The sequence below is a fragment of the Nonomuraea sp. NPDC050383 genome, assembly GCF_044459125.1.
GTDB lineage: Bacteria > Actinomycetota > Actinomycetes > Streptosporangiales > Streptosporangiaceae > Nonomuraea.
In genome coordinates this window covers 1-228,615 of record NZ_JBITIP010000002.1, presented here as the reverse complement: position 1 = coordinate 228,615, position 228,615 = coordinate 1, and the positions used below count along the sequence as shown (strand labels likewise).

The window sequence follows — 228,615 nt, the reverse complement described above, 5'->3', positions numbered from 1 at the left end:
GTCGAGCAGTCGGCGGCGGCCGTGGTCGAGGCCGCGGACGCCGACGACATCGCCGCGCTCGTCCGGCACGCCCGCGTCGCCGGGCTGGGCATCGCCACCCAGCCGAACGGGCACGGCGCCACCGGCCGTACCGACGGCGCCATCCTGCTGCGCACCCGCCGGCTGGACACCGTGCGCGTCGACCCGGCGACCCGCAGGGCCCGCATCGGCGCGGGCGTGCCCTCGGGCCGCCTGCAGGCGGCCGCCGCGCCGTACGGCCTGACCGGCCTGCCCGGCAGCTCTCCCGTCGTCAGCGTCACCGGCGTGGCCCTCGGCGGCGGACTGAGCTGGTTCGGCCGCGCCCACGGCTGGGTCGCCGACAGCGTCACCGCCTTCGACGTCGTCGACGCCGAAGGCCGGCAGCGGCATCTCACCGCCGAGTCCGACCCGGACCTGTTCTGGGCGCTGCGCGGCGGGGGCGGCGACTTCGCCGTCGTCACCGCCCTGGAGCTGTCCCTGCACCCCGCGCCGCGCCTGTACGGCGGGCGGACGCTGTGGGACGGCGAGCACGCCCCCGCCGTCATCGACGCCTACCGGCGGATCACCGCCGCCGCCCCCGACACGCTCACCGCCTGGCTGGACCTGCTCCATTTCCCCGGCTCCGCGCCCATGGTCGCCGTGGACGCCACCTACATCGGTGACGAGAGCGAGGCCCGCGACCTGCTGGCCCCGCTGGACGGCCTCCCCCAGCCACTGTCGGATTCGAGGCGCGTCATGTCGGTCGCGGAGCTGGGGTCCATCACCGCCGAGCCCACCGACCCGGGCGCGGGCTCCTCGCGCGGCGAGCTGCTGACCGACCTGGACGACACCGCGGTCAAGACACTCCTGGCGGAACCCATCGCACCGCTGCTCAGCGTGCAGATCCGGCACCTGGGCGGCGCGCTGGCCGGCCCCTCCGACAGCCCGCACGGCCCGCTGGCCGAGCCCTACGCGCTCTACCTGTTCGGCATCCCCGCCGACCCCGCCACGGCCGCGGCCGTCACCGCCAGGCAACGCGGCCTCGCCGGGTCCCTCCCCGTCAGCGGTCGCAAGCCGTACACCTTCCTCAACCCCGGCGAGACGGCGGCCGACGCCTTCACCCCCGCCGCCCTCGCCCGGCTGCGCGCCGTCAAGCGCCGGCACGACCCGCACAACGTCTTCCGCTCCAACTTCCCGGTGGGGGGCTGAGGCGGTTCTGAACGGGCGTCAGGGCGCGCGTCAGCGCCCGGACCCGCGCACTGACTTCAGCCACACGACCAGCTGGTCCATCCGGTAGTACAGCCCAGGCGGGACGTGCGGGAGGACCCGTGAGTGCCGCTGGCCGAGCAGCGCGATCATCCGCTCCGGCGGGAGGCCGACGTAGCGCGGGAGGTTCTCGTACCAGCGGGCGCTGTTGCCGGCCGCCCGCTGGGCGGACACGAGCGCGGCCTTGCGCTCCCGCTCGTAACGCGCGAGGGCGGGCTGGAGCTCCGGCTCCTCGTAGATCGCCCTGGCCAGGAACGCGGCGTCGGCCAGCGCGAGGGCGGTGCCCGCGCCGATGGAGTAGTGCGTGGTGTGCGCGGCGTCGCCGAGCAGGACCAGGTTGCCGCGGTACCACGTCCGGTTGGTCAGGGTGCGGAAGTTCAGCCAGCGCGCGCTGCCGTCGGTGTGCGCCCGGCCGATCAGCGGATGCCCGTCCAGGATGTCGGCGAACAGCTTCTCCAGCAGGGCCAGGCTGTCGGCCTCGTTCGCCTGGTGCAACCCGAGTCCCTTCCAGGTCTCGGGCGAGCACTCGACGACGCAGGTGCTGTGGGTCTCGCTGAACCCGTAGCCGTAGCACCAGATCCAGCCGTGCTCGGTCTGCGTGAAGGCGAAGGTGAAGGCGTCGAAGACCTTGGTGGTGCCGAGCCAGGTGTAGATGTTCCGCCCGACCGCGACCTCGGGGCCGAAGTGGTCGGCGTGGCGCTCGCGCAGCGCGCTGTTGACGCCGTCGCCTGCGACGACGAGGTCCGCGTCGGCCAGTTCCTCCTCACCGGTGACCTCGTGATTGAACTCGACGTGCACGCCGAGAGAGCGGGCCCGCTCGGTGAGGATCTCGAGCAGCCGGTGCCGGCCGACGCCGAAACCCTCGTCCCCGTTCTCCACCGTGACCGTCCACCGGTCGCGGACGTGCGCGACGAAGCTGTCCCACCTGACGGAGCTCTCCCGGATGGCGAGCGCGGACTCGTGGTCGGCGCCGTGGAGATTCTTGAGGAGTTCGTCCCAGTAGGTCACGCCCCAGCCGTACGTCGACCCGGCCGCGTTGCGCTCGTAGACGGTGATGTCGTGGGACGAGTCCATCCGCTTCATCAGGATCGAGAAGTACAGGCTGGCGGGTCCCCCGCCGACACAGGCGACCTTCACACCGAGCTCCCATCGCTACCGAAAGTAATCAATTGACAGCATAGAGTAGCAGATGAGCTGTACGTCAGGACGACCTCATCCCGCTGAGCCTCTGGTCAGGAAATGACCAACTACGACTCACCCGGAACCGGCGGGGCCGTCGACGAGCCTGGCCGGGGTCAGCAGCAGGCCGACTTGACATCAAGTGGTCTTGAGGTAGCAGGCTGTCGGCCATGACATCACACCTTGATCCTGCTGTTGGAACCGCTGTCGTGCTCGGTCCGGGCGGCCTCGTCGGCACGGCGTGGATGGCCGGCCTGGCGGCCGAACTCGGTCGCCGGGGCGTGGACCTGGCGCTGGCCGATCTGATCGTCGGTACGTCGGCGGGCGCGATCGTGGGCGCCATGCTGGCCACCGGCGAGGACCTGACCCGCTTCGCCGCTCCCCGCCCCGGCGCCTCCGTCCCCGCTTCCGCCGCCGTGCCGCGTCCGGCTCCCGCCGTACGGCAGGAGGAGGTGTTCGCCGTGCTGGGCGACCCCGCGCTGACCCCCGCCGAGGCGTTGCGGCGGGTGGGGCGGCTGGCGTTCGAGGCGGCGACCATCACCGAGGACGAGTACCTCGCGCGGATGGGCCGGCTGGTCACCGCCCGCGCCTGGCCCGAGCGGCCGCTGCTCATCACCACGGTGAACATCGAAACCGGCGAGCCGCAGGTATGGGATCGCACCAGCGGGGTGCCGCTGATCGCGGCCATCGCGGCCAGCTCGGCCGCGCCGGGCACCACCCCGCCGGTCGCCGTCAACGGACATCACTACCTGGACGGCGCCTTCGGCGGCGGAAGCCCCGCTTTCCTGGCGGCCGGCGCCGGCGTGCTGGTCCTCGTCGAGCCGCTTGCCCACCTGTTCCCCGCCGACGCCCCGCCCGGTGACACGGTCGTCCGGATCACGCCCGACGCCGAGACCATCCAGGTCTTCGGCTCCGACCTCGGCGAGGTCACCTCCTGGCTCCCCGCCTACCAGGCAGGGGTACGGCAGGGCGCCGAGGCCGCCGGCCGCGTCCGCGAGGTGTGGCCGGCGACCCTGGTACAGGCGTCCGCCACCGGGCGAACCACGGAGCATGAGGACGTGCCGTCATGACCGCCTGCCGTGATCGCCACAGCGATGAAGGGACCCCTGATGCGCATCGACCGCCTCGACCACCTGGTGCTGACCGTCACCGATCTGGAGGCGACGGTCGACTTCTACAGCCGCGTTCTCGGCATGGAGCCGGTCACCTTCGGCCAGGGTCGACGGGCGCTCGTGTTCGGCCGCTCCAAAATCAACCTGCACGAGAAGGGCCGCGAATTCGAGCCGAAGGCCGCGCATGCCGTGCCCGGCAGTGCTGACCTCTGCCTGATCAGCGCCGTCCCGCTGGAGCAAGTCATGGCCGAGTTGGCACGGCACAACGTGGAGATCGAGGAGGGGCCCGTCCGGCGTACCGGCGCCCTGGGGCCGATCGACAGCGTCTACCTGCGCGACCCCGACCGCAACCTCCTCGAGATCAGCGTTTACGCCGAGACGTCGTGATCTGTCCTCGTACGCGACCCACGCCCGCAGGCGGCTGGTAACTCCCGGGATCTGATGCGACGGTGTCTGGGGGTGGTTCAGCCGAGCTGCCGGGTGATCGTCGGATCGGTGATCGCCGTGTCGTCGGCCAGGAGGAACGCCTTCGAAAGGACCACCGACAGCGTGCCCCCGTCGTCCTCGAACGGCAGGGACACCGATCCGGCCGCGCGCCCGCTCGCCGGGACGATGCACAGGTACGCGTCGTTGGGCTCCATCAGGATGTTCGTCGACCCCAGATGGATCTTGTACGTCTTCAGATCACCCCGGACAAGAAGAAATCTGTCGGTCAGCTCCACCCGGGAGGCGATCTTCAGTTTCGGCAGCAGCCGCGCCAGCACCTCGCGCCGGATCTTGGCCGTCTCAGTCAGCTCGCCGAAGCCGTGGGAGCGCCAATAGCCTTCGTGGCCGATCAGCGCCTGGTCGTCGCGGGCGACCGAGGCCACGCCCACGGCGAGGTCGGCCTCGCGGAGGATCTCCGACAGCACCAGCGGCGGCAGATCGGCCATCGACGCCGGTTGCCCGTCGCGGTGGAAGGTGATGCCCTCGGTGGCGCACAGCATGGCGGTCTCGGCCCCGGGGGCGGAGACGATGTGCATGGCCCATCGGGCCTGCCAGCCTGCCAGGTCGCGCACCACCTCGCCCTGGTCGCCGCCGTTGTCATAGCCCCAGTTGCCGATCGACCGGCCGGTCCAGCCGCGCTGGCCCAGCAAGGTCCGGGCCTGTCCGTAGCGCAGAATGTGGCCGGCGAAACGGTTGGAGAAGGTGCCGGTCCGCTCCTCGGCGGGGGTCAGTAGGTAGATCTCGCGAAAGACCTGCTTGAACGGCTGGCGTACACCACCTTCGAGAAGATGGTCGCGCCACGCCGCCACCTCGTCGGCGGTCGCGTGAATCGGGTGCCACAGGCCTGCCACCGCGTCGGGGGCGGGGCTGTAGCCGGCCAGTTCCCAGCCGTCGGAGGTCTTGACCGGCAGGGCCGCCGGGCCGCCGGCGATCTGCCAGACCAGGGTGCGGGCGTAGGGGCCGGTGACGGGATGGTCGAGGAAGTACTCGCTCACCTCGCGCCAGCGCCACGTCCGTTCATGGACGATCGCCTGGTCCAAGCGGGACCGCACGGCCGCCTGCGCCAGCTTGAGCTCCTTCACGATGGCCCGCAGATCGGTCAGCTCCGCGCGCAGATCCTTCGGCAGCGATTTCACGGTCTTGCCGGCGGCGTTCATGTAGCGCAAGGCGGGCACGTCGGCGGACAGCCTGACCCGGAAGTCGCCGATCTTGTCCTCGCGGACGCCGCCGGTGTCCAGGCCGAAGGTGGGAACCGTCCGATCGAGCAGTTGCTCGCGGGTCAGCCCGTTCTCGCCGGCGACCGTGTCGAGGGCGAGGCTCAGATTCCTCTGTACGGACCTCGCGCGCACCTTCGCCTGGATCCTGGACAGCGGGACGATCACGTCGAGGCCGCCCCTGCGGGCCAGGACGCCGACGGCGGCGTTGGTGACGGGTTCGCAGCGGCACGTGGAGCCCATCCCGTTGCTGCCGGTGCCGCAGGTCATCGCGACGTCGGTGACGAGCGAGGTCACCCAGCGCTCGTCGATGACCTGGCAGCTCCACAGGATGCCGCGCACCACGACGATGGTGTCTTCCCTGAGGAAGACCTTGTCCCGCCACTCCTCGTCGTCGTAGCGGACAACCCACTCTCCGCCCCGGTAGGCCGCCAGCCGCGTGAGTAGCTCACGGACCAGCGCGACCGCGCCGGGGGTGAGCATCCGCGCGGCGTCCCTCAGCCACCGGGCGCTGGGTCTGGTCGAGCGGGCGGTGTTCCAGTGGCGGAACAGCGGCAGCACCTCGACCAGGCGCGGGCCGTACTCCTCGGCCAGCATGCGGGCGAAGTGGTCGGCGTCCCCGATCTCGGTCCGGACCACCCCGGCCGGGCCGTGCTCGGCCGGTTCGGTGAGCAGCTCGGCAACCTGCTCGGCCAGGAGCGCCCGTGCGTCCTTCAGCCGCGGCCCCGACGTCAGCCAGCGCAGCAGGTCCCGGCGCCGCTGGTGGTCGAACCGGCGGGCAGCCGCGAGCGGGATCCGGAACAGCTCCTCGTAGCGGGTGTGCCCCTGCCGCACCCAGTACCCTGCCCGCTCCATCAGGTGGTGCGCTTCCCGGTAGGTGAAGTCGATGTCGCGCTCGGCCACCGACCGGACCACGCGCAGCACCCGCTCGTCGTAGTCATGGCCGCCTTCCGGCCCCAGCCAGAGTTTCATCTGCGCGTAAGTGCCGTAGACCCGCCAGTCGACGCCGGGGCCGGGCTCGAGCCCCTGCTCAGTGAGCTCGTCGAACCGCTGGTAGGCGACCCTCGTAGCCGGATCCAGGTAGTCCCATCCGCCCGCTGACGTCATCACACGGCTCCACTCATGACCGGAAACGCTGGGTGATCATGAATACCAGCCGGAACCGACAGATTTCCCCATGCCATGATCCGCGACATGTCTCCACGAGAGCCGAACGAGCACCGTCCGATCAGGACAGGGCCTCGATGGGCGCCGTCGCGACCAGGCCCTCGACGGCCTCGGCGAGCTCCGCGTCAAGCGTGATGAACGCGTCGGCCTGGAGCCGGGTCAGGGCGATGTACTCGGCGGTGTACGTGTCGGGCCACCCGAGCCGGTCGGCGATCTTCCACGCGAGGTTCTGAAGGACGCGGTCGCCGAGCAGCCGGATCCGCAGCCCGCGCACGTGAGCGAGCAGGCGATCGGCGTCCTTCTGGGCCATCTCACCCGAGCGGACGGCCTGGTAGAGGTGCGCCAGCAGCTGGGAGCGAATGAGCGTGGGAGCCAGGAGCCGATGCTCGGCAGGGACCACGGCCTCGTCGTGAGCCAACCGAAGAGCCACATCCGGCCCGATGACGTACCTGCTCAACGCACCCCTCTGCTCGGCAACGCTCGTCCTCTATCTTCGGTGGCGCGACAACACCATGGCAAGCCAGATGATGGTGGGCAGGAGAAGGAGCAGCACCATGAGGCCGACTCCGAGAGCGACCTCCGCGTCGGTCAACGGCCTGAATAAGAGATCATCGTCCACCCTGTGAAGCTAACCGCCGCGGACGGTTGGAGCGACCTGAAGCCGGTCGTTCGGCGGGCTCGGCCAGGGCCGGAGACGTGCTGTCTAGCGTTGCTTGAGGCGGAGCGCTTCTTTGCGGGCCTCCGCCTGGACGGACCGCTCGCGCTCCAGCCACGCCGGGTTCTCCGCCTTCAGCTCGTCGATCTCGGCGGTGGTGAGCGGACCGGTGATCCCGCCTCTGGTCAGCCCCGAGATGGAGACCCCGAGCTTCGCGGCGACGACCTGCTTGGGGTGCGGGCCGTTGCGACGCAGGTCAGCGAGCCACGCGGGGGGCTTCGACTGCAACTCGTTCAACTCGTCCCTGGAGACGACACCCGCCTGGAACTCGGCGGGGGTGGCCGAAAGGAGGACACCCAGCTTCTTGGCCGCGGTCTCGGGCTTCATCGTCTGGATGGTCTTCGGTTTGGACGAGGTCATGGCGCCAAGCGTAGTCAGTCGGAACGGGTTCCCCGGACATCGGTACCCTGAGGAAGTGACTGATGGGGAGACCGGCAAGGTGTTCCGGCTGGCGTACGCGCCTGGGGTGACACCCGCGAAATGGGTCAACGTCTGGACCGAGAGGATGCCCGGCGTGCCGGTTGCCCTGGCTGCGGTTCCCGCCGCCGAGGTGGTGGGACTTCTGCGGGATGGCGGGGCCGACGCCGGATTCGTCAGGCTGCCGGTCGATCGGGACGGGCTCAGCGTGATTCCTCTCTACGTGGAGACCACGGTGGTCGTGGTGCCCAAGGATCACGCGGTGGCCGCCGCCGACGAGGTGGCCGTCGCCGACCTCGCCGACGACGAGGTGTTCCATCCTCTGGACGACAGCATCGAGTGGACGGACCGGCCCGGGCTGCCCGCGTTCACCCGCCCGGCCACAACGGCGGACGCAGTCGAGATGGTCGCGGCCGGCACGGGGCTTCTCCTCGTTCCGCAGTCGCTGGCACGCCTCCACCACCGCAGGGATCTCACCTACCGGCCGGTGACGGACGCGCCGCAGTCCCAGGTCGCGCTGGCCTGGCCCACGGACGCGACCACTGGCCTGGTGGAAGATTTCATCGGCATCGTCCGCGGCCGGACCGTGAACAGCTCGCGGGGCCGTACCCCCGCTCCCCCTGCCAAGAAACCGGCACAGCGGCAGGCGCAGAAACCCGCACAGGCCGCCTCCGGCCGCCGCGCCGTACCGGCCAACCGTAGAAAGAAGGGCCACCGGCCTCGGTGACCCGCGGCCCTGAGCCTCCGGCTCGGCAGCGGCTGGCAGCGGCCCCGTGATCGCAGATGTGATCACGGGGCCGCTATTGTCGTTTTGCTCTCAGTGGGCCCTTTTCATCTTGGCCGTCGGCTGCCCGGCGCGACTTCCGCACCGCTGTGTCAGCGACACCCACGAGCTTGCGATCTGTAGCCTCGGAGGCGCCTTGGTGATGCAGGGACCGCCAAGGCAAGGCCGATGAGCTGCAGAACAGAGGTTGAGAAAGCCTCGGTAGTTCTTTGTGAGCGTATAGACGGTTGATGCCTGTGCAGCTTTCCGGAGGAGTTGAACTGTCAGTTCGACTGGTCGATCATCGCTGGTCGGCGGTTCCCCGTAGGAACGGTTCCAGCAGGGCATAGGTGTGCTCAGGGCTGTCGTCGTGCAGGGAGTGCCCCGCATCAGGGAGGACGTGGGCTGCGACGGACGTCAGCCGCGTGGTGAAACGATCGATCAGGCTCACCGGGAAATAGCGATCTCGTTCACCCCAGAGCAATAAAACCGGCACATCAACCAGGTGGAGGTCGCGCTCGGTCTCAATCCAGCTCACCGCCCGCTCGATGCGCAGCATAGCCAGGCTGCGGGAGCCTGTTCGGATGGCCTTCACCGCTTCGTCCACCAAGTCGTCATCAGGCAGACGGTCGCGGTGCACGAAGGACTTGCGCAACATGTGCCGTAGCGAGGTCTTCGAAACCAAGCGGACCGCGAGATCGCCCAAGATAGGGAGGCGCATAAGCCTGAACTCCCAGACATCCTTCACATCGAGACCGCCGGGCGCGATCAGCGCGAGCCGGGTCACTCGCTCCGGGTGAAGCTCGGCGAGCCGCAGGGCGAAGCCGCCGCCCCATGAGTGACCGACGACAGCCACGTGGCGCAGGCTGACTGCGTCAAGAAATTCAACGATGGAATCGACGATGGCGTCGGTGCCATCGGGAAAGAGCGGATTCGCGATCTCCGTGGCACCCTGGCCTGGAGGATCAAGAGCGTAGACGGTGTGATGTCGGGCAAGCCGCCGCATCATGGCGTGGAAGGTCAACTTCCAGCCTCCACTGCCCGGAATGAGGAGGACGGGAGGCCCGCTCCCAGCACGCGTGTACTGAAAGCGGACCTGTCGGGTCTGTAGGTAGCTCAAATATCACTCCTTGTCACGTCCAACTCTCGGACTGCGCCGGCACACCAGCGTTCGCCAGGGCACCCGATTCACAGCAACTGTGCCCAAACGAATCCAGCCGGCAGTACGGCGAAGCCGCCGACCTCATTGAGGATCAGCGAGACCATGAACGCGCTCGCGCCGGACGGGATAGCGCAGGATCAGTCCGCCGTCAGCAGAACCGGCCTGGTATCCATGCTCAGCACCACGACCGCGCCTCTATCCATGAGAGGACAGCCTCTCAATAACTCGAACACGTATGTACGATAAGCCACTCGAGGCCTCATGATCACCTCTGTGATCATGAGGCCGCTGCTGTTCGGTGTAATTCGCCAACGGTGTCCACAGGAGACGGGGCCGCCTCGTGCCGGGTGTCAGAACGGCCAGTCGGCGTTCTTGCCGGCCTCAAGCAGAGGGATCATCCGGAACGCGGCGTCGGAGAGTCCACCGAAGGTGTGACGGGTCCGCTCACCCGACGGGCCGTGGCCGTACTGGTAGCCGGCGAGGTTCCACGTGTAGACCGGGACGTTGGCCGGCACCTGACCGGTCGGATTCCCGCCGTTGTTGCCGCCCCACGCCTGCTCGTCGGTGACGATGACGATCCGGTCGTGGCCGCGGTAGTGGGCGCGTACCGCCTTGGCGGTGTTGGTGCCGCCCAGGCTTCCGAACCGCTCCACCACCCGCAGCACCGACTCGCCCGGGCTGTAGGGCACGGGCTTGGAGGTGGTGCCGAACTCGACCAGGTCCGCCGACTCGGCACGCATCGCCAGCGCGGAGCCGAACACGGCCGCCGAGTCTGCGCGGTTGAGCCCGGACCTCTCCGAGATCGCGCCGAACATCGACCCCGACCGGTCCACCAGGATCAGTGTGCGTCCTTCCAGAGCGGGCACGTTGGCCAGCGAGTGGCCGAGAGCCTGCTCCAGCGGGTAAGCCCACCGCAACGACGGGGCGTGCTTGTACGCGGCGAGGAACCGAAACGGGAACTGCTTGGACCGGCGCACCTCATCGGCATCAGCCAGCCGCGCAGCCACGGTTGCCGCGACCTTGTCGGAGACGCCGACCTGGTCGAAGTTCCGCAGGTTGCGGGTGAGTGCCATCAACCCCATCGAGGGGATGACCGCCTCCCACGCCGCGGCGTCCATCGGGCCCTGGAGCCAGCCGGCGAGCGCCTCCCACGTCATCCCCGCCAAGGCGAGCCGCTCCCGCACGTCCGGACGCGACAGGAGCTCCGTCCGCTGCTCGACCGGGAGTCCCATCAGCTTCTCTCGCTCGATCAGCGTGCTCAACGACGCGGGGATGTCGTTGTCCCGCTGGTGGCGGCGGTCGAGGGCGTGCCGGAACAGGTCACCCTGCCAACGCCGAGCCGGATCGGGGCTCGGGTGGACAACGTCGATCACATCGCCGAACCGGTAGCCCTTGGAGTTGGTGTCGTACTTGAGCAGGCTCCGCTCGGTGTACAGCCGCTGCACGGCGTCGGCGACGCCCCGCTTGATCGGCTTCGGGACGGCCCGGCCGTAGGTGGACGTCCAGTAGGCGAGCGCCTCTCCGGGCTCGTCGGCCCGCTGAAGGGCGCTGTCGACGAGCTGCCGGTTCAGTCCGTGCTCGCCGGCGGCGAGCCGGGCCTTGACAGCCTCCAACGCGGCGACGACCGGCGCGGTACGCATGTTCGCCTCGGAACGCAGCCACGGCAGGAATCGGGCCAGCCACTCGCCGTCCTCGACCGCGACCTGGTGGACCAACGCCCTGAACCGGCTGTCGCGGTCGCCGGCCTTCTCGTAGAAGGTCTTCTCTCCCACCATGTTGGCGACGGCGAGCAGGAACAGCTCGCTCTTGGCGTCTCGCGCGTACCCGGGAGCGCCCTCGAAGGTGCGACCGGACGGCGTTGCCTCGGACTTGACCGGGCTGGACACGGAGGCCCTGGTGGTCGTGCTGTTGAACTTCGCCATGACGCGACGAGGCCCCTCTCGTGGTCTTGCGAGAGGGGCCTCGTTCAAGAGTTCGTTCCCGAGATCAGAGTCGACGAAGGTGACTGTTCGTGCGCTCTACCCGTTGAGCTACACCCCGAGAGCTCGGGGCGGCAGGACTCGAACCTGCAACATCACCCTCCCAAAGGAGTAACCCTCATCTGCGCACCGGGCACGCTCTGAAGTTGTGTCCCTCCCGAGATCAAGGTCGGCGACGGAGACGTAAGCGTCCTGGGCCACTGGACGACACCCATCGAGATGGGCGGCGGGATTCGAACCCGCGTTGCTCCTTTGGAAGAGGAAGTAACCGTTGCCTTCGCACCGGGAAGGTGCATATCCAGTTGTGAGAGCTCAGAGACCAGCGACAGCGCCGGGTCGGTTTCATCCAGCAGATGAAGGAACCGGACCTTTCGCACCTGAGCCACCGGCAGCGTAACCCACCAGTCGACCGAACTCAGCGGAATTTCCGGTCACTCCTCGCGAAGCGGGTCGATTGCCGCAGGTCACGGCATATTCCGCGGATGTCAACCTTGTCGGCCGGCAGCACCTCGCCCTCGCCGCCGAGCTCAACCACGGTCACCCAGCCGTCGTCCGCCGGTTCGGCTCGCACCGCTCGGTGTCACTGGCACGCCGGTTGATGATGCGGGTAGCTCTGTCGACCACGCCATTGGCAACGAAGTCTGCGCCGCCCTTCACGAACGAACCCCGGTTCTTCACCGCGGAGATGAGCCCGCGGGCACGCAGCAGCTCGAGGGCTTGGATGACCGTCTGCCGCGCGACGCCGAAAAGCAATTTGCAGCAATGCCCCGCGCAGACGACAGAGTGCGATCTTACTTCCGCAACTCCCGTCGAGCGTCCCAATAAAAGGTCGTGAACCCCGCTGTCGCTGACAGAACTCCGAGAACCGTCGAGGCGACACCGACAGACCCCGATACGACCACGGCCCCGACAACCGCAAGAAGGAGACCTCCGAGAGCCACCCAGCGACTGCTCCGAAAGATTGTTCTTCTCATGCGCCATTCAGGCATGCCGATTTGCGACATACTTCTGGGCTGAAATCGCAGCATGTATTCCGCCAAAGCACGCAATGCAATGCCTGTATAGTACGCCTCCGACTGCGGATCTCCCCCATACAGAGGCTGCTCAGTCGGCCAGTTCCCCGCGCTCTCCTGACGGGATACCATCCACCTTACCGCCCCTCGGAGAACGTGCTGCACAGCAGGATCGCCACTCAACGAGCTGGAGCGGGAGCAATTGTAGACCAGATATGCCGTGCCGGCCACTGACCCATTCAGGTGGAAAGCGCCACTCGCTTCCTGGAGTGCGTTCACTATGGTTTTCGCGCCCAGAAGGCCCGACGCAGTGGGGTCATAGCGCTCCAAGGCCGCCTGAGCCCATACCGCCGCAGTGACGTCAATGTCTGCCTCGAGCAGACCTCGCAGGCCTCCCGCGCACTCTCCTGTCCAGGGGTGATCCACATGGGCGTTGAGCGCGCAGTCCAGCCAGAAAGCGCGATAATTCAGGCGCGAGTCAATACTTACACCCTCTTCGATCTTCTGACGCACAACTTCCAGGTCATAACGGATCAGATCGTCAGAGACTTTGCGCGGATGCACTTCGGAGAGTGCACCAAGCCGCCAGAAGTAGTGGTTGATCGACGCACTCAAGTCGGGCAATGAGAGCCAAGCAATCGCACGCCTTACCACCGAATAATCGGCTTCGAATCCGCATGCGGTGAAGGCTCGGAGCGCTTGTGTAGTCGCCGTGACCTCGGCCAACCCGCCAGAAGCGCCCCATCGGCCGTTCCTCTTCTGACGACGCTCAAGCCAATGAAGACCAGACCGTAGTGCGCTTACCACCTCATCCATCTGTCACTGCTCCAGCATGATCTGCGACAAGCATTCTCGGGGGTACATCAAAGCACATGCCAGAACTAGAAATCAGTCTGTCAGTCAAGGGGGTCTGGCCTGCTGCTGAGCGCCCGACGGGCCGTTATGAATCGGCGGTCGATGTCGAAGGCAGCCATACCGTGGTCCACCGCGGCGCCGGCATGAACGATGCCCGATGTCCATGTGAGCGTCAGCGACACGCATCGTGGCGTTGGACGTACCGTCCGGGCGGGTGTGCACTGCAGAGTTTCGCGGGCGTGTTCATCAGCACGATCGTCGTCGACGAGCCAGGTGCAACAGGTGGCGACGTAGAAGACCCGCTTTCCGTGGTCGAACACGAAGTGGTGATCAGGGTTGTCCGGCATCGGGAGGCGGCTGGTCTCCACCGGCTCACGAAGCGGCATCCTCCGTCGCAGCAACTTCCGGCGCGCAGCCAAGTGGGACGCGAGCACAAGGAGGATCGGCTTCCCGGGCCTGCACTTTCCATGACCTCCGGCACACCGGCAACACGATCGCCGCCAACTGGGGCCCGAGCCTCAGAGGCCTCATGCAACCGATGGGCCACGACTCATGAACGCCAAGATCACCTTCATTTCACGCATAATGCACAGGTGCACTCAAGGGCAGTTCTCGGGATCCTGGCCCATCTGCTCGAAAGCAGCTAGAGAGATCACGACGTCGACGTCTTGTTGTCTCTTTTTGTCCCATCTCTGTATCAGCACCTGACCCGGGTCGACCTTGGTGGCATCGTCAGTTTCGAACGTCACGTGTCGTAGCGAGCTGGTGTTGTCGTTGGTGAAGCCGTAGGCGTTGTAGGTGATCCCTGGATCCAGAGAGGGAGATTTGGGCGTGACCATCCAGTCGCCAACGGGGGTGTCGAGTCGAAACGAGGCGCTCTGCCCACTCAAGGCGGATGCGTGATACATCGCATCATCGATGTACGCATCGTCCGGGTTGCCGGTCGGGCTCCTTTGGGGGATGGCACGCTCGTGGTAGAGCCTCACTCCGTCCGGTGCAGGTCCACACCAAGCCAGTACGGCGACGAGATGCCCTGACTCGTCCACACTGATACCGACATAGCCATTGGCGGCGACTGTGCAGCCGGTGAGACAGGTCAGAAGTGTGCCCATAAGTACTACGCAGCTCCAGTTGCGCATGCACCGACCGTACGCCGTGATGGGTCTGTGGGGATCCGTCAAGTGGACTCGTGATCACACCGCCCTGCGGTCGTTACCTGCGGCACCCCGTTCGGCAGGCAACCCGGCGTCATGACACCCCGCCCCAACGATCCGGCACGACGGGGAACTGCGCTATGTGCGTCGCAGGCATGAAGAGTCCCCGAAGCGCCGCCTCGCCGATGCCCTCAAGGATGAGTGGCCCGATACGGCATCGGACTGCAGCGGACTCGAGATCACATCCTGATGACAGATCGCCCATCTGCACGCCCGGGTTGCGTCCGCGGGAGTGGTGCAAGGGTTTGGCCTGGTGACAGGCGTGGCGTCGTGAAATGAAGACGGCCATCGCGTGATCCTTCGAGTAGCGAAAGATCAGGTTCGAAGGAGAACAGGCGCTCCACGCGGCGGGTGGACAAGCTGGTTCAGCAGCTCGGTATCAAGCACATCTCCAAGAGCCAGGTCTCGGCGATGGCCAAGACGCTCGATGCCCAGGTCGAGGCGTTCCGCACCTGTGCTCTTGATGCCGGCCCGTACACGTTCGTGTGGCTGGATGCGTTGACTGAGAAGGCGCAATGCGTCGGAGCACGGTCAGCATCCTGGAGCGTCCAGGATGCTGACCTTCTCGGAGGCGCGGCACGGACCACAGAAGGCCCTGTCGAAGGTGCTGTCCGCACTACTTGTCGGCGTCCCGCATGAATTTTGCGATCTTCTCGGCCTTGTCGACCACGTAGCCGATCGGGTCTGCTTTCGCCTGCACGGCTTCGGAGAGGAGAACGCCATGGACGATCAGCTCGTCCTTTATGCTGGGGCGTTCGTAATCGTCATCGCCAACGTGGAATGACTCTCCTGTGGTCCAGGGGTCCTCGGGGTTCAGGGACATGGAATCCTCTCCAATGAAGATCAGGAATATGACCGACCTTCCCTCAATGTAACGCGAGGGCCACAATTACTCCATGGGCGCCGCGAAATCGCATATCGAGCACTAAACAGACATAAACGCATAAAAAATCGTGAAGCGACCTGAGCGCTACAAGTAGTCGTCCCGTCTCTAAGTCGGCTCTGCGCCGAGGCGCGTGGAAGTTCGAGCCTTGGTCGTCACGACGGCCACCAGGACGCCGATCACGAGTGCGCCGGCGCCGAGGTAGGGCAAGTGGCCGGCTCGTAGTCCTGTGTCGAGGGCGATGCCGCCCAGCGAGCCGGCGACGGCGATGCCGATGTTGAATGCGGAGCTGTTCACCGCGAGGGCGAGGTCTGGTGCGACACCATCGGCGTGGGTGGCGATCCATGTGTTCAGCGGCGGGAACGAAGCGAAGTAGGTCAGTCCCACCAGGGCCAGTCCGATGACCGCTCCGATCGTCGTGCCAGCGAGGAGTCCGGCCGCGACCAGCGCCAGGCCGATACCCGTCAGCGTGGACAACAGGGCCCGGCCGAGGTCTCGGTCAGCGAGTCTGCCGCCGAGGACGTTCCCGGCGAGGCACGCAGCACCATAGATGAGCAGCAACGGTGCGACGGCGGGCTCTGGCACGCCGGTGGCGGCGAGAAACGGTACGGCGAATGCGAGCAGCGTCATAGCGCCAAGTCCTGCAAGGGCGCTCGTTGCGACGCCACCGATCACGCTGCCGCGAGTCAGTATCCGCAACGATCCCCACCCCGCTTCGCCACGGGGGCTCCGCTCGTCCGGGAACACCGCGATCATGATCACCAGGGTCAGCGTGATCAGGGCCGCGATGAGCGCGAATGCCCATTGCCAGCCCCATGCCTCGGCCAGCGCGTTCCCGATCGGCACGCCGATGACAGTCGCGACGCCGAGCCCTAGGGTGATTCGGCCGACCGTGCGCCCGCGTTGATTCTCCGGCGCGAGGCGGATCGCTGTGAGCATGAAAGCGACCAGCACCGACGTGTGCAGCGCTCCGGTGATGATCCGCGCAGCCATCAGTACCGGGAAGGACGGCGCGAAGACCGCGAGCAAAGTTCCAGCCCCATACAGCGCGAGTGGCAGCAAGGTCAGCACGCGCAAGGGGATACGGGCGGTCAGCAACGCGAGGATGGGCCCGGCGATCACGGCGACTCCCGCGTAGGCAGTCACCAACAATCCGATGTTCGAGACTGGCACGGAGAAGGCCTCGGCCAGGCGTGGCACGACGCCTGCGATGACGTTCTCGGAAGTGCCGAGCGCGAAGGCGCCGAGGATAAAGGCTGACGAGAGCAGTCGCGGCACCCCGGCCGGCCGGGGTGCGGGATCCGAATCGAGCATGCGGCCGACGCTAAACTCTGACATCAATGTGAGAGTCAAATGAGACAGGACAGCACGATGCGGATCGGAGAACTTGCCAAGCGGTCGGGGGTCAGCATCCGGTCGTTGCGGTACTACGAGGAGCAGAACCTGTTGCACCCGACCCGGTTGCCTAGCGGGTACCGCGTCTATGACGAGTCGGACGTGGTGCTTGTACAGCGCATCCAAGCGCTTCTCGCCGCAGGGCTCAGCACACGCAAGTTGGAACACATTCTGCCGTGCATGCGTCAGCACGACGATGGCCTCGTTCTGTCGTGTGGCGACCTCTATGACGAGCTGGTGGCGGAGCGTGATGAACTGCTTGCTCGGATCGACGCGCTGTCCGCGTCGGTCGTTGCGCTGAACAATGTGATCGAGGCGAGTCCGCGCCCGATAACTGCGTGAGGTCGACGGGCAGGCCTGACGCCCGTCACGCCACTCGACCTGGGCCGACACAACGCGATCACCGCCCACCCGCCAGGCTCCGGCTGGCACGCTAATGGCACGGCGATCATGCTCCTTCCCCACGTCACCATGTCGCCTGATCAGGGCTTCCTCGTCGTGCCAGGGCCGGCGAATGGCACGCGTATGGCACGCCCGTACGGACGTACGCGCCTCCCCCACCCCATCTTCCCGTCTGCCTCGTCCCACCTGGAAGGCAGCGGGCCAAGGGCCACGGGTCATGGGTGGAACTCCCCACTGGAAGAACGACCCTTGACCCGTGGCCCTTGGTCTGCTGGGCTCCGCCTGGGACGAGGCAGACGGGAAGATCGGCCCACGCCAGCCACTGACCACCCGGGCGCTTGTCGCGATCATCCCGGAGCCGAGGCCCCCGCCGGAGGCATGAAACCTTGACCAGCCCCGCCGCGGCGGACACCGTGATGAGAACGATCACTGCTGAAGGGTGGATACGTGTTCGGCTTGGGCTGGTACGAAGTGTTATTCGTCGCGGTCCTGGTGATGGCCGTCGTAGTCGCGATCGTGCTGCTACGACGTCGGCGACGTTAGCCACGTGGCGGCGGCGCGGCGCTGGGTCGGCGAGTTCGCTTGGTACGGCGGGCGCGGCGAGCGGCGTGGCGGCCCGGCGCTGCTGCCGGCCGGGACCGGCCCCCAGGCCGCACGCCCGGGCGGCGGGCAAGCGGCGCGCCGCCGCTTGATCCTGCCCGTCTGGGAGGACGGGGCCGGCTACCTCGACCCCGACACCGGCGAAGTCCTGCCCACCTGGGACCAGGTCCTCGACCAGCTCGACATCGACGAGAACGCCAAGCCCCTGCATGTCATCCGCTTCGGCGACCAGATCGACGTCAAGGGTGTGCTCGCCGGCACTCCGGACGCCGACCAGTGCATCCGCTACCTGTCGAAGTACCCAAGAGCCTCGACGAGAGCCTCGGCACAGACAACCCCGCCTTGCGGGAGCACGCAGCCCGTATGGTCGAGGACCTGCGCTTCGAGCCCTGCTCCCCCGCCTGCCCGAACTGGCTGCGCTACGGCATCCAACCCAAACATGCCAAGCCGGGCATGACTCCGGGCCGCTGCCGCAGCAAGGCCCACAAGCCCGACCACCTCGGCTACGCGGGCCGCCGCGTCCTGGTCTCGCGCAAGCGGTCCAACAAGACCCTCGCCGAACACCGCCAAGACCGCCGTACCTGGGTCCTGGAAGCCCTCGGCCAGCCCGACGAAGCACCAGACCCGCACCGCTACATCTGGAAACCAGTCCCGGCCGGCGACGCCAACGTGCCGCCCCTCGCCATGCGCCTCCTCCGCTCAGTGGCCGAACGGCAACGCTGGCGAACCCACCTGGCCCAACTCCAAGCCCAAGCAGACGGCCAAGATCTTTCGGCAACCGACCTCGGGAGGGCTGCCTGATGCCCAACAAGCCAGGCAAGCGGCGCTTCGGCAGCATCCGCCAGCTCCCGTCCGGCAGATTCCAGATCCGCTACCCCGGCCCAGACGGCAAGATCCGTCTCGGCGAGAACACCTACGCACGCGAGCGCGACGCCGAAAAGGCGCTCTCCCTGATCGAGGCCAAGCTGATCACGGGCAACTGGACCGACCCCCAGCGCTCCAAGGTCAAGCTCGGCGACTACGCCGACAAGTGGATCGCCGAACGCACGAACCTCCGCCCGCGCACTGTCGAGATCTACAAGGGCCTGCTCAAGCGCTACATCCGCCGCACCTGGGCGGCGTTCCCATCGGCAAACTCGACACAGCCACGGTCCGCGAGTGGCGCGTCCTCCTGCTCGGCAACGGCGTCGGCCCATCCGAGGTCGCCAAGGCGTACCGGTTCCTACGGGCGGTGCTCATGACGGCGGCCGACGACCAGATCATCCCGCGCAACCCATGCCGTATCAGGGGCGCCGGCGAGGAGAAGCCGGAAGAACGGCCGGTCTTCACCGTGGCGAAGGTCTTCGTACTGGCCGACCTCATGCCGCTACGACTCCCCGCCCTGGTCCTCCTCGCCACCTTCGCCAGCCTGCGCTGGGGCGAAGTAGCAGCCCTACGCCGCATGGACCTGAACCTCACAGCTCGCACCGTCAGCGTTCGGCAACAGCACGTCGAACTCGACACCGGCGAACTCCTCATCGGCCCACCCAAGTCCCGCGCCGGAGTCCGTACGGTCGCCATCCCGGAAGCGATTACGCAGACACTCCGCGACCACCTCGACCAGTTCACCGCCCCAGAACCCAACGCGCTGGTCTTCACCGGCTCACGAGGCGGCACCCTCCGACGCAGCAACTTCCGGCGCGCGGCCAAGTGGGACGAGAACACGAGAAACATCGGCTTCCCGGGCCTGCACTTCCACGACCTCCGGCACACCGGCAACACCATCGCCGCCAGCTCCGGCGCGAGCCTCAAGGACCTCATGCAGCGAATGGGACACGACTCAGTCCGCGCCGCCCTGATCTACCAGCACAGCACCACAGAGGCCGACCGCAGGATCGCCGATGCCATGAACGCGAAGATCCAACAAAGCTAATGGCACGAAGCCCCGTTTCCATGATCGGAAACGGGGCTGTTCTACGAGGTGGGCGGTACTGGGTTCGAACCAGTGACCCCTCGCTTGTAAGGCGAGTGCTCTACCGCTGAGCTAACCGCCCCTGATCGGCACTACACCTTACGACACCAACGGCTGCGATCGCACATCCAGAACCCAGCCCGGTCCCAGTTCGGGGCGGTCGGCGGCGCGCCAGCCCAGGAGGGCGGCTCCGAGCATGCCGGCGTCCACTCCCAGGGCGGCCGGGTGGAGCGGCGGTGCGGCGCGGAAGGCCAGGCGCTTGACGAGGCGGGTGCGGACCGGGTCGAAGAGGGCGGGTCCCGCCTCGGCGAGGCCGCCCCCGAGGACGATCATGGAGGGGTCCAGCAGCAGCGTGTACGTGGCCAGGGCGAGCGACAGCGCCTCGACCGCCTCGTCCCACACCTCGATGGCCACCGGGTCGTCCGAGGAGACCACCTGCTCCGCGCGTATCCCCTCCAGGCCCGAGCGCAGACTGTAACGCCTGCCCACCGAGGCCGCCGAGGCGTACGTCTCCAGGCAGCCGAACTGGCCGCACGCGCACTGCTCCCCGTCCGGGAACACCGGGATGTGCCCGATCTCGCCGCCCCAGCCCGACGCTCCCCCGTACGGCTCGCCGTGCAGGATCATGGCGCCGGCGATACCGGTGCCGATCGGCAGGAACAGGAAGTCCGAGACGCCACGCCCCGCACCCAGGACGCTCTCCGCGAGGCCGCCCGTGCGGACGTCGTGGCCGAGCATGATCGGTACGTCCAGCGGCGTGAAGTCGGTGGCCGGGACGTCGCTCCAGCCGAGGTTCGCGGCGTAGAGGGCGGTGTCCGCCGACACCAGTCCCGGAACGGCCAGGCCGACGCCCGCGGGGTTCCCGTCGCCCGAGGCCGCCAGGTGGCCGATGAAGTCACGGATGGCGCCCACGACCGCCTCCGGGCCGTCCGCGACCGGGGTCGGGCGTCGCTCGCTCAGCAGCACCGCACCGGACTCGCTGACGAGGCCGCCCTTCATGGACGTGCCGCCGACGTCCAGTGCTACGACGAACGAACTACTAGATGCGGACACGGTAGGAGACGATAGCGCAGCTCAGTAAATGTCTGGAATGTGGTCTCGCTGAGTCGCCGATTCCACCCCGGAGCGGCCGCACGGGGTCCCGTCTCGGGCGGTTCAGGCCCGTCCCAGGACCCGGTTCAGGGCGGCCTCCACCTCAGCCGACAGCCCCGGCGGCGCTCCCGATCCCGCGAAGGCCCTGGCCCGTGCCATCCGTACCGCCCCGCAGGCCCGGCACTCCACCTCTCCCAATCGGCAGATCAGCGCCGTGGACCCGCATGTACGGCAGGAGTCGAGGTCGAGGTCGTGCAGCCGTTGACAGTCAGGGCAGATGAGCACCTGGGACTCCCGGCGTACCCCGCGCTTCCATGGGCTCGCGCCCCGGACGGGGTCCGTCTGCCGGGCCCCGCAGCGATAGCAGGGCATCGTGTCCTCCGTTACGAGTGTTACGAGCGTTCCAGCTTTACGGGCGTTACCAGCGTTACGAGATGTCGGCGAGTGCCTTGACGTAGGCGGCGACATCGCGCGCGGTGCCGGCCGGGTTGACCACCGACCACCGGATCACGCCCTCGCCGTCGATCACGAAGGTGCCGCGCCGCGCGATGCCCTTCGCGTCGTCGAACACACCGTACGCCCGGGCGACCTGTCCATGTGGCCAGAAGTCGGAGAGCAGGGGAAAACCGTAACCCTCCTGGTCCGCCCAGGCACGGTGGGTGAACAGGGAGTCGACCGAGACGGTGAGGATCTGTGCGTCGGCGGTGAGGTCACGCAGCGCGGCCAGCTCGCTCTGGCAGATCCCGCTGAAGGCAAGCGGGTAGAAGACCAGCACGACCTTCCTGCCCCGGAAATCGGACAGCCTCACGGGCGTGCCGTGCTGGTCCTGAAGCTCGAAGTCCGGAGCCACGGCGCCCACCGCGGCAGGATGTTGCATCACAGGACTCATCCTGCCGTACCCGGCCGGCGCTGGAGCTCCCTAGCGTCGGCCCTTGGGCGAGACGAGCCTGGTCCCCGACCAGTCGGAGGCCGCGGAGATGCTGCTGGTCTGCGAGAGACCCGCGGTCGTGGCATCCTCGCCGATGTCGCTCGGCTCCACGTGGCCGTCGCGTCCGGCCTTGGGAGTCAGCAGCCAGATCTGGCCGCCTTCGGCGAGGCCTCGCATGGCGTCGCTGAGGACGTCGAAGAGGTCTCCGTCGCCGTCACGCCACCACAGCAGCACCACGTCGACGACGTCGTCGGTGTCCTCGTCCAGCAGCTCGTTGCCGGTCAGGTTCTCGATGGACTCGCGAAGCTGCTCGTCGACGTCCTCGTCCCAACCGATCTCCTGCACCACCTGACCCGGCTTGAGACCGAGCCGTTCGGCCAGGCCGCGTTCGCCCTGCGCCTGACCCGCGGTCGCGCTCACGTTTATCCCTCCTGCTTGAGTGGCCCCGCTTGTGCGGTTATCGCTTCGGGACAGTCCACACGCTGTGACCCTCAGTCGTCAACGGTCGCCACGGGTACGGCCGTAGGCGGCCAGAATTAATCGGACAAAAATGACAGCCGAACCTGGCGTTGCGGGTTGTCGACATTGAGGTCGACGAGTGCGATCGACTGCCAGGTGCCGAGCGCCAGCCGTCCGCCGACCACCGGAACGGTCGCGTACGGCGGGATGAGCGCCGGCATCACGTGAGACCTGCCGTGCCCGCGTGAGCCGTGGGCGTGGCGCCACCGGTCGTCGGCCGGCAGCAGGTCGCGCAGCGCGGCGATCAGGTCGTCGTCGCTGCCCGAACCCAGCTCCATCAGGACCACGCCCGCGGTCGCGTGCGGGACGAAGACGTGCAGCAGACCGTCCTGGCCCTGCTCCCGTACGAAGTCCGCGCAGACGGAGGTGATGTCGTGCACCGTCTCTCGCGAACCCGTGGCCACGGAGATGATCTGGGATCTCACACGAGAATTCTACTGAGGCACGACGACCGCATCCGGGCCCGGAAAAACCAGGCCGGTGTGTCCGTCGTCGAACCGCACGATGTACGGGGGCCCGCCGTTGGGCCCCTGAACCTCGATGATGATTCCGGCGTGATCCCTTTCACCGACGGTGTTCCCGTGCACAAGGAGCCGGTCGCCTGTCGTCGCGTTCATATCTCCAGGTTCGTACGGTGCGGTCCAAACGGGAAGGGGGATGTCCGTCTCCTGCCACCGGGTCAGGAAAAATCATGACCGAACCGTTACGCTGCACCGACGCCGGGACGGCGCCGTCCGACGCCAACCGTCCGCGGACGAGCCCCGCCCAGAGTCCCTTCTCGGCCCTCACCGTCCACGTGATGTTTCCCGCACCGAGACCCTCCCGGACCGCGGCGTACGACCGCCCGCCCCGGACCCCGGCCGCGGTCCGCGTACGACGCCACCCCGCGCTCATGAGACGTACGGCGACACGCCCGGAATCCCGCCCGCACCCCGGCCGGGAGGACACCACCGGCCCCCGCTCCCGGCCCGCCGAACGGCTCACCTGACAGCCCGGAAGGCACGCCCCGACCTGCGTCCGGGCCGCCCCACCGGCCGCCGTCCACAGGTCCCCCGGCTAGACTCGCGCGGCGTGCGCGCCCCCGCGGGTGACGGTGTCCACCCTTCGGGGGATACTCCACACATGAGGGCGAAATTTCACAGCTTTTCCCGACTTGTTAAATTGGCCGCCCAATGTAACCTTGGCCCTTGATTCGTCCTACCATCGGTGGTCTAGGCCACCACTAGCCGCCCTGCCAGCAGGGACGTCCTGGTTACCGACCAGTAGAGATGCACTTTCTACGGCGAGCGACCAGGATGGAAGGCGACCCAGACCAGACATCCGTCATCCTCGGAAGGCGAGACCCAGTGGCTTCCGGACGCCAGCGTTTCTCGATCATCAGCGACGGCCTACCCAGCCAGTTGCCTGATGTCGACCCCAGCGAGACCAACGAGTGGCTCGAGTCCCTCGACAACGTCGTCAAGACCGAGGGCCGTACCAGGGCCCGTTATCTGATGCTCCGCATGCTGGAGCGGGCCCGCGAGCACCAGGTCGGCGTGCCGGGCCTGCGCAGCACCGACTACATCAACACGATCCCGCCGGAGCGCGAGCCCTGGTTCCCGGGTGACGAGCACGTCGAGCGCCGCATCCGCGCCTACATCCGCTGGAACGCCGCGATCATGGTCTCCCGGGCCAACGCCCGCACCAACGTCGGCGGCCACATCGCGACCTACGCCTCCGCGGCGTCGCTCTACGAGGTGGGCTTCAACCACTTCTTCCGCGGCAAGGACCACGGCGAGTCCGGCGACCAGGTCTTCTTCCAGGGCCACGCCGCCCCCGGCATCTACGCCCGCGCCTTCCTGGAGGGCCGCCTCAACGAGGCGCAGCTCGACGCGTTCCGGCAGGAGCTGTCGCACGGCTTCCACGGCCTGCCCTCCTACCCGCACCCGCGCCTGATGCCGGACTTCTGGGAGTTCCCCACGGTGTCGATGGGTCTGGGCCCGATCGGCGCGATCTACCAGGCGCGGTTCAACCGCTACCTGCTGAACCGCCAGATCAAGGACACCAGCCGCAGCCACGTCTGGGCGTTCCTCGGCGACGGCGAGATGGACGAGCCCGAGTCGCTCGGCGCGATCGGCCTGGCGGCCCGCGAGGAGCTCGACAACCTCACGTTCGTCATCAACTGCAACCTGCAGCGCCTCGACGGCCCCGTCCGCGGCAACGGAAAGATCATCCAGGAGCTGGAGTCCTACTTCCGCGGCGCCGGCTGGAACGTCATCAAGGTCGTCTGGGGCCGCGACTGGGACCCGCTGCTGGCGGCCGACGTCGACGGCGTGCTGGTCAACCAGATGAACACCACCCCCGACGGCCAGTTCCAGACCTACTCGGTCGAGTCGGGCGGCTACATCCGCGACAACTTCTTCGGCGGCGACCCGCGCCTGCGCAAGATGGTCGAGCACCTGACCGACGACGACATCCGCAAGCTGTCGCGCGGCGGCCACGACTACCGCAAGGTATACGCGGCGTTCAAGGCGGCGCGCGAGCACGTCGGCCAGCCGACCGTCATCCTCGCCCAGACCATCAAGGGCTGGACCCTGGGCAAGGACTTCGAGGCGCGCAACGCCACCCACCAGATGAAGAAGCTCACCAAGGCCGAGCTGAAGGAGTTCCGCGACCGGCTCTACCTGCCGATCCCGGACTCGGCCCTGGAGGGCGAGCTGCCCCCGTACTTCCACCCGGGCGAGAACGACCCCGAGATCGAGTACATGAAGGAGCGCCGCGCGGCGCTGGGCGGCGTGCTGCCCAAGCGCGTGCTGCGGGCCAAGCCGGTCAAGCTGCCCGGCGACGACGTCTACAAGACGTTCGGCAAGGGCTCCGGCAAGCAGCAGGTGGCCACCACCATGGCGTTCGTGCGCCTGCTGAAGGACCTCATGCGCGACAAGGAGATCGGCCACCGGTTCGTGCCGATCATCCCGGACGAGGCGCGCACGTTCGGCCTCGACGCGATGTTCCCCACGGCGAAGATCTACTCGCCGCACGGCCAGACGTACGAGGCCGTCGACAGGGAGCTGCTGCTGTCGTACAAGGAGGCCGTGCAGGGCCAGATCCTGCACGAGGGCATCAGCGAGTCGGGCTCGATGGCCTCGGCGATCGCCGCCGGCACCGCGTACGCCACGCACGGCGAGCACATGATCCCGATCTACATCTTCTACTCGATGTTCGGGTGGCAGCGCACCGGCGACCAGATGTGGCAGATGGGCGACCAGATGGGCCGCGGCTTCCTGCTCGGCGCCACCGCGGGCCGCACCACGCTGAACGGCGAGGGCCTCCAGCACGAGGACGGCCACACGCCGCTCATCGCCTCGACCAACCCGGCCGCGATCTCCTACGACCCGTCGTGGGCGTTCGAGGTGGCGCACATCGTCAAGGACGGCCTGCGCCGCATGTACGGCGACCAGCCCGAGGACGTCTTCTACTACCTGACCGTCTACAACGAGCCCTACCTCCAGCCGGCTGAGCCCGCCGGGCTCGACGTGGACGGCCTGCTCAAGGGCCTGTACAAGTTCTCCGACGGCCCGCAGGTGCAGGGCCCGAAGGCCAACATCCTCGTCTCCGGCGTGGCGGGCCCGTGGGCCGTGGAGGCGCAGCGGCTGCTGGCCGAGGACTGGGGTGTGTCGGCCGCCGTCTGGTCGGCCACGTCGTGGACCGAGCTGCGCCGCGACGCGCTCGCCTGCGAGGAGCACAACCTGCTCAACCCGGAGGCCGAGCGGCGCGTGCCGTACGTGACGCAGGCGCTGTCGCAGGCCCAGGGGCCGTTCGTGGGCGTCAGCGACTACATGAAGGCGGTCCAGGACCAGATCGCCCAGTGGGTCCCGGGTGACTGGTCGTCGCTCGGCACCGACGGGTTCGGCCTGTCCGACACCCGCTCGGCGCTGCGCCGCCACTTCCACGTCGACGCGGCGTCGATCACGCTGGCCGTGCTCACGAGCCTGGTCAAGCGCGGCGAGCTCGACGACGAGGTGCTGAGCGAGGCGATCGCCCGCTACCACCTCAAGAACGGCGTGACCGAGGCCGGCGGCGCCGAGAGCAACGACACGCAGTCGATGGGCGTCTGACCGGCACGTCCCATGCCCGGCGGCCACAGGTGAGAGTGAGGCGACGCGTCCCGAGGGGCGCGGCGCCTCACTCCGTTCCTGGTGGAGTCTCACGTATTGTGGGCACTACTTCCCCCGGAGAGCCGAGGGGGAAGTTTCATGCGTCATGTCCTGGCCGTCGCCGCCGCGCTGGCCCTGTCCACCAGTGCCTGCGCGGGCACGGCGAAGCCCGACACCGACCCCAAGGGAGTGGTTCCGCCCATCTCCTGGGGCCCGTGCACGGACATCAAACGGCCCGGCGGGCAGACCCCCGCTCAGCAGGACCCCTCCGTCAGGTGCGCCAAGCTGGCCGTCCCCCTCGACTACGAGAATCCGGGCGGCGACACGATCCAGCTCGCCCTGATCAAGGTCGCGGCCACCGGCCAGAAGCGCCGCCTCGGCTCGCTGGTCTTCAACTTCGGCGGCCCCGGCGGCTCCGGCGTCGACACGCTGGACCAGGCCGCCAAGTCGTTCGACACGCTGCGCGCCCGCTACGACCTGATCAGCTTCGACCCGCGCGGCGTCGAGCGCAGCGCGGGCGTGCGCTGCGGCAGCGACGCCGACCTGGACCGGTGGGTGGCGGTCAACACGCTCCCGATCGACGAGCGGACCCGCCTGGCCGGCCAGGCCGCCAACCGGGAGTTCGCCCGGCTCTGCCAGCGCGACTCGGGCTCGGTCCTGCCGTACGTGGGCACGGTGAACGCCGCCCGCGACATGGACCGGCTGCGCACCGCGCTCAGGGAGCCCAAGCTCAACTACTTCGGCATGTCGTACGGCACGCAACTCGGCGCCGTCTACGCCACCCTGTACCCGAAGAACGTCGGCCGCATGGTGCTCGACGCCCCCCTCGACCCGGCGATCACCTTCGGCGAGCGCACGATCGCGCAGACCAGCGGCTTCCAGCGGGAGTACGAGACGTTCCTGAAGGACTGCGTGAAGAGCGGCTGCGAGTTCGGCAAGACCGTCAAGGCGGCGAGCGCCAATGTCGACCGGCTCATGAACCGCCTCGTGACCAAGCCGCTCACCGTGAACGGCCGGCAGCTCACCCAGGGCCTGGCCTCGACCGGGGTCGCCGCGGCCCTGTACTCGGAGCTGTCGTGGCCGTTCCTGGAGAAGGCGATCGCCGCGGGGATCAAGGGCCGGGGCGAGGCGCTGATGTTCCTGGCCGACTCCTACACCGGGCGTGACGAGCGCGGCCACTTCTCGACGCAGATGTCCAGCTTCCCGGCGATCACCTGCGTGGACTCGGCGGAGCGTCCCGACGACCAGCAGCTGCGCGGCACGTGGGCGGAGTCGACCAGGATCTCGCCGCTGTTCGGCGGTGAGGGCTCGGGCGGGCTGTGCCGCTTCTGGCCGGTCCCGGGCAACGACCAGGCCCGGCACGTGAACGCCACGGGGTCGGCGCCGATCGTCGTGGTGGGCGGCAAGGGCGACCCGGCCACGCCGTACCAGTGGGCGCCGCGCCTGACCGCGGAGCTGAAGACCGCCCGGCTGATGACGTACGAGGGCGAGGGCCACGGCGCGTACACGTCGGGCAACCGCTGCATCCAGCGCAAGGTCGACTCCTACCTCCTCTCCGGCAAGCTGCCGGCCCGCGGCGCCGTCTGCTCGGCCACCTGACCGCCTGTCCGAAGCTCGTCCGCCACGCGTGCCCGGGCCGGTCTAGGCTCGGGCACGTGACCGACTATCCCGCGCACGTCGAGGCCGAGGCCGCCAGGCTCGTCGAGCTGGTGTCCGGGGCCGACCCCGGCACGCCGGTGCCCACCTGCCCCGGCTGGACGCTGGCCGAGCTGATCACCCACGTCGGCACCACGCATCGCTGGGTGATCCACATCCTGCGCGACCGCGTGCAGGAGCGCATCTGGTCGCGCCAGGTGCCCAACGGCCTGCCCGAGGGGGCGAGCGGCGACCCGGCCTGGCTGGCGCGGGGGGCCGCCGAGCTGGTGGCCACGCTGCGCGCCACCGACCCGGCGACGCGGGTGTGGTCGTGGGGCGGCGACCAGTCGGCGGCGTACTGGGCGCGGCGGATGGCGTTCGAGCTGCTCGTCCATAGGGCCGACGCCGAGCTGGCCCTGGGCGCGGACCCGGCGATCCCCGCGGCGACGGCGCTGGACGGCATCGAGGAGTTGCTCGGCAACCTGCCGCACGCCGTCTGGGTCGCCCGCCGCCTGGCCGAGCTGGACGCGGAAGGCGCCACGATCCACCTGCACGCCACCGACACACCGCCCGCGGCGAAGGACCTTCCGGAGGGCACGGGCGAGTGGACCGTCATCCAGGGCGCGGCGGGCACGGTCGCCTGGACGCGCGGCCACACCAAGGCGGACACGGCCGTCCGCGGCCCCGCCCGCGACCTGCTGCTCATGTTGTACGGCCGGCGCTTCGCCCCCACGCTGACCGTCGTCGGCGACCGCTCCTTCCTGGACCGCTGGCTCGCCAAGGCCGCCTTCTGATCCCACGTTCCGACGGCCTGATCCCACGTTCCAACGGCGCGCACAACGGCAGGCGCCGCGACGGCGAAGAGCCCTGGACGCGCCGCCGCTCGGCGGTCGGCGGCGTGTCCAGGGAGGGGGCCGCCCGGCGGGGGGCCGGGCGGCCCGTCACGAGCCCGGGCGGCGGGCCGGCAGCCGGCGGGGAAGGCGCCGGCGGCGGCTCGCCGCGGCTCATGGCCTCGGGTGGAAGATCCAGAAAAGGTGCCCCGGGGTGCCTTCGGGGTCGGCCGTCGCCACCTCGAACCAGGTCACCGTGTCGTCCATCCTCGGCTCTCATTTGTCGAACACGATGACGATCCACCGGCGAGACGACAGCCCTATGTCGGTGTTTCCTCGCGATTTTTCGAGCTACTGATCGAGAATCGTGCCGTGGACCACCATCTCCGGCAGGTCGGGCGCGAAGCCTTCGAGCGGGCGGTCAGGGCAGCGCTCGCCGGTGACGCCGGCGGAGGCGATCCGGTCCAGCCGGAACACCCGGACGTCGTCGCGTAACCGGCACCACGCCACCAGGTACCAGAACCCGCCACGGCCGCCCAGGAACACCCCGGGCTCCACGTCGCGCGAGGTCAGCGCGCCCTTGGCGTCGGCGTACTCCAGCCGCAGCACGCGGCGGCGCAGCAGCGCCTCCTCGATCGCCCGCGAGACGCCCTCGGCGCCGAGCGGCCGGCCACCCGCGCCTCGGTCACCGGGCTCGGCGACGACCTGCACCCGGCGGGCCAGCTCGCGCGCCAGCTCGCCCTCCCGGCCGGGCATGGCGGCCACCACCTTGCGCAGCGCGCTGCGCGCCTCCCGGCCGAACGGCTGGTCGCCGGCCCTGCTGAGCGCCAGCGCGATGGCCACGGCCTCGGCCGGCGAGAAGTTGAGCGGAGGAAGGGACATCTTCTTGTCGAGCGCGTACCCGCCCCTGCGCCCCGGCTCGGCGTAGATCGGCACCCCGGACTCCTGGAGGGCGGTGATGTCGCGCTCGATCGTGCGGACGCTGACCTCGAACCTGCCGGCCAGCTCGCGCGCCGAGCGGCAGCGCGGGGAGATCGCGCGCAGGTCCTCGACGAGCGCGTACAGCCGATCGGTACGGTTCACAGCCAGGACGCTACGCGCCGCCACCGACAATCGCGCGTCCCGCGACGTCCCCGGCACCTCGCCGTCACCGCCAGGCCACAGGGCTCTCACCCCCACGCCCGCGAACGCCCCCACGGCGGCCCGCACGACGGCCCGCCACCGGCCCCACGCCCGCCTACGACCGGCGGCGGGTCCACGCCAGCAGGTCCTCCACCGGCCGCGTGTTCACGATCCGCCCGGCCTCGATCCCGCACCGCGCCGCCCGCTCGCAGCCGAACCTCTGCCAGTCGAGCTGCCCCGGCGCGTGCGCGTCGGAGTCGATCGCGAAGTCGCACCCCATCTCGTACGCGAGCAGCATCAGCCGCTTCGGCGGGTCCAGCCGGTCCGGCCTGGAGTTGATCTCCACGGCCACCCCGAAGCGGCGGCACGCCTCGAAGACGATCTCGGCGTCGAACTCCGACTCCGGCCGCACCCCGCCCCGCCGGCCGCCGCCGCGCACGATCCGCCCGGTGCAGTGCCCGAGCACGTCGACATGCGGGTTCGCGACGGCGGCGACCATCCGGCGGGTCATCTCGTGGCGGTTCATGCGCAGCTTGGAGTGGACGCTGGCCACGACCACGTCGAGCCGTTCGAGCAGCTCGGGCTCCTGGTCGAGGGTGCCGTCGAGGTTGACGTCCACCTCGGCGCCGGTGAGCACCCGGAACGGCGCGAGGCGCTCGTTGAGCCGCTCCACGAGGTCGAGCTGGCGGCGCAGCCGAGCCGGCGACAGTCCGTTGGCGACGGTCAGGCGGGGCGAGTGGTCCGTCAGGGCCCAGTAGTCGTGGCCGAGCGCCCGGGCGGTCCCGGCCATCTCCTCGATCGGTGAGCCGCCGTCCGACCAGTCGGAGTGGCTGTGGAGGTCGCCCTTGAGCGCCGAGCGCAGCGCCGCGGTCTCCTCGTCCAGGTCGGCGCCCTCGGTCGCGCGCAGCCTGCGCAGGTACGCGGGCACCTGGCCGTCCAGCGCCTCGGTGATGGCCAAGGCGGTGACCTTGCCGATGCCCGGCAGGTCGGCGAGGCCGCCCGCGCCGGCCAGGCGTACGAGCTCGTCGTCCGGCAGCGACTCGGCCACGGCCGCCGCCCGGCGGAACGCGCGCACGCGGTAGGTGGGCTCTCCGGCCCGTTCCAGGAGGAAGGCGATCTCACGCAGAGCCTCGACCGGTTTCATGGGGAACTCCTACCCGCAGGTAGTTCGTCCCCTAAGGGAGATTGATGCCGCGGGATGGCCCCCGCTAGGCTGATCGGCCAACGAAAGCAGGAGCTCATGGGACAGCCGAGACCACAACCACCGCAGCAACCGCCCCGGCGGTCCAAGGCATCCAAAGTGGTCACGCTGTCCGTCATCGGCATCGTCTCCGTGATGGTCGTCGGCTACTGCGCCGCCCAGTCCGACGACGACGACGACGTCACCGCCGACTGCGTCGACACGAGCCAGCAGCTCCCCGACGGCTCGTACCCCGTCGTCGACGACGACTACTGCGACGACGACGACAGTGGTGGCGGCTACTACTACAGCAGCGGCCCCCGCGCCGCCTACCACTGGTACTACGGCGGCAGGCGGGTCGGCACCCACGTGCGCGGCGGCACCACCCTGCGCCCCTCCGACGTGACCATCTCCTCCCGCACGGGCAAGTCGATCCAGCGGGGCGGCTTCGGCGGCCGCTCCAGCAGCGGGAGCTGACGCGTGCGGCGCGAACGCGGGACACCGAGGAACGGCTGGGACAAGATCATAGAGAGCCAGGGGCTGGCCTACCACCGCGCGGCCCACCCCGAGGGGCTCAGCCGCCCGTACTGGGACGAGTCCGTCCACTATGTCTTCTCCATGGACGAGGTAGAAGCGCTGGAGGCGCAGGTCGAAGAGCTGCACGAGATGTGCCTGCGCGCCGCGGCCCACGTCGTGGAGACCGGCCGCTTCGCGGACTTCGCCATCCCCGAGTGGGCCGTGGAGGACGTCAGGCGGTCGTGGGAGCGCCGCGACCCCCACCTGTACGGCCGCTTCGACCTGCGCTACGACGGCACGGGCCCGGCCAGGCTGCTGGAGTACAACGCCGACACGCCGACCTCGCTGGTGGAGTCGGCGGTCGTGCAGTGGTTCTGGCTGAAGGACACGCATCCGGACGACGACCAGTGGAACTCCGTCCACGAGCGGCTGGTCGACCGCTGGGCCGCCATGGCGCTGCCGCCCGGCCCCACCCACTTCTCGTGGACGTCCATGGACGAGACCGGCGAGGAGGCGATGACCCTCGCCTACCTCCAGGAGACGGCCGAGCAGGCCGGGCGCTCCACGGTGGCGGTCGCCATGGAGGACCTCGGCTGGGACGAGCTGAACCGGCGCTTCGTCGACGTCGAGGAGCGGTGGATGCGCTCGGTCTTCAAGCTGTACCCGTGGGAGTGGATGCTGGCCGACCCGTTCGGGCGGCACGCCGTCCGGCACGCCACCTGGATCGAGCCCCTGTGGAAGGTCCTGCTGTCGAACAAGGCCCTGCTCGCCGTCCTGTGGGAGCTGTACCCCGGCCACCCCAACCTGCTTCCCGCCTACCTCGACGGGCCCCGCGACCTGACCTCGTACATCGTCAAACCGCTGCTGGGCAGGGAGGGCGCGTCGATGCGCGTCGTCACCCCGGACGGCGGGCACGAGACCCCGGGCGAGTACGGGCGTGAGGGCTTCGTGCACCAGGGCTTCGAGGCCCTGCCCGAGTTCGACGGCCAGCGGCCGGTGCTCGGCGCCTGGGTGGTCGCCGACGAGGCGGCCGGCCTCGGCATCCGCGAGACCGCGGGTCTGATCACCGACGACACCTCCTCCTTCGTCCCCCACCGAATCGAGCGACCATGACCCTGCTGGAAACCCTCGCCCGCGGCGCCGGCGCCATCGCCGCCTACGCCGCCGTCGGCGTGGTGCTGCTGATCGTCGGCTTCTACGTGATCGACCTGGCCACCCCCGGCAAGCTCAGCGCGATCATCCGCACCGAGCGCAACCCCAACGCCACCCTGCTCGCCACCTCGGCCATGATCGCCGTGGGGCTCATCGTGGCCGCCTCGATCTGGTCCTCCGGCGGCCGGCTCGCCGAAGGGCTGGCGGGCACCGCGATCTTCGGCCTGGTCGGCATCGTGGTGCAGACCGTGGCGATGATGATCTTCGACAAGGTCGTCGGCATCTCGGTGCGCGACCTCGTCAAGGAGCCGGAGATCCAGCCGGGCGCGCGGCTGCTCGCCGCCACGCACGTGGCCATCGGGCTCATCACGGCCGTGGCCGTGATCTGACCGCGGCCCCGTTCCGGCCCGGCCGTCGCCGTTCGTCGCGGCCGGTCCTGCGGACCTGGCACTCTAGGAGGCGTGACAGACCGGACCCGGGAGGACACCACGCGCAGGCTGGAGCGCGCCATGGGCGCGCTCGGCACGGCCGCCATGGCGCGCATGGACGAGCAACTGCCATGGTTCCGCGCGCTCAGCGCCGAGGACCGCTCCTGGGTGGGCCTGGTGGCGCAGGCCGGCATCGCCGCGTTCGTGGAGTGGTTCCAGCACGCCGGCGAGAACCGGCCGACGCCGAGCATCGAGTTCTTCGGCACGGCCCCGCGCGAGCTGAAGCGCTCCATCTCGCTGCAGCAGACGGTCGACATCGTCCGCGTGGTGGTGGAGGTCGTCGAGGCGCAGGGCGACGAGCTGGCCGCGCCCGGCGGTGAGGACCAGCTCCAGCAGGCCATGCTGCGCTACACCCGTGACGTGGCGTTCGCCGCCGCCCAGGTCTACGCCCGCGAGGCCGAGGCCCGCGGCGCCTGGGACGCCCGGCTGGAGGCCCTGATCGTCGACGCGCTGGTCCGGGGCGAGGTGGACGACGGGCTGCACTCGTGGGCCGCCGCGCTCGGCTGGACCTCCTCCCCCGTGGTGGTGATCGCCGGTCACGCCCCCGAGGACGACCCTCGGGCGGTGATCGACGGGCTGCGCGAGAAGGGCCGCCGCATCGGCATGGACCTGCTGGCCGGGGTGCAGGCCGACCGGCTGATCGTCATCGTGGGCGGCGCCGGCAGCGTGGACGAGGCGGCCCGGCAGGTGGTGGCCCGGTTCGGGCCGGGGCCGATCGTCATCGGCCCGGAGGTGCCCGACCTGCACGCCGCGGCGAGGTCCGCGCGGGCCGCGCTGGCCGGGCTGAAGGCGTCGTCCGGCTGGCCCGACGCCCCCCGCCCCGTGCACGCCGACGACCTGCTCGCCGAACGGGCCCTGGACGGCGACGACGACGCGCGCGAGCAGCTCGTGGAGAACGTGTACCTGCCGCTGGCGGGCACGCCGCTGCTCGACACGCTGGCGACGTACCTGGAGCAGGGCACCTCGCTGGAGGCGACGGCGCGGCTGCTGTTCGTCCACCCCAACACGGTCCGCTACCGTCTGCGGAAGATCACCGAGCTGACCGGCTACCAGCCGACCGAGGGACGCTCCGCCTTCACCCTGCAGGTGGGCCTCATCCTGGGCCGCCTCACGGAGAGCGCCATGACATGGCGGGCCCTAACGTAATTGTCCGGAAACCCCCATTGTAGGAACCGTACAAAACCTGTTGGACAAAGTTCGTACGGATCCTTAGCCGCGTGTCGGAGTTCTACAGGGCATGGTGGAGTTCGTGCTTGCAATCGTCGCTCCGGGCCAAGGCGCCCAGACTCCGGGTTTCCTGACACCCTGGCTTGAGCTGCCCGGTCTGGCCGACCGGCTCGCCGGGTGGTCCGAGGTGGCAGGGCTGGACCTGATCGCCCACGGCACCACCGCGGGCGCCGACGAGATCCGCGACACCGCCGTCGCGCAGCCTCTTCTCGTGGCCGCCGCGCTCGCCTCCGCCGAGGCTCTCGGTGTGACTCCCGACCTGGTGGCCGGGCACAGCGTCGGCGAGTTCGCCGCCGCCGCGCTGGCCGGGACCCTCACCGCCGAGCAGGCGCTGGAGCTGGTCCGCGAGCGCGCCCAGGCCATGGCCAAGGCCGCCGCCGTCACCAAGACCGGCATGACCGCGGTCCTCGGCGGCGACGAGGCGGAGGTCCTCGCCGCCATCGACAGGCACGGCCTGACCCCCGCCAACATCAACGGCGCCGGCCAGATCGTCGCCGGCGGCACGCTGGAGCAGCTCGCCGCCTTCCAGGACGACGCGCCCGAGCGCGCCAGGCTCCGCCCGCTCGCCGTGGCGGGCGCCTTCCACACCGTGCACATGGCCCCGGCCGTCGCCGCCCTGCGCGAGGCCGCGGCCGGCGTGACGCCCGCCGACCCGGCGGTCCGGCTGCTGTCCAACGCCGACGGCCAGGTCGTGACGAGCGGCCCCGACTTCCTGGACCGGCTGGTCAAGCAGGTCAGCAGCCCGGTCCGGTGGGACTCCTGCATGGCCTCCATGGCCGAGCTGGGCGTCACCGCGATCATCGAGCTGCTCCCCGGCGGCACCCTGACCGGCCTGGCCAAGCGCGCGCTGCGGGGCGTCCCCACCGTCGCGCTGAAGACCCCCGACGATCTCGACGCGGCCAAGGAGCTGATCAAGTGAGGATCCCCGACGTCGCGCCAGGCGCGAAGGTGCTGGCCTTCGGCCACTACCAGCCGGCCACCGTCGTCACCAACGACGACCTGGCCAAGATCATGGACACCAACGACGAGTGGATCCAGTCGCGCGTCGGCATCCGCGAGCGCCGCATCGCCTCCGAGGGCGAGTCGGTCGAGGACATGGCCGTGCAGGCCGGAGGCAAGGCCCTGGCCGCCAGCGGCCTGTCCGCCGCCGACGTCGACCTGGTGATCGTGGCCACCTGCACGCTGGAGACGCAGATCCCCAACGCCGCCGCCGTGGTGGCGCACCGGCTGGGCATCCAGGCGCCGGGCGCGTTCGACGTCAACGCCGCCTGCGCCGGCTTCTGCTACGCGCTGGCCACCGCCAGCGCCGCCGTCCGCGGCGGCTCGGCGCGCAACGTGCTCGTCATCGGCTCGGAGAAGCTGTCGCAGTGGGTGGACCCGACCGACAGGTCCACCGCGGTGATCTTCGCCGACGGAGCGGGGGCCGCGGTGGTGGCCCCGGCCGACACGCCCGGGATCGGACCGGTCGTCTGGGGCAGCTCGGGCGACAAGGCCGACGCGATCTCCATCACCGACCGCAACGACCACCTCCACCAGGAGGGCCAGACGGTGTTCCGCTGGGCCACCACCGCGCTGCACCCGGTGGCCAAGGAGGCGTGCGACCGCGCCGGGGTCGACCCCTCGGAGCTGGCCGCGTTCGTCCCGCACCAGGCCAACCTGCGCATCATCGAGGCGATCGCGCGCAAGCTCGGCGCCGACAAGGCCGTCGTGGCGCGTGACATCGTCACCGCCGGCAACACCTCGGCGGCCTCCATCCCGCTGGCGCTCTCGCGCATGATCGAGCGCGGCGAGGTGCGCTCCGGCGACCTCGCGCTCGTCCTGGGCTTCGGCGCCGGCCTCACCTACGCGGGCCAAGTCATCGAGGTTCCGTAGGATCCGGTACGGCTCCCGCCGCACCGGACACGACTTGTACGGCGTGAGCCGTACAGAACCAGATAGAACCAAAGGAGAACTACGACATGGCTGCCACCGAGCAGGAGATTCTCGAGGGCCTCGGCAAGATCATCAACGAGATCACCGGTATCCCGGCCTCCGAGGTGACCCCCGAGAAGAGCTTCGTGGACGACCTCGACATCGACTCCCTGTCCATGGTCGAGATCGCCGTGGCCGCCCAGGACGAGTTCGGCGTCGAGATTCCCGACGACCAGCTCAAGAACCTGAAGACGGTCAAGGACGTCCTCACCTTCATCCAGAACTGACGATCGGCAGCTCGCGGGCTGCCGGTTGAGTGATTGTCACCTTACTGATCGACAAGGAGCGAGAAACGTGAGTGCGAACCGGGTACGTGTCGTCGTCACCGGGCTAGGCGCGACGACGCCCGTCGGTGGAGACGTCACCTCGACCTGGTCGGCGCTCCTCGCCGGTCAGTCGGGCGTCAAGGCCATCACCGAGGAGTGGATCGACACCGTCCCCGTGAAGTTCGCGGGGACGGCGGCGGTCGACCCCACCGAGGTGCTGCCCAGGCCCGAGGCCCGCCGTCTCGACCGGAGCGAGCAGTTCGCCCTGGTGGCGGCCCGCGAGGCCTGGCAGGACGCCGGCGCGCCGCCGGTCGCTCCCGAGCGGCTCGGCGTCGTGGTGTCCAGCGGCATCGGCGGCATCAACACCACGCTGTCGGCCTACGACACCTACAAGGAGCGCGGCTGGAACCGGCTCTCGCCGTTCACCGTGCCGATGCTCATGCCGAACGGCCCGGCCGCGTGGATCGGCCTCGACCTCGGAGCCCAGGCCGGCGTGCACGCCACCGTGTCCGCCTGCGCCTCCGGCGCCGAAGCCATCGGCTACGCGATGGACATGATCCGGTCCGGCCGCGCCGACGTGGTCGTCGCGGGCGGCACCGAGGCCGCGATCCACGGCCTCAACATCGCGGCCTTCTGCGCCGCGCGTGCCATGTCCACCCGCAACGACGACCCGGCCGGCGCGTCGCGGCCCTGGGACCGCGAGCGGGACGGGTTCGTGCTCGGCGAGGGCGCCGGCATCCTGGTGCTGGAGTCCGAGGAGCACGCCCGGGCGCGCGGCGCCCGCGTGTACGCCTACGCCGCGGGCGTCGGCTACTCCGCCGACTCCCACCACATCACCCAGCCGGAGCCGGAGGGCCGGGGCATCATCATGGCGATGACCCAGGCGCTCAACGACGCCGACATCACCGGCCTGGACGTCAAGCACGTCAACGCCCACGCCACCTCCACTCCCGCCGGGGACGTCATCGAGGTACAGGCGGTCGCCAAGGCCATCGGCGTCCACCCGCTGGTCACCTCGACCAAGTCCATGACCGGCCACCTGCTGGGCGGCGCGGGCGGCATCGAGTCCGTGTTCACGATCAAGGCGCTGCAGGAGCGGATCGTTCCCGCGACCATCAACCTGGCCGATCCCGACGACGGGATCGAGGTGGACATCGTCCACGGCGCCAACCGCACCCTGCCGGAAGGCGACATCGCCGCGGTCAACAACTCGTTCGGGTTCGGCGGCCACAACGCGACCGTCGTCTTCAAGAGCGCCTGATGACCGTTGCGGACGACAGGGTGACGGCCGCGGGCTCCGACCAGGAGCCCGCTGATCCCCGTGACCCCGCCGTCCGCCTGGCCGCGCTGCTCGACGAGGGCTCGCTGCGGCTGATCACTCCTGAGGACAAGAGCGGCGTGCTCGCCGCGATGGGCCGCGTCGAGGGTGTCCCCGTCGTCGCCTTCTGCAGTGACGCCCGCTTCCAGGGCGGCGCGATGGGCAGCGAGGGCTGCGAGCACATCGTGCACGCCTACGACGTGGCCGTCCGAGAGCGGGTGCCGGTCCTCGGGATCTGGCACTCCGGCGGTGCGCGACTCGCCGAAGGCGTCGAGTCGCTGCACGCCGTCGGCCGGGTCTTCGCCGCCATGACGAAGGCGTCTGGCGTCGTCCCGCAGATCTCCGTGGTCGTCGGGGCCGCCGCCGGCGGCGCCGCCTACGGCCCGGCGCTCACCGACCTGGTCATCCTGGCCGACTCCGGCCGGATCTTCGTCACCGGGCCCGACGTGGTGCGCAGCGTCACCGGTGAGGACGTCGACAGCGCGGCGCTCGGCGGCCCCGAGCCCCACAGCAGGCGCAGCGGCGTCGTCCACGTCGTCACCAGGACCGAGACCGACGCGCTGCTCACGGCGCGCCGGCTCGCCGTGCTGCTCGGCCACCAGGGCCGCGTACGCGCCTCCGAGGTGGAGGAAGCCGACTTCTCCAGCCTGCTGCCCGCGTCGGCCCGCCGCGCCTACGACGTCAAGCCGCTGGTCAACGGCCTGCTCGACGAGCCGGGCGTGGAGCTGCACCCGAAGTGGGCGCCCAACATCGTCACCACCCTCGGCCGGCTCGGCGGGCGGACCGTCGGCGTGGTCGCCAACAACCCGCTGCGGCTCGCCGGCTGCCTCGACGCCACCTCCGCGGAGAAGGCCGCCCGCTTCGTGCGCATGTGCGACGCCTTCGGGGTGCCGCTGGTGGTCCTCGTGGACGTGCCGGGCTACCTGCCGGGCGTCGGCCAGGAGCACGACGGCGTCGTCCGCCGCGGGGCCAAGCTGCTGCACGCCTTCGCCGAGGCATCCGTGCCGCGGGTCACGCTGGTCACCCGCAAGGCGTACGGGGGCGCGTACGTCGCGATGAACTCCCGCGCGCTCGGCGCCACCAAGGTGTTCGCCTGGCCGACGGCCGAGATCGCGGTCATGGGCGCGGTGGCGGCGGTCCGCGTCCTCAAGCGGCGCGAGCTGGCCGCGGCCTCCGACGAGGAGCGGCCGGAGCTGGAGCAGCGCCTGGCGCAGGAGCACGAGAGGCTCGCCGGCGGCCTGGCCCGCGCACAGGACCTCGGCGTGATCGACGAGATCCTCCGGCCCGCGGAGACGCGCGGCGCGATCGCCAGGGTGCTCGCCCAGGCCACCCCGGCCCGCGGCGCGCACGGCAACATCCCGTTGTAAACCCGGTCCTACCCGGATGGGCCCCGCACCTGTCGAAGGCGCGGGGCCCATCGGCGTTCAGAGACGCTTCCGGAGACGCCGGGCGGGAGGCCCGTGGTGGGAGGGAGACCCGTGGTAGGAGGCCCGTGGGGGGTCAGACGGCGGCGTGCAGCCAGCGGACGGGGGCGCCGTCGCCCGCGTAGCGGAACGGCTCCAGCTCCTCGTCCCACGGCTTGCCGAGCATCTTGTCCAGCTCCTCCTCCAGCACGCACCTCCCCTGGGCCGCCATCATCATGACGGCGCGCAGCCGGTCCTCGGGCACCATGATGTCGCCGGCCGCCCCGATGACCGCGCTGAAGGCGCCGAGTGTGGGCGTGTAGGCGTGGCGGGACCCGTCGACGCCCTGCGAGGCGTCCTCCGTGATCTCGAATCTGATGCGCTGCCAGCCCATCAGCGAGGACGTGATGGCGGCCGCGATGCCGGGGCGGCCCTCCCACTCCGCCTGCGCCCGTACGACATTGGGCGCGGCTGGTTGCGGCGTCCACGTCAGGTCCACGGGCACGCCAAGGACACCCGCGACCGCCCATTCGATATGAGGGCACAGCGCGGGCTGAGCCGAGTGGACGTAGAGCACGCCACGAGCAGACACCGGACCTCCCGTTTCGGTACGAGGTGCGCCTTCCCCAACGGCCTCGTCCTGGGATGATCACAAGTGACTAGGGAGAGACTACCGTCGGTCGCGATCAGGCACCAGAGGGGGCCCATACCAAGTTGTTGCGGCTGTGGCACGTGACAGCGGGGTGCGACGGGGATAGATACCCGCTCATGGACATCGAATATGTCGGCGAGGCGCTCATCCGGCCAGGTCAGGTGATGACCGACCGCAGCGCCCTGTCCGCCGTGGCCCGCTGGACGCAGGCGGTCTCCGAAGGCGACGGCGTCTGTGTGATCCACCTGTCGCGCGGCGTCGACGCCTGCGAGATCACCCGGGACCTGCGAGATCGCGGCTTCCGGGCCTCGCCCAACCACGTGGTCACCGGCCAGCCGCTGTTCTTCGGCGGCCCGGCGTCCCGGCCGTTCCCGGTGCGCCCGGCCCCGCACCGGCCCGCCAGGGGCCGCTCGTCCGTGCTGGTGGGCCTGCTCGACACGGGCGTCACCAAGCACCCGTGGTGGGAGTCCAGCGGCTGGTACGGCGATCTCGGCCGCGACGACGGGGACGCCGCCGACGGTCCGCAGGCGGGTCATGGCACGTTCCTCGCCGGTCTCCTCCTGCGCCGCGCCCCGGGCGTGTCGCTGTGCGTGCGGCGGGTCCTCGACGGCGACGGCCTCGGTGACGAGGCGACCGTGATCCGGGCGCTGAACCGGATGCGCGAGCGGGCGCCCCAGGTGATCAACCTGTCCTTCGGCTGCCACACCTTCGACGACCGCCCGCCTCCCCTGCTGGCCGACGCGCTCAGAGGGCTGCCCGACACGGTCAAGGTGGCCTGCGCGGGCAACACGGCCGGCGACCGGCCGTTCTGGCCGGCGGCGCTGCAGGGGGTCGTGGCGGTCGGCGCGGTGGACGCGTCCGAGCAGCGGCGGGCGCCGTTCTCCGCGCACGGCACCTGGGTCGACGCGTGTGCCCGCGGCGAGTGGCTGACCAGCAGCTATCTGGAGGTCGGGGAGTTCGACGGGTACGCGGCGTGGAGTGGCACGTCCTTCGCCGCCGCCCTGGTGGCGGGCGCCATCGCCGACGCCGCGCGGGAGCTGCCGGTGGGCCGGGCGGCCGAGCGGGTGCTCGATCCCGCGACGGCCAGGCAAATCCCTGATCTAGGGTCTCTCGTCCCGTCGAGTCTGTAGAGTTTACGCTCAGTCCTCGGCCAGTTACGGGGAGGCAGCGTGGCCTCCTCGTAGGGCGGGCGAAGGAGGCCGCATGCACGAGCCACGGCACGCAGGCGAGTTGCTCGAAGCAGCGGCCGACGACGACCAGACGGCCTGGGACACGCTCGAATGCAGGTATGGGCCACGAATGTGGGCGGTGGCCCGGGCCTGCGGCTTGAGCGAAGCGGATGCGGCGGACGCGGTCCAGGGAGCGTGGCTGCGGCTGCTGGAGCATCTGCACACCATCAGGGAACCATCGGGCATAGGCGCATGGCTGGCCACGACCACCCGTCGTGAGGCGATGCTGATCCTCAGGAAGGAGCGCCCCGGCGTTCCCCTCCCCGAGGTCGTGCCCGGCGAGCCTGATCCGGCGGCGGCCGTCCTGGAGGCCGACAGCAGCCGCCGGCTCTGGAAGGCGGTCTCCAGCCTGCACGAGCCATGCCGCACCCTCCTCCAGCTGGTAGCGACGAACCACAAGAGCCAGCAGGTGGCGGTGCGACTGGGCGTGCCCATAGGCAGCGTGGGTCCTACCAGAACGCGGTGCCTGGAAAGACTGCGCACTCTGATCCACCTACAGGAGACGGTGCAATGATCAACGAAGAGTACTTCCTGGCGGCGCTCCGTTTGGCCGCCGGGCACGATCCGCTCCCAGAACATGTCTCCGCTGCCGCCCGCGACGCCTACGGGCTCCGGGTCCCCCAAGCGGTGACCGCCGTCCCGGCCGAGTGCTCCGCCTCACGCGAGGTACGCAGCTCGGACGGCTGCCAGCTGGTCCGCTTCGTCGCGGCGGGCCTGACCTTCGACTTGGAGGTGACCGTGGGCGACGGACTCATCGACGTGGCGGGACAGATCGTCCCGCATCCCGGAGAGGGCAGCCATGTCGACGTCCGCACCCCTCATCTGACGCTGACCAGACGCCTGGCCGGCACCGGCCACTTCGCGGCCACGGGCCTGCCTCCGGGCTGGCTCAGCGTGGTCTGCCACCGGCCCGGGCATTCCCCCGTCCAGACGAGGTGGGTGCGCATCCGACCGTGACGTCCGCACGCCCCGGCATCCCCCGCGTCTCCCGCCTGATGGCGGCTGGGCTGGTGACGGGCGGGCTGGTGGAGGCGGCCGAGGCGGCGGTGCTGCGCTCGGTCGTCGACCCCCGGCAGGCCATGCTCGCCGCCCGGGCCGTCCTGTCGGCCGCCGAGGCGCGGGGCGTGGCTGAGGCGGCCGTCGTGGCGCTCAGGGCGATGGGCCTGGCCGCGCGGGAGCTCGGCGACCTCGAGGCCGCCGAGCGCCACCTGCGGCGCGCCGTCGCCACACCCGGCGCGCCGCCCGAGCGGCCGGCCCAGGCCCGGCTGTCGCTGGTCACGGTACGCACCGAGCGCGGCCATCCCCTCCAGGCCCTGCGCATCGCGGCCCTGGCCTGGCCGGCCCTGTCGCCTCTCGACCGGGCCAAGCTCGACACCCAGCGCGCCGTGGCCCTGGCCCATCTCGGCCGCTACCAGGAGGCCGTGGCCGCCTGCGACCGCGCCGTACAGGTCCTGGCGGCGGCGCCGGGCACCGTCGACGACCACAGGTTCCTGGCCGGAGGGCTGCTCAACCGCGGGCTGGTCCACGCCTTCCGCGGCGACTGGGACGCCGCCATGGACGACGTCACCGCCTGCCTGGAGCTCGCCCGGCACGCCGGGCTCGACCACCTCGCGCGCCTGGCCGCCGCCAACCTGCCCTTCGTGGCCGTACGACGGGGCGACGTGGCCGGCGCGTTCGGCCACTACCGGGCGGCCGAGGACGCCCTGTTCGGCTTCCCCGAGCGGCTGGCCACGATGCGGGCCGACTTCGCGGGCGCCCTGCTGGCCGCCCAGCAGCCCGGCGAGGCCAGAGAGCTGCTCAGCCGGGCCGTACCCGACCTGGAGGCGTCCGGGGCACACGTCGCGCTGGCGGACGCCCGGCTGAAGCTGGCCAGGGCGGAGCTGCTGACCGGTGACGCACGGCGGGCCCTGGCGGTCGCCGAGCGGGCGGCCCGCGACCTGGAGGCGCAGGGCAGGCGCTCCTGGCTGCCGCTCGCCCGTGAGGTGGTCCTGCGTGCCCGCCTGGCCCTGGACGGTCCGGCGCCCGAGCTGCTGGCCGCCCTGGTGGCCTGCGCCGGCGAGCTGGAACGCGACCCCGCCCACCAGGCGGGCGCCGCCGCCCTCCGCCTGGAGGCGGCCGAGGTCGCCCTCGCCCTGGACGACCGCCCGACGGCCCTCACCCAGCTCACCCACCTGACGACCGTGCCCGGTGACGCATCGCCGGCCGTGCCGGGCAGCGCGGCGGGCGGCTCGGCGGCGCGCGCGGGCTCGGAGGCGGGGGCTGCCGATCACGGACCCGGCCAGGCACGGGGACCGGGTGTGACGCCTGCCAAGGTGGCGTCCCTGCCGCCCGCCCTGCAGGAGCTGGTCCGTGCGCCCGAGGCACCCGTGGTGCGGCGGGTGCCGGGGCCGGTGCTGGGGCACGCCATGGCGCTGGAGGCGGAGCTGCGGGGCGACACCGCCGCCGCGCTCCGTGCCGCCCGTGACGGGCTGGCCGAGGTCGGGAGTCAGGCCGGCGCGTTCGACGACCCGGCGCTGCGGGCGCACATGGCACGGGCCGGTGAGCGGCTGGCCGGGCTGGGGCTGCGGCTGGCGGTCCGCGACCGGGACGCGGCCGAGGTGTTCGCCTGGGCCGAGCGCTGGCGGGCCGTGGCCGCGCCCCCGCCGCACGTGGCGGACCTGGACGAGGTGCGCGCCGCGCTGAGCGAGGCGTCGCCGGACGGGGGCCGGCGGTGTGGAACGGCGCCGGGTGCAGGCAGGACTGGTGGGGCGGCGCAGGACGCGGCCCGGGAGGGTGGGACGGCGCCCTGTGGGGTGGGGCGGCACGGCATGGCGCTGGTGGAGTTCGTGGCGGTCGGGGGGTCGCTGGTGGCCGTGGTGGTGACCGAGGAGCAGGCGGTGGTGCGGCGGCTGGGCGGCCTGGAGGAGGTCGCGGAGGCGGTCATCCACCTGCGCTACGCCCTGCGCCGTCACACCCTCGGCGACGGGCCGCCCGCGAACCGGCCGGCCCTGGACCGTCCGGCCCACGGTCCGGGTGATCCGGTGTGGGAGGCGGCGCGGGAGGTCGGGCGGCTGCTGTTTCGGCCGGTCGAGGCGGACGTGGGCGATCGGCCGCTGGTGGTGGTGCCCGCCGGGCCGCTGCACACCGTGCCGTGGGCCGCCCTGCCGGACCTGCGCGGGCGTCCCGTGAGCGTGGCCGCGAGCGCGTCGGCCTGGCTCGCGGCCGGGCGGCGCGCACCCGTCCCGGCCGGTCCGCCCGTGGTGGCGGCCGCCGCGGGACCCGGGCCGGCGCACGCACGGGCCGAGGTCGGCCGCGTGGTGGCCGGGCATCCGCGCGGGCGGGAGGTGCCGGCGCGCGGCGGGCCGGTGATGGAGGCGCTGGTCTCCGCCGACGTGCTGCACCTGGCGGCGCACGGGGTGTTCCACGCGCGCAGCCCGCTGCTGTCGTCCATCACGCTCGACGACGGCCCGCTCATGGCGTACGACCTGCTGCGGCTGCCCAGCTCGCCGGGGCTCGTGGTGCTGTCGGCGTGCGACTCCGGGATGGCCCGCGCCCCGGCCGAGGGGGCGCCGCTGGGGCTGGCCGGTGCCTTCCTGGCCAGGGGTACGGCCTGCGTCGTCGCCGGGATGGTGCCGGTGCGCGACGACGACGCGCTGTCCGTCATGACGCTCTTCCACGAGCTGCTGGCCCAGGGCGAGCCGCCCGCGACGGCCCTGGCGGCGGCCTCGGCCAAGACGGAGGTGACCGGCTTCGCCTGCTTCGGCGCCGGCCACCGCCCTGTCACCCCCACCGCCTGACAGCCGGAGAACGGTCAGCCCGTCGCGATCGGCCGGGAGGGGTCGGCGATCCAGTTGGACCACGAGCCGACGTACAGCGACGACGGCAGCCCGGCCAGCTCCATGGCCAGCACCTGGTGCGCGGCCGTCACCCCCGACCCGCAGTAGGCCCCGGCCCGCACGCCCTCGCGCACGCCGAGTCCCGCGAACCGCTCCCGCAGCTCCCCCGGAGCCAGGAACCGGCCGTCGGGGCCCACGTTCGCGACCGTCGGAGCGGACACGGCGCCCGGGATGTGCCCGGCCACGGGATCGATCGGCTCGGTCTCGCCCCGGTAGCGCTCGGCGGCCCTGGCGTCGAGCAGCACCCCCTCCGTGGCGAGCGCCGCGGCCTCCTCGGTCGTCAGCATCGGCATGCCGCCGGGCTTGGCGGTGAAGTCGCCCGGCTCCGCCTCCGGGGCCTCGGTCACCGTGGGCAGCCCCGCCGCGACCCACGCGGGCAGGCCGCCGTCGAGCACCCGGACGTCCTGGTGGCCGAAGTACCGCAGCGTCCACCAGGCACGCGCCGCGATGGTCGAGCTCGCGTCGTCGTACACGACGACCGGCCGCGCGTCGCGGACGCCGAGCCGGCGCATCGCGCTCTCGAAGAGGGGGGCATCCGGCAGCGGGTGCCGTCCGTCCGGTCCGGGCGCGGCGGCGAGGTCGGCGTCCACGTCGCAGTAGACGGCGCCCGGCAGGTGCCCCTTGCGGTACAGCTCGATCCCGGGCGGCCCGCCGATCCGCGAGCGGACGTCGAGCACGGTCACGCCGTCGAGTGCGGCGAGTTCGGCAGGGGTGATCAGCGGGCTCATCTCGGCTCCTCATGGTCGGGCGTCCCGCTCTCGGGACGGGTCAACGGGTGCTCGCCTCCAGCAGCGGCACGTACTGCTCGGCGGCCGTCATCGAGCCGTGGTAGCCGGTGAAGGCGGCCTCGCGCGGGTGGGCGCCGGAGGCGACGAGGGCCAGGCCGTCGTACGGCACGGCCAAGACGTCGCCGAGGCGCGGCAGCCACTCGGCCCGTACGGCGGGCCCGAACCAGCCGGCCTCGACCGCCTCCTCGCGCGTCACCACCCAGGCCCGGCCGGCCAGCGTGTCGCGCCACGCGGCGAGCACGTCCGCGGCGGCCCCCTCCTCGGCGTACACGTGGCGGGCCCGCGCCTCGCCGCCCAGCAGGGCCACCCCGTCACGCAGCGCCGGATCGGCCTCCACGTCGAGCTTGCCGGTGGCGTTGACCATGCCGTGGTCGGCGGTGACGTACATGGCGCAGCCGTCCGGCAGGGCCTCGGCCAGCCGCTCGGCGAGCCGGTCGACGATCGTGAGCTGCCGCAGCCACTCCTCGCCGCCCCAGCCCGTGTCGTGGCCGGCGGAGTCGAGGTCGCCGTAGTACACGGTCACGTACGCGGGCGGCTCGCGCAGGGCCTCGCGGGCCCGCTCGACGCGCTCGTCCACGGTGCCGGCGGCGAGGTGGCGCACTCCCCGGTAGACGGCCTCGCTCAGGCCGGTGCCGGCGTACTCGCCCGGCGCCACGTACGCGGCCGTGACGCCCGCCGCCCGCGCCCGCTCGAACACGGTGGGGGCGGGCTGCCAGCGGCGCGGATCCATGACCAGGCCGTCGGGCAGGGTCCAGCGCAGGCAGTTGAACAGCAGGCCGGTGCCCGGCACGGCCAGGATCAGGCCCATCATGCCGTGCTCGCCGGGCGGCAGGCCGGTGCCGAGGGAGCACAGGCTCGTGACGGTGGTGGCGGGGAACCCGGCGGTCAGCCCCGGGGCTCCGGGTGCCGTTCCGGCCGGCGGGCGCATGCCGCGTGTCAGGAACGGCGCCGCGCCCGCGTGGGCGCGCAGCGCCTCGGCCCCGAGTCCGTCGACCAGCAGCACGCAGACGGAGCGGGCGGGCTCGATCCCCAACGATCCCGGCTCGCCTGCCGCCTCGCCGACGCCGAGGGCGGCCAGCAGCGCGCGCGGCAGGTCCGCCAGTGACGATCCGCCGTACGCGGGGATCAACGGGGCGGTGTCGGCCATCCTCCGAGCTTAGCCGCGTGGCCGGGCCGTTCCGAGGCTTCCGCGCGGGCGCGGACGAGACCCGGGGCGGGTCAGGAGGCGGCGCGTGCCGTGGCCTCCGACAGGGCCTTGGCGAAGGCGAGCACATGGGTGACCGCCTCGGGCCCGTCGGCGGCCTCGCTGACGCGCAGCGACAGGTCGTCGGCGGTGATGGCGCCGGTGTAGCCGTGGTCGGCCTCGCAGTTCTCGTCGCCGCAGGTGGCGGGCTCCAGGTCGACGTGGGCGATGGCGCCCCAGCCGATCGTGAGCGTGGCCTCGGTCGGGGGGACGCCCGGGGCGTAGGAGGCGGGGTCGGGGACGACGCGGGTGACCGCGACGGACTGGATGCGGCTGAGGCGCACGGCCTCGGTGGTGGTGGAGGCGTGCGAGGCCGACACGCCCTCGACGGCCGGGTGCTCGTCCGTGTGGCACACCAGCAGCCTCGTCCCGGTCAGCACCAGGACGGTGACGTGCCTGCGCACCTCCATGGCGGGGTCGAACGTCGCCTCGTGGTGCACCACGAACGCGGTCACGGCCTCCTTGCCCAGCGCGGATTCGACCGCATCGGTGACGAGGTCGGGGTAGTAGCCGCTGCGCTCGATCGCTTCGCGCAGGCCCGCGGCTGAGACTCGGGTTTCCCTCATGGGGTCCATCCTGCCAGGATGACGCGCCACCCTCACCCGCCGCACATAACGCTCTATAACGTCTCATGTCGTACGGGTGCCCGGAACGCCCCCTCCGGGCCACCGGTGAGCCGTCAGGCCAGTCGGCGCGGCCCTCCGTCGAGGCGCGGGCCCGGCGGCGTGCGGACGGTGGCGCGGGCGCCGAGGACGATGACGCCCGACTCCCCCACCAGCACCTGGTCGAGGTCCAGGCGGGCCAGCTCCGGCAGGTCTCCGGCCAGCCGCCCGACCCGCACCAGCAGCTCCTCCAGGGCGGCGACCGCCACGGGCGGGTAGCCGTACTCGCCGAACAGCAGCGGCGCGGCCCGCACCGACCGCACCAGCGCGGCGGCGTCCTCCCCGGTGAGCGGCGCCGGCCGGAACCCCTGGTCGAGCAGGAGCCGCGCGGTCACCTCGCCCAGCCCGAACGACACGACCGGCCCGAACGCCTGGTCCTCGACGACGCCCACCACGGTCGGCACGGCGGGCTGGGGCGCCATGCGCTGCACGGCCAGCTCCGTGCCCTCACCGAGGCGGCCGGCGAACTCGGTGTACGCGTGCCGCACGGCGTCGGGGTTGCCCAGGCCGAGCCGTACGGTGCCGGCCCGGCGGGAGGCGTCGGGGTCGGCGACCTTGAGCACCACCGGCCAGCCCAGCCGCCCGGCGGCCTCGGCCGCCTCGTCCGGTGAGCGCACCACCTCGGCGGGCCACACGTCGAGGCCGTAACAGGACAGCAGCTCGGCGGCGTCCACCTCGACCGGCGCCCCGTCGACGGCGGGCGGCGGGGTGAGGGCGCGCACGACGAGGTCGCGGGCGCGGCCCGTGTCGACGTCCAGCTCCGGCGGGGGCGTCACCGGCCGGGCCCGCCAGGTGGCGTACCGCACGACGTGGGCCAGGGCCCGCACCGCCTCCTCCGGCGCCGCGTACGACGGGATGGAGCCGCGCGACGGCACGGCCCCGGCCCAGAGCGCCGGGTGCATCCCGAGATGCCCCTCGAACGTGGCCAGCACCGGCTTCCCGGACCCCTTGGAGACCCGCAACAGCTCGGCCGCCACCTCCTCCCCCGCACCCGGGATCGGCGGCATGTAGATGACGACGGCGGCGTCCACGTCGGACGAGGCGAGCTGGCCCGCCAGTGCCTCGCCGAACTCCGCGGCACCGGCCGTGGCGCCCAGGTTCGCGGGCGGCCGGGGCGACAGTCCGGCGGCGACGCACGCGTCGGCGGCCAGCAGCCCCAGCGCGTCGGAGTTGGTGACCAGGCCGACGCGCGGCCCGGCGGGCAGCGGCTGGTAGGCCAGCAGCTGCCCCACGTCGAACAGCTGGATGAGGTCGTCCACCCGGATCAGGCCGGCCTGCTCGAACAGCGAGCTGATCGCCGAGTCGGGCAGCCGCAGCTCGCGCGCCGAGTGCCCGGCCGGCGTGCCGCCGCTCTTGACCACTACGATCGGCTTGCTGCGCGAGATCCGCCGCGCCAGCCGGGTGAACTTGCGCGGGTTGCCCAGGGACTCCAGGTAGAGCAGGATCACCTCGGTCGCGGCGTCCTCCTCCCAGTACTGGAGCAGGTCGTTGCCGGACACGTCGGCCCGGTTGCCCGCCGAGACGAACGACGAGATGCCCATGCCGCGCTGCGCCACCCGCTGGAGCAGGGCGGTGCCGAGCGCGCCCGACTGGCTGAAGAACCCCACCCGGCCCCGCCCGGGCACGGTGGCCGCGAGCGTGGCGTTGAGGCGCACGGCCGGGTCGGTGTTGGCGATGCCCAGGCAGTTGGGCCCGACCACGCGCAGACCGTAGGAGCGGGCGATGCGCGCCAGCTCGTCCTGACGGCCCCGGCCCTCCTCGCCGGTCTCGCCGAACCCGGACGACACCACGACGAGCCCGTGGACGCCCTTCTCCGCGCACTCCTTGACCACGTCGGCCACGCTCTCGGCGGGTACGGCGACCACGGCGAGGTCCACGTCGTCGTCGATGGCGGACACGCTCGGGTAGGCGCGCACCCCGGCCACGGCCCGCACCTCGCGGTGGACCGGGTAGACGGGGCCGGTGAAGTCGGCGGCCAGCAGGTTGCGCAGCACGGCCTGGCCGACGCCGCCCGGCTCGCGGGAGGCGCCGATCACCGCCACGGAGCCGGGCGTGAGCAGCCGGGCGATCGAGCGGGCCTCGGCCCGGTGCTCGCGCGAGGCCGTCACCTCGGCCGAGGTCTCGGTGGGGGTGAGGTCGAGGGTCATGCGGACCACGCCGTCGGCGAAGCTGCTCTCCCCGGTGTAGCCGGCCTGGCGCAGGACGCCCATCATCTTCATGTTCGCGGGCAGCACGTCGGCGACGAACCGGCCGATGCCGCGCTCGCGGGCGGTGGCGGCCAGGTGCTCCAGCAGCACCGAGGCGACCCCGCGGCCCTGATGGGCGTCCTCGACCAGGAACGCCACCTCGGCCTCGCCCGGCTCGATCCGGTCGTAGCGGATGACGGCCACCATCTCGGCGCCGATGGTGGCGATCAGCGCGACCCGGTCCACGTAGTCGACGGTGGTGAACCAGGCCACCTCCTTGTCCGACAGCCGGGGGCGCGGCCCGAAGAAGCGGAAGTAGATCGACTCGTCGGAGAGGCGGGAGTAGAAGGCGCGCAGCCGGTCGGCGTCGGCGGGCCTGATCGGGCGGACGTGGGCCGTGCCGCCGTCGGCGAGGACGACATCGGCCTCCCAATGGGCGGGGTACTGAGCCTGCACAGTCCCGAGGGTAATCGCGTGTCCGGGGTCGCAGGACCTCAGGGCCTGTTCGCAACGCTTGTGCATCGACTGCGGACCGGTGTTCGAGGACCGCCCCACGGGCCGCCCGGAAGCTGTTAGTTTTGCGGTGAAGTTTTGCCGTGGCCGGCTCGTTCTGAAGGCAGCAAGGTGGTGACATCATGACGCGGGTCGTCGTGGTGGGCGATCTCATGACCGACGCGGTCGCTCGCGCCCGTTATGCGCTCGCCAGGGCGAGCGACACCCCGGCGATCGTGACCATGCACGGTGGCGGCTCCGGGGCCAACATCGCCTCGTGGCTCGCGGTCGAGGGTGCCGAGGTGGCGTTCATCGGCCGCCGCGGCGCCGACATCACCGGGCGCAATCGCGACATGGAGCTCATGGGCTACGGCGTGGACGCGCGGCTGGTCATGGACCCCGAGCGGCCGACCGGCACCTGCGTGGTGCTCGTCACGCACAAGGGCGAGCGCACGATGCTGTCCGACCCCGGCGCCAACGCCGCGCTGTCCCCCGAGGACCTGCCGCGCGACCTGTTCAACGGCGGCGGCCACCTGCACCTGTCGGGCTACACGCTGATCAACGAGGGCTCCCGCGACGCGGGCCTCGCGGCGCTCGACATGGCCCACCACTCGGGCATGTCGATCTCGGTCGACTGCGCCTCCTCGGCGCCGCTGGAGCGCACGGGCGCCGAGCCGTTCCTGGAGTGGACGAGCGGCGCCAAGCTGCTGTTCGCCAACACCGAGCAGGCCAAGGTGCTGACCGGCCGCGACGACCCGGAGGCCGCGGCGAAGGTGCTGACGGCCTGGTTCCCCGAGGTCGTCATCAAGATGAACGACGACGGGGCGCTGTGGTTCGGCAACGGCCGTCCCGACCCGGTCCACGCGGCCGCCGACCCGGTCGACCGCATCATCGACGGCACCGGCGCGGGTGACGCGTTCAGCGCCGGGTTCCTGCCGTCGTGGCTGGAGGGCAAGCCGCCGGCCGAGTCGCTGGCCGCGGGCTGCCGCCTGGCCGCCAAGGCGATCACGTACCTGGGAGCCCGTCCGCGCCTCTAGCGCGGTCCGCCGTCGTCGGCAGGCGATCTCTCGCAAGCATCCTGTTGTCAGGCGCGAGGTTCCGCACCGCCCGCGTGCCGCAGGCCCGCGCGGCGGGCGCACAGCCGCGCGTGGCACCCGCGTGACGGAGGCCGGCCCGATAGGCGCACAGCCGTGCGTGGCACCCGCGTGACGGAGGCCGGCCGGGTGGGCGCGCCGCCGTGCCTCGCGGGCGAGTACGCGGACGGGTCGTGGCTCGGGCGCCGGGTGAGCACCGAGGGCCCGCGCGAGGAGCCCCCGGTACGGCCGGCGGTCGCGACGCCGGCCCCCCGCGTCTAGGAGGTGGTGGCCAGGGCCAGCGGCAGGACGGCCGGGGCGCCCGCGTGACGGACGAGGGCCGCGCCGAGCGTCATCGTCCAGCCGGTGTCGACCCGGTCGTCCACCAGCAGCACCGGGCCGCCGCACTGGGCCACCGCCGCGCCCACCTCACGGGGCATGGCCAGCGTCGCCCGGATCGCGCGTACACGCTGGGCGCTGTTGAACTGGCGGCCGGGCGAGCCCGAGCGGTAGCCCAGCTCGCCGAGGTAGGCCAGCCGGCCCACCTGGGCGAGCCGCTCGGCGAACCCCCGCACCAGCAGCGGCCTGCTCGCGGACGGCACGCTGACCACCGCCACCGGCCGCTCCCGCCAGTCCCACGCGGCCAGCACCTGCGTCACGGCCCGGAACATGTCGTCGGGCAGCGGCCCGTCAGGTCCGCCCAGCAGCTCGCGCAGGCGGTTGCCCCAGCCGATGTCGGTGAGCCGCCCGAGCGCCCGGCCCGGCTCGGCGCCGAGGTCAGGCTTGATGCGGCCGGACAGGTCGTCGAGGCCGGTCGGCCACTGCCGGCGCGCCTCCACCGTGACGCCGGGCCTGGCCAGCCGCTCGCGGGCGGTCTCGACGGCCGGCGCGGCGATCTCGGCGGAGCGGTGCCGGCCGGTGCAGTTGTCGCAGCGGCCGCAGGGAGTGGCGGTGTCGTCGTCGAGGAGGCGGCGCAGGTACTGCTCGCGGCACTCGGTCGTCGTGAGGTAGCCGAGCATGGCCTCCTGCTCGGCGCGGCGCTCGGCGGCGATGCGGGAGTAGCGCTCCGCGTCGTACCCCCACGGCTCGCCGGTCGCCTCCCAGCCGCCCTTGACCCGGCGGACGGCGCCGTCGACGTCGAGGACCTTGAGCATCATCTCCAGCCGGCTGCGGCCGAGGTCGACGATGGTCTCCAGGGCGGGCGTGGACAGCGTGCCGCGCTCCTCCAGCGCGGCCAGCGTGGCCCGCACGACCGGCTCGGGCGGGAAGGCGAGCGAGGTGAAGTAGGCCCAGATGTCGCGGTCCTCGGAGCCGGGCAGCAGGATCACCTCGGCCCGCTCGACGCCGCGGCCGGCGCGGCCGACCTGCTGGTAGTAGGCGACGGGCGACTGCGGGGCGCCGACGTGCACGACGAACCCGAGGTCGGGCTTGTCGAAGCCCATGCCGAGGGCGCTGGTGGCGACCAGGGCCTTGATCTTGTTGCCCAGCAGGGCCTCCTCGGCCTCCAGCCGCTCGGCCGGGTCGGTCTGGCCGGAGTAGGCGGCCACCTCGTGGCCCTGCTCGCGCAGGTAGTCGGCGATCTCCTGGGCGGCGGCGACGGTCAGGGTGTAGACGATGCCGGAGCCGGGCAGCTCGCGCAGCGTCTGCGCCAGCCAGGCGAGCCGCTGCTCGGCCGTGGGCAGGCGCACGACGCTCAGGTGGAGGCTCTCGCGCTCCAGCGGCCCGCGCAGCACCAGCGTGTCCTCGCCGAGCTGCTCGGCGACGTCGCGGGTGACGCGGGCGTTGGCCGTGGCGGTGGTGGCGAGGACGGGCACACCCGGCGGCAGCTCCTCGAACAGCGTGGCGAGGCGGCGGTAGTCGGGCCGGAAGTCGTGTCCCCAGTCGGAGATGCAGTGCGCCTCGTCCACGACGACGAGACCGGCGCTCTCGGCCAGCTCGGGCAGCACGTTGTCGCGGAAGTCGGGGTTGTTGAGCCGCTCGGGACTCACCAGCAGCACGTCGACCATGCCGTCGGCGACCTGGCCGTAGATCTCCTCCCACGCCTCGGGGTTGGCGGAGTTGACGGTGGCGGCCCTGATGCCGGCCCGCTCCGCGGCGGCGATCTGGTTGCGCATGAGAGCGAGCAGGGGTGAGACGATGACGGTCGGGCCCTCGCCCAGCTCGCGCAGCAGGGCCGTCGCGACGAAGTAGACGGCCGACTTGCCCCAGCCGGTGCGCTGGACCACGAGGACCCGCCGCCGGTCGACGACGAGCGCCTCGATGGCGGCCCACTGGTCGTCGCGGAGCCTGGCGTGCTCGCCTGCGAGCGCGCGCAGGCGCCTCTCCGCCTCTTCGCGCAGCATCGCCGCGTCGGGGGCTTCAGTCATGTGCTCCTTGTTACCAGGTTTCCCCGACGTTTTCGTTCCCGGCCCCGGCCCTGCTCCCGGCCGCGGTCACTTGTCGGCGTGCTCCGGGAAGGCGTTGACGGTCACCCGGTGCATCCGCCGGCGCTCCGTGTAGTCGGCCACCGCGTAGTGCTGGGTGGGCCGGTTGTCCCAGAACGCCAGCGTGCCGGGGCGCCAGCGCAGCCGCACCTGGTACTCGGGTGAGCGGATGTGGTCCAGCAGCAGCGGCAGCAGGGCCTCGTTCTCGCGGTCGGTGAGCCCGACCAGGCGCGTGGTGGAGGAGCGGTTGACGAACAGCGCCTTGCGGCCGGTCTCGGCGTGGACGCGCACGACGGGCCGCTCGATCGGCGGCCACTTGGCCTGGATCTCCTCCAGGTCGAACGGGTGACCCTTGGAGATGGCCTTCTTCATCGACATCGTGATGTCGTGCACCGCCGTCAGCTCGTCGCACAGGCGCTGGAGCGAGGGCGAGAGCGTCTCGTAGGCCAGGTAGGTGTTCGCCCACAGCGTGTCGCCGCCGACGCTGGGGAGCTGGACGCAGCGCAGGAGCGAGCCCATGGGCGGAGTCGGCTCGAAGGTGTTGTCGCTGTGCCACTCGTCGCCGCCCTCGCCCTTGGGGTCGGTCTGGTCGAGGACGTGGATGGGGCTGGCGCTGTCCTTCTTGAAGGCGGGGTGGTTGAGCGTGCCGAAGTTCAGCGCGAACTGCAGGTGCTGCTCGTCGTCGATGGGCTGGTCGCGGAAGAACAGCACCAGGTGCCTGAGCCAGCCCTCGCGGAGGGTCGCGACCTCCTCCTGGGACAACGGCTTGCGCAGGTCCACGCCGGTCACCTCGGCGCCGATGTGCCTGGTGACGGGATGAAACTCGATCATGTACGCCTCCGGAGACGAGGAGTATCCCTTTCCGGAACGTAACGCCCAAGCAATTGCTTGGTCAAGTATGCGATCTCCGCCGGGCGGCACTCGAACACGCATGCTAAAAGCCGTCCGGGTGTTGGTACGATGCCTGGCATCGGCAAGCTTCAGCCAACCGGCGCGGGGAGGCGCCTGTGCCATCATCTCCAGGGGCGCACCACGCCCTTGCCCCCACCGCACGCACCGCCGCACGGACCCCTGGCCGTCATCGCACCGCGACCAGGGCGCCCCGCGCCGGCACCGCACCCGCCGATCCGGCCCTTCTCCATCGAGCCGACGGCTACGGTTACAGCACAAGGACAGAAGGAGGATGCGCTTCCCCCTCGGCGCGACGGCCGAGGTAGCCGCGCAGCACAAGATGGCCCGACGCACGACTGCACCCCCGCCTGAGGACTTCGAGGAGCGGATCGTCGACATCGACGTGTCCTCGGAGATGCGCACCAGCTTCCTCGAGTACGCCTACTCGGTCATCTACCAGCGGGCGCTGCCCGACGCCCGCGACGGCCTCAAGCCGGTGCAGCGGCGCATCCTCTACTCGATGAGCGAGATGGGCCTGCGCCCCGACCGCGGGCACGTCAAGTCCTCGCGCGTCGTCGGCGACGTCATGGGCAAGCTCCACCCGCACGGCGACACCGCGATCTACGACGCGGTCGTCCGGCTGGCGCAGCCGTTCTCCATGCGCCTGCCCCTGGTGGACGGCCACGGCAACTTCGGCTCCCCCGACGACATGCCGGCCGCCATGCGTTACACCGAGGCCCGCCTCGCGCCGGCCGCGATGCTCATGGTCGAGTCGCTCGACGAGGACACGGTCGACTTCAAGCCCAACTACGACGGCCAGGAGACAGAGCCCACGGTCATGCCGTCGGCGTTCCCCAACCTGCTGGTCAACGGCACCACCGGCATCGCCGTCGGCATGGCCACCAACATGGCGCCGCACAACCTCGTCGAGGTCGTGGCCGCCGCCCGCCACCTGATCAAGAAGCCGGACGCGACGCTCGACGACCTCATGCGCTTCGTGCCGGGGCCCGACCTGCCGACGGGCGGCATGATCATCGGCCTGCAGGGCATCCGCGACGCCTACGAGAGCGGCCGCGGCACGTTCCGCATGCGCGCCAAGTGCGTGGTCGAGCAGATCACCCCGCGCCGCAAGGGCATCGTCGTCACCGAGCTGCCGTACAACGTCGGCCCCGAGCGCGTCGTCGCCAAGATCAAGGAGCTGGTCAACGCCAAGAAGCTCCAGGGCATCGCCGACCTCAAGGACCTCACCGACCGGCACAAGGGCCTGCGCCTGGTCATCGAGGTCAAGAACGGCTTCATCCCCGAGGCGGTGCTGGAGGAGCTCTACCGGCTCACGCCGATGGAGGAGACGTTCGGCATCAACAACGTCGCCCTCGTCGACGGCGAGCCGCGCACCCTCGGCCTGCGCCAGCTGCTGAGCGTCTACGTCGACCACCGCCTGGAGGTCGTGCGCCGCCGCTCCGAGTTCCGCCGCCGCAAGCGCGAGGAGCGCCTGCACCTGGTCGACGGCCTGATCGTCGCGCTGCTCAACATCGACGAGGTCATCCAGGTCATCCGCTCCTCCGACGACTCCGCGCAGGCGCGCAGCCGCCTCATGGAGGTCTTCGACCTGACCGACATCCAGGCCGCGTACATCCTCGACACGCCGCTGCGCCGCCTGACCCGCTACGACAAGCTGGAGCTGGACCGCGAGAAGGAGACGCTGACCGAGGAGATCGCCGAGCTGACCGGCATCCTGTCGTCGGAGACGCGGCTGCGCCAGGTGGTCTCGGCCGAGCTGGCCGACGTGGCCAAGAAGTACGGCACGCCGCGCCGCACCGTGCTGCTGGAGTCGTCCGGCACCCCGCGCACCGCCACGGTGGAGCTGCAGGTGGCCGACGAGCCGTGCCTGGCGCTGCTGTCGTCCACCGGCCTGCTGGCCCGCACCACCGACGCCTCACCGCTGGCGGAGGAGGGCGAGCGGGCCTCCCACGACGTCCTGGTGTCGGTCGTGCGTACGTCCGCCCGGGGCGAGATCGGGCTCGTCACGTCGCTGGGCCGGCTCCTCCGGGTCCAGGTCGTCGACCTGCCCATCCTGCCGCCCACGGCCTCGCCGCCGTCGCTGTCCGGCGGCCATCCGGTGTCCGACTTCGTGACGCTCGGCCCCGACGAGACGGTGGTCGGCCTCGGCGCGCTCGACCCCGACGGGCCGGGCCTGGCGCTCGGCACCGCGCAGGGCGTCGTCAAGCGGGTGGTGCCCGACTATCCGGCCAACCGCGACGACTTCGAGGTGATCACCCTGAAGGAGGGCGACACCGTGGTGGGCGCGGCCGAGCTGGAGTCGGAGGACCACGACCTCGTGTTCATCACCTCCGACGCGCAGCTCCTGCGCTTCCAGGCGTCGCTGGTACGCCCGCAGGGACGGCCCGCGGGCGGCATGGCCGGCATCCGGCTCGACGGGGCGGCCCGGGTGATCTGGTTCGGCGTGGTGGACGCGGAGCGTCCCTCCCAGGTCGTGACCGTCGCCGGGTCGTCCACCGCCCTGCCCGGCACCCAGGTGGGCGGCGGCAAGGTGTCCGACTACGCCGAGTTCCCCGCCAAGGGGCGGGCCACGGGCGGCGTGCGGGCGCAGCGGTTCCTGAAGGGCGAGGACGTGCTGCTGCTGGCCTGGGCCGGTCCCGCGCCCGCCAAGGCGGTGTCGTCGTCGGGCAAGCCCGTCCCGCTGCCCGAAGAGGTCGGCCGCCGCGACGGCTCGGGCGTCCGCCTCACGCACACGATCGGCGCGGTCGGCGGCGCCCTGGGCGCGACCGGCCCGGTGACGGCGGCCTCGGCCGCGGCGGTGGCTCCCGACGGCTCGGTCCCCCTGGAAGGCTCCGTGGCCCTGGACGCCTCGATGGTGGCCGACGGACCTCCCGCGCCGAACGGCTCCACCCCCCTGGAGGAGCAGCGGCCCCCACGGGGACGCGCTCCGCTCACCTGACCTGCGCGGGGAGGTGGTCTCCTCTCCTGGCCTGCGCGTGAACGCGGGTGTCCTCGGGCGGCGTGACGGACGCGGGCGCCTTCGAGGGTGCCCGCGTCCTCGCGTCCAGCCCGCGCCTCGCCCTTCGCGACGTCGTTCCCCGCACGGAGTGACGCTTGTCGTCCGCGGCGACACCGATGGGGAACGCGGGCCCGGAGGAAGACCGCGGCCTCAGCGGTCGGCGAGAAGCAGGTGGTCGATGGCGGTACGGAGGGCTGCTGTCGTCGCGGCGGGGTCGTCGAGGTAGCCGCCCATCATCGCGCCGTCGCGCAGCAGGACGAGCGTCTGCGCTGCCGCTTCGGGCTGTGGATGGCCGGTCTCGCTCAGCAGCCGGGTCAGGAGGGTGCGGAACCAGCGCCGATGCTCGGCCACGGCAAGGCGGACCGGATGACCGGGGTCGGGGTATTCGACGGCGGCGCCGATGAAGGCGCATCCGCGGAAGTCGGGAGTGCACACCTGGTAGCTGACCTGAGTGGCGAGCGCGGCGATGACGTTCGAGGGGTCACTGACCTGCTCGATCAAGGTGTCGGCGGTGGCGCGGGCCTCCTGATCGCGTTCCTGGATGTAGGCCCGGACGAGGTCGTCCTTGCTCGGGAAGTGGCGGTAGAAGGTCGCCTTGGTCACCTCCGCCTCCGCCACGAGCCGGTCGACTCCGACCGACTGGATGCCTTCGCTGTAGAACAGCCTGGCTGCGGCCCGCAGCAGCCGCCGGCGTGCGGGCGTCCCGTCAGGCGCCCTCTGCACCGAACGAACGGGCGACGAAACTGAGGCTGCGGGGCGCTTCGACGGCATGTGTTGACGGTAACAGAGCGGTCACTGCACCTCCGCAGGGATACAGAACGGTCTGTATTCCTCCGAGGGGAGGTGTGACGAAACCGGCTTCCCCAGCAATGACGACACGCCGCCGGGGCGCAGGGTCAGTGCGGCCGATCGAGCGCGCTGCCCCTCGCGGGCATCCCGGCCACCGAGCCCCGGCGAGTATGCGTAAGGTGCCACTGTGAATCTTGTGCGCAGCCTCTGCGTGGCCGCCGTCCTGATGTCAGTCGTCCTGATGTCAGGGGCGCCGGCGCCGGCGGCCTCATCTGCCACGTACCAGATCTGGCACTGGAACATCGCCGGCCACGCCTACCACCTCGGCTCCACGACCAACGGCATCATTCAGGCCATGGGTCGCTCCATCGGCGGTCGCAACCCGGATTTCGTTTCAGTCAACGAGATCTGCCACAACCAGTACGGCGCTCTGATCGACTACCTCCAGCAGATCGGCTGGCCGCAGAATGCGAGCAACTTCGCCCGCTATGAGCCGATGAGGCCCGCCGACGGCACCTCCTACTGCGACGGCACCGGCATCGGCCAAGCCTTGTTCAGCCGCTTTCCCCTCGGCGCCACCGAGCGGTACACCCTGCCGTACGACGGCTCGGCCCTGCAGCGCAAGTTGCTGTGCGCTCCCATCGCCGACAAGACGAGCGTGAAGTTCTGCACCACCCACGTGACGTTCGACCGCGCCTACCAGGCGGCCCAGCTCACCTACGTACGCAAGGTTCTTGACCGCTACCACGCTCAGGGCAACACCGCCATCATCGCCGGCGACTTCAATGTCCAACCCGACGACCCGCTGCTGGACACCTGGTACGACTCGAGCGTGGACACCGCGAACAACGCGCACAACAGCGGCTCGTATCACGAACTCGACGACCTGGATGCGACCTGTCCAGGTTGGGGCGAGCAGACCACGGAAGGCAGCCTCCCGCTCGGCTCCTGTGGCCAGCCTCGCAAGGTGGACCTCGTCTTCGCCGCCGCCGACCGGCTGGTGTCGTACTCGGCGGACTCCCAACCCATCGGCCACGTCTGTGGCGCCAACCGCGACAAGGCCTGCTCCGACCATCGCATCCTCAACGCGTTCGCCACGGTCACCGTCGCCGGCTGAGGGTGTGTCGGGTTGACGCCGATGCGCGTCACGGCCGGTCGGCCCCCGGGCCCGGTGTGGCGTCGTCCATGGGCGGGCCCGCCAGGGCGGCGGCGAGACGCGAAGCGAGCATCGTGACTGCGGCGCGCAGTTCCGGCCCACCCTCGACGCGGAAGGGGAACGGCATGTTCGGCAGCCATTCCTGCGCGTACATCGTCGGATTGCTGGTGCTGCCGACGAGCACACACCCGTCCCCCGACGGTTCGAGCCGCCCCATGGGCGGCCGGATCCAGGGCGCCACCTCGGCGAGGGGAGCGTCGAACACGACGCGCGTGGCGAACTCCCACCCGGTGCCCAGGTTCTCCTCCAGCGCCGCCACCGGGTCGAGGCCGTCGGGCGGCTCGAACGCGTGTGTGCTCCGCCGGACCTGGCGGACGCGGTCGACCCGGTAGGTGCGGATGGCGTCCGCGCGGTGGGAGTAGCACAGCAGGTACCAGCGCCCGTGGCGGACGACGACCGCCCAGGGGTCCACCTCGGCCTCCCACTCGTTGCCGGACTCGCTCCGATAGGCGATCACCACGCGCCGCCGGTCCGCGATGGCGGCCACGAGCGCGCTGGTGGTGGCGGGATCCGGACGGGCCGAGAGCCGGTCGGGCGCCGCCGACGCATGCTCGCGCAGCGTCGCCGCTTGCCGTCCGACACTCTCGGGCAGAGCCCGGATGACCTTGCCCAGGGCGGCGCCGACGAGGTCGCCGACGTCGGCGGCCGCCGGCTGGCCGTCGAGCACCGCCATGACCAGGCCAAGCGCCTCGGGCTCGGTGAAGGCGACCGGAGGCAGTCGCGTCCCGCGCCCGAGCCGGTACCCCCCATAGGGGCCGCGGGCCGACTCGACGGGGATACCCGCCTCGCGGAGGATCCCGACGTACCGGCGCGCGGCCCGCTCCGTGACGCCCAGACAGGCGGCGAGCTCGCCGGCCGTCACGCCGGGGCGGGTCTGGAGGATCTCCATGGCGCGCAGAGCCCGTGCGGTGGGACTGAGATCGGTCGGCACACGAGCACATTAGGAGGTCACGGGACGAACAGGAAGTAGAACGTCCGGAATCGGGCCTAGCCTGACGTCCTGACCGAGTCCCCTGGCAGGACCTCGCCGGAACCCGCTGAAGAAAGAGAACGATCATGGATATCCTGCTCATCGCCGGCCTGTGGCTCGACGGATCCGCGTGGGACGACGTCGTGCCCGCCCTTGAGGCGCTCGGCCACCGCCCCGTGCCGATCATGCTGCCCGGGCAGGGCGACGGATCCGCCTCGGCCACTCTCGACGACCAGGCGGCAGCGGTGCTCGCCGCCGTGGACTCGGCGTCGGGCAACCCCATGGTGGTGGGGCATTCCGCCGCATGCACCCTGGCATGGCTTGCCGCCGACGCGCGCCCGGAGCGGGTCGCCAAGGTCGCGTTCGTCGGCGGCTTCCCGGCCGCCGGCGGGCAGCCCTACGCCGACTTCTTCGAGCTGAAGGACGGCGTCATGCCCTTCCCCGGCTGGGGTCCGTTCGAAGGGCCGGACTCGGCCGACCTCGGCGAGGAGGCCAGGCGGGACTTCGCGTCCGCGGCGATCCCCGTCCCCGCGGGGGTGACGAAGGGCGTGGTGCGCCTGACGGACGAGCGGCGGTTCTCCGTCCCCGTCCTCGTCGTGTGTCCCGAGTTCACCCCTGCCCAGGCTCAGGAGTGGATCGCCGCCGGTGACGTGCCAGAGCTGGGCAGGGCCGAACACCTTGAGCTCGTGGACATCGACTCGGGCCACTGGCCCATGATCACCAAGCCGGCCGAGCTCGCCCGGATCCTGGCCGCGGCCGCCCCCGAGGCCTGAACCCCCGGCTGTACTCCCGCGTGGGGTTCGTCCACCACGACGAACCCATGTCCGCCGGCGAACAAGCCTTCTCGTCGCCCGCGCCCGGCCTCATCTGCAGGGCCGTTGTCGTCTCGGTGAGAGCCGCGGTCACAGCCTTGACACATGCGTTGACATGAACAGAACGGTCTGCGTATCGTCTGGCGCATCTACAGACCGTTCTGTCTCTCCCAAGGGGAGTCGTGACGAACCCGGCCCCGATCTGCAGATCCAGGACCTCCACGAGTTCCCCGGCCGCTTCCATCTGCTCATCGCCGAGGACGGCTGGCAGGACGTGGCCGACCACGCCCTCGACAGGGTCCGGCACACATGCCGGACATGAGCAGGATCGTGGCTCATGGTCATGACCACGGCGAGATCTCGCCTTGCGGTCCGCACTACACCATCTGGCTGAGCATCGGAGGAAATGTGCGTTCAACTGGCATTGTGCTGGCAGGCGTCCTGCTGGCGGGCCTGGTGGCCGTCGCACCGCCCGTGTACGCGGCTCCGGGCGAGGAACTGCACGCCCTGCGCACCGTCACCGGCCCCGGCGGTACCCAACACACCCACTACGAGCGTACGTACCAGGGATTACCCGTGCTCGGCGGCGACATCATCACTCACGGGGACAAGGCTCCGGAGAGCCGCACCCTGTCGACGCTGAGCGCTCTGTCCACCACACCCCGGGTGACCGGCCCGGCCGCCGCGGCGATCGCGGCCAAGAGGTTCCCGTACAAGCCGAGCGGGTCGCCGCGACTGGTGATCGAGGCGCTCGGCGACAACGACGCCGCCCGCGCGCCCGCGCTGGCCTGGGACGTCCTGGTCACCGGCACCCGCACAGGCGGCCTGCCGACGGCCCTGCACGTCCTCGTGGACGCCGCGACAGGCGGGGTGCGCACCACCTACGACGACGTACAGGCCGACCTCGGTCACGGCTTCCACTCCGGCGACGTGCCGCTCACCACCACCCCCGTCTCCAGCACGTCGAGCACGAGGATGCTGGCGGATCCGACGCGCGGCATGTTCGGCACCTACGACGTCGACACCATGCGGTACTTCACCGACCCCGACGGCGACTGGGGCAACGGCGGGTCCAGCAACGCGCAGACCGACGGAGTGGACGTGCAGTGGGGCGCCGCGACGACGTACGACTTCTACAAACAGACCTTCGGCTACACCCTCGTCAGCAACTCCGATTTCTCGGACGGGCCGAGCACCCTGAACGCCGGCGTGCACGAGGGCGACAGGCTGTCCAACGCCTACTGGAGCGCCCAGTGCCACTGCATGCGCTTCGGTGACGGCAACGGGGTCACCACCAACCCGTACACCTCCCTCGACGTGGTGGCGCACGAGGCCACCCACTCGGTCATCGCCCGCACGGCCAAGCTCGTCTACACCGGCGAGGCCGGCGCGCTCAACGAGGCCACCGCCGACATCGTCGGCAACCTGGTGGAGTTCCACGCCGCCAACCCCGCCGACGCGCCCGACTACCTGGTGGGCGAGAAGGTGTTCAAGGCCGGGCCGCTGCGCTACATGGACCGGCCCAGCAGGGACGGCGTGTCCGCCGACTGCTGGTCGCCCACCGTCGGCAACCTGGACGTGCACCGCTCCTCCGGTGTCGGCAATCACGCCTTCTTCCTGCTCGCCAACGGCAGCGGTCCCTCAGCCTGGGGCGACAGCCCCACCTGCGACGGGGCGGCCGTCACCGGCGTCGGCCGCGACACCGCCGCCCGCCTGTGGTTCCACGCGCTGACCACGCAGTGGACCCCGTCGACCAACTACGCCGACGCGCGCACCGGGATGCTCGCCGCGGCGACCGAGCTCTACGGTCAGTGCGGAGCGGAGTATCGCGCCGTGCAGGCCGCCTGGTCGGCGGTCGCCGTGACCGCCGCCGACCAGCCCTGCCCCTGACCCTGGTGGCGGCCCGCTGACACGTGCGCCGATCAATGAGATGAGGGGCCGGTCTCCCGCGGGAGACCGGCCCCTCCTGCACCGGAGCACCAGGGCGGGGGCCCCTGGACTGTTCCTGGGCGTCCTGGACGTCCGGCTGCTTCGGGGACCGGAGGCGTGGCCGGCCGGTCGTCAGTCGCGGCAGAGGCAGAACGGGTGACCGGCCGGGTCGAGGAAGACCCGGAAGCTGTCCTCCTCGCTCGGCTGGTGGTCGTGCTTGGTCGCGCCGAGCTCGATCACCGCCTTCTCCGCCTGGTCCATGTCCTCCACGGTCACGTCGAGGTGGAGCTGCTGGGGACGCTCGGAGCGCGGCCAGATCGGCGGCCGGTAGTCCTCGACCCGCTGGAACGCCAGCCGCTTCGGCGAGCCGCCGTCGGTGACGACCACCCAGTCATCCTCCTGATGGTCCACGGACCAGCCGAGAAGTCCCGCGTAGAACTCGGCCAGCATGCGCGGGTTGGCGCAGTCGAAGACGATCGAGCGGAATTCCGCGATGCCCTTCACCACACACCTCCGAGTCGGTTGCGACGCCCTTGCTACCCGGACATCGCCCCCGCACACCCCTTCTTCGGGCCGTCCTCAGGTGGTGCTGGCCGCGACGGACGGCAGGGCGAGGATCAGCTCGCGAGGCTCGCCGCCCTCCCAGCCGCGCACCAGCCGGGTGCCCTCCGGCCCCGGGTCGAACCCCTCGCGCCCGGACTCGCCGAAGCACCCGGCCTCCGCCAGCCGCTCGATCAGCGGATCGTCGTCCGCGAGCCCGGCCGCGTAGGCGGCGGCGTCGAGGAGCGCCAGCGCGGACCGCGCGTTGCGGCCCGCGTCGTTGGACTCCACCCGGTCGAGGCGGCGCCGCGCCTGGGTACGGAAGTACGCGGCGAGGGATTCGGACCTACTCACGGCAACCTTCTTCGGCAACTCACACTGAGGGCTACGACATCATCACCCATGGTGACAGCCGATGGGGGGAGGTTGGCCAACTCCCGCCTGTCGGGACCCCGCGAAAGCCCGCCGAAACGGCATGAGGCACTATCTCAGCATGAGTGAGTTCGACGACCTGCTTGCCGGAAACGCGGAATACGCGAAGGACTTCGCCAACTCGGGCCTCACGGGCCGTGCGGCACGCGGACTCGCGGTGGTCACGTGCATGGACTCCCGCATCGACCCTCTGGGACTGCTGGGGCTGCAGGCGGGTGACGCCAAGATCCTGCGCAACGCGGGCGCCCGCGTCACCGACGACGTCCTGCGCACTCTGGTCCTGGCCGTGTACCTGCTGGGCGTGGAGCGCGTGCTGGTGATGCCGCACACGGACTGCGGCATGTCCAAGGTGACGGACGGCGACGTGCACGACCTGACGCAACTGAACGGGGTGGACACGCGCAGCCTCGAGTTCCACACCGTCCCGGACCAGGACGCGGCGCTGCGCCACGACCTCACGCGCATCCGGACCACGCCGTTCCTGCCGAAGGACATGCCGGTGGGCGGCGCTATCTACGACGTCCACACGGGAAGGCTGATGCCCGTCTCCCTGTGACCGGCCGCCGCGGGGACCGCGCGCGGCCGTAGCGGGCCATGATGGTCGTCATGGTGAGAGTGGGAGCCGCGCGCGCCGCCGCGGCGCGCTGGGTGGCCGAGCACGCGCGTCCCGACCCCCGCTATCGGGGGGCGTACGCCGCCGGGTCCACGGTCGGCCTGCCGGACGACGCCGAGCTGCCGCCGTCCTCGGACCTGGACCTCTTCGTGGTCATGGCCCAGGACCCGCCGCCGGCCAAGCCCGGCAAGCTGCGTTACCGGGGCGTCCTGCTGGAGGTGAGCCATCTCCCCTGGGCGGCGCTGCGGTCCGCCGACGACGTCCTGGGCTCGTACCACCTGGCTGGGGCGTTCCGTACGGACAGCGTCATCGACGACCCCACCGGCCGCCTGCGCGCCGTCCAGGCACACGTCGCGTCGCATTTCGCCGCCCGCCCGTGGGTGCGCCGCAGATGCGAGGACGCCGTACGGAGGATCGAGGCCCGCGCCACGGCGCTGACCTCCCCGGCGCCCGGCGCTCCGCGGCCCTTCCATGAGCAGGTGATGACGTGGCTGTTCGCCGCCGGGGTCACGGTCCACGTGCCGCTCGTCGCCGCGCTGCGCAACCCGACCGTACGGCTGCGCTATCCGGCGGTGCGCGAGGTCCTCGCCTCCTACCGCCTGTCCGGCCTCTACCTGGAGATGCTGGACCTCCTCGGCTGCTCGCACCTCCAGGCCGAACGGGTCCGGGGTCACCTGCGCGAGCTGGCCACGACGTTCGACCTCGCGGCCGGCGTCACGAGAACTCCGTTCCCCTTCAGCAGTGACATCACCTCGGCGGCCCGGCCGATCGCGATCGACGGCAGCCGGGACCTGGTCGAGCGCGGCGACCACCGTGAGGCCGTTTTCTGGATCATCGCGACGTTCGCCCGCTGCCACGCGATCCTGGCGGCGGACGCGCCCTCGCTCCACCGGTCGCGGCTGCCGTCGTTCGAGGCCGCGCTGGCGGACCTGGGCATCACCTCTTCCGGCGACCTCCGCCGGCGCGCCGCCGAGGTCACCCGTTTCCTCCCCCGCCTCGCGCAGGCCACCGAGCACATCCTGGGCACGAACCCGGCCATCACCCCCTAGGTTCCATCGAGGCGACCCCGGCGCGCGCGGCGGCCAGCGCGCCCGCCGCGGCGCGGTCCGCGGCGGCGTCGTCCAGAGGCTCCCCGGTGTTGAGCAGGGCGTAGTACAGGGGCGCGGAGACGGCGGCGATCACCCGGTGCGGGTCGGTCCCGGTGGGCAGTTCGCCTCGTTCGACGGCGTCGGTGACGCAGCCGGCCCACTCGTCGATGCGTACGGCGTAGAAGCGGTGCAGCGCCCGCGCGGCCTGCTCGTCGCACAGTGAGGCGGCGATCAGCGCCTTGAACAGGCGCCCCTGGCGGGGGTCGGTGAGGGTCCTGACGACCAGGCGGGCGTTGTCGCGCAGGTCCTGGTCGACACTGCCCGTGCGCGCGCGGGGCAGGGACTGCTCGGCCATGTCGGCGAGCAGGTCGGCGGCGAGCGCGCCGGGCGTGCCCCAGCGGCGGTAGACGGTCGTCTTCCCGACCCCCGCGACCCGGGCGATCTCGGCGAGATCGAGGGCGTCGAAACCCTTCTCGGCCAGGGTGTCCCCCGCTGCTTGCAGGACTGCCTCGCGGACGCGGGCGGTACGTCCTCCCGGGCGGACGGCACCGGGTTGGGGAGCGGCGGCCATGTCGGACTCCTTCTCGCGAGCACTCTTATCGGGACCGTGGTTCCCTTACGGCAGCAGGAGTGCTACCGTTCTTGCATCTTAACGGAACCACAGAACCGTTTGCACTGGTGTACCCGAAAGGACGTCCCCGTCATGTCCACCACGAAGCCCCTGCCCAGGGCCACGGCGCCGGCCTCCGCGCACGAGCCGCCTCCCCGGCGGCTGACCGTCCGGCTGAAGGTCACGCTCGCGGTGCTGCTGGTCGCCCAGTTCATGCTGGCCGTCGACTTCTCGATCCTGAACGTGGCACTGCCCGAGATCGGTGACGACCTCGGCTTCTCCCTGGCCAACCTGCAGTGGATCGCCACCGCCTTCGCCCTGAGCGCCGCCGGTTTCACCCTCCTGTTCGGCCGCATCGGCGATCTGGTCGGCCGGAAGCGCATCTTCCTCGGCAGTCTCGCGCTCCTCGGCCTGGCCTCCCTGGTCGGCGGGCTCGCCCCGAACCCCGAGGTGCTCATCGTCGCCCGGGTCGCCCAGGGGCTCGCGACCGCCGCCGCGACCCCGGCCGGGCTCGCCCTGCTCACCACCTCTTTCCCCGAGGGGCCCCTGCGCCAGAAGGCCCTCGGCCTCAACGGCGCGCTCATGTCGGCCGGGTTCACCGCCGGCGCCGTCCTCGGCGGCGTCCTGACCGACCTGCTCTCGTGGCGCTGGGCCTTCTTCATCAACGTCCCCGTCGCGCTCGCGGTGCTCGCCGTCGCCCCCACCGTCATCGCCGAGTCCCGGCCCGCCGCGCGCCCCAAGGCAGACCTGCCCGGCGCGCTGACCGTGACCCTCGCGCTGCTCGGCATCGTCTACGGCCTGACGCAGGCCGGCGAGCACGGCTGGACCCACCCCGTGGCCCTGGCGGGCCTGCTGGCCGGCGCGGCCCTGCTGGTCGCCTTCCTCCTCGTCGAGCGCAGGGCCGCCCAGCCGCTGGTCCCGCTGCACGTGCTGAGGAAGCCCACCGTGGCGTGGGGCAACGTGCTCGGACTGCTCGCCTTCGTCACCGAGACGTCCCTGGTGTACCTGCTCACGCTGTACATGCAGAAGACCCTCGGCTTCTCGGCCCTCACCGCCGGGCTCTCCTTCGGCGTCCTGGGGCTCGGGACCGTGGCAGGGGGCCTGCTCGCGCCGAAGGCGATCGCCCGCACCTCCACCGTGGCCGTCCTGGTCGGGGGCGGGCTGCTGCAGGCGGTCTTCACCGCCGTCCTGCTCCTCCTCGGCGACACGCCGGACTCGATGGGACTGCTGCTGCCCGCCACCTTCCTGGGCGGCGTGGGCAACATGCTGGTCATCGTCGGCTTCATGGTCACCGCCACCACCGGCCTGCCCGACCACGAGCAGGGTCTGGCGACCGGGCTGGCGTCGATGTCGCAGCAGGTCGGCATCACCATGGGCACCCCGATCATGTCCGCGATCGTCACCGCGGCGACCGCGGGCGCCATGTCCGCCGGGGCGATCCTGCACGGCGTCACCGTCGCCGTCGCCGCGAACGCCGCCCTGGTCCTCCTCGGCGTCCTCATCGCCGTCGTCCTGAAGCGGAAGATGTCATGAATCTCGTCGCAGCTCTCTCGGCCCTGGTGATCGCACTCGGCTCGTCCACGGCCGTTCCCGGCCACGCCCACGCCGCCGTCGACCAGCGGGCGGACTGGCGGGCCGCCTGGACGGCCGCGCCGCAGCGGCCCAGCGCCGGGTTCGAGCCGAACTGGTCGGAGGAGGGTTTCAGCGGCCAGAGCGTGCGCCAGGTGGTCAGGCCCACCGCGGGCGGCTCATCGCTGCGGATCCGGCTGTCGAACGACTACGGGCCGTCCCCCGTACGTCTGACGGGCGCCACCGTGGCCCTCGCCGGCCAGGGCGCCTCGGTGCGGCCGGAGTCCGTCCGGCACCTCACCTTCGGACATGCCGGCTCGACCAGCCTCCCCGCCCGTGGGCGGCTCGTGAGCGACCCCGTACGGCTCGACGTCCGCCCGTTCCAGTCGGTGGCCGTCACCCTGTACTTCGCCGGGACCACCGGACCGGCGACGTTCCACTCGCAGGCGTACGCCGGCAGCTTCCGGGCGCGGGGCGACCACCGCGCCGACACCGCGGCGAGTGCCTTCACGCAGATGACGCACTCCTGGTACTACCTGTCCGGCCTCGACGTCACGGGCGGCGCGAAGACGGGCGATGCCGTGGTGGCCTTCGGTGACTCCATCACGGACGGGTTCGGCTCGACCGCCGACGCCGACGGCCGCTACCCCGACGAGCTGGCCGAGCGGCTCGCCGCCCTGGGCCGGCCCCGGCCCGTCCTGAACGCCGGCATCGGCGGCAACCTGGTGCTCAACGACTCGGCCTGGTACGGCGACCACTCAGCGGCCCGCTTCCGCCGCGACGTGCTCGACCAGCCGGGCGTCGGCACGGTCATCGTGCTGGAGGGCGTCAACGACATCGGCTTCAGCGAGTCGGACACGCCGACGTACAAGCCGGCGCCCGTGGTCTCCGCCGACGAGCTGATCGCCGGGTACCGCCGGCTCATCAGGCAGGCGCACGCGAAGGGCGTCAGGGTGGTCGGGGCGACCCTGCTGCCGTTCAAGAACTCCGACCACTGGGGTGAGCACGCGGCCGCCGTCAGCGACGCCGTCAACCAGTGGATCCGCACCTCCGGCGAGTACGACGCGGTCGTGGACCTCGATCGGGGCATGGCCTCCCCCGGCGACCCCGACGTCCTCGACCCCGCCTACGACAGCGGTGACCACCTGCACCCTGACGACGCCGGCTACACCGCCATGGCCCGCCTCATCGCCGACCAACTCTGAGGCGCCCACTCGAAAGGCCCGCACCCGCGCACGGGGTGCGGGCCTTCGAGTGACTCGCAAGCCGGCCGTCCGGGGCGGGTACGGAAGGCCTGCCGGTCACCCCACGAAGCGTGACCGAGCAACTTCCGATCACCCCACGAGCGGTGACCGAGCAGCGCCCGGCCACCCCATGCGGGCGACCCGGACGGCTCCCGGACGTCCTCATGGACGGCTGGAGCGGTCAGGCGTCGATGTGGTCGCGGTCGACCTCCGCCGCGCTGCTGACGATGAACTCGCGGCGCGGCGCCACGTCACTGCCCATGAGGAGGCTGAAGATGCCCTCGGCCCCCTCCGCGTCCTCGATGCGGACGCGGCGCAGGATGCGGTGGCGCGGGTCCATGGTGGTCTCGGCCAGCTGGTCGGCGTCCATCTCGCCCAGGCCCTTGTAGCGCTGCACCGGGTCCTTCCAGCGCTTGCCGCGCCGCTCCAGGTCGCGCAGCACCTTGTGCAGCTCGGCGTCGGAGTAGCAGTAGATGTACTTCTCCTTGCCCTTGCCGGGGTTGGTGAGCTCGATCCGGTGCAGGGGCGGGACGGCGGCGAACACGCGGCCGGCCTCGACCATGGGCCGCATGTAGCGGTGGAACAGCGTCAGCAACAGGCACCGGATGTGGGCGCCGTCGACGTCGGCGTCGGCCATGAGGATGACCTTGCCGTAGCGGGCCGCCTCGATGTCGAAGGAGCGGCCGGAGCCGGCGCCGACGACCTGGATGATGGCGGCGCACTCGGCGTTCTTGAGCATGTCGCTCATCGACGCCTTCTGGACGTTGAGGATCTTGCCGCGGATCGGCAGCAGCGCCTGGAACTCCGAGTCGCGGGCCAGCTTGGCCGTGCCCAGCGCCGAGTCTCCCTCGACGATGAACAGCTCGCTGCGGTCGACGTCGTCGCTGCGGCAGTCCACGAGCTTGGCGGGCAGCGCGGAGTTCTCCAAAGCGCTCTTGCGGCGCTGGTTGTCGCGGTGCTCGCGGGCGGCGATGCGCGCCTTGGCGGCGGCGACGATCTTCTCCAGCGCGGCCCGGAGCGGCTGCTTGAAGCCGCGCGGCGGGTTGGCGAACAGCTCCTTCAGCTCGCGCGAGACCACATGGGAGACGATGCGGGTGGCCGCGGAGGTGCCGAGGACCTCCTTGGTCTGGCCCTCGAACTGCGGCTCCGGCACGCGGACGGTGACGACCGCGGTGAGGCCCTCGAGGATGTCCTCCTTGGTGACCGGGTCGTCGCCGTTCTTCAGCAGGCGGGTCTCGCGCAGCTGCTCGTTGATCGTGCGCACCAGGCCGCGCTCGAAGCCGGTGATGTGGGTGCCGCCCTTGGGGGTGGCGATCACGTTGACGAACGAGCGGACGGTCGACTCGTAGCCGCGGCCCCAGCGCACGGCCACGTCGACGGTCAGCTCCCGCTCCACCTCGGTGGGCGTCATGTGGCCCTGGTCGTCGAGGACCGGCACCGTCTCGTGGAAGTGGCCGACGCCCTGCAGGCGCAGCACGTCGCACACGGCCTCGTCGCGGGCCAGGAACTCGGTGAACTCGGAGATGCCGCCGTCGAAGCGGAACTCCTCCTCCACCCGCTCCTCGTGGCGGCTGTCGATGACCACGAGCGTGAGGCCGGGCACCAGGAAGGCGGTCTGGCGGAGCCGGACGTGGATCTCGTCCAGCGACACCTCGGCGTCGGGCAGGAAGATCTGCTTGTCGGCCCAGAAGCGGACGCGGGTGCCGGTGACGGCGCGGGCCAGCCCGCCGCCGTCGCGCAGCCCGGACTTCTTGCGGAACTTGGCCGTCGGCCCGTCGCCGTCGAACACGCCGGGCACGCCCCGGCGGAAGCTGATCTCGTGGACGCGTCCGTCGCGGTCGACCTGGACGTCGAGGCGGGACGACAGCGCGTTGACCACGGAGGCGCCGACGCCGTGCAGGCCACCGGAGGCGGCGTAGGAGCCACCGCCGAACTTGCCGCCCGCGTGGAGCTTGGTGTAGACGAGCTCCACGCCGGCCAGGCCGCTCTTGGGCTCGATGTCGACGGGGATGCCGCGGCCGTCGTCGCGCACCTCGATGGAGCCGTCGGCGTGCAGCTCGACCTCGATGCGGGTGCAGTGACCCCCCAGCGCCTCGTCGACGCCGTTGTCCACGATCTCCCAGAGGCAGTGCATGAGCCCGCGGCTGTCGGTGGACCCGATGTACATGCCCGGACGCTTGCGGACCGCTTCGAGCCCTTCAAGCACCGAGAGGTGACGAGCCGTGTAACCGGCCTCCACTAGGGTCACTCCAGCTCCTCCGGGTTGGTCATCGAACACCTGTGCGCAGCCTACCGTCCTTCTCCTGCGTAGGCGTACTTGCGCACGTGTGCGCGTCCAAGCTTGCCATGCGGTCACGTTTGTCGTTACCAACGGCCTGATCGTCATTACTTTCGGACACATTCCGCTCTGGGCGTAGCGAGGCGGCGGTTGGGAACGTCCACGTCCGGTTAGATGTTGTTCCAAGTGACTGACGCCAGATCCTCGCTTCGGCGGGGGTGACCCGAAAGGCGATACGTGACTGGAGCTCTCGCCCCCGTTAAGCCGCTGACGGCCCTCGACCGCTGCGACCGTTGCGGTGCCCAGGCCTACATTCGCGCGACCCTGCCTGTGGGTGGGGAGCTGCTGTTCTGTGCCCACCACGGGCGTCAGCACATTGCGGCGCTGCGCGAAAAGGGCGCCGACATCCTGGACGAGTCGGCACGGCTCAGCGAAACCCCTGCAATTGCCCACAACGACGAGCGCTGACCTGCGCCCGTCGTGACGAGATAACCACATAACGCACAAGCGCGAAACGGCGACTCCGGCATGCCCGGGGCCGCCGTTTCGCGTTCCAGCAGGAAGCCGGGCAGCAGGGGCGAACACGAGCAGTACGGGCAAGCACCGTCAGCACGGGCAAGCAACGGCAGCACGGACAAGTGCCGGCAGCACGGTCGCGCACCGGCAGTACGGGCAAGGGTGAGGGGGCAGGGCGTCCGAGTCAGCGGACGCGGTAGTGGTAGCCCTGGCGGAAGGTGAAGCCCTCGCTCGCGTAGAGAGCCTGGGCTGTCTCGTTGCGGCGGGTCACCACCAGGTACGCCGGCCGCGACCCGCCCTTCAGCAGCAGGGCGCGGAGCACGCTGCGGCCCAGCCCGCGGCGGCGGGCCTCCGGCAGCGTGGCCATGCAGAAGATCCCGAGCGTGTCACCCTGCGGCACGGCGCGGCCCACGGCGAGCGGCACGCCGTCCTCCTCGACCGCCGCGTACCACGCAGGCACGCCCGCGCAGATCCGCTCGGCCGCCTGCCGGCCCTCGGCGTACCGGCCGTCCACGGCCCACCACGTGTCCACCCACGCCCGCCAGGGATGCTCCTCGATCCGCACCCGGTGCGCGGGTCCGGGCGTGTCGCCGGAGCGCGCCATGACCGCGGTCGGGTCCACCACCTCGTAGCCCCTGCGGTCCAGCTCGGCGTCGAGCTCGGGCACCGCGCCGGACCCCATCGAGAAGGCGGTGCGCGTCCCTCGTGCCGTGTAGAACTCCTCGGCGGCGCCGATGGCGGCGCCCAGGTCGGCGGGCCGGCCGAGGGGAAGCACCGAGTTCGCCCGCTTCGTCACTCCGTCGGCGTAGCGCAGAATCCAGTCGCCATACGACTGCCGCTCGAACGCGGGCCAGGCTTCGTGGACAAGTCTGTCGAAATCCATCAGCGCAGGCTATCCCCCCGACCACCCCGGACGGCCGAGAGGCCCAGGAGAGCCGGAGAGGTCGAGGGATTCGGGAGACGAGGCGGCTCGGGAGGTGGACGGAGCCGCCGAAGCGGACGGCTCCGATGCGGCGTGACGGCGGCTCGCCCCGTGCGGGTCAGCGGGCGTCTCCCTGGAGGCCCCCAGCCCCGTACGGCGGATGGGCCCTCCCGTGCCGTGCCGTACAGGATGAACCGCCCATGCGCGCCGTACAGGACGAACAGCCCGTGCGTGCCGTACGGGACGAACCCCCGCACACGGTGCCAAGCGTCCGCAGCGCCCGCGGAAGCGACCGCTGGCCTGGGCTTATAGGGTGTGGCATCGTGCTGATCCTGTTGCCGCCGTCCGAGAGCAAGGCGTCCGAGGGCAGTGGCCCGCCCGTCGGTGAGCTGTCCTTCCCCGCCCTCGACAAGCCGCGCAAGCGGGTGCTCACCGCGCTGCTGCGCGCCTCCAAGCGCCGTGACGCCCTCGACGTGCTGGGCCTGACCCCGGGCCTGGCGGGCGAGACGGCCAGGAACCTGGCCATCAGGACCGCTCCCACGCTCCCCGCCGCCGGCCTCTACACCGGCGTCCTGTACGACAACCTGGGCCTGGCCACCCTCGACGACGAGGCGAGGAAGCGGGCCGAGGAGGCGGTGCTGATCTTCTCGGGCCTGTGGGGCGTCCTGCGGATCACCGACCGGGTGCCGCCCTACCGGCTGTCGATGGGCGTCAACCTGCCTCCCCTGGGCGGCCTGGCGGCCTTCTGGCGGCCTCTGGTGGCCCGCCAGCTCGATCCCCTCCCCGGAGGACTGGTCGTGGACCTGCGCTCGGCCACGTACGCGGGCGCCTGGCAGCCGGGAGACCGCTCGGTGGCGGTACGCGTGTTCCGGAGCGGCAAGGTCGTCAGCCACATGGCCAAGGCCACCCGCGGGGAGATCGCCCGCGCCCTGCTGGTCGCGGGCGCCGACCCGGAGACGCCCGGCGAGCTGGCCGAACTCCTCCGCTCCCTCGGCCACACCGTCGACCTGACGGAGCCGGCCCGTTCCACCCGCCCCTGGACCCTCGACGTGCATCTGCCCTGACGCGCCCGAGACGCCGAGAAGCCCCGCACCGGGAACGGTGCGGGGCTTCTCGCGGCTGGTACGGCCGCCGGACGGTCAGTCCAGGTAGTCGCGCAGCACCTGGGACCGAGACGGGTGGCGGAGCTTGGACATGGTCTTCGACTCGATCTGCCGGATGCGCTCGCGCGTCACCCCGTAGACCTTGCCGATCTCGTCGAGGGTCTTCGGCTGACCGTCGGTGAGACCGAACCGCATGGACACGACGCCCGCCTCGCGCTCCGACAGCGTGTCGAGAACGGAGTGCAGCTGCTCCTGCAGCAGCGTGAAGCTGACGGCGTCGGCCGGGACGATGGCCTCGGAGTCCTCGATGAGGTCGCCGAACTCGCTGTCGCCCTCCTCGCCCAGCGGCGTGTGGAGGGAGATGGGCTCACGGCCGTACTTCTGGACCTCGACCACCTTCTCGGGGGTCATGTCCAGCTCGCGGGCCAGCTCCTCCGGCGTGGGCTCGCGGCCGAGGTCCTGCAGCATCTGCCGCTGGACCCGGGCCAGCTTGTTGATCACTTCGACCATGTGGACCGGGATGCGGATGGTCCGCGCCTGGTCGGCCATGGCCCGGGTGATCGCCTGCCGGATCCACCAGGTGGCGTAGGTGGAGAACTTGTAGCCCTTGGTGTAGTCGAACTTCTCCACCGCGCGGATCAGACCGAGGTTGCCCTCCTGGATCAGGTCCAGGAACAGCATGCCGCGGCCGGTGTAGCGCTTGGCCAGCGAGACCACCAGGCGGAGGTTGGCCTCCAGCAGGTGGTTCTTGGCCCGGCGGCCGTCCTCGGCGATCCACTCCAGCTCGGCGCGGACGTCGACCGGCAGGCCGTCGGCCTCGCCGCTGCCGAGCTGCTCCTCGGCGAACAGGCCGGCCTCGATGCGCTTGGCCAGCTCGACCTCCTGCTCGGCGTTGAGCAGCGGGACCTTGCCGATCTGCTTGAGGTAGTCCTTGACCGGGTCGGCGGTGGCGCCGGCGGCCGCGACCTGCGCGACCGGGGCGTCATCGTCGTCGTCGGAGAGGATGAGGACCTCGTCCTCGCTCTTCTCCGTCGCGGCCACGGCGGCGACCTCGGCGGCCTTGGGCTCCTCGTCGGTGTCCTCGTCGGTCTCCGGCTCGGCCTCGGCGACGATCTCGTCGTCCTCGACCACGATGTCCTCGAGGTCCTCCAGCTCCACGTCTCCGTCGAGCTCGATGTCCTCGTCGTCGTCGACGCCCTCCGGAGAGGTCGGCTTGGTCGTGGCAGGCCCGGCGCTGTCGGCCGCGACCTTCTTGGCGGCCGGCGCCGCCTTCTTGGCCGCCGCGGGGGCGGCCTTCTTGGTGGGACCCGGCTTGGGCGGGGCGGGCTTGGCGGTGACCGGCTTCTTGGCCGCGGCGGCGGGCTCGGCGGCCTCGGCCGCCCCCACGACCGCGGTCACGGTCTCAGGCTGCTGCTCTTTGGCGGCCGCCGCGGTCTTGGTCTTGACGGGGGCGGCGGTGCGGCGCTTTGCTGGTCCCCGAGACTTCTTCGGCGCAGCCGAATCCGCGGCGGTCACCACCACGGTCACGCCCTCTTTGCTGAGGTTCCGCAAGAACGCGGCGGCGTGTGACATGGGGATGTCCGCCTCCTCGAAGGCCTGGCGAACATCCTCGGACTCGAGGAAACCCTGCGAGCGCCCACGCTCGAGCAGTCGCTGAATGACGGGCTCGTTCAGCTCTTGTGGCTTCGAGCGAGTCGAACTTGCAGGCGACACGAACACCTCTCGAACGAACGCGTGGCGACAATGGACCCAGATGCCCGCTGGGGGGCTGTTGCCTCTCTCGGAGATCGGTGAGGCCGTGCGGACCGCGACGGACCTGCCCAGCATTGTGGCACGACCTCGCACTCCATACGGCCACCTCCCGGCGGTTGACCTCCACCCTAGGCCGACCAAGACAGTAGTGCGTACGTAAGCGCGCCACTGATACCCGAAAGCAACCCTTATGACTGTTTCATTCAGTCACTCTTCGTGGCGGGCGGCACGTGGATGGCCAGGGCGGTAACGTCATCATCCTGTTCATATCCCGACAACATCCGGTCAACCAGGAAATCCAGCAACATGTGCGGACTACTGACGACCTCAGGCGGCGCTTCGGTCACAACACTGCAAATCTCTGCGAGACCGGCGTCCAGCCCCCGCTTCCGGTTCTCCACCAGACCGTCGGAGTACAGCACCGCGGTGTGACCCGGCGGCACCACGAACCGGTACTGCCGGCGGCTCGTCGGCCAGCCGAGCGGCGTCCCCGGCGTGGCGTCGCAGAGCATCGCGGTGCCCTGGGGCGAGACCAGGACGGGTGGCGGGTGGCCGGCGAGCGCCAGCGTGCCCTCACCGGTGACGGGCTCGACCACCATGTACGCGAGGGTCGTGACCTGCTCCTCCTCCTCGGTCGCGTCGAAGACCCGGTCGAGACCGGTCAGCACGGCCGCAGGCGGCGGGTTGGTGAGCGCCAGGGCGCGCATGGCGTTGCGGATGCGGCCCATGCCGGCCGCGGCCTTGACGCCCTTGCCCATGACGTCGCCGACGACGGCCGCGACCCGGCCGTCCTGCAGCACGAACGCGTCGTACCAGTCGCCGCCGACCTGCACGTGGCGGCTGCCGGAGCGGAAGCGCTGGGCCAGCTCCAGCCCCTTGACCACCGGCAGGCGGTCGGGCAGGAGGCTGCGCTGGAGCGTCTCGGCGGTCTTGTGCTCCCGCTCGAACAGCGTCGCCCGCTCGACGGCGAGCGCGCACTGCCCGGCCAGCGCCTCCAGGAAGACGCCGTCCTCCTGGGAGATCTTCTGCGGCCTGGTGAAGGAGAAGCGCAGCGCGCCGAGGGCCCGGCCGGCCGCCAGCAGCGGCAGGCCCACCCAGGCCCGCTCGTCGCTGTTGGTGAAGTAGTTGGCGAGCACCTGCTCGTCGCCGCCGGCCTCCAGGAGCTGCGAGCGCAGGCTGTCGGGCGACTCGGCGAACACCGGCCGCCGGCTGTTGACGGCCATGGTGAGCACGCTGGTGTGGGAGAGCGGGATCTCCTCGCCGGGGGCGCCGGCGGCCTCGGGGACGCCCTCGCCGTTGATCAGCTTGAGCGCGGCCCGGTCGGGGTCGAGCAGCGCGACGGCCGAGCGGTCGGCGGCCAGCGCGGTGCGGCCCACGTCGATGATGACCTGCACGACCTGCTCCACGGTGAGCGCCTCGGCCAGTATGGCCGTGGCGCCCTGGAGCCGGGCGGTGCGCAGCGCGGCGGCGCCGAGCTGGTCGGTCAGGCGGCCCCGCATCTCCTCGGCCTCGCGCTGCGGCGTGACGTCGGTGTTGGCGCCGACCCACTCGACCACGCGGCCGTGCCGGATGATGGGCACGGCGCGGACCTCGAAGTGGCGGTAGCCGCTGGCCCGGGTGCGCACGCGGTAGTTCCACTCGAACATGGTGCGGCCGCGCAGCGCCTCCTTCCAGGCCTCCTCGGTCTGCCGGCGCTCCTCGGGGTGGACGACCTCCAGCCAGCCGTGCGCGAGGTACTCCTCCAGGCCCTGCCCGGTGATGGCGCGCCACTGCGGCGCGTCCTCGACGACCGTGCCGGTGGGCGAGGTGATCCAGACGAGCTGCGACTGGGCCTCGACCAGTGACCGGTAACGCTCCTCGCTGCGGCGCAGGTCCTCCTCGGTCTGGCGGCTCTCGGTCACGTCGAGCCCGACCAGGGCGACGGCGCGCAGCTCCCCCGCCTCGTCGTGGACCGGCGAGAACGACAGCGACCAGTGGCGGTTCTCACCCTCGGGGGTGCGGACCCGCACCCGGCTCTCGGTCACCGGCGCGTCGCTCTCGATGACGCCCTGCACCGCGTGGGTGATGAGCTGGCTGAGGTCGGCGGCCAGGGCATCGACCGGCACGCGGCCGACGAGCCGCTCGGCGGGCACGCCGACGACGTCGGTGAACAGGTCGTTGACCCGCTGGACCCGGCCGTCGGGGTCGAAGAACGCGAAGGCGTACTGTGCCTCCGACAGCAGGCCCCCGAAGAGGGCGGAGTCTGAGATGTCCACATCCGACTCCCGGGGACGGGGAACGGAGGTCTCGGCGCTCATGGTCGGCACCTCCGTCGCGTGCCAGGGTCTCCCACGCGGCACATCTCCATAACTGTGTATCGGCGTAGCGCAGCTCCGGGCGACCGGATCCTGCTGTACATCATCGGCGATGGGCATGCGCGGACGGAAGCCCCGCAGGCCATACGGTCAACGCATCCTGTCAAAATCGCTCCACGTTACGCAGCAAGATCAGGCTACTTGGCCCGCGCCGACCCCTTGGCCTCCTGTTTGGCCTCTTGCTTGGCGGCCCGCACGCGGCCCAGCGTGTCGGCGTCGACCACATCCGCCACCGACCGGAACGATCCCTCCTCGCCGTACGGTCCCGCCGCCTCCCGCCAGCCGGGCGGCCGGACCCCCAGTTGCTTGCCGAGCAGTGCCAAAAATATCTGGGCTTTCTGCTTGCCGTAACCGGGAAGAGCCTGCAACCGCTTCAGCAGCTCTTTGCCGTCCGCCGCCTCGGCCCAGATCCTCTCGGGGTCGCCACCGTACTGCTCGGTGAGGTAGGCCGCCAGGCTCTGCACGCGCGCCGCCATCGAGGAGGGGTAGCGGTGGACCGCCGGCTTCTCCGCCAGCAGCGCCGCGAACGCCTCGGGGTCGTAGGAGGCGATCTCCTCGGCCGTGAGGTCGTGCCCGAGCCGCTGGGCGATGGTGTAGGGGCCCGTGAACGCCCATTCCATCGGGATCTGCTGGTCGAGCAGCATGCCGATGAGGAGGGCGAGCGGACTGCGGCCGAGCAGGTCGTCGGCCTCCGTCCGCTGGGCGAGCTGGATGCGCATGGGAACAGCTTCGCATGAAAGCGCTTGCGGGGATGCGAACACAACCGTAGTGGAGGCTTGACACAGGCCCGAGAAAAGATGGAATGGGAGCGCAAGTCGCCCTGAGTCCATTCCTGGGGGTTTGCCCCTGGGCATCCAGAGGAATCTCACACCTATGCTCGCTCTGGCCACACGCTTCCTCAGGGAACCGGTCAGTCACCGCCTGGCCGAGGAATTCCTGACAGTGCCCACGGACACCATCGACCGCTGCGTGGCCGACGTGTGCGCGTGCGCCGACCATCTCGGCATCGCGGCGACTCCGGAGATCGTGGAGCGCGTCGCGCGCGAGCACCTGCTCGCGATCGTCAACTCCGCCCCGCCGCCACGGAGTCCCCGATAACATCGGGGTCACCGGGCCGCGTTCTACGCACCGTTTCAGCCTGGAATGCGAGAGAGTGAGGGCGTGCGCCGACACCGACGAGATCCCCGGGAGAGCACCCCCCCAGACGATGTCTTCAAGGAGATGGTGCAGGCGGCTCGCGAGCTGCTGGCCGTCCGCAGCCCGCTCGACGCGGAGCTGATGGTCTCCGACATGATCGGCGCCTGGTGGGGACGGCGGGTCAGGGGCGGAGACGTCGAGCAGGTGCTCGGTGAGGGGCTGGTCGACTACGCCGCCAAGGGGGGCACCCCGGCGTCCCTGACGCTGCTGATCTGCCTGGCCTACCTGGGCACGGCCCGCCAGGGCGCCAAGGCCGAGGGCGCGGCGCTGGCGATGATGGAGTCGGGCGTGGCGCGTCCCGGCTGGGCCGAGCGGGTGGGCGCGGTCAAGCCCACCGGCTGCTACGTCTCCCGCGACGCGTACGGCGACCAGGACACGGTGATCTGCACGTTCGCCTACCGGTGGGGGGAGGGCGGCCCGGAGCGCGGCGACGCGCCGGCGACGCCCGCGGGCGGCCAGGACCGGCACGCGCTGGTCATGGTCGTCGACCACAACATGTCGGGCATGGCGCGCGACGCCTGGGTCTCCTCCCAGGTCGACAAGCTGCTGGAGGAGGCCCGCGCCGAGGCGGCGGGCAACCCGATGCTGGTGTTCGGCGAGATCGAGCCGCAGCAGGCCAGAGCGCTGCTGGAGTCGGCGATGAAGGCCACGAGCGAGCCGAAGACGCCGCCGCCCGTCAGCGACAGCTACAGCGCCTACCACGCCTTCGCCCGCGCCCGCCTGAAGGCGCTGCCGCCGGGCCGCAAGCGGCCGGCGCCGCTGCACATCGAGGCGCCCTACAGCCGGGAGCGGCGGGCCATGCTGGCGGCCGAGTTCCTGGCCTCCGACGCGGCCGAGCACCTGTCGGACCCGTCGGCGGCCTCGCGCTGCGCCGACCACATCATCGAGTACGGCTGCGAGCAGGACTTCAGCCGGCCGCTGCGGGTCAGCCCGACCAAGTGCGAGACGTTCCTGCTCGACTGGCTGCCGCGCAAGGTCATGCTGAGCACCGCCGAGCAGGAGGCCATGCCGCACGTGCTGGCGGCGTGGGTGCGGTTCGCGGCGCGCCGCTCCGGGCTGCCGGAGGAGGGGCTGCGGGCCACGCTGGACGCCGTGTGGGAGGCGATCGGCAAGTTCCCCGAGGCGTACCGCGACCCGACCTCGTTCGGGCTGGACCGGCCGCTGCTGGAGCGGCTGCTGCCCGACGGCGACCTGTCGGCGCTGGCGCGGCGGGCGTTCGCGTTCCCGTTCCTGCAGGGCTTCCACAACGGGGTGGACCTCGACCGGCTCAACCCGGCCGACGAGGCCGACCGGCGGGCGCTGCTGGAGATCGACCACGTCGGCGCGATGGACGAGGAGCACCTGGCCTGGCACGAGGAGATCGCCACCCGGCTGTGGGAGGGCGACCCCCCGCAGCTCTGGGAGGCGGCGCAGCGGCTGCTCGACCTGGGCCACGACCGCCACGACGTGCTGCACGTGCTCATCGAGATCGCCGAGCGCATCGGCGGCGACCCCGACGAGCTGGCCGCCGCCCTGGACGACATCGCCGACATCCCGGACGAGTTCTAGCACCTCCAGAAAATCGTTCCACGTCGAGGTGCCGCGGCCGCGGCCGCACCCGCTCCACCCCGTACGACCGGAGCGGCGAGGCCGGCACGGCGGCCCGGGCCCCGTTCGTCGCGCCGCGCCGGCGATGCCGCCATGATGGGTCCATGGTGATCGACCTCAACGCCGACCTGGGCGAAGGCTTCGGGATCTGGCGACTCGGCGACGACGACGCGCTGCTCGACGTCGTCACGAGCGCGAACGTGGCCTGCGGCTTCCACGCCGGCGACCCGGTGACGATCAGGCGCACCTGCGCGGCGGCCGTCGACCGCGGCGTGTCGATCGGCGCCCAGGTGTCCTACCGCGACCTCGCCCACTTCGGTCGCAGGGAGATGGACGTCGAGCCGGAGGAGCTGTGCGCCGAGGTGCTCTACCAGCTCGCCGCCGTCGACGGCATCGCGCGGGCGATGGGCGGGCGCGTCTCGTACGTCAAGCCGCACGGCGCGCTGTACAACCGGATCGTCCGCGACGAGGTCCAGGCGGCCGCGGTCGTGGACGCGGTGGCCGACTACGACCCGTCGCTGCCGCTGCTCACGCTGCCGGGGTCCGCGGTGCACGCCGTGGCGGCGGCCGCGGGCGTCTCCACGGTCACGGAGGCGTTCGCCGACCGGGCGTACACGCCGGCGGGCACGCTCGTGCCGCGCCGCGAGCCGGGAGCCGTCGTCCACGACGTGGAGGCGGTGACGGCGCGGGCCGTGCGGATGGCCGTGGAGGGCGCGGTGACGGCCGTGGACGGCAGCGCCGTGCCGGTGCCGGCGCGCTCGATCTGCGTCCACGGCGACACGCCCGACGCGGTACGGCTGGCGCGGGCGGTTCGCGACGGACTGCTGGAGGCCGGGGTCGTGCTGCAGGCGTTCGCGTGATCCGCGGGGCCGGGGAGCACGGGCTGCTCGTGGAGACCGGGGCCCTGGAGGTGTCGCACCGGCTGGACGCCCTGCTGCGGGCCGACCGGCCGGACGGGGTGGTGGAGATCGTGCCGGGCCCGGAGACGGTGCTCGTGGTGGCTCCCGGCGCGGACCGGGGACGGCTGCGCGCCGCCCTGGAGCGGCTGTTGGCGGAGGCGGGCACCGGGGACGCCGTAGGCGTCGCGGCGGGGGACGCCGGGGGGCTCGTGCGGATCCCGGTCGTCTACGACGGCGAGGACCTGGCGTCCGTCGCGGAGCTGTCCGGGCTCTCGCCCGAGGAGGTGATCGCCCGGCACACCGGGCGGGACCTGGTGGTGGGCTGGCTCGGGTTCGCGCCGGGCTTCGCCTACCTCACCGGCCTGGACCCGGCCCTGCACCTGCCGCGGCTCGGCACGCCGCGCACGTCCGTGCCCGCGGGCTCGGTCGCGGTCGCGGGCCCGTACTCCGCCGTCTACCCGAGCGCCTCGCCCGGCGGGTGGCGGCTGCTCGGCCGCACGTCGCTGCGGGTGTGGGACGTCACGGCCGAGCCGCCCTCGCCGTTCCGGCCGGGGACGCGGGTCAGGTTCGAACGCGCATGATCGAGGTTCTCGCGCCCGGGCCGTACGCGACGGTCCAGGACCTCGGGCGGCCAGGCCTCGCCCACCTCGGCGTGCCCGCCTCCGGCGCGGCCGACGCGGACGCCCTGCGGCTGGCCAACCGCCTGGTGGGCAACCCCGAGGCGCTGGCGGGGATCGAGCTGACGTACGGCGGGGCGCGCCTGGCCTTCCACGCGGGCGCCTGGGTCGCCGTCACGGGCGCCCCCTGCCCGCTCACGGCCGTGCCCGCCCCTGCGCCGTCCGGCGCGGAGGGGCGCATGAGCGGGTGGCGCGCGCCCGCCGCCGGCGCCGCGGTGCCGTTCTGGGTCCCGGCCGGGACCGAGCTGCGGTTCGGGACGCCCGCGTGTGGCCTGCGGAGCTACCTGGCGGTGCGCGGCGGCGTGGCGGTCGAGCCGGTGCTCGGCAGCCGCTCCACCGACTCCCTGTCCGGTCTGGGGCCCGAGCCGCTGCGGGCCGGGGCGGTGCTGCCCGTGGGCGCCGTGGCGGGCCTGGAGCCGATCGTCGCCGACCTCGCGCCCGCGCGCGGGCCCCGGCCGGCCGTGCTGCGGGTGCTGCCGGGGCCGCGCGACGACTGGTTCGTCCCGGGCGCGCTGGCGGCGCTGTGCGAGCGGCCGTACGTGGTCAGCCAGGACAGCAACCGCGTCGGGGTACGGCTGAACGGCCGGGAGCTGGCGCGGGCGCGGGAGGGGGAACTGCCCAGCGAGGGCATGGTCGCCGGCGCGCTCCAGGTGCCGCCGAGCGGGCAGCCGATCGTGTTCCTCGCCGACCACCCGCCGACGGGCGGCTACCCGGTGATCGCGGTGGTGGTGACGGCCGACCTCGCGGTGGCCGCCCAGCTCAGGCCGGGTGACGCGGTCCGTTTCACCACCCACCGCGTCACCTGATCCGGCCGGGCCGCGAAGGTCAGAGCTCCACCTGGCCGGTGACGCACGTGACGGTGGAGCCGCCCACCCAGACGCCGCCGTCGTCGCCGGTGGTGATGTGCACCCGCCCCGACCGGCCGAGCCGCGTGCCCTGGGCGGCGACGTACGGCGCGCTCGCCCGGCCGGTGCGCAGCAGCCACTGGGCCACCGAGGCGTTGAGACTGCCCGTCACCGGGTCCTCGACGGTGCCGCCGTCGAACGGGCAGAACGCCCGCATCTCGAACGCGTACGGCGCGCCCTCCGGGTGCGGGCCGGCCACGCCGATGAAGCAGTCCACGAGCCCCGGCTCCACCGCGAGCACGGCGTCGGCGTCGCGCAGCAGCACCGCCACCCAGCCGGGGCCGTTGTCGGCCCACTCGATGTCGACGATCTCGCTCCGGTCGACGCGCAGCAGGGCCGCCACGTGCGCGGCGAACGCCTCCTCCACGGGCCCGGACCGGATCAGGGGCGGCGCGGAGAACGCCAGCCCGTCCTCCGTCCTGCGCACCCGGACCAGCCCGACGCCGCACTCCTGCACGATCTCACCGGCCTCGGGCGAACCGGCTTCGGGCGAACCGGCTTCGGGCGAACCGGCGGCCTTGGGCGTGCCCCCGGCCGCGAGCCAGGCGTGGCACGTGCCGAGCGTGGGGTGGCCGGCGAAGGGCAGCTCGGACGTCGTGGTGAAGATCCGGACCCGGTAGTCGGCGGCCGGGTTCTCGGGCGGCAGCACGAACGTGGTCTCCGACAGGTTCGTCCAGCAGGCGAAGCGCTGCATCTCCTCCGTGGTCAGCCCCTTTCCGTCGAGGACGACGGCAAGGGGGTTGCCCCGGTACGGAACGGACGTGAACACATCGACCTGGGTGAAGGGACGCCGCATGCCGCAAGTCTCGCAGACCTGTGCCTTCGGGCGGTCAGGCCTCCGCCTCCTCGGCCGTCTCGGCCGGGACCGCGGCCAGGCGGGACTCCACGAGGGCGACGGCCCGGTCCAGGGCGGCGCCGGGGACCGGCTCGAACAGCTCCACCACGGCCCGGCCGCGCTCCGGCCGCCACACGCCGGCCACCCGTCCGCCGTACAGGACGACGGGTGAGATCCAGCCCGCCTGGCGGCTGACCTTCGCCTTGACGGCGGCCGGGATGAGCGGCTCCAGGTCGCGGGGCGCGCCCAGGATGTACGGGTCGAAGCCCGGCAGCAGGTGGACCTCCTCCGACGGCCGGGTGGCGGCCAGTCCGTCGAGGTGCTCGGTCAGCGCGAGCAGCGTGCGGCCGTCACCGGCGTCCACCTCCGTGAGCTCGGGCGCGAGGTCGCGGAACCACGCCTTGAGCACCGCCTTGCGCGCCACCCCGCCGAACAGCCACTTGTCGAACATCTCCGGCGTCGCCGGCCCGTGCGCCCCGAAGAACGCCCGCGCCACCCGCACCCCGGCCTCCTCCTGGGGCGGCGGCTCCGCGGGCCAGCCGGGCAGCCAGCGGCTCGGGGCGGCGAAGGTGACCCTGCCCCCGCGCGGCGGCCCGTAGCACAGCTCGCCGAGGCGGCTGAGCGGCTTGAGCAGGGCGCCCCACCCGGAGGTCAGCGCCTGTCTGAGGTGGCCGTCGCCGGTCACCTCGACGACGGCGTCGACCAGCTCCTCGCGGGTCAGCGGCTTGTCCCCCAGCGCCCGCGGCACGGCGTCGATGACGGCCTCGATCTCGGCCGCGGTGACGCCGTGGCCGCGCTGCCAGGACCCCTTCTCCCAGAAGCGCAGCGTGCCGAGCGCCGAGCACAGGTCGGGCAGCGTGTCGGAGGGCACCAGGTGCAGGGTGCCCCGCATGACCCACGTCTTGGCCAGGGTGCGGGCGTCCCAGAGCGCCCGGTCCGGCTCGGCCGGGTCGGGGCGGGCGCTCCTGACGGCCACGGCCAGCCGCGCCGACGAGGCCACCTGCGCCTGAACCCCGCACAGCCGCCGGGCGACCGCCACGACGTCCGGCTCGGCGCTGGGACGGGGGCCGGCGACGAACTGCCGGCGCAGACGCCAGGCGAGGATCTGGGGCCAGGTCAGCGAAGTCGTCACCGGACCGTTCTACCGGACGCCGCCGACAGTCTCGCTGCGGCCCCGTCGCCTCAGCCGGCCCGGGTCACGGGGTGAAGCCGATGTCCTGGTAGCGCAGGTCGTAGAAGCCGCGGGCGCCCACGTTGGCGAGGTCGGCGCGCACGGCGACGTTCTGCGGGCGCTGGTAGAGCGGCAGGACGTTGACCTCCTCCCAGATGAGCCGGTCGGCCTCGTTGGTGGCGGCCCGGGCGCGAGCCGGGTCCAGGCTCTGGCCGGCCTTGTTCATGGCGTCGTCGATGGCCTTCGACCCGGTCCGCCCGAAGTTGGCGTTCCACGTCTTGCCGTCCGGTGCGTTCGCGTAGATCCCGTAGCTGCTCGACACCGGGAACGGGGTGCCGATGTAGGCGAAGGCGGTCAGATCGAAGTTGCCGGGGATGACGTACTTGGTGAAGAAGTCGTCGCCGGGCACGGCCTGGATCGAGACCTGCACCCCGATCTGGCTCAGCATGCTCTGCGTCAGCTCCGCCTCCGACTTGCTCACCTGCACGCCGGAGGGCACGACGAAGCGCAGCGCCAGCGGCCTGCCGTCCTTCTGCCGTACGGCGCCGGACTGCTTCCAGCCGGCCTCGTCGAGGAGTTGCTTGGCGCGTGCCGGGTTGTAGGCGCCGAGCGGGCCGGCGTTGTTCTGGTAGCCCTCCTGGGTGTTCATGAAGAAGTGGTTGTCGAGCGGCGCGATCGGCCAGTCGAGGCCCTGCAGGTCGGACTGGGCGATGGCCTGGCGGTTGACGCCGAGCTGGACGGCCTGGCGGACCCGCTGGTCGCGCAGCAGGTCGCTGGAGCCGTTGAAGGTGATGTGCCGGAAGTCGGGGCCGGCCGCCTGGCGCACCTGCGCGTTGCGGGTGGCGCGGGCGCGGGCGTAGTCGGGCGCGGAGGGGCCGATGTCGGCGACGTCGAGCTCACCGTTGCCGAACGCGCCGATCAGGGAGTCCTGCTCGGAGGCGCGGTAGACGATCTGGTCGAGCTTGGCCCGCTGCCCCCACCAGTGGTCGTCGCGGACCAGCGTGATGGTCTTGGCGGTCTGGTCGAAGCCCTTGAGCCGGAACGGCCCCGCGGTCACGGGGATCCTGTTCAGCCACGCGTTGTTGAACGCGTCGGGCGTGCGGTTGGCCGAGGCGGGCAGCAGCGGCCCGAACAGCGACTGCCAGTCGCCGAACGGCCGGGCGAAGGTCACCACCACCTCGTAGTCGTCCTTGCCCCGGGCGACCTTCTGGATGTCCTGGTAGCCGGTGGAGCTGACGATGCGGTAGCGCGGGTCCTTGCCGTTGAGCGCCTGCCACTGGGCCTCGTAGTCGGCCCACGTGATGGGCTTGCCGTCGGACCAGCGGGCCTTCGGGTTGAGCCGGTAGGTGACCACCTGCCGTGGCTCACGCGAGGTGAGCTTCGCGTCGAGCACGTAGTCGGGGTTGGGGCTGATCACCGCCTTCTGGTCCGACAGGAACGGAGCGGGCAGCAGGGCGTTGCTGATCACGGCGGCCACGGCGAGGTTGCCGTCGACGTGGTTGCGGTTCCACTGCGCGGGGAACTCGTTGACCCCCCAGCGCAGCGTGCCGCCGTCCTTGACCTTCTCGCGCGGCTGGGGGTTGATGTCGTACGCCTTGACGGCCCGGACGGTCTCGTCGCCGGGGCCGCCTCCAGCGCCCTGTCCGCCGCCGCAGCCGGACAGCGTCAGCGGCGCGGACAGGGCGAGGGTCAGGGCGACGGCGGTCCGGGCGACTCTGGCCGGGCGTGGTGCCTTCATCGGGTTCTCCTGGTTTAGACGACTTCGAGCTTCTCCGCGTAATGGCAGGCCGCGCCCTGGTCGCCGGCCGGCGTGTCCACGGGCAGCACGTCGGGCTCCACCTCGACGCAGAGCGTGCGCTCGGTCTCGGTCAGCACCGCGCGGAACTTCGGGCACCGGGTGCGGAAGCGGCAGCCCGACGGCGGATCGGCCGGGCTGGGGAGGTCACCTTCGAGGAGGATCCGCCTGCGCGAGCGCTCGCGGACGGGGTCGGGCAGCGGGATGGCGGACAGCAGCGCCTGGGTGTACGGGTGGGCGGGGGCGTCGTAGACCGCGTCGACGGAGCCGATCTCGGCGATGCGGCCGAGGTACATGACGGCGACCCGGTCGGCGATGTGCCGGACCACGGCCAGGTCGTGCGCCACGAACAGGTACGACAGGCCGAGCCTGGCCTTCAGCTCGGCGAGCAGGTTGATCACTCCGGCCTGGATGGACACGTCCAGCGCCGAGACCGGCTCGTCGAGGACCAGCAGCCGGGGCTCCAGCGCGAGGGCGCGGGCGATGCCGATGCGCTGCCGCTGGCCGCCGGAGAAGTCCTGCGGGTAGCGCTCGGCGTGCTCGGGCGCCAGGCCGACGAGCGTGAGCAGCTCCGCGACGCGCCGGCCGGCGCTCTCCCGCGGCTCCGAGCCGCCGTGCGTGCGCAGCGGCTCGGCGACGATGTCGTGGACGGTCATGCGGGGGTCGAGCGAGGCCAGCGGGTCCTGGAAGACGACCTGCATGTCGCGCCGGACCGCCATCCGCTCGGCCGAGCCGAGCCGGGCGGTGTCGTGGCCGAACACGACGATCCGTCCCTCCTGGGGCCGGGCCAGCTCCAGGATCTCCAGCAGGGTCGTGGTCTTGCCGCAGCCCGACTCGCCGACCAGGCCGAGCGTCTCGCCCTCGCGGATCTCGAAACCGACCCCGGCCACGGCGTGTACGGTGCCGACGCGGCGCTTGAAGACGGCGCCGCGCATCAGCGGATAGTCCTTGACCAGGCCCTCCACGCGCAGCACCGGCTCACCGCGCGGTACGGCCACGGTCGCGGGCTCGGGGCCGAGCGGCGCCTCAGCGGGGGCCGGGACCACCTCCTCCCACCGGATGCAGGCGGCCAGATGACCGGGGCCGATCTCGAACAGCGGAGGCTCCGCCTCGTCGCAGTCGGCGATCCGCAGCGGGCAGCGCGGCGCGAACGGGCAGCCCGGCGGCAGCGCCGCGGGCGAGGGCGGACCACCCTCGATGGGCTCCAGCGCCCGCCGCGCGCCGCGGTCGACCCGCGGGATCGACCTGAGCAGCCCCACCGTGTACGGCATGCCGGGCCGGTAGTAGACGTCGTCCACGCCGCCCACCTCGACCGGCCGGCCCGCGTACATGACGAGCACCCGGTCGGCGAACCCGGCCACCACGCCCATGTCATGGGTGATCATGATGATGGCGGCGCCCGTCTCGTCACGGGCCTTCTTCAGCACCTCCAGCACCTGCGCCTGGATGGTGACGTCGAGCGCGGTCGTCGGCTCGTCGCAGATGATGAGGTCGGGGTCGTTGGCGATGGCCATCGCGATCATCGCGCGCTGACGCATGCCGCCGGAGAACTCGTGGGGGAAGGCCAGCGCCCGCTCGGCGGGGTTGGGTATGCCGACGAGGTCGAGCAGGGACACGGCCTTGACCAGGGCCTGCTCCTTGGTGACCCGCTGGTGGACGCGCACGGCCTCGGCGATCTGGTCGCCGACCCGGTAGACGGGGGTGAGGGCGGACAGCGGGTCCTGGAAGACCATCGACATGGTCCGCCCGCGCAGGCCGTTCAGGTCCTTGTCACGGGCGCCGACCAGCTCCCTGCCGTGCAGCAGCACCGAGCCGGAGACCCGGGCGGAGGGCGGCAGCAGCCCCATGACGGCCGAGGCGGTGACCGACTTGCCGGACCCGGACTCGCCGACGACGCCGAGGACCTCGCCCGGCCGTACCTCGAAGGACACGCCGCGCACGGCCGGCACGCCGCCGAAGGAGACGTCGAGCTCGCGGACCTGCAGGAGGGGCGTGGTGGCGGGTGTCATCGCGGCCTCGTGGACGTGGGGTCGAAGGCGTCCCGCAGGGCGTCGCCGACGAGGTTGACGGCCAGCACGGTGACGACGAGCAGCCCCGCCACGAACCAGAACGTCCACGGCGCGTACACGGCGGTCTTGGAGCCGTCGGCGATGAGCGTGCCGAACGACACGTCGGGCGGCTGGATGCCGAAGCCGAAGTACGACAGCGAGGTCTCGGTGAGGATGGCCGCGCTGACGTTGAGGGTGGCGTCCACGATGAGCAGCGACGACAGGTTGGGCAGCACGTGCCGGAAGATGATCGTCACCGGGCGCACGCCCATGAACCGGGCGGCCTGGATGTACTCCCGCCGCTTCAGCGAGATCGTCATGCCGCGAACGATCTTGGATGTGACCATCCAGAGGAACAGCGCCAGCATGAGCACGAACAACACCCATGTCCCCTCACCGAACAGCGGCGACATAATCGCCAGGATGAGGAACGCGGGCAGCACGAGCAGCAGGTTGGTCAGCCAGGTCAGGGTCCGGTCGCCCCAGCCGGAGAAGTAACCGGCGAACGCCCCGACGAGCGCGGCCAGCGCGGTGGAGACCAGCGCGGCGAGCAGGCCCACGACGAGCGACTTCTGCATGCCGCGCAGCGTCACCGCGTAGACGTCGGCGCCGGTCTGCAGGGTGCCGAACCAGTGGCGGGCCGACGGCGGCTGGAGGAACGCGGTGAAGTCGCGGTCGGTGTAGGACCACGGGCTGAGCGGCGGCCCGGCGAACGCCAGCAGGAACATGACCACGAGGACCGCCAGGCCGGCCGTCCCCTGCCGGGAGCGCAGGAACCGCCGGACGACGACCCGGCCCCGGGACGGCGCCCGGCGCGGCCCGCCGCCGGGGAGGCCGGGTGTCAGCTCCTCGGCCAGCTCCTCCTCCGGGAGCGTCATCCGGTTCTCACCCGCGGGTCGAGCGCGGCGTGCAGCAGGTCGGAGGCCAGCGAGGCGCACAGCACCGCCACGGCGGCGAGGAGCGCGATGGCCGCCACGGTGTTGACGTCGTTGGTGAAGATGGAGTTGATGAGTTGCTCCCCGAGCCCGTGCCAGCCGAAGATCTTCTCGGTGAACGTGGCGCCGGTCAGCAGCGCGCCGAACGTGAACGCGAAGTAGGTCATGACCGGCACCAGCGCGGTGCGCAGCGCGTGACGGGTCAGGGCGGCGCGCCTGCTCAGCCCCTTGGCCCGGGCGGTGCGGACGTAGTCGGCGCCGAGCACGTCGAGCATCATGTTGCGCTGGTAGCGGCTGAAGACGGCGACCAGCGCCAGCGACAGCGAGATCGTCGGCAGGATGAGGTGCTGGATCCGGTCGAGCACGTTGCCCCAGAAGCCGGTGTCGAGGTCGCCGCTGTACTCGCCGCTGACCAGGAAGACCTGGGTGCCGAGCCGGTCGTTGACCCAGGTGCCGAGCAGGATGAGCATGTTGGCCAGCACGACCACGGGCACCGCGAGCACCGCGAACGACAGGGCCGCCGACGCGCGGTCGAACCACCCGTACTGCCGGACCGCGGCCAGGGCGCCGAGCAGCACCCCGCCGACGCTGCCGAAGATCAGCCCGAGCATCACGAGGCGGAACGTGACGCCGGCCCGGCGGCCGATGTCGTCGTTGACCGGCGACCCGGTGACGGTCTTGCCGAAGTCGCCGTGCAGCACCCCGTCCGCCCAGGTGGCGTAGCGCTGGAGCAGCGGGGTCCGGTCGTTGAGGTTGAGCGCGGTCAGCTGGGCGTCGACCACGGCCGGGGGCGGCTTGGGGGTGCGGTCGGCGTAGTTGGAGCGCGGGTCGAGGGCGGTGGCGGCCAGCATGTACGCCAGGCTCGCGGCGACGGCGACGAGCACGAGATAGTTGAGCAGCCTGCGGGCCAGGAATCCCGCCATCCTCCCCCCTCCAGCGCACGATGCGTAGTCATATAGCTACACCATGCGACGGGGAGGGTGCCAGGACGTGTCGGGTGAACGACCGGAGAGTTCGGCGACCGGCGTTCGACGAGGGGAGTTCAGCGGCCGGAGAGCTCGTCCACGGCGGTCCGCACGTCTTCGCTGGTGATCGTGGTCAGCTCGGCGGAGGTGGCGGAGCCGCCCTGGGAGGCCAGCGCGGCCAGCCGCACGTCGCGGCGCATCGCCGCCCGCTCGAACAGCGACCGCGCGAAGCGGCCGTTGCCGAGCCCGTCGATCAGCCGCTCGTCGCACACCCAGGCGAAGACCTCGTCGAGGTCGCGCAGCGCGGCCTCGTCGAAGCGGTCGCCGGACTTCTCCGCCAGCAGCACCGCGATCTCCGACAGCTCGGACGGCGCGTAGCTGGGGAAGGCGACGCGCTGGCCGAAGCGGCTGGCCAGGCCCGGGTTGGTGGCGAGGAAGGCGTCCATCTCGCGCTCGTAGCCGGCCAGCACGATGACGAGCCGGTCACGGTCGTCCTCGGCGCGCTTGAGCAGGGTCTGCACGGCCTCGGCGCCGAACGCGTCGCCGCCGGAGTAGCCGGGGTTGACCAGGCTGTACGCCTCGTCGAGGAACAGCACGCCGCCGAGGGCCCGGTCGACCAGCTCGTTGGTCTTGATCGCGGTCGCGCCGAGGTGCTGGCCCACGAGGTCGGCCCGCTGCGCCTCCACCACGTCGGGGCGGGCGAGCAGCCCCAGCGCGGCGAACACCCGTCCGAGGACCCGCGCCACAGTCGTCTTGCCGGTGCCGGGCGGCCCGACGAACACGAAGTGCCGCGTCTGCGGCGGCGTGGGCAGGCCGCGCTCCTGCCGCATCCGCGCCACCTGGAGCTGCGCGGCGATGGCGTGGACCTGCCGCTTGACCGGCGCCAGCCCGGCCATCCGGTCGAGGTCGCCGAGCGCCTCCTCCAGCGTCGGCGTGGCCTCGTGACCGCGGAAACGGGCGGTCAGGTCGTTGAACGCCTTGGTCACGTCGGGCGTGGTGGTGGTCACCAGGTCCTCGGTGGTCGGGGTGCCGCCCGCGCCCACCACCCGCACGTCGCGGGCCTGCGCGGCCGCCTCCACCAGGCTGCGCGCGAAGCGGGCGTTGCCCAGCTCGTCCACCAGCCCGCGCCGCTGCACGTCCTCGAACAGGCCGAGCAGCGCGGCCCTGGTCTCGCCGGACATCGTGTCGCCCCGGCGCCGCTGGAGCAGCTCGGTGATCTCGGCCAGCTCGGTGGGAGAGTAGCCGGGGAAGCGCACCCGGGTGGCGAAACGGCTGGCCAGGCCCGGGTTGGAGGCCAGGAAGCCGGCCATCTCCTGCTCGTAGCCGGCCAGGATGATGATCAGCCGGTCGCGGTCGTCCTCGGCCCGCTTGAGCAGGGTCTGCACGGCCTCGGCGCCGAACCGGTCGGGCTGCCCGTCGGAGGAGTTGACCAGGCTGTACGCCTCGTCGATGAACAGCACGCCGCCGAGGGCCCGGTCGACCAGCTCGTTCGTCTTGATCGCGGTCGCGCCGAGGAACTCGCCGACCAGGTCGGCGCGCTGCGCCTCCACCACGTACGGGGTGTCCAGCAGGCCGAACGCGTAGAAGATCTTCGCCAGGGTGCGGGCCACGCTGGTCTTGCCGGTGCCCGGCGGCCCGGAGAAGACGAAGTGGCGGGTCGGCCGGCCGGCCGTGTAGCCGGCCTCGGCCCGCAGCCGGGACGCCTCGATCGAGGCCGCGATGGAGCGCACCTGCTCCTTGACCGGGGAAAGGCCGATCATGCTCTCCAGCTCGCCCAGCGCGTCCTCGACGGAGATGCTGGGCGGCCCGGCGGCCCGGTCGTGCTGCGGCTCCGCCCTGCCCTCGCGGACCCGTACGCGTAGCTGTTCCTGCTCCTGGACCGTCATCTCGGCCTTGGCGCGGCGGGCCAGCAGGAAGCGGTAGAGCAGCGCCGCGGCGGCCACGCCGTACGCGACCCAGACGGCGGTGACGTCGGAGACCAGGGACAGGGCCGCCGCGAGCAGACCCGCGGGCAGCAGCGCCAGCAGGGCGGTCAGCCACGGCGGCACCCAGCGGATCAGGTGCGCGACGGCGGCGACCGGCACGGCCAGCACGAGCAGCAGCGTCGGCGCGGGCGAGCCGACCGGGAACAGCAGCACGAACACCGGCATCAGCACGGCCCAGGCCACCACCACCACGGCGGTGGCCGCGGCGCGCGGGAAGCGCAGGGTGAGCGCGGCGAAGGCCAGCAGGGCCAGCGTGACGAGGAACGTCTGCGCGAGGTCCCAGCCGAGGGCCGCGCCCAGGCCGACGGAGCCGATCAGCACCGAGGCGTACATCACCCGGCGCACGGCCGGGGGAAGATGGAAATAGCGCAGGCGCACCCGCTCGAACAGATCCCGCGCCGCGACCCGCCCCGCGGCCTGGGCCCTGCCGGACTCACGCATCACGCCTCCCCGGTCCGCCCCCGGTTATACCGCACCAGAAGGACGATTGGGCGGACCTGACACGCCAGGTGACGCCTGACGTTCGGGGGACTTATGGGACTTTCCCCCGGGACGCTCCGGTCAGCCGCGCTGGTGTCGTCCCGGGAACTCTCCGGTCAGCACCTGCTTGGGCGTGACGCGCAGGAGCCCCGGGGCGGCCACGGCGACGCCGCGCACCTCCACCCACCGGCGGCGCGGCGACGGGCCGGCCGCGAACACCGCGACCCGCGGGTCCGCCTCCACCGCCTCCCCGGCACCTGCCTCGGCGACCAGCCGCAGCTCTCCGGCCGGTCCGATCGAGGCGGCCGCGCCGACCGTCCGCGGGCCGAGCGGGTCGGCGAAGGACAGGACGACGTTCCTGGCGTACGCGAGAGCCTGGCGCGCCTCCAGGCCGAGCGGCACGGAGGGCTCGTCGCCGGCGGGCAGGTCGCACATGAGGAGCGAGGAGCGCCAGGGGCCCGGCCCACCGCGCCACCACGCGCGCCCGGCCCGCACCGCGAACACGACCGCCACCAGCCCGAGCGCCGCCATCCCCACCCGCCACGCCCACGCGGCCCCGGCAGTCCGGTCCTGTGCCGGCCACTCCAGCAGGGCGCCCGCCGCGCATCCGGCCGCCGCGAGGACGAGCAGGACGACCGCCGCGCGCAGCCACCCGTCCTCGCCGCCGTGGCGGGCGCGCCGGTAGCAGCGCAGCAGCGGGTACGGCACGGCCACGGCCGCCAGCGCGGCCCTGGGCTCCACGGCCACCGCCGCGCAGGCCAGTGGCGCCAGCACCGACCAGGTGCGGCCGAGCAGGATCCACAGCGTCACCCCGGCGTTCCTGCGCGCCGTCCGCTCGCCGTCCACGGCGGCGAACTGCTCCAGCGCCCGGACGGGGTGACCGCGCCACGTCCCGGCCAGGGCGCGCAGGGCGGCGTGCGCGGGCCAGCCGAGCACCGCGACGGCCGCGAGCCCGGCCCACACCGGGTCCAGCCACGGCGGCACGCCGGGCGCCGCGGTCAGGCCCAGCCAGGCGGCGTACGCGGCCACCGACACGGCCGCCGACACCACCTCCGTGCTGAGCCACGGGTCGCGCCCCATCATGGCGGGCACCAGCGGCCACACCCTGATGCGGCGCGCCTGCCGGACGGTGAGGAGCGCCAGCAGCGCCAGCGCGACCAGGCCGCCCAGCTTCGCCTGGAGGGCGAGGTCGGCGGCCTGCGCGGCCGCGGCGACACCGATCGTGGCCAGCGCCGCCAGCAGCCGGGCCTGTCGCGACCACACCTCCAGCGCCCGTCTCGCCCGGCCGGTCTCACGCGGGTCCACCGGCCAGGCGGGGTCGTGGTGGGCCCGGGGACGGTCCCACCGCAGCAACGCCAACCCCAGATTCACCCGCACCCGCGCCCGGACCGCGTCCCCCGGCCGCTCCCCGGAGGACGGGCCGGGGCCGGGGCCGGGGCCGGGGTCGGGGTCGGTGGCGAGGGCGGTGGCGAGGGCGGTGGCGAGGGCGGTGGCGGGGTCGGTGGCGGCGCCGGTGGCGAGGGCGGTGCGGTAGGCGGTCGCGGCGTGGGCGTGGTCGCCGCGCAGCAGGGCGAGGTCCCCTTCCAGGGCGTGCGGCGCGGGCTCCTCGGGGGCGAACGCGCGGGCCAGCCCCGCCTGGCCGGCCGCCTCGTCCGCGTGGCCGGGCAGGCGGGCCAGCGCCGTGGCCAGGCGTACCCGGGCCGGCCAGGAGCCCGGCGCCAGCCGGACCGCCTCGCGCGCCGGCGGGAGGGCGTCGGCGTCGCGGCCCAGCCGTTCCAGGGCCAGGCTCATCAGGCGGTGCGCCCACTCCCCCGCGGCGGCGGCCTCTCCGCGCTCGTCACGCGCGGCTGCCGCGGCGGCCTCGCGGGCGGCGTTCAGCGCCTCCTCGGGGCGACCGGCGTGGAGGCGGGCGACGGCTTCGGCGCACCAATCACGCGGGGATTTGTCGGTTTTTTCATGGTTCTTGCTATGATTTCCGTCCGTCCCCACCAACTCATGATCGGCTGTTCGATGAAAGTTGAACAGGTGACGACATAGGGCTGTATCTCTCTAGAGAGGTACACGTGCGGACCTTCGATGCGTCGATACCGCTATCCCCAGCGCATGCCATGGCCTAAGCTGCCACGCAAGCTGGAGCGGAGGAGCCCGGAGGCAGCGTCAACCACGTTTCCGACGCAGCGAGCCCCGCATCCACGGCGACCACAGTCATGCGCGGGCCCGGTGTGATCGGATCGGCCGGCAAGGAGGTCCATGACCGTCACACAGGCCGCCCCCCTCGTACGGCGTGGGGCCCGGCGACACCCCGACAACCGCTGGTCGATCCTCCTGCTGCTCTGCCTGAGCCTGCTCCTGATCACCGTCGACGCCACGGTCCTGCACATCGCCGTCCCGGCGCTGACCGCGGCGCTGGAGCCGTCGGCCGTCCAGCTTCTGTGGATCATCGACGTCTACTCGCTGGTGGTCGCGCCGCTGCTGATCATGTTCGGCACGCTCGGCGACCGCTACGGCCGTAAACGGCTGGTCCTGGGTGGGTTCGTGCTGTTCGGGGTGGCCTCGGCCGCCGCGGCCTTCTCCCCCACTCCCCTCTTCCTCATCCTCGCCCGGGCGCTGCTCGGCGTCGGCGGCGCCATGATCATGCCGGCCACGCTGTCGCTGATCCGCCAGGTCTTCACCGACCGCCGCGAGCGGGCCATCGCCCTCGGCATCTGGAGCGCGGTCGCCGCGGCGGGCGCGGCCGTCGGCCCGCTGATCGGCGGCCTGCTCGTCAGCGTCTGGTGGGGCGCCGTCTTCCTCATCAACGTGCCGATCCTGCTGGTGCTGCTGCCCGCCGCCGCCAGGCTGCTGCCCGACTCGCGCCGCGACGACGGCAGGCCCTGGGACGGGCTGAGCGCCGTGCTGTCGGTGCTGGGCATCCTGGCGCTCGCCTTCGGCCTGAAGGAGGCGGGATCGGGCAGCCTCATGCCGTTCGGGGCGTCCGTCGCCGTGTTCCTGGCAGGGGCGGCGCTGCTGGTGTGGTTCGTCAGGCGGCAGTCGCGGCTGGCGGCGCCGCTGCTGGAGATCGGCCTGTTCCGGAGCCGGGCGTTCACCACCGGCGTGGCCGGGGTGCTGCTGGGCGTGTTCGCGCTCGTGGGGCTCCAGCTCATGCTGGCCCAGTACCTCCAGCTCGTCCTCGGCGACCGGCCGCCACAGGCGGCGATCCGGATGCTGCCGCTGGTGCTGTCGGCCATCGCCGGCGGGCTCGCCGCGGCCCACATCCTGCCGCGCGCCGGCATGCGGGCCACCATGAGCGGCGGCCTCGGGCTCGTCGCGCTCTCCCTCACCCCCACGCTGACCTGGGGCGTCGAAAGTCATCCCGTCATGCTCGGGGTCTGCTTCGTCGGCATCGGGTTCGGCGTCCAGGTGGCGCTGCTGGCCGCCTCCGACACGATCATGTCGTCGGTCCCGGAGTCGCGGGCGGGCGGGGCCGCCGCCATCGAGGAGACCGCCTACGAGCTGGGCGCCGGACTCGGCGTGGCCGTCCTGGGCACGATCACCACCATGGCGTACGCGCCCAGCCTCCCGCCCGTGCCCGGCGTGCCCGGCGCGGCCATGGACCAGGCCCGGCAGTCCCTGGCCGGCGCCGCCCACGTGGCCCAGGAGGTCGGCGGCAGCGCCGGCGACGCGCTGCTCACCGCCGCACGGTGGGCCTTCGTCAACGCCCTGCACACCACGGTCGTGGTGAGCATCGTCCTGCTCAGCCTGACCGCCCTCGCCGTGGCCACGCTGCTGCGCCGTGATTGAGGTGTGCGATGTCCCCCTCCGGGCAGAGATCTACCGTGAGACAGGCCTTCCATGACGTCGCCGCCCTGGTCGCCCGCTTAGGCGTCGGCGGCATCTTCTTCGCCAACGGCTGGCACAAGCTGGAGGACGGCCTGAAGAACACCGGGCTGCTGTTCGCCCAGCAGGGCGCGCCCGCGCCGCGGGCCTGGGCCACGGTCACCATGCTCGCCGAGCTGATCGGCGGGGCGCTGCTGATCGCCGGGCTGCTGGTGGCGCTGACGGGGCTGGTGCTGTTCGCCGAGGCGCTGGCCGTGTTCCTGGTCGCGCCGCCGCTCAACCCCATCACCGTGAACGAGCTCGTCCTGCTCGGCGTGGCCGCGCTGCTGCTGGCGGTCGTGGGCGCGGGGAGGGTGTCGGTGGACCACATGGTGGTGATCCGGCGCCGGGAGTCGGCCGCGGCCAGCGAGTTCGCGGCCGACACGGAGGCGGACCAGGTCATCGCCTCCCTGCGCGACCCCGACACGGCCCGCCCTTCCGACCCGGCCTCCGGAGGCGCCGCCCCCGCGCCGAAGGCATCCTCCACCGGAACGGGCACGGAATCGGGCACGGGCAAGGGCACGGGCTTGGGCTCGGAGACCGGCACCGGGCCGGGCACGGCGGCTCGTACGCGGGCCCGTACGGACACGGAGCAGGCCGGGCAGGGAGACACGGCGCCCCACCCCCGCCCGCGCCGCCCGCAGGCCGAGACGGCGGCGCCCACCGACGAGCCGGCCTCGTCACCGGCGCCGGGCGACACCCTGGTCGCGGGCCGCAAGAAGCCCCCGGGGCGGACCCGCCGCACCCAGCCCGACGAGTAGGCGCCCGGCGGACCACCCTGGTCAGAGTTCGAAGCGGGCGACCCGGCGGAGCTTGTTCATGGCGTCCAGGGCCGCCACCTTGTACGACTCCGCCAGCGTCGGGTAGTTGAAGACCGCGTCCACCAGGTAGTCGATCGTGCCGCCGCAGCCCATCACCGCCTGGCCGATGTGCAGCAGCTCGGTGGCGCCCGTGCCGAACACGTGGACGCCCAGCAGTGACCGGTCCTCCGGCGACACCAGCAGCTTCAGCATGCCGTACGTGTCGCCGATGATCTGCCCGCGGGCCAGCTCCCGGTAGCGGGAGATGCCCACCTCGAACGGCACCTGCGAGGCGGTCAGCTCGTCCTCGGTGCGGCCGATGAAGGAGATCTCCGGGATCGTGTAGATGCCGATCGGCTGGAGGTGGTGGATGCCGTGCAGGGGCTCGGCGCAGGCGTGGTGGGCGGCGATGCGGCCCTGCTCCATCGAGGTGGCGGCCAGCGAGGGGAATCCGATGACGTCGCCCACCGCGTAGATGTGCGGGACGGTGGTGCGGTAGTGCTCGTCCACCGGGATGCGACCCCGGTCGTCGGCCGACAGGCCGGCCAGCTCCAGGCCGAGGCCGTCGGTCATGCCCTGGCGGCCCGCGGAGTACATGACGGTCTCGGCCGGGATCTTCTTGCCGCTCTCCAGCAGCGCCAGCGCTCCCCTGGCCCGGCGCTCGACGGCGGCCACCGTCTCGCCGAACCGGAACGTCACCGCCAGGTCGCGCAGGTGGTACTTCAGCGCCTCGACGATCTCCAGGTCGCAGAAGTCGAGCATCCGCTCCCGCCGCTCCACGACCGTGACCTTGGTGCCCAGGGCGGCGAACATGGAGGCGTACTCGATGCCGATGACGCCCGCCCCGACGACGACGAGCGAGTCGGGGACGGCCTGGAGGTTGAGGATGCCGTCGGAGTCGATGATCGTCTCTTCGTCGAACTCGACCGACGCGGGGCGGGCCGGTCGCGTTCCCGTCGCGATGATGATCTTGTCGGCGGTGATCTTGACGTCACGGTTCGACTCGTCGATCACGTCCAGCGTGTGCGGGTCCACGAACCTGGCCGTCCCGGGCACCACGGCGACATGGTTGCGCGCGAGCTGGCTGCGGATCACGTCGATCTCCCGGCCGATGACGTGCTGGGTGCGGATGCCCAGGTCGCCCACGGTGATGTCGTCCTTGACCCGGTAGCTCTGGCCGTACATCTCCCGCTGGTTGAGGCCCGTGAGGTAGAGCACGGCCTCGCGCAGGGTCTTGGACGGGATCGTGCCGGTGTTGATGCAGACGCCGCCCATCATGTTCCGGCGCTCGACGATGACGACCCGCTTCTCGAGCTTGGCGGCGGCGATGGCCGCTTTCTGCCCGCCGGGTCCGGAACCTATGACGGCAACATCGAAGTCGGCCACACTGCCAGTGTCCCTCTAGTGGGCGGTTCCCGCCATGAGCGTTCAGCCGGACATGCCGGCCATCACCCGGTCCACGAGGCCGGCGCTGCCCTCCTGGCGGGCGCAGTGGGCGCAGCAGTACCAGTTCTTGCCCGACTGGACGCCGTGCCCGATGACGCGGGTGCCGCAGTGCTCGCAGATCGGCGCCATGGCCTGGATCGCGCACTGGAAGGAGTCGAAGGTGTGCACGGCCCCCTGGGCGTGGACCTCGAAGGACATGTCGTAGTCGTTCCCGCACGTCTCGCAGACGGCCATGGTGTCCCCCTCGCGCTGTCACCGGTACGCCGGAGGGACATACCCGGTCGGCCGCCACTGTTGCCCCAAGAGCCGGCCATAATTCGCGGGGGTCTCAACGGGGCAGGAGGGCGCGGGCGAGCAGGGGAAGCGCGAGCAGGCCGAGGGCCGAGAGGGCGGCCGGCAGGCCGAGCCCGGCCGCCAGCGCCGCCACGAGCGGCGGGCTGATCACGAACGCGGTGTACGACACGACGGAGACACCGGACACGAGCGCGCCGCTCGGGTCGCCGGCCGCGGCCCGGCTGAGGACGGCCGGCACCAGCGGCCCCAGGGCGAGCCCGGCCAGAGCGAACCCGGCCAGTGAGATCGGCACCGCCCAGGCATCCGCGCCCGCGCCGCCGCCCCAGCCGGCGAGGGCGATCCCCGCGCCCCCGCCCAGGCCGGCCACCAGGTAGAGGGGGCGCAGCCGCAGTCCGGGCAGCGCCTGCGCGACCAGGCGGCCGGCCGTGAGCGCCCCCATGTACACCGCCGGCGCGGCGCTGGCCACCAGGGCCGAGGCGGCACGGTGCTCCTCGAGCAGGAGCACCGACCACTGCTCCACCGCGTTCTCGATGATCAGGGCGCACGCCGCCAGCCCGCCCAGCAGGGCCGCCGCGCCCCAGTGCCGCCGCTCACCGGGGCCGTCCCCGGGGACGGCGCCGCGGCCGAGGGGCAGCCGGAGCAGCGCGGCCGAGGCGGCGAGCACGAGGGCACCCAGCACGGCCAGCACCGCTGTGGTGCCGAGGCCGAGCTGGCGGGCCAGGCCGGTGGCGGGGGCGGCCACGATGACCGCGACGGGGAAGGCCGCGTGGACCGGCTGGAACAGCCGCCGCCCGCTCTCCCGCTCCACCCGTCCCGTGGTCAGGTTGAGTGCGACGTCGAGCGCGCCGCTGGCCGCCCCCAGCACGAGCAGGGCCGCGCCGAACGTCACCGGCGACGACGTCCAGCCGATCGCGGCGGCGCTCAGCCCGAAGGCGGCGCAGGCGAGGAGGAGTGTGTCACGCTCGCGTCCGCGGGCCAGCCGCCCGGTCATGGCCATCGCCGGGATCGCCCCGACCGGCACCGCCGTCAGCGCCAGGCCGAGGTCCACGGCCGAGGCTCCGAGCTGGTCCTTCAGGGCGGGCAGCAGGGCCGACCAGGCGCCCCAGAACATGCCCCACGCCGCACAGACCAGGATGAGCGGCAAACCCCGATATTTCACGAATCCCCCTCGCGCCGCAGTCAAGCCATGGTAAAGATCGACGATGTTGTTCGACGAAGGGAACCTCGTGCTCAAGCGTACGATCGTCGCGGCCGGCCTCGTCGCCGCCGGGATCGCCGCCGTCCCCGCCCCCGCCTCTGCCGCGTCGGCGGCCTACACGCCCGAGCGCGTGTGCGGGTCCGGATTCCACCAGGTCAAGGACGGCCACCGGGCGATGAGGACGCGCGACGGCCGGGTGCTCGGGCACGTCTACCTCATGTACAGCAGGAGCAGCGGCGAGAACTGCGTGGCCGCGATCAAGACCCGCTACACCGGCACCCGCACGGTGACCGGCGCCAGCCTGGAGGTGCGGGGCGGCGGCCGGTCGGAGGACGTGCAGAAGTACCGGTTCTACGCCGAGACCGGGCACGTGGACGGCAGCTGGAAGTGCGTGAAGTACCAGGGCTGGACCCGTACCCCCGACAACCGCGTCGAGGCGTGGGGCGGCCGCACCTCCTGGGGCAACTGCAAGGGCTAGCAGACCTTCCGGTACGGGACGTCCGGCAGGTAGCGGGCCCAGTCCCGCTCGGACAGGGTGGCACCGGCGCGCCGGCACACGGCCGCCGCCACCTGCTCAGGGTCCACCGGCACCTCGTGGATGTGCCCGTCGACGGCGGCGTACAGGGTGCGGCCGTCGCCGCTGAACGTGAGCGCCTGGGGCTCGTTGGTGGTGGGGAGGTCGTAGGAGGCGCCGAGCCGCCGTTTGGTGTTGAGATCCCAGAGCTGGATCCTCCCGCTCATCGTCAGGGTGGCCAGGATGCCGCCGTCGGGTGAGAAGGCCAGCAGGTCGACCGAGCCGGCCGCGCGGGGCAGTGTGGGGCGGATCGGCGTGGCCCCCTGGGGAGCGGCGGCGTCCCACAGGGCGATGCGGCCGGTGTCGTCCTGGCTGATCGCGATGACGGCTCTGCTGCTCAGCGCGGGGCGGTAGCCCGTCGCGGACAGGGCGAACCCGCTGCCGGACGGCTTGCCCGTCGTCAGGTCGAGCAATCTGCCGCTGCCGGTGACGAGCGCCCTGCCGTCCTTGGTCAGCGGGCCGCCGCGCTCTGCCGCGGCGAAGTCGTGCAGGGTGCGTCCGGTGGCCGCGTCGTAGACCAGCACGCGGAAGTCCCCCACCTGCGCCTGCGGGTCCATCGACATGACGATCTCCTTGCCGTCGGCGGTGAACTGCACCTGATCGGGGTTGTTGAGCTTCGGCGTCCGGACGGCCCACACCTGCCGCGACGTCCTCAGGTCGATGAGCCTGACCTTGCCGTCCGACTCCGCCAGCACCAGGCGGTCGCGCGGTTCGTCGAAGCCCGGCGCCAGGGACTGCGCCTCGGAGTGCTTGGCGAACGTCGCGACGGTTCGATACGTCCGGAGGTCCACGAGCCGGAGGCGCGTCGCCTCATAGTCGGTGACCGTGGCCCATCGCCCCGTGGGGCTGAACCGGATCTCCGGGTCCTCCTTGCCCACCCGCGTGGACGTCACCCGGGAGGCCAGGTCCACGCTCACGACGACATCGTCCATGAGGTAACGCAGCGTCCTGCCGTCGGGGTCGAGGCGGACATCGGTCAGGTCGCCCTCGGCACGGTAGTTGAGCACCTCCTTGTGATCGGCGATCCGCCACACCTGCACGTCCCGTCGGGCGAAGACGACGACGTACCGGTCGTCCAGGCGCATCTGGGCCCACAGATTGCGGCAGAGCTCGCAGGACCACTGGTCGTCCCTGGCGCGCAGCCGTCCCGAGGCCGCGTCCACCAGCGTGATCCCGTCACGTCCGCAGGCCAGGGTCCTGCCGTCCGGGCTGAAGGCGGCCACGGCCGACTCCTTGCGGCAGGCCGGGTAGGGCCGCTCCCACGTCCAGCCGGGCAGCGACAGCGCGTCGAGCCGCCCGTCCGTGACCAGCATGCGCCGGCCCGTCGGATCCACCAGCAGGTCGTCGGGCATGACCTCCATGTCGCCTCTGACGACCGGCTTGCCGAACCGCCTGCCGGTCTTCAGGTCCACCAGATGCGACACACCCTCGAAGTAGGAGACGAACATGGTCGTCTCGTGCTCGCCGAACCGCGGGAAGTAGCCGCCGCCACTCGCCCCTCCGAGCTTCTCCCTGTAGACGCGTCTGCCCGTGGTGAGGTCCCAGACGCCGAGCTCCTCCGGCGTCGACTGCGCCAGCAGGCGGCCGCTCGGGCTGAGCACCGGCCCGAAGACGATCTCGCCCTTGAGGTCCAGCCCCTTCCAGCCGCCGGTGCGCCGGCCCGTCCGGATGTCGTAGACGTTCACCCCCTGCTTGCTGACGCTCACCAGTGTGCGGCCGTCACGGCTGAGCGCCCGGTAGGCCACGCCCTGAACGGGCGGGTCGCGGAACACCGCGGTCTCCTGCTGCTGGAGGGAGGCGACCAGGCTGGAACGGGTCTCGGGCTGCGGCGAGAGCCGCCACGCCGCGACGCTCAGCCGCATCGCGGTGCCCGGGTCGGTGACCCGCATCCGGTCCGCCTCGGCCGCCGCCTGCTTGGCGGTGGCGATGTCGCGCTGGCGGGCCGTCTGCTGTCCCTGCCACACCGCCACGCCGGCCGCGACCAGCGCGACCGCCAGCATCCCGGCCAGTGCGATCGTGGTCAGCCGCCGTCGCCTGGTGCGCCGCCGGGTCAGGTCGGTGCCGGCCTGGAGGTAGTCGCGCTCGCGCGGGGTCAGTGTCACGTGCCGGCGGCTGGTGGCGGCCCACCGCAGCGCCCGCTCCAGGCGGCTGCCCTGGAGCAGGTCGGCGTCGCGCCGGCCGTGCTCGGCCCAGTGCCGGGCCGCCCGGGTGATCTCGCCGAGGACGGCCAGGCCGTCGCGGTCGGCGTCCACCCACATGCGCAGCCGGGGCCAGGCGCGCAGCAGCGCCGGCCGGGACAGCTCCACGGACGTGCCGTCCGAGGAGACGACGTACGAGAAGGCGCGCAGCACCCGGTGCACCGCCTCGGCCTCCGGCTCCGGGCGTCCCTCGAACAGCTCGTCGTGCGAGGCCGTCCGGCCGCTCTCCCGGCCGTCGTCCCCCACGGCGACCAGCCGCAGGAACACCTCGGCCGCCACATCCCGCTCCTCCGGCCCGAGCGAGCCGTAGGCGTCCTCGGCGATCGTGCCGAGGGCGGGGTCGTCGCGATCGGAGCCGGCCACGCCGCGGGCGGCGCGGCTGCCCTCCGCCAGCAGCCCGCCGGTGTCGGCGGCGTCGCCGCTGACCAGCGCGAGCAGCAGGTCGCGGGCCGCCGGCCGGGCGGCGGGCTCCTTGCGCAGGGCCGCGGCGACGAGGGGGCGGAGCCCCGGCGGCAGGGCGGTCAGGTCCGGGTGGTGGGACAGCACGCGGTGCATGACGCCGCCGAGGTTGTCGGCGTGGAACGGGTCCTGCCCGGTGGCCGCGAACACCATGGTCGCGCCCCAGGCGAACACGTCGGCGGACGCGCCGGCCCGCTGCCCGGTGAACACCTCGGGCGCGAGGTAGCTGGGCGTGCCCGCCACCTCGCCCGTCCTGGTCAGGGACATGTCGAGGGTCCGGGCGATGCCGAAGTCGATGACGCGGGGGCCGTCCGGCCCGAGGAGCACGTTGTCGGGCTTGAGGTCGCGGTGGATGACGCCCGCGTCGTGGATCGCGGTGAGCGCGGTGGCGACCGCCGTGGCCAGACGGTGCAGGTCGTCGCCCGCGAACAGCCGCCCGCCGTTCACCGCCTGCCGCAGGCTCGGGCCGGGGACGTACTCCGACACGATGTACGGCCGGCTGCCGTCGAGGTCGGCGGCCAGCACCCTGGCGGTGCAGAACGAGGCCACCCGGCGCGCGGCGGTCGCCTCCTTGGCCAGCCGGCCGGCCGTGCCGTTCCCCCCGCCGTCTCCCCCCGGGTGGAGCACCTTGAGAGCGACCCGCAGTCCCCCGGCGTCGTACGCCTCGTAGACGACTCCCTGGCCGCCGGCGCCGAGCCGTCCGGCCAGCCAGTACGGGCCGACATGCTGCGGATCCCCCGCGCTGAGCGTTTCCACAAGGGGTTGGATGCCGGGTCGTGCCCCGGGGTTGTCACATTCCGGGCGGCGAACCGCGCCTGAGGGAAGATCCCAACCAAACCGGGCCGGGATGCATCTCACGATCGACATGTTCCTCCCGAACATCGCGAAAGGAACCGATCGTGATCACTTTCCCTCGGCGCGTCCTCGCCTTCACCGCGGCGGCGGCCACCGCTCTGTCCCTCGCGGCCGTGCCCGCCGCCGCGACGGCCGGCTCCGTCGCGACGGCGGACGCATCCCGGCTCACGAACGCCGCCACCGGGATGTGCCTGGCGGTCGGCCGCAGCGAGGTCCGGGCGGGCAAGAAGGTCATCCAGTGGCCGTGCTCGGACAGCAAGGACCAGAAGTGGATCTACCGCCACGGCCGGCTCACGAACGCCAAGACCGGCATGTGCCTGGCGATCCCGCACGCCTCGCCGCGGAAGGCCGAGGGCGTGGTCCAGTGGCCGTGCACCGATGGCGGCGCGGAGCAGAAGTGGACCTACGACGGCATGCAGCGCCTGCGCAACCGGGCCACGGGCATGTGCCTGGCCGTGGGCAAGGCGGAGCGGCGCAAGGGCAAGGTCGTCATCCAGTGGCCGTGCGGCGGGCAGACCGACCAGGTGTGGCTTCACCGGTAGAAATGCATTGAAAGCGCAGGTGACCCCGCGTTAGGTTGTCCGGCATGGCGGGTCCCCGCGCCCGCCAGCCGCGCTGGCGCGGCGCTCGTACGGCCGGGCGCCGGGAGGGGCACACCATGAGACGCGTCACGATCGTCAGGCCGACGAGACCACGTCCGGATCCCAACGCGGACCTGGACCTGCGCTCCCCCTCGGGCCGCCGGCTCCCCTACTGATCGAGGTTCGAGGATCGGGACCGCGTCCGGTTCGGCGAAGGATTTCCCCGCCGAACCGTTTCTTACACCGTGCTTACGGGTGTTTCTGTAGTTAAATTAGATAACAGGAACATCACGGGGGGCTCGGGGTGAAGAGGCTAGCGGTCGTGCCGCCGCACGTCATCAGGCACAAGGTGCGCGACATCCGCACGGTGGACCGGCGCAGGCCGGCGCCGCCTGATCCGAAGGTCGTGGACCTGCGCGCCTACGCCGGCCGCAACGTGATCCGCTTCCCCGGCGGCCCGGCCCCGGCCGCCTAGCCGGGGCCCGGCCGGGAGCGCGGCTCAGCCGTAGAGCCTCTTGGCGTAGGACTCGCCGTAGTACTGCTCCAGCTGCTCGACCGACTCCTCGACCACCTGCACCTCCTTGATCAGGCGGGCGTGCGAGGGCAGCGCGTCGGGCTTCCAGGCGTCGGGCTTCCACAGCGACGAGCGCAGGAACGCCTTGGCGCAGTGGAAGAAGATCTGGTCGATCTCGACCACGAGGGCCAGCTGCGGCCGGTGGTTCTTGACGACCATCTCGTCGAGGAACGGCGCCTCGCGGACGAGCCGGGCCCGGCCGTTGATCCGCAGGGTCTCGTTGCGGCCGGGGATCATGAAGATCAGCCCGACGTTGGGATTGGCCAGGATGTTGCGGAAGCCGTCGGCGCGGCGGTTGCCCGGCCGGTCCGGGATGGCGATGGTGGTGTCGTCGAGGACGCGGACGAATCCGGCCGGATCACCCTTGGGTGAGACGTCGCAGCTCCCGTCGGCGCCGGAGGTGGCGATCAGGCAGAACGGCGAGGCGGCCAGCCACTGCCGGTCACGCTCGTGCAGGCGCGCCCGCTCCTTGGTGGCGGCACGGGGCATCACGTCGCCCAGCAGCTCCCGTAGCTCGGACTCGGAGTCGATCTCGACCCAGCTCATGCGATCTCCCTTCGGGGGTCCGGGCAAATCCTGTCACGGGAGCGGCTCCAGCAGTCGGTGGGGTGCGCGCAGCGCCACGCTGACCGGATCGCCGCGACCGTCCTCCAGCCCGGGCCCGGGACGTACCTCGACCTGCTCGGGCGGGAGGTGCGGCGCCCCGCAGCCGGTGCAGGAGGAGAAGGCGTCGATGCGGGCGCCGCAGTCCACGTGGATGAACAGCCGGCGGGCGCCGTTGCGGGTGAGGTGACGCTCGCCCCACTGTCCGAGGGCCAGCACGGGCTGCCAGAGCTCGCGGCCCATCGGGGTCAGCACGTACTCGTCGCGGGGCGGCGTGTCCTGGTAGCGCCGCCGTTCGAGCACACCGGCGTCGACCAGGGCGGTCAGCCGCTGTGACAGCACGGCCCGCGGGATGTCGAGGTGGGCGAGGAAGTCGCCGTAGCGGCGCACGCCGTAGAGCGCGTCGCGGACGACGAGCATGGTCCACCGCTCGCCGACCAGCTCCAGGACCCTGGCCAGGGAGCAGTCCTGGCCGTCGTAGTTCTTGCCGAGCGCCATGGGGCCATCTTAGTTCATTCATTGAACCGTGGTACCGTGCCCGCCATGAGTTCAATGACTGAACCGACGACACGGCCCCGGTTGGGACCCGCCGTGGCCTCGCTCGCCCCCTTGCTGGTGCTGACGAACTACACCGTGCCGATGGTCACGCTGCCGGACACCGCGCGGGCGCTCGGCGCCGGGCCGACCGGGCCGGTGTGGATCCTCGGCTCGGTCGCGCTCGGGTTGTCCTCGGTGCTGCTGGTGTCCGGGGGGCTGGCCGACGACCATGGGCGCAAGCGGGTGCTGGTCATCGGCACCGGCGTGCTCGCCGCGGCCAGCGTGGTGACGGCGCTGGCCACGGCCGTGCCCGTGTTCGTGGCGGCGCGCTTCGCGCAGGGCGCGGCGAGCGGCGCGATGCTGGCCGCCAGCCTCGGGCTGGTCGGTCACGCCTACCCGACCGGCCCGGAACGGGTGCGGGCCACCGGGCGGTACGGGGCGATGATCGGGCTCGGGACCGCCGTGGGCCCTCTGGTGTCTGGGGCGCTGGCCTCGGTGGCGAGCTGGCGGGCCGCGTACTGGCTGGTGGCCGGGTGTGCGCTGGCGCTGATGGCGGTGTCCGCGCGGGTGCTGGAGGAGTCGCGCTCCCCCGAGCCGCGCCGCTTCGACGTGCCGGGCGTGGTGCTGCTCAGCGTGGGCGTGGCCGCGCTGGTGGCCGGGGTGACCGAGAGCAGGCTCGGGTGGGGGCGGCCGGTGGTCCTGACGGCCTTCGCGGTGGCGGCGGCGCTGGGAGTCGCGTTCGTGGCGGCCGAGCGCAGGCGGCCGGACCCGCTGCTGGACCTGGAGTTGTTCCGGCGGCCGGCCTTCCTCGTGGCGACCGGGGGCGCGCTCGTCGTCGGGGCGGCGATCGTCGGGCTGCTGAGCTACCTGCCGAGCGTGCTCCAGCAGGCGCGCGGGCTCACCCCGTTGGAGACCGGGTTGCTGTTCGGGCTCTGGTCGTCGCTGTCGTTCGTGGTCGCCCTGCTGTCCAGGCACGTACGGCTGCGCACGGCGGGTCGCTTCGCGCTCGGTCTCGCGCTCAGCGCGGCCGGCTTCACCGGGCTGCTCGGCGCGGGCTCGGACGGCTCGATGGTCCCGGTGGTGGCGGGACTCGCGGTCAGCGGGATCGGGTCGGGGCTGGTCAACTCCTCGATCACCCACCTGGCCATCGAGAGCGTGCCGGCGCACCGGGTCAGCATGGGGTCCGGGGCCAACAACACGGCCCGTTACGTGGGCAGCTCGCTGGGCGCGGCCGGGGTGGCGGCGGCCGTCGGGCAGCTCGGAGCGGCATCGGGCGGGACGGTGGCCGTGGCGGGGTGCGTCGTGCTGACGGCGGCCACGGCCGTGGCCGCGCTGCTCACCCGCGCCTGAAGGGGCTGCTCACCCGCGTCCGGGACGGGGAAACGGATCTCACCAGCGGCGGGCGTTCGCCATGGCGCCGAGCAGCGCGTCCCGCTCCGCCGCGAACCTCACCGGCTCCATTCCCTCCCTCTCGGCGCGCAGGTGCAGCATGGTCAGCTCGGTCGCCGCGTGCTGGTAGTCGCTCATGGCCCGGCCGAGCCCGGCCCGCCCGGCCCACCGGCGGGCGCGCCGGCGTCCGGCCAGCGAGCCGAGCATCGCCAGGTCCGGCGGGGTGACCAGCCCCGTGTACTGGTAGGCGGGCAGGTAGGCGCCCATCCTGGCGAGGAGCTGCCGCCGCTCCCGCACGGTGACGACGACGAGCAGGACCAGCGCCGCCATGATCACCAGGTACGCGGTGGCGAGCCAGCCGAGCGACCTGAGGGAGGCGGTGCCGTTCCACAACGCGTGCAGCACGACCGCGGCCAGGTAGCCGAGCGGGATCATGGCGTACCGGGCCGGGCCGCGCCGGGTGAGGGCGTAGGCGACGCCGAGCCCGATCATCGAGGTGTAGACGGGGTGGCCGAGCGGGTCGATCAGCCCGCGCATGACGAAGAGCTGCACGGTCGCGTCCACGCCGCTGCGCAGGAAGGCGCTCAGGTAGTAGCCGACGTTCTCCACGGCCGCGAAGCCCAGCCCGGCCATCGAGGCGTACACGATGCCGTCGGTCAGCCCGTCGATCTCCCGGCGGCGGCGCAGGAGGAGCAGCAGCGCCGACCCCTTGAGCGCCTCCTCGATCACGGGGGCGAGGAACACGGTGCCCATGGCGTCGACGACCTGCGCGCCGTACCCCGCACTGCTGAACAGCGCCTGCCCGGCCAGGGTGAGCGCCACGCCGAGCACGATCGCCACGCCGGCGCCCCACGCGAACGCGAACGCGAGGTGCAGCTTCGGCTCCGGCTCCAGCCGGTCCAGCGAGAGGACGGCGGCGAGCAGCACGGGCAGCGGCGCGAGCGCCAGCAGCAGCGACAGCCCGAACCCGACCGGCCCGCCGCTGCGCAGCAGGACGGCGAGCACGACCAGCGCCAGCGCGCTGGAGACGACCAGGCCGATCAGCAGGACCTTGCTGGGCCGCCGCTGGACCAGCAGGGGAGGGCGCAGGGGGACTGTCATCGTCACGCCTCTCTTCACTCGGGGACCCACTATGGGCGCCCGGTGTCGACGAACGCTTGACAGTCGCTTGACGGGGTGGCCGGGCGCTCGGCGACCTGACGGGGGCTGCGGCGGTAGGGTTCCCCACAACGAGGAGGAATCACCATATGGCTGATGAAAGCTACGGACCTGGCGCCGGACCGGCACCCGTCTCGCTGCCGGAGGAGGAGCTTTCGAACCTGATCGCCGGACAGCGCTTCGGCGCTCTCGCCACCACCCGGAGCAGCGGCGTGCCCCACCTGTCCACGGTCGTCTACAGCTGGGACGCCGAGCAGCGCGTGGCGCGGATCTCGACGATCGCCGACCGGCTCAAGGTCCGCCAGCTCCAGCGCGACCCGCGCGGCTCCCTCTACGTGACCAGCGACGACTTCTGGTCCTTCGCGGTCGCTGAGGGCAAGGCCGAGCTGTCCCCGGTCAGCGCCGAGCCGGGCGACGAGGTCGGCAGGGAGCTGCTCGCGATGGCGGGGGGGCCTCGCCGACCCGGCGCAGGAGGAGGCGTTCCTGCGCCAGATGGCGGCCGACCGGCGCATGGTGATCCGGCTGCGGGTCTCGCGGCTGTACGGGACCACGCTGCCCGTCGCGGGCTGACCGGGGGTGACGCGGTGGGTGTCCTGATCCGCGCCCAGGACGTGCCGCCGGAGCAGCGGCACGCCGCCTGGCGGAGCATCGTGTGCGACACGCTCGGCCCCCTGGACTGCCGCATCGACCCCGACTCCCCGCTGCGCGGCGAGATCGACGCCGGAGCGCTCGGCTCCGTCGGCGTCGGCAGGGTCCGCACCACCACCCCGCACAGCGTCCACCGGACCCCCGGCCAGATCCGCCAGGGCTCGCGCGAGCTCTACCGCGTGGTGCTGGCCCTGTCGGGCGAGCCGGTGCTGGAGCAGGACGGGCGCTCCACCCGGCTCACGCCCGGCCGGCTCGCCCTCTACGACTTCGCCCGGCCGTACCAGCTCGCCTACACCTCCGCGGTGGACCTGGCGGTGTTCAGCCTGCCCCGTGACGCGCTCACGCTCCCGCACGACTCCGTCGCCCGGCTCACCGCGGTCCCGATCACGACGGACGACGGCACCGGGGCGCTCGCCGCGCCGCTCCTGCGCAGGGTCACCCTGGACCTGGAGAGCTACCGGCCCGCCAGCGCGGCCCGGCTGTCGGGCGTGGTGATGGACCTGCTCACCACCGTCATCGCCGAACGGGCCGAGCAGACCGCGGCCCTGCCGGACGAGTCGCGCGCCCGCACCCTCCAGCTCCGCGTCAACGCCTTCATCGAGGAGCACCTGGACGATCCCGGGCTCGACCCGGCCACCGTCGCCGCCGCCCACCACGTCTCCGTACGTCAGCTCCACCGGCTGTTCGAGACGCGCAGCACCACGGTGGCGGCCTGGATCCGGCACCGGCGCCTGGAGCGCTGCCGCAGGGAGCTGGCCGACCCGGCCCTGCGCCACGTCCCGGTGAGCCTCATCGCCGCCCGCTGGGGACTGCCCGGCTCGGCCCACTTCAGCCGCCTGTTCAGGCAGGCGTACGGCATGCCGCCCGCCGAGTACCGCCGCGCCCGCCTCCCCCAGGACCCCTGATCCGGCACGGATCGTCAAGAGAGCGGCACTGACTCGCAAGACCGGCGAGCCGGGCGTGAGCAGACTGGGACGTGTCCGCACCACCCGGTACGGGCACCACCACGGCGAAAGGCCCCGCCCATGTCCAGCGCCCCTGTCTCCCACACCATCTTCGTCAACCTGCCGGTCGCCGACCTCGGCCGCTCCAAGGCGTTCTTCGCCGCGCTCGGCTTCTCGATGTTCGGCGCGAGCGACGACATGGCGTCCGTGATGATCAACGAGCGGACCCAGGTCATGCTGCTCACCGAGCCGGTCTTCGCCTCCTACGCGCGCTCGGAGGTCGCCGACCCGGCCAAGAGCACCCAGGTGATCCTCGTCCTCGGCCTGGACGACCCGGCCGCCGTCGACGCGCTGTTCGACCAGGCGATCGCGGCGGGCGCCACCCCCGTCGGCGAGCCGATCAACGACGGACAGCGTTACCAGCGCGGCTTCGCCGACCCCGACGGCCACCAGTGGTCGGCCCTGTCCCTGGTGGCGCAGGCCGGCTGAGGCGGCGGCCGGATGGACGAACCCCGGACCGGCGAGGTCACCTCGGCCGACGGCACCCCGATCGTCTACGACCGCTCCGGCACCGGGCCGGCCCTCGTGCTCGTGCACGGGGCGTTCACCGGGAGGGAGCACCCGTTGCTGCGGGTGGTGGCGGCCACGTTGTCGCCCTGGTTCACGGTCTACAACTACGACCGGCGCGGCCGGGGCGGCAGCGGTGACGCCCGGCCGTACGCGGTGGAGCGGGAGATCGACGACCTCGCCGCCCTGCTCGCCGAGGCGGGCGGGCAGGCCATGGTCTTCGGCGGGTCCTCGGGGGCGGCGCTGGCGCTACGGGCGGCGGCCGGGGGCCTGCCCGTCTCCAAGCTGGCACTCTGGGAGCCGCCCTACCACGTCGGTCCCGGCGCTCCGGAGCTGTCCCCGGACTTCGCCTCGCGGCTGGAGTCGCTGGTGAAGGAGGGGCGGCGCGGGGACGCGGCCGAGCTGTTCATGGTGGAGGCCGCCGAGGTCCCCGCCGAGGCGGTCGCCGCGATGCGCGGCCTGCCCGAGTGGGCCGGGATGGAGGCGCTCGCGCACACGCTGGCGTACGAGGCCGCCGTCATGGGACCGCGCAACGCCCTGCCCGCCGGGCCGCTCGCCTCGATCGGGCAGCCCACGCTGGTGCTGAACGGCGGGGCCAGCCCGCGCTGGATGCTGGACGCGGGCCGGGCGGTGGCCCGTGCCGTGCCGGGCGCGGACCACCGGGTCCTGGAGGGCGAGACGCACGCCGTGTCGCCACGGGCGCTGGCGCCGGAGCTCCTGGAGTTCCTCGTCGCCGCGTGACCCGCCGCCCATCGCGTCACGTGGTGGAACGTCCGCCGGCCGAGATGCTCGGGTCCGCCGTCCACGGCCGGAGCTTCTCGGGGTTGCGTACCGCCCAGATGTTCGTGATCCGGTCACCCGCGACGTCGAACGCCGCCACCGTCACGGTGACGCCGTCGTGCTGGGCCACCAGGCCGGGCTGCCCGTTGACCGTACGCTCCAGGATCGTCAGGCCGGGTGCCCAGCCGGCGATCCCGACCAGGTAGCGGGCGATCTGGTCGCCGCCCTGGATCGGGCGCAGCACGGTGCGGACCAGGCCGCCGCCGTCGGCGATCATCGTGGCGCCGGGGTCGAGCAGGCCGACGAGAGCGTCGATGTCCTTGGCCTCCCACGCCTGCTTGAAATCCCGGACGACACCGGCCTGCCGCTCGGCCGGGGGCGCGGGAGTCTGCGACGCGCGGAGGCGACGCCGGGCCGAGGAGGCCAGCTGGCGACACGCCTCCGGGCTACGGCCGACCATCTCCGCGACCTCGGCGAAGGAGTAGCGGAAGACGTCGTGCAGCACGAACGCGACGCGCTCGGCCGGGGTCATCGCTTCGAGCACGACGAGGAAGGCCATGCTGACCGACTCGTCCAGGGTGACCCGGTCGACCGGGTCGGCCGTGGCGCCGTCCGACATCCCGGCGACCCACTCCATGCGGTCGGGCAGCGGCTCGGGAATCCATGCGCCCACGTAGCTCTCGCGCCGGGCCCGTGCCGAGCCGAGCAGGTCGAGGCAGATGCGGCTGGCGACCGTCGTCAGCCAGCCGCCGGGTGACTCGATGGCCTCCTGCTGCTGCGGGGACATGGCGTACCAGCGGGCGTAGGTCTCCTGCACGACGTCCTCGGCGTCGGCCAGCGAGCCGAGGAGCCGGTAGGCGAGATTGGTCAGCTGACGCCGCTCGCCCATGATCGCGCTCAGGCTCGGATCGAGCCGGCCGTCTCCTGACCCGGATGCGGTGGTGCTCATGGTGTCGCCGACTTCCCTCTGTCGCAGCTGCCCTCACTGTTCCGACGAGACAACGCCGCGGAATGTGAGATCGATACCGCGCCTCACGTTCCCGGCCGCTGTGTCGTCGGATGAGTGAGACACCAGGTCACAAGCCTCAGACCCGGTGAGATCCAGAAGGGCAGTTCCATGTTCTTGCGTGTCGCCATCCTCCTGCAGACCCTGGCCGTCTTCTCGGCGCCCGTCACCGCCGGGCTGTTGCTGTCCGCGCCCAGCGGACGGGCCCTGCACAGTGTCTCGGCGTACGGGGTGTTCACCGTGGCGCTGGTGCACGTGCTCGCTGCGATCCTGGCGTGGCGGCCGGGCGGCGGCTCGCCCAGGCCCATCCTGTACGCGGTCGTCTTCTTCGCGCTCACGCTGGCGCAGATAGCGCTGGGCATCGCGGGCGTGAAAACCGTGCACCTTCCGTTGGGGGTCCTGATGTTCGGCATGAGCGTCCTTCAGCTCGCCCGGGTCTGGACCGGCCGCCGCACCCACGAGACCGTCGCCGCCTGACGCCGGCGCGCCGCCACCGCCGACATCCAGAAGGGAAACCCCGCCATGTCCACGCCCGCAACGACCGAGCAGGACGATCTCCAGTCGCGTCTGCCCGACCCCACCCGGCTCTTCCCCGAGATGGCACAGATCGCCGGCGCCATGAACAGGGCCGCCCTGAACGGTTCGATTCCGCAGGCCACCGTCAACCTGGTGCAGCTCCGCGCCGGGCAGATCGTCGGCAGCACGTACCACACGGTCCGGCAGACGGGCCTCCTCCGCAAGGCCGGGGAGGCGGAGGAGCGCATCGCCGCCGTGGCGTCATGGCAGGACGCCCCCTACTTCACCGACGCCGAACGGGTCGCGCTGGAGCTCGTGGAGGCCGTCCTCACCCCGAACCCGTCCGGGGAGCGCGTCCCCGACGAGCTGTACGCCAGGGCGGCCGGCCACTACGACGACCAGGCGCTGTGGACACTCACCCTGGCGATCAGCCAGATCTTCTTCTTCATCCCCGTCGCCCTCATCGCCAAGCCGATCCCCGGCAAGGTCCCCGGGAAGAACTACAGCAGGTAACGCCCCGGCCGCCGGCACAGCGACCTTCGCCATGCGATGGACGAGTCATTCCGATGCGTGACTGAGTACGCCGGTTGGGGGGCATCCGTTCAGTCGAGGACCGCGGTGGCTTCGATCTCGACGAGATGGTCAGGGATGTCCAGTGCCGCCACGCCCAACAGCGTGGCCGGCGGGACCCCAAGCTTCGCGGCCGCTCGGGAGATCCCCTCCAGAAGGGCAGGCATCTTGTCGGGGGTCCAGTCGACGACGTGGACGGTGAGTTTCGCCACGTCGTGGACGGCCCGGGGCTCGCTTGCCGAGGCGCGCCCGCCGTTCCCGGGTCACTCCCCTGGACGGCGCAACCCGTCGAGGACGATGTGGAGCAGATGCCGGGCCCTGGCGTCCCACTCGTCCGATTCCAGACGGGTCAGATAACCGATGAGCAGAATGACGTCACGGGCGTCCACGTCAGGGCGGATGGTCCCCGCGGCCTTGCCGGCGTCGAGAAGTTCGGTCAGCGCAGCGCCGATCGGGCCGAGGCTGTGCGCGGACAGGTCCTGCCACACCGCCGCTTCGACGGCGGCGAACACTTCGCGCTTGACCTGCGCATAGTCGGCCACCCGATCGAACCAACGGGCCAGCGCGGCGAGCGGCTCGTGCTCGGCGAGCAGGGCCGGCGCCGCCGCCACGAGCTCGTCCACGTCCTCCCGGTAGACCTCGGCGAGCAGCGACTCCCGGGTCGGGAAGTGGCGGTAGAGGGTGCCCTGGCCGACCCCTGCCTGTTTGGCGATCGCGTTGAGCTTGACCTCGTCCGCGTTCGCGATGGCCGCCCGGGCCACCTGGATGATCCGGTCGCGATTACCGGCGGCGTCGGCCCGGCGCTGGGTTGAGTCCATAGGTGCCCCATTCCGTCCGGCCTGAAGATCGTGCCCACCCAGGCGATCTACGCGGCGACCAAGAACGCCGTCCGCACCCTGCTGGAGGGATTGCGGCAGGAGTCGACTGACGGCGTGCTGCGTACGACGGCGATCTCACCGGGCGTGGTCCGTACCGAACTCGTCGACTCGATCGACGACGTTCAGGTCCGCGAGCAGATCCGGCGCGACATGAACGCGTTCGCCATCGACCCTGAGGCTGTGGCCCGCGTCATCGCCTTCGCCATCGAGCAGCCTCACGACGTCGAGATCGGCGAAGTCATCATCCGCCCGACCGTCCAAGGCTAGCCGCGTCCTTCGCGCCGCCTGTGGCCTGACAACCTGCTCGGCCGCCCCTGAACCGCTCTGCGGAAAGGTCATACCACGCGTACTGGACAGCGCTGGTTGCACGAACGCACCAGCAAGCTCGCAGGCCACATGGACAGGGAACCGGACCTTCGTCCGATTCCCTGTCCTGGCGAGCTGGTACAGCGCTTTCAGCTGTTGTGGAGCTTCAAGCGCCTGGGAATCAGCTGCAGCCGCTCGTGGAGCCGCAGCCCTCGCAGACGTAGCAGCTGCCCGCCGGGCGCATCTTGGTGCCGCAGGTCATGCAGAGCGGCGCGTCCGCCGTGAAGCGCTGGTGGCTCTCCAGTGCCTTGGCCGACGGCTTGAACTCCCCGGGCTGGTCGCCCGCCTTCTCCGCCGCCTTGTCCTCGAGGCGGGCCTCGATCGGCGCCGACTGGGCGAGCGCCTCCCGGTCGACCGTCTCCTGCAGCGGCGCCGGGTCCTCGCCGCGCTGCTGCGCCGCGCGCTCGGCCGCCGAGAAGATGCCCAGCGCCGCCCGCTCGTCGTACGGCAGGTGGTCGAGCGCGAGGCGGCGGAAGATGTAGTCCATCACCGACGTCGCCATCCGGATGTCCGGGTCGTCGGTCATGCCGGCCGGCTCGAACCGCATGTTGACGAACTTGCTCATGTACGTCTCGAGCGGCACCCCGTACTGCAGCCCTATCGAGATCGCCACCGAGAAGGCGTCCATGACGCCCGCCAGCGTCGAGCCCTGCTTGGACATCTTGAGGAAGACCTCGCCCAGCCCGTCGTCCGGGTAGCTGGAGGCGGTCATGTAGCCCTTGGCGCCGCCGACCGTGAAGCGGGTCGTCGTGCTCGGGCGCTGGTTCGGCATCCGCCGCCGGGTCGGGCGGTTGACCTCGATGACCTTGACCTCGGGCTCGGCCTTGGCCTCCTCCTTGGTCTCGGCCTTCTTGCCGCCGGCCGACAGCGGCTGACCGACCTTGCAGTTGTCGCGGTAGACGGCCAGCGCCTTCAGGCCGAGCTTCCAGCCCTCCAGGTAGACCTGCTCGATGTCGTCGATCGTGGCCGACTCGGGCAGGTTGACGGTCTTGGAGATGGCGCCCGACAGGAACGGCTGGGCGGCGGCCATCATGCGCACGTGGCCCATCGGCGCGATCGCCCGCTCGCCCATCGCGCAGTCGAACACCTCGTAGTGCTCATGGCGCAGCCCCGGCGCGTCGACGACGTGACCGTGCTCGGCGATGTACTCGACGATGGCCTCGATCTGCTCCTGCTGGTAGCCGAGCTGCCTGAGGGCGCGCGGGATCGTCTGGTTGACGATCTGCATGGAGCCGCCGCCGACCAGCTTCTTGAACTTGACCAGCGCCAGGTCCGGCTCGATGCCGGTGGTGTCGCAGTCCATCATCAGGCCGATGGTGCCGGTCGGGGCCAGCAGCGACGCCTGGGCGTTGCGGTAGCCGTTCTTCTCGCCCAGCTTGAGGCACTCCGACCACTGGCGCGACGCCTCGGCGTGGATCTTGGAATCCATGGAGCCGACGGTGCGCAGGTTGTCGTTGGCGGCGGCGTGCTTGCGCATGACGCGCTTGTGCGGCTCCGCGTTGCGGGCGTAGCCGTCGTACGCGCCGACCGCGCCGGCCAGCTCGGCGCTGCGCCGGTACGACGTGCCGGTCATCAGCGAGGTGATGGCGCCGGCGACGGCACGGCCGCCGTCGGAGTCGTAGGCGTGGCCGGTGGCCATGAGCAGCGCGCCCAGGTTGGCGTAGCCGATGCCGAGCTGGCGGTAGGCGCGGGTCGTCTCGCCGATCTTCTCGGTCGGGAAGTCGGCGAAGGTGATCGACACGTCCATCGCGGTGATGATCAGCTCGGTCAGCTTGACGAAGCTCGGGACGTCGAAGGTGTTGTCCTCCTTCAGGAACTTCAGCAGGTTGATGCTGGCCAGGTTGCAGGAGGAGTTGTCCAGGTGGACGTACTCGCTGCACGGGTTGCTGGCGGTGATGCGGCCGGTCTCGGGGGTGGTGTGCCAGTCGTTGATCGTGTCGTCGTACTGGACTCCGGGGTCGGCGCACTCCCAGGCGGCCTTGGCCATCTTGCGGAACAGGTCGCGCGCGTCGACCGTCTCGATGACCTCGCCGGTGAGGCGGGCGCGCAGGCCGAACTCGCCGCCCTTCTCCACCGCCCGCATGAACTCGTCGGAGACGCGGACGGAGTTGTTGGCGTTCTGGTACTGGACCGAGACGATGTCCTTGCCGCCGAGGTCCATGTCGAACCCGGCGTCGCGGAGCGCGCGGACCTTGTCCTCCTCGCGCGCCTTGGTCTCGATGAACTCCTCGATGTCGGGGTGGTCCACGTCGAGGACGACCATCTTGGCGGCCCGGCGGGTGGCGCCGCCGGACTTGATGGTGCCCGCGCTGGCGTCGGCTCCGCGCATGAACGACACCGGGCCGCTGGCCGTTCCGCCGCTCGACAGCAGCTCCTTGGAGGAGCGGATGCGCGACAGGTTGACGCCCGAGCCGGAGCCGCCCTTGAAGATCACACCCTCTTCCTTGTACCACTCGAGGATCGACTCCATCTGGTCGTCCACCGAGAGGATGAAACAGGCGCTGACCTGCTGCGGCGACTGGGTGCCCACGTTGAACCAGACCGGCGAGTTGAAGGCGAAGATCTGGTGGACCAGCGCGTACTTCAGCTCGTGGTCGAAGATCTCGGCGTCCTCGTCGTCGGCGAAGTAGCCGTGCTCGATCGCGGTGCGGGTGTAGACGCCCACCACGCGGTCCACGAGCTGCTTCAGGCTCCACTCGCGCTGCGGCGTGCCGACGGCGCCGCGGAAGTACTTGGTGGTCACGATGTTGGCCGCGTTGACCGACCAGAACTCGGGGAACTCGACGCCCCGCTGCTCGAAGTTGATCGAGCCGTCCCGCCAGTTGGTCATGACGACGTCGCGGCGTTCCCACGCGATCTCGTCATACGGATGCACGCCCGGCTTGGTGAAGATCCGCTTCATCTTCAGGCCCTTGCGGGGACGCTTGCCTCCGCGCGCGACTGAACCGCTTGCCGTCTCCGTCATGACTCCCCCTTCTCCGCCTTCAACTGTTCGATCTCGGTCTCGAAGTCCGCCAAGGTCTCGAAACCGCGATATACCGATGCGAACCGCAGGTAGGCCACCTCGTCCAGCTCCCGCAGCGGGCCCAGGATCGCCAGTCCCACCTCGTTCGAGGGGATCTCCGCCGCCCCCCTCGCCCGGATGGCCTCCTCGACCCGTTGCCCGAGCTGGGCCAGGGAGTCCTCGCTGACCGGCCTGCCCTGGCAGGCCCGCCGCACGCCCGCGACCACCTTGTCCCGCGAGAACGGCTCGGTCACGCCGCTGCGCTTGCTCACCATGAGGAGTACGGTCTCCTGGGTGGTGAACCGGCGGCCGCACTCGGGACAGGTGCGGCGACGCCGGATGGCGCCGCCGTCGTCCGTCGAGCGGCTGTCGATGACCCTCGTGTCAGGATGGCGACAGAACGGACAATGCACGCGTTTCGCCTCCTGCCCCGCGGCCACCCCACCCGGCCCTCGCCGCCGCGCGAACGCCCCTGCCCAGGTTGACCAGGGAACGCTCACGCCCGCCCCATGGCATGCCATGGTGCGGTCACGAAAACACAAGGTGTGGTGAACTACATCGGTGTAAGTACTAGATGTTGTGGTCCAACCGTAGAAGCGCGCGACCATGAACGCAAGTTGAGCCACACCTGTCCCAGGGAAGCCGCTGATCAGCACGGCATGTTCCCGCCCGCCCGGCGTGTCGGCCCCTTCTGGCTACGTAGGCCCCGCTGAACTGCCCTGTAAGCGGAAAGAACACCATCCACACAGGTTCAAAACCTATGCCGCATCTCAGGCCACCGAGACCGCGCCCTTCCCCCCGCTCCGTCCCTTGTGGGGCCGAACCGCCACCGCCTCGCGGCGGGCGCTGCCTGCGGTGACCGGGCGAGGTGCGACCGCCCCGCGGCGTTACCTGACCAAGCTGATTCTGCCGCGTGACGCGCACATCAAGGAGGCGGCCGAAACCACCGCCGTGCGGTTACCGCCCATCGCCCTCGGCGGAAGGTCGGCGCGCCACGCGAGGACGGGCCCTCGACGAGCGAGAGCAGCGAAGGACTCCACGGTGGCCGGGTCAGGGGTCGCCTGCGCGAGTCAGCTTCGCGCGATCAACCGTACGCACCTCTGAGCGGGAAGGAGCCCGCCGCCATCGAAGCGTGGACGGCCGTCGAAGCGACGGACGCAGCGGCATTCGCCGTCGTGGCGGCATTCGCAGTCGTGGCGGCGTGGGCGGGCGCGACGGCGTGGGCGGCCGTTCTGGTGCCGAGCCAGAAGCCGCACAGCGACAACAGCGCCGCCACCGCGACCATGATCGCGGCCCGTCCGCGACGGGTGAGCCGCACCGGCGCCGCCCGCCGCCCGCGCTTCCCGGACACGGGACCCGTCCGCATGGGCCCCTTCCGAACGGCGCCCCTCCGAACAGACCCCATCCGAACAGGTCCCTTCCGCACGGCCCTTCGCCCGAGCGCTCCCCGTCGCCTCTCACCAGCCCCGGAGCCGAGCCCCACCTCTCGGCTCTCCCCGAACCCTCGCCCTTGATCGCCCCTTCGCGCCTGGCCGACCCCTCGTTTCTGACCGGACCCTCGCTCTTGATCGCCCCTTAGCGCCTGGCCGGCCCCTCGTCTCTGGCCGGATCCTCGCCCCCGGCCCGCTGCGGCCGCCTCACTGCGGCCACCCTGAACGACAGAACCGATCCGCGCCACCGGCACAGATCCGCCACCCCGGCCGCCCACCCCTGCCGACCGGTTCGCCGGAAACGAGCCGCCTCCCCGTGCCCACCGGCCTTCCGGGACGGCCGCGCCTCCCCCGCCCGGCCCGCCGCCCCTCCTTCCGGATCGCCCAGCCGGGAGGCCGAGGCCCTCGGCCTCTGCTCTGGGGGGTGGTACGAGCCACAGCTGGGGTCTTCCTCCCGCGGCGAAGGCGCGACCGGCCCCGCGGGCCGCCGTCGCGTCGGCGCCCGGCGACACACCATCACTACGCGAGACGTCCTCCCGCATCTGAACCCCACCCCTCGAAGTGACCCCTGCGGTCCACCCGGCCGCGCGCCGAGCTCGGTCGCCGCGCCCGGCCTTACCATCCAGTACGGCCAGAACGCCCGAAGCGCTCAGCCGATCCGCCTCACAGCACGAGACCCGCCGTCACGACGGGCCGGCGCCCCATCTCCACGCACCGCGATCCCCCTCCCCCTGGAGCACGGCTCGGTCCCATCTCCATGCAGCGTGACCGCCTCCCCACAAGTACGGCCCCTCCCGACTCCACGCACCGCGACCACCTCCCCCCTGAAGCACGGCTCGGTCCCATCTCCACGCACCGCGGCCGCCTCCCGCTGGGGTACGGCTCGGCCCCGCCCATGGGTGACGCCGAGCTCCGCACGATGACCAACGAGCGTGGCGTGTCGGCTCCGGCCGTCCTGCCGTCGTCCTGCAGCCGTCCCGCCGTCGTTCTGCCGTCGTTCTGCGTCCGGCCACTCTCGCCACCTGACCACCACCACCTCGGCCCGCCTGGATGGTGAATTGTCGCGTAAACCGAGGCGTTCGCGAATACTGAACGCTTTGTCCTCCCCCACGGTCCGCCCGCCCTCGACACCGTCGTTCTTGATCGCTTTTGTACGGCCCTCGGCGACCCGCTGCCGCCCGGCGTCGTCGCTGGTCATGTCCGTGACCGCGGTGACGCGCACGATTGACCTCCCACGCCGTCCGGGTCCGAGAAAAAGACCCCATTAAGATCAGCAAATCGAACACGGTGTCGATCGAACTCCCGTACGATGTTGTACACCACGTCACTGATAATTTCGAGGACGACTCGAACAATTGTTTGAAGATGATCTTCAACAGCGATACGGTCGCTGTGTGCGACATGGAGACCACGGACCGGGAGGGCAGGCCGGAGCGGCAGGCCACCCGGCGACGAGGAGGAGAGCATGAGCGAGCGAGATGACGCAAACGGGGTCACAGACCTCGCGGTGCGCCGGCGCGACTCCCTGGGCCTGACGCCCAGGCAGCGCAAGATTCTCGAAGTGATTCGCGATTCGGTGCAACAGCGCGGATATCCGCCGTCCATGCGTGAGATCGGCGAGGCCGTCCAGCTGACGAGCACGTCGAGCGTGTCGCACCAGTTGACGGCGTTGCAGCGCAAGGGCTATCTGCGGCGTGACCCGCACCGGCCGCGCGCCCTCGAAGTCCGCCTGCCGGGCGAGCCGGCACTGTGGGTCGACCCCGACGCCTCCTCCGAGGAGCCCACGGTGAGCAGGCCCACGGCCGCCTATGTGCCGCTGGTCGGCCGGATCGCCGCCGGTGGGCCGATCCTCGCCGAGGAGAGCGTCGAAGACGTCTTCGCGCTGCCCAAGCAACTCGTCGGCGAGGGCACCCTGTTCCTCCTCCAGGTCGCCGGTGACTCCATGATCGAAGCCGCCATCGCCGACGGCGACTGGGTGGTCGTGCGTCAGCAGCCCGTCGCCGAGAGCGGCGACATCGTGGCCGCCATGATCGACGGCGAGGCCACGGTCAAGACCTTCAAGCGCAAGGACGGCCACGTCTGGCTGGTCCCCCACAACCCCAACTACGACCCGATCCCCGGCGACGAGGCCAGCGTCCTGGGCAAGGTCGTGGCGGTTCTTCGCCGCCTCTGACCCACCCTGCCGCCGCCGACGGCTCCCCGGGATGACCCCGGGGAGCCGCGAGCAGCACCGGCAGCCTTCGTTCCGCGCCCTCGGCGTTGAGCTCGTCGAGCCCGGCATCGAGCCCTGCCCCGGTCGCGGCGGTCCACTCGCGCGCTGCCCCAGTCGCGGTATTCGAGGCCCCGGTCACGGTGTTCGAGTCGCGCCCTACCCCAGTCGACGTTCGAGTTCGCGCCCTGCCCCGGTCACGGCAGCCGACTCGCGCCCTGCCCCCGTCACGGTGTTCGAGTTCGAGCCCCACTTGCCCTGCGGCGGCCGGTCGCCGGCCTCGCGGCGGACCTGGTGACGACCTCCCCACCCGCCGGCTGAACGCAGCGGTGGCCGGGAGGCGCCGGAAGCCCTGATGAAGTGGCGGGGCTGCAAGGCCGGTCAACGGTGCTCGCTCAGCGCTGTGCGCTCGCGCCACCAAGTGTCAGCGGGACGTAGCCGATACGGGCTCACCCGGCCGCCGCGCCCCCGGCAGGGCGGTGAAACGTCGGGTCGAGATGGCGACGAGGAGTCCGAGGGCGGCGTAAGCTCCGCCGAGCAGGCTGGCGGCCGGCCATCCCGCGGCGCTGTAGGCCCACGTGGTGGTGATCGCGCCGAGCGCGGAGCCGAGGGAGTAGAAGGCCATGTAGGCGCCGATGACGCTGCTGCTCTGGTCGGGGCGGGCGGCGGTGAGCAGGTGCTGGCTGCTGACGTGAACGGCTTGCACGGCGAAGTCCAGAAGGATGACGCCGACGATCAACAGCCACAGCGACGACCCCGCTTGACCGATCAGCAGCCACGCGGCTGTGAGCAGGGCCAGCGACCAGCAGGTGACCGGGGACGCCAGACCCCGGTCGGCCCATCGGCCGGCCCGGGCCGCGCCCAAAGCCCCGGTGAGACCGGCGAGTCCGAACAATCCGATCTCGGTGGTGCCGAAGTGCCACGGCGCGTCGCCGAGCGGGAGCGCCAGTCCGCTCCACAGCGTGCCGAAGGAGGCGAACAGGAAGAACGCGACCAGTCCCCGGCTGAGGAAGAGCCGGTCGCCGACCACCAGACGACCCACCGATGACAGCAACTGCCCGTACCGGGCTCGGGGGCGGCGGATGTCGGCCTTGAGGGTGAATCGGGCGGCGAGCGCGAGCATCGCGCAAAGCCCGGCGATGACGAGGTAGACCATGCGCCAGTCGGCCAGCTCGCCCAGGGTGCCCGCGACCACCCGCACTCCGAGAATCCCGATGACCACGCCCGAGGTGACCGCTCCGATGTTGCGGCCGCGCTCGCCGGTCGGCGAGACGGCGGCGACATAGGCCACCGTGATCTGGACGACCACGGCGAACAGGCCGGCCAGCGCCAGGCCCGCGATCGCGATGCCGCCGCTGGGAGCGGCGGCGGCCACCCCCGCGCCTGCCGCTGTGAGCAGCAGGTGCACCGTGATGAGTCTGCGGCGGTCGAACAGGTCACCGAACGGGACCAGCAGCACCAGCCCCGCCAGATAGCCGATCTGGCCGGCGGCGACCAGCCACCCCAGCGCCCCCTCCCTCAGCCCGAGATCCTCGCCCGCGGCCTCCAGAACCGGCTGGATGCCGTAGATGGTCGACACCGCCACCGCGCACACCAGCGCGAGCACGGCCCGCTGCCTCCCGGTCAATCCTGGCGCCATATCACCCTCCGATAAGTTGCGAAATGCAACTCATCTGACGCTAGGGCATACTGGTTTCATATTGCAACTCATCACGGAGGGCCCAGTGGACGTCACACTCGCTGCGGGAAGTGCCTGGACCGACCCGGCCTGCCCGGTCGCGCGGACCGTCGACCTGATCGGCGACCGGTGGAGCCTGCTGATCATCCGCGACGCGATGGACGGGGCGACGACCTTCACCGAGTTCCATCAGCGGCTGGGGATCGCCCGCAACATCCTCACCGACCGGCTCCGCAGGCTCGTCGAGCACGGCATCCTGGACAAGGGCGCCGCCACCGACGGCAGACGACACACCTACCGGCTCACCGAAGCCGGGCAGGATCTCTTCACGGCCGTCGTCGCTCTCCGCCAATGGGGCGAGCGCCACGCCTTCGCCCCGGACGAGCCGCACTCCGTTCTCGTCGACGACCAAGGGCGGCAGCTTCCCCAGCTCCACCCGCTCGGCCAGGACGGCGCGCCGCTCTCCGTCGAGGCGTCGCACGTGCGGAAGACCGCCCTGCCGCGCTTCCGTTGAGGCACCGCTCTCCCCGATCCGCAACCGGCCCTGGCATATGGCGACAAAGCGCCGGAAATCTAGAATGATCCGGTGACCGATGCAACGAGCCCCGATGACCTCAAGGCCCTGCACGACGGGTTGAAGTGGGCCAAAGCTGGTCCCGGCGTCATTCCCGCCTGGGTAGCGGACATGGACCTGCCCACGGCCCCCGCGGTGGCCGAAGCCCTGAGGCGGCGCGCCGAGGGCGATCTCGGCTACCCGATCTGGCTTGACGATCCCGGCTGCGGACCCCTGGCGGAGGCGTTCGCCGAGCGCATGGCCGCCCGGTACTCCTGGAGCCCCGACCCGGGGTTCGTGCGGACCTTCTCCGACATCAACCAGGCGCTCCAGGTGGTCCTCCACGTGTGGACCCGGCCGGGCGACGGGGTGGCGCTCCACACCCCGGCCTACCACCCGTTCCTGGGCACGCTGGAGACCATGGACCGGCCGCTCACGCCGCTCCAGCTCGTGCCCGACGAGGGTGACTCATGGCGGTTCGAGGTACCGGACCTGTCCGGGTGCCGGGTGCTGCTGCTGGTCAACCCGCAGAACCCGACCGGCCGGGTCTTCACCCGGCGGGAGCTGGAGGAGCTGGCCGAGCACGTCGAACGGCACGACCTCCTGGTCATCGCCGACGAGATCCACGCAGATCTGACGTACGCCCCGAACCAGCACATCCCATTCGCGACGCTCCTGCCCGAGCGGACGGTCACGCTGACGTCCGCCACCAAGGCGTTCAACCTGGGCGGCATCCGCTGCTCGGTCGCCCACATCGGCTCCCCCGCCGTGCGTGCGGCGCTCGCCGCGCAGCCGCCGTTCCTGTACGGGTCGTCGCACGTGTTCGGTGTGGAGGCCACCATCGCCGCGTGGCGGCACGGCGACGCCTGGCTGGAGGAGACCGTCGCCCTGCTGGACCGCAACCGCAAGACGATCGCCGCCCGCCTGCCCGAGGGGGTGGGCTACCGCCTGCCCCAGGCGACGTACCTGGCCTGGCTCGACTACGGCCGTTCCGGCATGGCCGAGGTGCTGGAACGGGAGGCCAAGGTCCTGCTGAGCGACGGCACGGGGTTCGGCCCGGGCGGCGAAGGCCATGTACGGCTGAACTTCGCCACCACGGAGCCGATCCTCAGCGAGGTCCTGGACCGCCTCCAGCGATAGCCCTCCCGTGCCTCGCCCGGCGTCGCGGGTGAAGGGAAAATCGCGGCGCCAGGTTAGACGGACAGCGGGTCACCCCGTCATGGCGCCAGTGGGGGAAGGGATGGCGGGGTGGCGGCCGGGCGTTCCTCCAGGGCGGCCAGTGCCAGCTCCACCGCCTTCTCCAGCTGCGGGTCGCGTCCCGCCACCCGGTCCTGCGGGGTGGTCACCACCTCCACGTCCGGGTCCACGCCGTGGTTCTCCACGCCCCATCCCGGGCCCTCCAGCCAGAACGAGTACCGGGGCTGCGTGACGACCGTCCCGTCCACCAGCGAGTAGCGCGAGTCGATGCCGATGACCCCGCCCCAGGTGCGGGTGCCGACGAGCGGGCCGAGGCCGCGGTTCTTGACGCCGGCGCTGACGATGTCGCCGTCCGATCCGGCGAACTCGTCCGTGACCGTCACGATCGGGCCGCGCGGCGAGTCCCCCGGGTAGCGCATCGGCTCGTAGCCGCGCGCGTGCGACCACCCGGTGACCCGGCGGGACAGCTTCTCCAGCACCAGCTCCGAGGTGTGGCCGCCGCCGTTCTCCCGGACGTCCACGACCAGGCCCTCGCGGGCCATCTCGGTGCGCAGGTCGCGGTGGAACTGCGCCCAGCCCGACGCCACCATGTTCGGTACGTGCAGGTATCCGAGCCGGCCGCCCGACGCCTCGTGGACGAACGCCCTGCGCCCCTCGACCCACTCGTGGTAGCGCAGCGGGGTCTCGTCCTCCAGCGGCGTGACGACGACACGGCGCGTATCGCCGCCCGACGCGGGTCGTACGGTCAGCTCGACGGGACGGCCGGCGGTGCCGGACAGCAGCGCGAGCGGGCCCCGCACGGCGTCGACCGGGCGCCCGCCGACGGCGACGATCGCGTCGCCGGGCCGTACGGCCACGCCGGGCGCGAGCAGCGGCGAGCGGGCGTCGTGGTCGGACGACTCGCCGGGCAGGATGCGCGTGACCCGCCAGGTGCCGTCCTCGTCGCGGGCCAGGTCGGCGCCGAGCAGGCCCTGCCGGCGGCGCGGGTCGGCGGGCGCGGCGTTGGCGCGGGCGTAGGCGTGGGACGTGCCCAGCTCGGCCTGCACCTCCCACAGCAGGTCGATCAGCTCGGAGTAGGAGCCGATGCGGTCCACGAGCGGCAGGTAGCGGTCGAGGACGGCCGGCCAGTCGACGCCGTTCATGTCGGCGCGCCAGAAGTGGTCGCGCATGAGCCGGCCCGCTTCCAGGTAGCTCTGCCGCCACTCGGCGACCGGGTCGAGCTGGACCGTGACCCGGTCGAGGTCGACGGTGACGACCTCGTCGCCCTCGCCGGCGGAGCGGGTCTGCAGGCCGTTCTTGCCGTTGGTGACGAGCCGGGTGCCGTCGCCGCTCACCTCGAAGGCCCGTACCTCGGTGCCGAGCTCGGACCGGGAGCGCTTCTTGAGGTCGTAGCGTTCGAGCACGATCTCGCCGGCCGGCTCGGTGCCGTCGCCGAGCTGGCCCGACAGCGGGTGGCGCAGCCAGAGCAGGGCGTCCTTGCCGGCGCGCAGGTTGCCGTAGCGGCCGGCGGGCACCGGCACGGGCACGACGCGGGAGGCGAGCCCCTCGGGGTCCACCTCGGTTCGCGGGGGCGCGTCGTCCTTCTTGTCGTCCTGCGCGGGCTTGTCGTCCTCGCCGTTGAACCCGCGTCCCTGCAGGCTGGGGTCGAACGGCGACGGCGTGGTGGCCCGCAGGGGGACGATGTACGGCCGGCAGCCCACGGGGAACGACAGGTCGAACACGTGCGCGTCGTACACCGGGTCGAACGTGCGCACCGACAGGAACGCCAGGTGCTTGCCGTCCTTGGTGAAGACCGGGTCGTAGTCGGCGAAGCGCAGGGGGGTCACGTCGATGACGGACGTGCCGTCGAGGCGGCCCATCCTGATCCGCGACAGCGGCTCGTGGTGCGGGTGGACCCAGGCGAGCCACGCCGAGTCGGGCGAGAACGTCAGCCCGCTGATGTCGCCGTGCTCGGTGCGGTCGAGCTCCCGCAGCGTCCCGGTCTCGGCGTCGACCACCAGGAGGCGCCCGTCGTGGGTGGCCACGGCCACGTGCTTGCCGTCGGGAGCGGCGGCCAGGGCGAGCACCCGGCCGAGCTCGCCCGCGGCGAGCGTGCGGATCTCGCCGCCGGGAGTGCCGACCTCGAGGCCGTCCTCGCCGGTGGCGTCCGAGACCCAGACCGCCTTGCCGTCGGCGCCGAGCACGCGCGGCAGCCGTACCCGGGCTCCCGGCTGTACCCGGAGCGCGCCGGCCGGTCCGTCGCGGTGGGTGACCCAGTGGGCGGTGCCGCGGATCTCGACGGCGCTCGCCCGCCCGGTCGCGTCGGGCGAGAAGCCGCCGACGCGGGCGGGCGCCGGCCGGGTGGCGCGCGCCGGGCGCGGCCCGCTCAGCCTGACGTCCAGCTTGTACGGCTCCGCGTCGAGCCCGTCGAGCAGCCACAGGTCGCCGGCGTGGGCGTAGACGACCCGCCGCCCGTCGGTGGAGGCGTGCCGGGCGTAGAACTCGGTGTGGGAGGTGTGCCGGCGCAGGTCGGAGCCGTCGGGCAGGGAGGAGCAGACGTTGCCCGTGCCGTCGGTGTCGGCGAGGAACGCGAGGCGGTCGCCCACCCACATGACCGACCAGTACTGCGCGTCGCTGTCGGCGAACAGCCGGGCGAACTCCCCGTTCCCGTCGGCGTCCACCCAGATCTTGCCCGCGGTGCCGCCCCGGTACCGCTTCCAGTGCGACGGCTCGCGGAACAGGGACGACACGGTCGCCACCCGCACGCGGCCGGCCCCCGGACCGCCGTCACCCGCCTCCGGGCCGGCCCCGACGACGGCCGCCTCGCTGACCCATCCGTACGGCAGGCGCGTCGCCGGTCCGCCGTCCAGCGGGACCGCGTACGCCCAGGTCCGCGCGCGGCCGCCCTCGCCCGCGGCGGTGACCGCGAGCACGTCGCCCTCGGCGGTCCATCCCCGGGTGGCGGTCGTCGCGTTGCCCCAGTGTGTCAGCCGGTCGCCCTGCGGGCCGTCCACCTCCGCGGCGAACACCTCGGGCGCCCCTTCTCGGTGACTGGTCCACGCGATGCGCGCGCCGTCGGGCGAGAACCTCGGGAAGGAGACGGGTGCGCGGTCGGCGGTGAACCGCCACGCCCTGCCGCCCGTCACAGGTGCCAGCCACACGTCGTCGTCGGCGACGAACGTGAGCAGGTCACCCCACAGATGCGGATATCTCAGGTATGCGCCAGTTGTCACACGTGAACACTAGTGCCGTCGGTCCGGATGCCGAGAAGGATTTCCCGTCCGCGACCCGGCCTGGCGCACGACTCGTCGCCGGGCGCGGTGCAAGTCAGGGTCAAGATGGCGGGCAGGGACGGATGCTCATCAGCCCCAAGGGAAAGGGACTCCACATCCCAAACTTCACATTGCCACCGCGAGGAACCATGAGACTCTTCCCCAGGACCCACCAGCTCCCGGCCCGCCTGGCCGCCGGCGCGTACATCCTCAACTCCGGCATCGACATGGCCGGCGCCGACCAGGACACGGTCGCGGGCGTCCACGGCATGGCGGCCGGCACGTACCCGTTCCTGAGCAAGCAGGACCCGGCGCGGTTCGTCGGCCTGCTGTCGAAGGCGCAGATCGCGGTGGGCGCCGCCCTGCTGGTCCCCGTGGTGCCCTCGTTCGTGGCGGGGGCCGCGCTGACCGCGTTCGCGGGCGGCCTCGTCGGCCTCTACCTCAGGACGCCGGGCATGCGGCGGGAGGGCAGCCTGCGGCCGTCGCAGCAGGGGATCGCGCTGGCCAAGGACTTCTGGCTGCTCGGCATCGGGCTCAGCCTGATGGCGGAGGAGGTGCTGGACCGGTAGGGATCTCCGGTCTCGTGAGCTAGGCGCCTGCCTCCTGGGGTAGCCCGCCCATCATGGTACAAATCGGATACACCCTGATGTGCGAGCAGACACCGGCTCGGCAGCTCGTCGACGACGCCGCCAGGGCCGAGCAGGTCGGCTTCGACTACGCCGTCATCTCCGATCACTACTTCCCGTGGGTGGAGGAGCAGGGCCACGCGGCCTACGCCTGGTCGGTGCTGGGCGCGGTGGCGCACGCCACCGAGCGGCTCCCTCTCATGACGTACGTGACCTGCCCGATCATGCGTTACCACCCGGCCGTGGTCGCGCAGAAGGCCGCCACCATGGGCGTGCTCAGCGGCGGGCGCTTCACCCTCGGCCTCGGCTCGGGCGAGAACCTCAACGAGCACGTCATCGGCGAGGGCTGGCCGTCCGCCGACCGGCGGCACCGCATGTTCCGCGAGGCCGTCACCATCATCACCGAGCTGTTCGGCGGCGAGTACGTCACCTACGAGGGCGAGTTCTACGACGTCGACTCGGCCAAGTTGTACGACCTGCCGGAGCAGCCGGTGCCGATCGGCATCGCGGCCTCGGGCGGGCGCTCGGCCGCCATCGCGGCGGAGTACGGGGACCTGCTGATCATCAACGAGCCGATGCCGGAGGTGGTCGGGCAGTTCGCCCAGGCAGGAGGAGCGGGCAAGCCGGTGTACGGCCAGCTCGCCCTGTCCTACGACACCGACGCCCAGGCGGCCAAGGAGCGCGCCCACCGGCTCTGGCGCTGGTCGGCCGCCGGGTGGAAGGTCATGGCCGAGCTGCCGGGGCCGGTGAACTTCGAGGCGTACGCCCAGTTCGTCACGCCCGACGACGTGGCCTCCAGCGTGCCGTGCGGCAGCGACGTGGAGGCGGTGGTGGAGGCGGTCAAGAAGTACACGGACGCGGGCTACACACACGTCGCCCTGGTGCAGGTCGGGCACGACCAGCAGGAGCCGTTCTTCCGCTGGGCCGAGAAGGAGCTGCTGCCGGCCCTGCGCTCCCTGTGACCGGCCGCGCCCGAGGGCGCGCGGTCTCTTCACGCGTGAGCCCCCACCGGCTCGTACGGCCGGCGGGGGCTCACCCGGGGTCATGGTTCAGGGGACGATGTTGACCAGCTTGGGCGCCCGGACGATCACCTTGCGGGGCTGGCCGTCCAGGTAGGCGCGGACCTTGTCCGAGCCCAGCGCCAGCGCGCGCAGCTCGTCCTCGGCGATCGAGGGCGAGACCTCCAGGCGGTCGCGGACCTTGCCGGCCACCTGGACGACACAGGTCACGGAGTCCTGCACCAGCAGCGCCGGCTCAGCGACCGGCCAGCCGGCCAGCGCGACCGTCGAGCCGGTGTGGCCCAGCCGCTCCCAGCCCTCCTCGGCGGTGTAGGGGGCCACCAGCGACAGCATCACGGCCAGCACCTCGGCGGCCTCGCGCACCGCCGGGTCCGCCGCGCCGGGGCCGGAGTCGATGGCCTTGCGGGCCGCCGACGTCAGCTCCATCAGCCGCGCCACCGCGACGTTGAAGCGGTGGGACTCGACCAGCTTGGTGACCTCGTCGACGGTGCGGTGGGTGAACTTGCGCAGCTCCAGGTCGCCGCCCTCGAAGGGGACGCCCGGCTCGCTGCTCACCTCGTCCATCACGCGGAAGGCGCGGGCCAGGAACTTCTGCGAGGCGGCCGGCGAGACGTCGGCCCAGTCGATGTCGTCCTCGGGCGGCCCGGCGAAGACCATGGTCAGGCGGACCGCGTCGACCCCGTAGGCGTCGATCTGCTGGCCCAGGTCGACGCCGTTGCCCAGGGACTTGGACATGGCCTTGCCGCCGTTGATCACCTGTCCCTGGTTCAGCAGGCGCAGGAACGGCTCGGTGAAGTCGACCATGCCCATGTCGTGCAGGACCTTGGTGAAGAACCGGGAGTACAGCAGGTGCAGCACCGCGTGCTCCACGCCGCCGACGTACTGGTCGATCGGCCCCCACTTGCGGACCTGCTCGACGTCGAACGGCCCGTCGGTGTAGCCGGGCGAGCAGTAGCGCAGGTAGTACCACGACGAGTCGACGAAGGTGTCCATCGTGTCGGTGTCGCGCGTGGCGCGCCCGCCGCACTTGGGGCAGTCGACGTTGACCCAGTCGGTGGCGCTGGCCAGCGGGGAGACGCCCTTGGGCGCCAGCGCCTCGCCGCGCAGGTCGGGCAGCGTGACGGGCAGCTGGTCGTCGGGGACGGGGACCTCGCCGCAGTCCAGGCAGTGGATGATCGGGATCGGCGTGCCCCAGAACCGCTGACGCGACAGCAGCCAGTCGCGCAGGCGGAAGTTGACCGAGGCGGTGCCCCTGCCCTCGGCCGACAGGATCTCGATGATCCTGGTGATGGCCTCGGTCTTGGTCAGGCCGTCCAGGGGGCCGGAGTTGACCAGGGTGCCCTCGCCGGGCGTCGCCTCGCCGGTCTCGCCGGGGTCGGCCAGGCCGGTGTGGACGACGACCTTGACCGGCAGCCCGAATTTCAGCGCGAAGTCCAGGTCGCGCTGGTCGTGGGCGGGCACGGCCATGATGGCGCCGTGGCCGTAGTCGGACAGCACGTAGTCGGCCGCCCAGACCGGGATGCGCTCGCCGTTGACCGGGTTGATCGCGTGGCGGCCCAGGAAGACGCCGGTCTTCTCCTTGTCGGTGGACAGCCGCTCGATGTCGCTCAGCTTGGCGACCTCGGCGCGGTAGGCCTCGAACTCCTCGCGCCGGTCGTCGGTGACGATCTCGTCGGCCAGCGCCGCGTCGACGGCCACCACGAAGAACGTCGCGCCGAACAGCGTGTCGGGGCGGGTGGTGTAGACGTGGACGGGCTCCTCGCGGCCCTCGATCTCGAAGAGCACGTCGGCGCCCTCGGAGCGGCCGATCCAGTTGCGCTGCATGGTCAGCACGCGGTCGGGCCAGCCGCCCTCCAGCTGCGCCATGTCGTCCAGCAGCCGCTCCGCGTAGTCAGTGATCTTGAAGTACCACTGCGTCAGCTCGCGGCGGATGACGTCGGCGCCGCACCGCTCGCACTTGCCGGCCACGACCTGCTCGTTGGCCAGCACGGTCTGGTCGTTGGGGCACCAGTTGACCAGGCCGCCCTTGCGGTAGGCCAGGCCCCGCTCGAAGAACCGGTTGAACAGCCACTGGTTCCACCGGTAGTACTCCGGGTCGCTGGTGTGCAGGCGGCGCGACCAGTCGAAGGAGATCCCGTAGCGGCGGAAGGACGTGGCCTGGGTCTCGATGTTGGCGTAGGTCCACTCGGCCGGGTGCGCGTTGCGCTTGATCGCGGCGTTCTCGGCGGGCAGGCCGAAGGAGTCCCAGCCGATGGGGTGCATGACGTTGTAGCCGCGCTGCATCCAGTAGCGCGCGACGACGTCGCCGATGGCGAACACCTCGCCATGCCCCATGTGCAGGTCACCGGAGGGGTAGGGGAACATGTCGAGCATGTAGCGCCGCTCCCGGCTGTCGGCGGCGTCCTCGCCCGCCCGGAACGGGTCCAGCTCCTCCCACCGCTGCTGCCACTTGGCCTGCAGCGCCTGCGGATCGTACTCACTCACGGCGAATGTCCTTCTGCCTCGACTCGGACCCATAAGAAAACCCCCCGTGCGCAGGACGAGGGGCAGCCGCGACGGCGAGAGCTCAGGGCCGTCGCGGCCCGCTAAGAAGCAGGGTCGCGGAACGCATAGGTCAAGCCTAGCGCACCTCATCAGGACTTTGCCGATACTCGACGATGACCGCCGGGCGCAAGGGGGGTCGCCACCCGAATCCTGGCCTATGAGATCTGATGGTGATCCATCCGTTGTGACCTCATATGTCCCATTAGATTACTCTCGACGCCGTGGTCTACTCCGTCGAGCCTCACCGATCCCTGGCCGGCCTGCCCATGCAGGATCCCCCCACGGATCCGCACGGCTTCGCGCGTTTCGCTGCGGAACCCCCCAACTCTCCTGGAAAATCCCATGAGATCATGTCCGACACGTCAAAAGCGGACGGAACACCACCAGGAGGTACGGGAGCAATGGCAACGGAGCATTCCGGAGCACAGCACCGGCCACCCTCCTGGCCTGAGGTGCCGCCCCGGGAGGGATCCTCGCGCGGGGAGTCCCGCCAGTCCCCGTCCGCCCGGCGCGCCCAGTCCTCCGAGCGGCCCGCCCAGCCCTCCTGGCCGGAATCGACCTCCCCCTCGAACGCGTCCTGGCCGGGTTCGACCTCCCCCTCGAACCCGTGGCCCGAAGCCGGCCCCCCGGCGAACGCCTCCTGGCCGGAGGCGGCCTCGCCGTCGCACACGTCGTGGCCCGACGTGACCGTCGCCTCCAGCGCCCCGCAGCCCTCCAGCACCTCCGACGCCATGAACGCCTCCTGGCCCGAGACGCCGCGTCAGGACGGCCCGGCCGGTCGGCATGACGGCATGAGGGACGGCGGGCGGGGCGGCTCCCGGGAGCCCGTCCACCGCGATCCCGTGCCGGCCTGGCAGGACCCGTCCAGCACCCCGTCCTCGCCCTCCAACGCCTGGTCCAACCTCAGCTCCCCGGCCCCGTGGCCGCCCGCCGACGCCGCCCCCGCGCGCCCGTCGTCCGCCGACGCCATGGACCGCACGATGATGTACGGCACCGGCACGCCGCTGAACGACCACGCCGTACCACAGGGCCCGCACAGCGCCCGGCCCGACGACCGCTCTCATGACCGGCCTCATGACCGGCCCGTGCCGCAGGGCTCGTACGGCGACGGCATGCCGCTGGACGAGCGGGCCGCAGCCCAGGGGCGCGAGCGCGCGCGGCCCGGCGACCGCCCCGGCCCCGGCCACCCCGCGAACGCGCACCCCGGCGCCGGACACCCGCCGGCGGGCCCGGGCCCGGCCGGGCGCGACGCCGCCGGCCACGCCCAGCCCGCCCCCGGCCACGCGTACCCGGCCGAGGTCCGGCAGCCCGGACACCCTGGCCAGCCCGAACACCCCGGCCAGCCCGGACACCCCGACCAGCCGGGCCACCCCGGACAGCACGGGCAGCCGGGTCCCCCCGGACAGCAAGGACGGCACGGGCACCCCGGCGAGCACGACCAGCAGGGGCACCCGGACGAGCCCGGCCAGCCGCGTCCCGGCTCCAACCTGAGCCGGGACCCGTCCGACCCCGACCGCCCGTTCGTGACGGCCGGCCAGATCAGCGGCTCCCGCACGCCTCCCCCCGACCGCCAGCAGGAGCTCTGGAACAACGTCTTCGGCGACGAGTACGAGGGCATGGGCGAGCCCGACTCGCTGGACGAGCCGGGCAAGCCGATCTGGATCTACGCCCTGGCCGGGTCCGTCTCGATCGCGCTCGTGGGCGCCCTGCTGTGGGCGTTCCTCGCGGGCCCGCTGGCGGGCGACAAGGAGACGCCCGCCGCCGCGGACACCTCCAAGTCCTCGGCCTCGGCCACCCCGAGGACCACCCGATCGTCCACCTCGATCGGCCGCCTGAAGACGTATCCGGGCAAGGCCGCGCCGGTCGTCGGCACGGTGTCCGACACCACGGCCGGTCTCAGCGTCCCGCGGCTCGGCGGCACCTGGCAGCTCGACCAGCGCGGCACGGTCCGCGGCACGTACGGCTTCGCCACCCGCCAGTACGTCAGGACGGGCACCGACACCTACGCCCAGATCCTCACCGGCCCGCTGCCCACGGCGATGGCCTCGTCCTTCACCTCGGAGAAGGACCTGGAGCCGGCCATCAAGAGCGTCGTGGTCAACGCCCGCAAGCGGTTCTTCCCGGAGGGCAACACGGTCCGCAAGATCGCCCAGCAGCCGCTCAAGGTCGGGAACTCCACGGGGCAGCTGATCGCGTACTCCCTCACCTCGGCCACGGGCAACGCCACGATCGTCACGGCCGCCGTCAACACGGGCAAGGACGTGCCGGCGATCGTGTACATGTCGGTCCCGGCCACGGGCAAGCAGCTGCTGCCCGACGTGAACACGGTGGTCAGGCAGCTCAAGGTGATCAGCCAGTAGGCGGCCGCGTCAGAACGTGCACTCCATGTGCTTGATCCCGTTGATGAAGCTGCTGTACAGCCGGTCCGGCCGGCCGCCCTCGATCGTGGGGACGCGGCGCAGCAGCTCGCGGAACATCAGCGTGATCTCGCGCCGCGCCAGGTGCGCCCCGAGGCAGAAGTGGGGACCCGGGCCGCCGAAGCCGACGTGCGGGTTGGGGTCGCGGGTGATGTCGAACCGGTAGGGGTCGGCGAACACCTCCGGGTCGCGGTTGGCCGCCCAGTAGAACAGCACCACCTTCATGCCCGCCGGGTAGAGCTGGCCGTTCAGCTCGAAGTCCCGGGTCAGCTTGCGGCGCATGAAGTTCACGGGTGAGGCGAGCCGGACGATCTCCTCGACGGCGCCGGGGGCACGCCCGTCGATGTCCTCCAGCCACAGGGCGCGCTGACCGGGGTTCTCGGTGAGCAGCCGCAGGCCGTACGAGATGGCGTTGCGGGTGGTCTCGTTGCCCGCCACCACCAGGAGGATGAAGAACGAGCCCAGCTCCTGCATGGTGAGCCGCTCGCCGTCGATGTTGGCGTTGACGAGCGACGAGGTCAGGTCGTCGGTGGGGTGCTCGGCGCGGTAGGCGGCGAGGTCCTGGACGAGCTGCTGGAGCTCCATGCCGGCCGTGAGCAGCCTCTCGGCCACGCCGGCCAGGTCGCCGCCGGAGTACTCGGGGTCGAAGCCGCCGAGGATGATGTTCGAGCGCTCGAAGACGAACTGGTAGTCGCGCTCGGGGATGCCCATCATGTCGCAGATGATCTTCAACGGCAGGCGGGCGGCCACGTCCGTCACGAAGTCGGCCCCGGGGCCCTTGGCGAGCAGGTCGTCCACGATGCGCGCGGCGGCGATCTCCACGTCCGTCTCGAACTGCTTGATCATCTTTGGCGTGAACGACCGTGAGACGATCCGGCGCAGGCGCGCGTGGCGCGGGTCGTCCATGTTGATCATCGAGCCGAAGTACTCGGCGAACTCGGCGGGCATGTCCGGGATGTTCGTCGCCCCGCCGTCGCCCGAGCAGAAGATCTCCGGGTGCCGGCTGACCTCGACGATGTCGGCGTGCCTGGCCAGGGCGTAGTAGCCCGGCCCCTTCGGGGCGAAGGAGATCTCCATCTCCTCGAAGTAGGGCGGCCGCTCCAGCGAGCGGATCAGGTCGAACGCCCGCTCCCGCTCGGCCATGGGCCTGGCCCAGAAAGCCTGGTCCGAGAGATCGAAGTCAACGGCAGTCATAGGGCCATCATTTGGGCAAGTGGCCACTTACGTCAATGGTCATGACGTACAGCGTACGTAGTCCGTTTCCGGGGTCCCGGGATATTCGCTCGGCCGCGCGGCCGGTGATCGCTAGCATGGCCGCGTGCAGTTCTTCTTCTTCCTGCGTTAGCGGCCCGCCGGCGGGTCGCGGATGACCCACCGCCGGCGATGCGGGGCGGCCAAGGGGCCGTCCCGGGTCGCGACGTTGGAGAAGGACACGTGCGTGCTTTCGCCGTGGCCAGGGCGGTGCGTGGCATCGAGCCCCTGGTGGCCGCGGAGATCATGGAATTGGGTGTCGTCCGGAGGCTGCGCCACCGCGAGGTGTGGTTCGAGGTCGCCGAGCCGGGACCCGGGCCGGGTGGGTTGCTCGGGTTGCGGACGGCCGACGACGTGCTGCTGGCGGCCGCCGTCGTGGACGGGGTGGGGCCGGGGCGCGCCGCGCTGGCCCGCCTGCGCCGGGCCGCCGCCGACGCCGACGCCGGGACGCCACTGGAAATTCGCCGGGCGGCCGCGCCGCCGAGGACTCGCCGGCAGCCCGCGCAGCCGGGCACGCCGGACGGCCTGGAGGCGCCGGTCGGCCTGGACGTGCCGGTCGGTCTGGACGTGCCGGTCGGTCTGGAGGTGTCGGCGACGTTCGTGGGGCGGCGCTCCTACAGTCGCTTCGACGTCGAGGACGCAGTCGGGGCCGGTCTGTCGCGGGCGCTCGGGGTGCCGTACCACTCGCGGGCGGGCGGCGTGGCGCCGCCTCCGGGCGCGGTGCCGTGGCGGGTGACCATCGAGGGCGACCAGGCGGTCATCGCCGTACGGCTGGGCGAGCGGCCGCTGCACCGCCGGCCGTACAAGGTGGACTCGATCCCCGGCACCCTGCACCCGCCGCTGGCCGCCGCCATGGCCGTCCTCGCGGGCCTCGGCCGGCCACTCGCCGGAGGAGCAGGACGCGGCGGCGGGCCGGTGGTGCTGGACCCGTGCTGCGGGGCGGGCACGACGCTGGCCGAGGCCGGGCTGCTCGCGCCGCACGCGCGCCTGGCCGGGGCCGACCGCTCCCCCGTGTCCGTGCGGGCCGCCGCCGCGAACACGGCGCGCGCCGGAGTGCGGACGGCGCTGGCCGTCGCCGACGCGGGACGGCTGCCGCTGCCCTCTCGGAGCGTGGACCGTGTGCTGGTGAACCCGCCGTGGGGCCGCCAGGTCGCCGCCTCCGGGCTGCTGGCGCGTGACGGCGGGCTGCTGTGGCGGGAGGTCCGCCGCGTGCTGGCCCCCGGCGGGCTGGCGGTGGCGCTGGTGGACGAGGTGCCGGAGGGCTTCCGTGTCGAGCGGGTGATCGAGGTCTCCCTGTCCGGCAGGCACCCGGCCCTCGCCGTGCTCAGCGTGGCGAACCGGCACCGCTGAGGCGAGCCTCGTCAGGAGGCGGGGCCGAGCCAGTCCAGGATGAGGCGGTTGACCTCCTCCGGGCGCTCCAGGTGGAGGAAGTGGCCGGCCCCGGCCACCTCCTCGGCCCGGGAGCCCGCCGGCAGGTGGTCCGGCGCGTCCTTGACCACCCCGGCCCCGAGGCAGCCGTCCCCGCTCCCGTGCAGGTAGAGGATCGGCCCCGTCGTGGGCTCCGGGTCCGGGTGACGGCCCGAGGGCGGAGTGGTGCCGAGCATGGCCCGGTAGTACCCGATGGCCGCCGCCAGGTTGCCCGGCCGGCCGAGGCTGCGGTGGACGAACTCGAGGTCGCGCCGCGCGTCGTACCCGGGCGACCAGTCCGCCCACAACCCCTCCAGGAAGCCCGGCTCGGCGGCGGCGGTCTCGGCCAGCCCCGTCTGGAAGAGGAAGACGTAGAAGGAGCGCTTGAGCTGCTCGTACGAGAAGAACGAGGTGAGCATGGCGCCGGGCGGCGGGACGGCCAGGGTCACGGACCGGCGGAAGCGCCCGCCGAGCCCGTACACGGGGAAGGCGCCCCAGTCGTGCCCGACGACCACGGCGTCGTCGCCCCCGCCGAGCTCCTCGTGCAGGGCGGCCACGTCGGCGGCCAGCGCCGCGCCCTCGTAGGCCCCGTCGGCCGGGATCTCGGTCGGCGCGTAGCCGCGCATGAACGGCGCCACCGCCCGGTAGCCGCGGCCGGCCAGCGCCGGCATGAGGTGCCGCCAGGTGTGCGCGGTGTCGGGGAACCCGTGCAGGCACAGCGCCAGCGGCCCCTCCCCCACGGCAAGATACGCGAACTCCACCCCGTTGGCGTGGATTGTCCTGATCTCCATGACTGCGAAACCTAGCACCCGCTTGCCCACCCGAGAATGCCGGGCGGGCGCGCTCAGTAGGCGTACCGCAGGTGCTTGATGCCGTTGATGAAGTTGGACAGCAGATGGTCGGGCTCGCCCACGGCCCTGACGTCGGGCAGCCGGGTGAACAGCTCCCGGAACATCACGGTCATCTCCCGCCGCGCGAGATGGGCGCCCAGGCAGTGGTGCGGGCCGGGCCCGCCGAACCCGACGTGCGGGTTGGGGTCGCGGGTGATGTCGAAGGCGTCGGGGTCGCGGAAGACGGCCTCGTCGCGGTTGGCGGAGTTGTAGAACAGCAGCACCTTGTCGCCCTCGCGGTAGCGCATGCCGTTCATGACGTGCTCGCGCGTGACCGTGCGGCGGAACTGGATCACCGGCGTGGAGTAGCGGATGATCTCGTCACACGCCTTGCCGATGAGGCCCTCGAAGTTCTCGGTCAGCAGCCGCCGCTGGTCGGGGTGGTCGGTGAGGAGCTTGAGCCCGTGCGTGATGGCGTTGCGGGTGGTCTCGCTGCCGGCCACCACGAGCAGGATGAAGAACGAGCCCAGCTCCTGGGAGCTGAGCCGCTCCTCTCCGTTGACGAGCAGACTGACCAGGTCGCCGGTCGGCCGCTTGCGCCGCTCGTCGCCGAGGCGGGCGGCCAGCCGGTTCAGCGAGTAGCCGGCGTGGATGAGCCGGGCCAGCCCGCGCGCCACGTTGACGCGGCTGAGCTGGGGTCCGACGCCGCTGTACTCGGGGTCGGCGTTGCCCAGGATGACGTTGGTGCGGCGCAGGACCAGGTCGTGCAGCTGCGGCGGGACGCCCATCATGTCGCAGATGACGCGGACCGGGAGCCTGGCGGCGACCTGGGTGACGAAGTCGCCCGGCCCTTCCTTGACCGCCTGGTCGACGATCTCGGCGGCGGCCCGCTCCAGGTCCTCCTCCATCTTGGCCAGGACGCGGGGGGTGAAGGCACGGGAGACGATGCGGCGCAGCCGGGCGTGCTTCGGGTCGTCCATGTTGATCATCGAGCCGAAGTAGACGGCCAGCCAGCGGGGCATGTCCGGAATGCTGTTGGAGCAGGGCTCGCTGCTGAACACCTCGGGGGTGCGGCTGGCCTCCACCACGTCGGCGTGCCGGACGAGCGCGTAGTATCCGGCGCCGCTCTTGATGAACGGCAGCGGCTGCTCCGGCACGAACACAGGCCGGTCGAGCGCGCGCATCCGCCGGAAGGTCTCCTGGCGGTGGGCCTGGGGCAGTGCCCAGAACGGCATCTGCGACAGGTCCATGTCGGCGGAGATCGTCATAACCGCAAAGCCTTGTGCAAGTGGTCACTTACGTCAAGGCGTTCGGTCAGGCCGGACCCGCCAGGATCAGATCCGCGGCCTTCTCCCCGATCATTATGGCGGGAGCGTGGGTGTGGCCGCGATTGAGCGACGGCATGATCGAGGCGTCGGCCACGCGGAGCCCCTCGACGCCGCGCACCCTCAGCTCAGGGTCCACCACCGACGCCTCGTCCGCGCCCATCCGGCAGGTGCCCACCGGGTGGTAGAGCGTCTCGCCCCGCTCGCGCACCCACTGGGCGAGCTCCTCGTCGCTCTCCGGGCCGTCGTAGGGCGGCATCGGACCGTCGGCGTACGGGCGCATGGCGGTGGTGGCGAAGATCTGCTTGGCCGTCCTCAACCCGGCGACGAGCCGCCTGACGTCGGCCTCCTTGGCCAGGTAGCCGGGGTCGATGACCACGTCGTGCCCGTTGAGCCCGACGCGGCCGCGGCTCTCGGGCTGGAGCAGCACCACGCCGACGGTCATGGCGTGGCCGGTCGGCGGGGTGAGGCCGTGGTCGACGAACGGGCCCGGCGCGAAGATCAGCTCGATGTCCGGCGCCGGCTCCTCCGGCGAGGTGCGCACGAACGCCACCGCCTCGCCCACGTTCGTGGTCAGCATGCCGGAGCGCAGCACGAGGTAGCGCAGCAGGTTGCCGACGGACTCGGCCCTGGTGAGCGTCACCGGCTCCCGGCACCGGACGAACACCCCGGACGACAGGTGGTCCTGGAGGTTCTTGCCGACCTCCGGCAGGTCGCGCACCACGGTCACGCCGGCGTCGCGCAGCTCGCCGGCCGCGCCCACCCCCGAGCGCATGAGCAGGTACGGCGAGCCGATCGTGCCCGCGGCCAGGATGACCTCGCGACGGGCCCGGACCTGGGCGCCGCCGTCGTGCTCGATCCCGATGGCGCGCACGCCGTCGAACACCACCCGGTCCACGGTCGCGCCCGTGATGACGGTCAGGTTGGGCCGTTTGAGCGCGGGACGCAGGTAGGCGTCGGCGGCGCTCCACCGGCGGCCCCGGCGCTGGGTGACGGGGGTGGGGCCGTAGCCCTCGCTGGAGGGGCCGTTCACCTCGGGCAGCCTGGTCAGGCCCAGCTCCTCGCAGGCCCCGAGGAAGGCGGCCGTGGTGACGTTGGGACTGCGCAGCTCGGAGACGTACAGGGGGCCGCCCGTGCCGTACACACCGCCCTCGTTGCCGCCGACGCGGTGCTCGGCCCGGTGGAAGTACGGCAGGACGTCGTCGTACGACCAGCCGGGCACCCCCCACTGGTCGTAGTCGAGCCGGCCGCCGCGCACCCACATCTGCGCGTTGATCGACGACGACCCGCCGAGCACCCTGCCCCTCGGCCAGTACAGCTCGCGGCCGGACATCTCGGGCTGCTTGGCGGTGGAGTAGTTCCAGTCGTAGGCGGTCTTGAACAGCTTCGCGAAGGCCGCCGGCATGCGGATCTCCAGCTTGTCGTCCGGGCCGCCCGCCTCGACCAGCGCCACGCTCACCCCCGGGTCGGCCGTCAGCCGGCCGGCCAGCACGCATCCCGCCGACCCCGCACCGACGATGACGTAGTCGTACTCCATGGTTCCTCCGCAGGGGTGAATGACGTGGTACCTGCTTACTCCAGGCGACCGGGGGCGTCCATATCCACTTGTGACCCGCGTTACCTACCGGTCGGTATGCCGCCCTGCGAAGATGGCCGCGACGTCGCGTAGGCCGCGTAGAGGGAGGAAGGCGACATGCTCAACCTGTCGGTCGTGCTTGAGGACAGCGCCAGGAACAACCCGGACGGCACCGCCCTGGTCTTCGGCGACATGCGCCTGCCGTACTCGATGGTCGAGACGATCGCCAACCAGGTCGCCAACCTGCTGGTGTCCCGCGGCATCGGCCGCGGGGACAAGGTGGCGCTGGCCTGCCCCAACCTGCCGTACTTCCCGTTCGTCTACTTCGGCATCCTCAAGGCCGGGGCCGCCGTCGTGCCGCTGAACGTGCTGCTCCAGGACCGCGAGATCGCCTACCACCTCGACGACAGCGACGCCCGGGCGCTGTTCTGCTTCGAGGGCACGCCCGAGCTGCCGCTCGGCGAGCGGGGCCGGGCCGGGTTCGAGGCCGCCGAGGGCTGCGAGCACTTCTTCGCGCTGCCCGCCACGCCGCTCGCCACCGAGTCGCCGTACGGCGAGTCGATCTGGGCGGCCCTCGACGGGATGGCCGGCACGTTCGAGACCGCGGCGACCGCCCCCGACGACACCGCGGTGATCCTCTACACCTCGGGCACCACCGGGCAGCCCAAGGGCGCCGAGCTCAGCCACCAGAACATGCTGATGAACGCCATGGTGTGCGACCAGATGTTCGAGCGCGAGGCCGAGGGCGACGTGTACCTCGCGGTGCTGCCGCTGTTCCACTCCTTCGGCCAGACGGTGGTCATGAACGTCGGCTTCCGGCGGCGCGCGGCGGTGGTGCTCATGCCGCGCTTCGAGCCGGGCGAGGCGCTGGAGCTCATGCGCCGGGAGGGCGTCACCTTCTTCGCGGGCGTGCCGACGATGTACTGGGCGCTCCTCACCACCTTCCACGCCAACGGCGGCGAGGTGCCGGGCCGGCTGCGGACGGCGGTGGCGGGCGGCTCCTCCTCGCCGGTGGAGGTGCTGAGGGACTTCGAGCGCACCTTCGGCGTCGGCATCCTGGAGGGGTACGGCCTGTCGGAGACCTCGCCCGTGGCCAGCTTCAACCAGCCGGGCCGCCCGGCCAAGGTCGGGACGGTCGGCACCCCGATCTGGGGGGTGGAGATGCGGCTCGTCGACAGCGAGTGGAAGACGGTCGAGGACGAGGGCCCCGGCGAGATCGCGATCCGCGGTCACAACGTCATGAAGGGCTACCACGGCCGGCCGGAGGCGACGGCCGAGGTGCTGCGCGACGGCTGGTTCCGAACCGGTGACATCGCCACCCGCGACGCCGACGGCTACTACGCGATCATCGACCGGGCCAAGGACATGATCATCCGAGGCGGCTTCAACGTCTACCCGAGGGAGCTGGAGGAGGTGCTGCTGACGCACGAGGCGGTCTCGCTGGCGGCGGTCGTGGGCGTGCCCCACGAGTCGCACGGCGAGGAGGTCAAGGCGTACGTCATCCGCACCCCGGACGCGACGGTCACCGAGGACGAGCTGATCGCCTGGTGCCGGGCGAACATGGCCGGCTACAAGTACCCGCGCATCGTGGAGTTCAGGGACACGCTGCCCATGACGGCCACCGGCAAGATCCTCAAGCGCGAACTGCGCTGACGCCGCCCCTCACCCAGCCGCTCCTCACACAGCCGGCCCTCACCCAGCCGCTCCTCACACCAGGGCGGTCTTGTAGAAGATGCTCGCCTTCCTGGCCCCGGCGGCGCCCGAGGCCAGGCCGAGGCAGAGCCTGGGCCGGCCCGAGGCGATCTGGATCGCCATGCCCTCCGGCTCACGGTAGTCCAGCGACTTGCCGGCCTGGGTCAGAGCCCGCTGCACCGTGCGGCCGGTACGCAGGTCGACGCAGGTGACGTAGGTGTTGCCCGGAGCCGGGTTGGCCGGGCCGTAGGCGTCGCCGTCCAGCAGGTAGAGGTAGTCGCCGTGGGCCGCGTACCCCTGGAAGGTGCCGAGGCCGGCCGGCTGGGCGATGTCGTGCACGGGGGTCCGCGAGCCGGACTTGACCGCCTGGAGCGGGAAGACGGCGTAGCGGAAGCCGCCGTTCTTCCGGTAACGCATGACGAGCCGGCCGGTGGAGGGGTCGATGGCGCAGGTGGTGTTGGTCGCGCCGGTGACGGGCGCGTACCGCGTCACGCCGGCGGACGTCGGGGTGATCGTCCGGCCGGAGGCGAAGGCGAATCTGGCGAGCCGGTTGCCCCAGGCGTTGGCACCGTCGGCGACCGCGCCGGTCTCGGTCCACAGGTAGGCCGATCCGCCCGACGGCTCCACGCCGATCTGCACGCCGTGGCCGAAACCCATGAGGTACATGTGCCCGAGCACCGCGCCGCCGAGGCTGAGCCTGGTCAGGCAGAGGTGGCCGGCCGCCGAACTGCCGGCCCCGTTCTTGACCTGCACCGCGTAGATGTGGCCGTGGGCGTTGTCGAAGGCGAACGACTGCAGGACCGTCTCGTCGTACAGCGCCTTCTTCCAGATCAGGCTCGTGGCGGGCGCCGCCACGTCGAACCGGCCCGCGGCCCCCGCGGCCCCCGCGGTGGCCTCGGCGGCCCTGCCGCTCAGCAGCGCGGTGACGGCGGCCCCGGCGCCGCCCACGAGCAGCCCTCTCCTGGTCATGAATGACGACATCTCGGACAAAGGTCCTCCGCAGCGATCGACAGGAGTCCAACACCCTAGCGGGTGATCTCGCCGTGGTAGACACGTGCCATGTCGTCACCCACCGCCCAGCGCCTCAGCGTCGTCCCGTCCGCGTTCGCCGTGGAGCACCTGCCGCACGCGACCTTCCCCGAGGACGACGAGTGGATCGCGCTGGTCCGCGCCCCCGAGGGGCTGACCGTTGTCCGCGAGACCTGGCCGTCGGGCTCGGGCGAGCGCTGGATCGGCCTGTACGGCGCCGCGAGCGCCCACGACCTCGACGTCCCCGGCATGCTGGCGGCGGTCGTGGGGCCGCTGGCCGAGGCGGCGATCCCCGTCTTCGTCGCCTCGACCTTCCACGCCGACCTCGTCCTCGTGCCGGAGCCGAGGGTAGGGGAGGCGGTGGCCGCCCTCGAAGGCGCGGGGCACCGCGTGGACACCCGGCACCTGCGGTCGTAGGCCGCACTCCCCGGAGGCAGCGCTCGTCGTAGGCAGTGCTCGTCGTGGGCGGTGCTCGTCGTAGGCGGTGCTCGTCGTAGGCGGTGCTCGTCGTAGGCGGTGCTCGTCGTAGGCGGTGCTCGTCGTAGGCGGTGCTCGTCGTAGGCGGTGCTTAGGAGGGCCAGTCCCAGTGGGGCACCTCGCGCAGCGGGTGGAGCTGGTCGTCGGTCTCGGCGTGGGAGTTCTGGTAGGCCACCTGGGTGCCGAACTCGACGTGCTCCCGCAGCGCCTGGCGGAACGGCGCGTCGTCCGGCAGCCCGGCGTCGTCGGCCGCCGCCATGAACAGGTCGACGAAGCGCTGCCGCTGCTCCTCGCGGATGCGCAGGCCCCGGTGGGCCTCGATGAGGGTGGGAAAGCCGCCCATCTCGCGGGTGAAGACGTCGGGGCCGCCGAACGTCTCGGCCGTGAAGGCCGTCAGGTGCGCGACGTGGTGCGGGCGGCCGGCGCCGAAGAGCGGCTGGAGCAGCGGGTCCTTCAGGACGCTGCCATAGAAGAGGTCGACGAAGCGGTGGAGGGCCTCGTGCCCGCCGGCGTGCTCGTACAAGGAGACCATGGTTACAGCATTACAAATGCCCGCGGACGCGTGAAGGGGCGCGAGGCGAAGCCGCCTCGCGCCCTTTCACCGCGGATCACGGCCAGTCGCGGGCCGGGCGCAGCGGCAAGCCGGAGCGGCCGTCCTTGTCCAGCTTGACTCCCAGCACCTGGTGGAGCTGGACCTTGTTGCGCTCGAAGCCGACGATGCAGCCCGCCATGTACAGCGCCCACACCCGGGCGGTGCCCATGCCGACCTCCTCGACCGCGTCGGCCCAGTTGGCGTCGAGGTTGTCGCACCAGTGGCGCAGCGTCTTGGCGTAGTGCTCGCGCAGGTTCTCCTCGTGGCGGATCTCGAAGCCGAGGTCCTCCATCTGCCGGATCAGCCAGCCGACCGACTCCAGCTCGCCGTCGGGGAAGACGTAGCGGTTGATGAAGCCGCCCTTGTTGAAGGTCTTCTCCGCGCCCGTCGGCCGGGTGATGCAGTGGTTGAGCAGCCGGCCGCCCGGCTTGAGCTTGCCGTACAGGAACTCGAAGTAGGCCGGGACGTTGTCCTTGCCGATGTGCTCGGTCAGGCCGATGGAGCTGACCGCGTCGAAGCCGCTCTCGCTGACGTCGCGGTAGTCCATGTGACGGACCTCGCACAGGTCCTGCAGCCCCGCCTCGGCGATGGCCCGCTGCGCCCACTCGGCCTGCTGCTTGCTGAGCGTCACACCGAGGGCCTTGACCCCGTAGTGCTTGGCGGCGTGCATGACCATGCCGCCCCAGCCGCAGCCGACGTCGAGCAGCCGCATGCCCGGCTGGAGGCCGAGCTTGCGCGCCACCAGGTCGAACTTGGCGTACTGCGCCTCCTCAAGGGAGGAGGAGTCGCTGGGGAACACGGCGCAGGTGTAGGCCATGGACGGGCCCAGCACCCACTCGTAGAAGCGGTTGGAGACGTCGTAGTGGTGGTGGATGGCCTCGGCGTCGCGCTGCTTGGCGTGACGCGAGCCCAGCCGGGCCAGCCTGCTCTGCCGCATCTCCTGCGGAGGCGGCGGCACCCGCATGAGCAACGGCTTGACGCCCAGCGCCCGGACCGCGGCGATCTTCTCGGGCGTGGTCAGGTCGTTGGTCGTGATGTTCCACATGCGATCGAGCAGGGTGTACATGTCGCCGTGGAGGTCCAGGTGCCCCGACACGTAGGCCCTGGCCAGGCCCAGCTCGCCCGGCGCCTGCGCGAGGTAGGCCACCGCGATCGGGGACTTGACCTCCAGGCAGAGGTCGGCCCCGTCCGGCCCCGCCTTGCTCCCGTCGTACGCCCGGAAGGCGATCTTCGCCTCGGAGCCGACGATCTTCTCGAAGATGCTTGCCAGAGCCATCTCTCACCTTCCCCGCACACACTTGTCGTACAGGTCCAGCAGGCGCCCGTCCCGGTCGTATTCCCGTTTGACCGGCCAGTACGCGCTGCCGTTGTACAACTCCCAGAACTGCTCGCGAGCGTAGAAGGACGTCGAATAGAGCGACTTGTGCCCGTCGAGGTCGTGCACGGAGCTCTCGATGAGCCTGTTGTAGTAGCCGTCGAACCGTCCCCGCGGCAGCGGAACCATCCCCCAGAACCCGAAGTTCACGTACAGCCGGCCCGGCTCCAGGGGGTAGAGGGGCCAGCGGGACGAGGCCCGCAAGGGGCACATCCAGACCGGCGTCATGCCGACCTGGTCGTAGAAGAAGTCGAGGAACTCGGCGCCCCGCTCGGCCGGCACCTCGACGTCCTGGATGACCGACTCCTGCACGGGCCGGCCGGCCCAGCGGTCGATCCGCGCGGTCACGCCGTACCGGCGGTCGAGCGCGACGAGCCTGCGGTAGACGTCGGAGCGCATCCAGCGGCGCGGCATGAGCGAGCGCACGACGGGCTGCTGCACGCCGAAGGCGCGCGAGCACCAGAACCAGTCGGTGTCCCAGCGCCACAGGTAGTCGCGGATCGTCAGCCAGTCACGCTGGCGGTTGCGGATCGACTGGTAGTAGATGCGCATCCCGGTGTAGTCGGAGACGTACGGGGCGCGCTCGGCGAAGCGGCCGAGTGTGATGTACATCTCCTGCGGGGTGAAGAACACGCCGTCGACGAAGTCGACCGGCTCCCCCTCGTGCTCCATGCTCTCGCAGATCTCCTGCATGGCGAGCATGCACTTGTCCGCGTCGGTGAACGGCACGTGCGTGAGGCGGACGTACGGCTGGACCGGCTTGAGCCTGATCTTGATGCGCAGCGCGTAGCCGAGCGTGCCGTAGGAGTTCGGGAAGGAGCGGAACAGGTCGCGGTGCTCGTTGTCGTCGCGGGCCACGACGACGCGCCCGTCGCCGGTGAGGATCTCCAGCTCCTCCACCGACTCGTGCGGCAGCCCGTCGCGGAAGCTGGTGGACTCGATGCCGAGGCCGGTGACCGCGCCGCCGAGCGTGATGGTCTTGAGCTGCGGCACGACGTACGGCATGAGGCCGTGCGGGAGCGTGGCGTCGACCAGGTGCTCGTACGTGGTCATGCCCTGGACCTCGGCCGTCATCGTCTCCGGATCGACGCTGATGACCTCGTCCAGGTCGCGCGCGGACAGCTTGGCCGTCTTCTCCGAGTCGCGGAACCTGAAGAGGTTGGACGTGGCCTTGGCCAGCCGGGGCGCCGCACCGCCGGGGATCTCCGCGTAGGACCGCTGGATCTGCTCTACTGCCCGTCGGTGTGTCGACATCGTCGTCGTCACCTCAAGCACCCCCTTTGAGCTGGTAGAGATCGTCCGTAAGAAAGTATCTCTCGCCTCGGATCTCGAACAGACCGGGGTCGTTAAAGACTCGAAAACTGTTCATCGCACCAGGTGAATCGCCGATATTCGGGGCTAATGACCGAGCTTCCTACTGATCGTCGGGGAAACACCGTTCAGCACGTTCGTCACCGGACGGCCGTCGAGGGCGGCCGTGAGGTTGGCGAGGACGGCCTCCAGCAGGCGGCCGGTGGACCCCGGGGTGACGCCGGCGACGTGCGGCGACAGCAGGACCCCGGGCAGCTCGCGCAGCGGGTCGCCGGCGGGCAGCGGCTCGGTCTCGAACACGTCGAGGGCCGCACCGCCGAGGTGCCCGTCGCGCAGCGCCCCGGCCAGCGCGTCCTGGTCGACGACGCCGCCGCGGGCCGCGTTGACCAGCAGGGCGCCGGGCTTCATACGGCGGGCGTCAACGAGGCCGCGCGTCTCGTCGGCGAGCGCGATGACCACGACGAGCACGTCGGAGCCGGCCACCAGCGTCCGCAGGTCCACGTGGCCGGGCTCGTCGCGGGGCGTGCGCGTCCAGTACGACACCTCGCAGCCGAAGGCCCGGAACAGCCGGGCGCAGGCCGCCCCGATCGGGCCGAACCCCACGATGCCGACCCGCCTGCCGCCCAGCTCGCCCGGCTGGAGCGACTGCTGGGGCCAGCCGCCCGCGCGGACGGCGGCGTCGGCCTCGGCCAGCCGCCGCACCAGGGCGAGCGCGGCGGCGACGCACCATTCGGCGACGGCCACGGCGCTGACGCCCGCGGTGTTGGCCAGGGGGACGCCCGCGGCGGCCAGCGCGGCCGCGTCGTGTCCGTCGACCCCGACGGACGGCTGCTGCACGAACGCCAGCCGGGGCGCCGCCGCGACCGCCTCCGCGTCGAGCGCCAGCTCCGCCGTCCAGTCGCCGACCACGATCTCGGCCTCCGGCAGGGCGGCCAGCAGCGCCGCGCGGTCACGGGAGGCGGGCACCCGCAGCTCCACCCGCCCGCGCAGCGGGGCCATCAGGCCGCGCAGCGCGTCCTCGGGGAGCGGGGGCAGGGCGAGGAGGTTCCAGGGCGTCATGCCCCCACGGTAAAGCTGCCGATCACCTGCCGCATCAGCCCGGCGTTGCGGGCCCACTGGGCCTCGGCGGTCGTCCACGACAGGATGTAGGTGGTGTCGCCGGCGGTGACCGCCCGCCGCAGCTCCCGGTACCGCACGCCCTCCCGGGCCCACGGCATGTCGGACGTGGGGCCCGCCGTGTAGACGAACTGCGACTCGACGGCCCTGACGCCGTGGTGCAGGACGGCCCGGCGGCCGGCGGCCCGCACGTCCGGTGCGCTCTGCCGGAGTATCTCCTCGGCGTCCTGGATGAGCTGGCCGGCGTCGCGCTGGACGTAGACGGTCTCGACGGCGAGGTGCGCGGCCCCGTCGCGGCGGGTCCACTCGGTGAGGGCCTCCTTGCGCGCGCCCCTCCAGCCGACCGGGCGGGCGATCGACCAGCCCTCGGGCGAGGTCCAGGCCCGCGTGACGGGCGCGGTGCGGGTGGGGGACGGCGTCGGCGTGGCGCTGGGGGTGGCGGTCGGGGTGGGTGTGGACGCGGTCGCGGTGGCGGTCGCGCTCGGCAGGGGGCTGGTGGCGGCGCGCTGGGCGATGTTGGAGGTGCCCTCGGCGGGGGGTACGAGGTTCAGGTAGGCGACCGTGCCGCCCGCGAGGACCAGCACCGCGGCGGCGGCCGCGGCCAGCAGCGTGCGGCTGGAGCGGCGGGGCACGGCCTCGTCCGGGACGTCCATGTCCGCCCCGGCGGGACGCAGGTTGACGACCTCGGCGAGCAGCCGGTCGGCCTCCTCGGCGCCCATCCGCTCGTGCGGCTCCTTGCGCAGCAGGCCCTTGAGGACCGGGTGCATCGCCGGCGGGATGCGGCGGTAGTCGGGCTCCTCGTTGAGCAGGGCGTTGAGCGTGGCCATCGGCTCGCCCCGCTCGAACGGCGAGCGGCCCACGAGCGTGGCGTACAGCGTCGCGCCGAGCGACCACAGGTCGGAGGGCGGCCCGGCCTCGGCGGCGCGCACCCGCTCCGGCGCGAGGAAGCTCGGTGACCCGGTGACCATGCCGGTGCTGGTCAGCGAGGAGTCGCCCTCGGCCGTGGCGATGCCGAAGTCGGTGAGCACGGCGCGGCCGTCGTCGGCGAGCAGGATGTTGCTCGGCTTGACGTCGCGGTGCAGGATCCCGGCCTCGTGCGCGGCGCGCAGGGCGGACAGCACCTGCCGGCCCACGTCGGCCGCCTGCCGGATGGGCAGCGCGCCCGTGGTGGCGACGACCTGCTCGACCGAGGGATGGCGGACCAGCTCCATGATGATCCAGGGGCGGCCGTCCTCCTCGACGACGTCGTAGACCGCGACGACCGACGGGTGGTTGAGCCGCGCCGCGGTCCGGGCCTCCCGGGCCGTCCTGAGGAGCTGACGCTCCTGGTCGGCGCGCGACAGCCCGTCGGGCAGCAGCACTTCCTTGATCGCGATCTGCCGGTTGAGCAGCGTGTCGCGACCCTCCCAGACGACTCCCATGCCGCCGCGGCCCAGCTCGCGGAGTAACTGGTAACGCCTGGCGATCAGCGGCGTGCTTTCCGAAACCATGTCCTACCCCTGTAGACCACCCGATCAGTGGGCAAGTTTCCCATACCTGACCTTGCTTCGTCGGAAGGTCGCAAAGGTGGCTTGCGACAGCTCGCCGAATGTTGTTCTACTGGGGTGTTCCGCAGACGTCGGGCGCGGCCGCGCCCATGGAGGAGAGTCCCATGTCCGAAGGCCGTCAGGGACCGCTCGCGGGTGTGCGCGTGCTGGAGCTCGCCGGGCTCGCCCCCGGGCCGTTCGCCGGCATGATGCTCGCCGACCACGGCGCCGAGGTGCTGCGGATCGACCGGGTGGCCGCCGTCTCGGACCTCCCGCGCGCCGACGTCATGGACCGCGGCAAGCGCACGATCGGGCTGGACCTCAAGTCGCCCGAGGGCGTGGCCGCGCTCAAGGAGCTGGCCCGGGGCGCGGACGCGGTCATCGAGGTGTTCCGGCCCGGCGTCGCGGAGCGGCTCGGCATCGGCCCCGCCGACCTGCACGCCGTCAACGAGCGGCTCGTCTACGGCCGGATGACCGGCTGGGGCCAGGACGGCCCCCTGGCCGCGACCGCCGGGCACGACATCGACTACATCGCCATCGCCGGCGTGCTGTCGCAGCTCGGCCGCGCGGACCAGCCGCCGACGCCGCCGGTCAACATCCTCGGGGACTTCGCGGGCGGGGGCCTCATGCTCGCCTACGGCATCCTGCTCGCCCTGGTCGAGCGGCAGCGCACCGGCAAGGGTCGGGTGATCGACGCCGCCATGGTGGACGGGGCGGCGCTGCTGTTCGCGATGTTCTACAACGCCGCGCAGAGCGGCTCCTGGGGGCCGCGCGGCACCAACCTGATCGACACCGGCGCCCCCATGTACGACACGTACGAGACGGCCGACGGAGGCCATCTCGCGGTGGGGGCCCTGGAGTCCAAGTTCTGGGAGGAGCTGCTGACCCGCATGGGCCTCGCCGGTGCCCCGGACCTGCCGGACCGCGGCGACCGGGCCCAGTGGCCGGCGCTCAGGGCCCGGCTGGCCGCGGAGTTCCGCAGGCGGACGCGGGCGGAGTGGGAGGCCGTCTTCGCGGGGTCGGACGCCTGCGTGTCGCCGGTGCTGTCGATGGCGGAGGCGGCCGGGCACCCCCACAACGTGGCACGCGGCACGTTCACCGAGGCCAACGGGGTCGTCCAGCCCGTGCCCGCGCCCCGCCTGCTCGGCGCGCCGGAGCCGGACCTGTCGCCGGCGACCCGGCTGGAGGACCTGTCGTCGTGGGGCATCCCGGCCGAGACCGCCGCCAAGCTGCGCGCCCAGGGCGTCCTGGCCTGACCCCCGGCGCTTGGCTAGATCGAGATGTAGAGGTCGGCCCCCTCCGGGTGGTGGACCTCCAGGTCCGTCGTGAACGCCCGGGCCGGGGCCGCCCCCGAGTCGGTGTGCGCCCACACCCGCTGCCACGCCTCCACGATCGCCTGCGGCATCGGCCCGCGCGCCTCGAAGCGCAGCGACTTCGCCGCCGGCACGCGCACCGCGACCATGCCCTCGGGCAGCCGCACCACCGTGCGGACCCCGGTGCCCACGATCTGCGTGTAGGCCCCGTTGTGATCGCTCTCGTAGTCGGTGAGCACGGCGTACAGGTTCTCGTCGATCCGTCCGGGCACGTGCGCGAACGCCCCCGGCGCGCCGGCCCGCCTCCACAGCGCGGGCAGGCTCGCCCTCGCCGGGTCCATCTCGTCGGCGTTCGTGGTGCGGATGGCGAAGCCGACGACGATCAGCTCGTCGCGGTCCGTTATCTCCACTGGGACCCTCCTCCCCCTCGGGTGTCCGGGCCGATCATAAGCCCCCGCGAACGGGGAAAACCCCTGGAAGGCCCTGTCACCGCATAAGATGGACGAACGTGAGATTTCTCAACGGCATCGAGCCGCACCACGACCTCACCTACAGCGACGTGTTCATGGTTCCGTCGCGCTCATCGGTCGGATCCCGGCTCGGGGTCGACCTGTCGACCTCCGACGGCACGGGCACGACCATTCCGATCGTCGTCGCCAACATGACCGCCGTCGCGGGCCGCCGAATGGCCGAGACCATCGCGCGCCGCGGCGGCGTCGCGGTGATCCCGCAGGACATCCCCATCGACGTCGTCGCGGACGTCGTCGACTGGGTGAAAAAACGCGACCTCGTGCACGACACGCCGCTCACGCTCACCCCGCACGACACCGTCGGGGAGGCGCTGCAACTGCTGCCCAAGCGGGCGCACGGCGCGGTCGTCGTCGTCGACTGGGACAACCGCCCGGTCGGCGTGGTCACCGACGCCGACTGCCAGGGCGTCGACATGTACACGCAGCTCTCGCAGGTGATGTCGAGCGAGCTGCTGACGCTGCCCGCCGGGCTGGAGCCGCGCGCCGCGTTCGAGCGGCTGCACGAGGGCCGCCACCGGCTGGCCCCCATCGTGGACGGCGACGGCCGGCTCCGCGGCATCCTGACCCGCACGGGCGCCCTGCGCGCCACGCTCTACAAGCCCGCGCTCGACGCCTCCGGCCGGCTGCGCGTGGCCGCCGCCGTAGGTGTCAACGGCGACGTCGCCGCCAGGGCCAAGGAGCTGATGGAGGCCGGGATCGACTGCCTGGTCGTGGACACCGCCCACGGCCACCAGGACAAGATGATCTCCGCGCTGCGGGCCGTGCGGGCGCTCGACCCGGGCGTGCCCGTGGCCGCCGGCAACGTCGTGACGGCCGAGGGCGTGCGCGACCTCGTCGAGGCCGGGGCCGACATCCTCAAGGTGGGCGTCGGGCCGGGCGCCATGTGCACGACCCGGATGATGACCGGCGTCGGCCGGCCGCAGTTCTCGGCGGTGCTCGAATGCTCCACCGAGGCGCGCCGGCTCGGCCGCCACGTGTGGGCCGACGGCGGCGTGCGCCACCCGCGCGACGTGGCCCTCGCCCTGGCCGCCGGCGCGGCCAACGTGATGATCGGCTCGTGGTTCGCCGGCACGTACGAGTCGCCCGGGGACACGCGCACCGACGCCGACGGGCGCAAGTACAAGGAGAACTTCGGCATGGCCTCCGCCCGCGCCGTGCGGCTGCGCACGGCCGAGGACAGCCCGTTCGACCGGGCCAGGAAGGCGCTGTTCGAGGAGGGCATCTCCACCTCGCGCATGTACTTGGACCCGCGCCGGCCGAGCGTGGAGGACCAGGTGGACGCGATCGTGGCGGGGCTGCGGTCCGCGTGCACGTACGCGGGGGCCACGACGCTGGAGGAGTTCCACGAGCGGGCCGTGGTGGGCATCCAGGGCTCGTCCGGCTACGCGGAGGGCATGCCGCTGCACCAGAGCTGGTGATCTCCGCGGGCCTCGGCTCCGCGCCGAGGCCCGCGACCAGTGTCGCGGTCACGGACCCGATCCCGCCATCGCGGGGCCGGAGAGATCCGTCGAGCGATCAGCAGTCTCGGTCGCCGAGGTCGAACTGACCGAGCTGGGTTCTGGAGGCGACGCCGAGCTTGGGAAATGCCTTGTGCAGGTGGTAGCCCACAGTGCGCGGGCTCAGGAAGAGCTGCGCGCCGATGTCGCGATTCGTGGCGCCCCGCGCGGCCAGCCGTACGATCTGCAGCTCCTGCGGAGTCAGCAGGCCGGCCGGGCCCGTCGCCCGCACGTCGCTGACCGCCTCTCCCGTGGCACGCAGCTCGGCGCGGGCACGGGTCGCCCAGGGGCCGGCGCCGGCGCGTTCGAATGTTTCCAGCGCCTGCCTGAGATGGATCCTGGCGTCGGCCTTGCGCCGGCCTCTGCGCAGCCATTCGCCGAACAGGAGTCTGGTGCGAGCTTCCTCGAACGGCCGTCCTCCGTTCAGGTGCAGGCTGATGGCCTCCGCGTAGCGGCTTTCCGTCTCCTCTTCCCCCACGGCGGTCAGCGCCCTGCAGCGCAGAGCGACCGCGCGTGCCCAGGGCTGCCTGGTGGCGGTGGCCCATTCCTCGAACCTGGCGAGCGGCGCCCGGGCCCGTTCGGCCTGCTCGCACCGGACCGCCGCTTCCACCAGGTCCGGCACGAAGAGGGTGGGTGTGAGCTGGTGGCGGACCACGCCGGTGATGCCCGCCTCCAACAGCTCCCATGCTGCCTGAGTCCTGCCCTGCCCGAGGGCGAGCAGGCCCTCCGCCCAGACCGCCCAGGCGAGGCTCGACACGTTGCCGTGGTCGGTGGCGTGAGCACGGACGCGGCGCGTGAGCTGCTCGCAGGTCAGATCGTCGCCGGAGACAGCGGCGAGCCAGGCGAGTACGCCCTGGAGGTGATCGACCCGATGATGCTGCCCTGTGTCCTCGGCGATGCGCACGGCTTCGGCGGCCGACGCCTGCGCGTCCCGGAACCGGCCGAGATACAGCTGGCTGCTGGCCAGATTCTGCAGCGCGTGCGGCAGCCGGCCGATCATCGCCTGCGCCCGGCAGTCGTCGACCAGGCGGGCGGCCAGATCCATGGACGTCTCGTCGTCGCCCACCATGAAGGCCATCGACGCGATGATGAGCCGCTCCCCGGGTCCCGCAGGCGGGAACCGCCTGGCGTCGGCGAGTGCCGCGTGGATGCGGACCAGCCCGCGGGCGGCGTCGCCCGCCAGCAGGGCAGCCAGCCCGGTCATCCCGGAGATGACCGGATGGAGGGGATGCCCCGATGGCAGGGCCAGGCCGTTGACACGATCGACGGCCTGGCGCGCCAGTTCGGGCGCGCCGGCGAACCAGGCATCGCGTACGGCTTCGAGCAGCATGGACGCGGCCATGGTCGGGTCCGCGTCCGCGATGGGCGCGGCGGCGGCCGTGAGGATGCCGTGCGCGACGCGCGGTGAGCCCTGCTCGAATTCGACGGCCGCGCGTACCCCTGCGAGCCTGGCGCGCTCGCGCGGATCATCGGTGAGCCTGGCGGCGCGGTCGGCCAGCGCGCGGGACTGAAGGAGCTGACCGGCGTCCATCGCCGCCTCGGCGGCGCTGATCAGCCGGCGTACCCGGTGCCGCGGGTCGGGTGTGAGCTGCGCCGCGCGCCGGTAGGCCGCGGCCGTGGCGGCGTGGCCGCTTCTGCGCCTGGCCTGTTCTGCCGCGTGCTCCAGCTCGACGGCGACACCTTCGTCGGGTTCGGTGCAGGCGGCGGCGAGGTGCCAGGCTCGCGCGTCGCCGGCCTCGCCGATGGCGGCGGCCAGGGCCCGATGCGCGGCCAGGCGTCTGGTGAAGGGCGCTCCCTGGTAGGCGGCCGCCCTGATCAACGGGTGCCGGAAGGCGAGACCCTCGTCGACACGGATGAGCCCGGCGCGCTCCCCCGGCTCGACGGCGTCGGGGGCGACACCCATCCGCTGCGCGGCCCCGAGGATGACGGCGAGGTCGCCGGTGCTCTCCGCGGCGGCCACGAGCAGCAGGGTCTGGGCAGGCTCCGGCAGGGCGTGGATCTGCGTCTGGAATGCCTCCTGCATCCGGCCGGTGAGCGGTAGGGGGCCCAGATGGTAGGCCAGCGGGGCGACGTGTCCGGCCCGCTGGTCGAGCGTGAGCGCCGCGGGCAACTCGATGAGCGCGAGCGGGTTTCCCTCGCTCTCGGCGAGGATGCGGTCCCTGACGTGCGGCGCCAGCGTACCGGCGGCCTCGCCCAGCAGGGCGGCCGCAGCCTCCGGGCCGAGGCCGCCGAGCCGGGTCTCGGGCAGCCCGGACGGCCGGAATCCGTGGCTGCCGTCCCGCACCGCCAGGATCAGCGCCACCCCTTCCGCCTCCAGCCGCCTCGCGGCGAAGACGAGCGCGTCGGCCGAGGACCGATCCAGCCACTGGGCGTCGTCGACCAGGCACAGCAGAGGCCCGTCGCCGGCGAGCTCGGACAGCAGGGTCAGGGCGCCGAGACCGATGAGGAAGCGGTCGGCCGCGCTGGAAGGGGCCAGCCCGAAGGCTCCCCTGAGCGCGTCCGCCTGCGGAGCCGGGAGCCGGTCGAGGCGGTCGAGCCCGGAACGCAGCAGCAGGTGAAGCGCGGCGAACACCAGCTCGGTCTCGCTCTCGATGCCCACGCCGCGCAACGTCCGCATACCCATGGCGGATGCCTCCCGCGCCGCGTGATCGAGGAGCGCGGACTTACCGATTCCCGCCACGCCACGGAGCACCAGGACGCCGCTTCGGCCGTCCCGGGCCTCTGCCAGCAAACGGTCTATCTGTTCGATCTCGGCGGCGCGCCCGTACAACACGGGACGATCCTATTGATGCCGTTACGTATCCCGCCGTCGGGATGACCGGTCATGTGTCAGATTCCGGGCAGATGGCGTAGCTCTAGCGTCATCGGCATGGATCTTCCCCTCTACTCCCTGGCGGAACGGGACCGGCGCTGGGACCTCGCCCGCGAGCTCATGGATGCCGAGAACGTCGACGCGCTCGTCGTCTGCGGCGGGCGGGACAACAGCGGGCCGGGGGAGTGGGCGCCCGATGTGTTCTTCACCAACGACCGTCCCGGCGCGATCGTCGTCTTTCCGCGCGCCGACGAGCCCCTCGCGCTGGTCCGCTCCCCTGCGCACATCGGCGACCACCTCGAGGCGAGCGCGTGCGGCGACGCGGTGTGGATCAGACCGGAGAACATGCTCGTCGCCAAGCACGCGGAGGGTGTGGCCGAGGTGCTGCACGCGCACGGGCTCACCAGGTCGGCGGTCGGCGTGCTCGGTCTGGAGCCCTGGCCGCCCTTCCACGCCGATCCGCTCATGCCGTACACGTTGTGGGCGTCGGTGCTCCAGCGGCTCCCCCAGCTCACCTTCAAGTCCGTGGACGCGGGATTCGTGACGCGCGCGCTGGTCCAGTCGGCCGAGGAGCTCGCGGTGATCGGCCACGCGGCCGCCATGGGCGAGGCGATGGCGGAGGCCATGCTGCGGGCGGTACGGCCTGGCGTGAGCGAGGCGTCGGTGTACGCGGCGGGCATGGCCGAATCAATGCGCCGGGGCGCCGGGGCGCCGGGCATGTCGATCGCATCGGGCAAGGAGTTCGTCTCGTGCGGCCCGCCCGCGTGGTCGTACCGGCCGCAGGCGCCGCGCCTGATCGAGGACGGCGACCTGGTCCTGGCCGAGATCTCCTGCTCATACGGCATGCGCGAGACCCGGCAACGGGTGGCCATCGCCGTCGGAGACATTCATCCCGAGCTGGAGTCGGCGGCGAAGACGGCCCGCGCCTCCTATGAGGCGGGGCTGGCGGTCCTGCGTGCGGGGCACACGTTCGGCCAGGTCGTGGCCGCGATGAAGCAGCCACTCCAGGAAACGGGCGGCTGGTACGCGCACTCGCTCGTCCACGCCGTCAATCCGTGCGGGCCGGTATGCGGATCCGGCGCCAGGCTCGGCCTGCTGCCGGAGACCGCGCGCTACGGGCTGCTCGCCGAGCAGCCCACCATCGGCTCCGACCTGCCCCTCAGCCGCGGGATGACCTTCGTCCTGGCGCCCACCTGCGCCTACGGCCGTCGCCTGGCCGGCCTCGGCGGCACCGTCGTGGTCGGCGAGGACGCACCGATCGAGCTCAACACCATCACCACTCACCTCATGAGGAGCAACTGATGACACGCCACCGATCCACTGCCGCCGCCGGCGTCATGGCCGTCACCCTGATCGCGTTGTTCGCCTACCTGTCACCCGGGGCGGCCCTGTGGCTGACCTTCATCCCGGCCATGGTGATCGCCTACGGCTGCCACCTCGCCACCACCAACCGCCGGCTGCCCGACGCCTCCCGGGTGCTGCCGATCTACCTCATCGGGCTCGCCTGGCAGTTCCTGCACTTCGGAGAGGAGTTCATGAACGGGTTCAACGAGCGCTGGCCGACCGAGGTCTTCGGCGCGCAGGCCATGTCACTCCCCCTGTTCGTCTGGATCAACATGATCTCGTACGCGGCCTTCGCCATGGGTGCGCTCGCGATCTACCGCGGCTGGCGGGTGCCGCTGCTCATCGCCTGGTTCTTCGCGATCATGGGGGCGATGGGCAATGCGATCGGTCACCCGATCTACGACCTGGTCTCGGGTGATCTCGCCTTTCCCGGCATCGTCACCTCGCTCGGCTACTGGATCATCGGCCCGATCCTGGTGTACCGGCTCTGGACGGCCTCGCGTCCGCAGGCGGTCTCCGCTCCTGACGCCCGGCCGGTAGCCGCCTCCATGTGATCAGCCGCCGCGCAGCCAGTCGATCGTTCACTCAAGAGACAGTTCAGTCGATGAAAGGTGACCACGATGTCCATCTCACACATTCCTGAGCGCGAGATCGCCGAGCGGCCCCAGGGCTACGGCGGCCCGAACCTGTCACCGGTGGGTCTGGAGCTGGAGCCGTACGAGCTCACGCAGGGGGTATGGGCGCTCATGGCCAACGTGCCCCCGAAGGACAACAACGGGGTGGTCGCGGGGCGGGACAGCGCACTGGTGATCGACGCCGGGATCACCGCCGACGTGTCGGCCAGGATCCAGACCGCCGTCGCCGGCCTCAGCGACCGGCCGCTTCGCTACCTGGTCAACACGACTTATCACGGCGACCACACCTTCGGCAACGCCGCATTCCCCGACGAGGTCGTGATCGTCTCGTCCAGGGCCAACCGGGCGAACATGACTGACCTGGCCTACGAGAAGCGGACCCGGTCGGCCAACATGTACGGCGACGCCGCTCTGCTTGACGAGATCACCTTCTGGCGCAGGCCGGATCTGACCTTCGACTCCTACGCCGAGATCGACCTGGGCGGACGCGTCGTCCAGCTCCATCACTTCGGACCGGGCAACGGCCCCGGCGACACCATCGTGTATGTGCCCGACGCCCGCACCGCCTGGACCGGCAACTTCCTCTGCCATGCCGGCACGGCGCACATGCTGCTCCAGGGAGGCCCCGAGCCGTACCTGGGCTCGCTGCGCAGGATGCGCGAGGCTCTGCCCGAGCTGGAGACCATCGTCCCCGGCCACGGCCCGATGGGCGACGGGCCGGCGGCGGTGGACGCCCTCATCGGCTACCTGGAGCGGCTGCACGACGAGGTCCAGGCGAATGTGGAGGCGGGTCACAGCCTGGAGGAGACCCTCGCGGCCTGCACCGACCCCTGGGCCGAAGCCCTCGACCCCGGGCTGTCAGCCGCACTCGCCCGCTACCCGCTGCCGCGAGAGGCCGCACAGCAGGGCATGCTCGCCCTCTGCCGCGACCTGCACCGCCTCAACATCCTGGCCACCTACCGCCTCTACGAGAGCCGGTGAGCGCTCGGCCGTCCCAGGCCCACAGGCATCAGGACGTAAGCGGGCAGCGAGCGGCCCACAGCCGGGCGGAGACAGCCGGGCGGAGGGCGCGGACCGGACATCAGGCCACGGCTCAGCCGATGCGGCGCCAGCCGCCGGCGGCGTGGATGCCGCCGTCCACGTGGAGCGTCGTGCCGGTGACGAAGCGGGACAGGTCGCCGGCCAGGAACACCGCGGCCGCCGCCGCGTCGGCGGGCTCCCCCAGGCGGCCGAGGGGCGGCAGCCGTACGGGCTCGAACGGCGGCGTGCCGGGGCGGGCCGGCTCGCCGGGCCGGCCGGTGCGGACGGTCTCGCGCATGGCCAGCTCGCCCTCCGTGGGCAGGGCGTCGGGCGCGATGGCGTTGACGCGGACGCCCCGGGGCGCCAGCTCCAGGGCGAGCGACCTGGTCAGGCTCTCCACCGCCGCCTTCATCGCCGCGTAGATCGCGAATCCCGGCGCCGCCTGGTGCGCCTCGCTGGACGTCACGTTGATGATCGACGCCCCCTCGCCCATCATCGGCAGCAACCGCCGGATCATGGCGGTGACCTGGGTGAAGTTCTCCTCGATGAGGGTGCGCTCGCCGCGCTCGGACGTGCCGGTGAACGGGGCGTGGAACGTGCCGCCCGCGTTGTTGACCAGGATGTCCACCCTCCCCCACCGCTCACGTACGGCGCCGGCGAACACCTCGGCGGACACCGGGTCGCGCACGTCCAGCGTCATCGCGAGGTCGCCGCCGGGCGGCGTGACGCGGTCGCACACCGCCACCTCCGCGCCGAACGCCGCGAACGCCTCGGCGATCGCGCGGCCCAGCCCGCGCGCCGCGCCGGTCACCACGGCGACGCGCCCGGTGAGCAGGATCCCGTCGGGTGAAAGGGCGGCCATGGACGTCGACGATATCCCGAGCACATAGAGTCGTCGGGTTGTCCGTTCACAAGGTCAACACCAGCATCAGCCATCGTCAACAGGAGCACTTCGTGGCACTCGAGAAGCCGGAAATCGACTTCCCGGAGGGCGAGCCGCCCGCCGACCTGGAGATCGTCGACATCGTCGAGGGGGACGGCCCCGAGGCCAAGCCCGGCCAGAACGTCAGCGTCCACTACGTGGGCGTCGCCTTCTCGACCGGTGAGGAGTTCGACGCGTCGTGGAACCGCGGCCAGGCGTTCGAGTTCCCGCTGGGCGGCGGCCGGGTCATCGCCGGCTGGGACCGCGGGGTCGCGGGCATGAAGGTGGGCGGACGGCGCAAGCTCGTCATCCCGCCGCACCTCGGTTACGGGAACAGCGGCGCCGGCAGCCGTATCAAGCCGGGAGAGACGCTCATCTTCGTGGTGGATCTCCTGGGCGTGCGCTAGCCGTCGCGGGCAGGCGGGCCGGCCGGGTCTCCCAGGGCCCGGCCGCCCCGCTTCGCGACTGAATCGATGCACCCCGAGGTGGGGAAATGTCGGTGTCGTGGGGCACCATAGGCGATGTGCTACTGATCGACGTGGTGCGGGTCTCGGAGGCGGTGACGCGGACATCGGCGCGCCTGGGCAAGATCGGCCACCTGGCCGAGCTGCTCGGCAGGGTGGGCCCCGGCGAGGCGGAGATCGCGATCTCCTACCTGTCCGGTGAGCTGCCCCAACGCCAGATCGGTGTCGGCTGGCGCACCCTTCAGGACCTGCCGCAGCCCAAGCTCGCCGCCACGGCCACACTGGCCGGCGTCGACACGCGGCTGAGCGCGATCAAGAGCGTGTCCGGGCAGGGCTCGCAGTCCGCCCGCAAGGCGCTGGTCGACGAGCTGTTCGCGGGGCTGACGAGCCAGGAGCAGGCGTTCATGCTGCGGCTGCTCAGCGGTGAGCTGCGGCAGGGGGCCCTCGACGGCGTGATGATCGAGGCGGTCGCCAAGGCGTCCGGCGCGCCCTCGGCCGACGTGCGGCGGGCGCTGACGCTGCGCGGCTCGCTGCCCGCCGTGGGGGCGGCCGCGCTGTCGGGCGGGACCGAGACGCTGCGGGAGTTCCGGCTGGAGGTGGGGCGCGCGGTGTCGCCCATGCTGGCCGGCAGCGCGCCCAACGTCGCCGCCGCCCTGGCCAAGGCGGGCGCGCCCGCCGCGCTGGAGTGGAAGCTCGACGGCATACGCGTGCAGGCGCACCGGTCGGGCTCGGACGTCAAGGTGTTCACCCGCACGCTCGACGACATCACCCCGCAGGTTCCGGAGCTGGTCGAGGCCGTGCTGGGCCTCCCGGTGGACGACGTGGTGCTCGACGGCGAGGTGATCGCGCTGCGCCCCGACGGGCGGCCGCACCCGTTCCAGGTGACCGCGAGCCGGGCCACGAGCAAGCTCGACGTGGCGCGGCTGGCCGAGCGGACGCCGCTGAGCGTGTTCTTCTTCGACGCGCTGCGGGTCGGCGGCGAGGACCTGCTCGACCTGCCGTACGAGCGCAGGCAGGAGGCGCTGAGCGGCACGGTCCCGCCGGCGCTGCTCACGCCCCGCCTGGTCACGGACGACGCGGCCGAGGCGGAGCGGTTCTTCGCCGACGTGGTCAGGGCCGGGCACGAGGGCCTGGTCGTCAAGTCGCTCACCTCCCCGTACGCCGCGGGCCGCCGGGGCGCGGGGTGGGTGAAGGTGAAGCCGCGGCACACGCTCGACCTCGTCGTCCTGGCCGCCGAGTGGGGGCACGGGCGGCGCCAGGGCAAGCTGTCCAACCTGCACCTGGGGGCCCGCGACCCGGAGGGCGGGTTCGTGATGCTCGGCAAGACGTTCAAGGGGCTGACCGACGAGCTGCTGGCCTGGCAGACGGAGCGGTTCCTGGAGCTGGCGGAGGGGCCGACCGACGACTGGACGGTGACGTTGCGGCCCGAGCTGGTGGTGGAGATCGCCTTCGACGGGGTGCAGCGCTCGCCCCGCTACCCGGGCGGCATGGCCCTGCGCTTCGCCCGTGTGCTGCGCTACCGCCCCGACAAGCGGGCCCAGGACGCCGACACGGTGGAGACGGTCCGCTCGCTCATGCTGTGACACGCCGCGGCCGTCACCAGCCGCTTGATCAAGAGGCGACAAGAAACCATCAACGCCTCAAATGATCAAATATCGGTCTAACTGCGAATACGCGCCGATCATCACACCAAAGAGCGCCATTTTGCGATCTTTATTACAGAGTGGGATATATCACTCAGCATCACATTAACTTGTCTTTACCTGCCCGCGGTCGCATATGTTCGTCCACGCCGCCGGGGCTCGCCGCCCCGCCCGCGGGATCGGCCGACGTGCGTCCCCTTCATCCTCCCCCGTCTGGCCTTTCCCTGTCCTGTCCCCTAGCTAGGACTGTGGTTTACCTTGGGCCAGCATTCGCAGAAGCCGTTCCACGACCGCCCCCTCAGCCGCCTCGCGGCCCCCGGAAAACGCCGCTGGACCACCGTGGCCGCCGGCGCAGCCCTCCTGGCAGCCGCGTCCACCACCGCCTGGGCCGCCGTCTCCGACGACGAGCCGCCCACCGCCGCGGCGCTCGCCTCGAACCCCTCCCCCGCCACGGCAGCGGCCACCACAGCCGCTCCCAGCTCGCCGGCTCCCACCCCGGCCGCCACGGCACCGTCCGTCCCGGCCTCTTCCCCCACCGCCGCGGCCAAGCCCCCGGCTCCCGCCAGGCCGAAGCCGGCCGCCGCCCCGGTCGCCGCGGCCAAGGTCAAGACCGTCAGAACCAAGACCGTCAAGGCCAAGAGCACCAAGAGCACCAAGAGCAAGACGAAGAGCAAGGTCCTGTCGAGGGGTACGTGCGGCGCCTCCTACTACGACGAGGGCCAGATGACGGCCAGCGGCGAGCGGTTCAACCCGTCGGCGATGACCGCGGCCCACAAGACGCTCCCCCTGGGCAGCCGCGTCCGGGTCATCAATCCCCGCAACGGCGACTCGGTCACGGTCCGCATCAACGACCGCGGCCCGTACGTGGGCGGCCGCTGCCTCGACCTGTCCCGCGCCGCCTTCGCCGCCATCGGCAGCACCGGAGCGGGCGTGATGCGCGTCAGCTACGAGGTCCTGGCGCGCTGACACCGGGATCACCCGCCCCCGCACCCCCCAACCGCCCCGGACGAGCGGGCTACTTCACCATGCGCAGCGTCAGCGGGTAGCGGAACGCGTTCTCCGACAGGGCCGAGATGCCGCCGACGATCGAGAGCACGAACGCCACCACCCAGATCACCGGTACGAGCACGATGCCGACGAACGTGAGCGGGAGCAGGATCGTCGCCCCCACCAGCGTGAGCTGGAAGTTCAGCGCCTCCACCGCGTGGCGGCGGATGTACGGGGACGTCTTGCCGGCCGTGAGCATGAGGATGAGCGGCCCGACGACGGGGAAGCCGACCAGCGCGAGCAGGTGGGCGGCCGAGGCGCCGAACCGTTCGGCGCCGTCGGCGGGCCCCTCCCGGCGCATCGGCGCGGGCGGCGGCACCAGCGCGGGGATGGCCTGCGTGCCGTACAGCTCGGTCATGATGGGCATCAGGTCGCCGTGCGTGCGCGCGGTCATCGCCCGCTCCAGGCGGTCGTCGAACTCGAACTTGTCGAACCGCCCCTCCGCGTAGGCCGTCTTGACGTGCTCGACGACGTGTTCACGGTCCTGGTGGGTGACGCGCAGGTGTGCCTGCGGCACCTGCCCCGGGCCCGGGGGTGTGGGGACCCCAGCCATGGCAACCATGCCTCTCCTTCGGTCGAGCTGTCACTGCCCATACTGCTTCATGCGGGATTTGCTGACCATCAGGAAAATCCCGGAGGCATCCCCTAGATCAGCCCCGACGCGCCGGTCGCTTCGACGGTATAAAAAGGATCCATGAGATGGCGAGACCGCTATGGCATCCGGCGGCTGCGCGGTTCCCGGATCGCGAAATTCGACCGCGAGGCGACGGACGCCGACATCGAGGCGCTCATCGCCTTCGCCAGGTCGCGGCGGGGCGTCGAGTTCTACGTGGAGCCCGAGACGTTCGCCACCGACACGACGGCCGTCGCGGTGGCCGACGACGGCGAGTGGACCCGGCGCCGGGTCGGCTCTCCTGGGGTGATCCACAAGGTGGCCCGTGATCTCGCCCTCCCGGTGTACGACGTCCAGCTCACCGGCTATCCGGCGCGGATGAGGGCGTACAACGAGCGTCGCCGTCGCGAGCAGGACGGGGTCTGACCTTTTCGCACCTACCGTTTTTGCGCCTTTTGTCGTAAATGACGTGTTTAGTGCTTCTCATACTGAAAAGCGGTCCGCGGTGCGCGGCCTTCGCTCGCCGGGCGGAAGCAGGAGGACCTCCAGTGCCCTGGCGCAGGCCCGCGCGTGCGTGACGAACCAGCCGATCCGCGCGTCGCTCATCACCTGCGGCGTGGAGCGCACCGCGAGCGCGTACCGCACATGGCTGAGCCGGTCGAGCACCGGCACCGCGATCGTCCGGACCCCGTCGTAGGACTCCCCGTCGTTCAGGGCGTACCCGGCCTCACGGACCCTGTCCAGCTCGGCGCGCAGCTCGACGTGGTCCACGATCGTCCGGTCGGTCAGGGCCGGCAGCGGGCCGAGCGCCTCCAGGTCCACCTTCCGCTCCGGGGCCCAGGCGAGCAGCACCTTGCCCAGCGCCGTGGAGTGCAGCGGCCGGCGCAGGCCGGCGCCGCTGTCGGGATCGAGCGAGCCGCCGCTCAGGATGACCGCGTACCTGTCGTTGCGCACGGCGAGGTCCACGGTCGCGGACGTGACGCGGGCCAGCTCGGCGAGCTCGGGCGTGATCCGGTGCAGCCCGCGCCGGTGGAAGGAGAGCTGCCCCAGCTCGATGATCGACGGACCGAGACGGTAACGGCCGGTCCGCGCCTCCTGCTCCAGGAAGCCCGCGCCGGTGAGGGTTCTGGCCAGGCGGTGGGCGGTGGAGGTCGGCAGCTCCATCCTGCGTGACAGGTCGGACAGGCTGAGGGAGATGTCCCCTCCGCCGAAGCAGTCGAGCATGCCGATCGCCCTGCGGACGGCCTGGACGCCGCCATCTGCTGCCATGCGGGAAACTCCGGTTTCCGAGTAGGGAGAGCCAGGACCAGGTGGGAGCCGGTCCGGCGGGGACGGCTTCCCGCATCGCGGGACATACTTTGCATTTCCTACCAATTTACTAGCAAACTCTCCGGCATGAGCACAGCCGCACTCGACACCCTCTGGTTCACCCGCTGTCCCGTTCCGACCGCGACGGGCATCGCGGCGGACCAGGGCTGGCTGGCCGCGGAGTTCGCCGCCGACGGGATCGCGGTCCGGTCCCTGCAGGACGACTCGCCGGGCGTCCCCCGTGAGACGCACTACACCCACGCCCTGACCGGCCTGTTCCGCGAGGGCGGCAACGTGCCCGCGCTGTGGGCGCGCTCGCGCGGCGAGGCCACCCGGCTCATCGGTCTCACCTGGATCGAGGAGCGGCAGGCCGTCCTGGTGCGCGGCGGCACCGCCCTGGAGAGCGCCGAGCAGCTCAAGGGCCTGCGCCTGGCCGTCCCCCGGCACCGCATCGCGATCGACTTCTGGCGGGCCATGGCCCTGCACGGCTTCCACGGCGCCCTTTCCCTGGCCGGGCTCGGCCTCGGCGACGCCGAGCTGATCGACGTCGAGGCCGAGCCGGGCGGCGGCCAGTGGGAGGCCGAGCTGGCCGCGCTGGCCCGCGGCGAGGTGGACGCGGTCTACGTCAAGGGGGCGCTCGCCGTCGAGGCCGCCCTGCGCCACGGCGCGGAGGTGGGGATCGACCTCGACGCCGTCCAGGACCGGCGGGCCAGGGTCAACAACGGCACACCTCGCCCGATCACCGTGCACCAGCGTCTCCTGGACGAGCACCCCGAGGTGGTCACCCGCTTCCTGGGCGTGCTGCTGCGCGCCGCGGGCTGGGCCGCGGAGCATCCGGCGGAGGTGGCGAGGATCCTCGGCGCGGAGACGGGCGCGGGCGCGGCCGGGGTGGCCGCCGCCTACGTCCCCGGCGCCTCGCTCCACCTCGACCTGTCCGCGGAGCGCCTCGACCTGCTGGCCCGGCAGGAGCGGTTCCTGCGTGACCACGGCTTCCTCGCATCGCCCGTGGACGTCGCGGCCTGGGCCGATCACACCCCTCTGCAAGGAGTCACCCATGCGTAAGCTGCTGCTCGCCGTCCCCCTGCTCCTCCTGGCGGCCGCCTGCGGGGGCACCGGGGCCGCGGCCGGCCAGGAGCAGGTGGTCGTCAGGATGGCGGACCCCGGCAACAGCGGCTTCCTGGCCGTCGCGAAGAAGGACGGCAGCCTGGACGCCGCGCTGGCCAAGGTCAACGCCAAGGTGAAGTGGGCCGGCGACTTCCCCGTGTTCGCGCCCGCCGCCCAGGCGATCAACGCCGGCTCGCTCGACGTCGCCACCGGCTCGATCACGTCCGGGGTCACCGCGCTGGCCGTCAAGCCCAGCTTCAAGATCTTCGCCACCGTGCCGCCCGACCTGGCGGGCGAGGGCATCGTGGTCAAGAACGGCTCGCCGATCAAGTCGGTCGCCGACCTGGCCGGGCGCAGCGTGGCCGTCGGGCACGGCGGCACCAGCGAGTACCTGCTGCTCAAGGCGCTGCAGACGTTCGACGTGCCCGTGGACAAGGTGAAGCGGGTCTACCTGCAGCCGCCGCAGACCGCGCCGGTCTTCGGCTCGGGCAAGGTGGACGCCTGGTCGACGTTCTCGACCTTCCTCATCCCCGCCGTGACCGACCTGGACGCCCGTGTCCTGGCCGACGGCGAGGCGATCAAGTCCGACAACTACGTCATCTACGTCGCCGCCAACAGGCTGCTCCAGAAGCACCCGGAGGTGGTCAAGGCCCTGTTCTCGTTCCTTCGCGAGGGCAGCGCCAAGGAGATCGCCGACCCGGCGGCGTACCTGAACGTCTTCACCCAGGCGGGCCCGCAGGCCGTTCAGGGGGCGCAGAAGGACCTGGTGGTCGACATCCAGAGGAAGGGCAAGCCCGCCCAGGCCGTCACCCCCACCGAGATCGCGAAGTATCAGGACGTCGCGACCTTCTTCTACGACCAGAAGGTGCTCACCGCACCCCTGGACGTCTCCCAGCACGTCGTGGACGTCACCACGCTCGGGAACGCCAAGCCATGAGCGCCGTCCCCCGGCACCACGAAGCCGTGAGCCCCGCCGCCGCGCCCACCGTCGAGGGGCTCGTCGCCCCGAACCCGCCCCGCTCCACCGGCCGCCATCCCGCGGTGACGCTCGCACTGCGGGCCATCGGCCCCGTGCTGCTGCTCGCCGCCTGGTACGCGGCCACCGCCTCCGGCGTCCTCACCGAGGACGTGCTCGCCGGCCCGCAGGACGTCGCCGCCACCTTCGGCGAGCTGTGGGCCGACGGCCAGCTCCCCGAGGCGCTGCGCGTCTCGGTCACCCGGGCGGGCCTCGGCCTGGTGCTCGGCGCCTCCACCGGGCTGGTCCTCGGCGTGCTCGCCGGCTTCACCCGGCTCGGCGAGGAGCTGGTCGACTCCTCGATGCAGGCGCTGCGCGCGATCCCGTTCCTGGCGCTGACCTCGCTGTTCATCGTCTGGTTCGGCATCGAGGAGGCGTCCAAGATCCTGCTGATCGGCGTCGCCTGCACCTTCCCGATGTACGTCAACGTCTCCAGCGGGGTGCGCAACGTGGACCGCAAGGTCGTCGAGGCGGCCCGCTCGTTCGGGCTCGGCCGCCTGGCGATCGCCCGCGAGGTCGTGCTGCCGGGCGCGCTGCCGTCGATCTTCTCCGGGTTGCGCCTGTCCACCACGCTCAGCGTGATCGCGCTCATCGCCGCCGAGGAGATCAACGTGACGGCCGGGCTCGGTTACCTCATGGCCAGGGCCACCGACTACCTGCGCACCGACATCCTGGCGCTCTGCGTGCTGCTGTACGCGGTGATCGGGCTGCTGGCCGACCTGACGCTGCGGGTGGCCGAGCGAGCGGCGATGCCCTGGCGCAAGGCGGTGACGATCCGATGAGCCTGGCCGTACGGACCAGAGGGCTGCGCAAGGTCTTCGGCGAGCGGGCCGTACTCGACGGGGTGGACCTGGACGTGCGGCGCGGGGAGTTCCTGGCGCTGCTGGGGGCGAGCGGCACCGGCAAGACCACGCTGCTGCGCGTCCTCGCCGGGCTGGACGCCGCCACCGGCGGGACGGTGCTCGTGCCGCCGGTGCGCACGGTCGTCTTCCAGGAGCCGCGCCTCATCCCCTCCAAGCGCGCCCTCGCCAACGTGATCATCGGGCAGGGCCGCGCCGCCCGCGCCAAGGGGCTGGCGGCCCTGGCCGAGGTGGGCCTGAGCGGGCACGCCGACGCCTGGCCCGCGACGCTGTCCGGCGGCGAGGCCCAGCGGGTCGCGCTGGCCAGGGCCCTGGTCCGCGAGCCGGAGCTGCTCCTCCTCGACGAGCCGTTCGCCGCTCTCGACGCCCTCACCCGCCTGCACATGCAGGACCTGATCGCCGAGCTGTGCGCCCGGCACCGGCCCGCCGTCGTGCTGGTCACGCACGACGTGGAGGAGGCGATCCTGCTGGCCGACCGGATCGCGGTGCTGCGCGAGGGCAGGTTCGTCACGGACCTGCGGGTCGGCCTCGACCGGCCGCGGGACCGTACCGACCACGACTTCGTCGAGCTGCGCCGCCGGCTCCTCGCGGACCTGGGCGTGGACACGCACGCCGGGGCGGACACGCACACCGGAGTCGCGCCATGACGCGCTGGATCGACGAGAACGCCCCCACGCTGACCGGGCTCGCCGACCGGATCTGGGCCTACGCCGAGCCGTCGCTGCGCGAGTGGCGCTCGGCGCTGGCCACCGCCGAGCTGCTGCGCGCGCACGACTTCACGATCGAGTGGGGCACGGCCGGCCTGCCCGCCGCGTTCGTCGCCACTCACGGCGACACCGGCCCCGTGCTCGGCTTCAACGTCGAGTACGACGCCCTGCCCGGCCTGTCGCAGCGCGCCGGCGTCCCCCGCCACGAGCCCGTCGTCTTCGACGGCGACGAGTACGCGCCCGCCTACGGCCTCGGCCACGGGTGCGGGCACAACGCCCTGGCGGCGGCTTCGGCAGGCGCGGCCATCGCCGCCGCCAGGGCTCTGCGTGGCCGGGCGACGGTCAAGGTGTTCGCCTCCACCGGCGAGGAGCAGCTCGTCGGCAAGGCGTACGCGGTTCGCGACGGCGCGTACGACGGGCTCGACGCCTTCCTCGACTGGCATCCCGCGCCCGTCACCGCGACGGGCTGGGACGTGACCAGCGCGCTGTACTCGTCCACGTTCTCCTTCCTCGGCTCCCCCGGCCACGGCTCGAACCCGCTGGGCACCCGCAGCGGCCTGGACGGCGCCCTGCTGCTGGCGGGCATGGTCGAGCGGCTGCGCGCGGGCAACGTCTCGCCGTCCGGCCGGATCAGCTACGCGATCGGCGGGGGCGGCGCGCCCAACGTCACCCCCGACCTGCAGACGGTGTGGGTCTACGTCCGCGAGTCCACCCACGCCGCGGCGAAGACGCTCCACGACAAGGTCGTGGCCTGCGCCGGTGCCGCCGCGACGGCCAGTCAGACCCGGCTGGAGCACCGCCTGGTCACCGCGATCAGGCAGGGACTCGGCAACAGGGCGGGCGCGGAGCTGCTGCACCACACGATGAGCGACCTCGGCCCGCCCGCGTTCACCGACGCCGACCAGGAGTTCGCGGTGCGGCTGCAGGAGGAGATCGGCAGGCCGCGCTCCGGCCTCGCGACCGGGATCCTGCCGCTGCACCCGCCCGCGGAGCCGAGCCTGGGCGGGCCGTCCAGCGACACGTCGGAAGTGAGCTGGACGGCGCCGCACCTCAGTCTGACCGCCGCCGTGGTCCCGCTCGGCGTTCCGCTGCACTCGTGGGCGGCCACGGCCTCCACCGGCACCCCGATCGCCCACGCCGGGCTGCTGGCCGCGGCCCGCTACCTGGCGGCGGCGGCCGTCACGCTGGTCGAGCAGCCGGAGACGCTCGCGGCGGTCAAGCAGGAGTTCGACGGCCGTGAGCGCGGACCCGGCCCGCTGCCGGCGCACGCCGAGCCACCGCGTCCGCTGCCACCGGCCGAGTTCCTCGAAGAGACGGGCCAGTCGGCGCTGCCTCCCAGGACGCCGCCCGTTTCCGCTGAACCCCTAGGAAAGATCTGACATGACCGTCTTGTTCATCTCGGGCAGCCCGTCCGCCGCCTCGCGGACCGGCCGGCTGCTCGACCACCTGGCCGGGCGGCTGGAGCGGCCCGCCGAGATCCTGCGCCTGCGCGACCTGCCCGCCGACGCCCTGCTGCGCGGCGACGCCGTCCATCCGGAGCTGGAGGAGGCCGCGCGCCTGGTGGCCGCGGCCGAAGTGATCGTCGTCGCCACCCCCATCTACAAGGCCGCCTACACCGGCCTGCTGAAGGCGTTCCTGGACGTCCTGCCGCAGGGGGCCTTCTCCGGCAAGACGGTGGTGCCGGTGGCCACGGGCGGGACGGTCGCGCACCTGCTCGCCGTGGACTACGCCCTGCGGCCGGTGCTGAGCGTGCTGGGCGCGCGGCACGTCACCCGGGGGCTGTTCGTCCTGGACACCCAGATCGAGCCCTTCGCCGAGGAGCTGCGCCCGCGTATCGACGCGCTCCTGGACGAGCTGCCCCTGGCGGCGGTGGCGTGATGGCCCGTTTCCACGTGATCCTGCCGACCAGAGGCGTCGTCCGGGCGGAGCTGCCGGCCTTCGTCACCGACGTGCGGCCCCCCGCCTCCGACCCGGCCGGGCGCGCCGCCGTGGCCGCCGACCTGGCCGGGCTCGCGGGCGCGCTGGTCCCGTTCGACCCGGGCGGGCAGGAGTCGCTGACCCTCGCGGCGAACGCCCTGCGCCGCACCCGCCACCTGCGCGTCGTCGCGGAGTTCCACCCCGGTGTCGCCACCCCCGTCTACGCGGCCAAGCTCTCGGCCTCCCTGCAGCGCTTCGCCGCCGGCCGGCTGGGCTGGCGGCTCGCGGTGGACCTGGACCCGGCGGTGGCCAGGGGGCAGGGCGACTTCCTGACCGGCGCCGAGCGCTACGCCCGTGCCGACGAGTTCCTGACCGTCGCCAAGGGCGTCTGGCGCGGGCCCTTCGACTTCCGGGGCGACTTCTACGAGGTGGCCGCGGGTGGCTTCGCGCCGCCGCTGTCCGTGCCGCCCTTCCCCGAGGTTCACCTGTCGGGCACCTCGCCCGAGGCTTTGGCCCTGTCGCGGCGGCACGCGGACGTGCACGTCTTCTCCCCGGAGGACGACCTGGACGCCCTCGTCCCCGAACTGCCCGGCCTGCGGTACGGCGTGCGCCTGCCTTCGCCCGACCGCCTGGAGGACAGTCGCTCGGAGCACAGTCGCTCGGAGGACGGTCGCTCGGAGCACGGTCGCTCCTCGGAGCGCAGTCGCCTGGAGCACAGCGTCGAGGACTACGCGCGGCGGGGCGTCACCGAGTTCTTCGTCCAGACCGAGGACGTCTACCGCCTCGGCGAGCACGTGAAGGAGCGGGCTCTTGCCGGTTGACATCTACTGGCGCATCCACATGGAAGGCGACCAGCCCTCGCTGCGCCGCCGGGTACGCAGCCGCGGCGGCTTCGCCCCCGGCGGCACGGCGCCGGGCGTCAGGGACGGCCGCGACGACGGCTACAGCCACGCCGACTACATGGCCGAGGTCGCCAGGGCGGCCGAGGAGTCGGGCTTCGTCGGCGGCCTCCTGCCGAACTTCCCGCACACCGACGACCCCTGGGCGGCCGCCGCGACGCTGGCCCGCGAGACCACGTCGTACCGCTTCATGGTCGCCTTCCAGCCCGGATTCCTGCATCCGGTCCAGGCCGCCAGGATGACGGCGACGCTGCAGCGGGCGACCGGCGGCCGGATCGTCTACAACGTGATCTCCGGCGGCGGCGGGCCCGCGCAGCTGTGGTGGGGTGACAAGGTCGACCACGACGACCGCTACGCCCGTACCTCCGAGTTCCTCGACGTGCTCAAGGGCGTCTGGGCGGGCGGCCACACCCATCACGGCCGCTTCTACCAGGTCGAGAACGCCGGGCTCCCCGAGGAGCTGGCCGGCCAGCCGTTCCCGGAGATCTTCTTCTCCGGCTCCTCCCCGGCCGCCATCGCCGCCGCCGGTCGGCACGCCGACTACTACCTGTCGTGGCTGGAGCCGTTCGAGGCGCTGAAGGAGAAGTTCGACGCCGTGCGCGCGCACAGCGACACGCCGCCCCGGTTCGCCGTGCGCGTGGACCTGCTCGCACGGGAGAGCGAGGAGGAGGCATGGGAGGAGATCAGACAGGGCTGGCGGCCCCGCCCGAGCACGGCGGACAACGACCGGCAGGGCGCCCCCGCCGCCGTGCCGCAGGACTCCACCAGTGCCGGCCCGAACCCCGCCGCCGTGCGGCAGAACTCCGCCGGTGCCGGCCCTAACCCCGCCGGCGGGCCGCAGGACTCCGCCGGCGTGCCGCCGGATTCCGGTTCGCGGCAGGACTCCGCCGGTGCCGGCCCGAACCCGGCCGGCGGGCAGGCGGACTCCACCAGTGCCGGCCCGAACTCCGCTGCTGTGGCGCCGGGCTCCGCCGGGCGGCAGCAGGGCGATTCTGTCGGGGTGCGGCGTAGTCGCTCCTTCCTGGCCGACGTGGGTGACGACTACCGCCGGCTGGAGGTCGCGCCCAACGTGTGGGGCGGGTTCGGCGCGCTCCGCGACGGCCCGGCGTTCGGCCTGGTCGGGGACTACCGGCAGGTCGCCGAACGACTCGACCAGCTCCTGGACCTCGGCGTGGACGCCTTCATCCTGGCCGGCATCCCCCATCTCGAAGAGGCCCGCCGCGTGGGCCGCCATGTGTTGCCACTCCTGAAAGGACGTAGGTCATGACCACCAGAGTCGGCTTCTTCCCCCAGAACAACACGCTGTGGGTGGCCCGCCACCGCGATCTGCTGCCCGGTGTGGAGTGGGTGGACCTCAACGCCCTGGGCCGGGGCGAACGGGTGGACCCCACCCGGGCGCTGCCCTCGGCCCACGGGGACCACCTGTTCGACGGCGGGTACGACTTCATCGGCACCGGCTCCACTCCCCCGGTCACCGCCCAGGCCAAGGGCCACGACATCGTGTACGTGGCGATCTCGGGGCCGCGCGTCGAGAACGGCCGCCTGGTCGTGCGGGACGACTCGCCGATCGGCTCGGTGGCGGAGCTGAAGGGCAAGCGGGTCGCGCTCGGCCACGGCTCGTGGCAGACCACGCTGCTGCTGCTCGCGCTGGAGCGGGCCGGGCTCGGCTGGGGCGACATCGTGCCCGTGGACGCCTACGGCAACGCCGCCGAGCTGCTGGTGAACGGCGACGTGGACGCCTGGGTGGGCTCGTACCCGTACCTGACGCCGGTCGAGTCGCGCACCAGGACGCTCGTCGAGACGGACGGCCTGTTCAGTCACCGCTCGCTCTGGTTCACCCGCCGCGACTTCGCGCGGGAGCAGCCGGAGGAGCTCGCCCGGATCGTGACGGCGCTGCAGGAGGCCGACCGCTGGACCGAGGAGCGCCCGCGCGAGGCGGCGGCGCTGTTCGACGGCGACCTCGACGCGTGGGAGCACGCCCTGCGCACCCGTCCGTGGGGACTGCAGCCGGTGAGCGAGGAGTTCGTGGCCGAGCAGCAGCACGCCGCCGACCTGTTCCACGCCAACGGGCTGATCGAGCGGAAGATCAGGGTCGCGGACGCCGTGCTCCCCGAGATCGGCGAGCTGGTGCTGCGGACGGGCCGGGCGATCACCCCCTCGGCCTGAGCCCTCCGAGCCCGACCGTGAGCCGCCTGAACGCTCGGACGGCGAGCGTGAGCCGTGTCCTGGACCTGTTGCCACCGGGATGGACCCGTTGCCACCGGGATGAAGGTGCGGCGCCGGGAGGTCAGGCGGCGTGCGGCTCTTCCTCCTCCAGGGCGGCCAGGAGGGGGAGGAGCCAGCCGGAGTGGGCGGGGCCCATGGCGGTGTCGAGCTCGGCCGGGGTGGGCAGGCGGCCCCGGAGCGTGTCCGGGGAGAGCAGGCTCTGCAGGGCGTGCATGAGCAGGTTGGCCATGGAGTAGCCGGGGTCGATGGTGAGGGCTCGCTCCAGGGCGATCGTGGCCAGGGTGCTGTCGCCCGAGCGCCAGGAGGCCATGGCGAGCAGCGACGCGGCGGGCGGCACGAAGCGAGGCTCCAGGCGGCGGGTCAGGTCCTTCCAGAGGCCGAGGTGGGCGCCGTCCATGAGGGTCCAGGCTTCGTCGCGCACGCGGACCACGGCGAGGTCGAGGCCGAGCCGGGCCGCCACGGCGTCGTCGAGGCGGTCCCCGGCGGCGTGCGTGGCCAGGGCCGCGCGGACCCTCGCCAGGCCGGCGGAGACGAACGCTCCCGCGAAGGCGTCCGCGTCGCCGGACGCCGTGAGCCCGGCCCGCAGCTCCGCCACCGCGTCGGATGTCGCGCGCCGCATCGCCAGGCGGACGGGGCCCGTGAGCGGGGCGATGGTGCGTTCGAGGGAGCGGCGGTCGGGGAGGGCCACCAGGCCGCGCACCGTCGCCTCGGCCGCGACGCGACTGGCGCGCGGGTCGTACGGCATGCCCTGGGGAGGGCAGCACTGCGGCAGGTCGCACACGTACGACCAGTAACGCCCTTCATGAGCCCGCAGCGCCTCGTCGACCTCCACCCCCGCCCGGGCCGCCAGTGACCTCGCCTCGTCGATCGCCGGGGTGACCTGCTCCCCCGGCCCATAGCCGACGACGATGATCCGCTCGACGTGCTCCCGCTCCCACAGGCGCGACAGCGGGGCCAGCGTGCCCGGCGGGAACGGGAGGTCCCAGCGGACCGCCACCTTCGCCCGGCCCTGGACGAGGCCGACCACGATGAGGCTGTGGTCGGGGTGGAAGCCCACGAGGTAGGGGACGGCGGCGAGGATGTCGGCGGGGCCGGTCAGGGTGAGGCAGGGCTCGGAGGTGTCGGTCGTCATGGGGACGAGAGTGCCGGGTGGTGAGCGGCGGCCGAACGGCCGAACGGTGTTCTGGGGATGAGCCGTGGGAGGCGGACCGAGGCTGTGGACAGCGGCCGGCGCGTGACCCCCTGGTCAGGCCCGCGTCACGTCGCCCGCCGCGAGCTCCGTCCGTACCAGCAGGGCGGCGCCCGCCACCGCCGCGGGCATGGCCACCACCGCCACGAACGGCACCAGGAACAGCACGAACACCGCCACCCCGAACCCCAGGGAAAGCCCCTTACGCCCTCTCAACAGGGCGAAGCGCTGCTTGCGGGCGTACCCGCGGCGCTCCAGCGACAGCGTGGTCAGCTCCGCCGACAGGAAGAAGCCCGACACCGCCGCCCCCAGCACCGGCACCACCGTCTGCCCGACCACCGGGATGAAGCCCAGGAAGAACAGCGGCACGCTGAACACCAGCACCCAGCCCAGCGTCACCAGGCTGTCCCTGATGGACCGCGGCAGCGTGCGCCACCACGGCTGCTCCACCTCTCCGGGCACCTCGTCCACGGCCGCCGAGAGCTTCTCGTAGAACGGCTCGCCGATGGCGAGGGTCACCGCCGTGAAGGTGATCACAGCCAGCGCGAGGCCGCCCAGGAAGAGCATCACCTGCACCATCACCCGGAACGCGTCGCGCCACGACCACGTGTCGGCGAACGGCGTCAGCCACTCGGCCAGGCCGGCGGCGTTGGTGCCGAGGTAGACGAGCCCGGCCACGTAGACGGCGAAGGCGATGAACGCGGGGATCAGCCCGAACAGCCACCACCGGCCGTGCCGGGCGACCCATCCCACACCCTGGAAGAAGAAGCCCACGCCCGCCAGGAAGTCGCGCACTGATCGCATGCCCGGCAGGCTAGCGCCAGAACGACGTCACCGCGTAGCCGAGATCCTCGAACAGCCGCCGGACCAGCGGCAGGGAGATGCCCAGCACGTTGCCGTGGTCGCCCTCGATGCTGTCGACGAACCAGCCGCCCCGGCCCTCGATGCTGAACGCCCCGGCCAGGCCGAGCGGCTCCCCGGTGGCGACGTAGGCGGCGACCTCCTCGTCGGTGGGCTGGCCGAAGCGGATGACGGTGGTGCCCACTTCGGCGACCTCCCGGCCGGCGGCCACGTCGATCACGCAGTGGCCGGTGACCAGGCGTCCCGTCCGGCCGCGCAGGATGCGCCATCGCTCGGCGGCCTCCTCCGCGGAGGCGGGCTTGCCGTACGGCCTGCCGTCGAGCTCCAGGATCGAGTCGCAGCCGATGACCAGCCCCTCGTCCAGTCCGCCCGCCACGGCCGCGGCCTTGGCCTTGGCCAGCTCCAGGGCGAGCGCGGCGGGCGAGTAGGCGGAGTACGCCTCCTCGTCGACCCCGCTGACGATCACCTTGGGGTCTAGCCCGGCGCTGCGCAGAAGAGCCAGGCGGGCGGGAGAGGCTGAGGCCAGAACGATCACTGTTCCAGCTTACCGGTCACCAGTCGACCTGCGGCCGGGGCCTGGTGCGGGCCCGGGGCGGCGCCGGAGGGCCGTAGACGCTGTCGAGCAGCCCAGCGACGAAGGCGGCCAGGTGAGCGGGCAGCGCGGCCTGCTCGCGGCGCAGGACGACGGCGACGTCCCGGGCGTCCATGTCGTGCTCGGCGGCATGACCGGCGAGCACGGACATGACCATGGGTGCGAGGAGCGGAAGGGTCTTCATGAGGACGGCCGGGTCGGCGCCCGCGAGGCGGGCCAGCTCGACGGCGGCCTGTTCGGTGCCCTGCGCGCCGAGCACGTGGCCGAGGATGCTCTGGCCGTCGCGCGTGAGCGACGCTATGTCGCTGTTGAAGGGGTCGGCGTCGACATGGTCCTCCAGCGCGGCGCGCAACGCCTCGGCCCCGTCGGGGTCGTAGGCGTTGCGGGCCATGCCGCCGACGATCGTGCCGGTCACCGCCTGGAGCACGGTGCGCGTCGTGGCCGTGCAGACGCCGAGCATCCCGGCGAACTGCTCCAGGCCCGGGTCGCCGAGCCGGTCGAGGATCTCATCGGTCAGGGTCATGAGAGTCCCCCGTTCCTTCTGCGGAGGCGTTCCCCTGACCGGACCCGGCTACTGTCCCTTTTCTGCTAAGACTCGGAAAAACCAGCCCTGAACGGACTAGCTCTCGATCGGCTGGCGCTCGCGGCCCACGCCCGCCGCCGCGTAGGCGTCGGCCTCGTCGAGGGTCTCGTGCTGCAGCAGCGCCGCGACGATGGCCTCCAGCTTGTCGCGGTTTTCCCGCAGCAGGTCGAGGGCCCGGATGTAGCACTCGTCCACGATGCGCCGCGCCTCCTCGTCCACCATCGCGAGCGTGGCGGGCGAGGCCTGGGGCTGCTGGCCGTCGGACGGCAGGATGGTCAGCGGGCCGACCTTCTCCGACATGCCCCAGCGGCCCACCATGCCGCGCGCGATCATGGTGACCTGCTCCAGGTCGTTCTCGGCGCCGGTGGTGACCACGCCGAAGATCACCTCCTCGGCGGCCATCCCGCCGAGCGCGCCGACGATGCGGCCGCGCAGGTACCGCTCGTCGTAGGCGTAGCGGTCGGTGTCGGGAGTGGACAGCGTGACGCCGAGCGCCCGCCCGCGCGGGATGATCGAGATCTTGCGCACGGGGTCGGCGCCGGGCTGCAGCATGCCCAGCAGGGCGTGGCCCGCCTCGTGGTAGGCGGTGCGGGTGCGCTCCTCCTCGGGCATCACGATGCTGCGCGCCGCGCCGAGCTGGAGCTTCTCCAGCGCGTCGGCGAAGTCGCCGCTGGTGACCTTCTCCTTGCCGCGCTTGGCGGCGAGCAGCGCCGCCTCGTTGACGAGGTTGGCCAGGTCGGCGCCGGTCATGCCGGGAGTGGTGCGAGCGATCTGGTCCAGGACCACCGTGCCGTCGAGCGGGACGCTGCGCGTGTGGACCTCCAGGATGGCGGTACGGCCGGCGGCGTCGGGCAGCCCCACCTGGACGGTCCGGTCGAAGCGGCCGGGCCGCAGCAGGGCGGCGTCGAGGATCTCGGGCCGGTTGGTGGCGCCGATGACGATCACGCCCTCGGCGCCGGAGAAGCCGTCCATCTCGGTGAGGATCTGGTTGAGCGTCTGCTCGCGCTCGTCGTGGCCGCCGATGCCGCCCGCGCCGCCGCGGGCCCGGCCGATGGCGTCGATCTCGTCGATGAACACGATCGACGGCGCGACCTTGCGCGCCTCCTCGAACAGGTCTCGCACACGCGAGGCGCCCACACCGACGATCATCTCGATGAACTCGGAGGCGCTGGCGGAGAAGAACGGCACCTTGGCCTCGCCGGCCACGGCCCGCGCCAGCAGGGTCTTGCCCGTGCCGGGAGGGCCGGCGAGCAGCACGCCCTTGGGCAGCTTGGCGCCGAGCCGGCGGTACTTGCCGGGATCCTTGAGGTAGTCGACGATCTCGACGAGCTCGTTCTCGACCTCGTCGATGCCGGCGACGTCGTCGAACGTGACCCGCACCTGACCGGCCTCGACCGGCTTGGCGGCCTTCGACTTGCCGAGCCCGCCGAGTCCGCCGCCGCCCATCATGCTGGCCCCCCGGCGCATGATGAAGATCCACAGACCGGCCAGGAGCAGCACGGGCAGCAGCGACAGCAGGAGGTTGAGGAAGAAGCCGCGGCCGCCGTTGATGGGCTCGGCCTTGATCTCCACGCCGGACGACTGGAGCTGCTGCGAGAGCTGGTCGGTGTCGGCGAAGGCGGGGATCTCGGTGCGGAACTGGGTGTAGGTCTGGTTGTCGCTGTCGGGGTCCTTGGCGGGGGTCCTCAGGTCACCCTCGACGGACAGGCCGGTGGCGTAGATCTCCTTGACGTTCTTCGCGGTCACCTGCTGGGTGAACTGCGTGTAGGAGACGGTCTCGACCTGGCTGTTGTCGAAGAACGACGACACCAGGAAGAAGGCTGCGTACACCACCAGAAGGGTGACGGCGAACCGCCACCAGTTGATCTTGGGCCGGCCCCCGGGCGTGCCCGGCAGGCCCTCGGCCCGCCATGGCGGCTTGGTCTTGCCCTTCTCGGGGGCCTGCGGCGTTCCAGAGCGTTCCACGGCGTCACTCCCCAAATCGCCGCATACATGATCCTTTTACCCTAGAACACGAACCCCGGAAATGACGCGGGTCACATCCCCCCATCGCTTCCGCTGCGTGTCGGGCACTGTCACGAACGCCAGACCGGGCTTTCTCATTCCCCCGTCGAGCACGACCACGGCCGCACGGGAGCTGTGCCTGCCGTACTTCACCCGGTACATCAGCATCCAGCCGTTCCTGACCGGCTGGGAGGCGAGCCAGCTGATCGTGGCTCCCTCGGGGTGGTGGTTGAGCGTCCAGCGGGCGGCCAGCAGGGCGCTGTCGCGCGGCGCCTTCTGCGTCTCGATGGGCAGCGGGCAGGTCACGAACATGCCGCGGGTGCCGGCGCCGCGCACCTTGGGGAGCACCTGCCGGGTCGTGAACGGGGCCGGGCCGGACAGCTTCCACGGCTTGCCGAGCCTCGGCAGCGCCAGGCCGGTGCGCCTGTCCTCGACCGGACGGCCGGCCGCCGCCTTGAGCCGGACCCTGCCGGTCCTGGCGGGCAGCGCGGGGAGCCGGGCGTCGGCGTGCAGGGCCTCCATGGCCGTGTAGCCGGGGGCGAGCGAGGTGCCGGGCGTGGGCACCGGCCGGCCGGTCGCCGCGAGGGGCGTCGGGGTGAGAGGCGTGGGGGCCGGAGCCGATGTGACCGAGCTCGCGGGGGCCGGCTCGGTGGGGGCCGAGACCGGGGACACCTCCGCAGAGGGGACACCGGACGAGAGGGGGCCGGACGGGAGAGGGCCCGACGAGAGGGGGCCGGACGAGGACGGCCGGGCCGATGGCGCGGTGATCGGCCCGGCGGCGACCTCGTCCGGCCCCTGCGGGAGCACGAAGACCACCCCCGCGGCGACGGTCGCCGCCGCGGCGAGCACGGCCAGCCCCCGGTACACGTCCCGCATCCGCAGATCACCGATGCGGGAGCGCCTGGGCGGAGAGGCAGGGGGTCCCGAGCGCGCAACAGTAGTCACATCGGAACGCTTGGTCCCGTCATCCCCTTCGAGCACGACGGGAGCGTACGACATATCCCGCCATTCCGCTGGAGAAGCGACCGAAGTGAAATCATGGCCCCGTGGAACAGGTGGAGCTCCGATTCGACCCGGCCTCGCGCGAGGCCCGTACGCACACGAACCTCTCGGCGCTCCTGCAGGACGAGACCGGCCTCTGGGTGGCCGGCGACGAGACCGCGACCGTCGAGCACCTGGTGTGGACGGGTGAGCGGTACGCGGGACAGCGCACGTTCTTCCTGGCCGACTACGTGCCCCTGCCCGCGGGGCGGCACGACGAGGCCGACATCGAGGGCCTGGCCCGCGCCGACGGCCATCTGTGGGCCGTCGGCTCGCACAGCCTGAAGCGGCGACGGGTCAAGTCCAAGGACCCGGCCAAGGCGGCCCGCCGGCTGGCCACGGTGGTCAGGGAGGAGAACCGGTTCATCCTGGCCAAACTGCCGCTGGACCCGGTCGCCAACGCCCCGCTGCCCGGCTCGGTCCTGTCGGGCGCCGACAACCTCGCGGCGCGGCTGGCGGACGACCCGCACCTGGCGCCGTTCCTGGCGCTGCCCGGCAAGGACAACGGGCTGGACATCGAGGGCGTCGCGGTCGTGGGCGAGCGGGTGTACCTGGGCCTGCGCGGGCCGGTGCTGCGCGGCTGGGCGGTGGTGCTGGAGATCCGGCCGGTGGAGGCGGGCGACCAGCGGTTACGGCTGGACGGGCCGGTCCGCAAGCACTTCCTCGACCTCGGCGGCCTCGGGGTGCGCGACCTGGCCGTGGACGACGGCGACCTGCTGCTGCTCACCGGGCCGAGCATGAGCCTCGACGGGCCGGTGCGGGTGGTGCGCTGGCGGGTGCGGCACGCGGGCGACGTGGTGCCCGCGGACGAGCTGGAGACGGTCGCCGACCTGCCGTACGGGGTGGGCTGCGACCATCCGGAGGGCCTCGCGGCCCTCAGGGACGGACGGCTCATGGTGGTCTACGACAGCCCGTCCCCCGCGCGGATCACGCCGGCCGGCGGGGTGCTGGCCGACGTCCACACCGTCCCCCGCTGAAGCCGCACCCGGGCCACCCCGGCTACGGCTGGGAAACGCGCCCGTACAGCCACGGCGCCTCCGCCACGAACGTGCACGACCCGGGCTCGATCTCGGTGAACCCGGCGTCGCGGACCACGGGCAGCCCGGCGGCGACCAGGGCGGCGAAGTCGTCGCGGGCCGCCGTGCGGGCGCTCACCGTGAGGCCCCGCGCCCGCCAGGCGTCGCGCTCGGCGGGGCTGCTGGCCCACCAGGCGAGCTGGGCGGCGTGCCCGGCCTGGGCCATGGCCTTGCCCGCCGACATGGACAGCCCGGGGTTGGCCCACAGGACCGGCGGCTCGACCGGCCGGAGCTCGCGGGTGTCGGTCAGCTCGGTGCCGGACACCTGGAGCCGCGCGAGGTCGCGCGGCCACGCGTCGAGCGGCACGGGCGGGTGGACGCGCACCTCGGCCGTGCGGTGCCCGACGGTACGGCCGGGCAGTGCCTCGGCCCTGCGCCACTCGGCGCCCCTGGCCCGGCGCACCACCTTGCGGATCCTGCCGGTGGACTGCCAGGCGTGCAGCTCGTCCGCCCACTCCCCCGGGTCGTCGAGCAGGCTCAGCACGGCCATCGCGGCCGCCTCCAGCGCGTCGGTGCGCTCGGGGGGCGCGGCCCGCTCGATCCTGACGACGAGGGGCAGGACCATCAGATCGGAGACGTTCGGATCGGAGTCGTTCGGGTCGGAGTCGTTCATCGCCCCCTAGCATGCCGGATGGCCAGAGACATGCCGGTGGCGGCCAGGCACAACAGCCCGGAGCCGTACCACGCGAGGTCGTAGGCGCCGAGGTGGTCCCGGGTCAGGCCGGCGGCGACGGCCGCGATGGCCGCGCCCACCTGGTGCGCGCCGAACACCCAGCCGAACACGATCGCGCCGTCGGCCCCGTAGACCTGCCGGCACAGCGCCACGGTCGGCGGCACGGTCGCCACCCAGTCGAGGCCGTAGAACACGATGAAGATCAGCATGCTCGGCTCGGTGGTCGCCGCGAACAGGCTCGGCAGCACCATCAGCGACAGCCCGCGCAGGCCGTAGTAGACGCCGAGCAGCACCCGGGGGTTCATCCGGTCGCTGAGCCACCCGGAGGCGATCGTGCCGGCGACGTCGAAGATCCCGATGACGGCGAGCAGGCCGGCCGCGGTGGGCTCGGCCATGCCATGGTCGTGCGCGGCGGGGATGAAATGGGTGCCGACCAGGCCGTTCGTGCTGGCGCCGCAGATCGCGAAGCCGCCCGCGAGCAGCCAGAACGGCCGGGTCCGCGCCGCCGACCGCAGCACCGACAGCGCCCGGAGCGCCGCGTTGCCCGCGGCCGGCCGGACGAGCGGAGCGCCGGGCTCGGCGCCCAGGGCGGTGGTGCCCACGTCCTCGGGCCGGTCGCGCAGCAGCCACCACACGAACGGCACCACCGCCAGGGCGGAGCCGGCCACGGTCAGCGAGGCCACCCGCCAGCCGGGCCCCTCCGCCAGGTGCGCCAGCACGGGCAGGAACACCAGCTGCCCGGTGGCGCCCGCGGCCGTGAGCACGCCGGTGACCAGACCGCGGTGCCGGACGAACCAGCGGTCGGTGACGGTCGCGACGAAGACCAGCGCCATCGACCCGGTTCCGAGGCCGACGAGGACGCCCCACAGCAGCAGGAGCTGCCAGCTCGCCGTCATCAGGACGGTCAGGCCGCTGCCGGCGGCGACGAGCAGCATGGCCGCGGCCACGACGCGGCGCATGCCGAAGCGGTCCATGAGGGCGGCGGCGAAGGGCGCGGTCAGGCCGTAGAGCACCAGGTTGATCGACACGGCGAGCGAGATCGTGCCCTTGGTCCAGCCGAACTCCTGCTGGAGGGGGGTGATCAGCACGCCGGGGGTGGCGCGGAAACCGGCGGCGCCGAGAATCGCCACGAACGCGACGGCGGCGACGAACCACGCGCGGTGGAGCCCGCGCGTGCCGGCAGGGGTGGTGCTCAAGGTCATGGGCCCCATCCTGGAGGGACCCGCGCCATGGCCGCGAGTGGCCGGAAAGCCATCATGTGAAAGAATCGGGCCATGGCACACCGAGTGGCGGTCCTCGTTCTCAACCACTTCTCGCCGCTCGACCTCGGGGTCCCGGGGCAGGTGTTCTGGGCCGCGGAGACGGCGGCCGGGGAGAAGCTGTACGAGGTGGTGACCTGCTCGCCCGGCCGCCGGGCCGTACGGTGCAGCGCCGGCTACAGCGTCGTGCCCGACCACGACCTCGACGTGCTCGACACCGCCGACACGGTCGTGGTGCCGGGCATCCACGCCGGCCGGGCCATGAAGGACGGGACCATCACGGCCGAGCTGCGTGACGCGCTGCGCGGCCGGCCCCGCGTCATGTCCATCTGCACGGGCGCGTTCGTGCTGGCCGCGGCCGGGCTGCTGGACGGCCGGCCGGCGACCACCCACTGGCGGGAGGCGGCCCGGTTCGCGGCCCTGTTCCCCCGCGTGCGGCTGGACCCGTCCGTCCTGTACGTGGACGACGGTGACGTGCTGACCTCGGCCGGGGTGGCCGCCGGGATCGACCTGTGCCTGCACGTCGTGCGGCGCGACCACGGCAGCGAGGTGGCCAACCGCGCGGCCCGTCGCTGCGTCACCCCGCCGTGGCGGGAGGGCGGCCAGGCGCAGTACGTCGACCGGCCGCTGCCCGACACCACGGGCAACGGCACCGCCGCCACCCGCTCCTGGATGCTCGGGAGCCTCGACGCCGATCTGCCCCTGGAGGCGCTGGCGGAGCACGCGCGGATGAGCGTGCGGACCTTCACCCGGCGCTTCCGCGAGGAGACGGGCATGAGCCCGGCCCGGTGGCTGGCCCGGCAGCGGGTCGAGCACGCCCGCAGGCTGCTGGAGACCACCGACCTGCCGGTGGAGGAGGTGGCGCGGCGCTCCGGGTTCGGCACGTCGGTGTCGCTGCGCCAGCACCTGCATGCCGCGCACGATCTCGGCCAGGCCGACTCGGTGGTGGGCCTCGTCCTCGGCGTGGGGGCGGCCGGCACGATGGTCGGCTCGATGCTGGTGGCGCGGGTGCGGCGCTCGCTCGGGTTCGGGCCGACGTGGATCGGGGCCCAGGTCGTGTCCGGGCTGGCCATCCTGGGACTCGGCCTCGCGGGCTCCGTGTGGGGCGTGGCCGCGATCATGGCGCTCTACCTGGCCTGTGTCAGCCTGGCGGGCATCTGCTCCATGTCGCTGCGGCAGCAGGTGACGCCCCCGCACCTGCTGGGCCGCGTCACGTCGGCGTTCTGGACGATCCACTTCTCGCTCGGCCCGGTGGGCGCGGCCGTTCTCGGCTGGGGCGCCGGGACGTACGGCGCGACGACGGTGTTCGTCTTCGCGGGCGCGTCCTGCCTGGTGCTGGCGCTGACCGCGCTGTTCACCCCCGTACGGCAGCGCCACCCCGAGCGCACCTGACCCGGGTCAGCCCCGCCCCGCGGCCCGGAACAACAGCTTCACGAGATCCTCGACCGGGCCGGGGTCCGCCGCGCGCCGCGAGGTGACCACCCCCAGGTGGCGGACCGGCCCCGGCGGCCGGATCGGCACGACGGCGACACCGTCGGCGGAGCGGTCCAGCGCGACCTCGGGGATCAGCGACACGCTCACGCCCGCGGCCACCAGCGCCTGGGCGAAGAAGTAGTCGCTGGTGCTCCCGGCGAACACCGGCTCGAACCCGGCCCCGGCGGCGTACCGGCGCAGGAACGCCTCCGTCTTCGTGCAGCCGAGCACCCACCGCTCGCCGGCCAGGTCGGCCAGGTCGACGGTCTCGCGGCCGGCCAGCCGGTGCCCCACCGGCAGGACCACCGACAGCGGGTCGTCCATCAGCGGCGTCCACTCCAGCGCCGGCCGGTCGCCGTGGACGAGCGGCAGCGGGCCGTCGAAGTGGTAGGCGAGGGCGAGGTCGGCCACCCCTTCGCGCACGAGCGGCAGGCTGTCCTCCGGCTCGCGCTCCAGCACGTTCACCTCGACGTCGGGGTGGGCGGCCACGAACGCGGTGAGCGCCCCCGGCAGCAGGCGCCGGCCGCCGCTGCTGAAGGTGGCGACCGTCAGCCGGGGACGGCCGGCCGCGATCCGGTCGATGCGCTCCTGCGCGCTGCGCAGCTCGGCGAAGACCACCTCGGCCGCCTCGACGAGCAGGCGGCCCGACTCGGTGAGGACCACGCCGCGTGTGCTGCGCTCGACGACCGGCGCGCCGATCGAGCGTTCGAGGCCGGCGATCTGCTGCGACACCGCCGAGGGCGTGAACATCAGCGCGGCGGCGGCCCTGCTGAAGCTGCCGTGCCGGGCCACCTCGCGCAGGACCCGGAGCCGCTGCACGTCGATCAACAGTTCTCCTAACGGCCTGGTAAGCGGATCGGCACTTCTGCTCACCGCCGCGTCCCGGCAGGCTCTGTGCCGTGAAGAGCGTATGCGTCATCGGCGGCAGCCGTTACTTCGGACTGCGCCTCCTCGAACGGCTCCGCGACGCGGGCGCCGCCGTCACGGTGGTCAACCGCGGCTCGGCCCCACCGCCTCCGGGCGTCGCGCACGTCGTCGCCGACCGCGACGACGAGCAGGCGCTGCGCGCCGCCCTCGGGGCGCGCACGTTCGACGTGGTGGTGGACCAGGTCTGCTACACGCCGCCGCAGGCGGCGGTCGCGCGGCGGGTCTTCGGGGGACGCACGCCGCGGTACGTCATGACCTCCACCATGGAGGTGTACGACCCGGCCACGTCCGGACTGGTCACCCCCGCCCCACCGGGCGTCCTCGTGCCGGAGAGCGCGCTGGACCCGTCCTCGTGGCCGGCGGACGGTGGTCCGGCGGCGCCTCTCGGCTCCCGGCTGCCCGCCGGGGCCGTCCGGTACGCCGAGGACAAGCGGCGGGCCGAGGCGGTGCTGGCCCGGGAGAGCCCGTTCGCGTTCCTCGCGGTGCGCGCCGCCCACGTGCTCGGCCTACGGGGGCACGACTTCACCGGCCGGCTCCGGCACTACGCCGAGCGGATCCTCACCGGCCGGCCCGTCGCGGTCCACCGCGACCCGTTCCGCACCTCCTTCACCAACGACGAGGAGATGGCCGGGCTGCTGGCCTGGGCGGCGTCCACGGACCACACCGGAGCGCTCAACGCCTGCTCCCACGGGCCGCTCGGCGTGACCGAGCTGTGCGACGCCGTCGCGGCCCGGACCGGCCGGACGCCGGTGTACCGCGTGGTGAGCCCCGGCGAGGAGGCGTCGCCGTTCTCCTTCGACCGCCACTACGCCATGGACAACGGGCTGGCCTCCCGGCACGGCTTCGCGTTCACGACCACCGCCGACTGGCTTCCCGAGGCCGTCGCCACGACCCTGCACGACCTGAAGGCGGCCTGACATGAGCACGAAGCCTCCACCCGCCGCAGCGACGCGGAGCCGCCGCCTCGGCCACACGGGCGTCGGCGCGATCGGCCTCGGCGCCATGCCCCTGTCCATCGAGGGCCGCCCCGGCGAGGCGCGGGCCGTGGCGACCGTCCACGCCGCCCTCGACGCGGGCGTCACGCTCATCGACACGGCCGACTCCTACCACTGGCACACGGGCGAGACCGGCCACAACGAGGAGCTGATCGCCCGCGCCCTCGCCTCATACGGCGGCGACCGCGACCGCGTGCTCGTCGCCACGAAAGGCGGGCGCGGCCGGCCCGGGGACGGCTCCTGGACCGTGACCGGCACGCCGGAACAGCTGCGACGGGCCTGCGAGGGGTCGCTGCGGCGGCTCGGCGTGCAAACCCTCGACCTCTACCAGCTCCACAAGCCGGATCCGGACGTCCCGTGGGCCGACTCCGTCGGCGCGCTGCGCGACCTCCTCGACGAGGGCAAGATCCGCATGGCGGGGCTGTCGAACGTGGACACCGCCCAGATCCTGGAGGCCCGCGACATCCTCGGTGACGGCCTGGTCTCCGTCCAGAACCGCTACTCCCCCGCGGTCCGCGACGGCGAGCCCGAGCTGGAGCTGTGCGAACGCCTCGGGCTCGCGTTCCTGCCGTGGAGCCCGCTCGGCGGCCTGTCGCGCAGCTCCCTGGACGGCCCCTCCCGGGAGCAGCGGCCCGCGCCGCGGTTCGCCGCGTTCCACGAGATCGCGGCCGAGCGCGGGGTCAGCCCGCAGCGCGTCGCCCTCGCGTGGCTCCTGGCCCGCTCCCCGGTGGTCATCCCCATCCCGGGCGCCAGCCGCCCGGAGACGATCCGCGACTCGGCCGCCGCCGCGGCCCTCACCCTGACCCCCGCCGAGCTCTCCCGACTCACCATCGCCCGATGATCCCGGGTGGTCACTGTGTCAGGAAGGCCTGGTGGTCGGTCAGGGCGATAGATGGGTGGAGATCCGCCAGGTCCGTCATTTCGTCGCCGTCACCACGCACGGCAGCTTCACCGCCGCCGCGCGGGCCGAGGTGATCGTCCAGTCCGCGCTCAGCGCCTCCATCCGCAAGCTGGAGCGCGAGCTGGGCGCAGAGCTGTTCGAACGGACCGGGCGCCGCCCCGCGCTCACCCCCGCCCCCGCCAACCCGGCCGCGGGCGCGCTTTTGGCCCACCTGACCTCGGGCTCCGGCCCGGCCCGGACGAGGTCCTCCCGTTAGCGGTTGACAGCGTCGCGCACCAACGGAGATCGTTCCTGACAAAGATCGATTCTGGCTCGACCGGGGAAGAGCGCGATGAAGCTGATCAACGGCGGCTTGCTCGCCGGTGTTGCCGTGGCGGTCGTGGGAGCCCTCCTGGCCCGCCGGCGTTACGTGGTGGTCACCGTCGAGGGGCCCAGCATGGCCCCGACGCTCGACGACGGCGACCGCGTCCTGGTACGGCGGCGGACGATCGACCAGGTGTCCCGAGGCGACGTCGTCGTGCTGGAGCCGCCGCCGGATCCCGCCGGGCGGGTCCTGCCCGGCCCGCCGGGGGCGGACGGACGGCGCTGGAACATCAAGCGCGCCGTGGCCTTGCCCGGCGACCCCGTGCCACCCGGCGTGCCCGGCGGCGACGCCGAGGAGCGGGTGCCCGCGGGCGCGCTCGTGGTCCTCGGCGACAACGGCCCCCAGAGCGTCGACTCCCGGCAGCGCGGCTTCTTCCACGCCGGCAGCCTGCTCGGGGTCGCGCTGCGCCGGCTGGGCGGGAGCTCTCTCTAGAGCGGAGCGGAGGGCACGCCTGTGGAGTTCCGACTTCTTGGCCCGATGCGGATCCAGGCCGGCGGCTCGGCCGTCAGGATCACGGCGCCCAAGCAACGCACCGTGCTCGCCATGCTGCTGGCGCGGGCCGGTCACGTCGTCCCGATCCGGTCGCTGGTGACGGAGGTCTGGGACGACCGTCCGCCCCGCTCGGCCGTGGCGAACCTGCGCACGTACCTCACGCAACTGCGCAAGCTGCTGCCGCCCTCCGCCGACCCGGCGGCCGAGCGGCTGGTCACCTCTGAGGCCGGCTACCTGCTGCGGGTGGGGCCGGGGGAGTTCGACCTGTTCCAGTTCGAGGAGCTGTCCGGGCACGGCGGCCGGGCGCTGGCCCGGCGCGACCTGGGGACCGCGCTGGACGCCTACAGCCGGGCCCTGTCCCTGTGGGAGGGGATGGCGGCCGAGGACGTGCCGCTCGGGCCGACCCTGCGGGAGGTGGTCGCCCGCCTCACCGACCGCTACCTGGGAGTGGTGGAGGAGCACACCGAGATCCAGCTCGCCCTCGGCCGGTACCCGGCGGCGGTCGGACGGCTGCGCGAGGTCGTCGCCCAGTACCCGCTGCGCGAGCGGCTCCACGGGCAGCTCATGGTGGCGTTGTACCGCAGCGGCGACATGGTGGGGGCGCTGGAGGCGTTCGCGGTGGCCCGCCGGGTGCTCGCCGAGGAGCTCGGCATCGACCCGGGCCCGGACCTGCTGCGCCTGCACCAGGCGGTGCTGCGCCGCGACGCGAGCCTCCTGGCGCCCGCCACGCCCGCTCCTCCGGAGCCCTCCCCGGCCGCCCCCGGCCCGCTCCTCCCGGGCCCGCTCCTCTCCGGCCCGCTCCCGCCGGCGGCGGGCGCCGGATGCGCCCAGGCCCGGTGCGCGGGCAGTGTCGGGCCGCGCCAGCTGCCCCTCGCGCCCAAGGTGTTCGTCGGCCGTACGGCGGAGCTGGCCCGCCTGCGAACCGTGCTGACCGTCGCCCCCGAGTCCGGCGCCGGCCCGGCGGTGCTGGCGCTGCACGGCCCCGGCGGGGTCGGCAAGTCGGCGCTCGCGGTGCACGCCGCCCACGCCGTCGCCCACCACTACCCCGACGGCCAGCTCTACGTCGACCTCCAGGGCTCTTCCCCCGGGCTGCCGGCGCTGAGCCCGGCCGAGGCGCTGGGCCGGTTCCTGCGCGCCCTCGGGGTGGCTCCGGACGGGGTCCCGGCCGCCCCGGCCGAGGCGGCGGCGCTCTACCAGTCGTCGCTGGCGGGCAGGCGGGTCCTGGTCGTGCTCGACAACGCCGTGGGGGCCGCCCAGGTGGCGCCGCTGCTGCCGGCGGGAGGCGGCTGCGCGGTCCTGGTCACCAGCCGGGCGGCGCTGACGACCGTGGACGCCGTACCCGTGGCCGTCGGGCTGCTCGGCGAGGCCGACTGCGTGCGGATGCTGGCCGCGCTGGCCGGGGAGGCGCGCCTGGCGGCCGAGCCGGAGGCGGCGGCCGAGATCGCCCGCTGGTGCGGCGGGCACCCGCTGGCGTTGCGCATCGCCGGCGCCCGCCTGGCGGCGCGGCCCGACTGGTCGTTCGCGCGCTTCGGCGAGCGGCTGCGCGACCAGCGGGGCAGGCTGGACGAGCTCCAGGCGGCCGGGCTGAGCCTGCGCTCCTGCTTCGAGGTGGGGTACGGCACGCTGACGGGCGCCGCCCAGGCCGTGTTCCGCCTGTTCGGCGTGCTGGAGGTGCCGGAGATGGGCGTGGAGCCGGTCGCCGCGATGGCCGGCACGGGCCACAAGGCGGCCGAGGCGGCACTGGACGAGCTGGCCGAGGCGCGGCTGCTGGAGCCGGTGGGCGACGGGCGCTTCCGCGTCCACGATCTGCTGCGGCTGTTCGCCGCCGAGCTCGCCGCCGCCCACGACCCGCCGAGGGAGCGGGCACGGGCGTTGCGCCGCGCCCTCGACGCGTACCTCGACCTCTGCCGGCAGACGCACGACCTGCTGCAACCGCACCTGCGCGGCGGCGGGGGGCGCCGCAGGGGCGGGGGACGCGAACCCGGGCCGCTGCTGTCCGGCCCGGTCGCGGCCGCGCGCTGGCTGGACGCGGAGCTGCGCTGCCTGGTGGCGGCGGCCGCGCAGGCCGCGCGCGGTGAGCCGGACGTCGCGCGCTTCGTCACGGAGCTGATGCCGCTGGTCAAGTCCGTGGCGATGAAGGGCGGCCACTGGCGGGAGCTGGAGACCCTCTCCCGCCTGGCGATCAGCGTGGCGCGACGCGAGGGCGACCGCGCCACGGAGGCGGCCACGCTCGTCACGCTGGGGCTGCTGGAGTGGCGGGGCGGCCAGGCGGAGGCGGCGCGCGACCTCATGAGCCGCGCCCTGGGCCTCTGGCACGAGGTGGGCGACCGCGAGTCCGAGGGCCTGGCCCTGCACAACCTGGGCTGGCTGAGCATGAAGACCGGCGACCTCGGCGCGGCCCTCGACCACATCACCGCGAGCCTGCGGCTGCTGGAGGCCCACGGGTCCAGCCGCCTCGGGCTGGTCGGCCACAACCTGGGCGAGGTGCTGCTCCGGCTGGGCAGGCACGCCGAGGCGGCCGACCGGTTCGAGCACTGCCTCGCCGTCCGGCGCGCCGACGGCGACCTGTACGGCGAGAGCATCACGCTGGCGGCGCTCGGCCGCGCGTACGGGCTGCTGGACCAGCGGGACAGGGCGCTGGCGACGCTGGCCGAGGCGCTGGCCCGCTGCCGGGACACGGGCAACCGGGAGGACGAGTGGGAGGCGCTGCTGGCCAGGTCCGAGATCCTGCTGCGCCAGGGCGACCCGGCCGCGGCCGAGGCGGACCTGGTCCGCGTCCTGGAGCTGACCGCGCGGATCGGCGACGCGTACGGCCAGGCGGCCGGGGCGCGGCAGCTCGCCCGGGCCCGCTCGGCGATGGCCGATCCGCGCGCCGATGCGGACGCGCGCCGGGCCGGGGAGCTGTTCGCGGACCGCGCGCTGCGCCGCGACCCGGCCCTGGAGCGGCTGCTCACGGGCCGGTTGTAGCGCAACTGTATGAGTCGCTGTATGCCCCCCAAATAGCTTTTTGGCCTGACCGCATCACAACGGAAGGAGCGTGGATCCATGTCCAACGTCCTGGGCAGGCTCGGCGACCGCATGCTCGAGAAGCTGGTCCCGAAGACGTCCGCGAAGGCCGCCTACGAGTACTACGTTCACTGCTACTGCACGGAGCGCTCCGACTACCGGAAGCTCTGCACGATCATCAACGGCAGGACCGCCTGCGGATCCTGCTACGTGTTCAGGACCTGCGGAGCCTGAGCCTTGTCGCGCCGGTCCGGCGGCGGCCTCCGCCGCCGGACCGGCGCCAGGCCCGCCGCCGGCTCGCCGCCGCCGCGCGTGCCGGCGACCTGATGGAGCTGTCCACCGTCTGATGTGAGGTCACCCCATGGCTTTCCTGATCGCCGCAGTCGTGCTCGTCGGCGTGCTGTGCCTGCTGAACCTGCTGCTCATGATGGGCGTGCTCCGGCGGCTGCGCGAGCACACCGCCGAGCTGCAGCGCCTGGCCGGCGGGCCGATGACCCCCCTGGCGTACGACCCGACGGTGCTGGTCGGGCGGGCGCTGCCCGAGGACGCGGCCGGTGCGCGGCTGGTGGGCTTCTTCGACGTCGGGTGCGACACGTGTCACGAGCGGGCGCCGGAGTTCGCCGAGACGGCCCGCGGCGAGAACGGCGGCGCCCTGGCCGTCGTCACCGGCGATCCCGCCGAGGCGGGCGACCTGCTGGATCTCATGAGCGGTGTGGCCGGCGTCGTGACCGGCGACGACGCCCTGCGGATCGCGGAGTCGGTCGGCGTCAAGGCGTTCCCGACCTTCCTGCGCACCGGCTCCGACGGCACGGTCGTGGCCGCGGACACGGAGCTGACCGGCCTCGCCCCGCTGGCGCATCGCGGGTGACCATGGCGGGCGAGGAGCGGCGCCCATCTGAGAACAATCCCGACTTCTCTCGTGTCGTAAGATCAGGGCACTTCAGGAGAGTGGTAGGGCTGTGGACATCCGCGTGCTGGGCCCGCTGGAGATCGTCGGCGACGACGGGCGGTCGCTTCGGATCGGCTCGCTGAAGCTGCGGGCGATGGCGAGCGTGCTGGTGCTGGCGGAGGGCCGGCCGGTGGCCCCGGCCACGCTGATCGACCGGTTGTGGGGCGAGGAGCCGCCGGCCGAGGCGCAGGCGTCGCTGCACTCGTACGTGTCCAACCTGCGCCGCCTGCTGGAGCCGGGACGCCGCGCCAGGGCGCGGAGCCTGCTGACGTTCGGGCCGGTCGGCTACACGCTGGCCATCGATCAGGAGCACGTGGACACCACGCGTTTCCTGCGCCTGGTCGGGCAGGCCGAGCAGGCGGCCGAGCCCGCCGAGGCGGAGCGGCTGGCGGCCGCGGCGCTCGCGCTGTGGCGTGGCGAGCCGTACCAGGACCTGGACGACCAGGCGTACGTGGGCGCTGTCAGGGCGCGGCTCACCGAGGCCCGGGAGCGGGCCCGCGAGCTGCGGGTGAGCGCCGTCATCCAGCAGGACCGCCACGGCGAGCTGCTGGGCGAGCTGGAGGCGCTGACGTACGAGCACCCGCTGCGCGAACGGCTGTGGGCGCTGCGGGCGCTGGCGCTCTACCGGAGCGGCCGCCAGGGCGAGGCCCTGGAAACGCTGCGCACGGCCCGCCGGATCCTGGCCGAGGAGCTCGGCATCGACCCGGGCGAGGAGCTGCGCGAGCTGGAACGCGACATCCTCGGACAGTCCCCCGCGCTGCTCCCCCACCGGCCGCCGCCCAAGCCGCGGGTGGCCGGGCAGGGGATCACGGGCCGGAAGGAGGAGCTGGCCGCGCTGGACGGGCTGCTGGAAGCGGCGGCGGCGGGCCGGCCGGGGTTCTCGCTGGTCACCGGGGAGCCGGGGATCGGCAAGACGCGACTGGCCGAGGAGCTGGTGAGCCGGGCCCGCGCCCGGGGTTTCACGGTCGCGGTGGGACGGTGCGCGGCGACGGAGGGCGCGCCGGCGTTCTGGCCGTGGGTGACGGTGCTGGAGCGGCTGGCCGAAACGCTGCCGCCCCTGCCCGCCGACGTGCGGGCCAACCTGCCCGGAGTCGGCTCCGCGACCGGGACCGACCCCGAGGGTGCGCGGTTTCGCACCTACGAGGCGGCCGCGCGGGCGCTGACCGCGGGCCGGCGGCCGGTGCTGGTGGTGCTGGACGACCTGCACTGGGCGGACCGGTCCTCGCTGCGGCTGCTGGGTTACCTGGCCGAGTACGTGCTGGACGGCAGGCTGGCCCTGGTGGGGACGGCACGCGACTGGCCGCCGCCGGAGGGCGCGCTGGCCGAGGCGTTCGAGGCGCTGTCGCGCCGGCAGGCGGTCCGGCTGCCGCTGTCCGGCCTTTCGGCGGCCGACCTGGCCGAGCTGACCCCGGCGGGCACGGACGTGTCGGCGCTCAGGGACCGCACGAACGGCAACCCGTTCTTCGTCACGGAGCTGATGCGTTACCTGGAAGCCGGATCGCCGGGCCACGGCACGCTGCCGCTGGGCGCGCGGGACGTCGTGCTCGGCCGGGTCAACCGGCTGCCCGAGGCGTCGGCCGCGTTGTTGCGGGTGGCGGCGGTGGCCGGGCGCGAGTTCGACGTGGCGATCGTGGCCGAGGCCGCCGGGCTCGACCTGGACGCGGCGCTGGACCGGCTGGAGCCGGCCATCGCCGCCCACCTGGTCGCGGAGGGGCGGCCCGGCCGGTTCCTGTTCGTGCACGCGCTGGTCCAGGAGGCGCTCACCGAGGTGGTGCCGGTGCTGCGCCGGGCCCGGCTGCACGCCGCCGTGGCCGCCGCGATCGAGTCGCGAACCGGCGGCTCGGCCTCCGACCGGCTGTCCGCCGCCGCGCACCACTGGCTCCAGGCGATCCCCGCGGGCCACACCGCTCGTGCCTGGCGGGCGGCGTGGCGGGCGGCCGAGGAGGCCAAGCGGCTTCGCGCGTACGACGCGGCCGTCGAGCTGCTGGAACGGGCCGAGCGGGTGGCCGAGGACGACCCGGAGCTGGGCGAGGCCGAACGCATGGACCTGCTGTCCGCCCTGGCCGAGGCCAGGTTCGGGGCGGGCGACTCGCTGGGGCAGGAGGCGGAGCTGACGCGGATCCGCCGCCTGGCCAAGCAGACGGGCGACCGGCGGCGCTGGATCGAGGCCGCGACCGGGTACGGCGGGCGCATCCTGCAACCCTGGAAGGTCTACGGCGACCACGACGCCGACCTGATGGCGGACCTGACGGAGCTGGCCGCCGACGAGGAGCTGGAGCCGTCCGCCCGCGCCCGGGTGCTGGCCTGCCTGGCGCTCCAGTCGTACTACCAGCCGGGGCGGGACCCCGCGCAGCGGGACCGGTGGAGCGCTGAGGCGGTGCGGCTGGCCCGCCAGGAGAACGACGCGACGCTGCTGGGCCGGGTGCTGTTCGCCCGCTACTACGCGCTGCTCGACCCGGACTCGGTGCTCCCGCGGCTGGCGGCGGGCGAGGAGATGGCCCGCGCCGGGCTGGAGGCGGGCGACGACGAGCTGCGCACGATCGGGCTCACCTGCCAGGGCGGCACGCTGCTGGAGCTGTGCCGGGTGCGGGAGGCTCTGGACGTGCTGGCCGAGGCCGAGCGGCTGATCGGCCGCACGCACATGCCGTACCTGCGCATCATGCTGAACTGGCTGCGGCTCGGCGTCCTCGTCAACCGCGGCGACCTGGAGGCGGCCGAGTCGCTGCTCGCGGCCACCGCCGCCGAGCAGCGGACCACCTCGATGTGGGGAGTGGAGACCACCACGGCCGGCGCCACGTACCAGGTCGCGCTCATGCGCCTGCGCCGCGGGGCGGCGGACGCGGTGCAGCCGCCGCAGGACATCTCCCACGATCAGCTCGACCGGTTCAACCTGGACGGGTACGCCCACTACCTGGTGGTCAGCGGCCGGCTGGAGGAGGCCCGGCGGGTGCTCGGGCCGTGGGAGCGGCAACCGCCGATCCCCCGCACGTTCGTCTACCTGTTCTGGCTGGTCGTCCGCTGCGAGGTCTGGGCGGCGCTGGGCGACCGCAGGGCCTGCGCCGACCTCTACGCGGCGGCCTCGCCGTACGCCGACCGGATGGGGATCGCCGGGCTGAGCATGCTGATGTGGCCGGTCAGCCGGTCACTGGCGCAACTGGCCGAGGCCATGGGCGACACCGAGGCGGCGCGGCGGCACGCCGAGCACGCCGAGGGCGTGGAGCGGGAGCTGGCTCAGCCCCACAGGTAGGCGGCGCGCCTGCGGTAGCGACCGCCGGCCAGGGTGCTGAGCAGCAGCAACGGCTTGGGGGACGTCCTGCGCAGGTGGGCCTCGACATCGGCCGGCAGCTCGGAGGTGATCCAGCCGAGCAGCGTGACCAGCCCGCGGAGGCCGTACTGCTTGCTGATCGTCTTGTGCGTCTCCGCGTCCTCCTCCGGCGTGATGTGGGCCATCATCAGCGGGATCCCGTCGATCTCCTCGTGCGCCAGGTGCGCGCCCAGGGTGTCGGCCAGCGCGCGCAGGGCGACCATGAGCCGCTCGCGCCCCGGCTCGGACGGGCCGGCGTCGAACGCCTGGAAGGCCGCGGTGCTCTCGCGGATCCAGTTGTCGCAGGCCGCGTGCTCGGCCTCCAGCGCGTCGATCGTGCCGACCGCCTGCGGCGCCCGCTCCCGCAGCAGCGGCCAGATCGTCTCGTCCTCGGCGGTGTGATGGTGGTGCAGCACGAACAGCACCCACGCGTGGTGCCCGCGCAGGGCGGTGACGCGCCGGCGGTCGTCGAGGCGGACCCGGCCGACCGCGGTGATCAGGTGTCCGAGGTCGCGGCGGAAGCCGAAGTGCGCCAGGTACATGTTGCTCATGTCGAGCGGCCCCGGCGCGGCGGCGGCCTGGCCGGGAAGCGTGATCTGCGGCACGTTCGGGCGGGCGGCGGTTCGCATGGTCGTCTTCCTTGTCGTCCTGGAGGGATGGCGCCATGGTGGCCCTCCGCTCTTGGGCGGCTCTGGAGGCTCGGCCCCAAGAGCGGCTCAAGGGCCCGTCATTAGCGTGTGCGGTCATGACGCTCACGCCCCCCTCCCCGACGTTCCGGAGCTCCATGGTGTGCGCCTACACCTCGCTCACCCGCGACGAGCGGCCCATCACCTGGCCGGTCACCCCGTACACCGGTCCCCGCGGCACGATCGACGTCAGCACCGGCCTGACCTATCCCGACAAGGCCGAGCGGGCGCGCCGCGATCCGCGCGTCGCCCTGCTGTTCGAGGGCGACCCGGTGGTGCTGGTGCAGGGCCGCGCCACGGTCCGCGACGCCGACCTGCAGGCCAACACCGACCGGTACGTCCGCGACTCCCGGGCCAAGGTCCCGGACGCCTTCTCGGGGCTGCCGCGGTTCCTGGTCAAGCGCCTGACCTGGTACTTCGCCCGGATCTACGTCGAGGTGACACCCGAGCGGATCACCTGGTGGCCCGGCGGCGACCTGACCCGCGACCCGCTGACCTGGACCTGCCCGCCCGGCACCACGGCCCCCTCCTCCGACCCGGCCCCGTCGGGCCCCCGCCTGCCCGGCCGCTCCGCTCCGCCCGCCGACTGGCGCCCGTACGCCCGCCGGGCCCGCGACCTGGGCCGGCCGACCGTGTCGGCGCTGGCCGACGGCCTGCCCGTGACCGTGCCCGCGCGTGCCTTCTCCGCCACCGCGACCGGGTACGAGCTGCGTCTCCCCGCCGGTGTGACCGTCGGGCCGGGACCGGTGTGCCTGACCTTCCACCGGCACGATCCCGGCATGCGGTGGCAGGAGAACGTCGTGCTGCTCGGCACCGCCACCGCCCCTGGCGACGACCGGCTGACCGTCGCGATCGACCGCGCGCTGCCCGACTGGAGCCTGCCCGAGGACCGCCGCCTGCGGACCCGTTCCTTTCTCGGCCACGGCAGGCAGCTCAGGCGCCGGCTGAAGGCCGAGGCCGCCCGCCGCGCCCAGCCGGTGCCGAAGGTCCGCCTCCAGGCGCGCTGACGCAGCGGGTTCAGGCCGCCGGTTCGCAGCGGGCCCGGCGGCCGCGCGGGCACCGGGCCCACCCCCACCTTTAACTGTTAGTTCATCCGAGAAGTTAACGCAAGATCTAGTTAAAACCACATGACTCTTGCTAAGAATTGGGGGCTGCAGCAGATCGACTCCCGTTCCGCCCCCCGTGGGAGACCCCTCTCCCGCCCTCCCCCCTGGGAGACGCATGGACGACGATCGGCGGCTCGCCGGCCACCTTCTCGACCGTTCCCGCCGAGGCTTCCTCGGCATGACCGGCGCCGCGTTCGCGCTGGCGTTCACCACCCGCCTGGCCGACCCGTGGACGGCGGAGTCCACCGTCTCCCGTTCGGCCGACTACCCCTTCCAGCTCGGCGTCGCCTCGGGAGATCCGCTGCCCGACGGCGTCGTGCTCTGGACCCGCCTCGCCTCCCGCCCCCTCGAACCGCTCGGCGGCATGCCGTACACCCGTATTCGCGTCTCCTGGGAGGTGGCCGAGGACGATCAGTTCAAGCGCCGCGTACGGCACGGCGACACCTGGGCGACACCGGAGTACGGCCACTCCGTGCACGTGGACGTGCGCGGGCTCAAACCGGGACGCGACTACTTCTACCGGTTCAGGACCGGCGGCGAGATCAGCCCGGTCGGCCGCACCAGGACCGCGCCCGTCACCGCCGACCGGCTCAAGATCGCGTTCGCGTCGTGCGCGTCGTGGCCCGACGGCTTCTACACCGCCTACCGGCACCTCGCCGCGGAGAACCCCGACGTGGTCTTCCACCTCGGCGACTACATCTACGAGTACGGCATCGTGCCCACGGGCGGCCGCCGGAACACGCCCGTGCCGGACCCCTTCCGCGTCCAGTGCGACACCCTCGACCGCTACCGCATCCAGTACGGCCTCTACAAGAGCGACCCGGACCTGCAGGCGGCCCACCACGCGGCCCCCTGGATCGTCACCTGGGACGACCACGAGGTGCTCGACAACTACGCCGGCGACGTCGGCCCCGGCGGCAACGTCACCGAGCAGGACTTCCTGGTGATCAGGGCCAACGCCTACCGCGCCTACTGGGAGAACCTGCCCCTGCGGTTACCGCAGCTGCCCGACGGGCCCGACAGCCGGCTCTACCGGCGGTTCGACTTCGGCAGGCTGGCCCGGTTCAACGTGCTCGACACCCGCCAGTACCGATCCGACCAGGTGTGCGGCGACGGGCAGCAGATCGACTGCGCCGAACGCCTCGACCCCTCCCGCACCATGCTCGGCGACGAGCAGGAGAAGTGGCTGCTGGACAGCCTCGGCCGCTCGCCCGCCAAGTGGAACGTCCTCGCCCAGCAGATCGCCATGTGCCAGCTCGACTTCGACCCCGGACCGGCGCAGAAGCTCAGCATGGACCTGTGGGACGGCTACAAGGCCGCCAAGGACCGCGTGCTCAACGGCATCGTCGAGCGCGGCGTTTCCAACCCGGTCGTGCTCACCGGCGACATCCACTACAACCTCGCCGGCGAGCTCAAGGCCGACTTCAACGACCCCGCCTCCCCCACCATCGGCGTCGAGCTGGTCTGCACCTCCGTCACCAGCGGCGGCAACGGCAGCGCCTCGACCGGCGTCCCCGCCGGCGGGTCCGACCCGGTCAACCCGCACATCAGGTTCTCCGGCTACCAGCGCGGCTACGTGAGCTGCGAGGTGACCCCTGACGCCTGGCGCACCGACTACCGGGTGGTCCCCTACATCGACCGGCCCGGCGCGCCGGTGGAGACCAAGGCCAGTTTCGTCACCGTCGACGGCCGGCCCGGCCTGAACGTGGCGTGAGGAAGGAGATGACCGTGAACAGACACCGACTGGCCGCCGGGATCCTCGCGCTCGGGCTCCTGTCCGGCCCCGTGGTGGCGGCCGTGGCCGACGCGGGCGAACCCCCGGAGCCGGCCGTGCGGACCCCCGAGCCGGCGCTGGCCCCGCAGTCCCAGCCCGAGCCGCAGGTCCGCCTGCGGCCCTCCCGCGAGCGCGGGCGCACGGGCCGGATCACGCCCGTCGCCGGCGCGGAGCGCCTCCAGGTGCCCGCGGGCGTCGACCCGGCCTGCGCGCCGTGGATCGAGGCCGGTCTGCGCAACGGCGGCGGCAAGGCCGTCTACGCCGACCTGTTCGCCGAGATCAAGCCGCCGCTGACCGCCTCCCGGCCGATGATCTCCAGCTACCTGCCCGCGGGCTACGAGCTCGGCGTCAAGCTGCTCATCGGCATCCCGCCGGAGGCGCCGCTCGGCGAGTACCCGCTGACCCTGCGGACCGGCTCGGAAAGCCTGACGGTGCCGATCACCGTCGTGGACCTCGCCGGCCTGGACAACGGCGGCAACGTGGCGCTGCGCCGTACCGTTACCGCGTCGTCGGCCCACACCGGCGGCAACTACCCCGCGTGCAGCGTCGTGGACGGCGACCGCAGCTCCGACGGCTGGGCGGGCGGCAACGGCTGGAACGACGCCACCTCCCGGACGTGGCCGGACACCCTGGACATCGCGCTCGGCCAGGAGCGGACCCTGTCGCGGGTGGACCTGTACACCATCGACACCGCCCGCTACCCCGCCTCGACGTACGGCCTGCGCGACTGGGACGTCCAGGTCCGGACCGGCGGGCAGTGGCAGACTGTGGCGGAGGTGCGGGGCAACACCTCGGGCGTGGTCCGCTCCGACTTCGCCCCGGTCTCGGCGGACGCGGTCCGCATCCTCACCCGGGCCTCCAACGGCGCCAACGATTTCAGCCGGGTCATCGAGGTGGAGGCCTACTGACGGGCCTGCGGGAAAGGGCTGCCGCATCGGCCGTGAGACGACGAGATCCCGCCCGATCGAGGTGATCGGACGGGATCTCGTGAACAGTGCGGGGTGGAGCTATGGGGATTCGAACCCCAGACCTCCTCCATGCCATGGAGGCGCGCTACCAACTGCGCTATAGCCCCGTGGTGCGTGCACCAGTGTATCGGACTCCCCGGGCCGCCGCGCACGGCCGGCGGCCCGCGGATCCGCCCGTCCAGGGGGACGGGCGGAGGTCAGCCGAGCGTCCGGGCCTGGTCGATGAGGCGGGCCAGCTCGCCCACCATCGGGTCCTCCGCCGCCTCGGCCAGCCGCCTGGCGTGCTCCCCCAGCACCGGCAGGTCGAGCCCGAACGCGTCCCGGTCGCGCAGGTACAGGGCGAAGGCGGCGGCCGTCACGTCCACCTGGAGCCGGACCGGCGCCTTCTCCCAGATCGAGGGGGCCAGCGCGGCCACGTCCACCGCCCGGCCCGCCTCCGCGGGGGCACGCGTGTCGGGGTCCTGCCAGCGGACGGTCGCCTGGGCGAGCTGCCCCGTGGCGCCCGGCTTCAGCCGCACGCTGTAGAGGGCGGTCACCGCGTGGCCGGGGCCGACCTCGCCGCCGTCACGGTCGTCGTCACGGAACTCTTCGGCGGACATGGCCCGGTTGTCGTAGCCGATCAGCCGCTGGCTATCCACGACCGACGGGTTGAAGACGACCTGCGCCCTGGCGTCGCGGGCGCGCAGCTCGATGGTGGCGGGCAGGCGGGCGGCGAAGACCTTCTCGGCCTCCTCCCGGCTGCTGACGTACACGGCGGCGCCGTCGCCGTTGTCGGCGAGCTGCTCCATGAGCTCGTCGCCGTACTGCCTGCCGACGCCGACGGTGAGCAGCGTGACCTGCCGGCCCGCGTACTCCTTGACCCGGTCCAGGATGGCCTGCCAGGCGGTGGCGCCCTGGTTGGCCAGCCCGTCGGACAGCAGGACGACCCGGTTGGTGGCGGCGGCGCGGAACGCCCCGGCCGCCTGCCGGTAGCCGGTCACCAGCCCCGCCTCCAGGTTCGTGCCGCCCTGGACGGCCAGCCGGTCCACGGCGGCGTGCAGCTCCGGCCGGGCGGTGAGCGACGTCATCGGGACGAGGGTCTCGGCGGTGTCGCTGAAGGCCACGACCGACACCCGGTCGCCGGCCGCGAGCTGGTCGATGAGCGTGTGCAGAGCCTGCTTGACCAGGTCGAGGCGGCCGGGCTCGCCCATCGACCCGGAGACGTCGACCACGAAGGTGAGGTCGGCGGGGCGGCGCGAGGCGGCGTCGGACCCGCGCGTGCGCAGGCCCACCCGGACGACCGCGGTGTCGGAGCCGGGCATGCGGGCCCCGTCGACGTGGACGGTGAACCCGTCGCCGGCCGGCTCGGCGTAGTCCTGGCCGAAGGCGTTGACGAACTCCTCGGGCCGGATCTGGGCCGGCTCGGGGCGGCGCCCCTCGCCCAGGGTGCGGCGGGCGTAGGCGTACGAGGCGGTGTCGACGTCCAGGGCGAACGTCGAGATCTGAGCCTCCACCGCGTCACGCCGGGCCTCGCCCTTCCGGTCGGCCGCCCTCCCGGCGTCGGGGCCGGCGCGGCGAAGGGTGGGCCGGGGCTGGGCCGGCAGGCCGGACTCGGGCTCGGGGGCGCGCTGGGCGGAGTCGCCGGCCGTGCCCCCCGGCCCGCCCCCGCAGGCCGCGAGCGCGAGCAATGCGACAAGTCCGACGCCCGCTGCTAAAGGTCGAAATTTCACTGCGAACCACCTCCACACGGATCGACGGTTCCCCATCGCCGCGTGGCCGGGCGAGTGATCCAAGCGAGCGCGAACCGCGACCGGGGCGTGACCGCCGGGATCACCCGGCTCACTCCCGCCCCGGGCGAGGAGTCAGGCCCTCACGGCTTCCATGACGGGTCGCGGCCGAGCTCGCCCAGGGCGCGCTCCAGATGGGAGGCGTCCGCGGGCACCTCCACCGGCTCGCCGAACGCACCCATCCTGCGCCCCGTCGGCGCCATGTCCGCGACGAACGCGAGCAGCCGCTCCGCCTCCTCCTCGTCCACCTCGTACGGCCTGCCGGTCGCCACGGCCAGGTCCCAGCCGTGGACGACGAGGTCGCACAGGGACATCGCGGCGAGCGTGGTCATCGGCAGCCCCATGCCGGCGCTGACGCCTTCCCATGCCTCCGGCCGGCGCCAGACGGCCAGCATCCGCTCGGCCCGCGCCCGGAAGTCGCCGGTGTACTCACCCTGCGGGATCATGGGCCCGCCGGAGGCCAGCGACTCGAACAGCGACGCCCCCCACTCCAGGTGCGCGATCAGTCCCCGGACGTCGAACTCGGCGCACGGCGTCGGCAGCGTGAGCTGCTCCTCGCCGACGCTCTCCACCAGGTCGGCCGTACGACCGGCGGCGCGTTCCATCAACGGCAGCGTCTCATTCATGACCCCAAGCATGCCAGCGCCGCGGTGGCGCGATCACCAGTGCAGCAGGAGCAGCTCCGCCGAGAAGCCGGGCCCCACGGCCATCAGCAGCCCGGACTGCCCCGGCCGGCCGCGCGTCCGCTGGAGGACGTCCAGCACCGACACCGACGACAGGTTGCCGTGCTCCCGCAGCGACTCCCGGGTCACCGCGAACGCGGACGGCGGGACCCCCAGCACCTCCACCATCGTCTCGATGACCTTGGGGCCGCCTGGGTGGCAGATCCAGGCGCCGACCTGGTCGGGGGTCAGGCCGTTGTCGGCGAGGAACGCCTTGACGTCGCCGCCCAGCACCTGCTGGACGAAGCCGGCGAGCCCGTCGTCCAGGACGACGCGGAAGCCGTGCCTGCCGATCTCCCAGCCCATGAGGTGCCCGGTCCCCGGATACAGCTTGCTGCGGGTGGTCACCACCTCGGGTCCCGCCCCGTGCCCGGTGGCCACGACCGCCGCGGCGCCGTCGCCGAACAGGGCGCCGGCCAGCAGGTTGGCGACGGAGGTGTCGTCGCGCTGGAGGGTCAGGGAGCACAGCTCCACGCAGACGAGCAGCGCCACGTGGCCGGGCCAGCCGCGCAGGTAGTCGTTGAGCCGGGCCAGGCCGGCCGCCCCGGCCGCGCAGCCGAGCCCGAACACCGGCACCCGTTTGACGTCGTCGCGCAACCCGGCGCGCTGGGCCAGCAGGGCGTCGAGCGACGGCGTGGCCAGGCCCGTGCTGGAGCAGAACACCAGGTGGTCCACCTTGTCCGGGGAGAGCCCGGCCTTGGTGAGGGCGCCGAGGACGGCCCGCTCGGCGAGGTCGAGCGCGATCTCGGTGTGCGTCTCGTTGGCGCGGGTGAAGGAGTCGAGCTTGCCGTAGTCCTCCAGCGCGAGGGCGAGATTGCGGCCCTGGACGCCGGTGGCGGTCTGGAAGTGTTCCAGGAGGTCCCGGTCGGCCTCGGTCAACCGGGAGAACGCCTCGGTGATCTCCGCCTGGTCGTAGCGGTGATCAGGAAGAACGGTGTGGACCCCCGATATGTGCATGCACTGTTTCTCCCGCTCTGGAGGGCGGGCTAACATGCGCCCATGCCGATCCCGGTCTCGCTCACCCCTTCTTTGCCGACCGTGGCGGTGCTGGCGTTCGACGGGATGGGGCCGTTCGAGCTGGGCTGCGCCGTGGAGATCTTCGGGCTGTCCCGGCCGGAGCTCGGGGTGCCCTGGTACGACCTGAGGGTCTGCGCCGAGACGACGCAGCCGCTGCGCGCGGTCGGCGGGTTCACCGTCCAGGCGGCGCACGGGCTGGACGTGCTGGCCACGGCCGACACGGTGATCGTGCCGGGCGTGCCCGACGTGCGGGGGCCGGTCTCGCCGCCGCTGGTCGAGGCGCTGCGGAGGGCGCACGGGCGCGGGGCGCGGCTGGTGTCGATCTGCTCGGGCGCGTTCGCGCTGGCGGCGGCGGGCCTGCTGGACGGGCGCGAGGCGGCCACCCACTGGCAGTACGCCGACCTGCTCCAGCGGCGCTTCCCCGAGGTGCGGGTCAACGCCTCGGTCCTGTACGTGGACGGGGGCGACGTGCTGACCAGCGCGGGCAGCGCCGCGGGCCTCGACCTCCTGCTGCACCTGGTGCGCGCCGACCACGGCCCGGGGATCGCCAACGCGGTGGCGCGCCGGCTCGTCGTCGCGCCGCACCGGGAGGGCGGCCAGGCGCAGTTCATCGAGGCCCCGATACGTCCGCTGGAGGACGACGGCGCGGTGGCGCGGGCGATGGAGTGGGCGCTGGCCGACCTGGCCCGGCCGATCAGCGTGGCCGACCTGGCGCGGGTGGCGCACATGTCGGAGCGCTCGTTCCTGCGGCACTTCCGACGGCGCACCGGCACGACCCCGCTCAAGTGGGTGATCTCCCAGCGGGTGGCGGCCAGCCTGCCCCTGCTGGAGGGCACGGGCGCGCCGGTGGAGGAGATCGGGGCGGCGGTGGGGTTCGACAGCCCCGTGACGTTCCGCCAGCACTTCTCCCGGACGATGCGCACGTCCCCGTCGGCCTACCGTCGTGCCTTCACCACCCGAACCGGCCAGGACGTCATGTCGTCAGGCGCCGCGGCGAGGTGACCCCGACACTGCGGGCGCGGGTCAGAGCCGGTAGTCGAAGGTGTAGGAGTGGGATCCGTCGGGCGCGACGTGGATGTCCATCTCGCCCCGGATGCCGCGCAGCTCCCCCGTGCCCGAGTCGGGGACGACGGCGACGCGCAGCGACGGCTCCCCCCGTTCGCTGACCGCGGTGTGCTGGACGACGAAGCCGCCCTTGCGCCCGCCGAGCGTGCCCTCGATCCGCTCGACCGCCACGTAGGCGCGCGAGTCCTCGACCTCGGTCCCCGTGGCCAGCATGGTGACGGTCGAGGTGCCGTCGAGGTCGCCGTGGAAGGTCTTGGTGAGCGTGATCTGGGCGAGCGAGACGCCGTCCTGCTCGGAGAAGGGCGGCTGGGGATTCCAGCCGCCGGTCTCGAAGGTTCCGTGTGCCGTCATGGCACCAGGATGCCGGTCGTACCTGTCAGCTCCTGTCAGGTACGACCGGCGACAGTTCACTCCCCCAGCACCCGCCGGAGGAAGTCGTTGCCGAACGTGCCCTCCGGGTCGTACGCCCGCACGAGCGCGCCGAAGCGCTCCGACGGCTCCGGCCACCGGGTGAACAGCTTGCCCCAGTGCGGCCGGGGGTCGAACGGCGCCAGCGTCTCCTCCACCAGCCGCAGCGCCGGGAGCACGACGTCCCAGTCCTTGATCCAGGTGAAGTGGACGGCGACGCTGTCACGCCCGTGGAACGGGCTCAGCCACAGGTCGTCGGCCGCGACCGTGCGCACCTCCGAGATCCGCAGCGCGGGCCGGATCCGGTCGCCGGCGGCGTACAGGGCGGCCAGCGCCTCGGCCGCCCACTCTCGCGGCATCGCGAACTCCGACTGCAGCTCGTCGCCGGCGTTGCTCGGCGGCGCGTCGGCCCGGAAGTGCGGCAGCCGCTCGTGCCACGGCCCCGGCACGCCGAGCTGCCCGGTGCAGCTGTCCGGCGGCATGCCCGGAACCGGGTGACGCGGGCCGTCCGCCGCCCGGGTGCCGAGCCAGTCGCCGTCGGGCAGCTCGGTGAGCCGCTTGAGCCACACCCGGGTGGAGCTCCAGTCGGTGAACTGGCTGACGCTGTATCCGCCGGCCATGACCTCGTCGAACGGGGCGTCGCGGGGCAGGTCCTCACGGACGTACTGGCGCAGCTCGAAGGCCGGCACCAGGTCGAGCGTGAGCGTCGTGACGACGCCGAGCGCCCCGAGCGCGACCACCGCGCCCGGGAAGTCGTCGTCGCCGCGTTCCAGCGAGACCAGCTCGCCGTCGGCCGTGACGAGCTCCAGCCCGGACACCGCGGCCGAGAGGCTGCGGTTGCCGTCACCCGAGCCGTGCGTGCCGGTCGCCACCGACCCGGCCACCGAGATGTGCGGCAGGGACGCCATGGCGGCCACCGCCAGCCCGCGCGCGTGCAGCTCGGCCGCGAGCCGCGCGTAGGTCATGCCCGCCCCGACCCGCGCCCGCGCCGCGCCGTCCGCCCCGGTGTGGATCTCCAGCGTGTACGGCATGCGGTCCAGCGAGACGAGCTCGCCGGGCGTGTCGGCGACGTCGTTGAACGAGTGGCCGCTGCCCAGCGCCCGCACCCGGGGGCTCCCGGCGACGAGGCGCCGGAGCTCGTCCAGCGTGGCGGGCCGCCGCACCTCCGGCGCGCGGAAGGCGACGTTGCCCGCCCAGTTGGTCGGCCCGGCGGTCGTCCCCGCCGTCATCAGAAGCCCTGCGCCAGCCGGTAGTACGCCTGGTTCCAGCGCAGCTCCTTGGCGAACTGCCGGGTCGTGGTGTCGGCGTCGATGACCAGCAGCTCCACGCCCAGCATGTCGGAGAAGTCCGTGAGCTCCTCGGCGCCGACGGCCGTGGACAGCACGGTGTGGTGCGGCGCGCCGGCGGTCAGCCAGGACTCGGTGCTGGTGCGGAAGTCCGGCCGGGGCCGCCAGACGGCGCGGGCCACCGGCAGCGCGGGCAGCGGCTCGGACGGGGCGACGATGTCGATCTCGTTGGCCACGAGCCGGAACCGGTCGCCCATGTCGGCCAGGCCCACGACCACACCCGGGCCGGGGGCCGCGTCGAACACCAGCCGGACCGGGTCCTCGCGGCCGCCGATGCCGAGCGGGTGGATCTCGCACGACGGGGTGTCCGCGGCGATCGAGGGGCAGACCTCCAGCATGTGCGCGCCGAGGATCAGCTCCTCGCCCGGCGTCAGGTGGTAGGTGTAGTCCTCCATGAACGACGTGCCGCCGCCGGGCGCCATGGCCTTGAGCGTGCGCAGCAGCACCGAGGTCTTCCAGTCGCCCTCGCCGCCGAAGCCGTAGCCCTCGGCCATGAGCCGCTGCACGGCCAGGCCGGGAAGCTGCCGCAGGCCGCCGAGGTCCTCGAAGTTCGTGGTGAACGCCTTGAACCCGCCGTCCTCCAGGAAGGTGCGCAGGCCCAGCTCGATGCGGGCGGCGTAGCGCAGCGACTCCCTGCGCTCGCCGAGCAGCACGGGCGCCACGTGGTAGAGCTCCTCGTACTCCTTGACCAGCGCGTTCACGTCGGCGTCGGAGGCCGCGTCCACGGCCTCGACCAGGTCGTTGACGCCGTAGGTGTTGACGGAGACGCCGAAGCGGAGCTGCGCCTCCACCTTGTCGCCCTCGGTGACGGCCACGTCGCGCATGTTGTCGCCGAAGCGGGCCAGCTTGAGGGTGCGCACCTCGGCCAGGCCGGCGGCCGCCCGCGCCCACGCCTCGATGCGCTCGCCGACGCGCGGGTCGCTGACGTGCCCGGCGACGGTCTTGCGGGCGACGCCGAGCCGCGTCTGGATGTGGCCGAACTCGCGGTCGCCGTGGGCGGCCTGGTTGAGGTTCATGAAGTCCATGTCGATGGAGCTCCACGGCAGCTCCACGTTGGCCTGCGTGTGCAGGTGGAGCAGCGGCTTGCGCAGCGCGTCCAGGCCGGCGATCCACATCTTGGCCGGCGAGAACGTGTGCATCCAGGCGATGACGCCGGCGCAGGAGTCGTCGGCGCTCGCCTCCAGCATCACGCGCCGGATGGCCGCGGCGTCCGTGAGCACGGGCTTCCACTCCACGGGCACCGGCAGGGCCTCGGCGATGCGCCGGGACTGCTCGGCGACCTGCTGAAGCGTGTCCTCTCCGTACAGTCCTTGGCTGCCGGTCAGAAACCAGATGGTCAACGCGGGCTCCTCTGTCCATATACGTTCTGGTAGCGGTCGTACAGGCGGTCGATGTCGTCCTGTGCGATGGTCAGCGGCTCGCCGAGCTGGCGGGCGACGTGCACCGTGCGGGCGACGTCCTCGCACATGACGGCGGCCTTCACCGCGGCCTTGGGGTCCTTGCCGATGGTGAAGACGCCGTGGCTGCGCATGAGCACGGCGGGCGAGCGGTGGCCCTTGAGGGTCTCGACGATGCCCTGGCCGATGGAGTCGTCGCCGATCAGGGCGAACGGCCCGACCGGGATCTCGCCGCCGAACTCGTCGGCCATCGCGGTGAGCACGCAGGGGATGGCCTCGCCGCGGGCGGCCCACGCGGTGGCGTAGGTGGAGTGGGTGTGGACCACGCCGCCGACCTCGGGCATGTTGCGGTAGACGTAGGCGTGCGCGGCGGTGTCGCTGGAGGGCGAGTGGTCGCCCTCGACGAGGTTGCCGTCGAGGTCGCACAGGACCATGTTCTCCGGGCCCAGCTCGTCGTAGCTCACGCCGGACGGCTTGATGACGAACAGCTCCTCGCCGGGGATCCGGCCGGAGACGTTGCCGGCGGTCCACGCGACGAGGTTGTTGCGTACGAGCTCGGCGTGCAGGTCGCTGACCGTCCTCCTCATGCGCTGGATCATGCGCCGGCCTCGTTCCTGATCTTCCGCAGGGTGTGCAGCATGCGTCCGTCCCCGAAGTAGTCGTGCAGTGTGCGGTATTCGGCGTAGAGCTTGTCGTAGGCGTCGGCCCGGCCCTCGTCGGGCACGTAGACGTTCTCGCGGCGCGTGCCCATGGCGGCCGCGGCCTGCTCGATGTCGGCGTACGCGCCGGCGGCGACGGCCGCGTGGATGGCCGAGCCGAGCGCCGGTCCCTGCTCCGAGCCGATCACTGAGATCGGGCGGCGCAGCACGTCGGCGTAGACCTGCATGAGGAAGTGGTTCTTCAGCAGCCCGCCCGCCGCCACGAACTCCTCGACCGGCACGCCGGACGCCTCGAACGTCTCGACGATGACGCGGGCGCCGAACGCGGTGGCCTCGATGAGCGCCCGGTACACGTCCTCGGGCCGGGTGCTGAGCGTCTGGCCGACGATCACGCCGGACAGGTTGTGGTCCACCAGCACCGAGCGGTTGCCGTTGTGCCAGTCGAGCGCGACCAGGCCGTGCCGGCCGACCTCCTGGGCGGCGGCCAGCTCGGTCAGGTACGCGTGGACCGTCTGGCCGCGCTCCTCGGCGGCGCGCGTGTAGGAGGCGGGCACGGAGTTGTCGATGTACCAGGCGAAGATGTCGCCGACGCCCGACTGTCCGGCCTCGTAGCCCCACAGGCCGGGCACGATGCCGTCGCGGACCACGCCGCACATGCCCGGCACCTCGGCGAGCTGGTCGGAGGGCATGACATGGCAGGTGGAGGTGCCCATGATGGCGACCATCTGGCCGGGCCGGACGGCGTCGGCCGCGGCGGAGGTGACGTGCGCGTCGACGTTGCCGACCGAGACGGCGATGCCCTCGGGCAGCTTGGTCCAGGCGGCCGCCTCGGCGGTCAGCCGGCCGGCGAGCCCGCCGAGATGGGAGATCTCGTGGGCCAGCTTGGCGGTGAAGCCGGCGAAGCCGGGGTTGAGCGCGGCCAGGAACTCCTCGGCGGGGTAGGCGCCGTCCTGGTAGATGCCCTTGTAGCCGGCGGTGCAGGCGTTGCGGCTCTCGACGCCGGTGAGCTGCCAGACGATCCAGTCCGCGGCCTCGATCCAGCGCTCGGCCCGCTCGTACACCTCCGGGTCCTCCTCCAGCACCTGGAGACCCTTGGCGAACTGCCACTCGGAGGAGATCTTGCCGCCGTACCGGGGCAGCCACGCCTCGCCGCGCTCGGCGGCCAGCGCGTTGATGCGGTCGGCGTGGGCCTGCGCGGCGTGGTGCTTCCATAGCTTGGGCCAGGCGTGCGGCCGCTCGGGCGTCTCGAAGCAGAGTGGTGTGCCGGCGGCCGTCGCCGGCAGCACGGTGCAGGCGGTGAAGTCCGTGCCGATGCCGATGACCTGGGCCGGGTCCACCCCGGCGGCGGCCACGGCCTCGGGCACCGCGGTCCTCAGCACCTCCAGCCAGTCGTGCGGCGACTGCAGGGCCCAGTCGGGCCCGAGCCGCACGTCACTGCCGGGCAACCGCTCCTCGATGACGCGATGGGCGTACTCGTGGACGGCCGTGCCCAGCTCGGCGCCGTCCCCGACGCGCACCACCACGGCGCGTCCCGACAACGTGCCGAAATCGACGCCGATCACATAGCGGTCATTGTTAACGCTCACACACACTCCCACGGTCGGGTACGGCAGACGCCGCACGAACGGTCAGTTACGGCGCCGCGCCGAGAATAGACGCTGCAGCAGGATGAACACGAACAGCAGCAACCCGATGAAGATTTTGGTCCACCAGGAGCTCAGCGTGCCCTCGAAGCTGATCACGGTCTGGATCAGCCCCAGCACGAGCACGCCGAGGACGGTGCCGAGCAGGAACCCGGAGCCTCCGGTCAGCAGGGTGCCGCCGATGACGACGGCCGCGATGGCGTCGAGCTCCATGCCGACGGCGTGCAGGCCGTACCCGGAGAGCATGTAGAACGACAGCAGCACCCCGCCGAGCGCCGAGCAGAACCCGCTGATCGTGTAGACCGCGACCTTGGTCCGCCCCACCGGCAGGCCCATGAGCAGGGCCGACTGCTCGCTGCCGCCGGTGGCGTAGACCGTGCGGCCGAGCCGGGTGTAGTGCAGCACGTACGCCGCCACCAGCACCACCACGGCCGCGATCACCACGCTCGGCGAGATCCACAGGTCGGCGAACAGGTCGATCCTGGTCTGCGCGAAGGCGGTGAACGTCGGGTCCTCGATGGGGATCGAGTCGGTGCCGATCGTGTAGCACAGGCCCCGGGCCAGGAACATGCCGGCCAGCGTCACGATGAACGGCTGGATGTCGAAGGCGTGCACGATGTAGCCCATCACCAGCCCCAGCGCCGACCCGATGAGCAGCACCAGCGGCACCACGAGGTACGGCGGCCAGCCCGGCCCGGCCATGAGGCTGGCCGAGATCATCGTGGACAGCGCGACGACCGACCCCACCGACAGGTCGATGCCGCCGGTCAGGATGACGAACGTCATGCCGACCGCGACCACCAGCAGGAAGGCGTTGTCGATGAAGACGTTGAGGATCACCTGCCCGCTGGCGAACCCCTCGTAGCGGATGCCGCCCGCCACGAACATCGCCACGAACAGCCCGGCGGTCACGAGGACCGGCACGTACTTGGCCGGGACGGACCGGCCCCGGTCGCGCACCCGGTCGAGGATGGCCGTCGTCATGCCGTCACCCGCACCTTCTCCTCGGCCGCCGGGCGCGGCGGGACCGCGGGCCCGGCACGGCGGAACACCTTGTCGCGGAACTTCGGCGACTGGACCAGGCAGACGGCCGTCACCACGAGCGCCTTGAACAGCAGCGTGGTCTCCGGCGGCACGCCCACCGAGTAGATCGTGGTCGTCAGCGTCTGGATGATGAGCGCGCCCAGCACGGTGCCGCCCAGCGAGAACCGGCCCCCTGCCAGCGAGGTGCCGCCGATCACCACCGCCAGGATGGCGTCCAGCTCGATCCACAGGCCCGCGTTGTTGCCGTCGGCGCTGGACACGTTCGAGCTGATCATGAGCCCGGCGACGCCCGCGCAGAGCGCGGCGACCGCGTACACCGTGATGACGATCCCGCGCGAGCGGATGCCCGCGAGCCGGCTGGCCTCGGCGTTGCCGCCGACCGACTCGATGAGCATGCCGAGCGCCAGCCGGCGGGTCAGGAACGCCATGACGCCGAGCACCACGAGCACGAGCAGGATGCCGAACGGCACGGTCAGCAGGTAGCCGCCGCCGATGAGCTTGTAGGACGGGTCGTTGATCGTGATGATCTGGCCGTCGGTGATGAGCTGGGCCAGACCGCGCCCGGCGACCATGAGGATCAGTGTGGCGATGATCGGCTGGATGCCCACGACGGCCACCAGGAAGCCGTTCCACGCGCCGAGCAGCAGGCACAGCCCGAGTGCCAGCACCACGGCGGTGAACACCCCGGCGTCGTCGCTGATCTGCAGGCACGCCAGCGCGCCGGAGATCGCCACCACGGAGCCGACCGACAGGTCGATGCCTCCGGTGGCGATGACCAGCGTCATGCCGAGCGAGACGAGGATCAGGGGGGCGCCGAAGCGCAGGATGTCGATGAGGCTGCCGTAGAGGTGCCCCTCCTTCATCTCGACGGACAGGAAGGAGGGGGTGAAGAAGAGGTTGACGGCCAGCAGTGCCACCAGGATCAGCAGCGGCCAGAGGAGTCGCTTCATGCCCGTCCCCCGCTCGCGATGGTCTCCATGAGCACGTCCGTGGTGAGGGTGTCGTCGTTGGGCAGGTCGGCCACCAGCCTGCGGTCGCGCAGCACGCCGACCCGGTGGCTGAGCCGCAGCACCTCCTCCAGCTCGGCGGAGATGAACAGCACGGCCATGCCGCCGCCGGACAGCTCGGCGACGAGCCGCTGGATCTCGGCCTTGGCGCCCACGTCGATGCCGCGGGTGGGCTCGTCGAGGATGAGCAGCCGCGGCTCCAGGATGAGCCAGCGGGCCAGCACCACCTTCTGCTGGTTGCCGCCGCTGAGGTTCCGCACGAGATGGTCGGGGTTGGGCGGGCTGATCTTGAGCGCCTTGATGTAGCGGCTCACCAGCTCGTCCTGCTGGTCGCGGGGCACCGGCCGGGTCCAGCCGCGGGTCGCCTGGAGGGCGAGGACGATGTTCTCGCGGACCGTGAGGTCGGGGATGAGGCCGTCCCGCTTGCGGTTCTCGGAGCAGAACGCGATGCGGTGCGCCATGGCGGCGCGGGGCGTGCGCAGTGCCGCGGTCTCGCCGCCGACCGCCACCTCGCCGCTGGTCGCGTGGTCGGCGCCGAACAGCAGCCGGGCGATCTCGGTACGGCCGGAGCCGAGCAGCCCGGCCAGGCCCACGACCTCGCCCTCGTGGATGGTGAGCGTGAACGGCTCGACGGCGCCGGCCCGGCCCAGCTCGCGGGCCTCGACCAGCGGCCGGTCGAAGGTCCTGGCCTCGCCGTGCAGCCGTTCCAGCTCGGCCAGCTCCTGGCCGATCATCTTGGCCACGAGCCCGACCTGGCTGAGCTCGCTGGTGAGGTACTCGCCGACGAGCCGGCCGTTGCGCAGGATCGTCATCCGGTCGGAGATCTCGTAGATCTGGTCGAGGAAGTGGGAGACGAAGAGGATGGCGATGCCCTCCTCCTTGAGCCGCCGCATCACCCGGAAGAGCTGCCCGACCTCGCCCGCGTCGAGGCTGGAGGTGGGCTCGTCGAGGATGAGCACCCGGGCCTCGACGTCGATGGCGCGGGCGATGGCCACCATCTGCTGCAGCGCCAGGGAGTACGACGACAGCGGCGCCGAGACGTCGATGTCGAGCTCCAGCCGGTTCAGCAGCTCGGCGGCGCGGGCCCGCATCCGCTTCCAGTCGATGCGGCCGCGGCGGCGCGGCTCGCGGCCGATGAAGATGTTCTCCGCCACCGACAGGTTGGCGCAGAGGTTGACCTCCTGGTAGACGGTGCTGATGCCGGCCTGCTGGGCCTCCAGCGGGCCGGCGAAGGACACGGTCCGGCCGGCCAGCTCGATGGTGCCCGTGTCGGCGGAGTGGACACCGGTCAGGACCTTGATCAGCGTGGACTTGCCCGCGCCGTTCTCGCCCATGAGCGCGTGGACCTCGCCCGGCAGCAGCCGCAGGTCCACGCCGTCGAGTGCCCTCACTCCAGGGAACTGCTTGCCGATCCCGCTCATCCGCAGGACCGGAGCGGGTACGTCCATCGCGGCGCCCCCTCCTGTTCGCGTGATCTGCGCGGCCGGGCCGGTCGGGGGACCGGCCCGGCCACCGGTCAGTACTTGCGCTCGGGCAGCGCCGTCTTGGCCTGGTCCTGGGTGAACGTCGTCTCCTCCGTCACCACGCGGGCCGGGATGCTCTCATTCTTGACGACCTTCTTGGCGAGGTCCATGAGCTGCGGGCCGAGCAGCGGGGAGCACTCGACGATGTAGTTGATCTTCCCGTCGGCGAGCGCTTGCATGCCGTCGTGCACCGCGTCGACCGTGATGATCTTGATGTCCTTGCCGGGCACCTTGCCCGCGCCCTCGATGGCCTCGATGGCGCCGAGGCCCATGTCGTCGTTGTGGGCGTAGAGGACGTCGATGTCGGGGTTGGCCTTGAGGAACGCCTCCATGACCTCCTTGCCCTTGGCGCGGGTGAAGTCGCCGGTCTGCGAGGCGATGATCTTGAACTTGGGATCCGCCCCGATGACCTCCTGGAAGCCGGCCTTGCGGTCGTTGGCCGGAGCGGAGCCGGTCGTGCCCTGGAGCTCGACGATGTTGACGGTGTCCTTGGCGTCCTTGTACTCCTCGGTCAGCCACTTGCCGGCCTTGCGGCCCTCCTCGACGAAGTCGGAGCCGAGGAACGTCTTGTAGAGGCTGGTGTCCTTGGAGTCCACGGCCCGGTCGGTGAGGATGACCGGGATCTTGGCGTTCTTGGCCTCCTTGAGCACGGTGTCCCAGCCCGACTCGACCACCGGCGAGAAGGCGATGACGTCCACCTTCTGCTGGATGTAGGAGCGGATCGCCTTGATCTGGTTCTCCTGCTTCTGCTGGGCGTCGGAGAACTTCAGCGTGATGCCGGCCGTCTTGGCCGCCTCCTGCACGGACTTCGTGTTCGCGGTCCGCCAGCCGCTCTCGGCGCCGACCTGCGAGAAGCCCATGGTGATCGAGCCGTCGCCGCCGCCCGAGCCGCTGCCGCCGCTGCCGCCGCCGCACCCGGCCACCGTCACGGCGGCGAGGCCGGCGAGCGCCAGCATCGAGATCCTCTTCAACACGTGGTGTCCCTCTTTCTCGATGTGAGCGCTAACATCAGCGAGCTGACGAGAGCGCCCGCTTTCCGTGTCCCCGATGTCCCCGATGGTCTAGGTCGTAGGTGTCTGGTCAGACCCGTGCCGTGCTGGCACGGGCCACGAAGGCCGGCGGGACGACGAGACGCTCGCACGCCTGCGCGCCCTCGCCCTCGATCTGCCGGAGGAGCACCTCGATGCTGTTCCGGCCGACCGCGTCGAAGTCCTGCCTGATGGTGGTGAGGGGAGGCGAGAAGAACTCCGACTCCGGGATGTCGTCGAAGCCGACGACGCTCACCTGGTGGGGCACCTTCACCCCCTGCTCCGAGAACGCCCGCAGGACGCCCAGCGCCATCTGGTCGTTGGCCACGAAGACCGCGCTCACGCCCGTCATGGACGCCAGGCTGCGGCCCGCCTCGTAGCCCGAGCGCGGGCTCCAGTCGCCGGCCAGCGGCTCGGGAGCCTCGCGGCCCGCCTGGGCGAGCGCGGCCCGCCACCCGGCCACGCGGCCCTCGGCCTCCAGCCAGTCGGACGGGCCCCGGACGTGCCACACGGTCTCGTGACCCAGCGAGAGCAGGTGCTCGGTGGCGAGCCTGCCGCCCTCGACCTGGTCCACGCAGACCACCGACACGTCGCCGGCCTCGCCGCCCTCGACCGCCACGGTGGGCACGCCGAGCGGCAGGTCGGCCAGCGTCTGGGCCGCCGAGCGCTGCGGGGCGACCACCACGATCCCGTCGACGCCCTGGTCGGCCAGGTAGTCGAGGGCGTCGCGGACGCCGCTCCTGTCGATGGACTTGAGGCTGACGATGCTGACGAAGTAGCCCGCGGCCCGGGCGGCCTGCTCGATGCCGTACACCGTGCTGGCCGGGCCGTACAGGGTGGTGTCGAAGCTGACGACGCCGAGCGTGCGGGAGTGCTTGGTCACCAGGGCGCGGGCGACGAGGTTGCGGCGGTAGCCCAGCTTGTCGATCGCCTCCAGCACCCGCGTGCGGGTCTCGCTGCGCACGTTGGGATGCTCGTTGAGCACACGTGAGACCGTCTGGTGGGACACGCCGGCCTCCCGGGCGACGTCCGCCATGACCGGCGCGCGCCGGGCTTGCGTCGATCCCACGAAGTGCTCCTTCCCCGGCCCCTCACGCTGGGCCTGGGAAGACTGTGAACGTTAACAACGGGTCTCGTCAAGAGCTCGCGGGATTACGGAAACGTCACATGCGCGCTTGTGATCGCCCGTACGGGCACTCAGGCCCGATGAGCGCGGGGAAACCTCACGCGGCGGCGGTGGAGTCGCGAATCACCAGGTGACACGGCATGCGGTGGACCCCGGGCGTCGCCCTGCCGTCCATGGCCGCGAACAGGTGCTGGGCGGCGGTGCGGCCGAGCAGCTCCAGGTTCATGTCCACGGTCGTCAGCGCGGGCCGGGCCTCGGTGGACAGCACCTCCCAGTTGTCGTAGCCGATCACCGCGATGTCGGCGGGCACGGAACGGCCCCGCTCGCGGGCCGCCTCCACGAACCCGGCCGCTATCTGGTCGCTGCCGCAGAACACCGCGTCCACCTCGGGCTCGGCCATGAGCAGCATCTCGGCGGCGTGCCTGCCCCAGCGCTGCGACCACGAGCCCCAGAGCGTGTCGCCGGCCTGCTCGCAGCCGGCCGCCTCCAGCGCGATCCGCAGCCCCTCCTCGCGGTCGCGGGCCGCCTTGTAGTGGCGGGGACCGGTGACGTGCGCGACGCGGCGCCGGCCGAGCGCCAGCAGGTGCTCCACGGCCATCACGGCCCCGCCCACGTCGTCGGGCACGAACGAGACGTCCTCCGGGTCGTCGGAGGGCCCGTAGGCGTACACGACCGGGACCGGCACGTCGTTGCTGACCGAGGGCCGCGGGTTGGTGCTCTCCCCCACCACGATGATCCCGTCCACCCGGCGCGACAGCAGCGCGCGCAGGTGGTGCTGCTCCCGGATGGCGTCGCCGCGCGCGTCGCACAGCATCACCGCCATCTCCCCGGCGCCGAACGCGTCCTCGGCCCCGAGCAGCACGGGTATCCCGAACCTGCCCACGCTGTCGGAGGTGAGCAGCCCGACCGTGCGCGTCTGCCCCGACAGCAGGCCCCTCGCCAGGGCGTTCGGCTGGAAGGACAGCTCCGCGGCGGCGGCCAGCACCCGGTCGCGGGTCGATGCCCGGACGTCGTGCCGCCCGTTGAGCGCCTTGGAGGCCGTGGCGATCGACACCCCCGCCAGGGAGGCCACGTCGTTGATGGTCACGCGCCTACCCGCCATGTTTCGAAACCCTTTTCAGTCACCTGACAACTGCGAGGCACCTTAACACCCATTGACAGGCCCGGATGTTTCTTCTACGTTTCCGAAAACCTTTTAGTTCTCGGGGGTCCCGAAGGAGACAACCATGAGACGACGGCTGGCCGGGATCGCCATCCTCGGACTGTTAGCGCTCACATCAGCCTGTGGCGGCGGGAACGGATCATCGGCCGAGCCCTCCGAAGGCCCGGTCACCATCACCATGTGGACCCGCGCCGCCACGCAGGCCCAGAGCGAGCGGCTGGTGAAGGCCTACAACAGCAGCCACAAGAACCAGGTCAAGCTGACCGTCATCCCGACGGACAACTACCAGCCCCGCATCGCGGCCGCCGCCGGAGCCAAGCAGCTTCCCGACGTGTTCGCCGCCGACGTCATCTTCGTCCCCAACTACACCTCGCAGGGCCTGTTCCTGGACATCACCGACAGGATCGCCGCTCTGCCGTACAAGGACAAGCTGGCGCCCTCGCACATGAAGCTGGGCACGATGGACGGCCGGCAGTACACGCTGCCGCACACGCTCGACCTGTCGGTCTGGTTCTGGAACAAGGACCTGTACGAGAAGGCCGGGCTCGACCCGGAGAAGGGGCCGAAGACGCTCAAGGAGTTCGCCCAGCAGGCCACCACCATCCAGGAGAAGCTCGGCAAGGACGGCAAGGACGGCAAGGTCCACGGCACGTTCTTCGGCGGCAACTGCGGCGGCTGCTACGTCTTCACCTTCTGGCCCTCGGTCTGGGCGGCCGGCGGCCAGGTCATGAACGCCGAGGGCACGACGTCGCTCAACGACCAGCCGCCGATGACCGACGTCTTCAAGATCTGGCGCGAGATGTACGACAAGAAGGCCGTCGGCCCCACGGCCAAGGAGGAGCAGGGCCCGACCTGGACCGGCTTCTTCCCCAAGGGCGAGATCGGGGTCATGCCGATGCCCTCGACAACGCTCGGCCTGATGCCGAAGGACATGAAGATCGGCGTCACCCCGATCGCCGGCCCGGACGGCGGCGAGTCGACCTTCGTCGGCGGTGACTCGGTCGGCATCTCCTCCACCACGAAGAACGCCGACGCGGCCTGGGACTTCCTGTCCTGGACCATGTCGGACGACGCGCAGGTCGAGGTCATGGCCAAGAACAAGGACGTGCTCGCCCGCACCGACCTGGCCGGCAACAAGTACTCCTCCGAGGACCCCCGCGTGGTGCTGATCAACTCGCTGGTGGCCAAGGGGCAGACGCCGTTCGCGCCGCGCTTCGGCCAGACGTACAACGACCCGCAGGGGCCGTGGCTGCGTCTCGCCCGCGAGGCGATCTTCGGTGACGCCTCGAAGCTGCCGCAGCTCAACGCAGAGATCACGAAGTCGCTGCAGCAATGACGTTGACGCTCACGCGTACCGGGCGGCGGGCGGCGCACGGCGCGCCGCCCGCCCGATGGCGCAGCAAGAAGGTCCAGGGCTGGCTGTACGCGGCGCCCACCGCCGCCATCGTCGGGGTGCTCTTCCTCGTGCCCCTGGTGCTGGTGGTCTGGATGTCGCTGAACCGCTGGCCCCTTCTCGGCCCCGCCCGCTTCAACGCCCCGGACAACTACGCCAAGATCGCCGACAATCCGCTGTTCCTCGACGCGGTGCTCTTCACGCTGAAGTACACCGTGATCACCACGGTGCTGCTGTCGACGGTGGCGCTCGGACTCGCCCTGCTGGTGCAGGAGCGCAGGCCCGGCGTCGCCTTCTTCCGCACCGCGTTCTTCCTGCCGGGCGCGGTCGGCTTCGCCGCCGCCGCGCTGCTCTTCTACGGCATGCTCAACAACGACTTCGGCCCCATCGACCCGATCCTGCAGGGACTCGGCATCACCCACGAGCCGGTGAAGTGGATCGGCACGCCGAACATGGCGCTGTTCTCCACGATCGCGCTGGTGCTGTGGCGCTTCGCCGGGTTCAACATGCTCATCCTGCTGACCGGGCTCCAGGCCATCCCGATCGAGGTCTACGAGGCGGCCCGCAGCGACGGCGCCGGCCGCTGGCAGATCTTCACCAGGATCACGCTGCCGCTGCTGCGGCCCACGCTCGCCCTGATGCTGATCCTCAGCGTCACCGGCTCCCTGCTGGCCTTCGACCAGTTCTTCATCTTCACCAACGGCGGCCCCGACAACAGCACCGTCTCCATGGTCATGGTCGTCTACCGCGACGCGTTCTTCCGCTTCGACCTCGGCGGCGCCGCGGCCCTGTCGGTCGTGCTGCTGGTGGGCCTGGTCGGGCTGAACGCCCTGATGATGCGGAGGCTGCGGTGACACGCCACCTCACCCTTGCGGCCCTGGCCGTGCTGTTCCTGTTCCCGCTGGTGTGGAGCGGCTGGGCGTCGCTGGAGGACCCGTCCAACTACGTGGAGATGGCCGGGTTCGGCGAGGGGCTCGGCACGTACGCCACCAACAGCGTGCTCGTGTCGGTCATGACCGTCGGCGGCACGCTCGTGGTGTCGGCGCTCGGCGGCTACGCCTTCGCCCGCTTCGACTTCCCCGGCAAGAACCTGCTGTTCCTGGCCACGCTGGCGATCCTCATGGTGCCGTACGCGACGATCCTCATCCCGCTGTACGTGCTGCTCGGCTACATCGGCCTGCAGAACTCGCTGGTCGGGCTGGCACTGGTGTTCGTCATGTTCCAGCTCCCGTTCGCGCTGTTCATGATGCGCAACGCGTTCGAGGCGATCCCGCGCGAGCTGGAGGAGGCGGCGCTCGTGGACGGCTGCGGCACGTTCCGCGCGTTCTCCCGCATCCTGCTGCACGCGGTGCGGCCGGCGCTCGTCACGGTGGGCCTGTTCGCCTTCCTCGCCTCGTGGAACGACTTCTTCGCCCCGCTCATCCTGCTCAACGACGGCGCGTCGTTCACGCTGCCCGTGGCGGTGGTCAGCATGACCCAGCGCACGTTCGGCGCGATCGACTACGGGATGCTCCAGGCCGGCGTCATGGTCATGGCCCTCCCGTGCCTCATCCTCTTCATCGTCCTCCAGCGCCACTACGTGCGCGGATTCATGTCGGGAGCTCTGCGTGGCTAACCCTGTCCTGCCCTCCTCGGGCATGCTCTCCCCTCTGGGTCTCGACTCCGTACGGCTCGCCCCCGGCTTCTGGGGCGACCGGGCGGCGCTCAACCGGGACGTCACCATCGCGCACTGCCAGGAGTGGATGGAGCGTGAAGGCTGGATCGGCAACTTCCGCGGGCAGCGCCCGCGCAGGGGCCGCGAGTTCAGCGACTCGGAGATCTACAAGCTGCTGGAGGGCATGGCCTGGGCCGACCACCCGGCGCTGCCGGAGCTGGCCGAGACCGTGGGCCGGGCCCAGGAGGGCGACGGCTACCTCAACACGCGGTGGAGCGGCAACCGCTACACCGACTTCGAGTGGGGCCACGAGCTGTACTGCTACGGCCACCTCATCCAGGCCGGCGTGGCCCGGCTGCGCATGCACGGCGAGGACCGGCTGACCGAGATCGCCGTCCGCGCGGCCGACCACGTGTGCCGGCGCTTCATGGACACCACCGAGACCTGCGGCCACCCGGTGATCGAGATGGCCCTGGTCGAGCTGTACCGGGCGACCGGCGCCGAGCGCTACCTGGAGATGGCCCGCCGCTTCGTCGAGCGCCGCGGCCTCCCCGCGCTCGGCGACATCCCCTTCGGCCGCGCCTACTTCCAGGACGACGTCCCGGCACGGCAGGCGCAGGTCTTCCGCGGGCACGTCGTCCGCGCCCTCTACCTGGCCTCCGGCGTGGTGGACGTGGCCGTGGAGACCGGCGACCAGGAGCTGCTCAAGAGCGTCGAGGCGCAGTGGGAGCGGACCCTGGCCCGGCGCACCCACCTGACCGGCGGCATGGGCTCGCGGCACGCCGACGAGTCGTACGGCGAGGACTTCGAGCTGCCGCCGGACCGCGCGTACAACGAGACCTGCGCGAGCATCGCCTCGATCATGCTGGCGCACCGGCTGCTGCTGGCCACCGGCGACGCCAGGTACGCCGACGTGGCCGAGCGCACGATGTACAACATGCTGGCCACCGGCGTCGCGCTGGACGGCCGATCGTTCTTCTACGCCAACCCGCTGCACGTGCGGGTGGCCGCCGAGCCGCCGCAGGGCGTCAACCACGCGGCCGAGGGCAGCCTGCGCTCGCAGTGGTTCGACGTCTCCTGCTGCCCGAACAACATCGCCCGCACCCTCGCGTCGCTGGGTGCTTACGTGGCCGCCGCCGACCCCGGCGGGGTGCGGATCCACCACCACACGCCCGCCGAGATCCGGCACGGCGACCTGGCGCTGCGCGTGGAGACCGGTTACCCGTGGACGGGCGGCGTGACCGTGCGGGTGCTGGAGGACGGCGCCGGCACCGTGTCGCTGCGGGTGCCCTCGTGGGCGTCCGGCGCCACGCTCTCCCACGGCTCCGGCCCCGCCCGCGAGGTCGCGCCCGGCTACGCGGCGGCGGAGGGGCCGTGGAAGGCCGGCGACGAGATCCGGCTGGAGCTGCCCATGGCGCCGCGCTGGACGTTCCCGGACCGCCGGGTCGACGCGCTGCGCGGCTGCGCGGCGGTGGAGCGGGGACCGATCGTGTACTGCGCGGAGTCGGTCGGCGACGAGCCGCCGCTGGCGCACCTGACCGTCCGCGTGTCGTCACCGCCCGCCGAGGCCGCGCCTGCCCAGGCGGGCCCTGCCGAGGACGACGTGGACCACGGCCCGGCCGGCGGCGAGGCGGTCGAGCTGGAGGTCGCCGCCGTGCATGCGGCGCCCTCCGGGAACGGCTGGCCGTACGGCCCCGACCCGGACCACGCGACCGGCGGCACGGACACCGCGCTGCGGCTCGTCCCCTATCACCGGTGGGGCAACCGCGGCCCCGCCACCATGCGCGTCTGGCTTCCCATCGCCGAGTGACACCCCCCGCTGGAGGAAACCCCCGTGCGTAGAACCCTGCCCTGTCTGGTCGCCGTGACGCTGGCGGGCGGACTGCTCGCCGGCACCCCGCCGGCCGCCTCCGCCGTGACGGCCCGGGCGGCCGAGGACGGCCTGGGCATGCCGGTCTTCACCGGCGCGGACCCGGTGCCCGACGAGCCCGTCGGCTACCACCCGCGCAAGATGATGGAGGAGATCTACAACAAGGAGAAGGGCGGCGACTCCTACTGGATCGACCGCATGCTGGCCCGCCCCGGTGACGACCCGGCGGGCGACTGGCTGATGTCGCGCGGCCGGGCGCTGTTCATGAAGGAGCACGACCCCGCCAAGCTCGGCTTCGGCGGCAGCGTCGCCTACTGGGAGAGCGTCGACAACCGCGACGCCTACACGATCTCCCTCGGCGCCGGCCTCGCCGAGGACAAGGCCAAGCGGCTGCAGATGCCGAGCCACTGGACCGGCGCGTACACCGGCGACGGCCTGTCGGTGAGCGTGAAGAAGTTCATCACCCACGAGAACGTCGCCGTCACCACGCTGGCCGTCACCAACACCGGCACGGACCGGCGGGAGGTTCCCGTCAGCGTCGTCTCGCCGTACGCGAGGACCGCCGACGGCGAGCGCGAGCTGACCGGCGTGGTCACCGCCAAGAACCGCCTGACCACGATCTTCCCGCGGCTCAGCGGCGACGGCCTCAAGGCCGCGGACGGCGAGCTGAGGGGCACGCTCACCCTCGGGCCCGGCCAGACCGCGACCACCAAGGTCCAGATGGGCTTCGTGACCGAGGAGCTGCCCGGCTCCCGGACGGAGTACGACGGCTACCGGGGGCGCTCGCCCGAGAAGGCGCTCAAGCGGCAGCTCCAGGACTACAACGCCTGGTGGGCGGAGAACCTGCCCTACATCGACGTGCCCGACGAGAACATCAAGAAGTTCGTGTACTACCGCTGGTGGCTGATGAGGTTCAACTTCCTCGACGCCGACATCCCGGGCAACGACTTCCAGTTCCCGACGTCGGTCGAGGGAGCCCTCGGCTACAACAACGCCATCGTGCTGACCGTGCCGATGTTCATCCAGGACCTCAAGTACCTGCGCGACCCGATCTACTCGTACGGGCCGTGGGTGTCGGCGGGCGAGGTGTCGCGCAACTCCAAGTACACCGACAACCCCGGCGACCCGGAGAACTGGTCGAACAGCTACACCCAGTACATCTCGGCCGCGGCGCTGGAGAGCTACCAGCTCCACGGCGGCCAGCCCGGCGTCCTGCGCAACCTGGCCCGCTACGCCGAGAAGGACGTCTACGGGCAGCTCAACGCCTACGACTCCAACAAGAACGGCGTCATCGAGTACGACTGGGAGGCCATGACCGGCAACGACGCCGACGCGGTGTCGTTCCACTACTACGACCGGGCCAACGAGCGGCTCGAAGGCGCCTACGTGTACGCCAACGCCATGGCGGCGGCCCAGGCGTACGCGCTGATCGGCGACACGGCGAAGGCCACCGAGATGCGCGGCGTGGCCGACAAGGTGAAGAGCGGCATCCTGTCCCTGCTCTGGGACGACAAGGACAAGCTGTTCAAGCACCGCGACCTCCAGACGGGCAACCTGATCCCGTGGAAGGAGTCGAACAACTACATCCCGTACGCCACGGGACTGGTGCCCACGGACGACCCGAAGTACCGGGAGGCGCTGCGCCTGTGGGCCGACCCCGCCGAGTACCCGATCTTCCCGGCCTACACGGCCAACCAGAAGGACAAGGCGGAGGCCGCGGCCCAGGGCAAGCCCGGGTCGAACAACTTCTCGCAGATCAACTCCACCCGGAACTTCGCGCTGTTCTCCAAGGCGCTGCGCGAGTACGCCTCGCCGTACATCACGGCCGACCAGTACAAGCAGCTCCTGTACTGGAACGCCTGGTCGCAGTTCGTCGGCGGTGACACCCGCTACCCCGACGCCAACGAGTTCTGGGCCAACTGGAACCCGGCCACCAAGAGCATCGACTACCGCTCGTGGATCCACCACACGATCCTCGGCAGCAGCAACTGGACCGTCATCGAGGACGTGATGGGCCTGCGCCCGCGCTCCGACGGCAAGGTCGAGCTGTGGCCGGTGGACATCGGCTGGGACCACTTCACGGTCAACGGGATCGACTACCGCGGCGACGACCTGACCATCGTCTGGGACAAGCCGGGCGACGGGACCACCCACTACAAGGGCGTGCCCGAGGGCTACTCGATCCTCGTCGACGGCAAGCGCAAGGTCACCCTGTCCGGGCTGGCGCACGCCACCTGGGACCCGGCGACCGGCAAGGTCGAGGGCGCCACGGGCGTCACCGTCCTGCACAGCGAGAAGGCGCCGGCCATGCGCGCCCCCGCCGACGTGAAGCTCAAGGGCGCCAGGGTCGAGGACCTGTTCCAGAAGGCCGGCGTGGACCTGCGCTCCGCCGGCACCAACCTGGTCACCGGCGCCACGGCCTCCCACGGAGACGCCGCCCCGGCGGCCGACGGGTTCACCATCAACGAGCCGTTCTGGGGCAGCAAGGGCTCCGGCAAGCCGCAGGACTGGCTGGCGGCCGACCTCGGCGGGGCCAAGCCCGTGGACCTCGTCCGGCTGTACTTCACCAACGACCGCAAGCCGGGCGGCTACAGCGAGCCCGCGTTCTACCAGGTGCAGTACCTGGACGGCGACGCCTGGAAGGACGTGCCGGGGCAGGCCAGGGAGCCGGTGCACCCGCGGGCCAACCTCAACACGATCCGCTTCCCCAAGGTCGTCACCTCGAAGCTGCGGGTGCTCGTCACCCACCGCCCGGGGTACGCGACCGGGCTGAAGGAGGTCCAGGCGTACGCGACGGGCGAGGACGCGCCGCGGGCGGGCAACGCCCCGCCGTACGTGCTGGCCGTCGCCGACCCGTCCTTCAACCGGCCGGGGCAGGCCAAGCTGGACGCCGTGGTCAAGGACGACGGACTGCCGTCGGGGACGCTCACCACGCAGTGGAGCGTCGTGGACGGGCCCGGTGAGGCGTTCTTCACCGACCCGGCCGGGACGAGCACCGTCGTGTCGTTCACCGAGCCGGGCACGTACCGGCTCAAGCTGACCGCCTCCGACGGCGCGAAGCAGACGACCGCCACGGTGACCGTCACCGCGGGCGCGCTCGGCGCCCAGGTGAACGTGGCCCCGTACGCCACACCCACCGCCTCCTACACCTCTTCGTGGGAGAAGGTGACGGCGGTCAACGACGGCATCGACCCGCCCCGCTCCAACGACGGCGCCAACCCGCGCTGGGGCACCTGGCCGCAGCAGGGCACGCAGTGGGTGCAGCTCGAATGGCCCTCGCCCGTGCGGGTGAACAAGGCCGACGTGTACTTCTTCGACGACGGGGGCGGCGTCCGCGTGCCGAAGTCGTGGAAGATCCAGGCGTGGAACGGCCAGGAGTTCGCCGACGTCACCGGCGTCGCGTCCTACCCGGCGGCCGCCGACGCCTACAACACGGTCGCCTTCGACACGGTCACGACGACGAAGCTGCGCGTCCAGCTCGAAGCGGCGGAGGCGTCGGTCGGGCTGCTGGAGGTCAAGACGTACGCGGTGCCGCCGGACTCGGTGCGGCCGGTCCACGTCCCGACGCTCGCCGGGACGCTGCCCCAGCTCCCCGCCACGGTCGAGACGCTGTACGACGACGGGGTGCGCGGCCGGGCGGCGGTGACCTGGCAGCAGGTGACGGCCGACCAGGTCAGGACGGGCGGCACGAGCTTCACCGTCACGGGCCTCGCCGAGGGCCTGCGGCAGCCGGTCCAGGCCACCGTGTACGTCAGGACGACGGGGGCGGTGACCATCACCTCGCTGGCCGAGGAGGCGGTGCGCACCCGCGCCGGCACGGCTCCGGCGCTGCCGGCGACGGTCGTCGCCACCTACAACGACGGCTCCAAGGACAGCGGCGTCGCGGTGACGTGGGCCGCGGTCGGCGCCGACCAGTACGCCAGGCCGGGCACGTTCACGGTGACCGGTGAGGTGGCCGGCACCACGCTCCAGGCCAAGGCGACCGTGACGGTCGAGTAGACACACGGCCGTCCGATGAGACCTGGGGCCGGGGGCCCCCCCCGCGGGGGGGGGGCCCCCCCCCCCCCCCCCCCCCCGGCGGGGGGGGGGGGGCCCCCCCCCGGGGGGGCGCGGGGGGGGGGCAGCGCCGGGCGGCGGGGGGGGGGGGGGGGGCCCGG

Annotated in this window: 198 protein-coding genes, 4 tRNA genes and 2 pseudogenes (1 of these 204 only partly in view); 102 read left to right on the top strand and 102 right to left on the bottom strand. The window is 72.1% G+C overall.

Going from position 1 to position 228,615, the window contains the following annotated elements; translation table 11 throughout:
* Positions 1-1,206 carry the 3' portion of an FAD-binding oxidoreductase gene (locus ACIBG4_RS05795; RefSeq protein WP_397200854.1) on the top strand. It extends 99 nt beyond the left edge of the window, so 1,206 of the gene's 1,305 nt are visible here — the last part of the coding sequence; the start codon falls outside the window, past its left edge; the stop codon is at positions 1,204-1,206.
* 30 nt (positions 1,207-1,236) lie between these two features.
* Here the strand turns inward: ACIBG4_RS05795 and ACIBG4_RS05790 are convergent, their stop codons facing one another.
* Complete coding sequence (locus ACIBG4_RS05790; protein WP_397200853.1) at positions 1,237-2,400, bottom strand: FAD-dependent monooxygenase; 1,164 nt, start codon at positions 2,398-2,400, stop codon at positions 1,237-1,239.
* A gap of 212 nt (positions 2,401-2,612) precedes the next feature.
* Between ACIBG4_RS05790 and ACIBG4_RS05785 the strand changes: the two genes are divergently transcribed.
* Complete coding sequence (locus ACIBG4_RS05785) at positions 2,613-3,512, top strand: patatin-like phospholipase family protein (RefSeq protein WP_397200852.1); 900 nt, start codon at positions 2,613-2,615, stop codon at positions 3,510-3,512.
* Between the two features lie 39 nt (positions 3,513-3,551).
* Complete coding sequence (locus ACIBG4_RS05780; protein WP_397200851.1) at positions 3,552-3,941, top strand: VOC family protein; 390 nt, start codon at positions 3,552-3,554, stop codon at positions 3,939-3,941.
* A 77-nt stretch (positions 3,942-4,018) separates the two neighbouring features.
* Here ACIBG4_RS05780 and ACIBG4_RS05775 read toward each other — a convergent pair whose 3' ends face one another.
* From ACIBG4_RS05775 to ACIBG4_RS05765, 3 genes are all read right to left on the bottom strand, one after another.
* Complete coding sequence (locus ACIBG4_RS05775) at positions 4,019-6,361, bottom strand: DUF4132 domain-containing protein (RefSeq protein ID WP_397200850.1); 2,343 nt, start codon at positions 6,359-6,361, stop codon at positions 4,019-4,021.
* 121 nt (positions 6,362-6,482) lie between these two features.
* A complete protein-coding gene (locus ACIBG4_RS05770) occupies positions 6,483-6,839 on the bottom strand; it encodes a type II toxin-antitoxin system VapC family toxin (protein ID WP_397200849.1) in 357 nt (118 codons plus the stop codon).
* 285 nt (positions 6,840-7,124) lie between these two features.
* Positions 7,125-7,496, bottom strand: coding sequence for a DUF5997 family protein (locus tag ACIBG4_RS05765; protein WP_310710821.1), 372 nt, complete (start codon positions 7,494-7,496; stop codon positions 7,125-7,127).
* A gap of 55 nt (positions 7,497-7,551) precedes the next feature.
* On the opposite strand from ACIBG4_RS05765, the gene ACIBG4_RS05760 reads away from it, so the two are divergent.
* A complete protein-coding gene (locus ACIBG4_RS05760) occupies positions 7,552-8,280 on the top strand; it encodes a LysR substrate-binding domain-containing protein (protein ID WP_397200848.1) in 729 nt (242 codons plus the stop codon).
* 337 nt (positions 8,281-8,617) lie between these two features.
* Here ACIBG4_RS05760 and ACIBG4_RS05755 read toward each other — a convergent pair whose 3' ends face one another.
* The 7 genes from ACIBG4_RS05755 to ACIBG4_RS05725 all read right to left on the bottom strand — a co-directional run bounded on the left by ACIBG4_RS05755 (position 8,618) and on the right by ACIBG4_RS05725 (position 14,464).
* Positions 8,618-9,436, bottom strand: a complete 819-nt coding sequence (locus ACIBG4_RS05755) for an alpha/beta fold hydrolase (RefSeq protein WP_397200847.1) — start codon at positions 9,434-9,436, stop codon at positions 8,618-8,620.
* A 392-nt stretch (positions 9,437-9,828) separates the two neighbouring features.
* Positions 9,829-11,400, bottom strand: a complete 1,572-nt coding sequence (locus ACIBG4_RS05750; protein ID WP_397200846.1) for a TROVE domain-containing protein — start codon at positions 11,398-11,400, stop codon at positions 9,829-9,831.
* Positions 11,401-11,526: 126 nt separating this feature from the next.
* Positions 11,527-11,672, bottom strand: a tRNA-OTHER gene (locus ACIBG4_RS05745).
* 5 nt (positions 11,673-11,677) lie between these two features.
* Positions 11,678-11,740 (bottom strand) — tRNA-Ser (locus tag ACIBG4_RS05740).
* 254 nt (positions 11,741-11,994) lie between these two features.
* A complete protein-coding gene (locus tag ACIBG4_RS05735) occupies positions 11,995-12,210 on the bottom strand; it encodes a hypothetical protein (RefSeq protein WP_397200845.1) in 216 nt (71 codons plus the stop codon).
* Between the two features lie 1,156 nt (positions 12,211-13,366).
* Positions 13,367-13,711, bottom strand: a complete 345-nt coding sequence (locus tag ACIBG4_RS05730; RefSeq protein WP_397200844.1) for a hypothetical protein — start codon at positions 13,709-13,711, stop codon at positions 13,367-13,369.
* A 213-nt stretch (positions 13,712-13,924) separates the two neighbouring features.
* Positions 13,925-14,464: a hypothetical protein gene (locus tag ACIBG4_RS05725; RefSeq protein ID WP_397200843.1), complete on the bottom strand. Its 540-nt coding sequence runs from the start codon at positions 14,462-14,464 to the stop codon at positions 13,925-13,927.
* Positions 14,465-14,878: 414 nt separating this feature from the next.
* Between ACIBG4_RS05725 and ACIBG4_RS05720 the strand changes: the two are divergent.
* Positions 14,879-15,055, top strand: a pseudogene (locus ACIBG4_RS05720) (transposase); the annotation flags it as partial.
* A 100-nt stretch (positions 15,056-15,155) separates the two neighbouring features.
* Here the strand turns inward: ACIBG4_RS05720 and ACIBG4_RS05715 are convergent.
* Both ACIBG4_RS05715 and ACIBG4_RS05710 read right to left on the bottom strand, forming a co-directional pair.
* Entirely contained in the window at positions 15,156-15,362 is a 207-nt protein-coding gene (locus ACIBG4_RS05715; RefSeq protein WP_397200842.1) for a hypothetical protein, read from the bottom strand.
* A gap of 168 nt (positions 15,363-15,530) precedes the next feature.
* The gene (locus tag ACIBG4_RS05710) at positions 15,531-16,736 is read right to left on the bottom strand and encodes an MFS transporter (protein ID WP_397200841.1); all 1,206 of its coding nucleotides are present in this window, start codon (positions 16,734-16,736) and stop codon (positions 15,531-15,533) included.
* A gap of 57 nt (positions 16,737-16,793) precedes the next feature.
* Between ACIBG4_RS05710 and ACIBG4_RS05705 the strand changes: the two genes are divergently transcribed.
* The 4 genes and pseudogenes from ACIBG4_RS05705 (at position 16,794) to ACIBG4_RS05690 (ending at position 19,731) form a co-directional block, all read left to right on the top strand.
* The gene (locus ACIBG4_RS05705; RefSeq protein ID WP_397200840.1) at positions 16,794-17,159 is read left to right on the top strand and encodes a MerR family transcriptional regulator; all 366 of its coding nucleotides are present in this window, start codon (positions 16,794-16,796) and stop codon (positions 17,157-17,159) included.
* A gap of 607 nt (positions 17,160-17,766) precedes the next feature.
* Positions 17,767-18,620, top strand: a pseudogene (locus ACIBG4_RS05700) (replication initiator).
* Complete coding sequence (locus tag ACIBG4_RS05695; RefSeq protein WP_397200839.1) at positions 18,620-19,060, top strand: hypothetical protein; 441 nt, start codon at positions 18,620-18,622, stop codon at positions 19,058-19,060. Before ACIBG4_RS05700 ends, ACIBG4_RS05695 begins: the two are co-directional and overlap by 1 nt.
* On the top strand, positions 19,057-19,731 hold the full coding sequence (locus ACIBG4_RS05690; RefSeq protein ID WP_397200838.1) for a tyrosine-type recombinase/integrase: 675 nt from the start codon (positions 19,057-19,059) through the stop codon (positions 19,729-19,731). The genes ACIBG4_RS05695 and ACIBG4_RS05690 overlap by 4 nt, the downstream gene beginning before the upstream one ends.
* A gap of 49 nt (positions 19,732-19,780) precedes the next feature.
* Here the strand turns inward: ACIBG4_RS05690 and ACIBG4_RS05685 are convergent.
* From ACIBG4_RS05685 to ACIBG4_RS05660, 6 genes are all read right to left on the bottom strand, one after another.
* Positions 19,781-19,852: transfer RNA gene (locus tag ACIBG4_RS05685), tRNA-Val, on the bottom strand.
* A gap of 17 nt (positions 19,853-19,869) precedes the next feature.
* Positions 19,870-20,823 carry an ROK family protein gene (locus ACIBG4_RS05680; protein ID WP_355442262.1) on the bottom strand — a complete coding sequence of 318 codons (954 nt, stop codon included), beginning with the start codon at positions 20,821-20,823 and terminating at the stop codon, positions 19,870-19,872.
* Positions 20,824-21,289: 466 nt separating this feature from the next.
* Entirely contained in the window at positions 21,290-21,739 is a 450-nt protein-coding gene (locus tag ACIBG4_RS05675) for a peroxiredoxin (RefSeq protein WP_310711006.1), read from the bottom strand.
* 42 nt (positions 21,740-21,781) lie between these two features.
* Positions 21,782-22,210, bottom strand: coding sequence for a DUF3052 domain-containing protein (locus ACIBG4_RS05670; protein ID WP_310710809.1), 429 nt, complete (start codon positions 22,208-22,210; stop codon positions 21,782-21,784).
* 116 nt (positions 22,211-22,326) lie between these two features.
* Complete coding sequence (locus tag ACIBG4_RS05665) at positions 22,327-22,734, bottom strand: secondary thiamine-phosphate synthase enzyme YjbQ (protein WP_397200837.1); 408 nt, start codon at positions 22,732-22,734, stop codon at positions 22,327-22,329.
* A 9-nt stretch (positions 22,735-22,743) separates the two neighbouring features.
* Positions 22,744-22,926, bottom strand: a complete 183-nt coding sequence (locus ACIBG4_RS05660; RefSeq protein ID WP_397200836.1) for a DUF1918 domain-containing protein — start codon at positions 22,924-22,926, stop codon at positions 22,744-22,746.
* 74 nt (positions 22,927-23,000) lie between these two features.
* On the opposite strand from ACIBG4_RS05660, the gene ACIBG4_RS05655 reads away from it, so the two are divergent.
* The 4 genes from ACIBG4_RS05655 to ACIBG4_RS05640 all read left to right on the top strand — a co-directional run bounded on the left by ACIBG4_RS05655 (position 23,001) and on the right by ACIBG4_RS05640 (position 28,871).
* Positions 23,001-23,297 carry a hypothetical protein gene (locus tag ACIBG4_RS05655; protein ID WP_397200835.1) on the top strand — a complete coding sequence of 99 codons (297 nt, stop codon included), beginning with the start codon at positions 23,001-23,003 and terminating at the stop codon, positions 23,295-23,297.
* A gap of 358 nt (positions 23,298-23,655) precedes the next feature.
* Complete coding sequence (aceE, locus tag ACIBG4_RS05650) at positions 23,656-26,403, top strand: pyruvate dehydrogenase (acetyl-transferring), homodimeric type (RefSeq protein ID WP_397200834.1); 2,748 nt, start codon at positions 23,656-23,658, stop codon at positions 26,401-26,403.
* A 138-nt stretch (positions 26,404-26,541) separates the two neighbouring features.
* Positions 26,542-28,041 carry an alpha/beta hydrolase gene (locus ACIBG4_RS05645; RefSeq protein WP_397200833.1) on the top strand — a complete coding sequence of 500 codons (1,500 nt, stop codon included), beginning with the start codon at positions 26,542-26,544 and terminating at the stop codon, positions 28,039-28,041.
* A gap of 56 nt (positions 28,042-28,097) precedes the next feature.
* Complete coding sequence (locus tag ACIBG4_RS05640; protein WP_397200832.1) at positions 28,098-28,871, top strand: maleylpyruvate isomerase family mycothiol-dependent enzyme; 774 nt, start codon at positions 28,098-28,100, stop codon at positions 28,869-28,871.
* 387 nt (positions 28,872-29,258) lie between these two features.
* On the opposite strand, the gene ACIBG4_RS05635 is transcribed toward ACIBG4_RS05640, so the two are convergent.
* Positions 29,259-29,990 (bottom strand): helix-turn-helix transcriptional regulator, encoded by a 732-nt coding sequence (locus ACIBG4_RS05635; RefSeq protein WP_397200831.1) that lies wholly within the window; start codon positions 29,988-29,990, stop codon positions 29,259-29,261.
* Positions 29,991-30,144: 154 nt separating this feature from the next.
* Positions 30,145-31,173: a PHP domain-containing protein gene (locus tag ACIBG4_RS05630; protein ID WP_397200830.1), complete on the bottom strand. Its 1,029-nt coding sequence runs from the start codon at positions 31,171-31,173 to the stop codon at positions 30,145-30,147.
* Positions 31,174-31,329: 156 nt separating this feature from the next.
* Between ACIBG4_RS05630 and ACIBG4_RS05625 the strand changes: the two genes are divergently transcribed.
* The 9 genes from ACIBG4_RS05625 to ACIBG4_RS05585 all read left to right on the top strand — a co-directional run bounded on the left by ACIBG4_RS05625 (position 31,330) and on the right by ACIBG4_RS05585 (position 39,514).
* Positions 31,330-31,686: a hypothetical protein gene (locus ACIBG4_RS05625; RefSeq protein WP_397200829.1), complete on the top strand. Its 357-nt coding sequence runs from the start codon at positions 31,330-31,332 to the stop codon at positions 31,684-31,686.
* 3 nt (positions 31,687-31,689) lie between these two features.
* Entirely contained in the window at positions 31,690-32,838 is a 1,149-nt protein-coding gene (locus tag ACIBG4_RS05620; protein WP_397200828.1) for a glutathionylspermidine synthase family protein, read from the top strand.
* Positions 32,835-33,266: a DUF350 domain-containing protein gene (locus tag ACIBG4_RS05615; RefSeq protein ID WP_355452911.1), complete on the top strand. Its 432-nt coding sequence runs from the start codon at positions 32,835-32,837 to the stop codon at positions 33,264-33,266. The genes ACIBG4_RS05620 and ACIBG4_RS05615 overlap by 4 nt, the downstream gene beginning before the upstream one ends.
* A gap of 120 nt (positions 33,267-33,386) precedes the next feature.
* Positions 33,387-34,511: a PucR family transcriptional regulator gene (locus ACIBG4_RS05610; RefSeq protein ID WP_397201233.1), complete on the top strand. Its 1,125-nt coding sequence runs from the start codon at positions 33,387-33,389 to the stop codon at positions 34,509-34,511.
* Positions 34,512-34,614: 103 nt separating this feature from the next.
* A complete protein-coding gene (locus ACIBG4_RS05605; protein WP_397200827.1) occupies positions 34,615-35,511 on the top strand; it encodes an ACP S-malonyltransferase in 897 nt (298 codons plus the stop codon).
* Positions 35,508-36,464, top strand: coding sequence for a beta-ketoacyl-ACP synthase III (locus tag ACIBG4_RS05600; protein ID WP_310710798.1), 957 nt, complete (start codon positions 35,508-35,510; stop codon positions 36,462-36,464). The genes ACIBG4_RS05605 and ACIBG4_RS05600 overlap by 4 nt, the downstream gene beginning before the upstream one ends.
* Before the next feature lie 86 nt (positions 36,465-36,550).
* Entirely contained in the window at positions 36,551-36,790 is a 240-nt protein-coding gene (locus ACIBG4_RS05595) for an acyl carrier protein (RefSeq protein ID WP_148030187.1), read from the top strand.
* A 67-nt stretch (positions 36,791-36,857) separates the two neighbouring features.
* Entirely contained in the window at positions 36,858-38,090 is a 1,233-nt protein-coding gene (gene fabF, locus ACIBG4_RS05590) for a beta-ketoacyl-ACP synthase II (RefSeq protein ID WP_397200826.1), read from the top strand.
* Positions 38,090-39,514 carry an acyl-CoA carboxylase subunit beta gene (locus tag ACIBG4_RS05585; RefSeq protein WP_397200824.1) on the top strand — a complete coding sequence of 475 codons (1,425 nt, stop codon included), beginning with the start codon at positions 38,090-38,092 and terminating at the stop codon, positions 39,512-39,514. The genes fabF and ACIBG4_RS05585 overlap by 1 nt, the downstream gene beginning before the upstream one ends.
* 133 nt (positions 39,515-39,647) lie before the next feature.
* Here ACIBG4_RS05585 and ACIBG4_RS05580 read toward each other — a convergent pair whose 3' ends face one another.
* The gene (locus ACIBG4_RS05580) at positions 39,648-40,142 is read right to left on the bottom strand and encodes a DUF3145 domain-containing protein (protein ID WP_310710795.1); all 495 of its coding nucleotides are present in this window, start codon (positions 40,140-40,142) and stop codon (positions 39,648-39,650) included.
* A gap of 176 nt (positions 40,143-40,318) precedes the next feature.
* On the opposite strand from ACIBG4_RS05580, the gene ACIBG4_RS05575 reads away from it, so the two are divergent.
* The 4 genes from ACIBG4_RS05575 to ACIBG4_RS05560 all read left to right on the top strand — a co-directional run bounded on the left by ACIBG4_RS05575 (position 40,319) and on the right by ACIBG4_RS05560 (position 45,207).
* Complete coding sequence (locus ACIBG4_RS05575) at positions 40,319-41,332, top strand: S8 family peptidase (RefSeq protein WP_397200823.1); 1,014 nt, start codon at positions 40,319-40,321, stop codon at positions 41,330-41,332.
* A 73-nt stretch (positions 41,333-41,405) separates the two neighbouring features.
* On the top strand, positions 41,406-41,945 hold the full coding sequence (locus ACIBG4_RS05570; RefSeq protein ID WP_310710793.1) for a sigma-70 family RNA polymerase sigma factor: 540 nt from the start codon (positions 41,406-41,408) through the stop codon (positions 41,943-41,945).
* Complete coding sequence (locus ACIBG4_RS05565) at positions 41,942-42,388, top strand: hypothetical protein (RefSeq protein ID WP_310710792.1); 447 nt, start codon at positions 41,942-41,944, stop codon at positions 42,386-42,388. The genes ACIBG4_RS05570 and ACIBG4_RS05565 overlap by 4 nt, the downstream gene beginning before the upstream one ends.
* Entirely contained in the window at positions 42,385-45,207 is a 2,823-nt protein-coding gene (locus tag ACIBG4_RS05560; RefSeq protein WP_397200822.1) for a CHAT domain-containing protein, read from the top strand. The genes ACIBG4_RS05565 and ACIBG4_RS05560 overlap by 4 nt, the downstream gene beginning before the upstream one ends.
* Positions 45,208-45,221: 14 nt before the next feature.
* On the opposite strand, the gene ACIBG4_RS05555 is transcribed toward ACIBG4_RS05560, so the two are convergent.
* From ACIBG4_RS05555 to ACIBG4_RS05540, 4 genes are all read right to left on the bottom strand, one after another.
* Positions 45,222-46,034, bottom strand: a complete 813-nt coding sequence (locus ACIBG4_RS05555; RefSeq protein WP_397200821.1) for a sulfurtransferase — start codon at positions 46,032-46,034, stop codon at positions 45,222-45,224.
* Positions 46,035-46,074: 40 nt separating this feature from the next.
* Positions 46,075-47,241: an alkaline phosphatase family protein gene (locus ACIBG4_RS05550; RefSeq protein ID WP_397200820.1), complete on the bottom strand. Its 1,167-nt coding sequence runs from the start codon at positions 47,239-47,241 to the stop codon at positions 46,075-46,077.
* A 71-nt stretch (positions 47,242-47,312) separates the two neighbouring features.
* Positions 47,313-47,903, bottom strand: a complete 591-nt coding sequence (locus tag ACIBG4_RS05545) for a DUF5998 family protein (RefSeq protein WP_310711523.1) — start codon at positions 47,901-47,903, stop codon at positions 47,313-47,315.
* A 113-nt stretch (positions 47,904-48,016) separates the two neighbouring features.
* Entirely contained in the window at positions 48,017-50,641 is a 2,625-nt protein-coding gene (locus tag ACIBG4_RS05540; protein ID WP_397200819.1) for a GNAT family N-acetyltransferase, read from the bottom strand.
* 179 nt (positions 50,642-50,820) lie between these two features.
* Here ACIBG4_RS05540 and ACIBG4_RS05535 point away from each other — a divergent pair, with 179 nt between their 5' ends.
* Positions 50,821-51,714, top strand: coding sequence for a sugar kinase (locus ACIBG4_RS05535; RefSeq protein WP_310711525.1), 894 nt, complete (start codon positions 50,821-50,823; stop codon positions 51,712-51,714).
* 153 nt (positions 51,715-51,867) lie between these two features.
* Positions 51,868-52,032, top strand: a complete 165-nt coding sequence (locus ACIBG4_RS05530; protein ID WP_397200818.1) for a hypothetical protein — start codon at positions 51,868-51,870, stop codon at positions 52,030-52,032.
* On the opposite strand, the gene ACIBG4_RS05525 is transcribed toward ACIBG4_RS05530, so the two are convergent.
* Positions 52,029-54,116, bottom strand: a complete 2,088-nt coding sequence (locus tag ACIBG4_RS05525; RefSeq protein WP_397200817.1) for a RecQ family ATP-dependent DNA helicase — start codon at positions 54,114-54,116, stop codon at positions 52,029-52,031. The genes ACIBG4_RS05530 and ACIBG4_RS05525 overlap by 4 nt on opposite strands.
* Before the next feature lie 66 nt (positions 54,117-54,182).
* On the bottom strand, positions 54,183-55,004 hold the full coding sequence (locus ACIBG4_RS05520; RefSeq protein WP_310711528.1) for a TauD/TfdA family dioxygenase: 822 nt from the start codon (positions 55,002-55,004) through the stop codon (positions 54,183-54,185).
* A gap of 400 nt (positions 55,005-55,404) precedes the next feature.
* Here ACIBG4_RS05520 and ACIBG4_RS05515 point away from each other — a divergent pair, with 400 nt between their 5' ends.
* Positions 55,405-58,023 (top strand): DNA topoisomerase (ATP-hydrolyzing) subunit A, encoded by a 2,619-nt coding sequence (locus ACIBG4_RS05515; protein WP_397201232.1) that lies wholly within the window; start codon positions 55,405-55,407, stop codon positions 58,021-58,023.
* 210 nt (positions 58,024-58,233) lie between these two features.
* On the opposite strand, the gene ACIBG4_RS05510 is transcribed toward ACIBG4_RS05515, so the two are convergent.
* Entirely contained in the window at positions 58,234-58,806 is a 573-nt protein-coding gene (locus tag ACIBG4_RS05510; protein WP_397200816.1) for a TetR/AcrR family transcriptional regulator, read from the bottom strand.
* A 277-nt stretch (positions 58,807-59,083) separates the two neighbouring features.
* Between ACIBG4_RS05510 and ACIBG4_RS05505 the strand changes: the two genes are divergently transcribed.
* Positions 59,084-59,989 (top strand): endonuclease/exonuclease/phosphatase family protein, encoded by a 906-nt coding sequence (locus ACIBG4_RS05505; RefSeq protein ID WP_397200815.1) that lies wholly within the window; start codon positions 59,084-59,086, stop codon positions 59,987-59,989.
* Positions 59,990-60,017: 28 nt separating this feature from the next.
* Here ACIBG4_RS05505 and ACIBG4_RS05500 read toward each other — a convergent pair whose 3' ends face one another.
* The gene (locus ACIBG4_RS05500) at positions 60,018-61,019 is read right to left on the bottom strand and encodes a helix-turn-helix transcriptional regulator (RefSeq protein ID WP_397200814.1); all 1,002 of its coding nucleotides are present in this window, start codon (positions 61,017-61,019) and stop codon (positions 60,018-60,020) included.
* Between the two features lie 125 nt (positions 61,020-61,144).
* On the opposite strand from ACIBG4_RS05500, the gene ACIBG4_RS05495 reads away from it, so the two are divergent.
* Together ACIBG4_RS05495 and ACIBG4_RS05490 are read left to right on the top strand one after the other, a co-directional pair.
* Complete coding sequence (locus ACIBG4_RS05495; protein ID WP_397200813.1) at positions 61,145-61,831, top strand: alpha/beta fold hydrolase; 687 nt, start codon at positions 61,145-61,147, stop codon at positions 61,829-61,831.
* Positions 61,832-62,296: 465 nt separating this feature from the next.
* Positions 62,297-63,760: a M4 family metallopeptidase gene (locus tag ACIBG4_RS05490; RefSeq protein ID WP_397200812.1), complete on the top strand. Its 1,464-nt coding sequence runs from the start codon at positions 62,297-62,299 to the stop codon at positions 63,758-63,760.
* 171 nt (positions 63,761-63,931) lie between these two features.
* On the opposite strand, the gene ACIBG4_RS05485 is transcribed toward ACIBG4_RS05490, so the two are convergent.
* Together ACIBG4_RS05485 and ACIBG4_RS05480 are read right to left on the bottom strand one after the other, a co-directional pair.
* Positions 63,932-64,303, bottom strand: a complete 372-nt coding sequence (locus ACIBG4_RS05485) for a VOC family protein (RefSeq protein ID WP_310711537.1) — start codon at positions 64,301-64,303, stop codon at positions 63,932-63,934.
* A gap of 75 nt (positions 64,304-64,378) precedes the next feature.
* On the bottom strand, positions 64,379-64,693 hold the full coding sequence (locus ACIBG4_RS05480; protein WP_310711538.1) for a hypothetical protein: 315 nt from the start codon (positions 64,691-64,693) through the stop codon (positions 64,379-64,381).
* 139 nt (positions 64,694-64,832) lie between these two features.
* Here ACIBG4_RS05480 and ACIBG4_RS05475 point away from each other — a divergent pair, with 139 nt between their 5' ends.
* Both ACIBG4_RS05475 and ACIBG4_RS05470 read left to right on the top strand, forming a co-directional pair.
* Complete coding sequence (locus ACIBG4_RS05475) at positions 64,833-65,327, top strand: carbonic anhydrase (RefSeq protein ID WP_310711539.1); 495 nt, start codon at positions 64,833-64,835, stop codon at positions 65,325-65,327.
* 50 nt (positions 65,328-65,377) lie between these two features.
* The gene (locus ACIBG4_RS05470) at positions 65,378-66,433 is read left to right on the top strand and encodes a hypothetical protein (protein ID WP_397200810.1); all 1,056 of its coding nucleotides are present in this window, start codon (positions 65,378-65,380) and stop codon (positions 66,431-66,433) included.
* Here the strand turns inward: ACIBG4_RS05470 and ACIBG4_RS05465 are convergent.
* A complete protein-coding gene (locus tag ACIBG4_RS05465; RefSeq protein WP_397200809.1) occupies positions 66,423-67,043 on the bottom strand; it encodes a TetR/AcrR family transcriptional regulator in 621 nt (206 codons plus the stop codon). The genes ACIBG4_RS05470 and ACIBG4_RS05465 overlap by 11 nt on opposite strands.
* A gap of 132 nt (positions 67,044-67,175) precedes the next feature.
* Here ACIBG4_RS05465 and ACIBG4_RS05460 point away from each other — a divergent pair, with 132 nt between their 5' ends.
* Positions 67,176-68,615: an MFS transporter gene (locus ACIBG4_RS05460; protein WP_397200808.1), complete on the top strand. Its 1,440-nt coding sequence runs from the start codon at positions 67,176-67,178 to the stop codon at positions 68,613-68,615.
* Positions 68,612-69,856 carry an SGNH/GDSL hydrolase family protein gene (locus tag ACIBG4_RS05455; RefSeq protein ID WP_397200807.1) on the top strand — a complete coding sequence of 415 codons (1,245 nt, stop codon included), beginning with the start codon at positions 68,612-68,614 and terminating at the stop codon, positions 69,854-69,856. Before ACIBG4_RS05460 ends, ACIBG4_RS05455 begins: the two co-directional genes overlap by 4 nt.
* Before the next feature lie 220 nt (positions 69,857-70,076).
* Here the strand turns inward: ACIBG4_RS05455 and ACIBG4_RS05450 are convergent, their stop codons facing one another.
* Entirely contained in the window at positions 70,077-72,143 is a 2,067-nt protein-coding gene (locus ACIBG4_RS05450) for a DNA topoisomerase IV subunit B (protein ID WP_310711544.1), read from the bottom strand.
* Between the two features lie 267 nt (positions 72,144-72,410).
* Between ACIBG4_RS05450 and ACIBG4_RS05445 the strand changes: the two genes are divergently transcribed.
* Complete coding sequence (locus ACIBG4_RS05445) at positions 72,411-72,641, top strand: hypothetical protein (protein WP_357623466.1); 231 nt, start codon at positions 72,411-72,413, stop codon at positions 72,639-72,641.
* Positions 72,642-72,873: 232 nt separating this feature from the next.
* Here the strand turns inward: ACIBG4_RS05445 and ACIBG4_RS05440 are convergent, their stop codons facing one another.
* Complete coding sequence (locus tag ACIBG4_RS05440; protein ID WP_397200806.1) at positions 72,874-73,572, bottom strand: GNAT family N-acetyltransferase; 699 nt, start codon at positions 73,570-73,572, stop codon at positions 72,874-72,876.
* Between the two features lie 362 nt (positions 73,573-73,934).
* On the opposite strand from ACIBG4_RS05440, the gene ACIBG4_RS05435 reads away from it, so the two are divergent.
* Complete coding sequence (locus tag ACIBG4_RS05435) at positions 73,935-74,675, top strand: YaaA family protein (protein WP_397200805.1); 741 nt, start codon at positions 73,935-73,937, stop codon at positions 74,673-74,675.
* 75 nt (positions 74,676-74,750) lie between these two features.
* Here ACIBG4_RS05435 and ACIBG4_RS05430 read toward each other — a convergent pair whose 3' ends face one another.
* The 3 genes from ACIBG4_RS05430 to ACIBG4_RS05420 all read right to left on the bottom strand — a co-directional run bounded on the left by ACIBG4_RS05430 (position 74,751) and on the right by ACIBG4_RS05420 (position 79,539).
* A complete protein-coding gene (locus ACIBG4_RS05430; RefSeq protein ID WP_355449901.1) occupies positions 74,751-76,427 on the bottom strand; it encodes an RNA polymerase sigma factor in 1,677 nt (558 codons plus the stop codon).
* 242 nt (positions 76,428-76,669) lie between these two features.
* Positions 76,670-78,763 (bottom strand): SpoIIE family protein phosphatase, encoded by a 2,094-nt coding sequence (locus tag ACIBG4_RS05425; RefSeq protein ID WP_397200804.1) that lies wholly within the window; start codon positions 78,761-78,763, stop codon positions 76,670-76,672.
* A gap of 194 nt (positions 78,764-78,957) precedes the next feature.
* Positions 78,958-79,539, bottom strand: coding sequence for an HhH-GPD-type base excision DNA repair protein (locus tag ACIBG4_RS05420; protein WP_310711551.1), 582 nt, complete (start codon positions 79,537-79,539; stop codon positions 78,958-78,960).
* 223 nt (positions 79,540-79,762) lie between these two features.
* On the opposite strand from ACIBG4_RS05420, the gene ACIBG4_RS05415 reads away from it, so the two are divergent.
* The 5 genes from ACIBG4_RS05415 (at position 79,763) to ACIBG4_RS05395 (ending at position 83,986) form a co-directional block, all read left to right on the top strand.
* Positions 79,763-79,918: a hypothetical protein gene (locus ACIBG4_RS05415; RefSeq protein ID WP_355449897.1), complete on the top strand. Its 156-nt coding sequence runs from the start codon at positions 79,763-79,765 to the stop codon at positions 79,916-79,918.
* Positions 79,919-80,041: 123 nt separating this feature from the next.
* A complete protein-coding gene (locus ACIBG4_RS05410; protein ID WP_310711553.1) occupies positions 80,042-81,565 on the top strand; it encodes a hypothetical protein in 1,524 nt (507 codons plus the stop codon).
* A 143-nt stretch (positions 81,566-81,708) separates the two neighbouring features.
* Positions 81,709-82,464 (top strand): LamB/YcsF family protein, encoded by a 756-nt coding sequence (locus ACIBG4_RS05405; protein ID WP_397200803.1) that lies wholly within the window; start codon positions 81,709-81,711, stop codon positions 82,462-82,464.
* Positions 82,461-83,084: an allophanate hydrolase subunit 1 gene (locus ACIBG4_RS05400; RefSeq protein WP_397200801.1), complete on the top strand. Its 624-nt coding sequence runs from the start codon at positions 82,461-82,463 to the stop codon at positions 83,082-83,084. The genes ACIBG4_RS05405 and ACIBG4_RS05400 overlap by 4 nt, the downstream gene beginning before the upstream one ends.
* Positions 83,081-83,986: a biotin-dependent carboxyltransferase family protein gene (locus ACIBG4_RS05395; protein ID WP_397200799.1), complete on the top strand. Its 906-nt coding sequence runs from the start codon at positions 83,081-83,083 to the stop codon at positions 83,984-83,986. Before ACIBG4_RS05400 ends, ACIBG4_RS05395 begins: the two co-directional genes overlap by 4 nt.
* A gap of 19 nt (positions 83,987-84,005) precedes the next feature.
* On the opposite strand, the gene ACIBG4_RS05390 is transcribed toward ACIBG4_RS05395, so the two are convergent.
* From ACIBG4_RS05390 to ACIBG4_RS05355, 8 genes are all read right to left on the bottom strand, one after another.
* Positions 84,006-84,881 (bottom strand): PhzF family phenazine biosynthesis protein, encoded by an 876-nt coding sequence (locus ACIBG4_RS05390; RefSeq protein WP_397200798.1) that lies wholly within the window; start codon positions 84,879-84,881, stop codon positions 84,006-84,008.
* A gap of 34 nt (positions 84,882-84,915) precedes the next feature.
* Entirely contained in the window at positions 84,916-86,052 is a 1,137-nt protein-coding gene (locus ACIBG4_RS05385) for a winged helix DNA-binding domain-containing protein (RefSeq protein ID WP_397200797.1), read from the bottom strand.
* Between the two features lie 64 nt (positions 86,053-86,116).
* Positions 86,117-87,829 (bottom strand): ABC transporter family substrate-binding protein, encoded by a 1,713-nt coding sequence (locus ACIBG4_RS05380; RefSeq protein WP_397200795.1) that lies wholly within the window; start codon positions 87,827-87,829, stop codon positions 86,117-86,119.
* A 14-nt stretch (positions 87,830-87,843) separates the two neighbouring features.
* Positions 87,844-89,895: a dipeptide ABC transporter ATP-binding protein gene (locus ACIBG4_RS05375; protein ID WP_397200794.1), complete on the bottom strand. Its 2,052-nt coding sequence runs from the start codon at positions 89,893-89,895 to the stop codon at positions 87,844-87,846.
* Positions 89,892-90,812 (bottom strand): ABC transporter permease, encoded by a 921-nt coding sequence (locus tag ACIBG4_RS05370; RefSeq protein WP_310711561.1) that lies wholly within the window; start codon positions 90,810-90,812, stop codon positions 89,892-89,894. Before ACIBG4_RS05370 ends, ACIBG4_RS05375 begins: the two co-directional genes overlap by 4 nt.
* Positions 90,809-91,792: an ABC transporter permease gene (locus ACIBG4_RS05365; protein WP_355449879.1), complete on the bottom strand. Its 984-nt coding sequence runs from the start codon at positions 91,790-91,792 to the stop codon at positions 90,809-90,811. The genes ACIBG4_RS05370 and ACIBG4_RS05365 overlap by 4 nt, the downstream gene beginning before the upstream one ends.
* A 119-nt stretch (positions 91,793-91,911) precedes the next feature.
* Positions 91,912-94,260, bottom strand: a complete 2,349-nt coding sequence (locus ACIBG4_RS05360; RefSeq protein WP_397200793.1) for an AAA family ATPase — start codon at positions 94,258-94,260, stop codon at positions 91,912-91,914.
* Positions 94,261-94,380: 120 nt separating this feature from the next.
* Positions 94,381-96,288, bottom strand: a complete 1,908-nt coding sequence (locus ACIBG4_RS05355; protein ID WP_397200792.1) for a hypothetical protein — start codon at positions 96,286-96,288, stop codon at positions 94,381-94,383.
* Positions 96,289-96,549: 261 nt separating this feature from the next.
* On the opposite strand from ACIBG4_RS05355, the gene ACIBG4_RS05350 reads away from it, so the two are divergent.
* The gene (locus ACIBG4_RS05350; RefSeq protein ID WP_310711565.1) at positions 96,550-98,079 is read left to right on the top strand and encodes an MFS transporter; all 1,530 of its coding nucleotides are present in this window, start codon (positions 96,550-96,552) and stop codon (positions 98,077-98,079) included.
* Positions 98,080-98,114: 35 nt separating this feature from the next.
* Positions 98,115-98,915: a DoxX family protein gene (locus tag ACIBG4_RS05345; protein ID WP_397200791.1), complete on the top strand. Its 801-nt coding sequence runs from the start codon at positions 98,115-98,117 to the stop codon at positions 98,913-98,915.
* A 21-nt stretch (positions 98,916-98,936) separates the two neighbouring features.
* Here the strand turns inward: ACIBG4_RS05345 and sthA are convergent, their stop codons facing one another.
* The 3 genes from sthA to ACIBG4_RS05330 all read right to left on the bottom strand — a co-directional run bounded on the left by sthA (position 98,937) and on the right by ACIBG4_RS05330 (position 101,853).
* Entirely contained in the window at positions 98,937-100,340 is a 1,404-nt protein-coding gene (sthA, locus tag ACIBG4_RS05340; RefSeq protein WP_397200790.1) for a Si-specific NAD(P)(+) transhydrogenase, read from the bottom strand.
* Between the two features lie 42 nt (positions 100,341-100,382).
* Positions 100,383-100,634 (bottom strand): hypothetical protein, encoded by a 252-nt coding sequence (locus ACIBG4_RS05335; RefSeq protein ID WP_310711568.1) that lies wholly within the window; start codon positions 100,632-100,634, stop codon positions 100,383-100,385.
* 94 nt (positions 100,635-100,728) lie between these two features.
* Positions 100,729-101,853 (bottom strand): MFS transporter, encoded by a 1,125-nt coding sequence (locus tag ACIBG4_RS05330; protein ID WP_397200789.1) that lies wholly within the window; start codon positions 101,851-101,853, stop codon positions 100,729-100,731.
* A 43-nt stretch (positions 101,854-101,896) separates the two neighbouring features.
* Between ACIBG4_RS05330 and ACIBG4_RS05325 the strand changes: the two genes are divergently transcribed.
* Positions 101,897-102,370: a hypothetical protein gene (locus tag ACIBG4_RS05325; protein ID WP_397200788.1), complete on the top strand. Its 474-nt coding sequence runs from the start codon at positions 101,897-101,899 to the stop codon at positions 102,368-102,370.
* Here ACIBG4_RS05325 and ACIBG4_RS05320 read toward each other — a convergent pair.
* Positions 102,367-105,879, bottom strand: a complete 3,513-nt coding sequence (locus ACIBG4_RS05320) for a protein kinase (protein WP_397200787.1) — start codon at positions 105,877-105,879, stop codon at positions 102,367-102,369. The two genes, ACIBG4_RS05325 and ACIBG4_RS05320, sit on opposite strands and share 4 nt — an antisense overlap.
* Before the next feature lie 143 nt (positions 105,880-106,022).
* On the opposite strand from ACIBG4_RS05320, the gene ACIBG4_RS05315 reads away from it, so the two are divergent.
* The 3 genes from ACIBG4_RS05315 (at position 106,023) to ACIBG4_RS05305 (ending at position 107,034) form a co-directional block, all read left to right on the top strand.
* Positions 106,023-106,520, top strand: a complete 498-nt coding sequence (locus ACIBG4_RS05315; protein ID WP_397200786.1) for an RICIN domain-containing protein — start codon at positions 106,023-106,025, stop codon at positions 106,518-106,520.
* A gap of 44 nt (positions 106,521-106,564) precedes the next feature.
* A complete protein-coding gene (locus ACIBG4_RS05310) occupies positions 106,565-106,735 on the top strand; it encodes a hypothetical protein (protein ID WP_397200785.1) in 171 nt (56 codons plus the stop codon).
* A 128-nt stretch (positions 106,736-106,863) separates the two neighbouring features.
* Positions 106,864-107,034 carry a hypothetical protein gene (locus tag ACIBG4_RS05305; protein ID WP_397200784.1) on the top strand — a complete coding sequence of 57 codons (171 nt, stop codon included), beginning with the start codon at positions 106,864-106,866 and terminating at the stop codon, positions 107,032-107,034.
* Between the two features lie 24 nt (positions 107,035-107,058).
* Here the strand turns inward: ACIBG4_RS05305 and ACIBG4_RS05300 are convergent, their stop codons facing one another.
* On the bottom strand, positions 107,059-107,679 hold the full coding sequence (locus ACIBG4_RS05300; RefSeq protein ID WP_397200783.1) for a pyridoxamine 5'-phosphate oxidase family protein: 621 nt from the start codon (positions 107,677-107,679) through the stop codon (positions 107,059-107,061).
* A 33-nt stretch (positions 107,680-107,712) separates the two neighbouring features.
* Complete coding sequence (locus tag ACIBG4_RS05295) at positions 107,713-108,234, bottom strand: helix-turn-helix domain-containing protein (protein WP_355450001.1); 522 nt, start codon at positions 108,232-108,234, stop codon at positions 107,713-107,715.
* 93 nt (positions 108,235-108,327) lie between these two features.
* Between ACIBG4_RS05295 and ACIBG4_RS05290 the strand changes: the two genes are divergently transcribed.
* Complete coding sequence (locus ACIBG4_RS05290; protein ID WP_397200782.1) at positions 108,328-109,623, top strand: MFS transporter; 1,296 nt, start codon at positions 108,328-108,330, stop codon at positions 109,621-109,623.
* Between the two features lie 39 nt (positions 109,624-109,662).
* Here the strand turns inward: ACIBG4_RS05290 and ACIBG4_RS05285 are convergent, their stop codons facing one another.
* Positions 109,663-110,763 (bottom strand): PrsW family intramembrane metalloprotease, encoded by a 1,101-nt coding sequence (locus ACIBG4_RS05285; RefSeq protein ID WP_397200781.1) that lies wholly within the window; start codon positions 110,761-110,763, stop codon positions 109,663-109,665.
* A 146-nt stretch (positions 110,764-110,909) separates the two neighbouring features.
* Between ACIBG4_RS05285 and ACIBG4_RS05280 the strand changes: the two genes are divergently transcribed.
* The 3 genes from ACIBG4_RS05280 to ACIBG4_RS05270 all read left to right on the top strand — a co-directional run bounded on the left by ACIBG4_RS05280 (position 110,910) and on the right by ACIBG4_RS05270 (position 113,720).
* Positions 110,910-112,373: a helix-turn-helix domain-containing protein gene (locus tag ACIBG4_RS05280; RefSeq protein WP_397200780.1), complete on the top strand. Its 1,464-nt coding sequence runs from the start codon at positions 110,910-110,912 to the stop codon at positions 112,371-112,373.
* 120 nt (positions 112,374-112,493) lie between these two features.
* Positions 112,494-112,901 (top strand): VOC family protein, encoded by a 408-nt coding sequence (locus ACIBG4_RS05275; protein WP_397200779.1) that lies wholly within the window; start codon positions 112,494-112,496, stop codon positions 112,899-112,901.
* 12 nt (positions 112,902-112,913) lie between these two features.
* Complete coding sequence (locus tag ACIBG4_RS05270; RefSeq protein WP_397200778.1) at positions 112,914-113,720, top strand: alpha/beta fold hydrolase; 807 nt, start codon at positions 112,914-112,916, stop codon at positions 113,718-113,720.
* A 16-nt stretch (positions 113,721-113,736) separates the two neighbouring features.
* On the opposite strand, the gene sigJ is transcribed toward ACIBG4_RS05270, so the two are convergent.
* A complete protein-coding gene (sigJ, locus tag ACIBG4_RS05265; protein ID WP_397200777.1) occupies positions 113,737-114,708 on the bottom strand; it encodes an RNA polymerase sigma factor SigJ in 972 nt (323 codons plus the stop codon).
* A 168-nt stretch (positions 114,709-114,876) separates the two neighbouring features.
* On the opposite strand from sigJ, the gene ACIBG4_RS05260 reads away from it, so the two are divergent.
* Together ACIBG4_RS05260 and ACIBG4_RS05255 are read left to right on the top strand one after the other, a co-directional pair.
* Complete coding sequence (locus tag ACIBG4_RS05260; protein ID WP_397200776.1) at positions 114,877-115,242, top strand: hypothetical protein; 366 nt, start codon at positions 114,877-114,879, stop codon at positions 115,240-115,242.
* 45 nt (positions 115,243-115,287) lie between these two features.
* Positions 115,288-115,794, top strand: coding sequence for a carboxymuconolactone decarboxylase family protein (locus ACIBG4_RS05255; protein ID WP_397200775.1), 507 nt, complete (start codon positions 115,288-115,290; stop codon positions 115,792-115,794).
* 89 nt (positions 115,795-115,883) lie between these two features.
* On the opposite strand, the gene ACIBG4_RS05250 is transcribed toward ACIBG4_RS05255, so the two are convergent.
* Together ACIBG4_RS05250 and ACIBG4_RS05245 are read right to left on the bottom strand one after the other, a co-directional pair.
* Positions 115,884-116,063, bottom strand: a complete 180-nt coding sequence (locus ACIBG4_RS05250) for a RidA family protein (RefSeq protein WP_397200773.1) — start codon at positions 116,061-116,063, stop codon at positions 115,884-115,886.
* A 51-nt stretch (positions 116,064-116,114) separates the two neighbouring features.
* On the bottom strand, positions 116,115-116,669 hold the full coding sequence (locus ACIBG4_RS05245) for a TetR/AcrR family transcriptional regulator (RefSeq protein WP_397200772.1): 555 nt from the start codon (positions 116,667-116,669) through the stop codon (positions 116,115-116,117).
* Between the two features lie 30 nt (positions 116,670-116,699).
* Between ACIBG4_RS05245 and ACIBG4_RS05240 the strand changes: the two genes are divergently transcribed.
* Positions 116,700-116,996 carry an SDR family oxidoreductase gene (locus ACIBG4_RS05240; RefSeq protein ID WP_397200771.1) on the top strand — a complete coding sequence of 99 codons (297 nt, stop codon included), beginning with the start codon at positions 116,700-116,702 and terminating at the stop codon, positions 116,994-116,996.
* Between the two features lie 220 nt (positions 116,997-117,216).
* Here the strand turns inward: ACIBG4_RS05240 and ACIBG4_RS05235 are convergent, their stop codons facing one another.
* The 3 genes from ACIBG4_RS05235 to ACIBG4_RS05225 all read right to left on the bottom strand — a co-directional run bounded on the left by ACIBG4_RS05235 (position 117,217) and on the right by ACIBG4_RS05225 (position 121,465).
* Positions 117,217-120,060: a vitamin B12-dependent ribonucleotide reductase gene (locus tag ACIBG4_RS05235; RefSeq protein ID WP_397200770.1), complete on the bottom strand. Its 2,844-nt coding sequence runs from the start codon at positions 120,058-120,060 to the stop codon at positions 117,217-117,219.
* Positions 120,057-120,512, bottom strand: a complete 456-nt coding sequence (nrdR, locus tag ACIBG4_RS05230; protein ID WP_397200769.1) for a transcriptional regulator NrdR — start codon at positions 120,510-120,512, stop codon at positions 120,057-120,059. The genes ACIBG4_RS05235 and nrdR overlap by 4 nt, the downstream gene beginning before the upstream one ends.
* A gap of 671 nt (positions 120,513-121,183) precedes the next feature.
* Positions 121,184-121,465: a hypothetical protein gene (locus ACIBG4_RS05225; RefSeq protein WP_397200768.1), complete on the bottom strand. Its 282-nt coding sequence runs from the start codon at positions 121,463-121,465 to the stop codon at positions 121,184-121,186.
* Positions 121,466-122,994: 1,529 nt separating this feature from the next.
* Here ACIBG4_RS05225 and lexA point away from each other — a divergent pair.
* Positions 122,995-123,702, top strand: coding sequence for a transcriptional repressor LexA (lexA, locus tag ACIBG4_RS05220; protein WP_310711587.1), 708 nt, complete (start codon positions 122,995-122,997; stop codon positions 123,700-123,702).
* A gap of 460 nt (positions 123,703-124,162) precedes the next feature.
* On the opposite strand, the gene ACIBG4_RS05215 is transcribed toward lexA, so the two are convergent.
* Positions 124,163-125,377 (bottom strand): MFS transporter, encoded by a 1,215-nt coding sequence (locus tag ACIBG4_RS05215; protein ID WP_397200767.1) that lies wholly within the window; start codon positions 125,375-125,377, stop codon positions 124,163-124,165.
* A gap of 85 nt (positions 125,378-125,462) precedes the next feature.
* On the opposite strand from ACIBG4_RS05215, the gene ACIBG4_RS05210 reads away from it, so the two are divergent.
* Positions 125,463-125,930 carry a winged helix-turn-helix transcriptional regulator gene (locus tag ACIBG4_RS05210; RefSeq protein WP_397200766.1) on the top strand — a complete coding sequence of 156 codons (468 nt, stop codon included), beginning with the start codon at positions 125,463-125,465 and terminating at the stop codon, positions 125,928-125,930.
* Between the two features lie 72 nt (positions 125,931-126,002).
* The gene (locus tag ACIBG4_RS05205; protein ID WP_397200765.1) at positions 126,003-127,109 is read left to right on the top strand and encodes a MalY/PatB family protein; all 1,107 of its coding nucleotides are present in this window, start codon (positions 126,003-126,005) and stop codon (positions 127,107-127,109) included.
* A 77-nt stretch (positions 127,110-127,186) separates the two neighbouring features.
* Here ACIBG4_RS05205 and ACIBG4_RS05200 read toward each other — a convergent pair whose 3' ends face one another.
* On the bottom strand, positions 127,187-130,378 hold the full coding sequence (locus ACIBG4_RS05200; RefSeq protein ID WP_397200764.1) for a PDZ domain-containing protein: 3,192 nt from the start codon (positions 130,376-130,378) through the stop codon (positions 127,187-127,189).
* 188 nt (positions 130,379-130,566) lie between these two features.
* Here ACIBG4_RS05200 and ACIBG4_RS05195 point away from each other — a divergent pair, with 188 nt between their 5' ends.
* Together ACIBG4_RS05195 and ACIBG4_RS05190 are read left to right on the top strand one after the other, a co-directional pair.
* Positions 130,567-130,986: a hypothetical protein gene (locus ACIBG4_RS05195; RefSeq protein WP_397200763.1), complete on the top strand. Its 420-nt coding sequence runs from the start codon at positions 130,567-130,569 to the stop codon at positions 130,984-130,986.
* A gap of 53 nt (positions 130,987-131,039) precedes the next feature.
* The gene (locus ACIBG4_RS05190; RefSeq protein WP_397200762.1) at positions 131,040-132,005 is read left to right on the top strand and encodes a TIGR03557 family F420-dependent LLM class oxidoreductase; all 966 of its coding nucleotides are present in this window, start codon (positions 131,040-131,042) and stop codon (positions 132,003-132,005) included.
* 87 nt (positions 132,006-132,092) lie between these two features.
* Here ACIBG4_RS05190 and leuS read toward each other — a convergent pair whose 3' ends face one another.
* A complete protein-coding gene (leuS, locus tag ACIBG4_RS05185; RefSeq protein WP_397200761.1) occupies positions 132,093-134,579 on the bottom strand; it encodes a leucine--tRNA ligase in 2,487 nt (828 codons plus the stop codon).
* 710 nt (positions 134,580-135,289) lie between these two features.
* Here leuS and ACIBG4_RS05180 point away from each other — a divergent pair.
* Positions 135,290-136,966 carry a hypothetical protein gene (locus tag ACIBG4_RS05180; protein WP_397200760.1) on the top strand — a complete coding sequence of 559 codons (1,677 nt, stop codon included), beginning with the start codon at positions 135,290-135,292 and terminating at the stop codon, positions 136,964-136,966.
* Between the two features lie 9 nt (positions 136,967-136,975).
* Here the strand turns inward: ACIBG4_RS05180 and ACIBG4_RS05175 are convergent, their stop codons facing one another.
* Positions 136,976-138,217, bottom strand: a complete 1,242-nt coding sequence (locus ACIBG4_RS05175) for a cytochrome P450 (RefSeq protein ID WP_397200759.1) — start codon at positions 138,215-138,217, stop codon at positions 136,976-136,978.
* Positions 138,218-138,457: 240 nt separating this feature from the next.
* Here ACIBG4_RS05175 and ACIBG4_RS05170 point away from each other — a divergent pair, with 240 nt between their 5' ends.
* Positions 138,458-139,624, top strand: a complete 1,167-nt coding sequence (locus ACIBG4_RS05170) for a TRM11 family SAM-dependent methyltransferase (RefSeq protein ID WP_397200758.1) — start codon at positions 138,458-138,460, stop codon at positions 139,622-139,624.
* Positions 139,625-139,635: 11 nt separating this feature from the next.
* Here the strand turns inward: ACIBG4_RS05170 and ACIBG4_RS05165 are convergent, their stop codons facing one another.
* Genes ACIBG4_RS05165 through ACIBG4_RS05155 form a run of 3 tightly spaced genes read right to left on the bottom strand, consistent with a single transcriptional unit; the run spans position 139,636 to position 143,373 of the window.
* Entirely contained in the window at positions 139,636-140,472 is an 837-nt protein-coding gene (locus ACIBG4_RS05165) for an alpha/beta hydrolase (RefSeq protein WP_310711600.1), read from the bottom strand.
* 53 nt (positions 140,473-140,525) lie between these two features.
* Positions 140,526-141,779 carry a cytochrome P450 gene (locus ACIBG4_RS05160; protein WP_397200757.1) on the bottom strand — a complete coding sequence of 418 codons (1,254 nt, stop codon included), beginning with the start codon at positions 141,777-141,779 and terminating at the stop codon, positions 140,526-140,528.
* Positions 141,780-141,825: 46 nt separating this feature from the next.
* On the bottom strand, positions 141,826-143,373 hold the full coding sequence (locus ACIBG4_RS05155; RefSeq protein ID WP_397200756.1) for a GMC family oxidoreductase: 1,548 nt from the start codon (positions 143,371-143,373) through the stop codon (positions 141,826-141,828).
* 156 nt (positions 143,374-143,529) lie between these two features.
* Here ACIBG4_RS05155 and ACIBG4_RS05150 point away from each other — a divergent pair, with 156 nt between their 5' ends.
* Entirely contained in the window at positions 143,530-145,065 is a 1,536-nt protein-coding gene (locus ACIBG4_RS05150) for a long-chain fatty acid--CoA ligase (protein ID WP_397200755.1), read from the top strand.
* 54 nt (positions 145,066-145,119) lie between these two features.
* On the opposite strand, the gene ACIBG4_RS05145 is transcribed toward ACIBG4_RS05150, so the two are convergent.
* Positions 145,120-146,073 (bottom strand): teichoic acid biosynthesis protein C, encoded by a 954-nt coding sequence (locus ACIBG4_RS05145; protein WP_397200754.1) that lies wholly within the window; start codon positions 146,071-146,073, stop codon positions 145,120-145,122.
* Positions 146,074-146,163: 90 nt separating this feature from the next.
* On the opposite strand from ACIBG4_RS05145, the gene ACIBG4_RS05140 reads away from it, so the two are divergent.
* Positions 146,164-146,550 (top strand): ACT domain-containing protein, encoded by a 387-nt coding sequence (locus tag ACIBG4_RS05140; protein WP_397200753.1) that lies wholly within the window; start codon positions 146,164-146,166, stop codon positions 146,548-146,550.
* 151 nt (positions 146,551-146,701) lie between these two features.
* Here the strand turns inward: ACIBG4_RS05140 and ACIBG4_RS05135 are convergent, their stop codons facing one another.
* The 5 genes from ACIBG4_RS05135 to ACIBG4_RS05115 form a co-directional block, all read right to left on the bottom strand.
* Positions 146,702-147,142, bottom strand: coding sequence for a group II truncated hemoglobin (locus tag ACIBG4_RS05135; RefSeq protein WP_397200752.1), 441 nt, complete (start codon positions 147,140-147,142; stop codon positions 146,702-146,704).
* A 76-nt stretch (positions 147,143-147,218) separates the two neighbouring features.
* On the bottom strand, positions 147,219-148,478 hold the full coding sequence (locus ACIBG4_RS05130; protein WP_397200751.1) for a class I SAM-dependent methyltransferase: 1,260 nt from the start codon (positions 148,476-148,478) through the stop codon (positions 147,219-147,221).
* 3 nt (positions 148,479-148,481) lie between these two features.
* Entirely contained in the window at positions 148,482-149,831 is a 1,350-nt protein-coding gene (locus tag ACIBG4_RS05125; RefSeq protein ID WP_397200750.1) for an FAD-binding oxidoreductase, read from the bottom strand.
* Between the two features lie 144 nt (positions 149,832-149,975).
* Positions 149,976-150,947: an NAD(P)-dependent oxidoreductase gene (locus ACIBG4_RS05120; protein WP_397200749.1), complete on the bottom strand. Its 972-nt coding sequence runs from the start codon at positions 150,945-150,947 to the stop codon at positions 149,976-149,978.
* The gene (locus ACIBG4_RS05115) at positions 150,944-152,494 is read right to left on the bottom strand and encodes a serine/threonine-protein kinase (protein ID WP_397200748.1); all 1,551 of its coding nucleotides are present in this window, start codon (positions 152,492-152,494) and stop codon (positions 150,944-150,946) included. The genes ACIBG4_RS05120 and ACIBG4_RS05115 overlap by 4 nt, the downstream gene beginning before the upstream one ends.
* Positions 152,495-152,655: 161 nt before the next feature.
* On the opposite strand from ACIBG4_RS05115, the gene ACIBG4_RS05110 reads away from it, so the two are divergent.
* Positions 152,656-153,786 carry a CaiB/BaiF CoA-transferase family protein gene (locus ACIBG4_RS05110; protein WP_310711612.1) on the top strand — a complete coding sequence of 377 codons (1,131 nt, stop codon included), beginning with the start codon at positions 152,656-152,658 and terminating at the stop codon, positions 153,784-153,786.
* Between the two features lie 14 nt (positions 153,787-153,800).
* Here the strand turns inward: ACIBG4_RS05110 and ACIBG4_RS05105 are convergent, their stop codons facing one another.
* Positions 153,801-154,253 (bottom strand): GyrI-like domain-containing protein, encoded by a 453-nt coding sequence (locus ACIBG4_RS05105; RefSeq protein WP_310711613.1) that lies wholly within the window; start codon positions 154,251-154,253, stop codon positions 153,801-153,803.
* Positions 154,254-154,351: 98 nt separating this feature from the next.
* On the opposite strand from ACIBG4_RS05105, the gene ACIBG4_RS05100 reads away from it, so the two are divergent.
* The gene (locus ACIBG4_RS05100; protein WP_397200747.1) at positions 154,352-155,791 is read left to right on the top strand and encodes a GuaB1 family IMP dehydrogenase-related protein; all 1,440 of its coding nucleotides are present in this window, start codon (positions 154,352-154,354) and stop codon (positions 155,789-155,791) included.
* Between the two features lie 97 nt (positions 155,792-155,888).
* On the opposite strand, the gene ACIBG4_RS05095 is transcribed toward ACIBG4_RS05100, so the two are convergent.
* Positions 155,889-158,642 carry an ATP-binding protein gene (locus ACIBG4_RS05095; RefSeq protein WP_397200746.1) on the bottom strand — a complete coding sequence of 918 codons (2,754 nt, stop codon included), beginning with the start codon at positions 158,640-158,642 and terminating at the stop codon, positions 155,889-155,891.
* 96 nt (positions 158,643-158,738) lie between these two features.
* Between ACIBG4_RS05095 and ACIBG4_RS05090 the strand changes: the two genes are divergently transcribed.
* The 3 genes from ACIBG4_RS05090 to ACIBG4_RS05080 all read left to right on the top strand — a co-directional run bounded on the left by ACIBG4_RS05090 (position 158,739) and on the right by ACIBG4_RS05080 (position 161,641).
* Complete coding sequence (locus tag ACIBG4_RS05090) at positions 158,739-159,983, top strand: M24 family metallopeptidase (protein ID WP_397200745.1); 1,245 nt, start codon at positions 158,739-158,741, stop codon at positions 159,981-159,983.
* A complete protein-coding gene (locus ACIBG4_RS05085) occupies positions 159,983-160,579 on the top strand; it encodes a hypothetical protein (RefSeq protein WP_310711618.1) in 597 nt (198 codons plus the stop codon). The genes ACIBG4_RS05090 and ACIBG4_RS05085 overlap by 1 nt, the downstream gene beginning before the upstream one ends.
* A gap of 66 nt (positions 160,580-160,645) precedes the next feature.
* Positions 160,646-161,641, top strand: coding sequence for an MBL fold metallo-hydrolase (locus ACIBG4_RS05080; protein WP_397200744.1), 996 nt, complete (start codon positions 160,646-160,648; stop codon positions 161,639-161,641).
* A gap of 112 nt (positions 161,642-161,753) precedes the next feature.
* Here ACIBG4_RS05080 and ACIBG4_RS05075 read toward each other — a convergent pair whose 3' ends face one another.
* On the bottom strand, positions 161,754-162,542 hold the full coding sequence (locus ACIBG4_RS05075) for an SDR family NAD(P)-dependent oxidoreductase (RefSeq protein ID WP_397200743.1): 789 nt from the start codon (positions 162,540-162,542) through the stop codon (positions 161,754-161,756).
* 92 nt (positions 162,543-162,634) lie between these two features.
* Here ACIBG4_RS05075 and ACIBG4_RS05070 point away from each other — a divergent pair, with 92 nt between their 5' ends.
* The 3 genes from ACIBG4_RS05070 to ACIBG4_RS05060 all read left to right on the top strand — a co-directional run bounded on the left by ACIBG4_RS05070 (position 162,635) and on the right by ACIBG4_RS05060 (position 165,675).
* Positions 162,635-163,009 carry an FKBP-type peptidyl-prolyl cis-trans isomerase gene (locus ACIBG4_RS05070; RefSeq protein ID WP_310711622.1) on the top strand — a complete coding sequence of 125 codons (375 nt, stop codon included), beginning with the start codon at positions 162,635-162,637 and terminating at the stop codon, positions 163,007-163,009.
* Between the two features lie 116 nt (positions 163,010-163,125).
* Positions 163,126-164,649 carry an ATP-dependent DNA ligase gene (locus ACIBG4_RS05065; protein WP_397200742.1) on the top strand — a complete coding sequence of 508 codons (1,524 nt, stop codon included), beginning with the start codon at positions 163,126-163,128 and terminating at the stop codon, positions 164,647-164,649.
* Positions 164,650-164,967: 318 nt separating this feature from the next.
* Complete coding sequence (locus tag ACIBG4_RS05060; protein ID WP_397200741.1) at positions 164,968-165,675, top strand: septal ring lytic transglycosylase RlpA family protein; 708 nt, start codon at positions 164,968-164,970, stop codon at positions 165,673-165,675.
* Between the two features lie 49 nt (positions 165,676-165,724).
* On the opposite strand, the gene ACIBG4_RS05055 is transcribed toward ACIBG4_RS05060, so the two are convergent.
* A complete protein-coding gene (locus tag ACIBG4_RS05055; RefSeq protein WP_397200740.1) occupies positions 165,725-166,309 on the bottom strand; it encodes a DUF1707 and DUF4870 domain-containing protein in 585 nt (194 codons plus the stop codon).
* A gap of 141 nt (positions 166,310-166,450) precedes the next feature.
* On the opposite strand from ACIBG4_RS05055, the gene ACIBG4_RS05050 reads away from it, so the two are divergent.
* Positions 166,451-166,795, top strand: coding sequence for a hypothetical protein (locus ACIBG4_RS05050; protein ID WP_310711626.1), 345 nt, complete (start codon positions 166,451-166,453; stop codon positions 166,793-166,795).
* Positions 166,796-166,852: 57 nt separating this feature from the next.
* Here ACIBG4_RS05050 and ACIBG4_RS05045 read toward each other — a convergent pair whose 3' ends face one another.
* The gene (locus ACIBG4_RS05045; RefSeq protein WP_397200739.1) at positions 166,853-167,638 is read right to left on the bottom strand and encodes an IclR family transcriptional regulator; all 786 of its coding nucleotides are present in this window, start codon (positions 167,636-167,638) and stop codon (positions 166,853-166,855) included.
* 126 nt (positions 167,639-167,764) lie between these two features.
* Here ACIBG4_RS05045 and ACIBG4_RS05040 point away from each other — a divergent pair, with 126 nt between their 5' ends.
* From ACIBG4_RS05040 to ACIBG4_RS05000, 9 genes are read left to right on the top strand one after another with little or no spacing between them, the layout of a single operon-like run.
* Positions 167,765-168,739, top strand: coding sequence for an ABC transporter substrate-binding protein (locus tag ACIBG4_RS05040; RefSeq protein WP_397200738.1), 975 nt, complete (start codon positions 167,765-167,767; stop codon positions 168,737-168,739).
* Positions 168,732-169,718 carry an ABC transporter substrate-binding protein gene (locus ACIBG4_RS05035; RefSeq protein ID WP_397200737.1) on the top strand — a complete coding sequence of 329 codons (987 nt, stop codon included), beginning with the start codon at positions 168,732-168,734 and terminating at the stop codon, positions 169,716-169,718. The genes ACIBG4_RS05040 and ACIBG4_RS05035 overlap by 8 nt, the downstream gene beginning before the upstream one ends.
* Positions 169,715-170,578: an ABC transporter permease gene (locus tag ACIBG4_RS05030; protein ID WP_397200736.1), complete on the top strand. Its 864-nt coding sequence runs from the start codon at positions 169,715-169,717 to the stop codon at positions 170,576-170,578. Before ACIBG4_RS05035 ends, ACIBG4_RS05030 begins: the two co-directional genes overlap by 4 nt.
* Entirely contained in the window at positions 170,575-171,303 is a 729-nt protein-coding gene (locus tag ACIBG4_RS05025; RefSeq protein ID WP_310711631.1) for an ABC transporter ATP-binding protein, read from the top strand. The genes ACIBG4_RS05030 and ACIBG4_RS05025 overlap by 4 nt, the downstream gene beginning before the upstream one ends.
* A complete protein-coding gene (locus ACIBG4_RS05020; RefSeq protein WP_397200735.1) occupies positions 171,300-172,742 on the top strand; it encodes a hypothetical protein in 1,443 nt (480 codons plus the stop codon). The genes ACIBG4_RS05025 and ACIBG4_RS05020 overlap by 4 nt, the downstream gene beginning before the upstream one ends.
* Position 172,743: 1 nt before the next feature.
* Positions 172,744-173,241 carry an NADPH-dependent FMN reductase gene (ssuE, locus tag ACIBG4_RS05015; protein ID WP_397200734.1) on the top strand — a complete coding sequence of 166 codons (498 nt, stop codon included), beginning with the start codon at positions 172,744-172,746 and terminating at the stop codon, positions 173,239-173,241.
* A complete protein-coding gene (locus tag ACIBG4_RS05010; RefSeq protein WP_397200733.1) occupies positions 173,241-174,101 on the top strand; it encodes an LLM class flavin-dependent oxidoreductase in 861 nt (286 codons plus the stop codon). Before ssuE ends, ACIBG4_RS05010 begins: the two co-directional genes overlap by 1 nt.
* The gene (locus ACIBG4_RS05005) at positions 174,091-175,446 is read left to right on the top strand and encodes an LLM class flavin-dependent oxidoreductase (RefSeq protein ID WP_397200732.1); all 1,356 of its coding nucleotides are present in this window, start codon (positions 174,091-174,093) and stop codon (positions 175,444-175,446) included. The genes ACIBG4_RS05010 and ACIBG4_RS05005 overlap by 11 nt, the downstream gene beginning before the upstream one ends.
* Entirely contained in the window at positions 175,443-176,345 is a 903-nt protein-coding gene (locus ACIBG4_RS05000) for an ABC transporter substrate-binding protein (RefSeq protein WP_397200731.1), read from the top strand. The genes ACIBG4_RS05005 and ACIBG4_RS05000 overlap by 4 nt, the downstream gene beginning before the upstream one ends.
* A 121-nt stretch (positions 176,346-176,466) precedes the next feature.
* Here ACIBG4_RS05000 and ACIBG4_RS04995 read toward each other — a convergent pair whose 3' ends face one another.
* The 6 genes from ACIBG4_RS04995 to ACIBG4_RS04970 form a co-directional block, all read right to left on the bottom strand.
* On the bottom strand, positions 176,467-177,537 hold the full coding sequence (locus tag ACIBG4_RS04995; RefSeq protein WP_397200730.1) for a DUF4192 domain-containing protein: 1,071 nt from the start codon (positions 177,535-177,537) through the stop codon (positions 176,467-176,469).
* Positions 177,538-177,651: 114 nt separating this feature from the next.
* The gene (locus ACIBG4_RS04990) at positions 177,652-178,398 is read right to left on the bottom strand and encodes an EI24 domain-containing protein (RefSeq protein WP_397200729.1); all 747 of its coding nucleotides are present in this window, start codon (positions 178,396-178,398) and stop codon (positions 177,652-177,654) included.
* A gap of 10 nt (positions 178,399-178,408) precedes the next feature.
* On the bottom strand, positions 178,409-178,990 hold the full coding sequence (locus ACIBG4_RS04985) for a nucleoside triphosphate pyrophosphatase (protein ID WP_355439523.1): 582 nt from the start codon (positions 178,988-178,990) through the stop codon (positions 178,409-178,411).
* A gap of 16 nt (positions 178,991-179,006) precedes the next feature.
* Entirely contained in the window at positions 179,007-179,570 is a 564-nt protein-coding gene (locus tag ACIBG4_RS04980) for a DUF937 domain-containing protein (RefSeq protein ID WP_397200728.1), read from the bottom strand.
* A 96-nt stretch (positions 179,571-179,666) separates the two neighbouring features.
* The gene (ftsH, locus tag ACIBG4_RS04975; protein ID WP_310711651.1) at positions 179,667-181,595 is read right to left on the bottom strand and encodes an ATP-dependent zinc metalloprotease FtsH; all 1,929 of its coding nucleotides are present in this window, start codon (positions 181,593-181,595) and stop codon (positions 179,667-179,669) included.
* A gap of 36 nt (positions 181,596-181,631) precedes the next feature.
* Positions 181,632-182,510, bottom strand: a complete 879-nt coding sequence (locus tag ACIBG4_RS04970; protein ID WP_397200727.1) for a hypothetical protein — start codon at positions 182,508-182,510, stop codon at positions 181,632-181,634.
* Between the two features lie 170 nt (positions 182,511-182,680).
* Here ACIBG4_RS04970 and ACIBG4_RS04965 point away from each other — a divergent pair, with 170 nt between their 5' ends.
* Positions 182,681-183,652: a DUF3616 domain-containing protein gene (locus ACIBG4_RS04965; protein ID WP_397200726.1), complete on the top strand. Its 972-nt coding sequence runs from the start codon at positions 182,681-182,683 to the stop codon at positions 183,650-183,652.
* A 22-nt stretch (positions 183,653-183,674) separates the two neighbouring features.
* Here ACIBG4_RS04965 and ACIBG4_RS04960 read toward each other — a convergent pair whose 3' ends face one another.
* Positions 183,675-184,364, bottom strand: a complete 690-nt coding sequence (locus ACIBG4_RS04960) for an aminoacyl-tRNA hydrolase (protein ID WP_310711654.1) — start codon at positions 184,362-184,364, stop codon at positions 183,675-183,677.
* Positions 184,361-185,626: an MFS transporter gene (locus tag ACIBG4_RS04955; protein WP_397200725.1), complete on the bottom strand. Its 1,266-nt coding sequence runs from the start codon at positions 185,624-185,626 to the stop codon at positions 184,361-184,363. The genes ACIBG4_RS04960 and ACIBG4_RS04955 overlap by 4 nt, the downstream gene beginning before the upstream one ends.
* A gap of 72 nt (positions 185,627-185,698) precedes the next feature.
* On the opposite strand from ACIBG4_RS04955, the gene ACIBG4_RS04950 reads away from it, so the two are divergent.
* Positions 185,699-187,075: a DJ-1/PfpI family protein gene (locus tag ACIBG4_RS04950; protein ID WP_397200724.1), complete on the top strand. Its 1,377-nt coding sequence runs from the start codon at positions 185,699-185,701 to the stop codon at positions 187,073-187,075.
* 6 nt (positions 187,076-187,081) lie between these two features.
* Here the strand turns inward: ACIBG4_RS04950 and ACIBG4_RS04945 are convergent, their stop codons facing one another.
* Positions 187,082-187,975: a LysR family transcriptional regulator gene (locus ACIBG4_RS04945; RefSeq protein WP_355439732.1), complete on the bottom strand. Its 894-nt coding sequence runs from the start codon at positions 187,973-187,975 to the stop codon at positions 187,082-187,084.
* 80 nt (positions 187,976-188,055) lie between these two features.
* Here ACIBG4_RS04945 and ACIBG4_RS04940 point away from each other — a divergent pair, with 80 nt between their 5' ends.
* From ACIBG4_RS04940 to ACIBG4_RS04905, 8 genes are all read left to right on the top strand, one after another.
* The gene (locus ACIBG4_RS04940) at positions 188,056-189,000 is read left to right on the top strand and encodes a reductase (RefSeq protein ID WP_397200723.1); all 945 of its coding nucleotides are present in this window, start codon (positions 188,056-188,058) and stop codon (positions 188,998-189,000) included.
* 1 nt (position 189,001) lies between these two features.
* The gene (locus ACIBG4_RS04935; protein WP_397200722.1) at positions 189,002-189,919 is read left to right on the top strand and encodes an aldo/keto reductase; all 918 of its coding nucleotides are present in this window, start codon (positions 189,002-189,004) and stop codon (positions 189,917-189,919) included.
* A 55-nt stretch (positions 189,920-189,974) separates the two neighbouring features.
* Positions 189,975-190,235, top strand: a complete 261-nt coding sequence (locus ACIBG4_RS04930) for a LysR family transcriptional regulator (protein WP_397200721.1) — start codon at positions 189,975-189,977, stop codon at positions 190,233-190,235.
* A 75-nt stretch (positions 190,236-190,310) separates the two neighbouring features.
* A complete protein-coding gene (gene lepB / locus ACIBG4_RS04925) occupies positions 190,311-190,775 on the top strand; it encodes a signal peptidase I (protein WP_397200720.1) in 465 nt (154 codons plus the stop codon).
* A 45-nt stretch (positions 190,776-190,820) separates the two neighbouring features.
* Entirely contained in the window at positions 190,821-193,802 is a 2,982-nt protein-coding gene (locus tag ACIBG4_RS04920) for a BTAD domain-containing putative transcriptional regulator (RefSeq protein ID WP_397200719.1), read from the top strand.
* A gap of 78 nt (positions 193,803-193,880) precedes the next feature.
* Positions 193,881-194,075: a hypothetical protein gene (locus tag ACIBG4_RS04915; RefSeq protein ID WP_310711664.1), complete on the top strand. Its 195-nt coding sequence runs from the start codon at positions 193,881-193,883 to the stop codon at positions 194,073-194,075.
* Between the two features lie 127 nt (positions 194,076-194,202).
* On the top strand, positions 194,203-194,709 hold the full coding sequence (locus tag ACIBG4_RS04910; RefSeq protein ID WP_397200718.1) for a hypothetical protein: 507 nt from the start codon (positions 194,203-194,205) through the stop codon (positions 194,707-194,709).
* Between the two features lie 91 nt (positions 194,710-194,800).
* A complete protein-coding gene (locus ACIBG4_RS04905) occupies positions 194,801-198,037 on the top strand; it encodes a BTAD domain-containing putative transcriptional regulator (protein ID WP_397200717.1) in 3,237 nt (1,078 codons plus the stop codon).
* On the opposite strand, the gene ACIBG4_RS04900 is transcribed toward ACIBG4_RS04905, so the two are convergent.
* A complete protein-coding gene (locus ACIBG4_RS04900; RefSeq protein WP_397200716.1) occupies positions 198,022-198,723 on the bottom strand; it encodes a hemerythrin domain-containing protein in 702 nt (233 codons plus the stop codon). The two genes, ACIBG4_RS04905 and ACIBG4_RS04900, sit on opposite strands and share 16 nt — an antisense overlap.
* Positions 198,724-198,839: 116 nt before the next feature.
* On the opposite strand from ACIBG4_RS04900, the gene ACIBG4_RS04895 reads away from it, so the two are divergent.
* The 3 genes from ACIBG4_RS04895 (at position 198,840) to ACIBG4_RS04885 (ending at position 202,568) form a co-directional block, all read left to right on the top strand.
* Complete coding sequence (locus ACIBG4_RS04895; protein WP_397200715.1) at positions 198,840-199,787, top strand: hypothetical protein; 948 nt, start codon at positions 198,840-198,842, stop codon at positions 199,785-199,787.
* A gap of 214 nt (positions 199,788-200,001) precedes the next feature.
* Positions 200,002-201,600: an alkaline phosphatase D family protein gene (locus tag ACIBG4_RS04890; RefSeq protein ID WP_397200714.1), complete on the top strand. Its 1,599-nt coding sequence runs from the start codon at positions 200,002-200,004 to the stop codon at positions 201,598-201,600.
* A 14-nt stretch (positions 201,601-201,614) separates the two neighbouring features.
* Positions 201,615-202,568, top strand: a complete 954-nt coding sequence (locus ACIBG4_RS04885) for a discoidin domain-containing protein (protein WP_310711670.1) — start codon at positions 201,615-201,617, stop codon at positions 202,566-202,568.
* A 94-nt stretch (positions 202,569-202,662) separates the two neighbouring features.
* On the opposite strand, the gene ACIBG4_RS04880 is transcribed toward ACIBG4_RS04885, so the two are convergent.
* The 4 genes from ACIBG4_RS04880 to ACIBG4_RS04865 all read right to left on the bottom strand — a co-directional run bounded on the left by ACIBG4_RS04880 (position 202,663) and on the right by ACIBG4_RS04865 (position 206,073).
* A tRNA-Ala gene (locus ACIBG4_RS04880) sits at positions 202,663-202,735 on the bottom strand.
* A gap of 90 nt (positions 202,736-202,825) precedes the next feature.
* On the bottom strand, positions 202,826-204,295 hold the full coding sequence (locus tag ACIBG4_RS04875; RefSeq protein ID WP_397200713.1) for a von Willebrand factor type A domain-containing protein: 1,470 nt from the start codon (positions 204,293-204,295) through the stop codon (positions 202,826-202,828).
* Positions 204,296-204,477: 182 nt separating this feature from the next.
* Positions 204,478-205,020: a TIGR03086 family metal-binding protein gene (locus ACIBG4_RS04870; RefSeq protein ID WP_397200712.1), complete on the bottom strand. Its 543-nt coding sequence runs from the start codon at positions 205,018-205,020 to the stop codon at positions 204,478-204,480.
* 33 nt (positions 205,021-205,053) lie between these two features.
* On the bottom strand, positions 205,054-206,073 hold the full coding sequence (locus ACIBG4_RS04865) for a type III polyketide synthase (RefSeq protein ID WP_397200711.1): 1,020 nt from the start codon (positions 206,071-206,073) through the stop codon (positions 205,054-205,056).
* 42 nt (positions 206,074-206,115) lie between these two features.
* Between ACIBG4_RS04865 and ACIBG4_RS04860 the strand changes: the two genes are divergently transcribed.
* On the top strand, positions 206,116-207,135 hold the full coding sequence (locus ACIBG4_RS04860) for a helix-turn-helix domain-containing protein (RefSeq protein WP_397200710.1): 1,020 nt from the start codon (positions 206,116-206,118) through the stop codon (positions 207,133-207,135).
* Between the two features lie 21 nt (positions 207,136-207,156).
* On the opposite strand, the gene ACIBG4_RS04855 is transcribed toward ACIBG4_RS04860, so the two are convergent.
* From ACIBG4_RS04855 to ACIBG4_RS04805, 11 genes are all read right to left on the bottom strand, one after another.
* Positions 207,157-207,549: a DUF3224 domain-containing protein gene (locus tag ACIBG4_RS04855; RefSeq protein ID WP_397200709.1), complete on the bottom strand. Its 393-nt coding sequence runs from the start codon at positions 207,547-207,549 to the stop codon at positions 207,157-207,159.
* A gap of 56 nt (positions 207,550-207,605) precedes the next feature.
* On the bottom strand, positions 207,606-208,835 hold the full coding sequence (locus tag ACIBG4_RS04850) for an FAD-binding protein (RefSeq protein ID WP_397200708.1): 1,230 nt from the start codon (positions 208,833-208,835) through the stop codon (positions 207,606-207,608).
* A complete protein-coding gene (gene araA / locus ACIBG4_RS04845; protein WP_310711678.1) occupies positions 208,835-210,292 on the bottom strand; it encodes an L-arabinose isomerase in 1,458 nt (485 codons plus the stop codon). The genes ACIBG4_RS04850 and araA overlap by 1 nt, the downstream gene beginning before the upstream one ends.
* On the bottom strand, positions 210,289-210,936 hold the full coding sequence (locus ACIBG4_RS04840) for an L-ribulose-5-phosphate 4-epimerase (protein ID WP_397200707.1): 648 nt from the start codon (positions 210,934-210,936) through the stop codon (positions 210,289-210,291). The genes araA and ACIBG4_RS04840 overlap by 4 nt, the downstream gene beginning before the upstream one ends.
* Positions 210,937-210,944: 8 nt before the next feature.
* A complete protein-coding gene (gene araB / locus ACIBG4_RS04835; RefSeq protein WP_310711680.1) occupies positions 210,945-212,594 on the bottom strand; it encodes a ribulokinase in 1,650 nt (549 codons plus the stop codon).
* 42 nt (positions 212,595-212,636) lie between these two features.
* Complete coding sequence (yjfF, locus tag ACIBG4_RS04830; RefSeq protein WP_397200706.1) at positions 212,637-213,635, bottom strand: galactofuranose ABC transporter, permease protein YjfF; 999 nt, start codon at positions 213,633-213,635, stop codon at positions 212,637-212,639.
* Positions 213,632-214,645, bottom strand: a complete 1,014-nt coding sequence (locus ACIBG4_RS04825) for an ABC transporter permease (protein ID WP_355439632.1) — start codon at positions 214,643-214,645, stop codon at positions 213,632-213,634. The genes yjfF and ACIBG4_RS04825 overlap by 4 nt, the downstream gene beginning before the upstream one ends.
* Positions 214,642-216,150, bottom strand: a complete 1,509-nt coding sequence (locus ACIBG4_RS04820; protein ID WP_310711683.1) for a sugar ABC transporter ATP-binding protein — start codon at positions 216,148-216,150, stop codon at positions 214,642-214,644. Before ACIBG4_RS04820 ends, ACIBG4_RS04825 begins: the two co-directional genes overlap by 4 nt.
* 68 nt (positions 216,151-216,218) lie before the next feature.
* Entirely contained in the window at positions 216,219-217,199 is a 981-nt protein-coding gene (locus ACIBG4_RS04815) for an ABC transporter substrate-binding protein (protein ID WP_310711684.1), read from the bottom strand.
* 106 nt (positions 217,200-217,305) lie between these two features.
* Positions 217,306-218,289, bottom strand: coding sequence for a LacI family DNA-binding transcriptional regulator (locus ACIBG4_RS04810; protein WP_397201231.1), 984 nt, complete (start codon positions 218,287-218,289; stop codon positions 217,306-217,308).
* A gap of 187 nt (positions 218,290-218,476) precedes the next feature.
* Positions 218,477-219,481: a LacI family DNA-binding transcriptional regulator gene (locus tag ACIBG4_RS04805; protein WP_310711685.1), complete on the bottom strand. Its 1,005-nt coding sequence runs from the start codon at positions 219,479-219,481 to the stop codon at positions 218,477-218,479.
* Between the two features lie 124 nt (positions 219,482-219,605).
* Here ACIBG4_RS04805 and ACIBG4_RS04800 point away from each other — a divergent pair, with 124 nt between their 5' ends.
* The 5 genes from ACIBG4_RS04800 to ACIBG4_RS04780 are packed head-to-tail and all read left to right on the top strand — an operon-like array spanning position 219,606 to position 228,457.
* A complete protein-coding gene (locus ACIBG4_RS04800; protein ID WP_397200705.1) occupies positions 219,606-220,877 on the top strand; it encodes an ABC transporter substrate-binding protein in 1,272 nt (423 codons plus the stop codon).
* On the top strand, positions 220,874-221,788 hold the full coding sequence (locus ACIBG4_RS04795) for a sugar ABC transporter permease (RefSeq protein WP_310711687.1): 915 nt from the start codon (positions 220,874-220,876) through the stop codon (positions 221,786-221,788). Before ACIBG4_RS04800 ends, ACIBG4_RS04795 begins: the two co-directional genes overlap by 4 nt.
* Positions 221,785-222,549: a carbohydrate ABC transporter permease gene (locus ACIBG4_RS04790; RefSeq protein ID WP_355439644.1), complete on the top strand. Its 765-nt coding sequence runs from the start codon at positions 221,785-221,787 to the stop codon at positions 222,547-222,549. Before ACIBG4_RS04795 ends, ACIBG4_RS04790 begins: the two co-directional genes overlap by 4 nt.
* Entirely contained in the window at positions 222,542-224,398 is a 1,857-nt protein-coding gene (locus ACIBG4_RS04785) for a glycoside hydrolase family 127 protein (protein WP_397200704.1), read from the top strand. Before ACIBG4_RS04790 ends, ACIBG4_RS04785 begins: the two co-directional genes overlap by 8 nt.
* Before the next feature lie 24 nt (positions 224,399-224,422).
* A complete protein-coding gene (locus ACIBG4_RS04780; protein ID WP_397200703.1) occupies positions 224,423-228,457 on the top strand; it encodes an Ig-like domain-containing protein in 4,035 nt (1,344 codons plus the stop codon).
* The last annotated feature ends 158 nt before the right edge of the window (positions 228,458-228,615 follow it).

Excerpts from the sequence above, each read along its gene's own strand:
- ACIBG4_RS05785 (WP_397200852.1), top strand. The coding sequence starts at position 2,613 with ATGACATCACACCTTGATCCTGCTGTTGGAACCGCTGTCGTGCTCGGT.
- ACIBG4_RS05780 (WP_397200851.1), top strand. The coding sequence starts at position 3,552 with ATGCGCATCGACCGCCTCGACCACCTGGTGCTGACCGTCACCGATCTG.
- ACIBG4_RS05775 (WP_397200850.1), bottom strand. The coding sequence starts at position 6,361 with ATGACGTCAGCGGGCGGATGGGACTACCTGGATCCGGCTACGAGGGTC.
- ACIBG4_RS05765 (WP_310710821.1), bottom strand. The coding sequence starts at position 7,496 with ATGACCTCGTCCAAACCGAAGACCATCCAGACGATGAAGCCCGAGACC.
- ACIBG4_RS05750 (WP_397200846.1), bottom strand. The coding sequence starts at position 11,400 with ATGGCGAAGTTCAACAGCACGACCACCAGGGCCTCCGTGTCCAGCCCG.
- ACIBG4_RS05730 (WP_397200844.1), bottom strand. The coding sequence starts at position 13,711 with ATGCCGCTTCGTGAGCCGGTGGAGACCAGCCGCCTCCCGATGCCGGAC.
- ACIBG4_RS05725 (WP_397200843.1), bottom strand. The coding sequence starts at position 14,464 with ATGCGCAACTGGAGCTGCGTAGTACTTATGGGCACACTTCTGACCTGT.
- ACIBG4_RS05715 (WP_397200842.1), bottom strand. The coding sequence starts at position 15,362 with ATGTCCCTGAACCCCGAGGACCCCTGGACCACAGGAGAGTCATTCCAC.
- ACIBG4_RS05710 (WP_397200841.1), bottom strand. The coding sequence starts at position 16,736 with ATGCTCGATTCGGATCCCGCACCCCGGCCGGCCGGGGTGCCGCGACTG.
- ACIBG4_RS05705 (WP_397200840.1), top strand. The coding sequence starts at position 16,794 with ATGCGGATCGGAGAACTTGCCAAGCGGTCGGGGGTCAGCATCCGGTCG.
- ACIBG4_RS05695 (WP_397200839.1), top strand. The coding sequence starts at position 18,620 with ATGCCCAACAAGCCAGGCAAGCGGCGCTTCGGCAGCATCCGCCAGCTC.
- ACIBG4_RS05690 (WP_397200838.1), top strand. The coding sequence starts at position 19,057 with ATGACGGCGGCCGACGACCAGATCATCCCGCGCAACCCATGCCGTATC.
- ACIBG4_RS05675 (WP_310711006.1), bottom strand. The coding sequence starts at position 21,739 with ATGCAACATCCTGCCGCGGTGGGCGCCGTGGCTCCGGACTTCGAGCTT.
- ACIBG4_RS05660 (WP_397200836.1), bottom strand. The coding sequence starts at position 22,926 with ATGAACGCGACGACAGGCGACCGGCTCCTTGTGCACGGGAACACCGTC.
- ACIBG4_RS05655 (WP_397200835.1), top strand. The coding sequence starts at position 23,001 with ATGACCGAACCGTTACGCTGCACCGACGCCGGGACGGCGCCGTCCGAC.
- ACIBG4_RS05645 (WP_397200833.1), top strand. The coding sequence starts at position 26,542 with ATGCGTCATGTCCTGGCCGTCGCCGCCGCGCTGGCCCTGTCCACCAGT.
- ACIBG4_RS05630 (WP_397200830.1), bottom strand. The coding sequence starts at position 31,173 with ATGAAACCGGTCGAGGCTCTGCGTGAGATCGCCTTCCTCCTGGAACGG.
- ACIBG4_RS05615 (WP_355452911.1), top strand. The coding sequence starts at position 32,835 with ATGACCCTGCTGGAAACCCTCGCCCGCGGCGCCGGCGCCATCGCCGCC.
- ACIBG4_RS05610 (WP_397201233.1), top strand. The coding sequence starts at position 33,387 with ATGGGCGCGCTCGGCACGGCCGCCATGGCGCGCATGGACGAGCAACTG.
- ACIBG4_RS05595 (WP_148030187.1), top strand. The coding sequence starts at position 36,551 with ATGGCTGCCACCGAGCAGGAGATTCTCGAGGGCCTCGGCAAGATCATC.
- ACIBG4_RS05585 (WP_397200824.1), top strand. The coding sequence starts at position 38,090 with ATGACCGTTGCGGACGACAGGGTGACGGCCGCGGGCTCCGACCAGGAG.
- ACIBG4_RS05575 (WP_397200823.1), top strand. The coding sequence starts at position 40,319 with ATGGACATCGAATATGTCGGCGAGGCGCTCATCCGGCCAGGTCAGGTG.
- ACIBG4_RS05570 (WP_310710793.1), top strand. The coding sequence starts at position 41,406 with ATGCACGAGCCACGGCACGCAGGCGAGTTGCTCGAAGCAGCGGCCGAC.
- ACIBG4_RS05565 (WP_310710792.1), top strand. The coding sequence starts at position 41,942 with ATGATCAACGAAGAGTACTTCCTGGCGGCGCTCCGTTTGGCCGCCGGG.
- ACIBG4_RS05555 (WP_397200821.1), bottom strand. The coding sequence starts at position 46,034 with ATGAGCCCGCTGATCACCCCTGCCGAACTCGCCGCACTCGACGGCGTG.
- ACIBG4_RS05550 (WP_397200820.1), bottom strand. The coding sequence starts at position 47,241 with ATGGCCGACACCGCCCCGTTGATCCCCGCGTACGGCGGATCGTCACTG.
- ACIBG4_RS05545 (WP_310711523.1), bottom strand. The coding sequence starts at position 47,903 with ATGAGGGAAACCCGAGTCTCAGCCGCGGGCCTGCGCGAAGCGATCGAG.
- ACIBG4_RS05535 (WP_310711525.1), top strand. The coding sequence starts at position 50,821 with ATGACGCGGGTCGTCGTGGTGGGCGATCTCATGACCGACGCGGTCGCT.
- ACIBG4_RS05525 (WP_397200817.1), bottom strand. The coding sequence starts at position 54,116 with ATGACTGAAGCCCCCGACGCGGCGATGCTGCGCGAAGAGGCGGAGAGG.
- ACIBG4_RS05520 (WP_310711528.1), bottom strand. The coding sequence starts at position 55,004 with ATGATCGAGTTTCATCCCGTCACCAGGCACATCGGCGCCGAGGTGACC.
- ACIBG4_RS05515 (WP_397201232.1), top strand. The coding sequence starts at position 55,405 with ATGGCCCGACGCACGACTGCACCCCCGCCTGAGGACTTCGAGGAGCGG.
- ACIBG4_RS05495 (WP_397200813.1), top strand. The coding sequence starts at position 61,145 with ATGGATATCCTGCTCATCGCCGGCCTGTGGCTCGACGGATCCGCGTGG.
- ACIBG4_RS05475 (WP_310711539.1), top strand. The coding sequence starts at position 64,833 with ATGAGTGAGTTCGACGACCTGCTTGCCGGAAACGCGGAATACGCGAAG.
- ACIBG4_RS05470 (WP_397200810.1), top strand. The coding sequence starts at position 65,378 with ATGGTGAGAGTGGGAGCCGCGCGCGCCGCCGCGGCGCGCTGGGTGGCC.
- ACIBG4_RS05465 (WP_397200809.1), bottom strand. The coding sequence starts at position 67,043 with ATGGCCGCCGCTCCCCAACCCGGTGCCGTCCGCCCGGGAGGACGTACC.
- ACIBG4_RS05460 (WP_397200808.1), top strand. The coding sequence starts at position 67,176 with ATGTCCACCACGAAGCCCCTGCCCAGGGCCACGGCGCCGGCCTCCGCG.
- ACIBG4_RS05455 (WP_397200807.1), top strand. The coding sequence starts at position 68,612 with ATGAATCTCGTCGCAGCTCTCTCGGCCCTGGTGATCGCACTCGGCTCG.
- ACIBG4_RS05440 (WP_397200806.1), bottom strand. The coding sequence starts at position 73,572 with ATGGATTTCGACAGACTTGTCCACGAAGCCTGGCCCGCGTTCGAGCGG.
- ACIBG4_RS05425 (WP_397200804.1), bottom strand. The coding sequence starts at position 78,763 with ATGAGCGCCGAGACCTCCGTTCCCCGTCCCCGGGAGTCGGATGTGGAC.
- ACIBG4_RS05420 (WP_310711551.1), bottom strand. The coding sequence starts at position 79,539 with ATGCGCATCCAGCTCGCCCAGCGGACGGAGGCCGACGACCTGCTCGGC.
- ACIBG4_RS05410 (WP_310711553.1), top strand. The coding sequence starts at position 80,042 with ATGGTGCAGGCGGCTCGCGAGCTGCTGGCCGTCCGCAGCCCGCTCGAC.
- ACIBG4_RS05405 (WP_397200803.1), top strand. The coding sequence starts at position 81,709 with ATGGTGATCGACCTCAACGCCGACCTGGGCGAAGGCTTCGGGATCTGG.
- ACIBG4_RS05395 (WP_397200799.1), top strand. The coding sequence starts at position 83,081 with ATGATCGAGGTTCTCGCGCCCGGGCCGTACGCGACGGTCCAGGACCTC.
- ACIBG4_RS05390 (WP_397200798.1), bottom strand. The coding sequence starts at position 84,881 with ATGCGGCGTCCCTTCACCCAGGTCGATGTGTTCACGTCCGTTCCGTAC.
- ACIBG4_RS05380 (WP_397200795.1), bottom strand. The coding sequence starts at position 87,829 with ATGAAGGCACCACGCCCGGCCAGAGTCGCCCGGACCGCCGTCGCCCTG.
- ACIBG4_RS05375 (WP_397200794.1), bottom strand. The coding sequence starts at position 89,895 with ATGACACCCGCCACCACGCCCCTCCTGCAGGTCCGCGAGCTCGACGTC.
- ACIBG4_RS05370 (WP_310711561.1), bottom strand. The coding sequence starts at position 90,812 with ATGACGCTCCCGGAGGAGGAGCTGGCCGAGGAGCTGACACCCGGCCTC.
- ACIBG4_RS05365 (WP_355449879.1), bottom strand. The coding sequence starts at position 91,792 with ATGGCGGGATTCCTGGCCCGCAGGCTGCTCAACTATCTCGTGCTCGTC.
- ACIBG4_RS05360 (WP_397200793.1), bottom strand. The coding sequence starts at position 94,260 with ATGCGTGAGTCCGGCAGGGCCCAGGCCGCGGGGCGGGTCGCGGCGCGG.
- ACIBG4_RS05350 (WP_310711565.1), top strand. The coding sequence starts at position 96,550 with ATGACCGTCACACAGGCCGCCCCCCTCGTACGGCGTGGGGCCCGGCGA.
- ACIBG4_RS05335 (WP_310711568.1), bottom strand. The coding sequence starts at position 100,634 with ATGGCCGTCTGCGAGACGTGCGGGAACGACTACGACATGTCCTTCGAG.
- ACIBG4_RS05325 (WP_397200788.1), top strand. The coding sequence starts at position 101,897 with ATGTTGTTCGACGAAGGGAACCTCGTGCTCAAGCGTACGATCGTCGCG.
- ACIBG4_RS05310 (WP_397200785.1), top strand. The coding sequence starts at position 106,565 with ATGGCGGGTCCCCGCGCCCGCCAGCCGCGCTGGCGCGGCGCTCGTACG.
- ACIBG4_RS05300 (WP_397200783.1), bottom strand. The coding sequence starts at position 107,679 with ATGAGCTGGGTCGAGATCGACTCCGAGTCCGAGCTACGGGAGCTGCTG.
- ACIBG4_RS05295 (WP_355450001.1), bottom strand. The coding sequence starts at position 108,234 with ATGGCGCTCGGCAAGAACTACGACGGCCAGGACTGCTCCCTGGCCAGG.
- ACIBG4_RS05285 (WP_397200781.1), bottom strand. The coding sequence starts at position 110,763 with ATGACAGTCCCCCTGCGCCCTCCCCTGCTGGTCCAGCGGCGGCCCAGC.
- ACIBG4_RS05280 (WP_397200780.1), top strand. The coding sequence starts at position 110,910 with ATGGCTGATGAAAGCTACGGACCTGGCGCCGGACCGGCACCCGTCTCG.
- ACIBG4_RS05275 (WP_397200779.1), top strand. The coding sequence starts at position 112,494 with ATGTCCAGCGCCCCTGTCTCCCACACCATCTTCGTCAACCTGCCGGTC.
- ACIBG4_RS05270 (WP_397200778.1), top strand. The coding sequence starts at position 112,914 with ATGGACGAACCCCGGACCGGCGAGGTCACCTCGGCCGACGGCACCCCG.
- sigJ (WP_397200777.1), bottom strand. The coding sequence starts at position 114,708 with ATGAGCACCACCGCATCCGGGTCAGGAGACGGCCGGCTCGATCCGAGC.
- ACIBG4_RS05260 (WP_397200776.1), top strand. The coding sequence starts at position 114,877 with ATGTTCTTGCGTGTCGCCATCCTCCTGCAGACCCTGGCCGTCTTCTCG.
- ACIBG4_RS05255 (WP_397200775.1), top strand. The coding sequence starts at position 115,288 with ATGTCCACGCCCGCAACGACCGAGCAGGACGATCTCCAGTCGCGTCTG.
- ACIBG4_RS05245 (WP_397200772.1), bottom strand. The coding sequence starts at position 116,669 with ATGGACTCAACCCAGCGCCGGGCCGACGCCGCCGGTAATCGCGACCGG.
- ACIBG4_RS05235 (WP_397200770.1), bottom strand. The coding sequence starts at position 120,060 with ATGACGGAGACGGCAAGCGGTTCAGTCGCGCGCGGAGGCAAGCGTCCC.
- ACIBG4_RS05225 (WP_397200768.1), bottom strand. The coding sequence starts at position 121,465 with ATGCGGACGGGTCCCGTGTCCGGGAAGCGCGGGCGGCGGGCGGCGCCG.
- lexA (WP_310711587.1), top strand. The coding sequence starts at position 122,995 with ATGAGCGAGCGAGATGACGCAAACGGGGTCACAGACCTCGCGGTGCGC.
- ACIBG4_RS05215 (WP_397200767.1), bottom strand. The coding sequence starts at position 125,377 with ATGGCGCCAGGATTGACCGGGAGGCAGCGGGCCGTGCTCGCGCTGGTG.
- ACIBG4_RS05195 (WP_397200763.1), top strand. The coding sequence starts at position 130,567 with ATGAGACTCTTCCCCAGGACCCACCAGCTCCCGGCCCGCCTGGCCGCC.
- ACIBG4_RS05190 (WP_397200762.1), top strand. The coding sequence starts at position 131,040 with ATGGTACAAATCGGATACACCCTGATGTGCGAGCAGACACCGGCTCGG.
- leuS (WP_397200761.1), bottom strand. The coding sequence starts at position 134,579 with ATGGGTCCGAGTCGAGGCAGAAGGACATTCGCCGTGAGTGAGTACGAT.
- ACIBG4_RS05175 (WP_397200759.1), bottom strand. The coding sequence starts at position 138,217 with ATGACTGCCGTTGACTTCGATCTCTCGGACCAGGCTTTCTGGGCCAGG.
- ACIBG4_RS05165 (WP_310711600.1), bottom strand. The coding sequence starts at position 140,472 with ATGGAGATCAGGACAATCCACGCCAACGGGGTGGAGTTCGCGTATCTT.
- ACIBG4_RS05160 (WP_397200757.1), bottom strand. The coding sequence starts at position 141,779 with ATGACGATCTCCGCCGACATGGACCTGTCGCAGATGCCGTTCTGGGCA.
- ACIBG4_RS05155 (WP_397200756.1), bottom strand. The coding sequence starts at position 143,373 with ATGGAGTACGACTACGTCATCGTCGGTGCGGGGTCGGCGGGATGCGTG.
- ACIBG4_RS05150 (WP_397200755.1), top strand. The coding sequence starts at position 143,530 with ATGCTCAACCTGTCGGTCGTGCTTGAGGACAGCGCCAGGAACAACCCG.
- ACIBG4_RS05145 (WP_397200754.1), bottom strand. The coding sequence starts at position 146,073 with ATGACCAGGAGAGGGCTGCTCGTGGGCGGCGCCGGGGCCGCCGTCACC.
- ACIBG4_RS05140 (WP_397200753.1), top strand. The coding sequence starts at position 146,164 with ATGTCGTCACCCACCGCCCAGCGCCTCAGCGTCGTCCCGTCCGCGTTC.
- ACIBG4_RS05135 (WP_397200752.1), bottom strand. The coding sequence starts at position 147,142 with ATGGTCTCCTTGTACGAGCACGCCGGCGGGCACGAGGCCCTCCACCGC.
- ACIBG4_RS05130 (WP_397200751.1), bottom strand. The coding sequence starts at position 148,478 with ATGGCTCTGGCAAGCATCTTCGAGAAGATCGTCGGCTCCGAGGCGAAG.
- ACIBG4_RS05125 (WP_397200750.1), bottom strand. The coding sequence starts at position 149,831 with ATGTCGACACACCGACGGGCAGTAGAGCAGATCCAGCGGTCCTACGCG.
- ACIBG4_RS05120 (WP_397200749.1), bottom strand. The coding sequence starts at position 150,947 with ATGACGCCCTGGAACCTCCTCGCCCTGCCCCCGCTCCCCGAGGACGCG.
- ACIBG4_RS05115 (WP_397200748.1), bottom strand. The coding sequence starts at position 152,494 with ATGGTTTCGGAAAGCACGCCGCTGATCGCCAGGCGTTACCAGTTACTC.
- ACIBG4_RS05110 (WP_310711612.1), top strand. The coding sequence starts at position 152,656 with ATGTCCGAAGGCCGTCAGGGACCGCTCGCGGGTGTGCGCGTGCTGGAG.
- ACIBG4_RS05090 (WP_397200745.1), top strand. The coding sequence starts at position 158,739 with ATGGATCTTCCCCTCTACTCCCTGGCGGAACGGGACCGGCGCTGGGAC.
- ACIBG4_RS05085 (WP_310711618.1), top strand. The coding sequence starts at position 159,983 with ATGACACGCCACCGATCCACTGCCGCCGCCGGCGTCATGGCCGTCACC.
- ACIBG4_RS05080 (WP_397200744.1), top strand. The coding sequence starts at position 160,646 with ATGTCCATCTCACACATTCCTGAGCGCGAGATCGCCGAGCGGCCCCAG.
- ACIBG4_RS05075 (WP_397200743.1), bottom strand. The coding sequence starts at position 162,542 with ATGGCCGCCCTTTCACCCGACGGGATCCTGCTCACCGGGCGCGTCGCC.
- ACIBG4_RS05055 (WP_397200740.1), bottom strand. The coding sequence starts at position 166,309 with ATGGCTGGGGTCCCCACACCCCCGGGCCCGGGGCAGGTGCCGCAGGCA.
- ACIBG4_RS05050 (WP_310711626.1), top strand. The coding sequence starts at position 166,451 with ATGAGATGGCGAGACCGCTATGGCATCCGGCGGCTGCGCGGTTCCCGG.
- ACIBG4_RS05045 (WP_397200739.1), bottom strand. The coding sequence starts at position 167,638 with ATGGCAGCAGATGGCGGCGTCCAGGCCGTCCGCAGGGCGATCGGCATG.
- ACIBG4_RS05040 (WP_397200738.1), top strand. The coding sequence starts at position 167,765 with ATGAGCACAGCCGCACTCGACACCCTCTGGTTCACCCGCTGTCCCGTT.
- ACIBG4_RS05035 (WP_397200737.1), top strand. The coding sequence starts at position 168,732 with ATGCGTAAGCTGCTGCTCGCCGTCCCCCTGCTCCTCCTGGCGGCCGCC.
- ACIBG4_RS05030 (WP_397200736.1), top strand. The coding sequence starts at position 169,715 with ATGAGCGCCGTCCCCCGGCACCACGAAGCCGTGAGCCCCGCCGCCGCG.
- ACIBG4_RS05025 (WP_310711631.1), top strand. The coding sequence starts at position 170,575 with ATGAGCCTGGCCGTACGGACCAGAGGGCTGCGCAAGGTCTTCGGCGAG.
- ACIBG4_RS05020 (WP_397200735.1), top strand. The coding sequence starts at position 171,300 with ATGACGCGCTGGATCGACGAGAACGCCCCCACGCTGACCGGGCTCGCC.
- ssuE (WP_397200734.1), top strand. The coding sequence starts at position 172,744 with ATGACCGTCTTGTTCATCTCGGGCAGCCCGTCCGCCGCCTCGCGGACC.
- ACIBG4_RS05010 (WP_397200733.1), top strand. The coding sequence starts at position 173,241 with ATGGCCCGTTTCCACGTGATCCTGCCGACCAGAGGCGTCGTCCGGGCG.
- ACIBG4_RS05000 (WP_397200731.1), top strand. The coding sequence starts at position 175,443 with ATGACCACCAGAGTCGGCTTCTTCCCCCAGAACAACACGCTGTGGGTG.
- ACIBG4_RS04995 (WP_397200730.1), bottom strand. The coding sequence starts at position 177,537 with ATGACGACCGACACCTCCGAGCCCTGCCTCACCCTGACCGGCCCCGCC.
- ACIBG4_RS04990 (WP_397200729.1), bottom strand. The coding sequence starts at position 178,398 with ATGCGATCAGTGCGCGACTTCCTGGCGGGCGTGGGCTTCTTCTTCCAG.
- ACIBG4_RS04980 (WP_397200728.1), bottom strand. The coding sequence starts at position 179,570 with ATGACCCTGACCGATGAGATCCTCGACCGGCTCGGCGACCCGGGCCTG.
- ACIBG4_RS04970 (WP_397200727.1), bottom strand. The coding sequence starts at position 182,510 with ATGCGGGACGTGTACCGGGGGCTGGCCGTGCTCGCCGCGGCGGCGACC.
- ACIBG4_RS04960 (WP_310711654.1), bottom strand. The coding sequence starts at position 184,364 with ATGAACGACTCCGACCCGAACGACTCCGATCCGAACGTCTCCGATCTG.
- ACIBG4_RS04955 (WP_397200725.1), bottom strand. The coding sequence starts at position 185,626 with ATGACCTTGAGCACCACCCCTGCCGGCACGCGCGGGCTCCACCGCGCG.
- ACIBG4_RS04950 (WP_397200724.1), top strand. The coding sequence starts at position 185,699 with ATGGCACACCGAGTGGCGGTCCTCGTTCTCAACCACTTCTCGCCGCTC.
- ACIBG4_RS04935 (WP_397200722.1), top strand. The coding sequence starts at position 189,002 with ATGAGCACGAAGCCTCCACCCGCCGCAGCGACGCGGAGCCGCCGCCTC.
- lepB (WP_397200720.1), top strand. The coding sequence starts at position 190,311 with ATGAAGCTGATCAACGGCGGCTTGCTCGCCGGTGTTGCCGTGGCGGTC.
- ACIBG4_RS04920 (WP_397200719.1), top strand. The coding sequence starts at position 190,821 with ATGCGGATCCAGGCCGGCGGCTCGGCCGTCAGGATCACGGCGCCCAAG.
- ACIBG4_RS04915 (WP_310711664.1), top strand. The coding sequence starts at position 193,881 with ATGTCCAACGTCCTGGGCAGGCTCGGCGACCGCATGCTCGAGAAGCTG.
- ACIBG4_RS04910 (WP_397200718.1), top strand. The coding sequence starts at position 194,203 with ATGGCTTTCCTGATCGCCGCAGTCGTGCTCGTCGGCGTGCTGTGCCTG.
- ACIBG4_RS04900 (WP_397200716.1), bottom strand. The coding sequence starts at position 198,723 with ATGCGAACCGCCGCCCGCCCGAACGTGCCGCAGATCACGCTTCCCGGC.
- ACIBG4_RS04895 (WP_397200715.1), top strand. The coding sequence starts at position 198,840 with ATGACGCTCACGCCCCCCTCCCCGACGTTCCGGAGCTCCATGGTGTGC.
- ACIBG4_RS04890 (WP_397200714.1), top strand. The coding sequence starts at position 200,002 with ATGGACGACGATCGGCGGCTCGCCGGCCACCTTCTCGACCGTTCCCGC.
- ACIBG4_RS04870 (WP_397200712.1), bottom strand. The coding sequence starts at position 205,020 with ATGAATGAGACGCTGCCGTTGATGGAACGCGCCGCCGGTCGTACGGCC.
- ACIBG4_RS04865 (WP_397200711.1), bottom strand. The coding sequence starts at position 206,073 with ATGCACATATCGGGGGTCCACACCGTTCTTCCTGATCACCGCTACGAC.
- ACIBG4_RS04860 (WP_397200710.1), top strand. The coding sequence starts at position 206,116 with ATGCCGATCCCGGTCTCGCTCACCCCTTCTTTGCCGACCGTGGCGGTG.
- ACIBG4_RS04855 (WP_397200709.1), bottom strand. The coding sequence starts at position 207,549 with ATGACGGCACACGGAACCTTCGAGACCGGCGGCTGGAATCCCCAGCCG.
- ACIBG4_RS04850 (WP_397200708.1), bottom strand. The coding sequence starts at position 208,835 with ATGACGGCGGGGACGACCGCCGGGCCGACCAACTGGGCGGGCAACGTC.
- ACIBG4_RS04840 (WP_397200707.1), bottom strand. The coding sequence starts at position 210,936 with ATGAGGAGGACGGTCAGCGACCTGCACGCCGAGCTCGTACGCAACAAC.
- yjfF (WP_397200706.1), bottom strand. The coding sequence starts at position 213,635 with ATGACGACGGCCATCCTCGACCGGGTGCGCGACCGGGGCCGGTCCGTC.
- ACIBG4_RS04825 (WP_355439632.1), bottom strand. The coding sequence starts at position 214,645 with ATGAAGCGACTCCTCTGGCCGCTGCTGATCCTGGTGGCACTGCTGGCC.
- ACIBG4_RS04820 (WP_310711683.1), bottom strand. The coding sequence starts at position 216,150 with ATGGACGTACCCGCTCCGGTCCTGCGGATGAGCGGGATCGGCAAGCAG.
- ACIBG4_RS04810 (WP_397201231.1), bottom strand. The coding sequence starts at position 218,289 with ATGGCGGACGTCGCCCGGGAGGCCGGCGTGTCCCACCAGACGGTCTCA.
- ACIBG4_RS04805 (WP_310711685.1), bottom strand. The coding sequence starts at position 219,481 with ATGGCGGGTAGGCGCGTGACCATCAACGACGTGGCCTCCCTGGCGGGG.
- ACIBG4_RS04800 (WP_397200705.1), top strand. The coding sequence starts at position 219,606 with ATGAGACGACGGCTGGCCGGGATCGCCATCCTCGGACTGTTAGCGCTC.
- ACIBG4_RS04795 (WP_310711687.1), top strand. The coding sequence starts at position 220,874 with ATGACGTTGACGCTCACGCGTACCGGGCGGCGGGCGGCGCACGGCGCG.